This window comes from Streptomyces sp. NPDC090083, from assembly GCF_044747445.1.
In the GTDB taxonomy this organism is placed as follows: domain Bacteria; phylum Actinomycetota; class Actinomycetes; order Streptomycetales; family Streptomycetaceae; genus Streptomyces.
Genome location: NZ_JBIVED010000007.1, coordinates 113,699 through 342,159, shown reverse-complemented (window position 1 = coordinate 342,159; position 228,461 = coordinate 113,699). Strand labels below are relative to the sequence as shown.

The 228,461-nt window shown below is 71.3% G+C and carries 204 protein-coding genes, 1 tRNA gene and 3 pseudogenes (2 of these 208 running past the window's edge); 84 read left to right on the top strand and 124 right to left on the bottom strand.

The features are described 5' to 3' along the window. Positions 1-900, bottom strand: the 5' portion of a protein-coding gene (locus ACIPTO_RS25855; RefSeq protein WP_401195954.1) for a 5-dehydro-4-deoxyglucarate dehydratase. 114 nt of this gene lie to the left of the window's left edge; only the first 900 of its 1,014 coding nucleotides appear in the window; it begins with the start codon at positions 898-900; the stop codon falls past the left edge of the window. A gap of 253 nt (positions 901-1,153) precedes the next feature. Between ACIPTO_RS25855 and ACIPTO_RS25850 the strand changes: the two genes are divergently transcribed. The 7 genes from ACIPTO_RS25850 to ACIPTO_RS25820 all read left to right on the top strand — a co-directional run bounded on the left by ACIPTO_RS25850 (position 1,154) and on the right by ACIPTO_RS25820 (position 8,591). Then, positions 1,154-1,978 (top strand): NAD-dependent epimerase/dehydratase family protein, encoded by an 825-nt coding sequence (locus ACIPTO_RS25850; protein WP_401195952.1) that lies wholly within the window; start codon positions 1,154-1,156, stop codon positions 1,976-1,978. A 268-nt stretch (positions 1,979-2,246) separates the two neighbouring features. Next, positions 2,247-3,017: a DeoR/GlpR family DNA-binding transcription regulator gene (locus tag ACIPTO_RS25845; protein ID WP_366319440.1), complete on the top strand. Its 771-nt coding sequence runs from the start codon at positions 2,247-2,249 to the stop codon at positions 3,015-3,017. A 132-nt stretch (positions 3,018-3,149) separates the two neighbouring features. After that, complete coding sequence (locus ACIPTO_RS25840) at positions 3,150-4,520, top strand: sugar ABC transporter substrate-binding protein (protein ID WP_366319442.1); 1,371 nt, start codon at positions 3,150-3,152, stop codon at positions 4,518-4,520. Further along, on the top strand, positions 4,517-5,455 hold the full coding sequence (locus tag ACIPTO_RS25835; protein WP_366319444.1) for a sugar ABC transporter permease: 939 nt from the start codon (positions 4,517-4,519) through the stop codon (positions 5,453-5,455). The genes ACIPTO_RS25840 and ACIPTO_RS25835 overlap by 4 nt, the downstream gene beginning before the upstream one ends. Continuing rightward, entirely contained in the window at positions 5,452-6,300 is an 849-nt protein-coding gene (locus ACIPTO_RS25830; protein WP_366319446.1) for a carbohydrate ABC transporter permease, read from the top strand. Before ACIPTO_RS25835 ends, ACIPTO_RS25830 begins: the two co-directional genes overlap by 4 nt. Next, positions 6,297-7,286, top strand: coding sequence for a zinc-dependent alcohol dehydrogenase family protein (locus ACIPTO_RS25825; RefSeq protein WP_401195948.1), 990 nt, complete (start codon positions 6,297-6,299; stop codon positions 7,284-7,286). Before ACIPTO_RS25830 ends, ACIPTO_RS25825 begins: the two co-directional genes overlap by 4 nt. Before the next feature lie 114 nt (positions 7,287-7,400). Next, positions 7,401-8,591: a TerD family protein gene (locus ACIPTO_RS25820; protein WP_366319983.1), complete on the top strand. Its 1,191-nt coding sequence runs from the start codon at positions 7,401-7,403 to the stop codon at positions 8,589-8,591. A 103-nt stretch (positions 8,592-8,694) separates the two neighbouring features. Here ACIPTO_RS25820 and ACIPTO_RS25815 read toward each other — a convergent pair whose 3' ends face one another. The 5 genes from ACIPTO_RS25815 to ACIPTO_RS25795 all read right to left on the bottom strand — a co-directional run bounded on the left by ACIPTO_RS25815 (position 8,695) and on the right by ACIPTO_RS25795 (position 15,533). Beyond that, entirely contained in the window at positions 8,695-9,711 is a 1,017-nt protein-coding gene (locus ACIPTO_RS25815; RefSeq protein ID WP_401195946.1) for a 1-aminocyclopropane-1-carboxylate deaminase, read from the bottom strand. Between the two features lie 38 nt (positions 9,712-9,749). Next, positions 9,750-10,397 carry a GntR family transcriptional regulator gene (locus tag ACIPTO_RS25810; protein WP_329555589.1) on the bottom strand — a complete coding sequence of 216 codons (648 nt, stop codon included), beginning with the start codon at positions 10,395-10,397 and terminating at the stop codon, positions 9,750-9,752. Between the two features lie 49 nt (positions 10,398-10,446). Then, on the bottom strand, positions 10,447-12,030 hold the full coding sequence (locus ACIPTO_RS25805; RefSeq protein WP_401195943.1) for a TROVE domain-containing protein: 1,584 nt from the start codon (positions 12,028-12,030) through the stop codon (positions 10,447-10,449). Positions 12,031-12,415: 385 nt separating this feature from the next. Continuing rightward, positions 12,416-13,885: an alkaline phosphatase PhoX gene (locus tag ACIPTO_RS25800; RefSeq protein WP_401195941.1), complete on the bottom strand. Its 1,470-nt coding sequence runs from the start codon at positions 13,883-13,885 to the stop codon at positions 12,416-12,418. 214 nt (positions 13,886-14,099) lie between these two features. Continuing rightward, entirely contained in the window at positions 14,100-15,533 is a 1,434-nt protein-coding gene (locus tag ACIPTO_RS25795) for a hypothetical protein (RefSeq protein ID WP_366319456.1), read from the bottom strand. Between the two features lie 313 nt (positions 15,534-15,846). Here ACIPTO_RS25795 and ACIPTO_RS25790 point away from each other — a divergent pair, with 313 nt between their 5' ends. Next, complete coding sequence (locus ACIPTO_RS25790; protein WP_401195939.1) at positions 15,847-17,670, top strand: endonuclease/exonuclease/phosphatase family protein; 1,824 nt, start codon at positions 15,847-15,849, stop codon at positions 17,668-17,670. Positions 17,671-17,724: 54 nt separating this feature from the next. Here ACIPTO_RS25790 and ACIPTO_RS25785 read toward each other — a convergent pair whose 3' ends face one another. From ACIPTO_RS25785 to ACIPTO_RS25765, 5 genes are all read right to left on the bottom strand, one after another. Then, positions 17,725-18,450: an SRPBCC domain-containing protein gene (locus ACIPTO_RS25785; RefSeq protein ID WP_401195937.1), complete on the bottom strand. Its 726-nt coding sequence runs from the start codon at positions 18,448-18,450 to the stop codon at positions 17,725-17,727. A 25-nt stretch (positions 18,451-18,475) separates the two neighbouring features. After that, positions 18,476-19,093: a winged helix-turn-helix domain-containing protein gene (locus tag ACIPTO_RS25780; RefSeq protein ID WP_366319462.1), complete on the bottom strand. Its 618-nt coding sequence runs from the start codon at positions 19,091-19,093 to the stop codon at positions 18,476-18,478. Between the two features lie 73 nt (positions 19,094-19,166). Then, the gene (locus ACIPTO_RS25775) at positions 19,167-19,871 is read right to left on the bottom strand and encodes an antibiotic biosynthesis monooxygenase (RefSeq protein WP_401195934.1); all 705 of its coding nucleotides are present in this window, start codon (positions 19,869-19,871) and stop codon (positions 19,167-19,169) included. Positions 19,872-19,981: 110 nt separating this feature from the next. Next, positions 19,982-20,662 (bottom strand): hypothetical protein, encoded by a 681-nt coding sequence (locus tag ACIPTO_RS25770; protein ID WP_401195932.1) that lies wholly within the window; start codon positions 20,660-20,662, stop codon positions 19,982-19,984. After that, positions 20,659-20,805: a hypothetical protein gene (locus ACIPTO_RS25765; protein WP_401195930.1), complete on the bottom strand. Its 147-nt coding sequence runs from the start codon at positions 20,803-20,805 to the stop codon at positions 20,659-20,661. The genes ACIPTO_RS25770 and ACIPTO_RS25765 overlap by 4 nt, the downstream gene beginning before the upstream one ends. Positions 20,806-21,070: 265 nt before the next feature. Between ACIPTO_RS25765 and dapA the strand changes: the two genes are divergently transcribed. Continuing rightward, positions 21,071-21,976: a 4-hydroxy-tetrahydrodipicolinate synthase gene (gene dapA / locus ACIPTO_RS25760; RefSeq protein ID WP_401195927.1), complete on the top strand. Its 906-nt coding sequence runs from the start codon at positions 21,071-21,073 to the stop codon at positions 21,974-21,976. Positions 21,977-22,030: 54 nt separating this feature from the next. Beyond that, a pseudogene (locus tag ACIPTO_RS25755) lies at positions 22,031-22,327 on the top strand (hypothetical protein); the annotation flags it as partial. Between the two features lie 73 nt (positions 22,328-22,400). Here ACIPTO_RS25755 and dapD read toward each other — a convergent pair. The 3 genes from dapD to ACIPTO_RS25740 form a co-directional block, all read right to left on the bottom strand. Next, complete coding sequence (dapD, locus tag ACIPTO_RS25750; protein WP_266767487.1) at positions 22,401-23,390, bottom strand: 2,3,4,5-tetrahydropyridine-2,6-dicarboxylate N-succinyltransferase; 990 nt, start codon at positions 23,388-23,390, stop codon at positions 22,401-22,403. Positions 23,391-23,562: 172 nt separating this feature from the next. Beyond that, positions 23,563-24,114: a TetR/AcrR family transcriptional regulator gene (locus ACIPTO_RS25745; RefSeq protein ID WP_401195924.1), complete on the bottom strand. Its 552-nt coding sequence runs from the start codon at positions 24,112-24,114 to the stop codon at positions 23,563-23,565. Then, a complete protein-coding gene (locus ACIPTO_RS25740; protein ID WP_352184626.1) occupies positions 24,114-24,434 on the bottom strand; it encodes a multidrug efflux SMR transporter in 321 nt (106 codons plus the stop codon). Before ACIPTO_RS25740 ends, ACIPTO_RS25745 begins: the two co-directional genes overlap by 1 nt. A gap of 214 nt (positions 24,435-24,648) precedes the next feature. On the opposite strand from ACIPTO_RS25740, the gene ACIPTO_RS25735 reads away from it, so the two are divergent. Beyond that, complete coding sequence (locus tag ACIPTO_RS25735) at positions 24,649-25,545, top strand: AbfB domain-containing protein (protein ID WP_401195921.1); 897 nt, start codon at positions 24,649-24,651, stop codon at positions 25,543-25,545. Positions 25,546-25,560: 15 nt separating this feature from the next. On the opposite strand, the gene ACIPTO_RS25730 is transcribed toward ACIPTO_RS25735, so the two are convergent. The 9 genes from ACIPTO_RS25730 to ACIPTO_RS25690 form a co-directional block, all read right to left on the bottom strand. Continuing rightward, positions 25,561-25,725, bottom strand: coding sequence for a hypothetical protein (locus tag ACIPTO_RS25730; protein ID WP_401195919.1), 165 nt, complete (start codon positions 25,723-25,725; stop codon positions 25,561-25,563). 57 nt (positions 25,726-25,782) lie between these two features. Then, positions 25,783-26,121: a metal-sulfur cluster assembly factor gene (locus tag ACIPTO_RS25725; RefSeq protein ID WP_019060535.1), complete on the bottom strand. Its 339-nt coding sequence runs from the start codon at positions 26,119-26,121 to the stop codon at positions 25,783-25,785. Next, complete coding sequence (gene sufU, locus ACIPTO_RS25720) at positions 26,118-26,591, bottom strand: Fe-S cluster assembly sulfur transfer protein SufU (RefSeq protein ID WP_352111269.1); 474 nt, start codon at positions 26,589-26,591, stop codon at positions 26,118-26,120. The genes ACIPTO_RS25725 and sufU overlap by 4 nt, the downstream gene beginning before the upstream one ends. A 16-nt stretch (positions 26,592-26,607) precedes the next feature. Beyond that, on the bottom strand, positions 26,608-27,864 hold the full coding sequence (locus ACIPTO_RS25715; protein ID WP_366319477.1) for a cysteine desulfurase: 1,257 nt from the start codon (positions 27,862-27,864) through the stop codon (positions 26,608-26,610). Continuing rightward, positions 27,861-28,625, bottom strand: a complete 765-nt coding sequence (sufC, locus tag ACIPTO_RS25710) for a Fe-S cluster assembly ATPase SufC (RefSeq protein WP_366319479.1) — start codon at positions 28,623-28,625, stop codon at positions 27,861-27,863. Before sufC ends, ACIPTO_RS25715 begins: the two co-directional genes overlap by 4 nt. Positions 28,626-28,632: 7 nt before the next feature. Continuing rightward, positions 28,633-28,962, bottom strand: a complete 330-nt coding sequence (locus ACIPTO_RS25705) for a non-heme iron oxygenase ferredoxin subunit (RefSeq protein ID WP_366319481.1) — start codon at positions 28,960-28,962, stop codon at positions 28,633-28,635. Next, positions 28,962-30,143 carry a Fe-S cluster assembly protein SufD gene (gene sufD, locus ACIPTO_RS25700; protein ID WP_401195914.1) on the bottom strand — a complete coding sequence of 394 codons (1,182 nt, stop codon included), beginning with the start codon at positions 30,141-30,143 and terminating at the stop codon, positions 28,962-28,964. The genes ACIPTO_RS25705 and sufD overlap by 1 nt, the downstream gene beginning before the upstream one ends. A 62-nt stretch (positions 30,144-30,205) precedes the next feature. Beyond that, entirely contained in the window at positions 30,206-31,630 is a 1,425-nt protein-coding gene (gene sufB / locus ACIPTO_RS25695) for a Fe-S cluster assembly protein SufB (RefSeq protein WP_366319485.1), read from the bottom strand. After that, on the bottom strand, positions 31,627-32,349 hold the full coding sequence (locus ACIPTO_RS25690; protein ID WP_366319487.1) for a metalloregulator ArsR/SmtB family transcription factor: 723 nt from the start codon (positions 32,347-32,349) through the stop codon (positions 31,627-31,629). Before ACIPTO_RS25690 ends, sufB begins: the two co-directional genes overlap by 4 nt. 160 nt (positions 32,350-32,509) lie before the next feature. Here ACIPTO_RS25690 and ACIPTO_RS25685 point away from each other — a divergent pair, with 160 nt between their 5' ends. From ACIPTO_RS25685 to ACIPTO_RS25670, 4 genes are all read left to right on the top strand, one after another. Then, entirely contained in the window at positions 32,510-33,364 is an 855-nt protein-coding gene (locus ACIPTO_RS25685; RefSeq protein WP_401195910.1) for an aminoglycoside N(3)-acetyltransferase, read from the top strand. A gap of 10 nt (positions 33,365-33,374) precedes the next feature. Continuing rightward, a complete protein-coding gene (locus ACIPTO_RS25680) occupies positions 33,375-34,298 on the top strand; it encodes an ABC transporter ATP-binding protein (protein WP_401195907.1) in 924 nt (307 codons plus the stop codon). Further along, entirely contained in the window at positions 34,295-35,062 is a 768-nt protein-coding gene (locus ACIPTO_RS25675; protein WP_401195905.1) for an ABC transporter permease, read from the top strand. Before ACIPTO_RS25680 ends, ACIPTO_RS25675 begins: the two co-directional genes overlap by 4 nt. 69 nt (positions 35,063-35,131) lie before the next feature. Next, positions 35,132-36,142, top strand: coding sequence for a COX15/CtaA family protein (locus ACIPTO_RS25670; protein ID WP_366319495.1), 1,011 nt, complete (start codon positions 35,132-35,134; stop codon positions 36,140-36,142). 22 nt (positions 36,143-36,164) lie between these two features. Here the strand turns inward: ACIPTO_RS25670 and ACIPTO_RS25665 are convergent, their stop codons facing one another. The 4 genes from ACIPTO_RS25665 to ACIPTO_RS25650 form a co-directional block, all read right to left on the bottom strand. Then, the gene (locus ACIPTO_RS25665) at positions 36,165-36,914 is read right to left on the bottom strand and encodes a nucleotidyltransferase domain-containing protein (RefSeq protein ID WP_401195902.1); all 750 of its coding nucleotides are present in this window, start codon (positions 36,912-36,914) and stop codon (positions 36,165-36,167) included. 18 nt (positions 36,915-36,932) lie between these two features. Further along, entirely contained in the window at positions 36,933-38,039 is a 1,107-nt protein-coding gene (locus ACIPTO_RS25660) for an amidohydrolase family protein (protein WP_366319499.1), read from the bottom strand. 122 nt (positions 38,040-38,161) lie between these two features. After that, a complete protein-coding gene (locus ACIPTO_RS25655) occupies positions 38,162-38,494 on the bottom strand; it encodes a hypothetical protein (protein ID WP_366319501.1) in 333 nt (110 codons plus the stop codon). Positions 38,495-38,566: 72 nt separating this feature from the next. Then, complete coding sequence (locus ACIPTO_RS25650; RefSeq protein WP_366319985.1) at positions 38,567-39,520, bottom strand: heme o synthase; 954 nt, start codon at positions 39,518-39,520, stop codon at positions 38,567-38,569. 356 nt (positions 39,521-39,876) lie between these two features. Here ACIPTO_RS25650 and tkt point away from each other — a divergent pair, with 356 nt between their 5' ends. From tkt to pgl, 5 genes are read left to right on the top strand one after another with little or no spacing between them, the layout of a single operon-like run. Beyond that, entirely contained in the window at positions 39,877-41,964 is a 2,088-nt protein-coding gene (gene tkt / locus ACIPTO_RS25645) for a transketolase (RefSeq protein WP_401195898.1), read from the top strand. Positions 41,965-41,998: 34 nt separating this feature from the next. Continuing rightward, entirely contained in the window at positions 41,999-43,117 is a 1,119-nt protein-coding gene (gene tal, locus ACIPTO_RS25640; protein ID WP_366319505.1) for a transaldolase, read from the top strand. Positions 43,118-43,121: 4 nt separating this feature from the next. After that, positions 43,122-44,660, top strand: a complete 1,539-nt coding sequence (gene zwf, locus ACIPTO_RS25635) for a glucose-6-phosphate dehydrogenase (protein ID WP_366319507.1) — start codon at positions 43,122-43,124, stop codon at positions 44,658-44,660. Next, positions 44,657-45,757, top strand: coding sequence for a glucose-6-phosphate dehydrogenase assembly protein OpcA (gene opcA, locus ACIPTO_RS25630; RefSeq protein ID WP_366319509.1), 1,101 nt, complete (start codon positions 44,657-44,659; stop codon positions 45,755-45,757). Before zwf ends, opcA begins: the two co-directional genes overlap by 4 nt. Continuing rightward, positions 45,754-46,536, top strand: coding sequence for a 6-phosphogluconolactonase (gene pgl / locus ACIPTO_RS25625; protein WP_366319511.1), 783 nt, complete (start codon positions 45,754-45,756; stop codon positions 46,534-46,536). The genes opcA and pgl overlap by 4 nt, the downstream gene beginning before the upstream one ends. 66 nt (positions 46,537-46,602) lie before the next feature. On the opposite strand, the gene pgi is transcribed toward pgl, so the two are convergent. From pgi to ACIPTO_RS25550, 15 genes are all read right to left on the bottom strand, one after another. Then, positions 46,603-48,255, bottom strand: a complete 1,653-nt coding sequence (gene pgi, locus ACIPTO_RS25620) for a glucose-6-phosphate isomerase (protein ID WP_401195894.1) — start codon at positions 48,253-48,255, stop codon at positions 46,603-46,605. A 53-nt stretch (positions 48,256-48,308) separates the two neighbouring features. Continuing rightward, on the bottom strand, positions 48,309-49,610 hold the full coding sequence (locus tag ACIPTO_RS25615; protein WP_401195891.1) for an MFS transporter: 1,302 nt from the start codon (positions 49,608-49,610) through the stop codon (positions 48,309-48,311). 132 nt (positions 49,611-49,742) lie between these two features. Continuing rightward, the gene (locus tag ACIPTO_RS25610) at positions 49,743-50,078 is read right to left on the bottom strand and encodes an RNA polymerase-binding protein RbpA (protein WP_003957010.1); all 336 of its coding nucleotides are present in this window, start codon (positions 50,076-50,078) and stop codon (positions 49,743-49,745) included. 206 nt (positions 50,079-50,284) lie between these two features. Next, on the bottom strand, positions 50,285-50,518 hold the full coding sequence (gene secG / locus ACIPTO_RS25605) for a preprotein translocase subunit SecG (RefSeq protein WP_078532404.1): 234 nt from the start codon (positions 50,516-50,518) through the stop codon (positions 50,285-50,287). A 109-nt stretch (positions 50,519-50,627) separates the two neighbouring features. Further along, positions 50,628-51,404 carry a triose-phosphate isomerase gene (gene tpiA / locus ACIPTO_RS25600; protein WP_366319517.1) on the bottom strand — a complete coding sequence of 259 codons (777 nt, stop codon included), beginning with the start codon at positions 51,402-51,404 and terminating at the stop codon, positions 50,628-50,630. Between the two features lie 5 nt (positions 51,405-51,409). Further along, positions 51,410-52,621 (bottom strand): phosphoglycerate kinase, encoded by a 1,212-nt coding sequence (locus ACIPTO_RS25595; RefSeq protein WP_366319519.1) that lies wholly within the window; start codon positions 52,619-52,621, stop codon positions 51,410-51,412. Between the two features lie 127 nt (positions 52,622-52,748). After that, entirely contained in the window at positions 52,749-53,759 is a 1,011-nt protein-coding gene (gene gap, locus ACIPTO_RS25590) for a type I glyceraldehyde-3-phosphate dehydrogenase (protein ID WP_352183847.1), read from the bottom strand. 190 nt (positions 53,760-53,949) lie between these two features. Beyond that, positions 53,950-56,907, bottom strand: a complete 2,958-nt coding sequence (locus tag ACIPTO_RS25585; RefSeq protein WP_401195886.1) for a M14 family zinc carboxypeptidase — start codon at positions 56,905-56,907, stop codon at positions 53,950-53,952. A 313-nt stretch (positions 56,908-57,220) separates the two neighbouring features. Next, positions 57,221-58,210, bottom strand: a complete 990-nt coding sequence (gene whiA, locus ACIPTO_RS25580) for a DNA-binding protein WhiA (RefSeq protein WP_019067568.1) — start codon at positions 58,208-58,210, stop codon at positions 57,221-57,223. Next, the gene (yvcK, locus tag ACIPTO_RS25575) at positions 58,201-59,268 is read right to left on the bottom strand and encodes a uridine diphosphate-N-acetylglucosamine-binding protein YvcK (RefSeq protein ID WP_026178369.1); all 1,068 of its coding nucleotides are present in this window, start codon (positions 59,266-59,268) and stop codon (positions 58,201-58,203) included. Before yvcK ends, whiA begins: the two co-directional genes overlap by 10 nt. Continuing rightward, entirely contained in the window at positions 59,265-60,269 is a 1,005-nt protein-coding gene (rapZ, locus tag ACIPTO_RS25570; RefSeq protein WP_366319524.1) for an RNase adapter RapZ, read from the bottom strand. Before rapZ ends, yvcK begins: the two co-directional genes overlap by 4 nt. Further along, positions 60,266-62,374, bottom strand: coding sequence for an excinuclease ABC subunit UvrC (gene uvrC, locus ACIPTO_RS25565; protein ID WP_401195882.1), 2,109 nt, complete (start codon positions 62,372-62,374; stop codon positions 60,266-60,268). The genes rapZ and uvrC overlap by 4 nt, the downstream gene beginning before the upstream one ends. Before the next feature lie 96 nt (positions 62,375-62,470). Next, positions 62,471-63,142 carry a response regulator gene (locus tag ACIPTO_RS25560; RefSeq protein ID WP_401195880.1) on the bottom strand — a complete coding sequence of 224 codons (672 nt, stop codon included), beginning with the start codon at positions 63,140-63,142 and terminating at the stop codon, positions 62,471-62,473. A 351-nt stretch (positions 63,143-63,493) separates the two neighbouring features. Beyond that, positions 63,494-66,124 (bottom strand): PAS domain S-box protein, encoded by a 2,631-nt coding sequence (locus ACIPTO_RS25555; protein ID WP_401196154.1) that lies wholly within the window; start codon positions 66,122-66,124, stop codon positions 63,494-63,496. Between the two features lie 400 nt (positions 66,125-66,524). Beyond that, positions 66,525-67,925 (bottom strand): ABC transporter substrate-binding protein, encoded by a 1,401-nt coding sequence (locus ACIPTO_RS25550; protein WP_401195877.1) that lies wholly within the window; start codon positions 67,923-67,925, stop codon positions 66,525-66,527. 173 nt (positions 67,926-68,098) lie between these two features. Between ACIPTO_RS25550 and ACIPTO_RS25545 the strand changes: the two genes are divergently transcribed. Together ACIPTO_RS25545 and ACIPTO_RS25540 are read left to right on the top strand one after the other, a co-directional pair. Beyond that, the gene (locus tag ACIPTO_RS25545; RefSeq protein WP_401195875.1) at positions 68,099-68,470 is read left to right on the top strand and encodes a response regulator; all 372 of its coding nucleotides are present in this window, start codon (positions 68,099-68,101) and stop codon (positions 68,468-68,470) included. Between the two features lie 213 nt (positions 68,471-68,683). After that, a complete protein-coding gene (locus ACIPTO_RS25540) occupies positions 68,684-69,631 on the top strand; it encodes a hypothetical protein (RefSeq protein ID WP_401195872.1) in 948 nt (315 codons plus the stop codon). A gap of 29 nt (positions 69,632-69,660) precedes the next feature. Here ACIPTO_RS25540 and ACIPTO_RS25535 read toward each other — a convergent pair whose 3' ends face one another. Beyond that, a complete protein-coding gene (locus ACIPTO_RS25535) occupies positions 69,661-70,083 on the bottom strand; it encodes a Rieske 2Fe-2S domain-containing protein (protein WP_401195870.1) in 423 nt (140 codons plus the stop codon). 245 nt (positions 70,084-70,328) lie between these two features. Between ACIPTO_RS25535 and ACIPTO_RS25530 the strand changes: the two genes are divergently transcribed. Together ACIPTO_RS25530 and ACIPTO_RS25525 are read left to right on the top strand one after the other, a co-directional pair. Next, complete coding sequence (locus ACIPTO_RS25530) at positions 70,329-71,471, top strand: LacI family DNA-binding transcriptional regulator (protein WP_401195867.1); 1,143 nt, start codon at positions 70,329-70,331, stop codon at positions 71,469-71,471. Continuing rightward, positions 71,468-72,379, top strand: coding sequence for a carbohydrate kinase (locus ACIPTO_RS25525; RefSeq protein ID WP_401195865.1), 912 nt, complete (start codon positions 71,468-71,470; stop codon positions 72,377-72,379). Before ACIPTO_RS25530 ends, ACIPTO_RS25525 begins: the two co-directional genes overlap by 4 nt. A gap of 126 nt (positions 72,380-72,505) precedes the next feature. Here ACIPTO_RS25525 and uvrA read toward each other — a convergent pair whose 3' ends face one another. Next, positions 72,506-75,502, bottom strand: coding sequence for an excinuclease ABC subunit UvrA (gene uvrA / locus ACIPTO_RS25520; RefSeq protein ID WP_401195863.1), 2,997 nt, complete (start codon positions 75,500-75,502; stop codon positions 72,506-72,508). Between the two features lie 225 nt (positions 75,503-75,727). On the opposite strand from uvrA, the gene ACIPTO_RS25515 reads away from it, so the two are divergent. The 5 genes from ACIPTO_RS25515 (at position 75,728) to ACIPTO_RS25495 (ending at position 80,152) form a co-directional block, all read left to right on the top strand. Then, a complete protein-coding gene (locus ACIPTO_RS25515) occupies positions 75,728-76,414 on the top strand; it encodes a maleylpyruvate isomerase family mycothiol-dependent enzyme (protein WP_401195861.1) in 687 nt (228 codons plus the stop codon). 10 nt (positions 76,415-76,424) lie between these two features. After that, positions 76,425-77,081 carry an MBL fold metallo-hydrolase gene (locus tag ACIPTO_RS25510; protein ID WP_401195858.1) on the top strand — a complete coding sequence of 219 codons (657 nt, stop codon included), beginning with the start codon at positions 76,425-76,427 and terminating at the stop codon, positions 77,079-77,081. 514 nt (positions 77,082-77,595) lie between these two features. Next, on the top strand, positions 77,596-78,480 hold the full coding sequence (locus ACIPTO_RS25505) for an ABC transporter substrate-binding protein (protein ID WP_401195855.1): 885 nt from the start codon (positions 77,596-77,598) through the stop codon (positions 78,478-78,480). Then, on the top strand, positions 78,477-79,394 hold the full coding sequence (locus ACIPTO_RS25500; protein ID WP_401195853.1) for an amino acid ABC transporter permease: 918 nt from the start codon (positions 78,477-78,479) through the stop codon (positions 79,392-79,394). Before ACIPTO_RS25505 ends, ACIPTO_RS25500 begins: the two co-directional genes overlap by 4 nt. Next, positions 79,391-80,152: an amino acid ABC transporter ATP-binding protein gene (locus ACIPTO_RS25495; protein ID WP_366319552.1), complete on the top strand. Its 762-nt coding sequence runs from the start codon at positions 79,391-79,393 to the stop codon at positions 80,150-80,152. Before ACIPTO_RS25500 ends, ACIPTO_RS25495 begins: the two co-directional genes overlap by 4 nt. Before the next feature lie 123 nt (positions 80,153-80,275). On the opposite strand, the gene aroQ is transcribed toward ACIPTO_RS25495, so the two are convergent. After that, positions 80,276-80,749 (bottom strand): type II 3-dehydroquinate dehydratase, encoded by a 474-nt coding sequence (gene aroQ / locus ACIPTO_RS25490; protein WP_401195850.1) that lies wholly within the window; start codon positions 80,747-80,749, stop codon positions 80,276-80,278. A gap of 172 nt (positions 80,750-80,921) precedes the next feature. On the opposite strand from aroQ, the gene ACIPTO_RS25485 reads away from it, so the two are divergent. Beyond that, positions 80,922-82,193, top strand: coding sequence for an MFS transporter (locus tag ACIPTO_RS25485; protein WP_401195848.1), 1,272 nt, complete (start codon positions 80,922-80,924; stop codon positions 82,191-82,193). Between the two features lie 169 nt (positions 82,194-82,362). Here ACIPTO_RS25485 and ACIPTO_RS25480 read toward each other — a convergent pair whose 3' ends face one another. The 6 genes from ACIPTO_RS25480 to ACIPTO_RS25455 form a co-directional block, all read right to left on the bottom strand. After that, positions 82,363-83,466, bottom strand: a complete 1,104-nt coding sequence (locus tag ACIPTO_RS25480; protein WP_366319558.1) for an ionic transporter y4hA — start codon at positions 83,464-83,466, stop codon at positions 82,363-82,365. 193 nt (positions 83,467-83,659) lie between these two features. Beyond that, the gene (locus tag ACIPTO_RS25475; RefSeq protein WP_401195845.1) at positions 83,660-84,661 is read right to left on the bottom strand and encodes a TerC family protein; all 1,002 of its coding nucleotides are present in this window, start codon (positions 84,659-84,661) and stop codon (positions 83,660-83,662) included. Positions 84,662-84,896: 235 nt separating this feature from the next. After that, positions 84,897-86,897, bottom strand: coding sequence for a TerD family protein (locus ACIPTO_RS25470; RefSeq protein ID WP_401195842.1), 2,001 nt, complete (start codon positions 86,895-86,897; stop codon positions 84,897-84,899). Between the two features lie 50 nt (positions 86,898-86,947). Continuing rightward, entirely contained in the window at positions 86,948-87,526 is a 579-nt protein-coding gene (locus ACIPTO_RS25465; RefSeq protein ID WP_366319564.1) for a TerD family protein, read from the bottom strand. A 159-nt stretch (positions 87,527-87,685) separates the two neighbouring features. Then, positions 87,686-89,821, bottom strand: a complete 2,136-nt coding sequence (gene uvrB, locus ACIPTO_RS25460) for an excinuclease ABC subunit UvrB (RefSeq protein ID WP_366319566.1) — start codon at positions 89,819-89,821, stop codon at positions 87,686-87,688. A gap of 40 nt (positions 89,822-89,861) precedes the next feature. Next, on the bottom strand, positions 89,862-90,725 hold the full coding sequence (locus ACIPTO_RS25455; RefSeq protein ID WP_401195838.1) for an MHYT domain-containing protein: 864 nt from the start codon (positions 90,723-90,725) through the stop codon (positions 89,862-89,864). Between the two features lie 278 nt (positions 90,726-91,003). Here ACIPTO_RS25455 and ACIPTO_RS25450 point away from each other — a divergent pair, with 278 nt between their 5' ends. The 5 genes from ACIPTO_RS25450 (at position 91,004) to ACIPTO_RS25430 (ending at position 95,959) form a co-directional block, all read left to right on the top strand. Beyond that, entirely contained in the window at positions 91,004-91,879 is an 876-nt protein-coding gene (locus ACIPTO_RS25450; RefSeq protein WP_401195835.1) for a glycerophosphodiester phosphodiesterase, read from the top strand. A 45-nt stretch (positions 91,880-91,924) separates the two neighbouring features. Beyond that, a complete protein-coding gene (locus ACIPTO_RS25445; protein ID WP_401195832.1) occupies positions 91,925-92,479 on the top strand; it encodes a methylated-DNA--[protein]-cysteine S-methyltransferase in 555 nt (184 codons plus the stop codon). A 295-nt stretch (positions 92,480-92,774) separates the two neighbouring features. Next, entirely contained in the window at positions 92,775-94,007 is a 1,233-nt protein-coding gene (gene fdhA, locus ACIPTO_RS25440) for a formaldehyde dehydrogenase, glutathione-independent (RefSeq protein ID WP_401195829.1), read from the top strand. A gap of 138 nt (positions 94,008-94,145) precedes the next feature. Then, the gene (locus tag ACIPTO_RS25435; RefSeq protein ID WP_401195827.1) at positions 94,146-95,054 is read left to right on the top strand and encodes a pseudouridine-5'-phosphate glycosidase; all 909 of its coding nucleotides are present in this window, start codon (positions 94,146-94,148) and stop codon (positions 95,052-95,054) included. Next, positions 95,051-95,959, top strand: a complete 909-nt coding sequence (locus ACIPTO_RS25430; protein ID WP_401195824.1) for a carbohydrate kinase family protein — start codon at positions 95,051-95,053, stop codon at positions 95,957-95,959. Before ACIPTO_RS25435 ends, ACIPTO_RS25430 begins: the two co-directional genes overlap by 4 nt. A 124-nt stretch (positions 95,960-96,083) precedes the next feature. Here the strand turns inward: ACIPTO_RS25430 and ACIPTO_RS25425 are convergent, their stop codons facing one another. Continuing rightward, a complete protein-coding gene (locus ACIPTO_RS25425) occupies positions 96,084-96,878 on the bottom strand; it encodes a methyltransferase domain-containing protein (RefSeq protein WP_366319580.1) in 795 nt (264 codons plus the stop codon). Positions 96,879-97,259: 381 nt separating this feature from the next. Between ACIPTO_RS25425 and corA the strand changes: the two genes are divergently transcribed. Beyond that, a complete protein-coding gene (gene corA / locus ACIPTO_RS25420) occupies positions 97,260-98,387 on the top strand; it encodes a magnesium/cobalt transporter CorA (protein ID WP_366319581.1) in 1,128 nt (375 codons plus the stop codon). Between the two features lie 33 nt (positions 98,388-98,420). Here the strand turns inward: corA and ACIPTO_RS25415 are convergent, their stop codons facing one another. Together ACIPTO_RS25415 and ACIPTO_RS25410 are read right to left on the bottom strand one after the other, a co-directional pair. Then, complete coding sequence (locus ACIPTO_RS25415; RefSeq protein WP_266767579.1) at positions 98,421-98,849, bottom strand: CBS domain-containing protein; 429 nt, start codon at positions 98,847-98,849, stop codon at positions 98,421-98,423. Between the two features lie 271 nt (positions 98,850-99,120). Next, positions 99,121-99,753 carry a uridine kinase gene (locus tag ACIPTO_RS25410; protein WP_401195821.1) on the bottom strand — a complete coding sequence of 211 codons (633 nt, stop codon included), beginning with the start codon at positions 99,751-99,753 and terminating at the stop codon, positions 99,121-99,123. 311 nt (positions 99,754-100,064) lie between these two features. Between ACIPTO_RS25410 and ACIPTO_RS25405 the strand changes: the two genes are divergently transcribed. From ACIPTO_RS25405 to ACIPTO_RS25380, 6 genes are all read left to right on the top strand, one after another. Then, on the top strand, positions 100,065-100,823 hold the full coding sequence (locus ACIPTO_RS25405; protein WP_401195818.1) for a DUF2293 domain-containing protein: 759 nt from the start codon (positions 100,065-100,067) through the stop codon (positions 100,821-100,823). A 327-nt stretch (positions 100,824-101,150) separates the two neighbouring features. After that, positions 101,151-101,630, top strand: coding sequence for an anthrone oxygenase family protein (locus tag ACIPTO_RS25400; protein WP_366319587.1), 480 nt, complete (start codon positions 101,151-101,153; stop codon positions 101,628-101,630). Between the two features lie 167 nt (positions 101,631-101,797). Further along, entirely contained in the window at positions 101,798-103,321 is a 1,524-nt protein-coding gene (locus ACIPTO_RS25395; protein WP_401196151.1) for a glutamate synthase subunit beta, read from the top strand. A 332-nt stretch (positions 103,322-103,653) separates the two neighbouring features. Continuing rightward, entirely contained in the window at positions 103,654-105,843 is a 2,190-nt protein-coding gene (locus ACIPTO_RS25390; protein WP_401195815.1) for a PEP/pyruvate-binding domain-containing protein, read from the top strand. After that, on the top strand, positions 105,840-106,757 hold the full coding sequence (locus ACIPTO_RS25385; protein ID WP_401195813.1) for a hypothetical protein: 918 nt from the start codon (positions 105,840-105,842) through the stop codon (positions 106,755-106,757). Before ACIPTO_RS25390 ends, ACIPTO_RS25385 begins: the two co-directional genes overlap by 4 nt. A gap of 165 nt (positions 106,758-106,922) precedes the next feature. Then, complete coding sequence (locus tag ACIPTO_RS25380) at positions 106,923-107,567, top strand: dual specificity protein phosphatase family protein (RefSeq protein WP_401195811.1); 645 nt, start codon at positions 106,923-106,925, stop codon at positions 107,565-107,567. 18 nt (positions 107,568-107,585) lie between these two features. Here ACIPTO_RS25380 and ACIPTO_RS25375 read toward each other — a convergent pair whose 3' ends face one another. The 3 genes from ACIPTO_RS25375 to ACIPTO_RS25365 all read right to left on the bottom strand — a co-directional run bounded on the left by ACIPTO_RS25375 (position 107,586) and on the right by ACIPTO_RS25365 (position 109,660). After that, positions 107,586-108,452 (bottom strand): SAM-dependent methyltransferase, encoded by an 867-nt coding sequence (locus tag ACIPTO_RS25375; RefSeq protein WP_401195808.1) that lies wholly within the window; start codon positions 108,450-108,452, stop codon positions 107,586-107,588. Positions 108,453-108,544: 92 nt separating this feature from the next. Continuing rightward, complete coding sequence (locus ACIPTO_RS25370; protein WP_019060458.1) at positions 108,545-108,799, bottom strand: DUF397 domain-containing protein; 255 nt, start codon at positions 108,797-108,799, stop codon at positions 108,545-108,547. After that, positions 108,800-109,660, bottom strand: coding sequence for a helix-turn-helix domain-containing protein (locus ACIPTO_RS25365; RefSeq protein WP_401195806.1), 861 nt, complete (start codon positions 109,658-109,660; stop codon positions 108,800-108,802). It lies immediately after the preceding gene. A 456-nt stretch (positions 109,661-110,116) separates the two neighbouring features. Here ACIPTO_RS25365 and ACIPTO_RS25360 point away from each other — a divergent pair. The 3 genes and pseudogenes from ACIPTO_RS25360 to ACIPTO_RS25350 all read left to right on the top strand — a co-directional run. Continuing rightward, a pseudogene (locus tag ACIPTO_RS25360) lies at positions 110,117-110,728 on the top strand (ATP-binding protein); the annotation flags it as partial. Positions 110,729-111,240: 512 nt separating this feature from the next. Next, positions 111,241-111,687, top strand: coding sequence for a hypothetical protein (locus ACIPTO_RS25355; protein ID WP_366319599.1), 447 nt, complete (start codon positions 111,241-111,243; stop codon positions 111,685-111,687). Positions 111,688-112,129: 442 nt separating this feature from the next. Then, positions 112,130-113,992: an ABC transporter ATP-binding protein gene (locus ACIPTO_RS25350; protein WP_401196149.1), complete on the top strand. Its 1,863-nt coding sequence runs from the start codon at positions 112,130-112,132 to the stop codon at positions 113,990-113,992. A 4-nt stretch (positions 113,993-113,996) separates the two neighbouring features. Here the strand turns inward: ACIPTO_RS25350 and ACIPTO_RS25345 are convergent, their stop codons facing one another. The 4 genes from ACIPTO_RS25345 to ACIPTO_RS25330 all read right to left on the bottom strand — a co-directional run bounded on the left by ACIPTO_RS25345 (position 113,997) and on the right by ACIPTO_RS25330 (position 117,708). After that, on the bottom strand, positions 113,997-114,179 hold the full coding sequence (locus tag ACIPTO_RS25345) for a hypothetical protein (protein WP_366319603.1): 183 nt from the start codon (positions 114,177-114,179) through the stop codon (positions 113,997-113,999). A 169-nt stretch (positions 114,180-114,348) separates the two neighbouring features. Next, a complete protein-coding gene (locus ACIPTO_RS25340; protein ID WP_366319605.1) occupies positions 114,349-115,038 on the bottom strand; it encodes a DUF899 domain-containing protein in 690 nt (229 codons plus the stop codon). A 78-nt stretch (positions 115,039-115,116) separates the two neighbouring features. Further along, positions 115,117-116,328, bottom strand: a complete 1,212-nt coding sequence (locus ACIPTO_RS25335; RefSeq protein WP_401195803.1) for a cytochrome P450 — start codon at positions 116,326-116,328, stop codon at positions 115,117-115,119. A 21-nt stretch (positions 116,329-116,349) separates the two neighbouring features. After that, complete coding sequence (locus tag ACIPTO_RS25330; protein ID WP_401195800.1) at positions 116,350-117,708, bottom strand: amidohydrolase; 1,359 nt, start codon at positions 117,706-117,708, stop codon at positions 116,350-116,352. Between the two features lie 161 nt (positions 117,709-117,869). Between ACIPTO_RS25330 and ACIPTO_RS25325 the strand changes: the two genes are divergently transcribed. Then, the gene (locus ACIPTO_RS25325) at positions 117,870-118,820 is read left to right on the top strand and encodes an endonuclease/exonuclease/phosphatase family protein (protein ID WP_401195798.1); all 951 of its coding nucleotides are present in this window, start codon (positions 117,870-117,872) and stop codon (positions 118,818-118,820) included. On the opposite strand, the gene ACIPTO_RS25320 is transcribed toward ACIPTO_RS25325, so the two are convergent. Further along, positions 118,790-120,751 (bottom strand): FUSC family protein, encoded by a 1,962-nt coding sequence (locus tag ACIPTO_RS25320; protein ID WP_401195796.1) that lies wholly within the window; start codon positions 120,749-120,751, stop codon positions 118,790-118,792. The genes ACIPTO_RS25325 and ACIPTO_RS25320 overlap by 31 nt on opposite strands. Positions 120,752-121,161: 410 nt before the next feature. Here ACIPTO_RS25320 and ACIPTO_RS25315 point away from each other — a divergent pair, with 410 nt between their 5' ends. Together ACIPTO_RS25315 and ACIPTO_RS25310 are read left to right on the top strand one after the other, a co-directional pair. Next, entirely contained in the window at positions 121,162-121,992 is an 831-nt protein-coding gene (locus ACIPTO_RS25315) for a RidA family protein (RefSeq protein WP_401195793.1), read from the top strand. Next, positions 121,989-122,462, top strand: coding sequence for a GNAT family N-acetyltransferase (locus tag ACIPTO_RS25310; protein ID WP_366319616.1), 474 nt, complete (start codon positions 121,989-121,991; stop codon positions 122,460-122,462). Before ACIPTO_RS25315 ends, ACIPTO_RS25310 begins: the two co-directional genes overlap by 4 nt. Position 122,463: 1 nt before the next feature. On the opposite strand, the gene ACIPTO_RS25305 is transcribed toward ACIPTO_RS25310, so the two are convergent. From ACIPTO_RS25305 to ACIPTO_RS25295, 3 genes are all read right to left on the bottom strand, one after another. Then, positions 122,464-123,411: a glycoside hydrolase family 6 protein gene (locus tag ACIPTO_RS25305; protein WP_401195790.1), complete on the bottom strand. Its 948-nt coding sequence runs from the start codon at positions 123,409-123,411 to the stop codon at positions 122,464-122,466. A 283-nt stretch (positions 123,412-123,694) separates the two neighbouring features. Continuing rightward, positions 123,695-124,411, bottom strand: a complete 717-nt coding sequence (locus ACIPTO_RS25300; protein WP_366319620.1) for an aspartate/glutamate racemase family protein — start codon at positions 124,409-124,411, stop codon at positions 123,695-123,697. Between the two features lie 5 nt (positions 124,412-124,416). Beyond that, complete coding sequence (locus tag ACIPTO_RS25295; protein WP_366319622.1) at positions 124,417-125,889, bottom strand: NCS1 family nucleobase:cation symporter-1; 1,473 nt, start codon at positions 125,887-125,889, stop codon at positions 124,417-124,419. A 141-nt stretch (positions 125,890-126,030) separates the two neighbouring features. Between ACIPTO_RS25295 and ACIPTO_RS25290 the strand changes: the two genes are divergently transcribed. Further along, positions 126,031-126,693, top strand: coding sequence for a GntR family transcriptional regulator (locus ACIPTO_RS25290; protein ID WP_366319624.1), 663 nt, complete (start codon positions 126,031-126,033; stop codon positions 126,691-126,693). Positions 126,694-126,748: 55 nt separating this feature from the next. Here the strand turns inward: ACIPTO_RS25290 and ACIPTO_RS25285 are convergent, their stop codons facing one another. From ACIPTO_RS25285 to ACIPTO_RS25275, 3 genes are read right to left on the bottom strand one after another with little or no spacing between them, the layout of a single operon-like run. Beyond that, the gene (locus ACIPTO_RS25285; protein ID WP_401195787.1) at positions 126,749-127,441 is read right to left on the bottom strand and encodes a uracil-DNA glycosylase; all 693 of its coding nucleotides are present in this window, start codon (positions 127,439-127,441) and stop codon (positions 126,749-126,751) included. A 34-nt stretch (positions 127,442-127,475) separates the two neighbouring features. After that, on the bottom strand, positions 127,476-129,002 hold the full coding sequence (locus ACIPTO_RS25280; RefSeq protein WP_401195784.1) for a YfcC family protein: 1,527 nt from the start codon (positions 129,000-129,002) through the stop codon (positions 127,476-127,478). Further along, the gene (locus ACIPTO_RS25275; protein WP_401196146.1) at positions 128,999-130,333 is read right to left on the bottom strand and encodes a M20/M25/M40 family metallo-hydrolase; all 1,335 of its coding nucleotides are present in this window, start codon (positions 130,331-130,333) and stop codon (positions 128,999-129,001) included. The genes ACIPTO_RS25280 and ACIPTO_RS25275 overlap by 4 nt, the downstream gene beginning before the upstream one ends. 268 nt (positions 130,334-130,601) lie before the next feature. On the opposite strand from ACIPTO_RS25275, the gene ACIPTO_RS25270 reads away from it, so the two are divergent. After that, positions 130,602-131,210, top strand: a complete 609-nt coding sequence (locus ACIPTO_RS25270) for an RNA-binding S4 domain-containing protein (protein ID WP_401195782.1) — start codon at positions 130,602-130,604, stop codon at positions 131,208-131,210. 111 nt (positions 131,211-131,321) lie between these two features. Here ACIPTO_RS25270 and ACIPTO_RS25265 read toward each other — a convergent pair whose 3' ends face one another. The 3 genes from ACIPTO_RS25265 to ACIPTO_RS25255 all read right to left on the bottom strand — a co-directional run bounded on the left by ACIPTO_RS25265 (position 131,322) and on the right by ACIPTO_RS25255 (position 133,713). Then, positions 131,322-131,786 carry a DoxX family protein gene (locus tag ACIPTO_RS25265; RefSeq protein WP_401195779.1) on the bottom strand — a complete coding sequence of 155 codons (465 nt, stop codon included), beginning with the start codon at positions 131,784-131,786 and terminating at the stop codon, positions 131,322-131,324. 193 nt (positions 131,787-131,979) lie between these two features. Next, on the bottom strand, positions 131,980-132,681 hold the full coding sequence (locus tag ACIPTO_RS25260) for a class I SAM-dependent methyltransferase (RefSeq protein ID WP_401195777.1): 702 nt from the start codon (positions 132,679-132,681) through the stop codon (positions 131,980-131,982). A gap of 102 nt (positions 132,682-132,783) precedes the next feature. Continuing rightward, positions 132,784-133,713 (bottom strand): acyltransferase domain-containing protein, encoded by a 930-nt coding sequence (locus ACIPTO_RS25255; protein WP_401195775.1) that lies wholly within the window; start codon positions 133,711-133,713, stop codon positions 132,784-132,786. Positions 133,714-133,784: 71 nt separating this feature from the next. Between ACIPTO_RS25255 and ACIPTO_RS25250 the strand changes: the two genes are divergently transcribed. Further along, positions 133,785-134,051 (top strand): DUF6343 family protein, encoded by a 267-nt coding sequence (locus tag ACIPTO_RS25250; RefSeq protein ID WP_401195773.1) that lies wholly within the window; start codon positions 133,785-133,787, stop codon positions 134,049-134,051. A gap of 71 nt (positions 134,052-134,122) precedes the next feature. On the opposite strand, the gene ACIPTO_RS25245 is transcribed toward ACIPTO_RS25250, so the two are convergent. The 4 genes from ACIPTO_RS25245 to rpsA form a co-directional block, all read right to left on the bottom strand. Then, positions 134,123-134,503 (bottom strand): M48 family metallopeptidase, encoded by a 381-nt coding sequence (locus ACIPTO_RS25245; RefSeq protein WP_266767634.1) that lies wholly within the window; start codon positions 134,501-134,503, stop codon positions 134,123-134,125. Between the two features lie 50 nt (positions 134,504-134,553). Beyond that, positions 134,554-135,174, bottom strand: coding sequence for a dephospho-CoA kinase (gene coaE, locus ACIPTO_RS25240; RefSeq protein ID WP_366319642.1), 621 nt, complete (start codon positions 135,172-135,174; stop codon positions 134,554-134,556). Between the two features lie 56 nt (positions 135,175-135,230). Further along, complete coding sequence (locus ACIPTO_RS25235; protein WP_200690743.1) at positions 135,231-136,169, bottom strand: PAC2 family protein; 939 nt, start codon at positions 136,167-136,169, stop codon at positions 135,231-135,233. A gap of 383 nt (positions 136,170-136,552) precedes the next feature. Further along, positions 136,553-138,058, bottom strand: coding sequence for a 30S ribosomal protein S1 (gene rpsA / locus ACIPTO_RS25230; protein WP_328832092.1), 1,506 nt, complete (start codon positions 138,056-138,058; stop codon positions 136,553-136,555). 391 nt (positions 138,059-138,449) lie between these two features. On the opposite strand from rpsA, the gene ACIPTO_RS25225 reads away from it, so the two are divergent. After that, the gene (locus tag ACIPTO_RS25225) at positions 138,450-139,265 is read left to right on the top strand and encodes a class I SAM-dependent methyltransferase (protein WP_366319991.1); all 816 of its coding nucleotides are present in this window, start codon (positions 138,450-138,452) and stop codon (positions 139,263-139,265) included. 104 nt (positions 139,266-139,369) lie between these two features. Beyond that, entirely contained in the window at positions 139,370-141,910 is a 2,541-nt protein-coding gene (hrpB, locus tag ACIPTO_RS25220) for an ATP-dependent helicase HrpB (RefSeq protein ID WP_401195770.1), read from the top strand. On the opposite strand, the gene ACIPTO_RS25215 is transcribed toward hrpB, so the two are convergent. The 3 genes from ACIPTO_RS25215 to ACIPTO_RS25205 form a co-directional block, all read right to left on the bottom strand. Then, entirely contained in the window at positions 141,900-142,892 is a 993-nt protein-coding gene (locus tag ACIPTO_RS25215) for a DUF3068 domain-containing protein (RefSeq protein ID WP_401195767.1), read from the bottom strand. The two genes, hrpB and ACIPTO_RS25215, sit on opposite strands and share 11 nt — an antisense overlap. Before the next feature lie 64 nt (positions 142,893-142,956). Further along, positions 142,957-143,091: an SPW_0924 family protein gene (locus ACIPTO_RS25210; RefSeq protein WP_366319649.1), complete on the bottom strand. Its 135-nt coding sequence runs from the start codon at positions 143,089-143,091 to the stop codon at positions 142,957-142,959. Positions 143,092-143,257: 166 nt separating this feature from the next. Then, positions 143,258-145,018, bottom strand: coding sequence for a lytic transglycosylase domain-containing protein (locus ACIPTO_RS25205; RefSeq protein WP_401195765.1), 1,761 nt, complete (start codon positions 145,016-145,018; stop codon positions 143,258-143,260). A 262-nt stretch (positions 145,019-145,280) separates the two neighbouring features. Here ACIPTO_RS25205 and ACIPTO_RS25200 point away from each other — a divergent pair, with 262 nt between their 5' ends. Next, complete coding sequence (locus ACIPTO_RS25200) at positions 145,281-146,150, top strand: DUF4184 family protein (protein ID WP_401195763.1); 870 nt, start codon at positions 145,281-145,283, stop codon at positions 146,148-146,150. A 52-nt stretch (positions 146,151-146,202) separates the two neighbouring features. On the opposite strand, the gene ACIPTO_RS25195 is transcribed toward ACIPTO_RS25200, so the two are convergent. From ACIPTO_RS25195 to polA, 3 genes are all read right to left on the bottom strand, one after another. Then, positions 146,203-146,592 carry a hypothetical protein gene (locus ACIPTO_RS25195; RefSeq protein WP_366319655.1) on the bottom strand — a complete coding sequence of 130 codons (390 nt, stop codon included), beginning with the start codon at positions 146,590-146,592 and terminating at the stop codon, positions 146,203-146,205. A 171-nt stretch (positions 146,593-146,763) separates the two neighbouring features. Then, positions 146,764-147,663, bottom strand: a complete 900-nt coding sequence (locus ACIPTO_RS25190; RefSeq protein WP_401195760.1) for a virginiamycin B lyase — start codon at positions 147,661-147,663, stop codon at positions 146,764-146,766. Between the two features lie 341 nt (positions 147,664-148,004). Next, on the bottom strand, positions 148,005-150,731 hold the full coding sequence (gene polA / locus ACIPTO_RS25185) for a DNA polymerase I (RefSeq protein ID WP_401195758.1): 2,727 nt from the start codon (positions 150,729-150,731) through the stop codon (positions 148,005-148,007). 203 nt (positions 150,732-150,934) lie between these two features. On the opposite strand from polA, the gene ACIPTO_RS25180 reads away from it, so the two are divergent. The 8 genes from ACIPTO_RS25180 to ACIPTO_RS25145 all read left to right on the top strand — a co-directional run bounded on the left by ACIPTO_RS25180 (position 150,935) and on the right by ACIPTO_RS25145 (position 160,772). Then, complete coding sequence (locus tag ACIPTO_RS25180) at positions 150,935-153,217, top strand: FdhF/YdeP family oxidoreductase (RefSeq protein ID WP_401195755.1); 2,283 nt, start codon at positions 150,935-150,937, stop codon at positions 153,215-153,217. A gap of 58 nt (positions 153,218-153,275) precedes the next feature. Then, entirely contained in the window at positions 153,276-153,764 is a 489-nt protein-coding gene (locus tag ACIPTO_RS25175; protein WP_401195753.1) for a PaaI family thioesterase, read from the top strand. Between the two features lie 375 nt (positions 153,765-154,139). After that, positions 154,140-154,811: a hypothetical protein gene (locus tag ACIPTO_RS25170; protein ID WP_366319665.1), complete on the top strand. Its 672-nt coding sequence runs from the start codon at positions 154,140-154,142 to the stop codon at positions 154,809-154,811. Between the two features lie 224 nt (positions 154,812-155,035). Continuing rightward, positions 155,036-156,253, top strand: a complete 1,218-nt coding sequence (locus ACIPTO_RS25165; RefSeq protein WP_366319993.1) for a branched-chain amino acid ABC transporter substrate-binding protein — start codon at positions 155,036-155,038, stop codon at positions 156,251-156,253. Between the two features lie 166 nt (positions 156,254-156,419). After that, positions 156,420-157,349 carry a branched-chain amino acid ABC transporter permease gene (locus ACIPTO_RS25160; RefSeq protein ID WP_366319667.1) on the top strand — a complete coding sequence of 310 codons (930 nt, stop codon included), beginning with the start codon at positions 156,420-156,422 and terminating at the stop codon, positions 157,347-157,349. 4 nt (positions 157,350-157,353) lie between these two features. Then, positions 157,354-159,162, top strand: coding sequence for an ABC transporter permease subunit (locus ACIPTO_RS25155; RefSeq protein WP_366319669.1), 1,809 nt, complete (start codon positions 157,354-157,356; stop codon positions 159,160-159,162). Positions 159,163-159,168: 6 nt separating this feature from the next. Continuing rightward, on the top strand, positions 159,169-160,059 hold the full coding sequence (locus tag ACIPTO_RS25150; RefSeq protein ID WP_401195750.1) for an ABC transporter ATP-binding protein: 891 nt from the start codon (positions 159,169-159,171) through the stop codon (positions 160,057-160,059). Next, entirely contained in the window at positions 160,056-160,772 is a 717-nt protein-coding gene (locus ACIPTO_RS25145; RefSeq protein ID WP_328832075.1) for an ABC transporter ATP-binding protein, read from the top strand. The genes ACIPTO_RS25150 and ACIPTO_RS25145 overlap by 4 nt, the downstream gene beginning before the upstream one ends. Positions 160,773-160,862: 90 nt before the next feature. On the opposite strand, the gene ACIPTO_RS25140 is transcribed toward ACIPTO_RS25145, so the two are convergent. Further along, positions 160,863-161,519: an ANTAR domain-containing response regulator gene (locus tag ACIPTO_RS25140; RefSeq protein WP_266767657.1), complete on the bottom strand. Its 657-nt coding sequence runs from the start codon at positions 161,517-161,519 to the stop codon at positions 160,863-160,865. A 95-nt stretch (positions 161,520-161,614) separates the two neighbouring features. Here ACIPTO_RS25140 and ACIPTO_RS25135 point away from each other — a divergent pair. After that, a tRNA-Leu gene (locus ACIPTO_RS25135) sits at positions 161,615-161,697 on the top strand. Positions 161,698-161,778: 81 nt separating this feature from the next. Further along, positions 161,779-162,567, top strand: a complete 789-nt coding sequence (locus ACIPTO_RS25130) for a helix-turn-helix domain-containing protein (protein ID WP_401195747.1) — start codon at positions 161,779-161,781, stop codon at positions 162,565-162,567. Between the two features lie 20 nt (positions 162,568-162,587). Here ACIPTO_RS25130 and ACIPTO_RS25125 read toward each other — a convergent pair whose 3' ends face one another. Beyond that, a complete protein-coding gene (locus tag ACIPTO_RS25125) occupies positions 162,588-163,199 on the bottom strand; it encodes a TetR/AcrR family transcriptional regulator (RefSeq protein ID WP_401195745.1) in 612 nt (203 codons plus the stop codon). A 143-nt stretch (positions 163,200-163,342) separates the two neighbouring features. Here ACIPTO_RS25125 and ACIPTO_RS25120 point away from each other — a divergent pair, with 143 nt between their 5' ends. Beyond that, a complete protein-coding gene (locus ACIPTO_RS25120; RefSeq protein ID WP_401195743.1) occupies positions 163,343-164,077 on the top strand; it encodes an SDR family NAD(P)-dependent oxidoreductase in 735 nt (244 codons plus the stop codon). Between the two features lie 36 nt (positions 164,078-164,113). Further along, a complete protein-coding gene (locus tag ACIPTO_RS25115; protein WP_401195740.1) occupies positions 164,114-164,737 on the top strand; it encodes an NADPH-dependent F420 reductase in 624 nt (207 codons plus the stop codon). 290 nt (positions 164,738-165,027) lie between these two features. Here the strand turns inward: ACIPTO_RS25115 and pyk are convergent, their stop codons facing one another. Together pyk and ACIPTO_RS25105 are read right to left on the bottom strand one after the other, a co-directional pair. Further along, positions 165,028-166,464, bottom strand: a complete 1,437-nt coding sequence (pyk, locus tag ACIPTO_RS25110) for a pyruvate kinase (RefSeq protein ID WP_366319681.1) — start codon at positions 166,462-166,464, stop codon at positions 165,028-165,030. A gap of 158 nt (positions 166,465-166,622) precedes the next feature. Further along, complete coding sequence (locus tag ACIPTO_RS25105; protein ID WP_401195738.1) at positions 166,623-167,342, bottom strand: SIMPL domain-containing protein; 720 nt, start codon at positions 167,340-167,342, stop codon at positions 166,623-166,625. A gap of 127 nt (positions 167,343-167,469) precedes the next feature. On the opposite strand from ACIPTO_RS25105, the gene ACIPTO_RS25100 reads away from it, so the two are divergent. Continuing rightward, entirely contained in the window at positions 167,470-169,272 is a 1,803-nt protein-coding gene (locus ACIPTO_RS25100) for a bifunctional metallophosphatase/5'-nucleotidase (RefSeq protein WP_401195736.1), read from the top strand. A gap of 48 nt (positions 169,273-169,320) precedes the next feature. Here the strand turns inward: ACIPTO_RS25100 and ACIPTO_RS25095 are convergent, their stop codons facing one another. The 6 genes from ACIPTO_RS25095 to ACIPTO_RS25070 all read right to left on the bottom strand — a co-directional run bounded on the left by ACIPTO_RS25095 (position 169,321) and on the right by ACIPTO_RS25070 (position 176,904). Continuing rightward, positions 169,321-170,769 carry a lysine N(6)-hydroxylase/L-ornithine N(5)-oxygenase family protein gene (locus tag ACIPTO_RS25095; protein ID WP_401195733.1) on the bottom strand — a complete coding sequence of 483 codons (1,449 nt, stop codon included), beginning with the start codon at positions 170,767-170,769 and terminating at the stop codon, positions 169,321-169,323. Continuing rightward, positions 170,766-172,133: an aminotransferase class V-fold PLP-dependent enzyme gene (locus tag ACIPTO_RS25090; RefSeq protein WP_366319689.1), complete on the bottom strand. Its 1,368-nt coding sequence runs from the start codon at positions 172,131-172,133 to the stop codon at positions 170,766-170,768. The genes ACIPTO_RS25095 and ACIPTO_RS25090 overlap by 4 nt, the downstream gene beginning before the upstream one ends. Positions 172,134-172,336: 203 nt before the next feature. After that, positions 172,337-174,841, bottom strand: coding sequence for an aminopeptidase N (gene pepN, locus ACIPTO_RS25085; protein ID WP_401195730.1), 2,505 nt, complete (start codon positions 174,839-174,841; stop codon positions 172,337-172,339). Between the two features lie 79 nt (positions 174,842-174,920). After that, positions 174,921-175,484 carry a response regulator gene (locus tag ACIPTO_RS25080; protein WP_366319693.1) on the bottom strand — a complete coding sequence of 188 codons (564 nt, stop codon included), beginning with the start codon at positions 175,482-175,484 and terminating at the stop codon, positions 174,921-174,923. 150 nt (positions 175,485-175,634) lie between these two features. Continuing rightward, complete coding sequence (locus ACIPTO_RS25075) at positions 175,635-175,985, bottom strand: chorismate mutase (protein ID WP_366319695.1); 351 nt, start codon at positions 175,983-175,985, stop codon at positions 175,635-175,637. 43 nt (positions 175,986-176,028) lie between these two features. Beyond that, a complete protein-coding gene (locus ACIPTO_RS25070) occupies positions 176,029-176,904 on the bottom strand; it encodes a helix-turn-helix domain-containing protein (RefSeq protein WP_401196143.1) in 876 nt (291 codons plus the stop codon). Positions 176,905-177,080: 176 nt separating this feature from the next. On the opposite strand from ACIPTO_RS25070, the gene ACIPTO_RS25065 reads away from it, so the two are divergent. Beyond that, positions 177,081-178,847, top strand: coding sequence for a beta-galactosidase family protein (locus tag ACIPTO_RS25065; protein WP_401195727.1), 1,767 nt, complete (start codon positions 177,081-177,083; stop codon positions 178,845-178,847). Between the two features lie 4 nt (positions 178,848-178,851). Here ACIPTO_RS25065 and ACIPTO_RS25060 read toward each other — a convergent pair whose 3' ends face one another. The 3 genes from ACIPTO_RS25060 to ACIPTO_RS25050 all read right to left on the bottom strand — a co-directional run bounded on the left by ACIPTO_RS25060 (position 178,852) and on the right by ACIPTO_RS25050 (position 183,038). After that, a complete protein-coding gene (locus tag ACIPTO_RS25060) occupies positions 178,852-180,177 on the bottom strand; it encodes a VWA-like domain-containing protein (protein ID WP_401195725.1) in 1,326 nt (441 codons plus the stop codon). A 122-nt stretch (positions 180,178-180,299) separates the two neighbouring features. Continuing rightward, positions 180,300-181,562 carry an AAA family ATPase gene (locus ACIPTO_RS25055; protein WP_401195723.1) on the bottom strand — a complete coding sequence of 421 codons (1,263 nt, stop codon included), beginning with the start codon at positions 181,560-181,562 and terminating at the stop codon, positions 180,300-180,302. A gap of 108 nt (positions 181,563-181,670) precedes the next feature. Further along, positions 181,671-183,038 carry a hypothetical protein gene (locus ACIPTO_RS25050; RefSeq protein WP_401195721.1) on the bottom strand — a complete coding sequence of 456 codons (1,368 nt, stop codon included), beginning with the start codon at positions 183,036-183,038 and terminating at the stop codon, positions 181,671-181,673. 170 nt (positions 183,039-183,208) lie between these two features. Here ACIPTO_RS25050 and ACIPTO_RS25045 point away from each other — a divergent pair, with 170 nt between their 5' ends. Next, positions 183,209-184,090 (top strand): hypothetical protein, encoded by an 882-nt coding sequence (locus tag ACIPTO_RS25045; RefSeq protein WP_366319705.1) that lies wholly within the window; start codon positions 183,209-183,211, stop codon positions 184,088-184,090. Between the two features lie 38 nt (positions 184,091-184,128). Here ACIPTO_RS25045 and ACIPTO_RS25040 read toward each other — a convergent pair whose 3' ends face one another. Next, positions 184,129-185,034, bottom strand: a complete 906-nt coding sequence (locus tag ACIPTO_RS25040) for an SDR family oxidoreductase (protein WP_401195719.1) — start codon at positions 185,032-185,034, stop codon at positions 184,129-184,131. Between the two features lie 46 nt (positions 185,035-185,080). Then, positions 185,081-185,839, bottom strand: a complete 759-nt coding sequence (locus ACIPTO_RS25035; RefSeq protein WP_366319709.1) for an SDR family oxidoreductase — start codon at positions 185,837-185,839, stop codon at positions 185,081-185,083. Positions 185,840-185,924: 85 nt separating this feature from the next. Here ACIPTO_RS25035 and ACIPTO_RS25030 point away from each other — a divergent pair, with 85 nt between their 5' ends. From ACIPTO_RS25030 to ACIPTO_RS25015, 4 genes are read left to right on the top strand one after another with little or no spacing between them, the layout of a single operon-like run. Next, entirely contained in the window at positions 185,925-186,701 is a 777-nt protein-coding gene (locus ACIPTO_RS25030; protein WP_401195715.1) for an enoyl-CoA hydratase family protein, read from the top strand. Beyond that, the gene (locus tag ACIPTO_RS25025) at positions 186,702-187,550 is read left to right on the top strand and encodes a CoA transferase subunit A (RefSeq protein WP_401195712.1); all 849 of its coding nucleotides are present in this window, start codon (positions 186,702-186,704) and stop codon (positions 187,548-187,550) included. Beyond that, positions 187,547-188,293 carry a CoA-transferase subunit beta gene (locus ACIPTO_RS25020; protein WP_401195710.1) on the top strand — a complete coding sequence of 249 codons (747 nt, stop codon included), beginning with the start codon at positions 187,547-187,549 and terminating at the stop codon, positions 188,291-188,293. Before ACIPTO_RS25025 ends, ACIPTO_RS25020 begins: the two co-directional genes overlap by 4 nt. Further along, positions 188,293-189,345, top strand: coding sequence for an NAD(P)H-dependent flavin oxidoreductase (locus ACIPTO_RS25015; RefSeq protein ID WP_401195708.1), 1,053 nt, complete (start codon positions 188,293-188,295; stop codon positions 189,343-189,345). Before ACIPTO_RS25020 ends, ACIPTO_RS25015 begins: the two co-directional genes overlap by 1 nt. Positions 189,346-189,374: 29 nt before the next feature. Here ACIPTO_RS25015 and ACIPTO_RS25010 read toward each other — a convergent pair whose 3' ends face one another. From ACIPTO_RS25010 to ACIPTO_RS25000, 3 genes are read right to left on the bottom strand one after another with little or no spacing between them, the layout of a single operon-like run. Further along, complete coding sequence (locus tag ACIPTO_RS25010) at positions 189,375-190,532, bottom strand: acetyl-CoA C-acetyltransferase (RefSeq protein WP_401195706.1); 1,158 nt, start codon at positions 190,530-190,532, stop codon at positions 189,375-189,377. A gap of 26 nt (positions 190,533-190,558) precedes the next feature. Continuing rightward, complete coding sequence (locus ACIPTO_RS25005) at positions 190,559-191,170, bottom strand: TetR/AcrR family transcriptional regulator (protein WP_328832047.1); 612 nt, start codon at positions 191,168-191,170, stop codon at positions 190,559-190,561. A gap of 51 nt (positions 191,171-191,221) precedes the next feature. Further along, the gene (locus ACIPTO_RS25000; RefSeq protein ID WP_401195704.1) at positions 191,222-192,010 is read right to left on the bottom strand and encodes an SDR family oxidoreductase; all 789 of its coding nucleotides are present in this window, start codon (positions 192,008-192,010) and stop codon (positions 191,222-191,224) included. 60 nt (positions 192,011-192,070) lie between these two features. Here ACIPTO_RS25000 and ACIPTO_RS24995 point away from each other — a divergent pair, with 60 nt between their 5' ends. Together ACIPTO_RS24995 and ACIPTO_RS24990 are read left to right on the top strand one after the other, a co-directional pair. After that, positions 192,071-193,210: an acyl-CoA dehydrogenase family protein gene (locus tag ACIPTO_RS24995; RefSeq protein ID WP_401195701.1), complete on the top strand. Its 1,140-nt coding sequence runs from the start codon at positions 192,071-192,073 to the stop codon at positions 193,208-193,210. Further along, positions 193,210-194,178, top strand: coding sequence for an acyl-CoA dehydrogenase family protein (locus tag ACIPTO_RS24990; RefSeq protein WP_401195699.1), 969 nt, complete (start codon positions 193,210-193,212; stop codon positions 194,176-194,178). The genes ACIPTO_RS24995 and ACIPTO_RS24990 overlap by 1 nt, the downstream gene beginning before the upstream one ends. Here the strand turns inward: ACIPTO_RS24990 and ACIPTO_RS24985 are convergent. From ACIPTO_RS24985 to ACIPTO_RS24975, 3 genes are read right to left on the bottom strand one after another with little or no spacing between them, the layout of a single operon-like run. Further along, positions 194,153-195,892, bottom strand: a complete 1,740-nt coding sequence (locus ACIPTO_RS24985; RefSeq protein ID WP_401195696.1) for a cytochrome bc complex cytochrome b subunit — start codon at positions 195,890-195,892, stop codon at positions 194,153-194,155. The two genes, ACIPTO_RS24990 and ACIPTO_RS24985, sit on opposite strands and share 26 nt — an antisense overlap. A gap of 52 nt (positions 195,893-195,944) precedes the next feature. Beyond that, the gene (locus ACIPTO_RS24980) at positions 195,945-196,514 is read right to left on the bottom strand and encodes a HutD family protein (RefSeq protein ID WP_366319727.1); all 570 of its coding nucleotides are present in this window, start codon (positions 196,512-196,514) and stop codon (positions 195,945-195,947) included. Beyond that, complete coding sequence (locus ACIPTO_RS24975) at positions 196,511-197,230, bottom strand: VWA domain-containing protein (RefSeq protein WP_366319729.1); 720 nt, start codon at positions 197,228-197,230, stop codon at positions 196,511-196,513. Before ACIPTO_RS24975 ends, ACIPTO_RS24980 begins: the two co-directional genes overlap by 4 nt. Positions 197,231-197,359: 129 nt before the next feature. Between ACIPTO_RS24975 and ACIPTO_RS24970 the strand changes: the two genes are divergently transcribed. Next, a complete protein-coding gene (locus ACIPTO_RS24970) occupies positions 197,360-198,202 on the top strand; it encodes a chitosanase (protein ID WP_366319731.1) in 843 nt (280 codons plus the stop codon). Positions 198,203-198,341: 139 nt separating this feature from the next. On the opposite strand, the gene ACIPTO_RS24965 is transcribed toward ACIPTO_RS24970, so the two are convergent. From ACIPTO_RS24965 to ACIPTO_RS24955, 3 genes are all read right to left on the bottom strand, one after another. Continuing rightward, the gene (locus ACIPTO_RS24965) at positions 198,342-199,805 is read right to left on the bottom strand and encodes a glutamate synthase subunit beta (protein ID WP_366319733.1); all 1,464 of its coding nucleotides are present in this window, start codon (positions 199,803-199,805) and stop codon (positions 198,342-198,344) included. Then, complete coding sequence (gene gltB, locus ACIPTO_RS24960) at positions 199,798-204,393, bottom strand: glutamate synthase large subunit (protein ID WP_401195691.1); 4,596 nt, start codon at positions 204,391-204,393, stop codon at positions 199,798-199,800. Before gltB ends, ACIPTO_RS24965 begins: the two co-directional genes overlap by 8 nt. Before the next feature lie 367 nt (positions 204,394-204,760). After that, entirely contained in the window at positions 204,761-205,492 is a 732-nt protein-coding gene (locus ACIPTO_RS24955) for a VIT1/CCC1 transporter family protein (RefSeq protein ID WP_366319737.1), read from the bottom strand. A gap of 281 nt (positions 205,493-205,773) precedes the next feature. Between ACIPTO_RS24955 and ACIPTO_RS24950 the strand changes: the two are divergent. The 7 genes and pseudogenes from ACIPTO_RS24950 to ACIPTO_RS24920 all read left to right on the top strand — a co-directional run. Next, positions 205,774-206,610, top strand: a pseudogene (locus ACIPTO_RS24950) (ADP-ribosylglycohydrolase family protein); the annotation flags it as partial. A gap of 450 nt (positions 206,611-207,060) precedes the next feature. Further along, a complete protein-coding gene (locus tag ACIPTO_RS24945; protein WP_401196140.1) occupies positions 207,061-208,206 on the top strand; it encodes an ADP-ribosylglycohydrolase family protein in 1,146 nt (381 codons plus the stop codon). Between the two features lie 8 nt (positions 208,207-208,214). Beyond that, on the top strand, positions 208,215-209,417 hold the full coding sequence (locus tag ACIPTO_RS24940) for an ADP-ribosylglycohydrolase family protein (RefSeq protein WP_401195688.1): 1,203 nt from the start codon (positions 208,215-208,217) through the stop codon (positions 209,415-209,417). After that, the gene (locus ACIPTO_RS24935; RefSeq protein ID WP_401195685.1) at positions 209,405-210,760 is read left to right on the top strand and encodes an ADP-ribosylglycohydrolase family protein; all 1,356 of its coding nucleotides are present in this window, start codon (positions 209,405-209,407) and stop codon (positions 210,758-210,760) included. Before ACIPTO_RS24940 ends, ACIPTO_RS24935 begins: the two co-directional genes overlap by 13 nt. Continuing rightward, complete coding sequence (locus tag ACIPTO_RS24930) at positions 210,757-211,653, top strand: ribokinase (RefSeq protein ID WP_401195683.1); 897 nt, start codon at positions 210,757-210,759, stop codon at positions 211,651-211,653. Before ACIPTO_RS24935 ends, ACIPTO_RS24930 begins: the two co-directional genes overlap by 4 nt. Next, positions 211,650-212,852 carry a CoA transferase gene (locus ACIPTO_RS24925; RefSeq protein ID WP_366319749.1) on the top strand — a complete coding sequence of 401 codons (1,203 nt, stop codon included), beginning with the start codon at positions 211,650-211,652 and terminating at the stop codon, positions 212,850-212,852. The genes ACIPTO_RS24930 and ACIPTO_RS24925 overlap by 4 nt, the downstream gene beginning before the upstream one ends. Next, complete coding sequence (locus ACIPTO_RS24920) at positions 212,849-213,661, top strand: HpcH/HpaI aldolase/citrate lyase family protein (protein WP_401195681.1); 813 nt, start codon at positions 212,849-212,851, stop codon at positions 213,659-213,661. Before ACIPTO_RS24925 ends, ACIPTO_RS24920 begins: the two co-directional genes overlap by 4 nt. Before the next feature lie 58 nt (positions 213,662-213,719). On the opposite strand, the gene lgt is transcribed toward ACIPTO_RS24920, so the two are convergent. The 11 genes from lgt to hisI form a co-directional block, all read right to left on the bottom strand. Continuing rightward, positions 213,720-214,700 carry a prolipoprotein diacylglyceryl transferase gene (lgt, locus tag ACIPTO_RS24915; protein WP_366319753.1) on the bottom strand — a complete coding sequence of 327 codons (981 nt, stop codon included), beginning with the start codon at positions 214,698-214,700 and terminating at the stop codon, positions 213,720-213,722. A 103-nt stretch (positions 214,701-214,803) separates the two neighbouring features. Next, entirely contained in the window at positions 214,804-215,580 is a 777-nt protein-coding gene (locus ACIPTO_RS24910) for a DsbA family protein (protein WP_401195678.1), read from the bottom strand. An 89-nt stretch (positions 215,581-215,669) separates the two neighbouring features. Next, positions 215,670-216,485, bottom strand: a complete 816-nt coding sequence (gene trpA / locus ACIPTO_RS24905; protein WP_401195675.1) for a tryptophan synthase subunit alpha — start codon at positions 216,483-216,485, stop codon at positions 215,670-215,672. Continuing rightward, on the bottom strand, positions 216,482-217,765 hold the full coding sequence (trpB, locus tag ACIPTO_RS24900) for a tryptophan synthase subunit beta (protein WP_366319759.1): 1,284 nt from the start codon (positions 217,763-217,765) through the stop codon (positions 216,482-216,484). Before trpB ends, trpA begins: the two co-directional genes overlap by 4 nt. 67 nt (positions 217,766-217,832) lie before the next feature. Beyond that, positions 217,833-218,066 carry a tryptophan biosynthesis modulator TrpM gene (gene trpM, locus ACIPTO_RS24895; RefSeq protein WP_366319761.1) on the bottom strand — a complete coding sequence of 78 codons (234 nt, stop codon included), beginning with the start codon at positions 218,064-218,066 and terminating at the stop codon, positions 217,833-217,835. Positions 218,067-218,087: 21 nt separating this feature from the next. Beyond that, positions 218,088-218,897, bottom strand: a complete 810-nt coding sequence (gene trpC / locus ACIPTO_RS24890) for an indole-3-glycerol phosphate synthase TrpC (RefSeq protein WP_366319763.1) — start codon at positions 218,895-218,897, stop codon at positions 218,088-218,090. A 126-nt stretch (positions 218,898-219,023) separates the two neighbouring features. Next, a complete protein-coding gene (locus ACIPTO_RS24885) occupies positions 219,024-219,491 on the bottom strand; it encodes a DUF2752 domain-containing protein (protein ID WP_401195671.1) in 468 nt (155 codons plus the stop codon). Between the two features lie 98 nt (positions 219,492-219,589). Next, positions 219,590-219,838, bottom strand: a complete 249-nt coding sequence (locus ACIPTO_RS24880; RefSeq protein WP_366319767.1) for an HGxxPAAW family protein — start codon at positions 219,836-219,838, stop codon at positions 219,590-219,592. A 171-nt stretch (positions 219,839-220,009) separates the two neighbouring features. After that, positions 220,010-220,651: a TIGR02234 family membrane protein gene (locus ACIPTO_RS24875; protein WP_366319769.1), complete on the bottom strand. Its 642-nt coding sequence runs from the start codon at positions 220,649-220,651 to the stop codon at positions 220,010-220,012. Positions 220,652-220,703: 52 nt separating this feature from the next. Then, positions 220,704-222,191, bottom strand: a complete 1,488-nt coding sequence (locus tag ACIPTO_RS24870; protein WP_366319771.1) for an anthranilate synthase component I — start codon at positions 222,189-222,191, stop codon at positions 220,704-220,706. Between the two features lie 11 nt (positions 222,192-222,202). After that, positions 222,203-222,622 carry a phosphoribosyl-AMP cyclohydrolase gene (gene hisI / locus ACIPTO_RS24865; protein WP_366319773.1) on the bottom strand — a complete coding sequence of 140 codons (420 nt, stop codon included), beginning with the start codon at positions 222,620-222,622 and terminating at the stop codon, positions 222,203-222,205. 74 nt (positions 222,623-222,696) lie between these two features. Here hisI and ACIPTO_RS24860 point away from each other — a divergent pair, with 74 nt between their 5' ends. Further along, complete coding sequence (locus ACIPTO_RS24860) at positions 222,697-223,332, top strand: TIGR03085 family metal-binding protein (RefSeq protein WP_366319775.1); 636 nt, start codon at positions 222,697-222,699, stop codon at positions 223,330-223,332. A 72-nt stretch (positions 223,333-223,404) separates the two neighbouring features. On the opposite strand, the gene hisF is transcribed toward ACIPTO_RS24860, so the two are convergent. The 8 genes in view from hisF to hisD are tightly spaced (each overlapping or abutting the next) and all read right to left on the bottom strand, a layout consistent with a single transcriptional unit that may run on beyond the window. Further along, entirely contained in the window at positions 223,405-224,160 is a 756-nt protein-coding gene (gene hisF, locus ACIPTO_RS24855; RefSeq protein ID WP_401195666.1) for an imidazole glycerol phosphate synthase subunit HisF, read from the bottom strand. Beyond that, positions 224,157-224,567, bottom strand: a complete 411-nt coding sequence (locus ACIPTO_RS24850; protein ID WP_401195664.1) for a RidA family protein — start codon at positions 224,565-224,567, stop codon at positions 224,157-224,159. The genes hisF and ACIPTO_RS24850 overlap by 4 nt, the downstream gene beginning before the upstream one ends. Then, positions 224,564-225,292 (bottom strand): bifunctional 1-(5-phosphoribosyl)-5-((5-phosphoribosylamino)methylideneamino)imidazole-4-carboxamide isomerase/phosphoribosylanthranilate isomerase PriA, encoded by a 729-nt coding sequence (gene priA / locus ACIPTO_RS24845; protein ID WP_401195662.1) that lies wholly within the window; start codon positions 225,290-225,292, stop codon positions 224,564-224,566. The genes ACIPTO_RS24850 and priA overlap by 4 nt, the downstream gene beginning before the upstream one ends. Next, positions 225,292-225,939, bottom strand: a complete 648-nt coding sequence (gene hisH, locus ACIPTO_RS24840) for an imidazole glycerol phosphate synthase subunit HisH (RefSeq protein WP_401195659.1) — start codon at positions 225,937-225,939, stop codon at positions 225,292-225,294. The genes priA and hisH overlap by 1 nt, the downstream gene beginning before the upstream one ends. Continuing rightward, a complete protein-coding gene (locus ACIPTO_RS24835; RefSeq protein ID WP_019062288.1) occupies positions 225,930-226,094 on the bottom strand; it encodes a hypothetical protein in 165 nt (54 codons plus the stop codon). The genes hisH and ACIPTO_RS24835 overlap by 10 nt, the downstream gene beginning before the upstream one ends. Next, positions 226,091-226,684, bottom strand: coding sequence for an imidazoleglycerol-phosphate dehydratase HisB (gene hisB / locus ACIPTO_RS24830; protein WP_366319785.1), 594 nt, complete (start codon positions 226,682-226,684; stop codon positions 226,091-226,093). The genes ACIPTO_RS24835 and hisB overlap by 4 nt, the downstream gene beginning before the upstream one ends. Continuing rightward, positions 226,681-227,790 carry a histidinol-phosphate transaminase gene (locus tag ACIPTO_RS24825; RefSeq protein WP_401195655.1) on the bottom strand — a complete coding sequence of 370 codons (1,110 nt, stop codon included), beginning with the start codon at positions 227,788-227,790 and terminating at the stop codon, positions 226,681-226,683. Before ACIPTO_RS24825 ends, hisB begins: the two co-directional genes overlap by 4 nt. Then, a protein-coding gene (gene hisD / locus ACIPTO_RS24820) for a histidinol dehydrogenase (RefSeq protein ID WP_401195652.1) crosses the window boundary here: on the bottom strand, positions 227,787-228,461 show its 3' portion. The gene runs 672 nt beyond the window's last position; 675 of the gene's 1,347 nt are visible here — the last part of the coding sequence; the start codon falls outside the window, past its right edge; the stop codon is at positions 227,787-227,789. The genes ACIPTO_RS24825 and hisD overlap by 4 nt, the downstream gene beginning before the upstream one ends.

Below are 228,461 nucleotides of genomic sequence, written 5' to 3'. Positions count from 1 at the left end.
TTGGGCCAGTTGCTTGACGTGGTCCTCGGTCGGTTCGGTCAGCGGCGGGCGGACCTCGCCGACGTCCAGCCCCCGCATCCGCACACCCGCCTTGACGAGCGAGACCGCGTAACCCCGTCCCTGTGCGCGGAGTTCGACGAACGGGCGGTAGAAGCCGTCCAGAAGGCGGTTGGCCGTGGTGTCGTCGCCGGTGGTGAGCGCCCGGTGGAAGGCGAGCGCGATCTCGGGGACGAAGCAGAACACGGCGGAGGAGTAGAGGGTGATGCCGATGCCCCGGTAGGCGAGCTGGGTCTGTTCGGCGGTCGGCAGGCCGTTGAAGTAGAGGAATTCGCCGGGGACTTCGGTGCGGACGGCGCTCAGGATCCGCTGCATCAGGTCGAGGTCGCCCAGCCCGTCCTTGAAGCCGATGATGCCGTCGGTGCGGGCGAGTTCGACGACCGTGGCGGGGGTGAACACCGCGTTGTCGCGCTGGTAGACGATGACCGGCAGCGCGGTCGCCGCGGCCACCTCGCGGTAGTGCCGCAGCAGCCCCTCCTGCCCGGCGGCCACCAGATACGGCGGCATGGCGAGCAGCCCGTCCGCCCCGGCGTCCTCCGCGAGCCGCGCGTACCGGACGGCGAGGGCGGTGCCGTAGCCCGCGCCCGCGACCACCGGCACCCGGCCCCCGGTCGCCTCCACGGCCGCCCGGACGCACGCCTCGAACTCCTCGGGCAGCAGCGCGTGGAACTCCCCGGTGCCGCAGCACGCGAACACGGCGGCGGCCCCGGCCTCGACGCCCCGGCGGACATGCGCGCGGTAGACGTCGAGATCGACGGAGCCGTCGGGGCCGTACGGGGTGACGGGGAAGAACAGCGGCCCGCTGGGGATACTGAGCCGGTCGGCGAGGGGGGCTGGCGTCACGGGCTCTCCCTTGAAACAGACGCGTGCGTTCTTCTGATCAACGTCCACATTTCTGAACAGCCCCACCCTAAGGATCTGCCTCAGGGTGGGTCAAGCAGGCAAATGAGCAACAAGGAAGCGGATTTCCCAGGTCCGCGCCACACTTGACGGGCATGGTGACCGCTCCTTAGCGTGTCCATGCATATGAATTCAGTTCATGAGTGCGTTCATGAACCAGGCCAGCCATCCACTGCCGACCCCCAGGAGACCGAGGATGCCCGCTCCCCGCACCGTTCTGCTCACCGGCGCCGCAGGCGGGCTCGGCACCCTGATGCGGGAGCTGCTCCCCTCCTACGGCTACGAGCTGCGCCTGCTGGACGTCCGCCCCATCGAGGGCGAGCCGGACGCGATCACCGCCGACCTCTCCGACCGGGCGGCGCTCCGCGAGGCCGTGCGGGGCGTCGACGCGATCATCCATCTCGCGGGCATCTCCCTGGAAGCCTCCTTCGACAAGATCCTGGCGTCGAACATCGAGGGCACCTACAACCTCTACGAGGCGGCCCGCCAGGAAGGCGTCCCCCGCATCGTCTTCGCCTCCTCCAACCACGCCGTCGGCTACACCCCGCGGCCCGAGGGCGGCACACCGCTCGACGCGGGCGCGCTGATCCCGGTCGACACCCCGCACCGCCCCGACACCTTCTACGGCCTGTCGAAGTCCTTCGGCGAGGACCTCGCGCAGCTCTACTGGGACAAGCACGGCCTGGAGACCGTCTCCGTACGCATCGGCTCCTGCTTCCGGGAGCCCAGCAGCGTGCGCATGCTGTCGATCTGGATGAGCCCCGCCGACGGCGCCCGCCTCTTCCACGCGGCCCTGACCGCCGAGGAGGTCCGGCACACCGTCGTCTACGGCTCCTCCGCCAACACCCGCCTGTGGTGGGACCTCTCGACCGCGCGGGCCCTCGGCTACGAGCCGCAGGACGACTCCGAACCGTACGCCGACAAGCTCATCGCCGAACACGGGGAGCTGCAGCCGGGCGTCGAGGCGCACGCCTACCTCGGCGGCCAGTTCGTGACCGACCCGCCGATCTGGCCGTACTGACGGGAAAAGGGACTCAGGAGTGGCGGGCGGGCACCGAACGGGCCCGCCCGCCGCCGTGTTCGGGCACCGGCGCTGCCCGATCTCACGCCCCGGCGCACAGCCGCGCAGGTCCGCGACGGACTCGGCGTGCCGTAAACGGTCACACACGGGCAGCATCGGGCGTGCAACAGGCCTGGTCAGTGCCGCGCACCGGCTGTAGAACTTCCCCCAAGGGTCCCACCGGGCCCGAACGGGCAGTACCCAGGTGAGCGGGAAGGCGGTGTCGGCCATGACCACGAGTTCGGCGGAGGAACGCCAGCGGGAGATCGTGCGGGTCGCGCGCCGCACCGGCTCGGTCGACGTCACCGCGCTCGCCGCCGAGCTGGGCGTGGCCAAGGAGACCGTACGGCGCGATCTGCGGGCCCTGGAGGACCACGGGCTGGTCCGCAGGACCCACGGCGGCGCCTACCCCGTGGAGAGCGCCGGCTTCGAGACGACGCTCGCCTTCCGCGCCACCAGCCATGTCCCCGAGAAGCGCCGGATCGCCCTCGCGGCGGCCGAGCAGCTCGGGGACGCCGAGACCGTCTTCGTCGACGAGGGCTTCACCCCCCAGCTCATCGCCGAGGCGTTGCCCAGGGACCGGCCGCTGACCGTGGTCACCGCGTCCCTGCCCGTGGCGGGCGTACTCGCCGAGTCCGAGCACACCTCCGTGCTGCTGCTCGGCGGCCGGGTCCGGCACGGGACGCTGGCCACCGTGGACCACTGGACGACGAAGATGCTCGCCGGCTTCGTCCTCGACCTCGCCTTCATCGGCGCCAACGGCATCTCCCGCGAGCACGGCCTGACCACGCCCGACCCCGCCGTCAGCGAGGTCAAGGCACAGGCCATCCGCGCCTCCCGGCGCACCGTGTTCGCGGGCGTGCACACCAAGTTCGGTGCGGTCAGCTTCTGCAGGTTCGCCGACGTCGGCGCCCTGGAGACGATCGTCACGAGCACGCTCCTCCCGTCGGCCGAGGCCCACCGCTACTCGTTGCTGGGGCCGCAGGTCATCCGCGTCTAGAGCACCCCGAGCGCCTTCGACGCGGTGCGGAATGCCAACCGAGACCTCCATGGGGCGCAGCCATGCCCGGCGACGCCTCCGCCATCCCATAAGTCCTCATATGTCCACCTCCCTTTACTGCAGGAGCGATCCATGCGAACCCAGAGCCGACGACGGCCGCCGCGAGCCAGGCTCGCCCTGGCCGCCGTAGGGACGCTGCTCGCCCCGCTGCTCTCCGGCTGCTGGGTCGGAGCGGGCGGCGCCGGATCCGGCGGCAACTCGATCAACGTCCTGATGGTCAACAACCCCCAGATGACCGAACTCCAGAAGCTGGCGCCGCACTTCACGAAGGAGACCGGCATCAAGGTCAACTTCACGGTGCTGCCCGAGAACGACGTCCGCGACAAGATCAGCCAGGACTTCGCCAACCAGGCCGGCCAGTACGACGTGGCGACCCTCTCCAACTACGAGATCCCGATCTACGCCCGCAACGGCTGGCTGCACGAGATGGACTCGTACGTCGCGAAGGACCCGGCCTACGACGAGCAGGACATCCTGAAACCGATGCGGGAGTCCCTGACGGCGGACGACGGCAAGCTCTACGGGCAGCCGTTCTACGGCGAGTCGTCCTTCCTGATGTACCGCAAGGACGTGTTCGCGGCGAAGAACCTCACGATGCCGGCGCACCCGACCTGGACCCAGGTGGCCGACCTGGCCGCGAAGGCCGACGGCGCGAAGCCGGGCATGAAGGGGATCTGTCTGCGCGGACTGCCCGGCTGGGGCGAGCTGATGGCGCCGCTGACGACGGTCGTGAACACCTTCGGCGGGACCTGGTTCGACAAGAACTGGAAGGCGCAGCTCGACTCCCCGGGCTTCGAGCAGGCGACGAAGTTCTACGTCGACCTGGTCCGCAAGCACGGCGAGTCCGGCGCGGCCCAGTCCGGCTTCGCCGAGTGCCTGAACAACATCACCCAGAGCAAGGTGGCCATGTGGTACGACGCCACCTCGGCCGCCGGTTCGCTGGAGGCCAAGGGCTCGCCGGTGAAGGGCAAGATCGGCTACGTCCCCGCGCCGGTCGAGAAGACCGACTCCTCGGGCTGGCTGTACACGTGGGCCTGGGGCATCCAGAAGGCGTCCCACAACTCCGACAAGGCCTGGAAGTTCGTGTCCTGGGCGTCGAGCAAGCAGTACGAGCAACTGGTCGGCGACACGGACGGCTGGTCCAACGTGCCGGCCGGGAAGCGCGCCTCGACGTACACCAACCCGGACTACGTCAAGGAGGCCGCCGCCTTCCAGGAGATGACGAAGGCCGCCATCGAGAACGCCAAGCCCAACGACCCCGGCGTGCAGCCGCGGCCCGCGCCCGGCATCCAGTTCGTCGACATCCCCGAGTTCACCGACCTCGGTACCAAGGTCTCCCAGGAGATCAGTTCGGCCATCGCCGGACGGCAGTCCGTCGACTCGGCCCTGAGGAAGTCCCAGAAACTCGCCGAGCAGATCTCCAAGGAGTACGAGGGACGATGACCGCCACGACAACGGCCCCGCTGGCCGCCACCGCGACCCGTACCGCGCGCCCGCCCTCGGACCGGCTGCGCGCCTGGGCCACCCGTGCCCCGCTGCTCCCCGCCCTGATCTTCATGATCGTCGTGACCCAGCTCCCGTTCGTGGCCACGCTGGTGATCTCGTTCTTCGACTGGAACGCGCTCTACCCGAAGGCCCGGCACTTCACCGGCCTCGACAACTACCACCAGGTCCTGAGCGACGCGGACCTGCGCCACTCGGTGTGGACGACCGTCCTGCTCACCGTGGCGGTGGTGCTGGCCAGCCTGGTCCTCGGTCTGCTGCTCGCGCTGCTCCTGGACCGGAAGTTCAAGGGCCGCGGTTTTGTCCGCACCCTGCTGATCGCGCCGTTCCTGGTGGTGCCGGTCGCCGCGGCCCTGCTCTGGAAGCATGTGCTCTACAACCCTGAATACGGCCTGTTCAACGGTCTGTTGCACTATGTGGGCGGCCCACAGCCGGACTGGATCTCCAACACCCCGCTGCTCGCGGTCGAGGCATCGCTGGTGTGGCAGTGGACGCCGTTCATGATGCTGATCCTGCTGGCCGGGCTGCAGAGCCGCGACCACCAGCAGATCGAGGCCGCGAAGGTGGACGGCGCCAGCGACTGGCAGGTCTTCCGCTATCTGACGCTGCCGCACCTGCGCCGGTACCTCGAACTCGGCGCCCTGCTGGGCTCGATCTACATCGTCCAGAACTTCGACGCGGTGTTCACCATCACGTCCGGCGGCCTCGGCACCGCCAACCTGCCCTACACCGTCTACCAGAGCTTCTACCAGGCCCACGAGAACGGCCTCGCCTCGGCGGCCGGCGTCCTGGTCGTCATCGGCTCGATCATCATCGCGACCTTCGCGCTGCGCGTCGTGTCGTCCCTGTTCCGTGAGGAGGCGTCCCGCGCATGAGCAGTGTCGCCGTACGCGCGCGTGCCCGCCGCAAAGGCGCCGGCCTCGGCCTGGTGGCCTGGGTGCTCGGCATCGTGTTCTTCCTGCCCATCGCCTGGATGGCGCTGACGTCCTTCCACTCGGAGGCGGACGCGGCCACCAACCCGCCGTCCTTCGGGGCCGCCCTCACCCTGGACGGCTACCGGGACTTCTTCGGCACCGGAGGCGGCGCGAGCCCCTGGCCCGCGCTCGTCAACTCCCTGGTGGCGTCGCTGGCGTCGACCCTCTTCGTGCTGGTGCTGGCCTTCCCGGCGGCCTACGCGCTGTCGATCCGCCCGGTGAAGAAGTGGACCAACGTCCTGTTCTTCTTCCTGTCCACGAAGATGCTCCCCGTGGTGGCGGGCCTGCTGCCGATCTACCTGTTCGCGAAGAACGCCGGGATGCTGGACAACATCTGGCTCCTGGTCATCCTCTACACCTCCATGAACCTGCCGATCGCGGTGTGGATGATGCAGTCCTTCCTCGCCGAGGTCCCGGTCGCCGTCATCGAGGCGGCCCAGATCGACGGCGCCCGGCTGCCGACCATCCTCGCGCGCGTGGTCGCCCCGATCTCCCTCCCCGGTATCGCCGCGACAGCCCTCATTTGCTTCATCTTCAGCTGGAACGAGCTGCTGTTCGCCCGGGTCCTCACGGGCGTGGTCGCCGAGACCGCCCCCGTGTTCCTGACCGGCTTCATCACCAGCCAGGGCCTGTTCCTGGCGAAGGTGTGCGCCGCGTCGCTCGTCATCTCCCTGCCGGTGCTCGCCGCGGGGTTCGCCGCCCAGGACAAGCTGGTCCAGGGCCTCTCCTTGGGAGCCGTGAAATGAAGGCCGCCGTCATCGAGTCCGTGGGCCGCGCCGTCGTCACCGAGGTCCCCGACCCGACGCCGGGCCCCCGCGAGGTCGTCGTCGAGGTCGCCGCCTGCGGGCTGTGCGGCACCGATCTGCACATCCTCCAGGGCGAGTTCGCGCCCAAGCTGCCGATCGTGCCGGGCCACGAGTTCGCCGGCGAGATCGCCGCGGTCGGCACCCAGGTCACCGAGGTCTCGGTCGGCGACCAGGTGGCCGTGGACCCCTCGCTCTACTGCTACGAGTGCCGGCAGTGCCGCAACGGCCACAACAACCTCTGCGAACGCTGGGCCGCGATCGGCGTCACCACGGCGGGCGGCGCGGCCCAGTACGCGCTCGCCCCGGTGGCGAACTGCGTGAAGCTGCCCGAGCACGTGCGGACCGAGGACGCGGCGCTCGTCGAACCGCTGTCGTGCGCGGTGCGCGGCTACGACGTCCTCAAGTCCCGCCTCGGCGCGCACGTGCTGATCTACGGCTCCGGGACCATGGGCCTGATGATGCTGGAGCTGGCCAAGCGCACCGGCGCGGCGAGCGTCGACGTCGTGGACCTGAACCCGGCCCGCCTGGAGACGGCCCGCACGCTCGGTGTCTCCGGCTCGGCGGCCAACGCGGACGAGCTGGACCGGCCGCAGGGCTGGGACCTCGTCGTCGACGCGACCGGGAACGCGGCGGCGATCCAGGACGGCCTGGACCGGGTGGCGAAGGCGGGCACGTTCCTGCAGTTCGGGGTGGCCGACTACGCGACCCGGGTGTCGATCGACCCGTACCGCATCTACAACCAGGAGATCACCATCACCGGCTCCATGGCGGTGCTGCACAGCTTCGAGCGGGCGGCGGAACTGTTCGCGAACGGCGTCCTCGACCCGCAGGTCTTCATCAGCGACCGAATCGAGCTGGAGCGGTATCCGGAGGCGCTGGCGCAGTTCTCGGCGGGCGTGGGCCGGAAGATCGTGGTGATTCCCTAGCCCGCGGGCGGGAGGCGGGAGGGTGTCGGGCCGGGCGTTGACCGGGTGGGCGAAATTGGCCGCTTGGTAAGGGAACGGCAAAATGGTCTCGGTCGTTCACGAGTCATGACAGCTATGACCCCCGGCTCGAACATCCCTCTCTCCGCCGCCCGCGTGACGGTGGACGTCGCCGCCCCGGTGCGGCTCGACGTATCGGGCCTGCTGCTCACGGGCGACGGCAAGGTGCGCTCCGACGACGACTTCATCTTCTACAACCAGCCGACGGGCCCCGGCGTGACCTACCGCTCCGGCGGCGGTACGGCACCCGACGCGATCACCGTCGACACCGGCGCCGTCCCGCCGGGCATCGAGAAGATCGTCGTCACCGCCAGCCCGGACGCGGCCGGCCAGACCTTCCAGGGCATCGAGCCCACGGCCACGATCCGCAACGCGGACGACAACAGCGTCCTGGGCACCTTCACGCCCCCGCAGCTCGGCGCCGAGACAGCGCTCGTGGTCGTCGAGATCTACCTCCGCAACGGCGCCTGGAAGGCCCGAGCGGTCGGCCAGGGGTATGCGAACGGCCTGGCGGGCATCGCCACGGACTTCGGCGTCACGGTCGAGGAACCGGCCGCGGCCCCGGCGCCCGCACCGGTCGCCCCGCCCACGCCCACGGTGCAGACCCCGGTGGCACCCCCTGTCCCGGCGACTCCCCCGCCGCCGCCCTCCGCGCCCCCGCTCGGCGCCGGAAAGATCAATCTCGACAAGGGCCGCGTCAGCCTCCAGAAGAACCAGACGGTGTCCCTCGTCAAGGGCGGCCGTCCGCTCCTCGCCCAGGTCAAGATGGGCCTCGGCTGGGAGCCCGCGTACCGCGGCAAGGACATCGACCTGGACGCCTCGGTCATCGCCTACGGCCCGCAGCGCAACCACATCGACAGCTGCTACTTCGGCAAGCTGTCGATCCTGAACGGCGCGATCAAGCACTCCGGTGACAACCTCACGGGCGAGGGCGGCGGTGACGACGAGGTGATCGTGGTCGACCTCGGCCGGATCCCCCAGGAGGTCACCGGCCTGGTCTTCACGGTCAACTCCTTCTCCGGCCAGAAGTTCACCGAGGTCGCCAAGGCCTACTGCCGCCTCGTGGACGCCGCGACCGGCGAGGAACTGGTCCGCTTCGACCTCACCAACGCCGAGGCCCAGACCGGGGTCATGATGGCCAAGCTGGTCAAGCAGTTCTCCGGCGAGTGGGACATGACCGCGATGGGCAACTTCGTGAAGTCCCGCACGGTGCGCGGCATGGTCAAGCCGTCCGCCCAGGCACTGTAGGCAGTCCTACGACCGCTGCGGGCGCCCCTGGCCGAGGGGCGCCCGGCGCTCGCTCCCCCGGCCCGCGGGCCGGGAGCGCGGCCCGACCGCCGTCCGTGACGGTCTAGAACAGCGCGCTGTACGCGTTCAGCGCGGGCTGGCCGCCGAGGTGGGCGTACAGGACGGTGGAGTCGGCGGAGATCTCGCCGCGTGTGACCAGGTCGATCATCCCGGCCATCGACTTGCCCTCGTACACCGGGTCGGTGACCATTCCCTCGGTGCGGGCGGCCAGGCGCATCGCCTCCAGGGTGGTCTCGTCCGGGATGCCGTAGACGCCGGCGTGGTAGCGGTCGTCGAGTTCGACGTCGTCGATGGTCACCTCCCGCTTCACCCCGATGAGCCGGCCGGTGGCCTGGGCGATGCGGGCCACCTGCTCGCGGGTCTCCGCGGGCTTCGCCGAGGCGTCGATGCCGAGCACCCGGCGCTCCCGGCCGCCCGCCTCCTCGATCGCCTTGAACCCGGCGACCATGCCCGCCTGGGTGGAGCCGGTCACCGAGCACACCACCACGGTGTCGAAGAAGACGCCCGACTCCCGTTCCTGCTCGGCGACTTCGTGCGCCCAGTTGGCGAAGCCGAGCCCGCCGAGCGGGTGGTCGGAGGCGCCGGCCGGGATGGCGTAGGGCTTGCCGCCGCTCTCCTCGACCTCGCGCAGGGCCAGCTCCCAGCTCTCCTTGAAGCCGATGCCGAACCCGGCCTTCACCAGGCGGACGTCGGCTCCGGCGAGACGGCTGATCAGGATGTTGCCGACCTTGTCGTAGACGGAGTCGGGCCACTCCACCCAACTCTCCTGGATCAGCACGCACTTGAGCCCGGCGCGGGCGGCGCAGGCGGCGACCTGGCGGGTGTGGTTGGACTGGACGCCGCCGATCGAGACGAGGGTGTCGCAGCCCTTCGCGAGGGCGTCGGCGACGAGGTACTCCAGCTTGCGGGTCTTGTTGCCGCCGTACGCCACACCGGAGTTGCAGTCCTCGCGCTTGGCCCACAGGGCGGCGCCGCCGAGGTGGGCGGTGAGGCGCTCCAGCGGGTGGACGGGCGAGGGACCGAAGAGGAGGGGGTAACGGTCGTACGAGGAAAGGGACATGGGGGTTCTCCCGGGTCGCTGGTCGGTCGGGGAGCGGGTCAGTCGGCGTCGGCGAGGCCTTCGAGGCCTCGCCAGATCTCCGCCGTCACGCGGACCGCGTCGTCCACGTCGCCCTCGGCGCAGGCCTCGATGAGGCGCTCGTGCAGGCCTGCCGAACGGCAGTTGCCGCCCTCGCCGAAGCGTCGTCGCTCCAGCCGGCGGATGAGGGGGGTGTAGCGGGCGACGGTGGCCGCCGCGGCGCGGTTGCCGCTGACGTGGACCAGGACGTCGTGCAGTTCGTCGTCGGCGCGCAGCGCGGCGTCCACGTCGCCGGCGCGCACGGCGGCGGCGAACCGGTCGTTGGCCGCGCGCATCACGTCGACGTCCGTGCCCCGCAGGAGGGGTACGGCGATCCGCGTGACCAGCTCGTGCAGGGCGCCGACGACGGCCGCCGCGTCCCGCACGTCGGCGGCTACGACCGGGGTCACCCGGGTGTAGCTCTGCGGCTTGCTCTCCAGGAGGCCGTCGTCCACGAGCCGTGAGAACGCCTCCCGCACCGGCGCCCGGGACAGCCCGAGCCGCTCGGCCAGCTCGGCGTCGCGCACCACCGCGCCGGGTTCGATCTCCCCGGCGACGATGGCGTCACGGATCGCTTCGTAGGCGCGGTCCCTGAGCAGGGTGCGGCGGACGGGCCGTAGGGCTTCCATGACCGTCATGCTAGAACTGAAATGTTAGATGTCAATGCCTCCTGGTGGCTCAGGCCGCCCAGGGCCAGTCCGCGTCCCGGGCGGATTCGAGGAGCGGGACCATCCGGAAGGCCGCGTCCGAGAGGCCGCCGAAGGTGTGCCGGTTGCCCCGGCCGGACGGGCCCTGGCCTGCCCGGTACCCGGCGAGGTTCCAGGTGTAGACCGGCACATGGGCCGGGACCTGCTCGGTCGGGTCGCCGTGCGGGCTGTGCGTGTACTGCTCGTCGGTGACGATCAGCACCCGGTCCTGACCCCGGTAGTGCGCGCGGACCGCCGAGGTGGTGTCGGTGCCGCCCAGGTCGCCGAAGCGGCCGAGGACCTTGAGCACCGACTCGCCCGCGTCCACGTGCAGCCGCCTGCTGGTCGTGCCGAACTCGACGAGGTCCGCGTCCGCCGCCCGCAGCGCGAGCGCCGTGCCGAAGACCGCCGCCGCGTCGGCGCGGTTCAGCTCCGAGCGGTCGGACAGCCGGGAGAAGAACATCGAGCCGGAGCGGTCCACCAGCACCAGCGTGCGGCCCGGCAGCGCGGGCACGTTGGCCAGCGAGTGGCCGAGCGCCCGCTCCAGCGGGTACGCCCAGCGCAGCGAGGGCGCGTGCTGGTACGCGGCGAGGTACCGGAAGGGGAACTGGCGCGAGCGCGCGACCTCGGCCGGGTCGCTGATCTTCGCCGCCACCCGGGCCGCGACCTCGTCCGAGACCCCGGCCTCGTCGAAGTTACGGAGATTCCGGACCAGCGCCATCGGCCCCATGGACGGGATGACGGCCTCCCAGGCCGCCTTGTCCATCGGGCCCTGGAGCCAGCCGGCCAGCGCCTCCCACGTCATCCCGGCCGCCGCGAGCCGCTCCGCGCCGTCGGCCGCCGTGACGACCGCGCGCCGCCGCTCGACCGGCAGCGCCATCAGCGCGCGGTGCGCGGTGAGGACGTGGCTCGACGCCGGCGGTACGGCGGTGTCCGGGTGGTGGCGCCGGTCCAGCGCGTACTGGAACAGCTCGCCCTGCCAGGCCTTGTCCGGGTCCGGCGCCGCGTGCACGAGGTTGAGGATGTCGCCGAAGCGGTAGCCCTTGGACGCGGTGTCGTACTTCAGCAGCGACGTGCCGCCGTAGAGCCGTCGTACGGCGTCGGCGATGCCGCGCTTGACGGGCTTCGGGATGGCGCGGCCGTGGCGCGCGGTCCAGTAGGCGAGCAGTTCGCCGGGCTCGTCCGGGCGGCGGAGCACCGAGTCGACGACCCGCCGGTTGGAGGGGCCGTCGGTGGCGCCGGCGTCGAGGCGGGCCTTCACGTACTCGGCGGCGCCCACGACGGCGGCCGTACGGAGGTTGCCCTCGCCGCGCAGCCAGCCGAGGAGGCCCGCCGTCCAGTCGGGGTCGGTGACGGCGAGCTGACGCACGAGGGCCGCGAAGCGGTCGTCGCGGTCGTCGCCGGACTCGTAGAAGGTCTGCTGGGAGACGAAGTTGGCGACGGCGAGCAGGAAGAGCTCGGAGCGCGTGTCACGCTCGCGGCCCCGGCCGCCCTCGTACGTACGGAGCACCCGGCCGGTGGAGGTGACCCGCGACGTGGGCCCGGCCTTAGCCGCCTTGGAGTTGAAGCGCGCCATGGTGAATTCCCCCGAATTCATTGCCCCTTGTTCCTGGGACGATCCCCGGAACATGGGATTTCGGAGGGAGACGCGGCGAAAGGTGGGTGCCCGAGATCAGAGAGCGGCGACGGACTGTTCAGATGCTCTACCCCATTGAGCTACACCGACCCGAGGTCGATGACGGGACTCGAACCCGCAACCGTCCGATCCGATGAAGTAACCGTTGCCTGCGCACCGGGCACCCACCATGAGCTGCGCCTCCCGAGATCAAGAACGGCTGCGGTGTCTTTTTCGGTTGCAACGAAGTAACCGCCGCCTGCGCACCGGGAGGTGCGTGCTGTTGTGATCTCAGACTAGGAGGCACAGCTCCGGAGGGGCCAACCAATTAATTCCGTACGGGAGTTCAGCCGCGCTTCTGCCGCTTCCAGGGGCCCGTGATCGCGAGCATGATCCCCGGCGTCTGAATGTTGGCGTAGAGGGTCCTGCCGTCGGGCGAGAAGGTGACGCCGGTGAACTCGCTGTATTCCGGTTCTTCTTCGGTGCCGATGTTCAGTTCGTTGCGGGCGATCGGGTAGGTGCGGCCGGAGTCGGTCGCGCCGAACAGGTGCTGGACGCCCTCGCCGTCCTCGGCGATGACGAGGCCGCCGTAGGGGGAGACGGTGATGTTGTCGGGGCCGTCGAACGCGCCGTCAACGGACGGGTCCGGGTTGACGCCGAGGAGGACCTTGAGGGTGAGGGTGCGGCGCTTGGGGTCGTAGAACCAGACGGCGCCGTCGTGCTGGACGGGGCTCTCCGTGCGGGCGAAGGACGAGACGATGTAGGTGCCGCCGTCACCCCACCACATGCCCTCCAGCTTGCGGGCGCGGGTGACCTCTCCGGCGGCGAACTGCTTGCGGACGGACACCGTCTTCGCGTCGCGGTCGGGGACGGTCACCCAGTCCACGCCGTAGACCGTGCCGATCTTCGTGGCGCGGGAGAGGTCGTCGACGAACTTGCCGCCGGAGTCGAAGCACTTGAAGGCTTCGAGGACGCCCGCGCCGTCGGGAAGGGTGCGGAGCTTGCCGCGGCCGTGGTGGAAGTGCTCGGGCGGGGTCCAGCGGTAGAGGAGGCCGTTCGGGTTGGACGCGTCCTCGGTCAGGTAGAGGTGGCCGCGCTTGGGGTCGACGACGACCGCCTCGTGCGCGTAGCGGCCGAGTGCCTTGATCGGCTTGGGGTTCCGGTTGGCGCGGCGGTCGACGGGGTCGACCTCGAAGACGTAGCCGTGGTCCTTGGTGAAGCCGTTGGTGCCGGCCTTGTCCTCGGTCTCCTCGCAGGTGAGCCAGGTGTCCCAAGGGGTGTTGCCGCCCGCGCAGTTGGTGGCGGTGCCGGCGATGCCGACCCACTCGGCGACGTGGTCGCGGCGGACCTCGACGACCGTGCAGCCGCCGGCCGCGGCGGGGTCGTAGACGAGGCCCTCGGTGAGCGGGACGGGGTGGGGCCACTGGGCGCGGGGGCCCGCGAGTTCGTGGTTGTTGACCAGGAGGGTGGCGCCGCGCGGGCCGTCGAAGGTGGACGTGCCGTCGTGGTTGGAGGGGGTGAACTCCCCTGATTCCAGCTTGGTTTTGCCGCTGTGGGTGATGACGCGGTAGGTGAAGCCGGCGGGGAGGGCGAGGAGGCCGTCCGGGTCGGCGATCAGCGGGCCGTAGCCGACACCGACGTGGCCGTGCCCGTGGTCATGGCCGTGGCCGTGGCCGTGGCGGGCCGTCGATTCCTCGGTGTCGGTGGACGCGAGGGCGTTGGGCGCGGTGGCGAGGGCGCCGACGCTGCCCGCCAGCGCGATCCCGGCACCTGTCAGCGCGGACTGTGCGGTGAAATCCCTGCGGGTGAGCGACATGGTGTCTCCTGTGACGGTGGGTGTGCCGTGGAGGGTGGCGGACCTCGGTCGGCGCCACGCTCCCGCCCATGTCTGAACACGAGTTGAACACCGGTCGACTTCGCCGGGCTCTCTTCCATGAATCCGTCCGCATCCGGCCACGAAGCCGTATGCGCTCACCCATGGGATTCAAAAATCACCCATGGGATTCACCGGCCACCGAGGCCGCTTCGGCTCAACTCCCTTGCTGGGAACGCGCCTTGAAGGCCGCCTTGCGGGCTTCCTTCGCGATCCGCTTGTCGGGGTGCAGACGCCCCATCGCCTCCAGGACGTCCGCGGTCGCCGGGTGGTCGACCCGCCAGGCAGCCGCGAAGAAGCCGTTGTGCTGCTGGGCCAGGCCCTCGACCAGGGCCTGCAGTTCCTCGGAGTTGCCCTCGGCGGCGAGCTGCGCGGCGACCGTGTCGACGGTCAGCCAGAACACCAGGTCCTCGGAGGGCGCGGGGACGTCGTTCGCGCCGTGCTCGCTCAGCCAGACCCGGGCGAGGCCGCCCAGTTCGGGGTCGTCGAGCACCGCGCGCAGGGCGGGCTCGGCCTCCGCGCCGACGAGGGAGAGCGCCTGCTGGCAGAGCAGCCGCCGCAGGGGTGCGCCGGGGTCGGCGCCGCGGGCCGCGGCGAGCAGCTCCTCTGCGGCGGCGAGGGGTTCACGGCCGGCCAGCCACTGTTCGAGCTCGGCCTGCGCCGCCCGCTGCGGGAACTGCGACGTCCCGTCGAGCAGCGCGTCCGCGCCCTTGTCCGCGAGGTCTCCCACGGCGGGGGCGGCGAAGCCCGCTTCGAGGAGGCGGGCGCGGAGGCCGTAGAGGCCAAGGGGGGTGAGGCGGACCATGCCGTAGCGGGTGACGTCGGTCTCGTCGACGGCGGCGGGGCTCTCGACGGGTTCGTCGATGTCGGCCATGAGGGCCTCGTCGACGGGCTGGTAGTCGACGAGGCCGACCGGTGCGAGCAGCCGGAACTGGTCGTCCAGGCGCATCATCGCGTCGGAGACCTGTTCCAGGACGTCGTTGGTGGGTTCGCCCATGTCGCTGGGGACGATCATCGAGGCGGCGAGCGCGGGCAGCGGGACGGGTCCGTCGCCGGGGCCGTCCTCGTTGACGGTGAGGAGGTAGAGGTTGCCGAGGACGCCGTCGAGGAACTCGGCCTCCGCCTCGGGGTCCCAGTCGAGTGACGAGAAATCGACCTCGCCGCTCTCGTCCATGGCGTCGACAAGACCGTCCAGATCGGGCACGCTCGCGTCCGCGAGGAGGGTGTCGAGGGCGCCGAGCCAGACCGTGAGGACGTCGTGCGGCGAGCCGGAGGTGAGCTGGGCCAGCTCCTCGCCGGCCGTGACGGTGCCCTCCTCCTCGTCGACGACCTCGACCAGCCCGGTGTCCACGGCGACCCGCCAGGCCTCGCTGGCGTCGGCCGCGGCGTCGTCGCCGGTCAGTCCGAGGTGCTCGGCGGCGGCGGGCAGCTGCTCGTCGACAAGGCTGCCACCGGCGTCGATCCGGGTCTCGGGGCCGGCCCAGCGGGCCAGTTGCGCGGCCCGGGAGAGCAGGGGTGTGGACAGCGCGTCGCGCGCCAGCTCCGCTTCGGAGTGCAGCCGCACCGGCGGCAAGGGGGAGCTGTCTGACATCGGTGGGATCTCCTAGGGCGCCTCGAGGGCCGTACGACGGCCGTACACGACACACGACTCAGCCGCTCAGCCTAGACGGATTTCGACCCATGCCGCCCGGTTCATGTGCTGGCCACACGGTGTCCATGGCCGAAACCTTGACAACTGGGCGGCTCCGCAATGAGATTGACGCGCGTAGAAATGTCATGGACACCCAACCCAGCCATGTTCTACGCGCGTCGCTGCCGCCCCACCGGTCGCGGCTCCCACCGCCGCAGTATGTGTTCTCATCACCCTCGTCCCGGCACCCACGCATGTCCCCGGAGGGATCCCGTTGCCGAGCAAGTCCACCGCGCGCCTCGCCGCGCTCACCGTCGCCGCCGTCTGCTCCGTGGCGTCCACGATCGTTCTCACCTCGCCCGCGCACGCCGACGGCGTCCGCATCCACGACATCCAGGGCACGACCCGGGTGTCCCCGTACGCCGGCCAGAAGGTCGCGGACGTCCCGGGCATCGTCACCGGCGTCCGCACCTACGGCTCGTCCAAGGGGTTCTGGTTCCAGGACGCGACCCCGGACGACAACCCGGCCACCAGCGAGGGCGTGTTCGTCTTCACCAGCTCGACCCCGACCGTCGCGGTCGGCGACGCGGTCACCGTCTCCGGCACGGTCTCCGAGTACGTCCCGGGCGGCGCCGCCACGGGCAACCAGTCGGTGACCGAGATCACCAAGCCGACGGTCACCGTCGTCTCCCAGGGCAACGCCGTACCGGCGCCCGTGGTGATCAGCGACCGGTCCGTGCCGAGCAGGTACACGCCGACCGGTGACACCGCCGCGAGCGGTTCGATCAACGGGCTGACGCTCCAGCCGAAGAAGTACGCCCTGGACTACTACGAGTCCCTCGAGGGGATGAACGTCCAGGTCTCCGACGCCCGCGTGGTCACCGCGACCGACCCGTACGCGGAGCTGTGGGTCACGGTCAAGCCGCACGAGAACGCCTCGAAGCGCGGCGGCACGGTCTACGGCTCCTACGACGCGCAGAACACCGGGCGCCTCCAGATCCAGTCCCTGGGCGCGACGGCGGACTTCCCGGTCGTCAACGTCGGCGACAAGCTGACGGGCACCACGGCCGGCCCGATGGACTTCAACCAGTACGGCGGCTACACCCTCGTCGCCAACGAGATCGGCGCCGTGAAGAGCGCGGGCCTCAAGCGCGAGACGACGAAGAAGCAGTCCAGGAACCAGCTCGCGGTGGCGACGTACAACGTCGAGAACCTCGACCCGTCGGACGGCACCTTCGCCGCGCACGCCTCGGCGATCGTCAACAACCTCCAGTCCCCCGACATCGTGTCCCTGGAGGAGATCCAGGACAACAACGGCGCGACGGACGACGGCACGGTCGACGCGAGCGTCACGGTCGGCAAGCTGATCGACGCGATCGTCGCGGCGGGCGGCCCGGCGTACGACTGGCGCTCCATCGACCCGGTCAACGACCAGGACGGCGGCGAGCCCGGCGGCAACATCCGCCAGGTGTTCCTGTTCAACCCGCAGCGGGTCTCCTTCACCGACCGCGCGGGCGGCGACTCGACGACCGCCGTCGGGGTCACCAAGGTGCACGGCAAGGCGCAGCTGACGGCCTCCCCGGGCCGTGTCGACCCGGCCAACGCGGCCTGGAACGCGAGCCGCAAGCCGCTCGCGGGCGAGTTCGTCTTCCGGGGCAGGACGGTCTTCGTGATCGCCAACCACCTGACCTCCAAGGGCGGCGACCAGCCGCTGACCGCGCAGTACCAGCCGGTCACCCGCAGCTCGGAGACCCAGCGGCACGCGCAGGCGACCGCGGTCAACGCCTTCGTCAAGCAGATCCTCGCGGCCCAGAAGGACGCGGACGTCATCACGCTCGGCGACATGAACGACTTCGAGTTCTCCGACACCGCGAAGATCCTCGAAGGCAGGGGCGAGCTGTACTCGGCGATCAAGTCCCTGCCGAAGAACGAGCGTTACACGTACGACTACCAGGGCAACGAGCAGGTCCTGGACCAGATCCTGATCAGCCCGTCGATCCGCAAGGACTGCTTCGAGTACGACAGCGTCCACATCAACTCGGAGTTCCACGACCAGATCAGCGATCACGACCCGCAGGTGCTGCGCTTCCAGCCGTAGCGCCCACGGGCCCATGGGGGATGGGTGGACGGGGTCTCGCAGCACCGCACCAGGTCAGGCGAAGACCCCGTCCAGCCAGTCCTGCCAGGCGAGTTCGTTCGTCCTGGCGTCGGCGTCCGCCGCGAAGTCGTGGACGCTGACGCCGACGGGGGCGCCCCAGTGGTTGCGCCCGAAGAACCGGATCAGCGCGCTGTCGGTGCGCAGTCCGATGAAGTACGGGTCGCGGAAGTCGACCACGGCGTCCAGGAGTTGCCCCGCAGGACCGTGTGCCCGCACCCGCGCCCCCGCGGAGACGTCGGCCGCGAGACCGAGCGCCCGGGCCGCGACCTCCAGTGCGCCGGGGGCCGTTGAGGCACCGGGCCCGTTGAGCGTGGCGAACGCGACCGGGCGGCCCGCGAAGTGCGTGACGTACTCGCGCAGGGTGTGCAGGTAGAACGCGTTGTGCTTGCTCGCGCCGTCGAACTGGTTGTCCCAGTCGTCGGTGAAGATCCCGCTGTGCACGTACCGCACCCAGGCGCGCCTGCCGCCGTCGCGGGACTCGATGGTCTCGTCGATCTGGTTGAGGCTCTGGGTCGGGAACCCGACGTCCTCGGTACGGGCGGTGAGCCGGTGCGGCGGGTCGAAGTTCGTGAGGGTCGACCCGAAGGGCCCGACCCGCTTCTCCCCGTCGAACTCCATCGGCCACAGCCACCCGCCGGTGCCGGAGGTGACGGCGTCCCACATCTCGTCCGGCGTGGCGTCGACTTCGAACTCGTAGACGATCTCGAATTCCTTGGACATGGCTGGCTCCTGTGTACTGCCGGTGCTACTGGTTCGACTGGTCCAGTTCCGGGGCGGGCGGTGTCTTGAGGGTGGGGTGGACGGCGATGACGATCCGGTGGTCGCGGCCCTCTTCGGACTCTCCCGCGTCGTACTTGCGGATGAGGGCGCTCACCCCGGCGGTCAGTTCCTGGATGAACGCGGCGCGGTCGGCGGCGGACGCGAAGCGCACCTCGCCGTCGAGCGCGTAGGTGGCCAGCCGCTTGTGTGCCCTGGCCGCGCCGGTGATCAGCGAGCCGACGTCCCGCACCAGCCGGGCGCCGAGCGCCAGCAGCCAGCGCGCGGAGAGCTGGTCGCGGAACCGGTCCGGGTCCGGCTGCACGGCGGCGAGCGCGAGCGGCGAGATGACGTACGACGCGGCGGTCGCCCGCATCAGCCGCTCGGTGACGTTGCCCTTGCGCCGCTCGTCGGCCAGTTCGACCAGGCCGTGCCGCTCCAGCGCCTTGAGGTGGTAGTTCACCTTCTGCCGGGGCAGTCCGACCTTGCCGGCCAGCATGGTGGCCGACGCGGGTCCCGCCGCCAGCTCGGCGAGCAGCCTGGCCCTTGTGGGGTCAAGCGAGACGGCTGCGGCCTCGGGGTCCTCGATCACGGTGACGTCCAGCATGCGTCCACCGTCTCACCGAACACTTTTTTTGTCCAGGCGGGTGCGATTGTCGGTGCCGGTGGGCTTCCGCGAGTCAGCCGGGGAGGAGGCCGAGGGCGTGGTCGTAGCGGCTGACGGTGCTGCTCTTCAGGCCGGGCCAGGTCTGGACGCGCTCCCAGAGGGCGGTGGCGGAACCGATGCCGTCGCCGGGGGCCGCGAGGGCGTCGAGGTGGGACTGAGCGCTGTCCCACTCGGCGTAGTTGAGGACGCGGGTGCCGTCGGTGGAGACGTGGAAGTGGGCGGAGATGCCGCCGGGGTGCGGGGCGGGATCGTCGGCGAGGGCCTCGAACACGGCGTCCACCCAGGCGTGCTGGCGGGCGGGGTCGGGCCCGTCGAACTCGACGTCGACGACCACGACACATCCCGGGGTACGGCCCGCCCGGTCCGCCGGGCCGCCGCTGCGGTAGCGGCGGCAGCGGGTGAGGCCGAGGCGTTCGATGTGCGGTACGGCGGTGTCGATCTCGTCGGCGCGCTCCTGGCGGCGGGTCCTGGCGAAGGCCTCGTAGGCGGGCTCGGCCGTCCACTGCGCGTAGTGCAGCAGGGTGGAGGAGTCGTGGCCGGTGTAGACGTGGTAGCCGAGGAGGCCGTCGGCGGGCCAGGGGCGGCGCTCCCAGGCGACCGCGACCGCCTCGACGGACCGCTGTTGCCGCAACGGGGTGCCGACGCGCCAGGTGCTGAAGAAGGGGGCGCCGACGCGGGGATCGGCGAGGTCGGGATGGGAGTGGGTACGGCGGGTCATGCGGGCCTCCGATGGCCGGTACGGGTGTGCGTCACCGACCAGCCTCCAACCTCGACCGAACCTGAGGTCAAGGCCGCCCGCCGCCCTCTCCCGCCACGGCCGCTTCCCGCCTACGGCTGCTTCCCGCCCCCTTCCAGCCGGGCCAACCGGCTCTGGAACCAGTCGAGGCGGGCCTGCAACAGGGCCGCCTCCGCGACGAGTTCGGGCACGCCGAGCCCCTCCGGGAGACCAGGGCCGGCGGTCGGCCCGTGCGCGCCGCTCCCCGCCACCACCCGCAGTCCGTCCCCGGCCAGCCGGGCGAACACGGCGAGCGCGACGGAGGTGCGGCCACGCACGCAGCCCGGGCACGCGGCGGCCAGGGCGCGCCAACCGGGCCTGCCCCAGCCCGCGTCGGCGAGCGCGACGGCCCGCTCCCCGCAGGCACACGGGCCGACCGTGGCGGTGCGGACGCGCTGGCGGGCGTAGCGGAAGCCGAGTTCGAAGCGGATGTAGGCGCCGAGCACGGTGATGTCGAGGAGGACCGCCGCGCGATGCTCCTCCATGCACAACAGGGCCTCCGCGGCGGCCCGTTCGTGCACACAGTGGAAGCCGCAGTCGCAGCGCCGCGCGGGCGAACGGTGGCGGCGGCCGTAGACGCAGGACGCGTCGGCCACGACTCCGTACGGCAGCGCGCCGCCCAGCGACACACCGGTGAACCCGGCCCGGGTGCCGTCCTGGGACAGCACCGGGTGGGCGATCTTGAATCCGGTCGGCGGCTCCGTCGGACGTTCCTCGGGGAGCCGCAGCCTCATCGGGCGGCCGGGACCTCTTCGCGCGCCGCCGGTTCCGCGGTCTCCGTCAACTCGCCGATCTCCTCAGGGAGTTCGGACTCGCCGTGCTGGATCCGCGGCCGCTCCTCGGCAACTCCGGTGGCCAGTGCCTTGCCGAGCTTCATGACGCCTCCCGTGACCAGGGGTGGATCGACTTCCCACGTCGGTGACCTTCCTGCCCATGGTGACCCATGAAGGGGCCAATTGGACATAGGGCCTTGGGTGCGGGGTCTTGGGCGTGAGGCCTTCAGGCAGGGCGCGCGTCGGCGGTCACGCCGGGATCGCCGCACGCCGTGCCCCACCGCCGTCCGCGATTCCGCAGCATCCCTTATCGATATCACGTAGAAGAATTAAGTGGAGCTTCACGGTCGCACTGCCGAGACTACTCCCATGACGAACCCGGTCACCTCCGCCCCACGGCCCTTCGGCCGCGCCCTGTGCGCCATGGTCACCCCCTTCACCGAGGCGGGCGCGCTCGACCTCCCCGGGGCTCAACTCCTCGCCGCGCGGCTGGTGTCGGAGGGATGTGACGGGCTGGTGCTGTCCGGGACGACCGGGGAGTCGCCGACGACGTCGGACGCGGAGAAGGCGGCGCTCGTCACGGCCGTACGAGAAACCGTCGGGGACGGGGTGCCGCTCGTCTCGGGGGTGGGTACGTCCGACACCCGGCACACCGTCGAACTCGCCCGACAGGCCGAACAGGCGGGCGCGGACGGAGTACTGGTGGTCTCGCCGTACTACAGCAGGCCCCCGCAGGACGCCCTTGAGGCGCACTTCCGCGAGGTCGCCGACGCCTCGGGACTGCCGCTGATGCTCTACGACATCCCTGGCCGCACCGGCACCCGTATCGAACCGGAGACCTTGATCCGGCTCGCCGAACACCCCAGGATCGTCGCGGTCAAGGACTGCTCCTACGACTTCCTCGGCACCCAGAAGGTGCTGGGCCGCACGGACTTGGCGTACTACGCGGGCTGCGACGAGCACATCCTCGCGCTGTACGCGGTGGGCGCGGCGGGGTACGTGAGCACGGTCGCGAACGTCGTCCCGGCCCGGCCCCGGTCGGTCCTGGACGCGTTCGAGGCGGGCGACACCCACGTCGCCGCCCGTCTCCAGCAACGCGCCACGCCGCTCGTCGAGTTGATGATGGCGGCGGGGCTGCCCGGCACCGTGACGGCCAAGGCGCTCCTCAACTCACTGGGCCTGCCCGGGGGTTCGGTCCGGGCACCGCTGCGGGCCGCGGGCCGGGACGCGGTCGACGGGTTGGTGGCGGCGTACGAGGAGTTCATCACCGGATGACCGCGAGGGCCCCGAGTCGCCCCCGCCCGGCCGCTCCCCTACGGTGACCGCATGAGTCGCCGCCCCCTACAGGTCTGGCTGAACCCCTCGCACGGCCCCGCGCTGCTCCGGCTCGGGTACGACCTGTGCTGGGCGACCACGTGGATGGACACCGCGAACGAGTGGATCGCCCCGGCCATCGGCCTGCCCCGGCTGCCGTACGTCGACTTCGGTGACCGGCTGTTCGTCGAGCGGCCCGACGGGGTGCACTGGAAGACGGAGGCGATCGCGCACCACGTGAATCCCCGACTCGGCCTGCGCGAGGGGGACTTCGCGGTGCTGGCGGAGTTCGCGGCAGCCGTAGGAACCTGACTGTCCGACCCCTCACACGGGTCGAGCGCCCTCCCGGTGACCGGGAAGGCGCTCGACTCATGTGCGGGTCACGCTAGTTGTGGCTGTGCAGGATCTCGTTCAGGCCGCCCCAGACCGCGTTGTTCGGGCGGGCCTCCACCGTGCCGGTGACCGAGTTGCGGCGGAAGAGGATGTTGGAGGCGCCGGAGAGTTCGCGGGCCTTGACGATCTGGCCGTCGGGCATCGTGACGCGGGTGCCGGCGGTGACGTAGAGGCCGGCCTCGACGACGCACTCGTCGCCGAGCGCGATCCCGACGCCCGCCTCCGCGCCGACCAGGCAGCGCTCGCCGATGGTGATACGGACGTTGCCGCCACCGGACAGCGTGCCCATCGTGGACGCGCCGCCGCCGATGTCCGAACCGTCGCCGACCACGACACCGGCGGAGATCCGGCCCTCGACCATCGACGTGCCGAGCGTGCCCGCGTTGAAGTTGACGAAGCCCTCGTGCATGACCGTCGTGCCCTCGGCGAGGTGCGCGCCGAGCCGGACCCGGTCGGCGTCGGCGATGCGGACGCCCTTCGGGGCCACGTAGTCCGTCATGCGCGGGAACTTGTCGACCGAGGTCACCTGGAGGTGCAGGCCCTCGGCGCGCGCGTTCAGCCGCACCTTCTCGACGTCGTCCACGGCGACCGGGCCGAGCGAGGTCCAGGCGACGTTGGCGAGGAAGCCGAACATGCCGTCCAGGCTCTGGCCGTGCGGCTTGACCAGGCGGTGCGAGAGGAGGTGCAGGCGGAGGTAGACGTCGTGCGCGTCGAGCGGCTTGTCGTCGAGGGAGGCGATGACCGTACGGACCGCGATCACCTCGACGCCCCGGCGGGCGTCCGGGCCGAGCGCCTTCGCCGCACCGTCACCGAGCAGCTCCACGGCACGCTCGGCGGACAGCCGCTCCGTACCGGCGGGCCCGGGTTCGGCGGACAGTTCGGGCGCGGGGAACCAGGTGTCGAGTACGGTCCCGTCGGCGGCGACGGTGGCGAGCCCGGCGGCAACGGCGCCGGTGGTGCGAGGTGCGGTCGTGTCGGTCATGAGGGAAACCTAACCTGGCGGGGGCGGCGGGGACCAACTCACCGACGGGACGTCTCAGAGAACGACACGGAAGGGCTCCGCCGGAGGCCGGCGCACCCGGTGGGACGGCTCGGGCAGGCCCTGTCGACGTCGGGGACGCCACGGACGCCGAAGAACGGACACCGCCCCCGCGTCACTCCCCCGCCGCCCCCGGAATCACCCGCCCCAACACCTCCCGCGCGTACGCCTCGTCGTACGCCGCGTCCGTCAACAGCACCTGTAGACAGATCCCGTCCATCAGCGCGACGAGTGCCCGCGCGGTGACCGGGTCCGTGCGCCGGGAGAGTCGTTCGGCGAGGTCGCGGGCCCACTCGGCGGCGACCGGGCGCAGGGCGGGGCGGCGGAGGGCCGCGAGGTACAGCTCGTACTCGAGCTCCACACCCGTGCGGTCGCCCGCGAGCCACTCCCCCATCCAGCCCGCCAACTCCGCCGCCAGGTCGGTGCGTTGGTCCTCCAGGCCGCCGCGTCCCGCGATCACCTTGGCGAAGCCCTCGTTGGCCTGGCGCAGGGCCGCGACCATCAGTTCGTCGAGGGTCGCGAAGTGGTACGTCGTGGAGCCGAGCGGCACATCGGCCTCGGCGGCGACGGAACGGTGGCTGAGTCCGGCGAGGCCCTTCTCCCCGACCACCCGGATCGCCGCGTCGATGATCCGCTGCCGCCGCTCGGGGTCGTAGCGCCGGGCCATCAGTGCGCCCCGCCCAGGTTGAGCAGGACGACCCCGACGATGATCAGCGCGATCCCGGCGGCCTTCGCCAGGGTCATCCCCTCGCCCAGGAACACCGTCCCGATGGCCACGATCGCGGCGGTGCCCAGGCCCGCCCAGATCGCGTAGGCCGTGCCCACCGACATGGACTTCAGCGTCTGTGCGAGCAGCGCGAAGGAGAGCACGTATCCGAGGACCGTGAGAACCGAGGGCCAGAGCCGGCTGAAGCCGTGGCTGAACTTCATGGCGGTGGTACCGCCCACCTCCGCGGCGATCGCCGTGAGGAGCATCAGAAATGCCATGTGTACGAGTGTACATAACGGCGTCGGCGCGGAGCACCCCCGAGCGGGACTCCCCAACACCGGGCGCGCACACGGGAATCTCGTAGAAACCGCTCACTGAAACGGCTGCTCCCACTCCCCTCGCTCCACTACTGTTTCACCGTTCACATACCTGTCACACACCTGGCTTTCACGGTCTCGGCCGTCGCCATGGGCGCCGCTGGAGGAACAGCGCATGCCAGACAGCACGTCCCAGCCCCCTTCCCCGGAGCACACCCCCTGGGAGAACGGCTGGAACCCCGACACCACCCGGGCCCCCGGAACCCGCCGGCTCTGGCTGGCCGGTGCGCTCGCCCTCACCACGATCGTCGTGTGCGTGACGGCGATCGTCGTGACGGACAAGCACCGCGACGACGCGCCCCGCACGAAGCGGGCGGACTCGACGTCGCCGGACGGCGCGGACGGTCCCGGACTGCTCTCGTTCGCCTCCCCGTCGAAGCAGGGCGCGCCGACGCCGGACAAGCACGCACCGGCGTCCGCGACGGCATCGGGCCCCACGGCGTCGACCGCCGCTTCGGAACACGGCGCGACGCCGTCCGCGAAGACGCCCGCACCGCCCAAGTCGACGTCCACGCACGGGAGTTCAGCGGGATCGTCCGGTTCCGGGACCGGATCCGGATCCGGTCCCGGGTCCTCCGGCTCCTCGTCCTCCACCACCCGGACGTCAGTGCGCTCGGTCAACTACCCGGACCGCTACTGGCAGGTGAGCGGCGACTTCGTCAAGCTCAACCCGGCCACCTCCGCCGGGGCCCGCAGCGCCTCCACCTTCACCCTGGTCAAGGGCCTTGCGAACAGCTCCTGTTACTCCTTCACCACGTCCTCCGGGGCCTACCTCCGCCACCGCGACTTCGTCCTCCGCGACGAACGCGACGACGGCTCCGCCCTCTTCAAGCAGGACGCCACCTTCTGCCCCCGCAGCTCGTCGTACTCGGGCGCGGTGATGCTGGAGTCGGTGAACTACCCCGGCCGCTACCTCCGCCACCAGAACTTCCAGCTCAAGCTGGACGTCTACCAGAACAGCCCGCAGTACCGGTCGGACTCGGCGTTCCGGCTGGTGGGCGCGCTCGGCTGAGCGGGGCGCGCTCGGTCAGCGGGGCGTGTCACGAAAGGCGGTCAGCGAGGTCTTGGGCCGCAGGACGCGGCACCCGTTGCCCTCGGGATCGGCGAGCACGACCCGGCCCACGGCCCTGAAACGGGCGAGCCCGGGAAGGTCGTGCGCGTCGACGGCGATGTGACGCAGAGAAACGGCCATACCCGAGGGTATGGCCGTTTCCGGTGTGACGGCGGGCTGGACGTCCGCCCGGACGGATCAGACGTTGAAGCCCAGCGCCCGCAGCTGGTCGCGGCCGTCGTCCGTGATCTTGTCGGGGCCCCACGGCGGCATCCAGACCCAGTTGATGCGGAGCTCGTTGACGAGGCCGTCCGTGGCGGACTTGGCCTGGTCCTCGATGACGTCCGTCAGCGGGCAGGCCGCCGAGGTCAGGGTCATGTCGATGGTCGCGATGTTGGCGTCGTCGATGTGGACGCCGTAGATCAGACCGAGGTTGACGACGTCGATGCCCAGCTCCGGGTCGACCACGTCGAGGAGGGCCTCGCGGACCTCCTCCTCGGAGGCGGGCTTGATCTCCATGGTCTCGGTGTCGCTCATGCCGTCTTCCTTTCCGCGTCGGCGTCGGCTCCGCCCAGGGCCTGGGCCGTCGCGTCCTTCCACGCCATCCAGCTGAGGAGGGCGCACTTCACCCGTGCCGGGTACTTGGAGACACCGGCGAACGCGATCGCGTCCTCCAGCACCTCCTCCATCGCGTCGTCGGGCTCGATCCTGCCCTTGGACTGCATCAGCTCCAGGAAGGTCTCCTGGATCTTCTGCGCGTCGGAGAGTTCCTTGCCGACGAGGAGGTCGTTCAGTACGGAGGCCGACGCCTGGCTGATCGAGCAGCCCTGGCCCTCGTAGGAGATGTCCGTGATCTGCTCGCCGTCGTACTTCACGCGCAACGTGATCTCGTCGCCGCACGTCGGGTTGACGTGGTGCACCTCGGCGTCGCCATCCCGCAAGCCCCGGCCGTGCGGGTGCTTGTAGTGGTCCAGGATGACTTCCTGGTACATCGAATCAAGCTTCACGATTCCAGCCAGCCCCTCAGCCGAAGAAGTTCCGTACGTGCTCCAAGCCGTCGACCAGTGCGTCGATCTCGGCCGGCGTGGAGTACAGATAGAACGACGCTCGCGTGGTCGCAGGAATTCCGTAGCGCAGGCAGACCGGGCGGGCGCAGTGGTGGCCGACCCGGACCGCGATGCCTTCCTCGTCCAGCACCTGGCCCACGTCGTGCGGGTGGATGTCACCCAGCGTGAAGGAGATCGCCGCGCCCCGGTCCTCGGCCGTGGTGGGGCCGATGATCCGCAGGTCGGGAACCTCGCCGAGGCGCTTCACGGCGTACTCGGTCAGCGCGTGCTCATGGGCGAGGATCTTGTCCATGCCGATCGAGGACAGGTAGTCGATCGCCGCGCCGAGGCCCACCGCCTGGGCGATCGGCGGGGTACCCGCCTCGAACTTGTGCGGTGCGGGCGCGTACGTCGACGAGTGCATCGACACGGTCTCGATCATCTCGCCGCCGCCGAGGAACGGAGGCAGGTCCTCCAGGAGTTCCTGGCGGCCCCACAGCACGCCGATGCCCGTCGGGCCGCACATCTTGTGGCCGGTGAAGGCCACGAAGTCGGCCTGGAGGGCCTGCACGTCCAGCGGCATGTGCGGCGCGGCCTGCGAGGCGTCGATCAGGACCAGGGCCCCGACCTCCTGCGCGCGGCGCACGATCTTCTCGACCGGGTTGACGGTGCCGAGGATGTTGGAGACCAGCACGAAGGAGACGATCTTCGTCTTCTCGGTGATGACCTCCTCTATGTTCGACAGGTCCAGCCGGCCGTCGTCGGTGAGACCGAACCACTTCAGCTTCGCGCCCGTGCGCTGCGAGAGCAGCTGCCACGGCACGATGTTGGAGTGGTGCTCCATCTCCGTGATGACGATCTCTGTCTCGTGGTCCACGCGGTAGGGCTCGTCGGCCCAGCCCAGCATGTTCGCGACGAGGTTGAGCGACTCGGAGGCGTTCTTGGTGAAGATCACCTCGTCGCGGGAGGGCGCGTTGATGAACGCGGCGACCTTGTCCCGCGCGCCCTCGTACAGTGCCGTGGCCTCCTCGGCGAGCACATGCACACCGCGGTGGACGTTGGCGTTGTACTGCTCGTAGTAACCACTGAGGGCGTCCAGCACCTGGCGCGGCTTCTGCGAGGTCGCCGCGTTGTCCAGGTACACGAGCTTCCGGCCGTCGTGGACCGTGCGGTCCAGGATGGGGAAGTCCTTGCGGATCGCCTCGGTGTCGAGGAGGCCCGGCAGTTGCGTCACGCGGATGCGCCACCCTTCACGTACTTGTCGTAGCCCTCGGCCTCGAGCTGGTCGGCGAGTTCCGGGCCGCCGGACTCCGCGATACGGCCGTTCGCGAACACGTGCACGTGGTCGGGCTTGATGTAGCGCAGGATGCGCGTGTAGTGGGTGATCAGCAGGGTGCCGACCTCGCCGGTCTCGCGGACGCGGTTGACGCCCTCGGAGACGACGCGCAGGGCGTCGACGTCCAGGCCGGAGTCCGTCTCGTCCAGGATCGCGATCTTCGGCTTGAGCAGCTCCAGCTGAAGGATCTCGTGGCGCTTCTTCTCACCGCCGGAGAAGCCCTCGTTGACGTTGCGCTCGGCGAAGGAGGGGTCCATGGAGAGGCGCTCCATGGTCTCCTTGACCTCCTTCACCCAGGTGCGCAGCTTGGGGGCCTCGCCGCGGACGGCGGTGGCAGAGGTGCGCAGGAAGTTGGAGACGGAGACACCGGGGACCTCGACCGGGTACTGCATCGCGAGGAAGAGGCCGGCGCGGGCGCGCTCGTCGACGGACATCTCCAGGACGTCCTCGCCGTCGAGGGTGACGGTGCCGCCGGTGATCGTGTACTTGGGGTGACCCGCGAGCGAGTAGGCGAGCGTCGACTTGCCGGAGCCGTTCGGGCCCATGATGGCGTGGGTCTCGCCCTGCTTCACGGTGAGGTCGACGCCCTTGAGGATCTCCTTCGTGGCGTTGTCGGCCTCGACGGTGACGTGCAGGTCGTGGATTTCAAGCGTTGCCATGGGTTCCTCAGGACTCCTGGGTGAGGGAGGCGCCTACGTCGACGAGGACGCTGCCTCCTTCGATCTTTACGGGGTAAACGGGTACGGGGCGCGTGGCGGGGAGGCCGGACGGCTTGCCGGTGCGCAGGTCGAACGCGGAGCCGTGCAGCCAGCACTCGATCTGGCAGTCCTCCACCTCGCCCTCGGAGAGCGAGACGTTCGCATGCGAGCAGATGTCGTTGATCGCGAACACCTCCCCCTCGGTCCTCACGACCGAGACCGGCGTGCCGTCGAGCTCCACCCGCTTCGGGGTGTCGTCCTCCAGCTCGCCGAGGTCACAGGCGCGTACGAAGGTCATCAGACCGACGCCTCCAGCTCCGCGTCGATCTTCTCGAGCAGCCGCTCCTCGATGTCGGTGACACCGATCTGCTGGACGAGCTCGGCGAAGAAGCCGCGGACGACCAGACGGCGGGCGTCGTCGGCGGGGATGCCGCGCGCCATCAGGTAGAAGAGCTGCTCGTCGTCGAAGCGGCCGGTCGCGGAGGCGTGGCCGGCGCCGACGATCTCGCCGGTCTCGATCTCCAGGTTCGGCACGGAGTCGACCCGGGCGCCGTCGGTCAGCACGAGGTTGCGGTTCATCTCGTACGTGTCGGTGCCCTCGGCGGCGGCCTCGATGAGGACGTCACCGATCCACACCGCGTGGGCGCCCTCGCCCTGCAGCGCGCCCTTGTACATGACGTTGGACTTGCAGTGCGGGGTGTTGTGGTCGACCAGCAGGCGGTGCTCCTGGTGCTGGCCCGCGTCCGTGAAGTACAGGCCGAACAGCTCGGCGTCGCCGCCGGGTCCGGCGTAGGCCACGCGCGGGTGCAGCCGTACGACATCGCCGCCGAAGGTGACGACGAACGACTTGAAGGTGGCGTCCCGGCCGATCAGGGCGTTGTGCTGGCCGATGTGCACGGCCTTGTCGTCCCAGTCCTGGACGGAGACGACGGTGAGCTTGGCGCCGTCGCCGAGGACGTAGTCGACGTTGGCGGCGAGGACCGCGTCACCGGTGTGGTCGATGACGACGACGGCCTCGGCGAAGGCTCCCAGCTCGATGACCTGGTGGCCGTAGGCGACACCGCCCTCGCCGTGCACGACGATGCGGATCGGCTCGGTGAGGACCGTCTCCTTGGGGACGGTCACGACCGAGGCCTTCTCGAAGGACGAGTAGGCCTGCGCGGCCACGCGGTCCACCGGGGTGCCCGCCTTGCCGAGCCGCGCGTCGTCACGGCCGACGGTCTCCACGGTGACCCCCTCGGGGGTGCCGATGGCGACCTTCACGCCCTCGCCGGTGGCGGTCGCGGTGCCGTCGTGCAGCCCGCGCAGGCGCTCCAGCGGGGTGAACCGCCACTCCTCCTCGCGGCCGTGGGGGACCGGGAAGTCCGCCACGTCGAAGGACGGGGGCGCGCTCATGCGCGTGGCGACGGTCGACTCGGCGGCAACGGCCACCGCGCCGGCGGTGGTGGACCCCACCGGAATACTCTGAGCCTCAGCCATGGCTGTCGGTCTGCTCTCTTTCCTGCGTCAGAATTCGCTGGCTACGTGCGGAAGGACCGGTCTTAGCCGACCGAGCCCTCCATCTGCAGCTCGATCAGCCGGTTGAGTTCGAGGGCGTACTCCATCGGCAGTTCCTTGGCGATCGGCTCGACGAAGCCGCGCACGATCATCGCCATCGCCTCGAACTCGGTCAGACCGCGGCTCATCAGGTAGAAGAGCTGGTCCTCGGAGACCTTGGAGACGGTCGCCTCGTGGCCCATGGACACGTCGTCCTCGCGGACGTCCACGTACGGGTAGGTGTCCGAGCGGGAGATGGTGTCGACGAGCAGCGCGTCGCACAGCACGTTCGACTTGGAGCCGTGGGCGCCCTCGCCGATCTCGACGAGACCGCGGTAGGAGGTCCGGCCGCCGCCGCGCGCCACCGACTTGGAGACGATGTTGGACGACGTGTTCGGCGCCATGTGGACCATCTTGGAGCCGGCGTCCTGGTGCTGGCCCTCGCCCGCGAAGGCGATGGAGAGGGTCTCGCCCTTGGCGTGCTCGCCCATCAGGTAGACGGCCGGGTACTTCATCGTCACCTTGGAGCCGATGTTGCCGTCGATCCACTCCATGGTCGCGCCCTCGTACGCCACGGCGCGCTTGGTGACCAGGTTGTAGACGTTGTTCGACCAGTTCTGGATGGTCGTGTAGCGGCAGCGGGCGCCCTTCTTCACGATGATCTCGACCACCGCGGAGTGCAGGGAGTCCGACTTGTAGATCGGCGCCGTGCAGCCCTCGACGTAGTGGACGTAGGCGTCCTCGTCGACGATGATCAGCGTCCGCTCGAACTGGCCCATGTTCTCCGTGTTGATGCGGAAGTAGGCCTGGAGCGGGATCTCGACGTGCACGCCCTTGGGGACGTAGATGAAGGAGCCGCCGGACCACACGGCCGTGTTGAGCGACGCGAACTTGTTGTCGCCGACCGGGATGACGGTGCCGAAGTACTCCTTGAAGAGCTCCGGGTGCTCCTTCAGCGCGGTGTCGGTGTCGAGGAAGATGACGCCCTGCTCCTCCAGGTCCTCACGGATCTGGTGGTAGACGACCTCCGACTCGTACTGCGCGGCGACACCGGCGACGAGGCGCTGCTTCTCCGCCTCGGGGATGCCGAGCTTGTCGTACGTGTTCTTGATGTCCTCGGGCAGGTCCTCCCAGGACTCCGCCTGCTTCTCCGTGGAGCGCACGAAGTACTTGATGTTGTCGAAGTCGATGCCGGAGAGGTCGGAGCCCCAGTTCGGCATGGGCTTCTTCTCGAACAGGCGCAGGCCCTTGAGACGGAGCTTGGTCATCCACTCCGGCTCGTTCTTCTTGGCGGAGATGTCCCGGACGACGTCCTCGTTGATGCCGCGCTTCGCGGAGGCACCGGCCACGTCGGAGTCGGCCCAGCCGTATTCGTAGGTGCCCAGACCCTCGAGCTCGGGGTGGGCGGTCTCCTCGATGGGGAGCGTCATGCGGGGTTCCTCCCGGCGTTACGTACAGATGTGTCAGCTGCGTTCTTGGAAATCTTCGGGATAAACGTGGTGCACACGCCGTCGCCGTGGGCGATGGTGGCCAGTCGCTGGACATGGGTGCCGAGCAGCTGGGAGAAGAGTTCCGTCTCCGCGTCGCACAGTTGCGGGAACTGCTCGGCGACATGGGCGACCGGGCAGTGGTGCTGGCAGAGCTGCTCACCGACCGGTGCGCTGCGCGCCGTAGCAGCGTACCCGTCCGCGCTCAGGGCCTTGGCCAGCGCTTCCGCGCGGTTCTCGGGGGCCACGGCCTCGACGGCCTTGCGGTAGGCGATGGCCTGGGCGGCCATGCGGTCGCGGGCGAAGGCGATGATCGCCTCGTCCCCGCCGCCGTGCGCGGCGATCCAGCGCAGGGCGTCCGCGGCGAGCTTGTCGTAGGACTGGTCGAAGGCGTCCCGGCCGCAGTCGGTCAGGGCGAACACCTTCGCGGGGCGGCCGCGCGTGCGCGCTCCGTAGACCCGCTGCTCACGTGCTTCCACGACGTCGTCGGCGACGAGTGCGTCGAGATGACGGCGTACGGCGGCCTGGGTCAGCCCCAGCCGGCCCGCGAGGTCGGCCACGGTCGACGGGCCGTGGTCCAGGATGGAGCGCGCGACACGGTTGCGGGTGGACCGCTCACCGGTCGCGAGTTCCTCCTGCGGAGCCTCGCCAACGTTTTTCACAACGCCATTGTTGCGTAATTCCTCAGAGGCAGGCAACCCGCGCCCGGCGGATGAACGGTGCGCTGCGTCACTTAGGTAAACCTAATCTGACCTGCGAAAACGATCTTTGATCGATCAATCCACTGGCCCCCGCACCCCCCTTACGGGAGACTCCTCGACCATGCCCGCACCCTCCTCACCCCCTCCCACCGGCCCACTTGTCACCCGGGACACAGTCGCCGCACAACTGCGCGCCCTCGGCGTACGCCCCGGCGAGACCCTCCTCGCGCACACCTCCCTCAGCTCCCTCGGATGGGTCTGCGGAGGCGCCGTGTCGCTCGTCCACGGAGTCCTCGACGCCCTCGGACCGGACGGCACCCTGGTCGTCCCCACCCAGACCGGCGACCTCTCCGACCCGGCCCACTGGGCGAACCCGCCGGTCCCCCAGGAGTGGTGGGACACCATCCGCGCCTCCATGCCGCCCTACGACCCCCTCGTCACGCCCTCGCGCGGCGTCGGCGTGGTCCCCGAGACCGTCCGCACCTGGCCCGGCGCCGAGCGCTCCGCGCACCCGCAGACGTCCTTCGCGGCGGTCGGCGCGCGGGCGGCCGAGGTCGTCGCCGGGCACGCGACCGACTGCCGGCTCGGCGAGCGCAGCCCGCTGGCCCGCCTGGAGGCCCTCCACGCGCGCGTGCTGCTGCTCGGCGCGGGCTACGACACCTGCACGAGCTTCCACCTCGCCGAGTACCGCATACCCTCGCCGCTGGTCCGGGTCGGCCGCCCCGGACCGGACGGCTGGGAGACGGTCACCGAGGTGTCGATCTCCTCGGACCGCTTCGACGAACTGGGCCACGACTTCGAACGGGACCGTCCCGCCGGCCACCCGGTCCTCCGCGGCACGGTGGGCGCGGCCGACGCACGCCTGTTCCCGGTGGCGGACGCCGTGGCCTACGCCGAACGGTGGCTGGCGCTGCACCGTTCCCGTGAGGAGGAGATCCCGGCACCCGCCCGCCTGCGGCGCGGGCCGCGTACCTAGACTCGGGCCCATGCGAAGTGAGCCCGTGATCCAGGTCCAGGCCCTGGTGAAGCGGTACGGCACGAAGACCGCGGTGGACGGCCTCGACCTGGTGGCCGGTTCCGGAGTCACCGCGGTGCTCGGACCCAACGGGGCGGGCAAGACGACCACGGTCGAGACCTGCGAGGGGTACCGGAGGCCGGACGCCGGCACGGTGCGCGTCCTGGGCCTCGACCCGGTGCGCGAGTCCGCGGCGCTGCGCCCCAGAATCGGCGTGATGCTCCAGTCCGGCGGCGTCTACTCGGGCGCCCGCGCCGACGAGATGCTCCGCCACGTCGCCAAACTGCACGCACACCCGCTCGACGTGGACGCGCTCATCGAGCGCCTGGGTCTGGGCGGGTGCGGGCGCACCACGTACCGCCGGCTGTCCGGCGGCCAGCAGCAGCGCCTCGCGCTCGCGATGGCCGTCGTGGGCCGCCCCGAACTGGTCTTCCTGGACGAGCCGACGGCCGGCCTCGACCCGCAGGCCCGCCGCGCCACCTGGGACCTCGTCAGGGACCTCCGCGGGGACGGCGTCTCGGTCGTCCTCACGACCCACCACATGGACGAGGCCGAGCAGCTCGCCGACGACGTGGCGATCATCGACGCAGGCAAGGTCATCGCGCAGGGCTCCCCCGAGGAGCTGTGCCGCGGCGGCGCCGAGAACACCCTCCGCTTCTCCGGCCGCCCCGGCCTCGACGTGGGCTCCCTGCTGAAGGCCCTGCCGTCCGACTCCACGGCCGCCGAACTGACCCCGGGCTCCTACCGCGTCGGCGGCAAGGTCGACCCGCAGCTGCTCGCCACGGTCACCTCCTGGTGCGCGCAGCACGGCGTGATGCCGGAGAAGATCTCGGTCGAACGGCACACCCTGGAGGACGTTTTTCTCGAGCTGACCGGCAAGGAGCTGCGCTCATGACCACGGCGACCTACGCGCCCGCACCGGGAGCGGCCCCGCTCCCCCGCATGATCGCGGCACAGGCGGCCCTGGAGACGAAGATGCTCCTCCGGAACGGCGAGCAGCTCCTGCTCACCGTGGTCATCCCGACCCTCCTCCTGGTCCTGTTCAGCTCGGTGGACATCGTCGACACCGGCAAGGGCAGGTCCGTCGACTTCCTCACGCCCGGCATCCTGGCCCTCGCCGTGATGTCGACGGCGTTCACCGGCCAGGCCATCGCGACGGGCTTCGAGCGCCGCTACGGCGTCCTGAAGCGCCTCGCGTCCTCCCCGCTGCCCCGCTGGGGTCTGATGACCGCGAAGACGGTCTCGGTGCTGGTCACGGAGATCCTCCAGATCGTCCTGCTGACGGCGATCGCCTTCGCGCTGGGCTGGTCCCCGCACGGCAACCCCCTCGCGGTGCTCCTGCTCCTGGTCCTCGGCACGGCGGCCTTCTCGGGCCTCGGCCTGCTGATGGCGGGCACCCTGAAGGCGGAGGCCACGCTCGCCGCCGCGAACCTCGTGTTCCTGCTGCTGCTGGTCGGCGGCGGGGTCATCGTGCCGATGGACAAGTACCCGTCGGGGGTGCAGGACGTCCTGGGCCTGCTGCCCATCTCGGCGCTGTCGGACGGCCTGCGGGACGTGCTCCAGCACGGGGCAGGGACGCCCTGGGGCGACCTGGGCATCCTGGGCGTGTGGGCGGTCGCCGGGCTGGCGGCGGCCGGGGCGTTCTTCCGGTGGGAGTAGCCGGGCCCGGGGTCCCTCGCGAGAGCCCCGGGGGACCCTCGTGAACGCGTGCACAAGCACCCCCCTACGATGGTCCCCGTGCCAAACGTGACCCGCGCCGACGTCGTAGCCGCCGCGCGCAACCCCCTCGCCTTCATCGCCGCACGCTGGACCCCGGATCCCCGGACGGTGCGGCGGGCCGCCCTCGCCGCGCTCGTCATGTCGGTGGTCATCGTGGTCACCGGCGGTGCCGTGCGGCTCACGGGATCGGGGCTCGGCTGCCCGACCTGGCCCAAGTGCACGGACGACTCGCTCACCACGACCAGCGCGATGGGCTTCCACGGAGCCATCGAGTTCGGCAACCGCATGCTGACGTACGTGCTGTGCGCGGCCGTCGGCTGGGCGATCATCGCGGCCCGCTCGGAGAAGCCGTACCGGCGCGCCCTGACCCGGCTGGGCTGGGCGCAGTTCTGGATCGTGATGAGCAACGCGGTCCTCGGCGGCATCGTGGTGCTCGTCGGCCTCAACCCCTACACGGTCGCGGCCCACTTCCTGCTCTCCTCGGCGCTGATCGCGGTGGCCACGCTGATGTGGCGGCGCAGCGGCGAGGGCGACGCGGAGCCCAAGCCGCTGGTCGGCAAGGCCGTGCAGCAACTGGTGTGGTTCCTGGTCACCGCCTCCGTGCTGCTGATCGCGGTCGGTACGGTCGTCACCGGCGCGGGCCCGCACGCGGGCGACTCCAAGGAGGTCGACCGCATCCCGATCGACTGGGAGACGGTCGCCAAGCTGCACGCGGTGCTCGCCTGGATCGTGGTCACGCTGACGTTCGCCCTGTGGTTCGTCCTCAAGGCGGTCGACGCCCCGAAGGGCCCCCTGGACCGCACCCGCGACCTGTTCCTGATCCTGCTCTCCCAGGGCGTCATCGGGTACGTCCAGTACTTCACGAACCTCCCCGAGGCCCTGGTCGCCCTCCACATGCTGGGCTCGTGCCTGGTGTGGATCGGCGTGCTGCGGGTGCTGCTGTCGCTCCGCGAGCGGCCGGAGGTCGTCGCCGGCCTGCCGGGCCCGTCGGTGGAACAGTCGCTCCCCACGCGCGCGTGAGGCGTCACCCGCGACGGTCGGCTCACCCGTAGCGCGTCACCAGGTCGTCGATCGCCGGGCCCAGATAGGCCCGGGTCAGCTCCGCCCTGCGGTGGAGCCAGTCGTCCTCCACGGGGGCGGCGGACGGCACCGTGTCGTCGTAACGCCTCCGTACGACGTCCGCGACGACCTCTCCCGGGGCGCCCAGCGCGGGCAGCAGGTCGAGGGCCTCGCGCTTGGTGATCAGGCGGCCGTCCCTGCGGGTGACCGTCGCGCGGGCGAAGGTGGTCAGGCCCACGTCGACCCAGACGTCCTGGAGCCAGAGCTGCGGCTTGTCGACGGCCGGCCGCCAGAACTCCCGCTGGTCGCGTACGACGAACTCGGCCAGGTCCTGGTCCGTCACCTCGGGGAGCAGGTCCTTCGGGGAGCCGCCGTGCAGCACCCGCCCGAACACGTGCAGTTCACGCCGGGTGACGGGGGTGACGGGCCGGCGGGTGACGTGGTCGTGGGCCCAGGTGAGGTGGCGTTGATTCGGCGCGTCCTGGGTGCCGGGCGCAAGGTAGCTGCAGTGCAGCCGGACGGCGAGGGGGTCGGTGCGCAGGCCGCGGTGCAGGGCGACGAGGCTGCGGGCGGTGCTCGGCTTGAGGGGGTGGTCCAGGATGGCTATCAGGTCCAGGTCGCTGCGCCCCTCCTGGTAGTCGCCCCCGGCGAGCGAACCGTGGGCCCACACGGCGAGGGGGTCCAGCGGGGCCAGTTCGTTCAGGAAGCGGTCGAGCAGGGCGTCGGTCGGCATGGGCCCAGTCTGTACAGGTCACTCCAGCCCGTACACCCTCTTCGCGTTGCCCACCGCGATCAGTCCCGCGACCCGCTGCGCGTCGGCCGGTGACCACGCCCCCTCGGTGACCCAGGCGCCGAGCACCCGCCCGAGCGCGTCACGGAACAGCCGGGCGGCCACGACGTGGAGTTCGGGCAGTCCGTGGGCCCCGCTGGAGAAGAGGATCTTGCCGAAGGGGGCCAGCTCCAGGATCTCGGCGAGCACGGTCGCGGCGCGGGCGCCGGTGCGGACGAGCGCGGCGCCCGAGTCGGCGTAGACGTGCGGGAAGACGCCGGCGAGGTGGGCCGCGTGGCGGTGGTACGGGTAGCTGTGCAGCAGGATCAGGTCGGTGCCGAGTCCGGCCGTCGCGCGGACGAAGTCGGTGAGCAGGACGGGGTCGGTGCGGTCGATGCGCAGGCCCGGTTCGCCGAGGCCGGCGTGCAGTTGGAGCGGCAGCCCGGACGCCACGGCGATCCACAGCAGGTGGCGCAGCAGCACGGGGTCGCTCAGTGTCCCGCCGACCCGGCGTCCGGCCAGCCAGCGGGCCGCCGCGCCGCGCACCTCGCCGGGGCCCGGCGGTTCGGGGGCGAGCGCGAGGCCGTGCCGTACGCCCGCCACGGAGGTGAAGGCGACGGCGCTCGCGGCGGCGCCGTGCACCGACTCGGCGAGGTTGGCGAGGAAGGACTCGACGGTGCCGGAGGTGTCGGCGACCTGTTCCGCGAGGAGTTCGAGGCGGACGATCTCCCGCGCGTCCGCCTGCCCCGCCGTGGCCATCTCGGCGGGGCCGGTGAGGTCGCCGGGCAGGCCCGTGTCGATCAGGTAGGTCGTGATGCCGCTGCCGCGCAGCAGTCTGCGGCCCGCTTCCAGTACGCCCAGTTCACGGCGGCGGGCGAGATAGCGGGCGGGCGGGCAGTGCGCCTCCAGGCCGAGGAGGGGCGGGCACCAGCGGCGTACGGCGAAACCCGTCTGGGTGTCGAAGAGGGTGGTGCCGGGTGCGGGTGGGCCCTCCGTGCGGGCGAGTTGGGCCTCGAAGGTGCCGAGGCCCAGCTCCGTTCTCAGTACGCCGTGGCAGTACTGGTCCACGAGGGACGGCGTTTCGATCATCCGGGCTCCCCGTTGCTGGACCGTGCGTTCCTGAGGTCCTAACGGGTGAATCGGGTGTGAGGTGTTGCTCGTCCACACCCCGTGTGAGCGGATGCCGTGGGGCGGGCCCGGCGAGGCCCTGTTCAGTCGTTGCTGGGGCCGCCCACCTGGATGCCCGCCATGCGGGTCCACTCGTAGGGGCCCGTCTTCACCTTGGCCGCGAACTCGCCGTCGAAGTCCTCGTGGACGGTGATCCCGGACTTCTCGACGGCCTGCCGGGCGATGTCGTAGGACCTGGCCACCAGGTCGCCCCAGGCGCCGTCCTCGCCGACGAGGACGATGCGGGCGCCGCGTTCGCCGATGTAGGCGACCTGGCCCTCGGCGCCGCCGTGCGCCTTGGAGAAGGTGCCGATCTGCTTGGCGAGGCGGGCCACCTGGCGCTCGGCCTTCGCGTCAACCTGCTGCGTGTCTGCCATGGCCAGGATGCTACCGACGGGTAGCCCCGAGGGCGACGGGCGGGGTCCGTGACTCCCGCCTCAGCGGGACCCTCACCTGAGGAAGGGGTCCACCGCGATCGCCACGAACAGGATCGACACATAGGTGATCGACCAGTGGAACAGCCGCATCTCCTTGAGCTTGCCGCCGGTCACCTCGGCCTTGGCGCGGTTCTGCAGGCCGTGCGCCTCCCACAGCCAGAAGCCGCCGGCCAGCAGCGCGACCAGGGTGTAGAACCAGCCCGTGTAGCCGAGGGGCGTCAGCAGCAGGGAGACGGCGACCATGACCCAGCTGTAGATCACGATCTGCCGGGCGACGACCTTGTTGGAGGCGACGACCGGGAGCATCGGCACGCCCACGCGCGCGTAGTCGTCCTTGACCTTCATCGACAGCGGCCAGTAGTGCGGCGGCGTCCAGAAGAACATGACGAGGAAGAGGATGACGGGGGCCCAGGACATGGAGTCCGTGACCGCGGACCAGCCGATGAGGACCGGGAGGCAGCCGGCGATCCCGCCCCACACGATGTTCTGCGACGTACGCCTCTTGAGGATCATCGTGTAGACGACGACGTAGAAGAGGAGCGCTCCGAGCGACAGCCAGGCGGACAGCCAGTTGACGGTCAGGCCGAACATCAGCGTCGAGATCACCGCGAGCGAGATGCCGAAGGCGAGGCACTCACGGGGGCTGACCATGCCGGTGACGAGGGGCCGCTGCGAGGTGCGGTCCATGAGCGCGTCGATGTCGCGGTCGATGTACATGTTCAGCGCGTTGGCGCCGCCGGCGGACAGATAGCCGCCGACACAGGTGAGGAGGACCAGCTTGAGGTCCGGCACACCCTGCTGCGCCAGGAACATCACCGGAACGGTGGTGATCAGCAGCAGTTCGATGATCCGCGGCTTGGTCAGTGCCACGAACGCCATGACCCGGGCCCCGATCGGCCGCCGGCTCGGGTTCTGGCTCGCCCCGACAATCCCCGCTGGACGGGATTCAACGGCCGTCACGCACACCCCTGACAGAGACATCCCAGCAAGCCTTCGGGTGTGAACTCCCCGTAAAGGCTCACGCGTACCACGCCACTGTAGACGTTGCCCAGACCCGGACATTCGCGGGGGTGGGGTCGTGTTGGACGGCACCCCCGGAAGAGCTGATCACCACTCCGTTGAGCACTCGAACGAGCACCTCCGTATTCAGTTGCCGAATACGAAACGACCCAGTCGGGAGGCGGATCCGCGAGACTCCCGGCAGTCTGGAATGACTCGAAAAATTGCACGTTCTTACGGGGGTAGGCTCGACAACGGCCGGTGGGCGCCCAGTGCACCGGCATCCGACATGCGTGACATGTGGAGAGGAGCCCTGACCCAGGGTGAGCACCAAGCCGACCACAACAGACCTCGAGTGGACCGAGTTGGACCAGCGGGCCGTGGACACCGCCCGCGTCCTGGCCGCCGATGCCGTACAGAAGGTCGGTAACGGCCATCCCGGTACGGCCATGAGCCTCGCGCCCGCCGCGTACACCCTCTTCCAGAAGGTGATGCGTCATGACCCGGCCGACGCCGACTGGGTGGGCCGCGACCGGTTCGTACTGTCCGCCGGCCACTCGTCCCTGACCCTCTACACGCAGCTCTACCTGGCCGGCTTCGGCCTGGAGCTGGCCGACCTCGAGGCGTTCCGCACATGGGGCTCCAAGACCCCCGGGCACCCCGAGTACGGCCACACCACCGGCGTGGAGACGACGACCGGCCCGCTGGGCCAGGGTGTCGCCAACGCCGTGGGCATGGCGATGGCCGCCCGCTACGAGCGCGGCCTGTTCGACCCGGACGCCCCGCAGGGCGAGTCGCCGTTCGACCACTTCATCTTCGCCATCGCCGGTGACGGCTGCCTCCAGGAGGGCATCTCCGCGGAGGCCTCCTCCATGGCGGGCCACCAGGAGCTCGGCAACCTCATCCTCCTGTGGGACGACAACCACATCTCCATCGAGGGCGACACGGAGACCGCGGTCTCCGAGGACACCGTCAAGCGCTACGAGGCCTACGGCTGGCACGTCCAGCGTGTCACCCCGAAGCCGGACGGCGACCTCGACCCGCACGCCCTCTACAACGCCATCGAGGCCGCGAAGAAGGTGACGAACAAGCCGTCGTTCATCGCGATGCGCTCGATCATCGCCTGGCCCGCGCCGAACGCGCAGAACACCGAGGCCGCGCACGGCTCGGCGCTCGGCGCCGACGAGGTCGCCGCCACCAAGCGCGTCCTCGGCTTCGACCCGGAGAAGTCCTTCGACGTCTCGGACGAGGTCCTCAAGCACACCCGCCAGGCGCTGGACCGGGGCCGCGAGGCGCAGGCCGCGTGGGACCCGTCGTACCAGGCATGGCGTGCCGCCAACCCGGAGCGCGCGGCCGAGTACGACCGCATCCGCGCGGGCGAGCTGCCGGCCGGCTGGGAAGAGCAGCTCCCGGCCTTCGAGACGGGCAAGTCCGTCGCCACCCGTGCCGCGTCCGGCAAGGTGCTCCAGGCGCTCGGCGCGGTCATCCCGGAGCTGTGGGGCGGTTCGGCCGACCTCGCGGGCTCGAACAACACGACGATCGACAAGACGTCGTCGTTCCTCCCGGCGGACAACCCGCTGCCGGAGGCGAACCCGTACGGCCGCACGATCCACTTCGGCATCCGCGAGCACTCCATGGGCGCGGAGCTGAACGGCATCACCCTGCACGGCAACACGCGTGCCTACGGCGGTACGTTCCTCGTCTTCTCCGACTACATGCGCAACGCCGTACGCCTGTCGGCGCTGATGCACCTGCCGGTGACGTACGTGTGGACGCACGACTCCATCGGCCTCGGCGAGGACGGCCCGACCCACCAGCCGGTCGAGCACCTCGCGTCGCTGCGCGCCATCCCGGGCCTGAACGTCGTGCGCCCGGCCGACGCCAACGAGACGGCCATCGCCTGGCGCGAGGTCCTGCGCCGCTACACGAAGGTGTACGGCGAGGGTCAGCCGCACGGTTTCGCGCTGACCCGTCAGGGCGTGCCGACCTACGACGCCAACGAGGACACCGCCAAGGGCGGGTACGTGCTCTTCGAGGCGTCCACCGGGACCCCGGAGGTCATCCTCATCGGCACCGGTTCCGAGGTGCACCTGGCCGTCGAGGCGCGGGAGCGGCTGGAGGCCGAGGGTGTGCCGACGCGAGTCGTGTCCATGCCCTGTGTGGAGTGGTTCGAGGCGCAGGACAAGGAGTACCGCGACAGCGTGCTGCCGCCGTCGGTCAGGGCGCGGGTCGCGGTCGAGGCCGGCATCGGTCTGACCTGGTACCGCTTCGTCGGGGACGCCGGCCGCATCGTTTCCCTGGAGCACTTCGGGGCTTCCGCCGACGGCAAGGTGCTCTTCGAGGAGTTCGGCTTCACTGCCGAGAACGTGGCCGCCAAGGCCAGGGAATCCATCGCCGCCGCCCAGAGCTGACGCTGACATACGACACGTAGGAGATGCATTTTCCATGACAGACGCACTCAAGCGCCTCTCTGAAGAAGGCGTCGCGATCTGGCTGGACGACCTGTCGCGCAAGCGGATCACGTCCGGCAACCTCGCCGAACTGATCGACCAGCAGCACGTCGTGGGCGTCACCACCAACCCGTCGATCTTCCAGAAGGCCATCTCGTCCGGCGACGGTTACGAGCAGCAGCTCACCGACCTCGCCGCCCGCAAGGTGACCGTCGAGGAAGCCATCCGCATGATCACGACGGCGGACGTCCGCGACGCCGCCGACATCCTGCGGCCGGTCTTCGACGCGACCTCGGGTCAGGACGGCCGGGTCTCCATCGAGGTCGACCCGCGCCTGGCCCACAACACGGCGGCGACCATCGCCGAGGCCAAGCAGCTGGCGTGGCTGGTGGACCGGCCCAACACGCTCATCAAGATCCCGGCGACCAAGGCGGGTCTCCCGGCCATCGCCGAGACCATCGGCCTGGGCATCAGCGTCAACGTCACGCTGATCTTCTCGCTGGCGCGCTACCGCGAGGTCATGGACGCGTTCATCACCGGCCTGGAGAAGGCCAAGGAGCGCGGCCTGGACCTCTCGAAGATCCACTCCGTGGCGTCCTTCTTCGTGTCCCGTGTGGACACCGAGATCGACAAGCGGATCGACGCGCTGGGCACCGACGAGGCCAGGGCCGCCCGCGGCAAGGCCGGTCTGGCCAACGCGCGGCTGGCCTACGAGGCGTACCAGGAGGTCTTCTCCTCGGACCGCTGGGCCGCCCTCGACAAGGCGCAGGCCAACAAGCAGCGTCCGCTGTGGGCCTCGACCGGCGTCAAGGACAAGGCGTACAAGGACACCCTGTACGTGGACGACCTGGTGGCGCCGAACACGGTGAACACCATGCCGGAGGCCACTCTTGAGGCCACCGAGGACCACGGGCAGATCACCGGCGACACCATCACCGCCACGTACGAGCAGTCCCGCGCCGAGCTGGCCGCCGTGGAGGCGCTCGGCATCTCGTACGACGAGGTGGTGCAGCTGCTGGAGGACGAGGGCGTCGAGAAGTTCGAGGCGGCCTGGACCGACCTGCTCAAGTCGACCGAGGCGGAGCTTTCGCGCCTCGCCCCTTCGGAGGGCTGAGACCTTGGCTCCTCATTCCGGTTCCGGGGCGAATCCGCTTCGTGACCCCGCCGACCGACGGCTCCCGCGTATCGCGGGGCCGTCGGGCCTGGTCATCTTCGGCGTCACCGGCGATTTGTCACGTAAAAAGCTGATGCCCGCCGTGTACGACCTCGCCAACCGGGGTCTGCTGCCGCCGGGCTTCTCCCTCGTCGGCTTCGCCCGGCGCGAATGGGCCCACGAGGACTTCGCGCAGGAGGTCCACGACGCGGTCAAGGAGCACTCGCGCACGCCGTTCCGTGAGGAGGTCTGGCAGCAGCTCGTCCAGGGGATGCGCTTCGTCCAGGGCACCTTCGACGACGACGACGCGTTCGAGCGGCTGCGCGACACGATCGACGAGCTGGACAAGGCGCAGGGCACGGGCGGCAACTTCGCCTTCTACCTGTCGGTGCCGCCGCGTTCCTTCCCGGTCGTCATCCAGCAGCTGAAGAAGCACGGCCTGGCCGACCAGGAGGGCGGTTCCTGGCGGCGCGCGGTCATCGAGAAGCCCTTCGGCCACGACCTCAAGTCGGCCGAGGACCTCAACAAGGTCGTGCACGAGGTGTTCGCCGCGGACCAGGTCTTCCGCATCGACCACTACCTCGGCAAGGAGACCGTCCAGAACATCCTGGCGCTCCGCTTCGCCAACACGATGTTCGAGCCGATCTGGAACCGGTCCTTCGTGGACCACGTGCAGATCACCATGGCCGAGGACATCGGCATCGGCGGCCGGGCCGGGTACTACGACGGCATCGGCGCCGCCCGTGACGTCATCCAGAACCACCTGCTCCAGCTGATGGCGCTCACCGCGATGGAGGAGCCCTCCTCCTTCTCCGCCGACGCGCTGGCCGCCGAGAAGGAGAAGGTGCTCGGCGCGGTACGGCTGCCGAAGGACCTGGGGAAGAACACGGTCCGCGGGCAGTACGCCGAGGGCTGGCAGGGCGGCGAGAAGGCCGTCGGCTACCTCCAGGAAGACGGCATCGACCCCAAGTCGAAGACCGACACGTACGCCGCGATCAAGGTCGAGGTCGACAACCGCCGCTGGGCGGGCGTCCCCTTCTACCTGCGCACCGGCAAGCGTCTCGGCCGTCGCGTCACGGAGATCGCGGTGGTCTTCCAGCGCGCCCCGCACTCCCCCTTCGACCACACGGCGACGGAGGAGCTGGGCCAGAACGCGATCGTCTTCCGCGTCCAGCCCGACGAGGGCGTCACGGTCCGCTTCGGCTCCAAGGTGCCCGGCACCTCGATGGAGATCCGGGACGTGTCCATGGACTTCGCCTACGGCGAGTCGTTCACGGAGTCCAGCCCGGAGGCGTACGAGCGGCTCATCCTCGACGTCCTGCTCGGCGACTCGAACCTCTTCCCGCGCACGGAGGAGGTCGAGCTGTCCTGGAAGATCCTCGACCCGATCGAGCAGTACTGGGACAAGCACGGCAAGCCCGCGCAGTACCAGTCCGGGACGTGGGGTCCGGTCGAGGCGGACGAAATGCTCGCACGAGAGGGACGGAGCTGGCGCCGGCCATGAAGATAGACCTCACCGACACCACTGCCAGCAAGATCAACAAGGCGCTCGTCAAGGGCCGCCGCGCCATCGGCACTCCCGCCGTCGGCATGGTGCTCACCCTCGTCGTCGTCACGGACGAGGAGAACGCCTACGACGCGCTGAAGGCCGCCAACGACGCGTCGCACGAGCACCCCTCGCGCACGCTCGTGGTCATCAAGCGCGTCTCGCGCTCGTCCCGCAACCGCACCCAGTCCCGCCTCGACGCCGAGGTACGGGTGGGCGCGGACGCGGGCAGCGGCGAGACGGTCGTCCTGCGGCTCTACGGCGAGGTCTCCGACCACGCCCAGTCCGTGGTGCTGCCGCTGCTGCTGCCGGACGCGCCGGTGGTGGTCTGGTGGTCGGTGGACGCGCCCCGCGACCCGGCGAACGACCCGCTGGGGGCCCTGAGCCAGCGCCGGGTCACCGACAGCTACGCGGCGGAGAAGCCCGTCGACGAGCTGCGGTCCCGCGCCGAGAGCTACGAGCCGGGCGACACCGACCTGGCCTGGGCCCGGATCACCCCGTGGCGTTCGATGCTGGCCGCCGCGCTCGACCAGGTCTCCTCGGAGATCGTCTCCGCCGAGGTGGCGGGCGAGGAGTCCAACCCGAGCGTCGAACTGCTCGCGATGTGGCTCGCCGACCGCCTCCACGTGCACGTCCGGCGAGCGGTCTCCGCGGGTCCCGGTCTGACCCAGGTGCGCCTGGAGACGACCGGCGGCCCGATCACCCTGCACCGGTCCGACGGGGCGATGGCCACCCTGGCACTGCCCGGCCAGCCGGACCGCGCGGTGGCGCTCAAGCGCCGCGAGACGTCCGAACTCCTCGCGGAGGAGCTGCGCAGGCTCGACCCGGACGACACCTACGCGTCCGCGCTGCGGTTCGGCGTGGACCGGCTGGGCGGTATCCAGTCGGCGGCGGAACGGGCCGAGGCGGCGGCTCAGCCGACGCCCGCGCTGCCGGTACGCGCGGTGGGGGACCCGGCGGCGACCGGAGTGCAGCCCGCCGCCTCCGAGAGCGGGGACGCCGACCGGCCCACCCCCGCGAAGATGCCCCCGGTGAAGAAGGCTGATCCGCAGTGAGCACTCCTCAGCTCGTCGTCCACCGCGACAAGGAACTGATGGCCCAGGCCGCCGCGGCCCGGCTGATCACGAAGATCGTGGACGCGCAGGCCTCGCGCGGCTACGCCTCGATCGTGCTCACCGGCGGGCGCAACGGCAACGGTCTGCTGGCAGCCCTGGCGGGTCAGCCCGCCCGGGACGCCGTCGACTGGGGCCGTCTCGACCTGTGGTGGGGCGACGAGCGGTTCCTGCCCGAGGGCGACCCCGAGCGCAATGTCACCCAGGCCCGTGAGGCACTGCTCGACGCGGTGCCGCTGGACCCGAAGCGCGTGCACGCCATGCCCGCGTCGGACGGTCTCCACGGCAACGACGTGGACGCGGCCGCGGCCGGTTACGCCGAGGAACTCGCCCGGTCCGCCGGTCCCGAGAACCACGGCTCGGTCCCGGCCTTCGACGTCCTGATGCTGGGCGTCGGCCCGGACACCCATGTGGCGTCGCTCTTCCCGGAGCTGCCCGCCGTACGGGAGACCGAGCGCACGGTCGTCGGCGTGCACGGCGCGCCCAAGCCGCCGCCGACCCGGATCACGCTGACCCTGCCGGCGATCCGGTCGGCCCGCGAGGTGTGGCTGCTCGCGGCCGGCGAGGACAAGGCCGAGGCCGCGGCGATCGCCCTGTCGGGCGCGGGCGAGATCCAGGCACCGGCCGCCGGTGCCCAGGGCCGCTCCCGCACCCTGTGGCTGCTCGACGCGGCGGCGGCCTCCCAGCTGCCCCGCGCGCTGTATCCGCCGGCGTCCGCCTGACACCGGCGCGGCCGGCACCCTGCCGAAGAGCCCGTACGACCTCGGTCGTACGGGCTCTTCGCTGTCTCAACGCCCGCGCAGCTCGCGGTACTTGGCGACCAGGGCGGTCGTCGACGCGTCCAGGCCCGGTACGTCGGCGCCGTCGGTGAGGGCGGGTTCGACGCGCTTGGCAAGGACCTTGCCGAGTTCGACGCCCCACTGGTCGAAGGAGTCGATGTTCCAGACCGCGCCCTGGACGAACACCTTGTGCTCGTAGAGGGCGATCAGCTGGCCGAGCACGGAGGGGGTCAGCTCGCGGGCGAGGACGGTCGTCGTGGGGTGGTTGCCCTTGAACGTCTTGTGCGGCACCAGCTCCTCGGGCACGCCCTCCGCGCGCACCTCGTCGGGCGTCTTGCCGAACGCCAACGCCTGCGTCTGGGCGAAGAAGTTGGCCATCAGCAGGTCGTGCTGCGCCGTGAGCCCGTCACTCAGCTCGGCCACCGGCTCGGCGAAGCCGATGAAGTCCGCCGGGATCAACTTCGTGCCCTGGTGGATGAGTTGGTAGTACGCGTGCTGACCGTTGGTGCCCGGGGTGCCCCACACCACGGGCCCGGTCTGCCAGTCGACCTCCTGGCCGTCCCGGCCGACGTACTTGCCGTTCGACTCCATGTCCAACTGCTGCAGATACGCGGTGAACTTGGAGAGGTAGTGGCTGTACGGCAGTACGGCGTGCGACTGGGCGTCGTGGAAGTTGCCGTACCAGACGCCCAACAGACCCAGCAGCAACGGCACGTTGGACTCGGCGGGTGCGGTGCGGAAGTGCTCGTCGACGAGGTGGAAGCCGTCGAGCATCTCGCGGAAGCGGTCCGGGCCGATGGCGATCATCAGGGAGAGACCGATCGCCGAGTCGTACGAGTAGCGTCCGCCGACCCAGTCCCAGAACTCGAACATGTTGTCCGTGTCGATACCGAAGTCCGACACCTTCCCGGCGTTCGTCGACAGCGCCACGAAGTGCTTGGCGACGGCGTCCTGACCGGCCTTCAGCTCGCTGAGGAGCCAGTCACGGGCGGAGGTCGCGTTGGTGATCGTCTCGATGGTGGTGAACGTCTTCGAGGCGATGATGAACAGCGTCTCCGCCGCGTCGAGGTCGCGGGTCGCCTCGTGCAGGTCGGCGCCGTCCACGTTCGACACGAACCGGACCGTCAGACCGCGGTCCGTGAAGCTGCGCAGCACCTCGTAGGCCATCGCCGGACCGAGGTCGGAGCCGCCGATCCCGATGTTGACGACGTTCCTGATGCGCCTGCCGGTGTGACCGGTCCACTCGCCGGAGCGGACCCGGTCCGCGAAGCCGGCCATCTTGTCGAGCACCGCGTGGACCTGCGGCACCACGTTCTCGCCGTCGACCTCGACCACCGCGTCACGCGGCGCGCGCAGAGCGGTGTGCAGGACCGCGCGTTCCTCGGTCACGTTGATCTTCTCACCGCGGAACATGGCGTCCCGGAGACCGAACACGTCCGTGGCGGCGGCCAGCGCGTGCAGCAGCCGCAGCGTCTCGTCGGTGACGAGGTGCTTCGAGTAGTCGAGGTGCAGGTCACCGACCGTGAGCGTGTAGCCGGTGCCGCGCCCGGGATCCGCGGCGAACAGCTCCCGCAACCGCACCTCGCCGAGCTCCTCGCGGTGCTTGGCCAGAGCGGTCCACTCGGGCGTCTGGTTGAGCCTGGTACGGCCGTCTGCGTTCATTGCGACTTCAGCCTTCTTTCCTACGACCTGCGGGCCTGTTCCAACCTAATTGATCAGCCCGTGACGCGAGCTGTCGTCGCGTCGTCCACCCGGGCAACAACAGGTACGTCCGGCTTGACCGCCGGTATCAGTGCCAGGACCGACAGCACGAAGAAACCCGCGGTGAGCAGCGCGGGCGTGTTCGGTCCCCAGGCGGTCGCGACGGCCCCGCCGAGGAGCGCGCCCAGCGGCGCCCCGGCCGCGGCCAGGGTCCGGAAGGCCGAGCCGACCCGGCCCAGCAGGTCGATGGGGGTGCGCTGCTGCATCAGCGTGGTCGTGCTGACGTTCCACACCATGCTCATGACGCCGAAGGCCGCCATGGCCGCCACGACCGCGGCCAGGCTGCGCACGGTGCCCATGACGACGAGCGCTCCGGTCTGCACGAGACCCGCGAGCAGTACGGCCCGCAAAGGGCCGAGCCGGTCGGTGATCCGCCGGTGCAGCACTCCCCCGGCCAGGCCGCCGACCGTGAACGCGGTGGTCACCGCCGCGTAGCCGACGGTGCCCGCGTGCAGCCGGCCGGTCACCAGGACGACCAGGGTGGCGATCAGGGCGCCCATGCCGATGTTGCACAGGGCGGTGGCGGCGCACAGGCCGCGCAGGGCCCGGTCGTGCCACAGGGTGCGCAGTCCCTCGGCGATCTCCGCGCGCAGGGTGCTGCCCGCCGGTCTCGGGCCGCGCGGCGCTGCGCCCCCGGGTCCCGCTCCCCCGGCGGGCGCGGGCATCCGCAGCGAGGCGACCAGTGCGGCGGCGACCAGGAAGGTCACGGCGTCGGCCGCGAAGGGGGCGGCGGCCCCCGCGACGATCAGCGCCGGCACCACGGGCGCCCCCAGCAGACCGCCCGCGATCTTCTGCCCGGTCATCAGCCGGGCGTTGGCGGTGCCGAGCGCCGACCGGTCCACCAGGGCGGGAAGCAGGGCCGTGGCGGCGTTGTCGAAGAGGGTCTGCAGGGTGGTCAGCGCGAAGGCCAGTGCCATGAGCAGGGGGATCGAGGCCTGGCCGAGCGCGACGGCCGCGGCGAAGGCGGCGACGAGCAGTCCGCGGACCGCGTCCACCCGCCACATCGCGCGCCGCTGGTCCACCCGGTCCGCGAGCGCGCCGCCGAGCAGGCCGAAGACGATCCAGGGCAGATAGCCGCAGGCGGTGACGGACGCGATGAGCAGGGGCCGGTGCGTCAGCGACACGGCGAGCAGCGGCAGCGCCGATCCGCGCAGCGCGTCGCCGAAGCGCGACACCACGGCCGCGCTCCACAGCCGCCCGAACCCCCCGTGCCACGCGGGCGCATGACTGCCCGTCACCTCGGCCGTCGTCGCCACCACTCCCCCTCACGGTCCGTCACGTCACACACCGTAGAGGGCAGCACTGACAATCGGTCCGGAGGCCGTCGGCCGCCGGGGGGAGAGACAGCTCCGGCCAGACACCTCGTGGGCGTCCGGCCGGTTCAACTCCTAGATCTCTCCGCGCAGTTTGGCGAGCGCCTCGGCGAGGATCGCCTCGCCGTCCGCGTCGCTGCGCCGCTCCCGTACATACGCGAGGTGCGTCTTGTAGGGCTCGGTGCGCGGCGGGTCCGGCGGGTTGTCCCGGTCCTGTCCGGCCGGGAAGCCGCAGCGCGGGCAGTCCCAGGTGTCGGGAACCTGCGCGTCGCTGGCGAAGCTGGGCTGCGTCTCGTGCCCGTTGGAGCACCAGAAGGAGATGCGCAGCCGGGGCGCGGACTCGCCACGCTCGGCCTCGCCCATCGGCCCCGCCCCGACCCGGCTTCCACGGATCGCGTTGCCACTTGCCACGGTCGTAACTCCCTGCGTGATGGTGCCGCGAAGCGAGTCGGCGTTTCGCTCCGTTGCGAGCGCCTCAGTCTACGTAAGGCCCAACGCGCGTCCAGTGGTTGGAGTTACAGCCCCTACACCTAGACGCAAGCCCCATGATAGGCCGCGCTCAGCTGCGCGTACCGAACATGGGGCCTTACGTACGGAATGTGCGAAGGAACGTGCGGTCAGTTCGTCTTCATCAGCAGACCGAGCACGACGATGCAGGCGAACCAGAGCAGACCGAGGACCACGGTGATGCGGTCCAGGTTGCGCTCGGCGACCGAAGAGCCACCGACGGACGACGCCATGCCGCCACCGAACATGTCGGAGAGACCGCCGCCCTTCCCCTTGTGCATCAGCACCAGCAGCATCAGCAGCAGGCTGAAGACGATCAGGGCGATCGAGAACCCCAAAACCACGGCTGGACCAACTTCCTCGGATTCGGATGGACGACAGGGGCACGGCGGCTGACGCCATGCCCCCGCAAGGGTACGACGGATCGCGGCTACCGCCTACACACGGTCAGCCTCACTGATCGCGGAAGCGCGCGATCTTGACGAACTCGTCGGCGTCCAGCGAGGCACCGCCGACCAGGGCGCCGTCGATGTCGGGCTGGGCCATGATCTCGGCGACGTTGCCGGACTTGACCGAGCCGCCGTACTGGATGCGGACCTGGTCGGCCAGCTCCTGGGTGTACAGCTCGGCGAGCTTGCCGCGGATGGCCTGGCAGACCTCCTGGGCGTCGCTGGAGCCGCAGACCTTGCCGGTGCCGATGGCCCAGACGGGCTCGTACGCGATGACGACCGTCTCGGCCTGCTCGGCCGGGACGTCCTTGAGGCCGCCCTCGACCTGGGCGAGCGTGTGGGCGACGTGGTTGCCCGCCTCGCGGACGTCGAGTTCCTCGCCGACGCAGAGGATCGGGGTCAGGCCGTGCTTGTACGCGGCCTTCACCTTGGCGTTGACGACCTCGTCGGTCTCGGCGTGGTACTGGCGGCGCTCGGAGTGGCCGACGGCCACGTAGGTGCACTTGAGCTTGGCCAGCATCGCACCGGAGATCTCGCCGGTGTAGGCGCCCGAGTCGTGCGCCGAGATGTCCTGGGCGCCGTACTTGATCTTGAGCTTGTCGCCGTCGACCAGGGTCTGCACGGAGCGCAGGTCGGTGAAGGGCGGCAGGACGGCGACCTCGACGGCCTCGTAGTCCTTGTCCGCGAGGGCGAAGGCGAGCTTCTGGACGTGGGCGATGGCCTCGAGGTGGTTGAGGTTCATCTTCCAGTTGCCCGCCATGATCGGCGTGCGCGTGCTCATTAAGGTCAGTCCTCCAGTGCGGCGAGGCCGGGGAGCGTCTTGCCCTCGAGGTATTCGAGGGAGGCGCCGCCGCCGGTCGAGATGTGGCCGAATGCGGTCTCGTCGAAGCCCAGGATGCGGACGGCCGCGGCGGAGTCGCCACCGCCGACGACCGTGAAGGCCTGCGAGTCGAGAAGGGCCTGGGCGACCGCCTTGGTGCCCTCGGCGTAGTCGGGGTGCTCGAAGACGCCCATCGGGCCGTTCCAGAAGATGGTGGCCGCGTCGGCGAGCTTCGAGGCGTACAGGGCACCGGTCTCGGGACCGATGTCGAGGCCCATCTGGTCGGCGGGGATGGCGTCCGCGGCGACGGTGGTGGGGTGGGACGGGGCCTTCGTCTTCAGGTCGGGGAAGGCGGACGCGGTCACGACGTCGACCGGGACGACCAGCTCGACTCCGTTCTTCTCGGCGCGCTCGACGTACTCGGTGACGGCGGGGATCTGGTCGTCCTGGACCAGGGAGGCGCCGATCTCGTAGCCCTTGGCCTTGAGGAAGGTGAAGGCCATGCCGCCGCCGATGAGGATGCGGTCGGCCTTGCCGAGCAGCTGGTCGATGACGGCGAGCTTGTCGGAGACCTTGGAGCCGCCGAGCGCCACCACGTAGGGCCGCTTGACGTCCTCGGTGAGCTTCTTCAGGACGCCGACCTCGGTGGCGATGAGGTAGCCGGCGTAGTGCGGCAGCCGGGCCGGGAGGTCGTACACGGAGGCGTGCTTGCGGTGCACGGCACCGAAACCGTCGCCCACGTAGATGTCCGCCAAGGCGGCGAGCTGGTCGGCGAACTCGCCGCGCTCGGTGTCGTCCTTGGAGGTCTCGCCCGCGTTGAAGCGCAGGTTCTCGACGACCGCGACCTGGCCGGGCTCCAGGCCGCGGACCGCGTCGTGGGCGGCGGGGCCGACGGTGTCCTGGGCGAACGCGACCGGCGCGCCCAGGAGTTCGGCGAGGCGCTCGGCCGGCTGGAGGAGGGAGAAGGCCGGGTCCGGGGCGCCCTTGGGGCGGCCCAGGTGCGAGGCCACGATCACCTTGGCGCCCGCCTCGGCGAGGGCCTTGATGGTGGGCAGCACGGCGCGGATGCGGCCGTCGTCGGTGATGAGGCCGTCGGCCAGCGGGACGTTGAGGTCGGCGCGGACGAAGACCCGCTTGCCGTCCACGCCTTCGGCGAGAAGTTCGTCGATCGTCTTCATAAAGGGACTCCTAGGGAGGGCTCTTCAGATCCGAGAGGGCTGATCGATCACTACGTAGTACAGGGCCCGGGCAGCGCGGCGTGCGCTGCCCGAGCCCTGACTCACATCGAGTTGCCTGCTCCGGGAGTTAGAGCTGGCCGCCGACGAAGACCGTGAGGTCGACGAGGCGGTTGGAGTAGCCCCACTCGTTGTCGTACCAGCCGAGGATCTTCACCGTGTTGCCCTCCTGGACCATGGTCAGGGAGGCGTCGAAGGTGCAGGAGGCCGGGTCGCTGACGATGTCCGAGGAGACGATCTCGTCCTCGGTGTACACCAGGTAGCCCTTGAGGTCGCCGTCCTCGGAGGCCTTCTTGAACGCGGCGTTGACCTCGTCCTTGGTGGTCTCGCGGGCCAGCGTCACGACCAGGTCGGTGGCCGAGCCGGTCGGGACCGGGACGCGCATCGCGATGCCGTCGAGCTTGCCCTTGAGCTGCGGGAGCACGAGGGCGGTCGCCTTGGCGGCGCCGGTCGTCGTCGGGATGATGTTCTCGGCGGCGGCGCGGGCGCGGCGCAGGTCCTTGTGCGGGAAGTCCAGGATGCGCTGGTCGTTCGTGTAGGCGTGGACCGTCGTCATCAGGCCCTTGACGATGCCGAAGTTCTCGTCGAGAACCTTGGCCATCGGCGCCACACAGTTGGTGGTGCAGGAGGCGTTCGAGATGACGTGGTGGTTCGCCGGCTCGTACTTGTCCTGGTTGACGCCCATCACGATGGTGATGTCCTCGTCCTTGGCCGGAGCCGAGATGAGGACCTTCTTGGCGCCGCCGGCGATGTGCTTCTCGGCGTCGGCCTTCTTCGTGAAGATGCCGGTCGACTCGATGACGATGTCGACGCCGAGGTCGCCCCACGGGATGTCGGCGGGGTTGCGCTCGGACAGCACCTTGATGGTGTGGCCGTCGACGGTGATGGTGTCCTCGGTGTGCGACACCTCGGCCTTGAGGCGGCCCAGGATGGTGTCGTACTTGAGCAGGTGAGCGGTGGTCGCGGTGTCACCCAGGTCGTTGACAGCCACGATCTCGATGTCAGCACCCTGCTCCAGCAGCGCGCGGAAGTAGTTACGACCGATGCGGCCAAAGCCGTTGATGCCTACGCGGATCGTCACGAACCGATCTCCTCGTTGGTACGCCGGGTTCGAATCCGGCGAGCTGTATGGGATGTCCCCGACCGCCTACGACCCTACCTCCCTGAGGCCTCCGTGGTGACATCGAGATGCCCCATACACCGCAGGGCGGTCCGTACCCGCCAGTAGGGGTACGGACCGCCCTGGATGTTCATGACATCGTCACACCGGGTCAGCCCCGAAGGGCCGTCAGGGCCTTCTTGAGCAGGGCCGCACGGTCGGCGGCCGAGGTGACCTGCTCCAGTCCGAAGCCGAGCAGCACGGTGCGGTCGGTGGTGACCGCGCCGTACGTCTGGAACAGGGCTCCGGTGCGCGTCCAGTCCTTCAGGACGGCCGGGCTGCCCGGGGGCGGTCCCGTGACGCTCCAGGCGCCGAGGGAGGTCTCGAAGCCCTCGGTCTGGGTCGCCGTGCCGCCCAGGACGAGCGAGGTGTCGTCGGCGAGGACGCCGTGACCGCCGGAGCCCGGGTCGGTGATGTAACTCAGCGACACCTGGACCGACTTGCCCGCGTAGGCGCTCAGGTCGAAGCCGACCTGCTGCCAGCCGTCGGAGGCGCCGGTGAAGCTGTTCCACGTGCCGGTGGTGCCGGTCGCGGTGCAGCCGGAGGGGGAGAAGGTCAGGTAGTGCTTGAGCCAGGGGTGCTCGGCGACCAGGAAGCCGGCCTCGCACTCGGACGGCAGGGCGGTGCTGGTGGCGCCGCCGATCTCCGGGAGCGTGGTCCAGTCGTCGCCCCCGGTGGTGTGGATCTCGACCACGGCGTGGTCGTAGCCGGGCTCGGTGTCCCACAGCAGTTCGCTGCGCAGCGTGGGCTTGTCGGCCGCGCTGACGCCGGTGAGGTCGATGGTGCGGGTGAGGCGCTTGTAGGCGTCGTCGGTGTGGACGGCGGCGGCCATGTAGGAGCCCGCGTAGGGCCCGTACGGGTTGACGGTCCCGGCGAACTGGCCGGCCCCCGCGCTCGCGAACTGCGGGTAGGTGGCGGGCGCCAGCGAGTCGGAGGTGACGCTGTAGGTACCGGCCCGGTCCAGCGGGTTGCCGGGCGCGCCGCCGAGCGGTCCGGTGACGCCGGCGAGCTTGCCGGAGCCGTTGAAACCGGTGGCCCCGGGGGTGGACGTACGCGAGTAGGCGCCCAGGTAGTACTGGCTGAAGTCGTTCGAGGGGGTGCCGTCGCCGAGGTCGACGGAGCCGCCGGCGAGTTCGCCGGCCTCGATCAGCTTGCCGCCCTCGTTGAGGAAGGCGCGCAGCTGGAGCTGGGTGTCGTTGCCCGGTCCCGCCGTGCCCGAGTAGTGGACGACGGTCCTGAAGTGGTCGAGCACGCCGAGCGCGTCGGGCGCGCCCTGGGTGGCGACGTCCCAGACGGCCGCCTTGCGGCCGTCGGCCTTCAGCGCGTCGACGTAGGTCTGCGCCTGGGTGGCGGCGGCTCCTTCCTCGGCGACCACGAGGGTGTCGGCCGCGGGCCGCCGGGCCACCGTGTACGTGAAGTGGGTGCTGGAGGTGGGCTTCCCCGCCTTCGTCCGGCCGGTGGACCACACCTCGACCTTGTCGCCCGGGTCGGCGCCTTCGACCTTGGCCCGGTACTCGTCGAAGTACAGGTTGTCGTCCCCGCCGTAGGTCCGGCCGCCCTTCCAGGGCCTGAGGGCCGTGTCCTGCGTACGGCCGCCGTTGACGCGGTACTTGAGTTCCTTGTCGCGTACGGACTTCCGTACGACGACGGAGACCTCCTGGTCGGCGCCGCGCGCGTACGAGGTGGAGAAGGCGGCCGGGGTGAAGTCGGCGGCGCCGAGGCCGACCGACGAGGTCGGCTGGTCGGGGTGGGCGGCGGTCTCGGCGACGGAGAGCGCGAAGGGGATGTTCTTCTCGAACTCGTCCTGGATCAGCTTCTCGTCGTCGGGGAAGTTGAAGACGGACTGGCAGTCGGCCGCGTTCCAGGCGTCGTTCGGGTCGATGTTCGACGCGGTCTGGCAGGTCGACATCTCGGGGGTGAACATCGACATCTTGTTGACGTTCGAGGCGTGGCCGTCCGCCTCGCCGTTGGTCGTGTACAGCTCCGAGGAGACCTGCGAGTGGTAACCCGGGATCGCCGGGTTGTCCGGGGTGCCGGCGAGCGCCTTGTAGAGGACGTCGTCCGGGGTGGGCGTCGCGACCTGCCAGCCGACCCCGTAGAGGAGGAGTTCGGCGGCGGAGTGGTAGTTGATGCCGTAGGTGAAGCCGACGCGCTTCTCGAAGGCGTCGAGGGCGGCGGTCTCCGGCTCCGAGTTCGGGCTCGCGCCCCGGTAGGTCTCACTGGTGGGGTTGGGGGACGAGCCCTCGTCGTCGTAGCCCCACTTGTAGCCGAAGTTGCGGTTGAGGTCGACGCCGTCGCCGGTGGAGATGGTGCCGTCGCCGTTGACGTCCCGCAGGTTCTTGCGCCACAGGCGCGTGTCGCTGCTCCGGAACGTGTAGTCGTAGCCGTCCGGGTTGGCCGACAGCACGAACCACAGCTCGGTGGAGTCGACGATCTTCTTGATGCGCTTGTCGGTCGTGTAGTTGTCCAGGTAGTAGTGCATCAGCCGGCGGGTCATCTCCGGCGTGATCCACTCGCGCGCGTGCTGGTTGGACACGTACAGCACCGAGGGCTTGGAGCCGTCCTTGGTCTTCTTCGCGTTCTTGGTCAGTTTGAGCGCGAGGATGTCCTGGCCGTCGATCGTCCTGCCGATGGACTCGACCTTGGTGAGACCGGGGTTGGCCTGCCCGGTCCTGACGATCTCCTCCTTCAGCCCGCCGCTTCCGCTGTACGGGCGGAACACGCCCTGCGCCGCGTCCTCGACGCGCGTCTCGGCCTTGGCCGTCAGCGTGTGCTCGGTGAGGCCGACGCCCTGCTTCTCCAGCTTCTCGGCCTGCCGGTCGGTGAGGTAGACCTCCACGGCGGTCCTGCCGGAGGCCGAGAACCGGTTGTCGCCGAGTTCGTGGGCGTCCTGTCCGGCCTTCAGGAGCAGGGGTATCTGCTGCTGGGTGACGTCGGCGCGGAAGACCTTGACCTCGTCCGGGTCGGACTTCGCGGAACTCCCGCCCTGCGCCTGGGCGATGGGTGCGATGCTCGCGCCTGCGATCAGGAGCGCGCCGACAGCGAGGATCGATCTCGCTCTGTGTCTCATGAAACCCCCTGGCAACGGTTCGCCACAGCAGCGAACTGTTGCCAGGCTCATGACACTTCATGATCGAGTCAAGGGCGCCTCAAGGGGAGATAAACGGGGCTCTTCTCCGTACGGGCCCTTGGCCGTCCGACCCTGTACGGGCCTTCCGCGCAACCGACTTGATCGGCCGTCAGCACCGAACAGGGTTCGGCAACGACATGGTGACGGCTCGTCAGTGGCCGCCCGGGAGGACCGCCACGACGGAACGCCGGTGCCGACGCCCCGAATCGGGCGTCCGCACCGGCGTGTTGAGGGTCCGTCGGCGTCCCGGAGGTCAGCCGACCATGTTGTCGGCCATCTCCTCGGTGATGCTCGACTCCGTGCCCGGGATGCCGAGGTCCTGGGCGCGCTTGTCGGCCATCGCCAGCAGCCGGCGGATACGGCCGGCCACGGCGTCCTTGGTGAGCGGCGGGTCGGCGAGGGCGCCCAGCTCCTCCAGGGAGGCCTGCTTGTGGTCCATGCGGAGCCGTCCCGCCGCCGCCAGGTGCTCGGGGACCTCGTCGGCGAGGATCTCCAGGGCGCGCTGCACCCGGGCGCCCGCCGCCACGGCCGCGCGGGCCGAGCGGCGGAGGTTGGCGTCGTCGAAGTTGGCGAGACGGTTCGCCGTGGCGCGCACCTCGCGGCGCATCCGGCGCTCCTCCCAGGCCAGCACCGACTCGTGCGCGCCGAGCCGGGTGAGCAGGGCGCCGATCGCGTCACCGTCCCGGACGACCACGCGGTCCACGCCGCGCACCTCACGGGCCTTCGCCGCGATCGACAGCCGGCGGGCGGCGCCGACCAGCGCGAGCGCCGCCTCGGGGCCCGGGCAGGTCACCTCCAGGGAGGAGGACCGGCCGGGCTCGGTCAGCGAGCCGTGTGCCAGGAACGCGCCTCTCCAGGCCGCCTCCGCGTCACAGGTGGCCCCGGAGACGACCTGCGGGGGCAGGCCCCGGATGGGGCGTCCGCGGCCGTCCACGAGGCCCGTCTGCCGGGCCAGCTGATCGCCGCCCGCGACCACCCGGACGACGTAACGCGAGCCGCGGCGCAGTCCGCCGGGCGCCATCACGATCAGCTCGGAACTGTGGCCGAAGATCTCCAGGATGTCCCGCTTGAGCCGGCGTGCCGCCATCGCGGTGTCCAGCTCCGCCTCGATCACGATGCGCCCGCTCACCAGGTGGAGGCCGCCGGCGAACCGCAGAATGGCGGAGACCTCCGCCTTCCTGCAGCAGGTCCGGGTGACGGGGAGCCGGGAGATCTCATCCTTCACCGCTGCCGTCATCGCCATGGGCCGATCCTTCCATGCATCCGAAAAATACGGTCGTACGCGGCGGCCAACAGCTCCGGGTCGTGCCTTGGAGTTCCGTCGGTCCGGGCCACCGGCGCCAGCTCGACCGCGGCGTCCAGCCGCTTGGCGGCTTCGGTGAGCGACGCTCGGTCGGGCACGGCGGCCTCGTCGGCCAGCACCACGTCCAGGGCGAGTTTAGGGGCGTGTCGTCCCAAAACCTCCAAATGACGCTGCGGGGAGAAGCCATCGGTTTCTCCGGGCTGCGGCGCGAGGTTCAGGGAGAGGACCCGGCGCGCCTTCGTCTCGGTGAGCGCGTCGAGCAGTTCCGGCACCAGCAGGTGCGGGATGACGGACGAGAACCAGGAGCCCGGGCCGAGCACCACCCAGTCCGCGTCGAGCACGGCGGCGACGGCCTCGGGCACGGCCGGCGGGTCGTGCGGCACGAGGTGCACGGACTGCACCTCACCGGGCGTGAGCGCCACGGTCGCCTGCCCCCGGACGGTGTCGACGTCGTCGGGCCGCGCCGGATCGTGCCCCTTGACGAGGGCCTGCAGCTCCAGCGGTACGGCGGACATGGGCAGCACGCGCCCGTGCGCGCCGAGCAGCTTGCCGACCAGGTCGAGGGCCTGCACATGGTCGCCGAGCTGCTCCCACAGGGCGACGATCAGCAGATTGCCGACCGCGTGTTCGTGCAGGTCGCCCTTGGACTGGAAGCGGTGCTGGATGACGCGGGCCCAGGTCTGGCCCCAGTCGTCGTCGCCGCAGAGCGCGGCCAGCGCCTTGCGGAGGTCGCCGGGGGGCAGGACGCCCAGTTCGTCGCGCAGACGGCCGCTGGAGCCTCCGTCGTCGGCCACGGTGACGACGGCGGTGAGGTCGCCGGTGATCCGGCGCAGCGCGGTGAGCGAGGCGGACAGTCCCATGCCGCCGCCGAGGGCGACCACCTTGGGCTGGGTGCCGCGTCGGCGCGGCTTGCCGCCACGGGCCTCCACGGGCCTGGTCGTGCGTCCTTCGGGCACCACGCGGCGCAGCCTGCCCAGCCGTGGGCTACGTCCTGTCATTCCCGTCCCATGTCCCGGTGTACGACCACCGTCTCCACGCCCTCCGCCGCGAGCCGCGCGGCGAGCTTCTCCGCCGTGGCGACCGAGCGGTGCTTGCCGCCGGTGCAGCCGACGGCGATCGTCACGTACCGCTTGCCCTCGCGCCGGTAGCCGGCCGCGATGAGCCGGAGCAGCTCGGCGTAGCGGTCGAGGAACTCCTTGGCGCCGGGCTGGTTGAAGACGTACGCCGAGACCTCTTCGTTGAGGCCGTTGAAGGGGCGCAGCTCCGGGATCCAGTGCGGGTTCGGCAGGAAGCGCATGTCGGCGACGAGGTCGGCGTCGACCGGGAGGCCGTACTTGAAGCCGAAGGACATGACGGTGGCCCGCAGTTCGGGCTCCTCCTCGCCGGCGAACTGGGCGTCCATCTTGGCGCGCAGTTCGTGGACGTTGAGGCTGGAGGTGTCGATGACGAGGTCGGCGTCGCCGCGCAGCTCGCGCAGCAGCTCGCGCTCGGCGTCGATGCCGTCGACGATGCGGCCGTCGCCCTGGAGGGGGTGGGGGCGGCGCACCGACTCGAAGCGGCGCACCAGGGCCTCGTCCGAGGACTCCAGGAAGACGATCCGCCGGGTGACGTGCTTGGCCTCCAGGTCGGCGAGGGACTCGCGGAGGTTGTCGAAGAAGCGCCGGCCGCGGACGTCGACCACGACCGCGATGCGTGCCACGTTGCCCTGGGAGCGGGCGCCGAGCTCGACCATGGTGGGGATCAGGGCGGGCGGGAGGTTGTCGACGACGAACCAGCCGAGGTCCTCCAGGCACTTGGCGGCGGTGGACCGCCCGGCCCCGGACATGCCGGAGATGATCACCAGCTCGGGGATGGCCGGCTCGGGGACCCCGGCTGTCGTGCTGTCCGTACTCACCTGTGCTCCGTCGTCCTGGACCGTCTCCTGGGGAGACCGATCCTCGCCCGCTTCCTTGTGCGTCCGATCTCGGTCCGCTGTGGGCTGCTTCTCTTGTTCGGTCATGTGTCCTGCCCCCGTCGCTCGTCCGGGGCTCCCGCGGGTACGGGCTCCCCTGGGGCACCCGCCGTCGTCCCGGGTGTCCCGTCCTCTTCCGTCGCTTCCGTCTCTTCCGTGTCTTCCGTGTCTTCCGTGTCTTCCGTGTCTTCCGTGTCTTCCATGATCTCTCCGGTCGCCGTGTTCACGGCGGGTGCGGCCGGGGCCGCCTGGGCGAGGGCCACGGCGATGGCCTCCGCGGTCTTGCGGCCTATGCCCGGAACCTCGCAGATCTGGTCGATTGTCGCGGATCGCAGCTTCTTCACCGAACCGAAGTGTTTGATCAGCGCCTGTTTGCGGGTCTCGCCGAGGCCGGGCACGTCGTCCAGGGGGCTCGCCCTGAACCGCTTGGCCCGCTTGGTCCGCTGGTAGGTGATCGCGAACCGGTGGGCCTCGTCACGGACGCGCTGGAGGAGGTAGAGGCCCTCGCTGGTGCGGGGCAGGACCACGGGGTCGTCCTCGTCGGGCAGCCAGACCTCCTCCAGGCGCTTGGCGAGACCGCACACGGCGATGTCGTCGATGCCCAGCTCGTCCAGGGCGCGCTGGGCGGCGGCGACCTGCGGCTGCCCGCCGTCGACCACGACGAGCTGCGGCGGGTAGGCGAACCGCTTGGGGCGGCCCTCCTCGTCCTTCAGGTCGCTCAGCTCCTCGCCGTCGGCCCACTCCCCCGTCTTCTCCTTCTCGGCGAGATAGCGCCGGAAGCGGCGGGTGATGACCTCGTGCATGGAGCGGACGTCGTCCTGGCCCTCGAAGCCCTTGATCTGGAAGCGGCGGTACTCGCTCTTGCGGGACAGCCCGTCCTCGAAGACGACCATCGACGCCACGACGTCGTCGCCCTGGAGGTGCGAGATGTCGTAGCACTCGATCCGCAGGGGGGCGCTGTCCAGGCCGAGGGCCTCGGAGATCTCCTCCAGGGCGCGGGAGCGGGTGGTGAGGTCGGAGGCGCGCTTGGTCTTGTGGAGGATCAGCGACTGCTGGGCGTTGCGCGCGACGGTCTCCATGAGGGACTTCTTGTCGCCGCGCTGCGGGATGCGCAGCGACACGTTCGCCCCGCGCCGGTCCGTCAGCCACTGCTGGACCGGCTCCAGCGGGTCGGGCAGGGCCGGGACGAGGACCTCCTTGGGGACGGAGTCCCCGGTCTCCTCGCCGTAGAGCTGCTGGAGGGCGTGTTCCACGAGGGCCGGGGTGGTGACGTCCTCGACCTTGTCGGTGACCCAGCCGCGCTGGCCGCGGACGCGTCCGCCGCGGACGTGGAAGATCTGGACGGCGGCCTCCAGCTCGTCCTCGGCGACCGCGATCAGGTCGGCGTCGGTCGCGTCGGCGAGGACGACCGCGCTCTTCTCCATGGCCTTCCGCAGGGCCTCGATGTCGTCACGGAGGCGGGCCGCCCGCTCGTACTCCATCTCCTCGGCCGCGTCCGTCATCTGTTTCTCCAGACGGCGGATGTACGTGCCGGTGCGGCCGGTCATGAAGTCGCTGAACTCCTCGGCCAGTTCGCGGTGCTCCTCCTCGGTGACGCGGCCGACGCAGGGGGCGGAGCACTTGCCGATGTAGCCGAGCAGGCAGGGGCGGCCGGTGCGCGCCGCGTTCTTGAAGACGCCGGCCGAGCAGGTGCGGACGGGGAACACGCGCAGCAGCAGGTCGACGGTGTCGCGGATCGCCCAGGCGTGTCCGTACGGCCCGAAGTAGCGGACGCCCTTCTTCTTGTGACCGCGCATCACCTGCACGCGCGGGTACTCCTCGTTCATCGTCACCGCGAGGTACGGGTAGCTCTTGTCGTCGCGGTACTTGACGTTGAACCGGGGGTCGTACTCCTTGATCCAGGAGTACTCCAGCTGGAGCGCCTCGACCTCCGTGGACACCACCGTCCACTCCACCGACGCGGCCGTGGTGACCATCGTGCGCGTGCGCGGGTGGAGTCCGGCCAGGTCCTGGAAGTAGTTCGCCAGGCGCTGGCGCAGGCTCTTCGCCTTTCCGACGTAGATCACCCGGCGGTGCTCGTCGCGGAATCTGTAGACCCCGGGCGAGTCCGGGATCTCTCCCGGCCTGGGGCGGTAGCTGGAGGGGTCGGCCATGTTTCACACCCTACTGGCGCGGGGTGACAGCGCGGCGGGGCTGTGGACAACGCCGGGCGCGCCGGGCGGATCTCCCGGGGAACTCCTCGGAAACGCCTACCGGGACTCGAGGAACGTGAGGACCGCCAGCACACGGCGGTGGTCGTCGGAAGCCTCCGGAAGGCGGAGTTTGCCCAGGATGCTGCGGACGTGCTTCTCGACGGTGCCTTCGGTGACCCACAGTCTGCGGCCTATGCCGGCGTTCGAGCGGCCCTCCGCCATCAGTGCCAGGACCTCCCGCTCGCGGGCGCTGAGGCAGGACAGCGGGTCGTCGCGGCGCTGCGCCGAGAACAGTTCCTGCACCAGGGAGGGGTCGACGACCGAGCCGCCCTTGTGGACGCGGTCGAGGGCTTCGACGAACTCGTCGACGACCGTGATCCGGCTCTTGAGGAGATAGCCGACCTTGTGGCCGCCGGCCAGGAGTTCCAACGCCTCCTCGACCTCGACGAACGCCGACAGGACGAGGATGCCGGTGCCGGGGTGGCGCTCGCGGATGGTGCGGGCGGCTTTCAGGCCCTCGGTGGAGTGGTCGGGCGGCATCCTGATGTCGACGATCGCGAGGTCGGGCCGCTCGGCGTCGACCAGTTCCAGGAGCCGTACGGCGTCGCCCGCCTGGCCCGCGATCTCGTAGCCCAGGCGTTCGCACAGGCTCGCGAGGCCCTCCCTGAGCAGGACGTCGTCGTCCGCGAGGACGACCCGTCCCTTCGCGGTCTGCCCCGCTGCGTCCATCGTCCCCGGCTCCCCTTGCCCGACCTGTGCCGTGCGCCACGCACAGCCTGCCGGACCGGGTCGGGTACGGCTAGCCGGTAAGGGAATTGGGGGGTGACGGTGCAGACGCGGGGCCGGGTCCGGGCGATTCTCGAAGCAGTGCGAACGCGGGCGGACCGGTCGCACCGGGCGAGGTGCCGGCCCCCGGCCGGAAGGGCTGCGGGAGACGCGGCGGACACGGGCGGACGACGGCGACGGCGGTCGGTCCGTGTCCGCCCGCAGGAGGACGGCACCGGGCCCGCCCGACGCGTACGACAGCACCGGGTCCCAGGCTCCCCCGGCCTGGACCTCTGTCGCGTACGCGTCGGGCGGTCACTCCTCCGTCCGGGGAAGCGGCAGTCGTACGGCGAGAGTCGTGCCCTCCCCTGGTGGGCTGGTGACGCGCAGCCTGCCGCCGATCGCCTCGACGCGGTCGACGAGTCCGATGAGCCCGGAGCCGTGTCCGGGGTCGGCGCCGCCCACCCCGTCGTCGGCGATCGTCACCTCCAGGACGTCGTCCTCGACCCGCGCGGACACCGTCACGAAGCTCGCGCGCGCGTGCTTGGCCGCGTTGGTGAGGCACTCGGAGGTCACGTAGTAGACGGCGACCTCGATCCGCTCCGGGAGGCGTCCCGCGGGCAGGCGCAGGTCGAGTTCCACGGGGACGGCGGAGCGGCGGGCCAAGGCGCGCAGGGCCGGGCCGAGGCCGCCCTTGGAGAGGATCGCCGGGTGGATGCCGCGCGCGATCTGCAGCAGGTCGGCGAAGGCGTCGTCGAGGCCGCCTGCGATGTGGTCCAGCTGCCGGGCGAGTTCCTCCGGCTGCTCGTCCAGCATCGACTGGGCCGTCCTGAGGTCGAGCTGGAGCGAGACGAGCCGCTGCTGTACGCCGTCGTGGAGGTCGCGTTCGATACGGCGCCTGGAGGCGTCCCCCGCCTCGACCACGCGCGCGCGTGACGCGGTGAGCTGGTCGCGGCTGTCGGCGTTGGCGAGAGCGGTGGCGACGAGTTCGGTGAAGTCGGCGAGCCGGAACTCGGCGCCCGGTGGCAGCGGTTCGGGTCCCGCGGCGGCCGCGACGACGGCACCCCACAGGCGGTCGTCCACGACGATGGGGGCACTCACCGAACGGCCCACGCGCGCGGGGCGACCGGTTCGCGCGACCTCCGCGGCGGCGGCCGTGTCCTCCTCGGCGGCCGGGCTGTGCGCGGAGCCGAGGACGGTGGAGGTCCCGTCGGCGCCGTAGCGCAGGACGGCCGCGGTGCCGCTGCCCAGGACGCCGCCCACCTGGTCGGCGACTTCGGAGAACACCTCGTGGGGTGGCACCCCGCGCGCGACGAGGGTGGCGACGCGGCGCAGCGCGGTCTGTTCGCGGGCGGCGCGGCGGCTCTCGGTGACGTCGCGTGCGGCGGCGTAGACGAGGCCGTCCCCGGTGACCGGGCGGGCGCTCCACTGGAGCCAGCGTTCGGTGCCGTCGGCCCGCAGGAAGCGGTTCTCGAACTCGGCCAGGGCGTCGCCGCCGGCCAGCCGGTCGAGGACGGCACGCGTGCGTGCGCGGTCCTCCGGGTGCACGAACTCCAGCCAGGGGCGGCCGAGCAGCGTGTCGGCGGAATATCCGAGGGTCCGCTCGAAGGCGGGGTTCACGCGTCTGAAGCGGCCGTCCAGGTCCGCGATGCACAGCAGGTCCAGGGAGAGGTGGAAGATGCTCGCCAGCTCCTGCTCGGCCTTGTCGCGCCGCCCCTGGGCCGCGGCGAAGGAGGCCATGGTGCCGTTCATGCCGCCGAGGAGCTGCGCCCAGGTCCCCTCGAACGCGGCGACGTCCGCGCGGTGGCCCAGCCGGTTGTCGTCGATCGCCGTGTTCATGGTGGTGATCTCGCCCGCGAGCCGCTCGGTGGTGACCCGCAGTTCCCTGAACATGTCGGCGACGACGCCGAGTTCGTCCCGGCCCGCGTACCGGACGTCGTACGACAGGTCGCCCTCGGAGAGCGCACGGGCGCCCGCGGAGACCTCGCCGAGAGGGCGGGTGATCGACCGGCGCAGGGTCAGGGCGAGGACGGTGACGGCGGCGAGGACGGCCAGCGACACACCGAGGTCGCGTGCCTCACGCGCGCGTGCCGTGTCCAGGTCGCTCGCGGCGTCGCGGCCCAGCTCGGCGGCGGCCCGGTGCTGGATGCCGCGCAGGGCGTCGATGCGCCCGGTCGAGGCGGTCAGCCAACCGGCGTACGTGGGCCAGGAGTTCTTCTCGGCGTGCGGGTCGGCGAGGGTCTCGCGGGTGGCACGGACGACGAGCCCGGGGTGCTGGAGCAGGACCACGTAGAGCCTGCCTTTGAGGCCGGGGGACGCGGTCCGGCCGAAGTCGTCCAGGAGCGCCTTCTCCAGGGCCGACCAGCGGTCCGTGGCGGTGGCGTGCGGGGCGTCGGGGGTGTCGAAGAGCACGGCCAGTTCGGTGCGTTCGCGTTCGGCGGCCTCGATGGCGTTCAGGAGCGCGATGTGGGCGTCGGCGGCCTGTCCGGAGGCGCGGGTGGGCCGGCCTGCCTCCAGAGTGGCGGCCAGCTCCAGGAGGTCGTCCTCGATCGTGTCGTACTGGGCGGCGAGTTGGGTCACGGTGAGCGAACCGGTCCCCAACTGGACCCTGAGGGAGTGCAGTTGCCGGTTCCGCGCGTCGAGCCTGCCCGGTACGTCGGGCTGTCCGGTCCAGCCGGCGGCACTCCGGAGGGCCGCGTCGAGTGCCCGGTCGGTGGCGTGCGCCGCGCCGGAGCGTTCCTTCAGGGTGGCCGGTCCCGGCCGCAGCCCGGCCTTCACCGCGGCGAGGCGTTCCCTTGCGATGGCGTCGGTCAACGCCGTTGTCCGGAAGGACAGTCGGGTCGCCGTACGGAAGTCCCGCATCGTCTGGGCCTCGCGCCACTGGGCAACCGCGCCGAACACGGTGAACGCCAGCAGGCAGGTCACCGGGAGCAGCACCAGGAGCATCAGTTTGTGCCCGACGCGCAGCCGGGCGAGGAAGGGCACGCGGAGCGCGCTGCCGGGCCTCGGGGGCCGTCCACGGGGACTCTGCGGGGCGGGGCGGCCGGAGCGAGGGCCGCGCAGCTCCGGGGGCGAGGTGAGCGCGGCAGGCGTGACTGGGCCGAGGCCGGGCTCGGGATCGGAGCGGAGCCCTGGAAGCACCCTACGGAGCGGGCCCGGGGACAGGGGGCGACGCACGGCGGGCTCTCAGCGGCCCGTGGGCGGTGAAGGTCGACGACGGTCGGTCACGTGCCCAGCCTGCCTCAATCAACCATGGCCGTCAGGGCGTTGGGGAGGACGGTTCCCTCAACATCGGACCCTCGACATCGGACACACGCACGGTTCGCCCGCCGCACGGTGTCCACGGTCACGGCGTGTCCGGCGGGTAGCCGTCGTGCGCCGCGATGTCCTGGTCGATCTTCCTGGCGGCCTCGTCGAGGGTCGCCTTGACCGGCGCCCGGTTGAAGATGATCTTCGCGAAGGCCCGGGAGAAGGCGTCGGTGATCGCCGGGTAGGCGGGCGTCTGCGGCCTGGGGCGGGCCACTCCGTCGCGGAGCTGCTCGATGAAGAGGTGTTCGGGGCCGCCGGGCGCGTACTGCGGCGAGAGCCTGATCGCGCTCTCCGTGGCGGGGATCGCGCCGTTGGCCAGGGTCATGCGGTGCACCTGGGCGGGCCGGAGCAGGAAGGACAGGAAGCGCCAGACGGCGTCACCGTCCGCGTTGCCCGCCGGGACGCCCCACTGGAAGGAGCCCATGCCGGTGGCGGTCCCCTGGCCGAAGTCGGGCAGCGGGACGATGGTGACGTCCCCGGGGAAGGCCTTGTTGAATTCCGGATAGGTCCAGTGCCCGCACCAGGAGATCGCGCTGCGGCCGCTGACGAACGCCTTGTCGTCCTTGACCATGTCGATGAGCCCGGCCTTGGCCCAGTCCTGCATGTCGGTGAGCGCCTCGACCGAACCCGGACCGTTCACATAGCCCTCGGCGGTGCGGAAGGTCCGGGGCTCGACGAGGTCGCCGCCGGCCGACCACACGGCGGGCGCGAAGCCGTACGTGTTCCACTCCTGGCCCGGCTGCGAGTAGACGAGCCGCAGGTCGAGCGGTGCCTTGTAGCCCAGCTCGCGGAGTCTCCGCAGGATGCCGGTCATCTCTGTGGCCGTCCAGGCGTCCTTGGGGCCGCTCGGGAGGCGGATCCCGGCCTTCCTCATCACGGACGTGCGGACGTACAGGCCCATGCCCGAGTCGAAGGTGCCGACACCCCACAACCTGCCCGCATAGGTGCCCTGTTGACGGATCGACGGCAAGAGGTCGGCGCGGACGCTCGCGGGCACGCAGGAGTCGATCGGCCGGAGCTTGCCCGACCAGGCGTAGCTGTAGAGGTTCGGGCCGTCGAAGTCGAGGAGGTCGGGAAGGTCCCCGCTGGCCGCCGCCGACAGCACCAGGGCGGTGTAGGCGCGGTCCTCCGGGAGGGTGACCAGCTCGACCCGCACCTGTTTCTGCCGTGCGTTGAACTCCTTCACCTGGCTCCGCAGGGTGGTGAACTCGCCGCTCGGACCCGCGTGGTACCACACCGTGATGTGCGCGACGCCGTCGATCCTCCCGTCGCAGGTGGTGTCCTTCGGGGGCGCGCTCGCTCCCTCGGCATCGCTCCCGGTGCCGTCGCACCCGGCCAGCAGCAGGGCCGCGCACACCGTCCCCGGGACCAGGGTCCTGCGCAGCCGACGGAGATCGCGGACGCGAGGCCACGCGCGCGTAGCGCTCGTTCCGCTCATGGCACACCCCCCACTCGACCGGGCGTGATGGCCTCCCCGGGGCGCCGTCATGCTACCGCCCGCTGTGCCTCCATCGCCGTGCGTACACCTGAACCCGCTTTCACAGCGCGGGACTTCAGCACTTTCCGGCTAGCTGGAAGGCGCGAGCGACCATCGGTTGGCAAGCTGAGGACATGTCGCTGCGCTGTCTCCTCGTCGATGACAGCGCCCGGTTCCTGGAGGCGGCTCGCGCCCTGCTGGAACGCGGCGGTGTGGAAGTCGTCGGTATCGCCTCGACGGGCGCGGACGCCCTCTCCCGGGCCCGGGAGACGGCCCCCGACGTCGTCCTGGTCGATCTCGACCTGGACCTGGAGAACGGCTTCGACGTCGCGCGGCGGCTGGTGGGCAGTGTTCCGGCCGTGATCCTCATCTCGACCCACTCCCGGGAGGACTTCCAGGAACTGATCGCCGCCAGCCCCGCACACGGTTTTCTTCACAAGTCGGTCCTGTCCGCACGGGCGATCAGAGAGGTGCTGGGCGACACCGGACCGACCGCGCGGACCTGAGGGGAACGACTGCGACCGGGCCAGATCACATATGCCTGATGGGCGACAGGTGTTGTCGGGACTTGGTCAACACGCTTCAATGCGGGGGAACTCGGGGCGTGAATGACGGCGTACGGATGTGAAGACCCTTCCCCCTGCCGACGGGGACCCCGAGGCGGACTCGCGTGAACGGCCTGACCAGCCGTTGTGAACATTCACAGAAAGGGCCCCTGCATGCCGCACGCCACACAGCAGGCGGACGTCGCCACCGCGGAACTGGACTCGGCCCTGCGCGGCGGCCCCTTCCACGTCGCGCTGCGCGCCGCCATCGCCGCCCGGGGACTGCCCCTGCAGCGCGTCCAGCACCATCTGACGCGCTACGGGGTCAAGGTCGGCGTCACCAGCCTGAGTTACTGGCAGCAGGGCGCCCGCCGCCCGCAGCGCCCGGAGTCGCTGCGGGCCGTACGGGCACTGGAGGAGATCCTCCAGCTCCCCGAGGAGTCCCTGATCCGGCTGCTCGCCGAGGCCGAGGAGCGCTCCGTCGCACAGCGCCCCGCCGCCCGCTCGTACCGCTCCTTCGTCGAGGCCTCCGGAGTCCTGGAACAGCTGCTGGCCGACCTGGAGTCCTCGCTCGACACCGGTCTGCACTCCCTCGGGCTGCACGAGCGCGTGCGCGTCGGACCCCACCGCGAGTTGGCCGGCCGCGAGTCCCACCACATCGTCCGGGCCCACCGGGACGGCATCGACCGCTACATGGCCGTCCACTACGGGGATCCCGGCTGCGCCCCCGACCACATGACCGTGCACGCCCTGGAGAACTGCCGCACCGGCCGCGTCCGCCGCCACCACGAGACCGGCATGCTGGTCGCCGAACTCCTCTTCGGCACCCGGCTCCGCTCCGGAGATACGTTCCTCTTCCGGTACGGCGTCGAGGACGGCACCGCCGGCCCCTCCCGCGAGTACGTCCGTGACTTCGGTGTCGCGGGCGGCCAGTACGCCCTCCAGGTGCGCTTCGAGGAGAACGCGCTCCCGGTGCGCTGCCACCGCTTCACCCAGCACTCGGCGGCGGCCCCGCGCAGTGGCCGCCAGGAGCTGCGCCTGGCCGGAGGACACCACTCGGTGCACCTCGTCGAGCCGCGCATGCGGTCCGGGATCGTGGGGATCGGCTGGGACTGGGAGTGAGCGGACGGGGCCTCCACGCGCCCCGGTGATCAGGCGGCCGGGCCCGCGACGATCTTCCCGTTCGCGGCCGTCACCTTCAGCTCCTGGAGCGGCTCGGTCGCCGGGGACTGCACCACCTTGCCGGTCATCGCGTCGAACTGGCTGCCGTGGCACGGGCAGATGAGAGTCGTGCCGTCCAGCTTGTTGATGGGGCACTGCGCGTGCGTGCAGATCGTGCTGTACGCCGTGAGGGTGCCGTTCGCGGCCCGGCTGACCACCACGTTCTGATCGCGGTACAGCTTCGCGCTCCCCTTGGGGACCTCGCCCTCCGCACCCAGCTCCACGGGTGCGGTCGGGGTAGCCGCGGCCCCCGAGTCACCGCCCGAGCACGCGGCGAGACCGAGCCCGGCGACGGGCGCGAGGGCCGCTCCGCGCAGGACGATACGACGGCTCGGGATTGGGAGGGCGGGCATGGGGGTCTCCAGCTGTCGTTTCGGGCGGCGCGCAGGCCGTGCGAACGGTCCGAGTCGCTCGGTCCAGGTCCGTGCGGGCGTCGGTGCACGGCGACGATACCCGTGGTGTTCCGCCCGCTTTGAGCCGGGTTCGACTGAACTGGCCTTCACGGTACGTAAACGTTTGCGCAAGCGTTTACGTGCGGCGCGGAATGGGATACGTTCCCGGCCAGAAGGCCCGCATCGACTCAGGGAGGGGACCCGCGATGGCCACCATGGCCGATGTCGCGCGGAGCGCCGGCGTGTCCGTCGCGACCGTCTCGCACGTCCTGAACGACACCCGTCCGGTGCTGCCGGGCACCCGGGAGGCCGTGCTGACGGCGATCGAGGAACTGGGCTACACGCCCAACACCCTCGCCCGCTCCCTGGTGACGTCCCGCACCCGCTCGATCGGCCTGGCGGTGTCGGCGATCAGCAACCCCTACTTCACGGAGATCCTCCAGGGGGTCGAGGCCGGCGCCCTGGAACACGGCTACAGCCTGCTCATCGCCGACCCGCACGACGACCCCGAGCACGAGCGCACGGTCGTCCAACTCCTGCACGAGCGGCGGGTGGACGGCATGATCGTCGCTCCGTCGGCGGCCCCGGACGCGCTGCTCGCCTACCTCGGCCGGCACTCCGTACCGACGGTGTTCCTCGACCGGCTGGTCGAGACGCCCCCGGGCGACGCGGCCCCCTTCGACCAGGTGAGCGCCGAGAACATCGAGCCGACGGCACGCCTCGTCACGCATCTCGCGGAACTCGGCCACCGCCGCATCGGCCTCGTCGCGGGTCTGGCCGGGCTCAGCACGACCGGCGAGCGGATCGCCGGCTACCGGCACGGCCTGGCCTCCGCCGGACTCCCGTACGAGGAAAGGCTGTTGGCGCACGGCGACTCCGAGTCGGCCGCCGCCGAGCGGGCCACCGGGACGCTGCTGTCCCTCGCGGCCCCGCCCACGGCCCTGATCACCGCCAACAACGCGATGACCATCGGCGCGCTGCGCGCCCTGCGCGAGCGTGGTCTGTCGGTCCCCGGCGACCTCGCGCTGTGCTGTTTCGACGACTTCGCCTGGGCCGATCTGTTCGAGCCCCGGCTCACCGCCATCGCCCAGCCCAGCAAGGAGATCGGAGCCGAGGCCGTACGGCTCCTGCTGGACCGGCTCGCCTCGCCGGACCGGGCCGCCCGTGTCGTACGCCTGCCGTCCGCCTTCGTCCACCGCTCGTCCTGCGGCTGCCCGGACCGACCGCCGTCCGACCGGTCCGACCCGCCCCGTCCACCCGGTCCGGCCGGTCCGACCCCTCCGGCCGGCCCGGCCCCGCACTCCGCCCCCACCCCGTCCGACCAGCCCGCGAAAGGAACCGCCCCGTGATCGTCGTAGCCGGTGAGGCCCTGATCGACCTGGTGCCGCAGGGCACAGGAGCCCTCGCCGCCCTGAAGCCGGCGCTCGGCGGCGGCCCGTACAACACCGCCGTCGCCCTGGGCCGCCTCGGCTCCCCCACCGCCTTCTGCTCGCGGGTCTCCCGCGACGCGTTCGGCGAGGCCCTTCTCGCCGGGCTGCGGCAGGCCGACGTGGACGTCCTGGACGTGCAGCGCGGCACGGAGCCGACGACCCTCGCCGTCGCCACGCTCGACGCGCACGGCTCGGCCACGTACTCGTTCTACGTCGACGGCACCGCCGACCGCCTCTTCGCGGTGCCCGCGGCGCTGCCCGCCGAGACCTCGGCCGTGTCCTTCGGCACCTGCTCACTCGTCCTGGAACCGGGCGCGACCGCCTACGAGGAGTTGCTGCGGATCGCGTCCGAACAGGGCGTGTTCACCCTGCTCGACCCGAACATCCGGGCGGGTCTGATCCCCGACGCGGACGCCTACCGGGCGCGGTTCAAGAGCTGGCTGCCGTACGTGAACCTCCTCAAGCTGTCCGAGGAGGACGCGCTGTGGCTGGGCGGCACCCCGCGCGAGTGGCTGGACGCGGGCCCCTCGGCCGTCGTGATCACCCAGGGCGGCGACGGTCTCACCACGTTCACGCAGGACGGCGCGGTGCATCCGGTGCCGGGCGAGAAGGTCGAGGTCGTGGACACGATCGGTGCCGGTGACACCGTCAACGCAGCGCTGCTGCACGGCCTGTCGACCCGGGACGCCCTGTCTCCGGCGGGGCTGGCCGGGCTGGGCCGGGACGGCTGGACCCGGCTGCTGGCGTTCGCGGCCCGGGCGGCGGCGGTCACCTGCTCACGGGCGGGTGCGGAACCGCCGTACGCCTCCGAACTGGGCGGTCTGTAGCGGCTGTTGGGCGATGGCGGGCCGCAGGCTCCGCCATGTGCGGCGCCCCACGGGGATGGTCCCGTGGGGCGCCGCGTTCGTGCTCCCGCCGTTCTCCGGTCGGGTCTTGTTGCTGCTCCGGGCCGGTCAGGCCTTGCGGGCCCGTGTCGTCTTCTTCGCGGGCGCTGCCTTCTTCGCCGCTGCGGCCTTCTTGGCGGGTGCCGCCTTCTTCGCCGCGACCGTCGCGGTCTTCTTGGCCGCCGTCTTGCGCGGGGCCTTCACCGGGGCGCCGTCGCTGATCCGGTCGGCGTCGAGGATCTCGCGGAGGAACTTGCCGGTGTGGCTGGTCGAGACCGCGGCCACCTCCTCGGGTGTGCCCTCGGCGACGACGAACCCGCCGCCCGCGCCGCCCTCGGGACCCATGTCGACGACCCAGTCGGCGACCTTGATCACGTCGAGGTTGTGCTCGATGACGATGACCGTGTTGCCCTTGTCGACCAGGCCGCCGAGCACCGTGAGGAGCTTGCTGATGTCCTCGAAGTGCAGGCCGGTGGTCGGCTCGTCCAGGACGTAGACCGTACGGCCGGTGGAGCGGCGCTGCAGCTCGCTGGCGAGCTTGACGCGCTGGGCCTCACCGCCGGACAGGGTGGTCGCGGACTGGCCGAGCCGGACGTAGCCGAGGCCGACGTCCTTGAGGGTGTTGAGGTGGCGGGCGATCCCGGGGACCGCCTCGAAGAACTCCGTGGCCTCCTCGATCGGCATGTTCAGGACGTCGGCGATGGACTTGCCCTTGTAGTGGACGTCCAGCGTCTCCCGGTTGTAGCGGGCGCCGTGGCACACCTCGCACGGGACGTACACGTCCGGCAGGAAGTTCATCTCGATCTTGATGGTGCCGTCGCCCGCGCAGTTCTCGCAGCGGCCGCCCTTGACGTTGAAGGAGAAGCGGCCGGGCAGATAGCCCCGCACCTTCGCCTCGGTGGTCTCGGCGAACAGCTTGCGGACGTGGTCGAAGACTCCGGTGTACGTCGCCGGGTTCGACCGGGGGGTGCGGCCGATGGGCGACTGGTCGACGTGCACCACCTTGTCGACGAGGTCGTCGCCGTCCACGCGCGTGTGCCGTCCCGGTACGTTCCTCGCACCGTTCAGCTCGCGGGCGAGGTGGGTGTACAGGATGTCGTTGACCAGGGTCGACTTGCCGGAGCCGGAGACGCCGGTGACCGCGGTGAACACACCCAGGGGGAACGAGACGTCGATGTCCTGGAGGTTGTTCTCCCGGGCGCCGTGCACCGTGAGCTGACGCGAGAGGTCGCGCGGGCGCCGGATGTCGGGCAGCGGGATGGCCTTCCTGCCGGACAGGTACTGCCCGGTCATCGACTCGTCGTTGGCGAGCAGCTCCTTCAGGGAGCCGCTGTGCACGACCTTGCCGCCGTGCTCGCCCGCGCCGGGGCCGATGTCGACGATCCAGTCGGCGACCTTGATGGTGTCCTCGTCGTGCTCGACGACGATGAGCGTGTTGCCCATGTCGCGGAGCCGGACCAGGGTCTCGATCAGCCGGTGGTTGTCGCGCTGGTGCAGGCCGATGGACGGCTCGTCCAGGACGTACAGGACGCCCACGAGGCCGGAGCCGATCTGGGTGGCCAGGCGGATGCGCTGGGCCTCGCCGCCGGAGAGCGTGCCGGCCGCGCGGTTCAGCGAGAGGTAGTCGAGGCCTACGTCGACCAGGAAGCGGAGCCTCTCGTTGCACTCCTTGAGGACCCGCTCGGCGATCTTCTTGTCGCGGGCGTCGAGCTTCATGGCGCCCAGGAACTCCGCGCAGTCGCTGATCGACATCCCGGAGATCTCGGCGATCGACTTGTCCATGATCGTGACCGCGAGGACGACGGGCTTCAGGCGCGTGCCGTGGCAGGTGGGGCAGGGCACCTCGCGCATGTAGCCCTCGAAGCGCTCCCTGCTGGCGTCGCTCTCCGCCTCGCCGTGCCGCCGCTTCACGAAGGGGACGGCGCCTTCGAAGGGCGTCGTGTAGACCCGCTCGCGGCCGTACCTGTTCCGGTACCGGACCTCGATCTGTGTCTTGTGGCCGTACAGCAGGGCCTTCTTGGCGCGCTGCGGGAGGCCCGCGAAGGGGATGTCGGTGCGGAAGCCCAGGGCGTCCGCGAGGGCGCCGATGAGTCGGCCGAAGTAGTCCTTGGTGTGACCGTGCGACCAGGGGTGGATGGCGCCCTCGTCCAGGGACTTGTCCTCGTCCGGGACGATCAGCTCGGCGTCGACCTCCATGCGCGTGCCGATGCCGGAGCACTCGGGGCAGGCGCCGAACGGCGAGTTGAAGGAGAAGGAGCGGGGCTCCAGCTCTTCGAAGGACAGGTCGTCGTACGGGCAGTACAGGTGCTCCGAGTACATGCGCTCGCGCTCGGGGTCGTCCTCGGGGAGGTCGACGAAGTCGAGCACGACCATGCCGCCGGACAGGCCGAGGGCGGTCTCCACCGAGTCCGTGAGGCGGCGCTTGGCGGAGTCCTTCACCGTGAGGCGGTCGATGACCACCTCGATGGTGTGCTTCTCCTGCTTCTTCAGGGTGGGCGGCTCGGAGAGCTGGATGGTCTCGCCGTCCACGCGCGCGCGGCTGTAGCCCTTGGTCTGGAGGTCCGCGAACAGGTCGACGAACTCGCCCTTGCGCTCGCGCACCAGCGGCGACAGGACCTGGAAGCGGCTTCCCTCGGGCAGCGCCAGGACCTTGTCGACGACGGCCTGCGGCGACTGGCGCGAGATGGGCCGGCCGCACTCGGGGCAGTGCGGCTTGCCGATGCGCGCGAAGAGCAGTCGCAGGTAGTCGTAGACCTCGGTGATGGTGCCGACCGTCGAGCGCGGGTTGCGCGAGGTCGACTTCTGGTCGATGGAGACGGCCGGGGAGAGACCTTCGATGAAGTCGACGTCCGGCTTGTCCATCTGGCCGAGGAACTGGCGGGCGTACGAGGAGAGCGACTCCACGTAGCGCCGCTGGCCCTCGGCGAAGATCGTGTCGAAGGCCAGGGAGGACTTGCCCGACCCGGACAGGCCCGTGAAGACGATGAGCGAGTCGCGTGGCAGGTCGAGCGAGACATTCTTCAGATTGTGCTCGCGCGCGCCACGGACGATGAGACGGTCGGCCACGCCGGTCCGCACCTTTCTTGAGAGAAGTGACAGGGGCGAGGCCCCCGTCGTTCCCAGACTAGGGGGAGCCACTGACAACGCCGGTCGGAATCCCGGCCGAGGCATAACAACCTCCGGCCTTCCAGCATGCCCGACGCCGGACCCGACGATATAGCACGTGCATTCGATTTACGGCACTGCTTCACCACCTTCACCCAAAGGTGTGCCGGGACTAGGGTCAGCAGCATGATTGATCACGCGCATGACCTGGCCTCTGTACGTGACGCGACCGAACGAGTGCTCAGCGCTGCCGCCGGACTGGACAACGTTTCTGCGGCCGAGCCGTCACGGCTTCCCGGCTGGAGCCGCGGCCACGTCCTCGCCCACCTCTCCCGGAACGCGGACGCTCTGGTGAACGTCCTGGAGGGGCGCCCCATGTACGCGACGGCGGCCGTCCGCGACGCCGACATCGACCGCGACGCCCCGCGGCCCCTCGATGTCCAGCTCGCCGACCTGCGGGAGAGCGCGGCCAGGTTCCAGGAGGCGGGTGCCGTCCCGGCGGACTGGTCACGCACCGTGGAACTGCGCAACGGGGTCGTCGACTCCGCGTCCCGGATCCCGTTCCGGCGCTGGATCGAGGTCGAGCTGCACCACGTCGACCTGGGGACCGGCTACGAGCTGGAGGACCTCCCGGAGGACTTCGTCCGGCGGGAGATCGACTTCCTGGTCGAGCGCTTCGACGGACACCCCGACGTCCCCCCGACCCACCTCACCGACGGCACGCACGCGTGGACCACGGGCCGCGCGTCCGACAAGCCGGACGTCACGGTCACCGGCCCGCTCGCCGACCTCCTCGGCTGGCTCTGCGGCCGCCGCGACGGCTCCGGCCTGACGGTCGACGGCGGCTCCTTGCCGGCCCTGCCCCCGCTATAGGGTGACGGCCATGACGTACAGCGGCGAGGTCACGGTCGGTGGACCGGCGGACGTGCACGAGCTCACGGACCTGATGATCACGAAGATCGCGGTCGGGCCCATGAACAACAACGCCTATCTGCTGCGCTGCCGGGCCACCGACGAGCAGTTGCTGATCGACGCGGCCAACGACGCGGAGACCCTGCTCGGCACGATCGGCGAGGACGGCATCGCGTCCGTCGTCACCACCCACCAGCACGGCGACCACTGGCAGGCACTCGCCGCGGTCGTGGCGGCCACGCGCGCGCGTACCCACGCGGGCCGCGAGGACGCCGACGGCATCCCCGTGCCGACCGACGTCCTGGTCGACGACGGCGACACGATCCGGGTGGGCCAGGTCGAGCTGACCGCGCGTCACCTCGTGGGCCACACACCGGGTTCGATCGCACTCGTCTACGACGACCCGCACGGGCACCCTCATGTGTTCACCGGGGACTGCCTGTTCCCGGGTGGCGTGGGCAACACCCGCAAGGACCCCGAGGCGTTCGCGAGTCTGATCCACGACGTCGAGACGAAGATCTTCGACACGCTCCCGGACGAGACCTGGGTCTACCCGGGCCACGGCAACGACACGACCCTGGGCGCCGAGCGCCCGCACCTGCCGGAGTGGCACGCGCGCGGGTGGTGAGAGCGGGGCACGCGCGCGTGGGTGGTGGGTGAACGTCCGGCACGCGTGAGGATGTTGGACACCCCCCACGCGCGCGAGTCGCCGGACGTCCCGACCACGCGCGCGTGGGTCGTCGGGATTCCGGCGCTGGGCCCGCGATGGCGGGATGCCCGCCGTGCCGCCCGCTGGGCGCGCTCCCTGCGTGCGTGAACCGTTCCGCGCGCCCCGCACTCCCTCCGCGCACGCACCCCGTGTGAATCCTTCGCACGCGCGGGTGTCCCGCGTGCGCTCCCCGCGTACCTGGTTGCGCGGTCAACTGGAATCAGCCCCGCTCAGGATGACGGCTCCTGCGCGGATGGGCCGCCGGTCCATCGATCCCCGCCCTGGCTGGCGGCCCCGGCTCCCGCCCCGGCGGACGCCGTCGGATCCGCACCGCACGGGCACAGTTCACAAGAGCGCAACACGTGTTCCCACTATGCGGACAATCGTGGCTGTGACCTGGACAATCAGGACGTCCGACTGTCACTCTCCCGCCATGCACCTTGCCCCTCGCGTACTGCGCCGCGCGATATCCGCCGCGACCATAGCCCTGCTCGCCACCGCCGTCGGCTGTGCCCCGCAGCCGGAGGAGAAGGCCTCCGACCAGGCCTCGGGTTCGGCCGGAACCACCTGCGCCAAGGGCAAGTTGGCCACCCAGACCTCCGGCAAGCTGACGATCGCCACGGACGAGCCCGCGTACGAGCCGTGGTTCGAGGACGACAAGCCCGCCAACGGCAAGGGTTTCGAGTCGGCGGTCGCCTACGCCGTGGCGAAGCAGCTCGGCTACGACAAGAGTGCCGTCGTCTGGCAGAGCGTCCCCTTCAACAAGGCCTTCGCGCCCGGTGTGAAGACCTTCGACTTCGACATCAACCAGGTGTCGATCAGCACCGAGCGCAAGAAGGCCGTCGACTTCTCGTCCGGCTACTACGACGTGCGCCAGGCCGTCATCGCGCTCAAGGGCAGCAAGGCCGCCAAGGCGACGAGCATCGCGGACCTGAAGGGCCTCAAGCTGGGCGCCCAGGTCGGCACCACGAGCCTGAACTACATCAGCGACGTGGTGAAGCCGAAGCAGCAGGCCGCCGCGTACTCCAAGAACGACCAGGCGATCTCCTCGCTCAAGAACGGCCAGGTCGACGCGATCGTCACCGACCTGCCGACCGCGTTCTACGTCACCTCGGCCGAGGTGACCAACGCCAGGATCGTCGGCCAGTTCGAGAACCAGGGCGGCACGCCCGAGCAGTTCGGGCTGGTCCTCGACAAGGGCAGCGACCTCACGTCGTGCGTGTCGTCGGCCGTGGACGCGCTCCGCAAGGACGGCACCCTGGCCGCGCTGGAGAAGCAGTGGCTCTCCGACGCCGTCGACGCCCCGGTCCTCAAGTGACCGTGGTGAAGGACGACTCCGGCCAGGAGGCCGCGGACGACAAGGGCGACATGCCCGGCGGGGGCGACACGTACGTCCCCTCCCAGCGGCGCGTGGACCGCGAGCGGCACAAACGCGCGCGTGCCCGTCGCGCGACCGCGATCGCCGCGGTGTCGACCCTGGTCACGGCCGTCGTCCTGTACCTCGTCGTGGTCAGCGCACCGGGCTGGGAGCGCACCAAGGAGACCTTCTTCGACGGGCACTACGCGCGCGAGGCGCTGCCCAAGGTCCTCGAAGGGCTCTGGCTGAACGTCCGGCTGCTGCTGATCTGCGGCGTGCTGGTGCTCGTCCTGGGCATGCTGATCGCCATCGCGCGCACGCTGCGCGGACCGGTGTTCTTCCCGCTGCGGGTGCTGGCCGCCGCGTACACGGACTTCTTCCGCGGGCTGCCGCTGATCATCAACCTGATGATCGTCGTCTTCGGAGTGCCCGCCCTGCGTCTCCAGGGCGTGACCGTCGACCCCGTCCTGCTCGGCGGCGCCGCCCTGACGCTCACGTACTCCGCGTACGTCGCCGAGGTGTTCCGCGCCGGCATCGAGTCCGTGCACCCCTCGCAGCGCGCCGCCGCCCGCTCGCTGGGCCTGACCAACCGGCAGGCGCTGCGGCACGTGGTACTCCCCCAGGCCGTACGCCGGCAGGTGCCGCCCTTGTTGAACGATCTGGTGTCCCTCCAGAAGGACACCGGGCTCGTCTCGATCGGCGGTGCGATCGACGCCGTGCGGGCGTCCGACATCATCGCGCAGCGCGCCCTGAACTACACGCCGTACATCGTCGCGGGGCTCGTCTTCGTGGCGCTGACCATCCCGATGACCCGCTTCACGGACTGGGTGACCGCGCGGATGGACAAGCAGCGCGCCCAGGGAGGCACGACATGAGCACCGCCGAGACCACGCCAGTGCTGCGCATGGAGTCCGTGCGCAAGACCTTCGGTACGTCGGTCGTCCTGCGGGACGTCGACCTGGAGGTCCCCCGGCACACCGTGACCGCGCTGATCGGCGCCTCCGGTTCCGGCAAGTCGACACTGCTGCGGTGCGCGAACCTCCTGGAGGACATCGACGACGGCGCGATCTGGCTGGACGGCGAGGAGATCACCGACCCGCGCGTCGACCAGGACGCGGTACGGCGCCGTATCGGCGTGGTGTTCCAGGCGTACAACCTGTTCCCGCACATGACCGTCCTGGAGAACATCACCCTCGCCCCACGCCGGGTGCACGGCGTGTCCCGCGCGGAGGCCGAGGCACACGCGCGTGAACTGCTGGAGCGGCTCGGGCTCGGGGACAAGGCGAGCGCCTACCCGGACCGGCTGAGCGGCGGCCAGCAGCAGCGGGTGGCGATCGTGCGCGCCCTGGCCGTACGTCCCCGGCTGCTGCTCTTCGACGAGATCACCGCCGCGCTCGACCCCGAGCTGGTCGGTGAAGTCCTGGCGGTGGTGCGGGACTTGAAGGACGAGGGCATGACCATGGTGCTCGCCACGCACGAGATGGGCTTCGCCCGGGACGTCGCCGACCAGGTGTGCTTCCTGGACGGCGGCGTCGTCCTGGAGCGCGGCACCGCCCAGCAGATCTTCGGTGACCCGCAGCAGGAGCGCACGCGGCGCTTCCTGCGACGGATCGTGGAGGCGGGCCGCCTGTAGCGGGCCCTTGGGCCGGCCGCCCTCCGTGGCGGCCGGCCCGTCCTTCCGCAGCGGGTGGTCCGCAAAGGGCGTTCGGACGGGCGGCCGGTAAGGGGCGTTCGCCAGGAGGGCGACGCCTACCTGCTACGCGTCGGCCTTCCCCGCACCCGCGAGCGCGGCGACCCGCTCGACGCCGAACGCGTACCCCTGCACACCACACCCCGCGATGACCCCGTCGGCCCGCAGCGAGACGTACGAGTGGTGCCGGAAGGCCTCGCGCTGGTGGATGTTGGAGATGTGGACCTCCACCACAGGCATTCCGTCACAGGTGTTGAGGGCATCCAGGATCGCGACCGAGGTGTGCGAGTAGGCGGCCGGGTTGATCACGATGCCGCAGTGGTTCAGCCGTGCCTCGTGGATCCAGTCGACCAGTTCGCCCTCGTGGTTGGACTGCCGGAAGTCCACCGTGCCGCCGTGCCCGGCCGCCGCCTCGACGCACAGGGCCTCGACGTCGGCGAGCGTGTCGGAGCCGTAGATCTCCGGCTGGCGCTGGCCCAGGAGGTTCAGGTTGGGGCCGTTGAGGATCATGATCGGGGCGTTGGCCAGGGTGCGGGGCACGGTTCCTCCGGTCCGTTCGGACATGTCGTTCGAGACGGGCCGCCGGTCGACGGCCATTGCTCGGACCCGGTCTATCACGCCACCTCCGCACCACCACGCGCCCCCGTAACCGTTGCTCACTGTGGGTAGTTGACGCGGCATGCATGATGTACGCACGGTAAGACCCCCGTCCATGCCACGCCTCGCGGCCACCTCACTGGCCGGCACGGCGATCGAGTTCTACGACTTCTTCGTGTACGGCACGGCGGCGGCCCTGGTCCTCGGCCCCCTGTTCTTCCCGACGTTCTCACCGGTGGCCGGGACACTGGCGGCCTTCGGGACGTTCGGGGTCGGCTTCGTGGCACGACCGCTCGGCTCGATCCTGTTCGGGCACTTCGGGGACCGGCGCGGCCGGCGGCCGGTCCTCGTCGCGTCGCTGCTGCTGACCGGCGCCTCGACCGTCGCGGTCGGCTGCGTACCGTCGTACGGCTCGATCGGGGTGGCCGCTCCCGTGCTCCTTCTGGTGCTGCGTTTTCTGCAGGGCCTCGGGCTCGGCGGGGAGTGGGGCGGGGCGGTGCTGCTGACCGCGGAGCACGCGCCGGCCGGGCGGCGCGGACTGTGGTCGAGCTTTCCGCAGATCGGGCCCGCGGTCGGGTTCCTGCTGGCGAACGGCGTGATGCTCACGCTGTCGGCGACCCTGACCGACGCGCAGTTCGCGCAGTGGGGCTGGCGGGTGCCGTTCTGGGTGGCCGGGGTGCTGGCGCTGGGCGGACTGTGGCTGCGTTCGTCGCTCGTGGAGAGCCCCCGGTTCCTTGAACTCGACGACCACGCGCGTGTGCCGCTCGCCGAAGTGGTGCGCGAGCACTGGAGGTTGGTCCTGCTGACCGCCGGCGCGCTCTCGGTGGGCTACGCCGTCTTCTACACGGTCACGACCTGGTCCCTCGCCTACGGCACGGAGCGGCTCGGGGTGAGCCGTACCGTCATGCTGACCTGCATCATGGCCGCCGTGGTGGTGAAGGGTTCGCTGACCCCGCTGGTGGCACTGCTGAGCGACCGCTACGGGCGCCGCCCGCTGTGTCTGCTGGGGTGCACGGCCGCCGCGCTGTGGATGTTCCCGATGGTCGCGCTGCTCGCCACGGGTGCGCCGCTGCTGATGTTCGCCGGGTTCCTGGGCGCGCTGCTCGCGTTCGTGACGATGTTCGCCGTGGTCGGTGCGTACCTGCCGGAGTTGTACGAGCCGCGGGTGCGCTGCACGGGAGCCGCCGTGGGCTACAACCTCGGCGGGGTCCTCGGCGGCGCGCTCACCCCGATCGTGGCGACGGCCCTCGCGGAGCACGGCGGGCGCGTCCCTTGGGGCGTGGGCGCCTATCTGACCGGAATCGCGCTCTTCAGCCTGGGCTGCTTCGCACTCCTGCCGGAGACCCGGCCGGTGGGGGCGGTGGCGGCGGAGCCGGTCGCAGGGTGAGGGCGTGCGCGACGGCTGAGGGGCGGAGAACGGGCGGAGAACGGCCGGCTGACGGGCCGAGGACGGACATCGGCCGAGTGCGTAAACGCTTGTGCGAGCGTTTACGTCGACGGACAAGGTGCCTCGCCCACCTGCTCAGGCGTTTGCGCGGCCGTCCGAGGCCCACGCGCTAAGGATTGATCGCCAGCTCCAAATAGGCCGCGAACAGCACCAGATGGACGCCGCCTTGGAGCGGTGTCGCCCGCCCCGGCACCACCGTCAGCGAACTGACCACGACGGTCAGGGCAAGCAGCACCATGTGGGTCGAACCGAGGCCGAGGACGAGTGGCCCGGAGAGCCAGATGGAGGCCAGGGCGACGGCGGGGATGGTGAGGCCGATGCTGGCCATCGCGGAGCCGAGCGCGAGGTTGAGGCTGGTCTGCACCCGGTCGCGGCGGGCGGAGCGCAGGGCCGCGATGGTCTCGGGGAGCAGCACGAGCAGCGCGATGATCACGCCGACGACGGCATGGTGCAGGCCTGCCGCCTCGACGCCGGACTCGATGGTCGGTGAGACGCCCTTGGCGAGTCCGACCACGCCGATCAGGGCGAGGCCGAGCAGGCCGAGGCTGATCAGGGCGGTGCGGGCGGACGGGGCGTCCGCGTGGAGGTCCTTGGTGATCGTCTCGCCCTGGTGGGAGACGGGCAGGAAGTAGTCGCGGTGCCGCACGGTCTGGGTGGCCACGAAGAGGCCGTACAGGGCCAGTGAGGAGAGCGCGGCGAAGGTGAGCTGGGCGCCGGAGAACTCCGGGCCCGGCTTGCTGGTGGTGAAGGTCGGCAGGACCAGGCTGAGTGTGGCGAGGGTCGCCACGGTGGCGAGGGCGGCGCCGGTGCCCTCGGGGTTGAAGACCGCCGTGCCGTGGCGCAGCGAGGCGACGATGAGGACCAGGCCGACGATGCCGTTGCACGTGATCATGACGGCGGCGAAGACGGTGTCTCTGGCGAGGGTCGAGCTCTTGTCGCCGCCGTCGGCCATCAGGGTGACGATCAGGGCGACCTCGATGATCGTCACGGCGACGGCGAGGACCAGGGAGCCGAAGGGTTCGCCGACCCGGTGGGCGATCACCTCGGCGTGGTGCACCGCGGCGAGCACGGCGCCGGCGAGGACCAGGGTCACCAGGGCGACGACGACACCGGGCAGGTCCTTCCGCCCCCAGGTGAGGACCAGGAGGACGGCTGCGAGCACCGGTACGACGGTCGTCCACTGGGTGGTGAGCGGCCTGAGCCGAGTGATCATGACGCGATCCTCGCAGAGGCGTTCGGCGCCCGCATTCCGGCGCCGGCGGGCTCGTCCCGCGTCATCCCGACGCGGGTGGCGGGTATCCGACGAAGCACCGGGAGCGGTGATCGGCGATTCATGGTGCGTGCTCCCGGTGCTCGGTTTCCGGCGACTTTCCTACGTCGTCGTCCTGCGTCGGACGTGATCGGGGTCAGGCGTCGATGCTGTCCTTCGGGGTGCCTTCGGCCCGGGTCCCGGCCGCTTCGGCCGCCGCCGTCTTCTTGTTGGCCATCAGGCTGGTGATCGTGGTGACGATCAGGACACCGCAGATCACGCCCAGCGAGACCGGGATGCTGATCTCCGGGACATGGACGCCCGACTCGTGCAGGGCGTGCAGCACCAGCTTGACGCCGATGAAGCCGAGGATGACCGAGAGGCCGTAGCTGAGGTGGACCAGCTTCTTGAGCAGGCCGCCGATGAGGAAGTACAGCTGGCGCAGACCCATCAGCGCGAAGGCGTTGGCCGTGAACACGATGTACGGGTCCTGGGTCAGGCCGAAGATCGCGGGGATGGAGTCGAGCGCGAACAGCACGTCCGTCGTACCGATGGCCAGCATCACGACCAGCATCGGGGTCATGACCCGCTTGCCGTTCTCCTGGATCCACAGCTTGGTGCCGTGGTAGCGGTCGGCCACGCCGAAGCGGCGCTCGGCGGCCTTGAGGAGCTTGTTTTCCTCGAACTCCTCGTCCTCCTCGTCGGCGCGGGCCTCCTGGATGAGCTTCCAGGCGGTCCAGATGAGGAAGGCGCCGAAGATGTAGAAGACCCACGCGAAGCTGGCGAGGATGGCCGCGCCGGCCGCGATGAAGACGGCCCGCAGGACCAGGGCTATGAGGACACCGACGAGCAGCACTCGCTGCTGGTACTGCGAGGGCACGGCGAACTTCGCCATGATCAGGACGAAGACGAAGAGGTTGTCGACGCTCAGCGACTTCTCGGTGATGAAGCCCGCGAAGAACTCGCCGCCCGCCTGACCGCCCCCGAAGATGAGCAGGCCCAGTCCGAAGAGTCCGGCGAGGGCGATCCAGACGATCGTCCAGATCCCGGCTTCCTTGATCGACACGTCGTGCGGCTTGCGGCCGATGAAGAAGTCGACCGCGATGAGGGTCGCCAGCCCCACGATGGTCAGGACCCACAGGGTCACGGAAACATCCACTACTGCTCCTCCGGCGGTATTAACGGCAAATGGTCAGCGTCGTCGCTACCGGAGGTCTCTTCCACCTTGGACGGGCGCCCAGGGCCGACGCCCCGGGATCTGGCCTGATCCGTATTGACGGGTACGCCGCAGCAGATAGGGAGTACTCCCCTCCGTACGGACGACAGTACCCCAATCACCAAGGAATAGTAAAGCGATTGGCAAAAGAAAGTTAAAAACCGCTGTTCAGGGATCTTTACCTGTACTTGGTGCGAGCGGTCGCGACCGCTGTCAGCACCTGTCGCAGCACGTGGCTGCCGGGCGGTACGACCGACGGCTCGTACGTCCAGGCGTGTCCGACCCAGGGGTCGGCGAGGTGGTCGTCGGGCAGCGGGGTGAGTCGCATCAGCGAACGCCAGAGGGGGTCGAGCAACGGGCCGTAGCCCGCCGCGTCCTCACGGTCCGCGACCATCATCAGATGGACGCCGACGGCCGGGCCCTCGTCCGCGAGATAGCGGAGCTGGGTCACGGCCCGGTCGTCGAAGCCGTGCGGGAAGTCGTTGACGATCAGCAGCTGCTCGGCCGTGTCCAGACCGGGCGGCAGCGCGTCGGCGGCACCCCCGCGCACCGCCATCTGCACCAGGTCCACCCGCTGCGTGAGCCGGCTCAGGACGTCCGTCACACCGGCGGCACCCGCGGCGGGCGGCGCCGCGAGCACACCCGTCTGCACCAGCGGGGCCAGCGCCTGCGCCGCCGAACCGGCCGGGTCGATGACGTGCACGGCGAACTCGCCCGTCGGGTAGACGGCGAGCAGCCGGGCCGCGTGCGCCACGGCCGTGTCCAGCGCGAGGCGCCGCAGCTCGTGGGAGTCGGCGAACGAGCCGTCGAGCGACTCCCGGCTTCCGCTGTCGATCCACAGGCCGCGCTCCAACGGCAGCCGCACCAGCATCGGGATACGCAGCTCGGGGCTCTCCGGGAGATGGAGATCGCCCAGGCGCAGGGCCATGGGTATCTCCATCGGGACGCGGTAGCCGTGCCAGACCGGGCTGTCCCAGCCGGCGAACGCCGGTGGGAGCGCGGGTTCGACCACGTCGGCCTCGGCGACCAGCTGGTCGAGGTCCCGGTCGAGGGCGGCCCGTGCCTGGTCGACGAGTTGGGCGTGTTTGGCCTGCGCCGCCTCGCGGGCCGCGTCGCCCTGACCGCCGATCCGGCTGCGTGGGTCGGACAGGGCCTGGTCGAGTTCCTTCTCCATGCGCGAGTCCGCGAAGTCGACCGCGCTGCGGTACGCGGACATGGTGCGCGCCAGGTCCTCGAACATGCCCCACACCTGGTTGTAGAGCCGCTCCTCCATCGACCATCCCGTCGCGTCCCCGGCAACGGGCCGCGCGGGCTGCCCCGGCGCGCTCGGCGGCACGGCCGGCGCGGGCTGCGGCGGCGCTCCTGTCTGCCGCCGCGGATGGCTGTAGTCGATCGGCCCACCGGCCGCGGACCCACTGGGCTGGGCGGCGGCGCCGTCCGCACCACCGGGATACCCGGCCTGCGGGCCTCCCTGCGCCCCATAGGAAGAACCCGCCTGCGGTCCTACGGCTCCGGGCGCGCCCTGTGTCGTGGTGCCGCTTCCCTCGGGGCCGAGGGCCGGGGTGGCCGTCTGGCGGGTGCGGTCGGTGTCCGGGGTGCGGGGCGGGGGTGCCGCCACGGAGCGGGCGAGGCCCTGGGCCACCGCTTCGTTGATGCCGCCGGCCAGCTGGAGGGCCTGCGGCAGGCCCTGGTCGGTGAGGAGTTCGGCGAGGCCGCCCGCGTAGCCCTGGCCCACGGCGCGCACTTTCCAGGCGCCGTGTCTGCGGTACAGCTCCAGGGCCACGACCGCCGACTCGGCGTCCAGGCCGGTGATCGTGTAACTGGCGACCTCGGTGCCGTCGAGGCCGGTGACCGCCACGAAGGGCGCGGCGACGGCGCCGAAGCGGGTGGGGCCTTCGGCGCCGGGGGGCAGGGCGAGGAGGACGCTGACGCGGTGCACGGCCTCCGGCATGGCGCCGAGGTCCACCGCGAGGCGGTGGTCGGCGGCCGCCTGCTTGGAGACCTCCAGGCCCGGCAGAGTGGGTGTGCCCGGGTGGGCCACCCACTCGACGCCGTGGATCCTGCCGTGCTCGTCGCCGAGCGTGGCGGCGGCCACGACCGGCTTGCCGGCCGCGACCCGGATCTCCAGACGCACATGGGACAGCGGGTGGTTCTGCCCCCGCACCAGCTCGGCTGCCATCGCTCTCGTCCCCCTGCTCAGCCGTGTCGTGTCGTGTGCGCCGGGCCGTCCTACAGGTGCGGCAGGATCGCCGGCATCAGGTCCTGGAAGGTACGGCCGTTGGTCGGTGTGCCGAGGGCCGTCAGCGTCCAGCCCGAGCCGGTGCGGTGCACCTTGGCCATGATCTGGGCGGTGTACTGGCCGCCGCCCGCCAGCGTGTAGCGGGCCAGCTCCTGGCCGTTGGTCTCGTCGACCAGACGGCAGAACGCGTTCTGCACCTCCTGGAACGTCTGGCCCGTGAAGGAGTTCACGGTGAAGACGATCTGGTCGATGTGGACCGGCACGCGCGCGAGGTCGACGAGGATCGCCTCGTCGTCGCCGCCCTGGCCGACACCGCCGACGAGGTTGTCACCGGTGTGGCGCACGGAGCCGTCGTCGCTGACCAGGTGGCGGAAGAACACGACGTCGACGGGCTGCTTGTCCGCGAAGAGCACGGCGGACGCGTCGAGGTCGATCTCCCGGGTGCGCGAGCCGAACAGGCCGCGCCGGGGAGCCGCCTGCCAGCCGAGACCCATGCGCACCGCGGTCAGCCCGGATCCGTCGTTCTTCTGCAGACTGATGGCCTGGCCCTTGGCCATGTTGACCGTCACGGCTGTTCCCCTCTCGAACTGTCCCCTGTTGCCGCGGAATCCGCGGATGCCCAGAACCCTACGCAGCGCCACTGACAGTGCCGAACCCCGCATCGGACTTTGTGTCGGTCTTGCAACACAGCGCGCGTATCCCGAGGTCCGGCGGCCCGCCCGGGCCGGTCAGGCCAGGCCCGCCTCCCTCATCTGACGCAGTTCCTTCTTCATCTCGTGCACCTCGTCGCGCAGTCGGGCCGCGACCTCGAACTGCAGGTCGGCGGCGGCGGCGCGCATGCGCTCGGTCATCTCCTCGATCTGCTCGGCGAGTTCGGCCGCGGGGCGGTCGGTCGGGGCGCCGTCCTTGGCCTTGCCCTTGGCGGTCTTGGCGTTCTTCGCGGCTTTGCCGAGGGCGGGCACGGGGGCCTTGGCGCCCTTGCCGTCCTTGGACTTGCGGTAGCCGGAGCCGAGCAGTTCCTCCGTGTCGACGTCCTCGCGGGCGATCTGCGCGACGATGTCGTTGATCTTCTTGCGGAGCGGCTGGGGGTCGATGCCGCGCTCCGTGTTGTACGCGACCTGCTTCTCGCGGCGGCGGTTGGTCTCCTCGATGGCCTTCTCCATGGCCGGGGTGATCCGGTCGGCGTACATGTGGACCTGTCCGGAGACGTTGCGCGCCGCGCGGCCGATGGTCTGGATCAGGGAGGTGCCGGAGCGCAGGAAGCCCTCCTTGTCGGCGTCCAGGATGGCGACGAGGGACACCTCGGGGAGGTCGAGGCCCTCGCGGAGGAGGTTGATGCCGACCAGGACGTCGAACTCGCCGGAGCGCAGTTCGCGCAGCAGCTCGATGCGGCGCAGCGTGTCGACGTCGCTGTGGAGATAGCGGACCTGGATGCCGAGCTCCAGGAAGTAGTCCGTCAGGTCCTCGGCCATCTTCTTGGTGAGCGTGGTGACCAGCACCCGCTCGTCCTTCTCGGTGCGCTTGCGGATCTCGTGCACCAGGTCGTCGATCTGGCCCTCGGTGGGCTTGACGACGACCTCGGGGTCGATGAGGCCGGTGGGACGGATGATCTGCTCGACGGCGCCGTCCGCGCGGGACAGCTCGTACTTGCCGGGGGTCGCCGACAGGTAGACGGTCTGTCCGATGCGCTTCTGGAACTCCTCCCACTTCAGGGGGCGGTTGTCCAGGGCGGAGGGCAGCCGGAAGCCGTGGTCGACGAGGGTGCGCTTGCGCGAGGCGTCGCCCTCGTACATGGCGCCGATCTGCGGGACCGTGTTGTGCGACTCGTCGATGACGAGCAGGAAGTCTTCCGGGAAGTAGTCGATCAGGGTGTTCGGCGCGGAGCCGGGCTGACGGCCGTCGAAGTGCATCGAGTAGTTCTCGACGCCGGAGCAGGAGCCGATCTGGCGGAGCATCTCCAGGTCGTAGGTGGTCCGCATGCGCAGGCGCTGGGCCTCCAGGAGCTTGCCCTGCTTCTCCATCTCGGCGAGCCGCTCGGCGAGTTCCTTCTCGATGTCGTTGACCGCCCGCTCCATGCGCTCGGGGCCGGCGATGTAGTGGGAGGCCGGGAAGACGTAGAGGTGCTCGTCCTCGCTGATGATCTCGCCGGTGAGTGGGTGGAGGGTGGAGAGGGCCTCGATCTCGTCGCCGAACATCTCGATGCGGACGGCGAGTTCCTCGTAGACCGGGAAGATCTCGATGGTGTCGCCGCGGACGCGGAAGGTGCCCCGGGTGAAGGCCAGGTCGTTGCGCGTGTACTGGATGTCGACGAAGCGGCGCAGCAGCTGGTCGCGGTCGACCTCGTCGCCGACCTTGAGGGGGACCATGCGGTCCACGTACTCCTGCGGAGTACCGAGGCCGTAGATGCAGGAGACCGAGGCGACCACGATCACGTCGCGGCGGGTGAGCAGCGAGTTGGTCGCGGAGTGGCGCAGGCGCTCCACCTCCTCGTTGATCGAGGAGTCCTTCTCGATGTAGGTGTCCGACTGCGGGACGTAGGCCTCGGGCTGGTAGTAGTCGTAGTACGAGACGAAGTACTCGACGGCGTTGTTCGGCAGGAGTTCGCGGAACTCGTTGGCCAGCTGGGCGGCCAGGGTCTTGTTCGGCGCCATCACCAGGGTGGGGCGCTGGAGCTTCTCGATCATCCACGCGGTGGTGGCGGACTTGCCGGTGCCGGTCGCGCCCAGGAGGACGACGTCCTTCTCACCTGCCTCGACGCGTCGGGCCAGCTCGGCGATGGCCGTCGGCTGGTCGCCGCTGGGCTGGTAGGGGCTGACGACCTCGAAAGGCGCCACCGTACGTTCGATGTGAGAAACGGGCCGCATGGAACCAACCGTACGACCCCCCACTGACAACGGGGTCGGATCAGCGGTTCTGCGGGGTCCGGGAGCGGCGGTGGGCGAGGTCGCGGCCGGCGTGGACGGGGGCGCGGCGCGGGTGCGGGACGAGGGCTCCGGCCGGGACGCCGGGCTTGTGCTCGACGGGGATCCGGGCGGGCTTGCCCATGACCATCAGCGGGTCGACCATCACGACGACGCCCGCCAGGAGCAGGAAGGCGAGGGGGCCGATCATCATGGGCGCGAGCAGGGACGCGGCCGACACGCCGTCGGTGGTCGCGGCCGTGCCGTGGACATGGATGGTGAGGGCGGCCATGCCGGTGTAGTGCATGCCGGTGACGGCGAGTCCCATGATGAGGCTCGCGCCCACACTCCAGAGGAAGCCGCGGACCTGTCCGGCCGCCCAGAGGGCGCTGATCGCGGCCACGACCGCTATGACGACGGAGACGACCACGGTGAACGTGTTGTATTCGAGTGTTCCGTTGAGGCGCATGCTCGCCATGCCCAGGTAGTGCATGGAGGCGATGCCCAGGCCGGTGAGGGTGCCGCCGGTGAACAGCGCGGTCCCCCTGGCCCCCCGGTAGCCGACGATGAAGATCCCGACGCCCACCATGACGATGGCGACGGCGAGGCTCGCGAAGGTCATCGGTGCGTCGTAGTGGACCGGTGTCTGGCGGACCGAGAACCCGATCATCGCGACGAAGTGCATCGTCCATATGCCGGAGCCGATGGCCGCGGATCCGAGGGCGAGCCAGCCGGGGCGCCAGGACTGGGTGACGAGCATCGATCTGGTGGTGCAGCGCAGGCCGAGGGCGCCGCCGAGGCACGCCATGAGGTAGGCCACCAGCGGTGTGACGAGTCCGTAGCTGAATCCGTCGACCGTGCCCTGCATGCGCAGTTACCCTTCCGCCCTGTTCCGTCCCGGAATTTCTGAATCGCACCCACCCCCGGGACCGCGGGAACGGTCAGGGTCGACGCAGAGAGTATGACCCGCACCGGAATGGTCGAACGATTTTGCGGCAAAGAATCACGACCTTGCCCCAGTTGTGCGGCACCGGTGAGCGGACTTGGGCAACTCCATCCATTCTGTGTCCATCCTGTACCCCACGGGTAGTGACGTTCCGCTGTCATTCCCGAGCCGTATGTGATCGCTCGATGCGAGGAGTACGCATGCACCTGCGCGCAGTCGCCGCCTCGACCACGGCACTCCTGGGGGCCGCCGCCCTTCTGCTCCCCTCTCCCGTCGCCCGGGCAGGGGACGCGGCCCAGTGGCCCACCGTCGTCGCCCACCGGGGCGCGTCCTCCTACGCGCCCGAGAACACCCTGGCCTCCATCGACAAGGCGGCCGGGCTCGGCTTCCGGTGGGTCGAGAACGACGTCCAGCGCACCAAGGACGGCGAACTCGTCGTCATCCACGACGACAGCCTGAAGCGCACCACCGACGTCCAGAAGGTGTTCCCTCATCGAGCTCCCTGGAAGGTGAAGGACTTCACCGCCGCCGAGATCGCCCGCCTCGACGCGGGAAGCTGGTTCGGTCCCGCGTACACAGGGACGCGCGTGCCCACCCTCACGCAGTACATGCGCGAGGTGGAGCACAACGACCAGAGCCTGCTCCTGGAGATCAAGAACCCGGAGCTGTACCCCGGCATCGAGCAGCAGACCCTCAAGCTGCTGGGCAACGAGGGGTGGCTGGACCAGGACCACCTGGACGACCGGCTGATCGTGCAGAGCTTCAGCGCGGACAGCATCCACATCGTGCACGACCTGAAGCCCGCCATCAGGACCGCCTTCCTGGGCACCCCCGCCGTGTCCGCCCTGAACACCTACGCCGCCTACACGGACCTGATCAACCCGTCGTACGGATCGATCTCCCTGGGCTACGTCTCCGCCGTGCACGGGCACATGGGTCCGCACGGCCGTCCGATGGAGGTCTACGCCTGGACCGTCGACGACGCGCCCACGGCCTGGAAGGTCACCGGGTACGGCGTGGACGGGCTCATCACGAACAAGCCGGACGTGGTGCGGTCCGCGCTGTACGGGTTCTGAGGCCGCTCGCGGGGCGTTGTCAGTGCCGGGTCGTACGGTGGGCGCATGGACAGCCATGGGCAGAACGAGCAGCGGGTCGTGTGGACCGTCGTCGGCAGCGACATCGGTCCGCTGCTGCTGGCCGCGACACGGGACGGCCTGGTCAACGTCGTGTTCCACGCGACGGACGCGGTGCGCGACAAGGCCCTCGACCGGCTGGCGTCCCGGCTGGGCACCGAGCCGGCCGAAGCACCCGACTCCCCGCTGCTGGCCGAGCCGATACGTCAGGTCGAGGCCTACTTCGCCGGTGACCGGCGCGATTTCGACCTGCCGCTCGACTGGTCCCTGATCTCCGGCTTCAACCGCCAGGTGCTGCGCGAGCTGGCGTCCGGCGTGCGGTACGGCGCGGTCGTCGGGTACGGCGATCTGGCCGGGCGGGTCGGACAGCCGGGCGCGGCCCAGGCGGTCGGGGTGGCGATGGGGTCCAACCCGTTGCCGGTCGTCGTGCCGTGCCACCGGGTCGTCGAGAGCGACGGCGGCATCGGCGGGTTCGGGGGCGGCCTGGAGACGAAGCGGAAGCTGCTGGCTCTGGAGGGGGTGCTGCCCGAGCCGCTGTTCTGAGCGCTCGGGCGGACGACTCTGCCGCCAAGGGGGAACAGGGGGAGGTCGCATGGGTGAGAACCGTCTTCACGCGCGCGTGCGGGCGCAGCTGCCCCGGGTGGACGCCTGGACCGCAGTCGGAGGGCGGGGTGCGGTGCCCGTGACGCGCTGTTCCCTTTTCCGCATTCCCGGAAGATCCCGGTTTCCGATGGCCCGCGAAGGGTGGCCGGGAGGCCGAGCCGGTAGCAGACTCCGCCGTGCGCGCGCACAGCCACTGGCATCCGGGGGATCGGAGCCGAAGGGACGGCGAACACGTATGAGTGGAAGCGGGAACAGGGCAGTCGCGTATCTCAAGCCGGGAGCGGTCGAGGTCAGGACCATCGACTACCCGACGCTCGAACTGCAGGACGGGCCGGGAGTCGCACGCGAGAACGTCGGCCGCAAGGTCCGGCACGGTGTGATCCTGAAAGTGCTCGCCAGCAACATCTGTGGCAGCGACCAGCACATGGTGCGCGGCCGGACGACCGCGCCCGAGGGGCTGGTCCTCGGACACGAGATCACCGGAGAGGTCGTCGAACGGGGTCCGGACGTCGAGTTCATCGACGTGGGCGACATCGTCTCCGTACCGTTCAACATCGCCTGCGGGCGGTGCCGCAACTGCAAGGAACGCAAGACGGGCATCTGCCTGAACGTCAACCCGGCCCGCCCCGGGGCGGCTTACGGCTATGTCGACATGGGCGGCTGGGTCGGCGGTCAGGCCGAGTACGCCATGGTCCCGTACGCGGACTTCAACCTGCTGAGGTTCCCGGACCGGGACGAGGCACGCGAGAAGCTCCTCGACCTGACGATGCTGTCGGACATCTTCCCGACCGGTTTCCACGGCGCGGTCACCGCGGGCGCCGGGGTCGGGTCCACGGTGTACGTCGCCGGGGCGGGTCCGGTCGGACTGGCGGCGGCCGCGTCGGCGCAGCTCCTGGGCGCCGCGGTCGTCATCGTCGGCGACCTGAACGCCGAACGCCTCGGCCAGGCACGGAGTTTCGGCTGTGAGACCGTCGACGTCTCGCGCGGCGACATCGGGGAGCAGATCGCCGAGATCCTCGGCGAGCCCGAGGTGGACGCCGCGGTGGACGCGGTCGGCTTCGAGGCGCGGGCGCACGGCCCGGACGCCCCGGAGGCGCCGGCGACGGTCCTCAACTCGCTGATGGGCATCACGCGCGCGGGCGGTGCCCTGGGCATCCCCGGGCTGTACGTCACCGCCGACCCCGGCGGGATCGACGAGGACGCCAAGAGCGGCACCCTGAAGGTGCGGCTCGGCCTCGGGTGGGCCAAGAGCCACGCGTTCACGACGGGTCAGTGCCCGGTGATGACGTACCACCGGAGTCTGATGATGGCGATCCTGCACGAGCGCGTGCACATCGCCAAGGCCGTCAACGCGACGCCGATCAGCCTGGAGGACGCGCCGCGCGGCTACGCCGAGTTCGACCAGGGCGCCAGCCGCAAGTACGTGCTCGATCCGCACAGCACGCTGGCGGGCGTGAGCCCGGTCTGACGCACGGAAAGCGGGGGCCACGCACGCGTGGCCCCCTTTTTCCACGTCGGGGACCGGTGGTGTCTCCCACAGCCCACGGGGGTTTGACCGGGCGCGGCGCCCGCCAGGGATGAGGGAGAACCGAACGACAGGAGGCCCGTGGTGCTGGTGGTGTCCGAGGAAGTACGCGAGGCGATCGACGCGCGTCGACCCGTGGTGGCCCTGGAGTCGACGATCATCGCGCACGGGCTGCCGCGCCCGCGCAATCTGCGGGTGGCACTCGAACTGGAGGACGCGGTACGGCAGGAGGGCGCCGTCCCCGCGACGATCGCCGTGCTGGACGGTCGGCCCCATGTCGGCCTGGACAAGGAGCAGTTGGAGCGGGTCGCCAACGAGGACGGCATTCGCAAGCTGGGCCACCGCGACCTCCCGCTCGCCGTGGCGGCCGGGGCCAGCGGGGCGACCACGGTGTCCGCCACGGCCCTGCTGGCGGCGCGGGCGGGCATCCGGGTGTTCGCGACCGGCGGCCTCGGAGGGGTGCACCGGGAGTGGACGGTGACACAGGACGAGTCCGCCGACCTGGGCCTGTTGGCGTCCACCCGGATCACGGTGGTGTGCGCGGGCGTGAAGTCGATCCTGGACGTGCCTGCGACCCTGCAGCGCCTGGAGACGCTCGGTGTGGCGGTCGCCGGGTACGGCACGGACCGCTTCCCCGGCTTCTACCTCTCCGACTCCGGTCACCCGGTGGACTGGACCCTGGAGACCCCCGAGCAGGTCGCGGCCGTGATGCGGGCCCAGGACGCGCTGGACGCCCCGGAGTCGACGCTGATCGTCGCCAACCCGGTGCCCGAGGACGAGCAGTTGGATCCCGCGCTGCACGCGCGTGTGCTCGCCGACGCGCTGCACGCGTGCGAGGCGGAGGGCATCACCGGCCAGGCGGTCACCCCGTTCCTGCTCGGCTACCTGGTGGAGCACACCGACGGTGCCTCCCTGTCCGCCAACCTGGCGGCCGTACGCGGCAACGTACGGCTGGCGGGGCGGATCGCGGCGGCCTGGGCCGAGGCGTGACGACGGGGCCGGACGGCGCCCTCCTGGTCGTCGGGGACGTCGTGACGGACGTCGTCGCCCGGCACCGGGGCCCGCTCGCCCCGGGCACGGACACCGCCGCCACGATCCGTACCGTGCCGGGCGGCGCGGGCGCCAACGTGGCCTGCTGGGCCGCCCATTGGGGCTGCGCGGACGTACGGCTGCTCGGGCGGGTGGGCGAGGACGCGGCGGCGTGGCACGAACGGGAGCTGATCGCCGCCGGGGTACGGCCCCGTCTCGTCGTCGATCCGGAGGCGGCGACCGGGACGGTGATCTGCCTGGTCGACACCGGCGCGTCGGCCGAGCGGACGTTCCTCACCGACAGCGGCGCGTCCCTGCGGCTCGACCCCGGTGACTGGTCGGACACGCTGCTCGACGGCGTCGTACGGCTGCATCTGTCGGGGTATCTGCTGTTCTCGGAGCCGAGCCGGGCGCTGGTGGCCGCGGCGATCGAATCGGCACGCGCGCGTGGGGTGCCGGTGAGTCTGGATCCGGCGTCGGCGGGGTTCCTGATGGAGCTGGGCGTGGACCGTTTCCTCGCGCTCGTCGAGGGGGTGGACGTCCTGCTGCCGAGCCGGGACGAGGCCTGTCTGCTGACGGGCCTGCCCGATCCGGTGGACGCGACGGCCAAGTTGAGCCGTCATGTCCCCCTGGTGGTCACCAAACAGGGCGCCGAAGGAGCCCTCGTGGCCCGTTCCGGCACGGTCCACGCACGCGTGCCCGCCAAACCGGCCGAGCCCCGGGACACCACGGGAGCCGGGGACGCCTTCACGGGGGCGTTCCTCGCGACGCTGCTGACGGGCGCCGGACCGGAGGAGGCGGCACGGGAGGGGTGCCGGGCCGGGGCGCGGGCGGTGGAACGGGTGGGAGGCCGGCCGGGAGCGTAGGACGCATGGGCTGCGGGACGCGAACCGCGACCGGCACCCGCACCGCCATCGCCACCCGCACACCAAACCCGCAGCCCACCCTCCCCCTCACGACAGCCCCCCGACGTCAAATCCCGCTCCCTGCCTACGCCTTCCGCCCCCACGCCGAGATCATCGGGGCTGTCGCGAGGTCCATCGAGCCGGAGGCGACGTTGGCGAGGTGGCGGTCGATGTCCTCGTCCGTGGCGAGGCCCGCGGTGACGAGTTGATCGCGGATCTGGCGGACCGTCGCGGATTCGAGCGCGGCGCAGGCCGGTGAGGTGACCGGGAAGTACGCGTCGGCCTCCACCCGGCGCAGGCCGGCCTCGCGGAGCAGGCGCGGGAGTCGGCGGCCGTAGGAGAGGTCGGCGCCGCGGGCGGCGAGGAGTTCGCGGAAGCCGTGTCGGAGACGGTTCGCGAGTTGCTGCTCGGGGCCGTGTTCGTCGGGGCAGAGCAGCGGCTGGAGTGCGGGGTCGGCATCCTCGATCAGGAGGCGGCCACCGGAGCGCAGGGACGCGATCATCGAGTTCAACGCCCGCTCCCGGTCCGGGACATGGACGAGTACGAGGCGGGCGTGCACGAGGTCGAAGCCCTCCCCCGGCGGTTCCTCCGCGCCCACGTCGTGGACGCGCACCTCGATCGGCGGGCGGGCGGCCGAGGCGACCTGGGACGTGTCGATGTCGGTCGCGAGGACCTTCCCGGTCGGGCCGACCTTCTTGGCCAGCCAGGACACCACCGAGGTGCCGCCGACGCCGACCTCCCAGACGCGCCAGCCGGGTCCGACGCCGAACCCCTCCAAGTGCCGGAACGTGGTGGGGTCGAAGAGCGTGGCGAAGGCGTCGAAGCGCTGTCCCGCCTCGGACTGCCGGTTGTCGAGGAGATACCCGTCGGATCGCGTCATGCCGCGATCATCCCAGTTGCCCCGCTTGCCGGAAGGGGGCGACGCTCCGGTTGTCGGGAGCGGCGAACTCCGCTCGCGGTGGGCGCGGCCCGGGCTGTGGTGAGCCGTGGTCGGGGTTTGGGGCAGAGGCGTGGTGGGACTGCGGCAGGGGCGTGGCCCGGTCCGCGACCCCCTCAACCACGACCCCGCACCGGCCCCCGACCCCCTCGCTACCGCCCCGCACCGGTTCGCCCACGGTGTCGTCCACGGCTTCGTCCACAGGCGGGAACAAAGCGGAGGATTCCGTTCCCACAGGCTTACCCGCGGCTCACACAGGCCTGGCAAACTGGCACGCCAAGGCGCAGAAATGCGATGCGAGGGGATCCACGCAAGGAGATCCGGATGTCCATGGCAGGGAATCTTCGGAAGGTCACGGGCCTGAGCAGGGTCGGCGGCCTCCGCAAGGTGGCACGGCTGGCCCGGCGGCGACCGCGGGTCGACCTGAGCCACCACGCCCGGTCACCGCTGGGCTCCTCGGTGGTGAAGTGCGTCGCGTATCACGACGGCGCCCGCATCCCCGCCGCCGGCGATCTGGTGGACACCGTCGAGCGGGTGCGCAAGAAGGACGACGGCTTCGTCTGGCTCGGCCTGCACGAGCCGACGAACGAGGAGTTCGCGGGCATCGCCGAGCTCTTCGACCTGCACCCGCTGGCGGTCGAGGACGCGGTCGAGGCGCATCAGCGCCCGAAGGTGGAGCGCTACGGCGAAACGCTGTTCGCGGTGTTCAAGACGGTCTGCTACGTCGAGCACGAGAAGCTGACGGCGACGAGCGAGATCGTGGACACCGGCGAGATCATGGTGTTCGTCGGCACCGACTTCGTGATCACCGTGCGGCACGGACGGCACGGCTCGCTGGGGCCGCTGCGCGAGGAGTTGGAGTCGAACCCCGGGCAGCTCGGCAAGGGCCCGGCCGCGGTGCTGCACGCGATCGCGGACCACGTGGTCGACGACTATCTGAGCGTCACGGACTCGGTGCAGGCAGACATCGACCAGGTGGAGACGGACGTGTTCGCGGAGAACGGCGCGCGGGCCGACCCGGGCCGTATCTACCAGCTCAAGCGCGAACTCCTGGAGCTGAAGCGGGCGGTCGTGCCGCTCAGTCGCCCGCTGGAGGAGCTGGCCACCCGGCCGATGCGGATCATCGGACCGGAGATACAGGCCTATTTCCGGGACGTCTCCGACCATCTGCTGCGCGCGAAGGAGCAGATCGCGTCCTTCGACGAACTGCTCAACTCGATCCTTCAGGCGCACCTCGCGCAGGTGACGGTCGCGCAGAACGAGGACATGCGCAAGATCACGGCCTGGGCCGCGGTGATCGCCGTGCCGACGATGGTGTGCGGTGTGTACGGCATGAACTTCGACCACATGCCGGAGCTGCACTGGCGGTTCGGCTACCCCCTGGTGCTCGGCGTGATAACCGTGGCGTGTCTGGCGCTGTACCGGGGCTTCCGGCGCAACGGCTGGCTGTGAGCGGAGGCCGCCGGGCAGGAGCCGTCCGGTGGTTCAGCGCATGCCGCTGCGGGCGTAGACGCTCTCGACCCAGCCGGCGAGCTGTTCCTCCGTCAGGTGCTGGGCGAGGTCGGCCTCGCTGATCATGCCGACGAGGCGCTTGTTGTCGATGACGGGGAGCCGACGGATCTGGTGCCCCTGCATCTCCTGGAGCACCTCGCCGACATCGGCGCCGGCGTCGATCCAGCGGGGTGTGCCCTGGGCCATCTCGCCGGCGGTGATCCTGGCCGGGTCGTGGCCCATGGCCACACAGCCGACGACGATGTCCCGGTCGGTGAGGATGCCGCAGAGGCGTTCGTTCTCGTCGCTGATGGGCAGGGCTCCGACGCCCAGTTCGCGCATCAGCTGGGCGGCGCGGTCCAGGGTTTCATGGGCGGGGATCCACTGGGCGCCCCGGTGCATGATGTCTCCGGCGGTGGTCATGAAGTACCTCCCGGTGCCGGACGGCCGGCGCGGCACAGAACGTTCCGCTAGTCCCGGCGCCCTACATTCTCGCCGCGCGACGGGACGGACGCACCCGGACGGATCCGGATTCCGGTGCGCGAGTGAGCGGGCGCGCTCCGGACCACCCCGGATCACCCCGTTCACCTGCAGCGGACCCGCGCCACACCCGACGGACCCGCTCCACACCCGGTGAACCCGCTCCTCACCCGCGGGACCCGTTCCTCGCCCGGTGAACCCGCCCCGCGCCGGCTCACCCGCCCCACGCCGGGTGACGTGGGTCGTCGGCGCGGACCAGGACGTCCGCCGTGCCGGCCGGGTCGGTCTCCTCCTCGTAGCGCTCGAAGGCGGGGAGGGTCCAGTGCTCGGACTCGGGGGTGCGGCGGCGCAGGGCACCGGGTGAGAGGAGGACGTGGACGGTCAGGTCGAAGGGGAACCAATGGCGAAGGAGGAGTGGACCGTGGAGCAACAGCACGGCGCCGGGCGGGAGTTGGGTGTAGGGGCTGCGGGTGGCGCGGTCGGCGACCGGGTCCCACAGGTCGGGCAGGACGCGGCCGTCGCCGTCCGGTTCGAGCGGGCCGAAGACCTCGCGCCACAGGGCACGGGTGTCGAACCAGCCGTCGTAGTACGCCTCGACGTCCTGGCGTCCGTACTCCAGACGCAGCGAGGCGGGGCGCAGGAAGCCCCCGGTGTCGACGACGAGCGAGGGACGGCCGCGGACGCGCAGCGCTTCCGCGACACGTTCGGCGAGGTCGCCGGGGCGGGCCGCCGGGGCTCCGTCGAGGGCGACGCGCGGCCAGGGGCTGCCGTCGGCCGGCTTCAGGTCGAGCAGGCGCTCGGCGAGGAGGTCGCCGAGCCGGTCCCAGGTGATCGCTTCCAGTCGCACAGGGCCCATGATGCGGCAGGCCACGGTCAGGGTGCGTCGGGCCGGTGGTCGCGACGGGCCGCGAGGAGGTGCGGGAGGCGGGTCTCGCCCAGGCGCGGGCCGCGTCGAGCAGCGGGCCGAGGCCGCGGCGGAGCGGGGTGGGGGACGTACTCGACATGTGGCGGATTCCCGTCGTACGCGGACCTGGCGGTGGGAGGAGACACAGGCGAGAGCCACAGAAGAGAGGCACAGAAGACAGGCACAGGCGAGAGCCACAGGAGAGAGGCCCACGGCAGAAGGGAATGCTTCTGGCAGAAGGGAATGCTTCTCGTATGGCTGGCACGGCACGCAGGGCTCGTTCGGCACCGTTCGCGACTCCGCTTCCGTCAGCTCTCCCTGGGCTTCTGGTGGTTCAGCCGTTGCGGAAGCGGCACTGTGCGGGGTGCCGTCGGGGGCCGTTGCCGTTGCTGGTCGTCGAGGGTGGCGTGCCGCGGTGTCTCGACTGCGTGGATCTCGGGCATCTGGTGTTCCTGCCGCGCGGCGACACGGCGCTGACGCGCAGGGCGCGGGAGGAGAGCGCGCTGTCGGCGGTGGTGGTGCGGTTCGACCGGCGCCGGGGACGGTACGAGCGGCAGGGCGTCCTCGTCGAGGAGTCCGGGCTCGCCCGGGCCGAGGAGCGGTGCCTCGCGGACGCGGAGGCGCGCCGGCGGCGCCGATTGCGGGACGCGGGGCGGCGGGCGGAGGAGGACGTGCGGTTCGCGGAGGCGTTCGCGGCCCGCATACGGCACCTCTTCCCCGGTTGCCCCGAGGACCGGGCCCGGGCCATCGCCGCGCATGCCTCGGTGCGGGGCAGCGGGCGGGTGGGGCGGAGTGCGGCGGGGCGGGCGTTGTCCGAGGGCGCGGTGGTCTCGGCGGTGGTGGCATCCGTACGGCATATGGACACGCCCTACGACCAGTTGCTGATGAGTGGGGTGCCGCGACATGAGGCGCGGCGGAGGATCGCGGTAGGGGTGGAGGAGGTGCTGCGGGGGTGGCGGGAGGACGGGCTCGGCACGGACCCAGCGGCGGGGGCGGAGGTGGACGCCGGGTGAGAAGGAGCCCGGCGATGCCCCAGCCGCACCGACGCACCGCCCCATCTCGGGCCCGCGACCCCCGCACCGCCGATCTCGGGACCGCCCGATCTCAGGCCCCCGGCCCCCGCACCACCGATCTCAGGACCGCCCGACCCCCGCACCGCCTCCGCGCCGCCCTCCCCGCTCCCGTCCTCCCCCGCTCCCGTCCCCCGTCCCCGTACATAGACGTTGACGCATGCCCCGGCGATTCTCGGCCATGGTGGGTGGACCGAGGGCGGTCTTGACTTGTCTCCGTGATGGGTGATGGGCAGGATCTCGGCTCTACGGGCGGGAGTTGATGTCGGCATGATCGGTGAGCCGTACGTGACGTTGACGGTTCTGGGCGTGCTCGCGACCGGGGTGATGGCCGGGGTGTTCTGTGCCTTCTCCGTACTGGTCATGCGAGGGCTCGCCGGGTTGCCGCCCGCGCAGGGGGTCGCGGCGATGAACGCGATCAACACGGCGGCGATGACGCCCGCCTTCATGCTGCTGTTCGCGGGTTCCGCGGTGGTGTGCGCGGTGATCGCGGTGGTGACGTTCGTGCTGTGGCCGGATCAGGGGACCGCCGAGCTGCTGCTGGGCAGCGCGCTGTATCTGTTCGGCGCGTTCGGGCTGACCCTCGTCGCGAACGTGCCCCGCAACGAGGCGTTGCTGAAGCTGGACCCGGGGACGCCGGAGGCCGCCGCGTACTGGCCCTCGTACGTGCGCGAGTGGACGAAGTGGAATCACGTCCGCGCGGTCGCCTCGGCCGCCGCCGCGCTGGTGTACATGCTGGCACTCACCTGAGGGAGACCGCATGATCACCTGAGCGTGCGCTGGTGAGACCCCGCGGACCTCCGGCAGAAAGGCCGTCTCGCCCACTCTGCGCGCCCGGCCGAAGGGCCTTATCGTGGCTGAAAGAGTGCCGCCCGATGACGCACGGCCTGTCGTACGCGGACGCGAGGAAGACGGCCATGGCCGATCCGAAGGGTTTTATGACCACTCCGCGCGAGGAGTGGCCCCGCAGGCCCGTCGAGCAGCGGGTGCGGGACTGGGACGAGGTGTACGTCCCGGGCGCGCTGCTGCCGATCGTGACGAGACAGGCCGACCGGTGCATGGACTGCGGTGTCCCGTTCTGCCACGACGCCTGCCCGCTCGGCAATCTGATCCCCGAGTGGAACGACCTCGTCTCGCGCGAGGACTGGCGCGCGGCGAGCGACCGGCTGCACGCGACGAACAACTTCCCCGAGTTCACCGGGCGGTTGTGCCCGGCGCCGTGCGAGGCGGGGTGCGTGCTCGCCATTAACCAGCCCGCCGTCACCATCAAGAACGTCGAGGTGGCCATCGCGGACCGCGCGTGGAGCGACGGTTTCGCGCCACCTCGGCCACCGGACCGGTTGTCGGGGCGGACCGTCGCCGTGATCGGTTCCGGGCCCACCGGCCTGGCCGCGGCGCAGCAGTTGACGCGTGCCGGGCACACGGTCGCCGTGTACGAGCGGGACGACCGGCTCGGCGGGCTGATGCGGTACGGCATCCCCGAGTTCAAGATGGAGAAGCGGCATCTGGAACGGCGGCTCGACCAGATGCGGGCCGAGGGCACCAAGTTCCGTACCTCGACGACGGTGGGGCGGGACATCGGGGCGGCAGGACTGCGGGCGCGCTACGACGCGGTGGTGATCGCCACCGGAGCGACGGCGTGGCGCGAACTGGACGTGCCGGGGCGGGAGTTGACCGGCATCCATCAGGCGATGGAGTACCTGCCGCTGGCCAACCGGGTGTGCGAGGGCGATCTGGCGGCCTCTCCGCTGTCCGCCGCCGGGAAGCACGTCGTCATCGTGGGCGGCGGCGACACGGGGGCCGACTGCCTCGGTACGGCGGTGCGTGAAGGGGCCGCGTCCGTCACGCAGTTGGACATCTACGCCCAGCCGGAGGCCGACCGCGACGACGACGCGGAGCCCTGGCCGACGTACCCGAAGATCTACCGGTTGTCGGCCGCGCACGAGGAGGCGCGGGATCTGGGGACGGCGCCGGCCGCGCACGCGGACGCGCGGCTGTTCGCGGCGTCGACGCTCCGCTTCGAAGGCGACGGGAACGGGGGCGGGGACGACGAACGGGAAGGGGAGGGCGGCGGGCACGTGCGGTCCCTGCATCTGGTCGAAGTCGACGCGCGGCGGCGGCCGTTGGACAGTACCGGGCGCAGCCTCCCCGCCGATCTGGTGCTGCTCGCCCTCGGCTTCTCCGGGCCCGACCGGTCGGACGGGCTGATCGACCAGCTGGGTCTTGCGACGTCCCCGCGCGGCACGGTCAGCCGGGACGCGGACTTCGCGACGAGTACGCGCGGGGTGTTCGTCGCGGGGGACGCGGCGCGCGGGCAGTCGTTGATCGTGTGGGCCATCGCGGAGGGACGGGCGGTGGCGGCGGCCGTCGACCGCTATCTGACCGGGAGTTCGCAACTCCCCGCGCCCATCGGTCCCCACGACCGCCCGATGACCGTGTGAGGCGCGGGCGGCCGGGTGCCGGGGTCGCCGCTGCCGGATGAGCCGGTGTACGTCCGTCCTCGCACCTGCGGAGGAGGCGGGGCGTACTGCGCCGGTACGAGTCGCCCGGTCCGCTCTCCTCCCGGCTCACGAAATCCGTCCGCGGCGGGCCGGAAAGTGGCCGCCGACCGACGTCTGGGCCGACGGCGGTGGGATCATCGGGGCCAGGAGGCGAGCCGTCGTCGGCCCGGAGTGGGGTCGGGTGCGGTGCGCCCCCATCCTTCGTTCCGCCGTCAGGCGCAGGGCCACCCCCGCGCGTCCCCCCTGTTGGCGGCCGGTCCTGGAGGGTGTTGATGACAACGCTCGACGAACGTCATGGCGAGGACGCGCGGGAGACGGAGCGGGAGACGGACAGGGCGTACCGTCCGACCGCCACCGTGCCCTTGGACCAACTCACGCCGGAGCAGGACCGGTTCGCCGGGTCGAAGGCGGCGAACCTCGCCCGCGCGGCCCGTGCCGGACTGCCGGTGCTGCCCGGTTTCGTGATCCCCGTGGGCGCGGGCGAGGATCCGGCCGGACTGCGGCGGGCCTGGCAGGACCTCTCCGACTCGGGCGCGCGGCCCCTCGTCGTACGGTCCTCCTCACCACAGGAGGACACCCAACAGTCGTCCCTGGCCGGGCAGTTCGCCTCTGTGCTGGATGTGCGCGGGTGGCCGGACTTCGGTACGGCGGTGCGGACCGTGCGGGACTCGGCGCACCTGCCCGACGGGTCCGTCGCGCCGATGGCCGTGCTGGTGCAGCCGATGCTGAGGGCCCGGGTGGGCGGGGTGCTGTTCGGTGCCGACCCCGTCGAGGGGCGCACCGACCGGATGCTGGTGAGCGCGGTGCGGGGTGGCCCGGACCGGCTGGTCGGCGGTGAACAGGCCGGTACCACCTACTGGTTGAGCCGTCGGGGACGCCTGCTGCGCACCGGGGAGCCGACCGCCGAGGCAGTTCTCACCCGCTCGGAACTACGCCAGCTGGCCCGGCTCGCGCGCCGGGCACGGCAGGTGTTCGGAGGGCCGCAGGACATCGAGTTCGGGTTCACCGGGGGTGAAGTCGGGTCCGGGCGGCTGTGGTTGTTCCAGAGCCGCCCGATCACCGCGATGGCCGTGCGGCCGACCCGCGGGACGCGGCTGCTCGGTCCGGGGCCGGTCGCGGAGACCCTGCCGGACCAACTCCAGCCGCTGGAGGAGGATCTGTGGGTCACGCCGATGGCCCGCGGTCTGACCGCCGCGCTCGACATCGCGGGCAGCGCGCCGCGCCGCCTGCTGCGGACGGTGCCGGTGGTGACGACGGTCGACGGCCGGGCCGCGGCCGATCTGCGGTTGCTCGGCGCGGCCCCGCCCCGGCACAGATGGCCGGCGCTCCTCAACCCGGCGCCGGGGGCGCGGCGGCTCGGCGCGGCCTGGCGGGTCGGCCGGCTCACCGCGGCGCTGCCCGGGTTGGCCGCGGACCTCGTGGCCGACGTCGACCGCGGACTCGCCCAGGTCCCGGCCCCCGGCGAGTTCCCCGGCCCCGACCTGGCCGCCCGACTCCGCTGGACCCGCGCCGCCTTGGTCGCCCTGCATGCCCAAGAGGCCCTGGCGGGTGCCCTGTTGCGGGTGCCGCCCGCCTCCCGCACGGCAGCGGGCGCGGCCCTCACCGCCCTCGCGGAGACGCGGGCCCTCGGCATACCGGACGAGCGAGCCGCCGCCTCCGCGCCGACCGTGCTGGCCCTCACGGCACCGAGCCTGCGGGGACGGGGCCGCCTGCCGCAGACCCCGGCACCGGAGTCCACGCACGCCCAGGAGAAGAGCGGCAACAGCCCCTCCCCTTCACCGCCCCGCACATCCCCCAACTACCTTTCACCGACCCACCCCTCACCGACGCCCGCCTCCCCCAACCACCCCTCCCCCACCTTCACCCCCCGCACCCCCTCCCTCCCGCCCCGGGAATCCCTCCGCCTCCGCGTCCGCTGGGTGCAGGAGCTGCAGGTACGCCTCGTGCGGGAGGCCGCGCGTCGGCTCGGTCCGGACGGTGACCGCGTAGCGCTGCTGCGCTGGCCCGAGTTGGCCGCCGTGCTGGACGGCGACCCCCTGCCGGCCGACCTCTCCGCCCGCCTGCCGCGACCCGAGTCGCCGCCCCTGCCGGACGCCTTCCGGCTCGTGGACGGCTCGGTGGTCGCGGAACGCACCGGCACCGGCCGCCGAGGCCACGCCGACGGCACCGGCGTGTCCGGCGGACGGGCCGTCGGTACCGTCTGGGACGGGACCGGGCCGCGCCCCTCCGACGCCGTGCTGGTCGTCCGCACCCTCGACCCCGCCCTCGCCCCGCTGCTTCCCGGACTCGCCGCGCTGGTCGCCCAGACCGGCAGCCCGCTGTCCCATCTCGCGGTGCTGGCAAGGGAGTTCGGGGTGCCTGCCGTCGTCGGCGCGACCGACGCCGTACGGCGCTACCCGCCCGGGACGCGGGTCGCCGTCGACGGCACCACCGGTGACGTACGGACGGGGGACGCGCGGTGAGGCGGATCGCGTACGCCTTCGGGGGCCTGGCAGCCGCCGGGTCCGGGACCTACCTCATCGTGTACCTGTACCGCTGGCAGTGGCAGCGCGCCATCCTGTGCGGGATCCTGCTGCTGGTCGTCGAAGTCATGCTGCTCGGCATCGTGTTGCTCGCCCGGCTCACCCGGATCGAGGAACGGGTGAAGGAGAACGACGCCAGGCAGCGGGAGATGACGTCACGTCAGGACGACGTGCTGGCCCGGCTGCGGCAGACGTCCGGTGAGCACGAGGGCGCGCGTTTCCGGTGGTTGGAGGAGACCACCGACCGTACCTACGTCTTCGTGCCCGTCCTCATGGTCACCGGGGTGCTGCTGTCCGGGCTCGCCTGGGTGGTGCAGCGGGTCGCCGCGGCGACCGGGCGTCCGGCCGAGCGGCGGCTCGCGGGGCGCCTGGCCGTCCTCGGTGTCCCCGAACCGGGCGCGGTGGTGGGCGAGTTGGAGGACCGGCCCGCACTGGACCGGCGCACCAGGGGCCGCGTCGCCCGTACGGCCGCCGTCGGTGTCGTCGGGGCCGCGCTGCTCGCCGCGCTCGTCGTCGGACTCGCCGATCTCACCCAGACCCGGGAGCAGAGTGCGAGCGGCTCCGAGGCGACCTCGGTCCTCGTCCACGTCGACGTGCGGGGCGGGGACATGACCGTCGAACGGCAGGCGCTCGCCGCCCAGCAGGTCTGGGAACGCTGCCGGGACTCCACCTCCGTGCCGCTCGACCACGCCACGCTCGGCAGCCTCGGCGACGGCATGTTCGCCGGGGTCGTGCGGCCCGCGCTCGCCGAGCACGACCGGATGCGGCTGCGCGGCTGTCTGGAGGACGCGGCTCTCGACCGCGCCCACCTCACGGTGATGGGCATGGGTGACACGGACGCGGACGACGACTGACCCGGGCGACGACCGACTCCGGCGATGCCCGGCTCCGGCGAGGACCGGCTCGGACGCGCCAATCCGGACGTACGATGCCAAGGCGCCCCCGTCCCCGAGCACCCCGGGCCGCCCATGGCAACCGTCCTCACGCCCTCGCCCCGACTCCGCCTGCCCAGGCGCGCGATGAGAGTCGTTCTCGTCGTCGCCCTCGGCTACGTCACCCTGTGGGCCACCGGCGCGCTCGGCATCCTCGCGCTGTCGTACTGGGCGCGCGAGGAGACCCCGGCACCTCCGGGCACCCGTACCGTGCGGGGCATCCATCACTTTCAACCCGTGGACACCGAGGGGCGGTTGTGGCGCGGGGCCGCTCCCTCCCCGGGCGGCTACCGGGAGTTGGCCCGCCTCGGTTTCACCACGGTCGTGGATCTGCGGGCGGAGGACCTGACGCGGGCGCAGCTCGCCGAGCCGCGCAGGGCCGGGCTGGACGTCGTACGACTGCCGATTCGGGACGGGCAGACGCCGACTCCCGTGCAGGTGCGGCGGTTTCTGGAGGTCGTCGCGTCGGCCGCGGGGCCGGTGTTCGTGCACTGCGGCGCGGGCGTGGGCCGGACGGGGACGATGGCGGCGGCGTATCTCGTACGGACCGGGGAGGCGTCGTCGGCGCGGGCGGTCCGGCGGAATCTCGCCGTCGGACCGCCGTCGATCGAGCAGATCTACTACGCGCTGAGCCTCGCCCCGGGCCCGGGCCGGCCGGAGCAGCCGCCGTTGCCGGTGGTCGCCGTCAGCCGGTTGGTGGACGCGCCACGACGCATGCTGTCGTGGTTCTGACGCACCGGGGCGAGGAGTTCAGGGCTTGCGGCCCACCGCCCCGTAGCCCGGGATCATGCCGTCGTCCTGCCCCGGCACCGGTTCGCCCAGTTCCGGATGCCACCGGTCGACCGCCACCACGCCGGGCTCGACCAGGTCGAGGCCGTCGAAGAAGCGGGCGAAGCCGGTACGGGAGCGGAGGGTCAGGGTGAGGCCCGCCGCCGTGAGTCTCTCGACCGCCGCCGTCGACTCCTCCGGGGCGAAGTCGGCGGTGGCATGGGTCATCATCAGGTAGCTGCCGCCGGGGAGCCGGGACAGCAGACCGTCGACCAGCTCGTGCGCGCCGTCCTCGTCGGGGACGGAGTGCAGCAGCGCGACGAGGGACAGGGCGACGGGTCTGCCGAGGTCGAGGACCGCCCGCGCGCCCTCGATGACGGCGTCGGGCTCGCGCACGTCGGCCCGCAGGTACGCGGTCGCACCCTCGGGTGTACCGCGCAGCAGGGCCTCCGAGTGGGCGAGCACGACCGGGTCGTTGTCGCAGTAGACGACCCGCGCGCCGGGCGCGATGCCCTGGGCGACCTGGTGCAGGTTCGGCTCCGTCGGGATGCCCGTGCCGATGTCCAGGAACTGCCGTACGCCGTGCTCGGTGAGCCAGCGGGTGGCCCGGTGCGTGAACGCGCGGTTGACACGTGCCATGACCGGCACCCGCGGGTCGAGGGCGAGCATCTGGCGGCCCATCTCCGCGTCGACGGGGTGGTTGGCCCCGCCGCCGAGGTACCAGTCGTGCATCCGGGCGGGATGGGGTCTGGTGGTGTCGATCTCGTCGGGTTCGCCGAACGTGTGGAATCCGTGGAATCCGTCGGAGGTGTGTGACGTGCCGGAATCGTCGATGGGCCGCGCGGTCATGGCGTGCTCCATAAGCTCTGACTGCACCATGTGATCACGTGAATACCAAATTAAGGAGGTTCGGTAAGGAAAAAGCATTCAGCACAGACAGGTCAGGAGAGCAGGAAATCCGCCTCGCCCGCTTTCGCCCCCTCGATGAAGGCCGTCATCTCGTCGGTCGTGTAGATAAGGGCCGGCCCGTCCGGGTCGGTGGACTGACGGACGGCGATCCGGCCGTCGGCGAGCTTCATCGCCTCCAGGCAGTTGCCGCCGTTGCCGCCGCTCCACGGCTTGTGCCAGCCTTCGCTTCCCAAGTCCCGCGCGGGCATGCCGTTGTAGACGCTCATACGCGGCTTGATGCGATCCATTCACAGCTCCTTGCGGAGATCCCTGAGGATCTCCTTCGTGCGATGTGCCGTAGCGGCCTGTGCCGCCATGCGGTCCATGACCTCGAGATGAGTCGCCACCTCTTCGCGCGCGTCCAGATAGACGGCGCCGGTCAGGTACTCGCTGTAAACCATGTCCGGCAGTTCTGACATGGCAAATCGGAACAGCACGAAGGGCCCGTACGTGGCTGGGTGCGGCCCCGAGGAGAACGGGGCGACCTGCAAAGTCACGTTGGGCAGCTTCGTGGCGTCGAGCAGTTTGTCGATCTGGGCTCGCATCACCTCCGGGCCGCCGACCGGGCGGCGCAGGGCGGTCTCGTCCATGACGACCCAGATGCGGGGCGCGTCGGGGCGGGTCAGCAGGTCCTGGCGCTGCATGCGCAGCGCGACATGGCGCTCGATGTCGTCGGGATCGGTCTGGCCGATGGCCCCGGACTTCAGCACTCCGCGCGCGTACTCCTCGGTCTGCATCAGCCCGGGCACGAAGTGCGGTTCGTACGACCGGATGAGCGCGGCCGCGCCCTCCAGGCTGACGTGCATCGAGAACCAGCCGGGCAGGATGTCGTGGAAGCGCTGCCACCAGCCGGGCCGGTTGGCCTCCTCGGCGAGCTGGACGAAGGCCTCGGCCTCCTCGTCGGAGACGCCGTAGGACTTCAGGAGGAGCTGGAGGTAGGGGATCTTGAGAGAGACCTCCGCCATCTCCATGCGGCGGACCGTGGCGGGGGCGACACGGAGGACGCGGGCGGCCTCCTCGCGCTTGAGCCCCGCGCGTTCCCGCAGGTCCAGCAGGCGCCGGCCGAGGACGACCTGGCCGACCGTCGGTGCGGACCGCGGCTCGCTCACGCTCCACCTCCACGAATGAGTGACGAGTTACCGAGTGAGTGACGAGTCGAGTGCTGCGTCACGGGTGCCGAGTACTGCGCGCCGAGCGCCCGGTGGCGAGTGCCCAGTACTGCGTGTTGCGTGCCCAGTGCTGCGTGATGAGTGCCCAATGCCGTGTGATGAGTTGAGTACGGACAGCCATGCGTCCGTACAGCCCGGTGAAAGGGTTCTCCCGACCCGACGAACCGATCCCGGCCCGACGCGACGATCCTGGCGAACCGATCCCGGCGAACCGAATCCTGACAGCCCTGCGGCGCCATTCGAAGACTCATTCGAAGATCGGACAGACCTCCGGAGATCCCAACTGGCGCCGCGCGACTTTCTGTTGCGAGCAGTGTGCCACGACCGTCCAGACCGTCATACGGCACTCTGCATTTTTCATAGTGACACTTGCCAAGTGTTCACGGCGGGGCGATAGTGGCAAGCGTGATTCCGTCCGCGCCCTTAGGAACAGACGCCGCCGCAGGCCGCCTCGGTCTCGGTGCCGCCGCGGGAGCCGTCCCTGGTGGGGCCGCTGCCGAGCGCCGGTTCCGGTTCGAGCTGGCCGCACATCCGGGTTCCCCCGCCCAGGCGAGACGCCTGACGCGGGCCCGGCTGTCCGGCTGGTCCGTGTGCGAGGACACCTGCGACACGGCGGTTCTCGTCGTCTCCGAACTGGTCACCAACGCGATCGTGCACACCGCGAGCAGCCACATAGTCTGCGAGCTGCACGACGGCGACGACCTGGTGCGGATAGCCGTCCGTGACGAGGGCTGCGCTCCCGGTGAGCCTCGCCCGTCCCCGCGGCGGCCCGATGAGGAGCACGGGAGGGGATTGCTTCTCATCGACGGGCTGTGCCGGGCCTGGGGCGCCCAGGAACACGGACCCGGCCTGCTGGTCTGGGCCGACCTGCCTCGGCAGGCGGACCCGGCGGCGCACGGCCACCACCCGGCCTCCGGCCTCGACGTTTCCGTACCGCACAACGACCTGGGTTGGGGCGCACGACCCAAGCCGGGTCAGTCGGGCGGTTCGGACGACGAGGACGAGGCGACGGCACACTTCGGGGCCTTTGAGGATCTGGGCGTATTTCCGGGGCGGGGGCATGGGGGTGCCTCCGGCAGCGGGCATGGGGGTGCCGGCGAACTCGGAGACCTGGATCCCGACGGCTGCGGAGGCCGGGAACACGAAACCGGGGGTGGTCCCGGGAACGGGACCGCCCCCGGGGTTCGGGACCCACGGAACCAACGCGACCAAGAGACCTTGGCCCGTACCGTGGCGCTCGGCCTCGGTGTGGGCATGGGCGTTGACATCGGTGTCGGCCAGGAGGCCGTCGCGGGTCACTTCAGGGGCCGGGGTCACCAGGACGCCGGCGATCTGCCGGACTCGGCGGAGACCGGGGAATCCGTCCCGTTCGGAGAGTCCGCACCGTTCGGGGAATCCGTTCCGTTCGGGGAGTCCGCACCGTTCAAGAGTTCCCCGGCGTTCAAGGACTCCCCGGTGTTCGGGGATTCGACCGCGTTCGGGGACACCAGTGGATTCGGGGATTTCGGGACGGGAGTCGAATGGGTGTGAGCGGCGTGTCCGGTCCCGGCCAGGTGCTCAGTCTCAACACGCTGGTCCGTCTGGGGCGCACCCTGCACGGACCGGAGGGCACGCCCCGGAGACTCACCGTCCCCGAGGGAATGACGGCTCCGCTCGGCTGTGACGCGGTGGCGGTACCGGCCCGTTTCGGCCCGCTGGTCCTGCCCCGCCTGCCGCGCGTCGGCTGTGTCTACGCCGACGAGACGCACTGGTGGTGGATCGTCCCGTCCGACTCGGACTACGCCCTGGACTGGCCCGCGCCCTCGCGTTACACCACCGGCGCGCTGGTCCCGGACTCTCCTCGCGCCCCGGGCCTCATCCACAGGCCTGACGGCAAGCTGCCGTACACCCCGCCGATCCCGCTGTACCTCGCGGTGTGCAGGGTCACGGGCAGCACGCCCTCCTGGTCCCGCCCCATCAGCGCGTAGCCCTGCGGGGCTGGAGCGGGGGCGGGGTCCCTCGCGGGGCGCCGAAACCGGGCACCGGGCCGGGACCGCCGCGAACGGGGCTGCCGTGGGGGCACCCGCTCACCGCGGTCCCGGCCCGGGTTGCCCAAGGTTCGGGCCGGAGTCCTGAGACGCCGGTCCTCAAGGGGCGCGGGGAACTGCGCGACCAGCCCCCACCGGGCCGCAGACACACCACGACACCGACCCACTCGGCACACCCGCGACGCCCCGCGCCCCGGCGGCGTACGCCCGCGCACCCCCGCCCCCACCCTCCCGCGCTCTCCCCCCGACCCGCCCCGCCCCGCGATAGTGGCCGTTCGTCCACGATCGGGGGAGGTCGGCGGTGGAGAGCAAGGGGGACCCGGGGCCGGGGGTGCCGTCCGCGTCGGAGCAGCTGCTCTTCGGCGGACCCCTGCGGTACGACATGGGGTGGAACCAGCACAACGGCGCGTTCCTGGAGCTGAGCTTCCGGTCGATGGTGACCCGGTTGCCGGCGATGCTCGGATCGAGTTTCCGGCTGGCCTGGCAGGCCGACCCGCGGGCCGCGCGGACCGTCCTGGCCGCCGAGGCCGGCCGGGGTGCCACCCAGGCGGTGAGTCTGCTCGCGGTCAACAGCGTGCTGGCCCGCCTGATCACCGGCGGTGCCATCGACGAACGGCTGCGCGGAGCCGTACCCGCCCTGGTCACGATGGCCGTCATGATGCTCGTGGGCGCACTGCTGCGCGCCGCGTCCACGTACGCGACCGGCCGGCTGGAGCCGAAGGTCGAGCGGGTCGCGATCGAGCTGTATCTGGAGCGCGCCGCGGCCGTCGAGCTGTCCGCGATCGAGGATCACGAGTTCCACAAGCTGCTGGACACCGCGAGTTACGGCGCATCCTCGGCCCGCCGCATGATCTCGCAGGCCAACAGCGTGATGAACGCGCTGATCTCCCTGATCACGGCGGCGGGCGTCCTGACCGTGCTGCACCCGGCGCTGCTCCCGCTGCTGGCGACGATGACCCTGCCCAGCGCGTGGGGAGCGCTGACGAACGCGCGCCGCCAGTACGAGTCGTTCCACACCTGGGTGCAGCACGCCCGCGCCGGTCATCTCCTCAGCGATCTGCTGACGCAGCCGGAGGCGGCCCCGGAGATCCGCGTCCACGGTGTGGGGCCGTTCCTGCTGCACCACTTCCACGAGATGTCGGAGAGCGCGGAGGCGGAACAGGCCCGGCTGGCCCGCCTGGCGGCCCGCACCGGCCTGATCGCGGCGACCTGGACCGGCCTCGCGACGACGGCGACGTACGCGACGCTCGGCGCGCTGCTGCTGTCCGGTGCGATGGCGCTCTCCGTGGCGGGCACGGCGGTGATCGCGATCCGCACCGGCTCGTCGAGCCTCGACAACCTCGTCCTGGCGGTGAACCAGCTGCACCAGGAGGCCCTGTTCGTGGGCGACCTGCAGAAGCTGTACGGCGAGGCGGCGGAGCGGGCGATCCCGGTCGGCGGGGCCGCGCTGCCGGAGGAGCCGCGGGAGATCCGCTTCGAGAACGTCACGTTCAGCTACCCGGGCGAGGCCACCCGTCCCGCGCTCGACGACGTGACCCTCGCCCTCCCGCTGGGCCGGATCATCGCGCTGGTCGGCGAGAACGGCTCCGGCAAGACGACCCTGGTCAAGCTGCTGGCCGGGCTGTACCGCCCGGACCGAGGCCGCATCCTGTGGGACGGCGTCGACGCGGCGGCGGCCGACCGGCGCCAGCTCGCGGACCGGATCGCGATGGTGGCGCAGAACTTCAAGCGCTGGCCCTTCACCGCCCGGGTCAACGTGGCCGTCGGCCGGTCCGCCGCGCCGCTCACCGACGAGCGGGTGACCGAGGCGGTCGCCGAGGCCGGCGCGCAGGAGGTGGTCGCGGATCTGCCGCGCGGCCTGGACACCCTGCTGGCCCGCAACTTCAGCGGCGGCCACGAGCTGTCCGGCGGCCAGTGGCAGCGGCTGGGCATCGCGCGGGCCGCGTACCGGAAGGGACGCATCCTGATCGTGGACGAACCGACGGCGGCCCTCGACGCCCGGGCCGAGCTGGAGGTCTTCGAGAAGATCCGCGCGCTGGCCGGGACCGGCCAGACGGTCGTGCTGATCACGCACCGGCTGGCGTCCGTGCGCCACGCGGATGTGGTGCACGTGCTCGATCAGGGGCGGCTGGTGGAGTCCGGGACGCCCGACGAGCTGCTCGCGAGCGGCGGGCTGTACGCGGAGCTGTACGCGCTCCAGGCGGACCAGTTCACGGTGAAGCTGCCCGCCCCGAAGGCGGGCTGACCTCTCAGGCGGCGGCGTCCACGACGTCGCCGCCGCGCACGATCACCAGGAACGCGTCGGTCGCTATGTCCATGACGACCTCGGCCTGCAGGCCCTCCAGACGGCGCGCCTGCGCGAACTCCTCCGCGGGCCACGAGCCACGCGGCCCGCCGGCGGGAAAGCGCTCAAGCACCATTCGCCCGTTCACCCCAGTACCTCCCTGTCGTGCTGAACTCGGAGCGCTTCGCGCGGTCTCGTGAAGGAGACCGTTGAAGCCTCACTGAGTTAAACGCCGACAGTACGGTGAACGGCTCGCGAAGTGACGGTACTGAGACATAGTCGACACCCGGTCGCGTGCTTTCTCCGCACTTTCCGTATCAGTCCTGGTACTCGTCGTGATAAAGCACGCGTGCGCTGCCGGCGGGCGCCCCCAGCGCCGACGCGCGCCCCTTGGGCTCCTCCCACTCCTCCTGCCGCCCCAGCGCGGTCAGGTCGAGGAAGGTGGTGGTCGAGCCGAGCCCGTCGAGTCCGCGCTCGTAGGCCGAGTAGGTGTGGAACACCCGGTCGCGGTCCCGCAGGAAGCAGCTGACACCGGGCCGCTCGACGGGCTCCCCGTCCCCGACGAACGTGACCTCGAAGTCCCAGTTGAAGTCCCCGCCGAAGGACGAGTACCAGGGCAGCGTCCACCCCATCCGCGCCTTGAACGGCAGGATCTTCGTGTACGGCGCCCTCGACACGGCGGCGAACGTCGTGCCGCGTGCCTTCAGATGGGACAGGTGCCCGATCTGGTCGAGGAACGCGGAGCAGCTGCGGCAGCCCGCGTCCCACTCGGGCGCGAACATGAAGTGGTAGACGACGAGTTGGCCGCGCCCCTCGAACAGGTCGAGCAGGGAGGCCTTCCCGTCGCCGCCCTCGAAGAGGTACTCCTTGTCGATCTCCACCATGGGCAGCCCGCGCCGCTCGGCGTTGAGGGCGTCCCGCGCGCGCGTGGCCGCCTTCTCCTTGACGAGCAGTTCCTCGCGCGCCGCACGCCACTGCGCACGCGAGACGATCTCCGGAAGCGACATGGGCCCTCCTGTGACAACGGTCCGTTGAGTGGTGGACCGGAGGGAGGACGGGAACTCATCGCTGCCACCGAAAAAACTTCAGAAGGACTTCTCCCCGTACGCCACGGGCGTCTTCCCGTACGTGACCGGGAGCGCGGCGAGTCCTCGCGCGCGCAGGGAGGGCCGCCACCGCACCTCGTCCTCGGCGACGCCCAGCTCCAGCCGCGGGAACCGCTCCAGCAGCGCGGCCAGTGCGATCTCCGTCTCGGCGCGGGCGAGCGGCGCGCCCAGGCAGTAGTGGATGCCCTGGCCGAGCGCGAGGTGCCCGGAGGTGTCGCGGGCGAGGTCGAGCCGGTCGGGGTCGGGAAAGCGGTCCGGGTCCCGGTTGGCGGCGGACGCGGACACCCACACGGTCTCACCGGCCGGGACGGTGACCCCGCCGATGGCGATGTCCTCGACGGGGAAGCGCCGGATGGCGAGCAGGGCGGGCCCTTCGTACCGCAGGAACTCCTCTACGGCGGCGGGGAGTTGGGTCGGGTCCGCACGCAACGCGGCGAGCTGCTCGGGGTGTCGGAGCAGGGCGAGCACGGCGTTGCCGATGAGCTGGACGGTGTTCTCGTACCCGGCGAAGAGGATGAGGAAGGCGAGGGACATCAGTTCGTCCTCGCTGAGCCGGTCGCCCTCGTCGCGCACGGCGATCAGGTCGGAGAGGAGGTCGTCGCCGGGCTCTTCCCGTTTGTCGGCGAGGAGTCGGGTGAAGAAGCCGAGCATCGCGACGACGGCGTTCCGGCCGGCCTCGGGCGGTGTCCCGGGGGCGGGTGCGACGAGGGTGTCGGTCCATTCCCGGAAGTCCCGCCGGTGCCGGTCGGGCACGCCGAGCAGGTCGCAGATGACGGTGATGGGGAGGGGTGCCGCGTAGGCGGCGACGAGGTCGGTGTCACCCGACTCGCCGAGTGCGTCGAGGAGTTGGTCGGCGGTGTGCCGGATCGGCGTTCGGAGCCGCTCGGTCCGGCGCGGGGTGAACGCGCGGCCGACCAGGCGGCGGATGCGGGTGTGGTCCGGCGGGTCCATGTTGAGGAGGTTCGCGTCCAGCGCGGGCGGCAGCGAGAACCCCTTGTACGTACCGGCCGAGGCATGCCTCTTGTCCAGCGAGAGACGGGGGTCGGCCAGCGCGGCCCGCACGTCGTCGTACCGGGTGACGAGCCAGGCGGGGGTGCCGTCGGGGCCGGTGATGCGGTGCACGGGGGCGCTGTCGCGCAGGCGCCGGTACACGTCGTACGGGTGGTCGAGAAGGCCGTCCGCGAGATCCATGGGGTCAGCCTAGAGGCGCGTTCAGGTGTCGTATTCCTGGATCCGCCGGCCGTGCCCCCGGTCGACGAGGGCGGGCAGCCGGTCCTCCAACTCCCGTACGACGGCGGGCACATCGAGTGTGAGCAGCTCGCGGTCGCGCATCAGGACGCGGCCGTCGACGATCGTGGTGCGAACGTCGGCGGAGCGGGCGCTGTGCACGAGGGTCGCGGCGAGGTCGTGCACGGGCCGGGTGTGCGGCCCGGTGAGGTCGACGAGGATGATGTCCGCCCGCCGTCCGGGTGCGATGGATCCGATCGAGTCGCCGAGTCCGACCGCCCGCGCGCTCTGGAGGGTCGCATGGCGCAGCGCCTGACGGGACGTCAGCCAGCGTGGGTCGCCCTCGGCGGACTTCTGGATCAGCGAGGTGAGCGCCATCGACTCCCACACGTCGAGGGAGTTGTTGGAGGCGGCGCCGTCCGTGGCGAGTCCGACCGGGATGCCGAGGGCGCGCAGGGCGCGGATCGGAGTGGTGTCGGGCCAGGCGAACTTGAGGTATCCCCGGGGCGCGGTGGCCACCGCCGTGCGGCCGTTCGCGCGCTCCAGGACGGGGAGGTCGCGGTCGATGATGCCGGTGCCGTGGGCGATGAGCAGGTCGGTGGCCAACAGGCCCGCGCGGTCGAGGACTTCGATGGGGGTGAGGCCGTGGCGGGCGAGGCTGGTGTCGGTCTGCTCGCGGTTCTCGGCGGCGTGGAGGTGGACGGGGAGGCCGTGTTCCAGGGCGAGTTCGGCGGTGGCGGCGAGGTCGGCCGCGGTCACCGTGTAGGGGGCGTGCGGGGCGAGGGCGGTGGTGATGCGGCCGTCGGCGGCGCCCCGGTGCCGTAGCGCGAACTCCAGCGATTTCTCGCGGCCTTCGGGACCCTGGGAGGAGAAGTAGGCCTCGCCGAGGTGCGCGCGCATCCCGCACTCGGCGACGACCGCGGCGACCGTGTCCATGGAGAAGTAGTGGTCGGCGAAGCAGGTGACCCCGGCGCGGATCATCTCGGCGCAGGCGAGCCGTGCCCCCAACTCCACGTCCTTCGCGGTGAGGTTGGACTCGACGGGCCACACGACGTCGTTGAACCACGCCTCCGTCGGCAGGTCCTCGGCGAGGCCGCGCAGCGCGACCATCGGGGCGTGGGTGTGACAGTTGACCAGACCCGGCAGGGCGACCTGGCCGCGGGCGTCGATGTGTTCGAGGGCGGCGAGCCCGGTGGCCGCCACCTCCGCCGCGGCGCCGACGGACTCGACGCGCCCGTCCCGTACGACGATCGCCATGTCCGGTGCGAAGCCGACGCGCTCCTGGCCGTCGTGGACGAGGACGGTGCAGCCGGTGATGAGGAGACCGGCGGGAGAGTGGCTCACACTCCCAACGTACGACGCCGTCCTCGCCTCGGGTGAGCCGAACCGCGCATCCTGGCGTGGCGCTGTCGCGAGCCGCCCCGGACCAGCACGCTTGCCTCACGACCAAGGCTTCCGGCGCCCGGTCGGAGCGCCACGACCAAGACTTCTGGAAGGGGCCCCGCATGCTCCTCGGCACCTGGAATCTGGAGAACCTGTACCGACCCGGCGGCCCGTCCGGCCCCAAGGACAAGGCCACCTACGAGACGAAGCTCGCCTCCCTCGCCGCCGTGATCACGGAACTCGACCCGGTGCTGCTCGGCGTCCAGGAGGTCGGCGACCCGGCGGCGCTCGACGACCTGGCCGGGCTGCTGGACGGCGAGTGGCACACCGCCGTGTCCACGCGTCCGGACGTCCGGGGCATCCGGGTCGGCTTCCTCAGCCGTACGGAACCGCGGGTCGTCGCCGACACGAACGCGTTCCCCGCGCAGCTGCGCCCGGTGCAGTCCGACGACTCGGGCGCCGAGGAACCGGGCGCGGGCCGCGGCCTGTTGGCGGTGGAGGTGGAGACACCGGCCGGCCCGCTGACGGTGGCGGTGGCCCACCTGAAGTCGAAGCTGCTGACCTACCCGGGTGACCGTTTCTTCCCGCACGACGAGGGCGAACGGGCCCGCTACGGCGCCTACGCCCTCTACCGCCGCGCCGCCGAGGCGGCGACCCTGCGCGCGCTGGCCGACGACCTGCTGGCCGGTGAGGGCCGCACCCGGGACGTGGCCGTCCTCGGCGACATGAACGACGAGGTGCAGGCCGCGACCACGCAGATCCTGCTCGGCCCGCCCGGTTCGGAGGTCGACACGCCCGGCTACGACCGCCCCGACCAGGGCGACGCGGTCCGCCTGTGGGACGTGGCCCCGCTGATCCCCGCCGACCAGCGCTACTCCCGGATCGACTCCGGGCGCCGCGAGCTGATCGACCACATCCTGCTCAGCCATCACCTGGTCCACCGGGCGACGGCGGCGGGAACGGGCCTGCCGGGCGAGGGAGCGCCTCAACTCCCTTCGGTGGGACCGGATCCGGCGGCGCGGCGGGAGGCGCCGGGGTCGGATCACGCACCGGTGTGGGTACGGCTGCGGTAGCCGGGGCGCACGCCCACGTACCGTCCGGGGCCGCCCGGTTGCCCACCGGGCCGACCGGGCAGCCCCAGTTCCTGCACGGCGAGGGGCAGTTCGATCGCGCGCAGCCCGACCCGGCCCCTCCCCCGCTCGAACTCCTCCAGCAGCCCGCCGAGTTGCTCGATGTGCCGGCGGGTGAGCCGGCCCGTGTCGTCGAGGTGGACGGCGCAGGCGGTGGTCGCGTCGACGAGGCGTTCGAGGACGGCGGCGATCTCGTCCGTGCCCTCCGTGTGGCGGGCGAGGGCGGGGAGTTCGGCGGCGGAGACGGCGATGGTGCCGCGGGCCTCGGCGAGCGTGCGGTAGGCCTCGCGGCGCAGGGTCCACCGCTCGGCGCGGTCGCCCGACTCGCCGAGGACGTGCACGAGGTAGGCGTGCGCGGCGGTGCCCGCCGCCGTGAGCCGGGCGCGTACGCCCCCGCCGCGCTCCCCCGGCATCGGCAGATGCCCGACGATCAGCACGATCGCGCAGGCGAGCAGCGTCTCGCCGATCCGGCCGGCGGAGGCCTGCGGCTCCCCGCCCACCATCACCAGCGACAGCACGAGCACGGTGACGACGGCGGTCTGCGCCGCGAAGTGCCGGGTGGCGACGGGAATGAGCGCGCCGCTGAGCGCCACCAGTGCGACGAGCCCTCCGGGCCGGGGCAGGAACGCGGCGAACCCGGCGAAGACCAGCGCCCCCAGCACGGTGCCCGCCGCCCGGCACAGCACCCGTGAGGCGAGCGGCCCGAGGTCGGGCTTGACGAGGAAGACGGCGGTGGCGGGCAGCCAGTACCAGTGCTCGTGCTGCCCGTACCAGCGGGCGTGGTGCAAGGCCTGGGCGACGGCGGCGCTGGCCCCGAAGCAGAGCGCCACCCGCAGCCCGTACTCCCGCCCTCCGGCCCCGAACGCCGTACGGAACAAGGAGGTCACGGTCCTTCGGCGCGCGTGCAGATCGCTTCCCTCCGCCTGGTCGAAGGCGTCGGCGGCGTGCAGCAGGGCGTCGTCGAGGGCGCGCAGCGCGGGGGCGGAACGGCTGGGCGCGGGCAGCGGCCCGGTGTGCGTGTTGTCGCGTACGGCGGCGGCGAGCCTGCGCGGCCCCTCACCGGCCCGCGCGGACACCGGCTCCCCGGCCCAGGCGAGCGCGGTCGCGGCCTCGGCCAGCGGCAGCGCGGCGGCGTACTGCCCGTGCAGCCGCCGCTCGGCCGCCGAACTGGCGTAGCGGCGCAGCCGCGGCCCGGCGAGCGCGTCCTGCGCGTGATCGAGCGCGGCGGTGAGCGCGGCGCGCCGCCCGGTCGCCTCCGGCCCACCGGTGGCGTCGAGCAGCGCGGCGATCGCTTCGTACACGGCGGCCACGGCGTCCCGCTCGCCGTCGAAGCGGTAGTCACCGGCGATGGCACCGGGCGTGGGCAGCGCGAGCCGCAGCAGGACGAGCCACGCGGCCCCGGCGAGGAAGGCCAGGGCGCGCTGCCACCCCGCTTCGGGCAGCGGCATCCCGGCGCCGATGGCGGAGGCGACGAGCAGCTGCGTCCCGGCACCGGAGGCGACGGGCCCGACGGCACTGAACCCGCCGGCGATCAGCCCGATCCCGGTGAACAGCAGGGTGAGCACGACGGCCCCCACATGCTCCCCGGCACACGTCCCGGCCAGCAGCCCCGCGGTTCCCGCGAGCGCGGGCCCGCCGAGCCGCTTGACCGAGGCCCGCCGGCTGCCGGGCCGGTCGTTGATCCCGGCGAACATCGCCCCGAGCGCGGCCAGCACGCCGAGCGACGTCCGCCCGGCCAGCACGGCGGCGAGGAGCAACGGCCCGGCGGCGAGCGCCCCTCGCGTGACCGCGCTCCACGGAACCGGGCCGCGCTGAGCACGCAGCGTGTGGGCGAGCCAGGGCGGAAGGGAGAACGCGACGGTACGACGGGACACAGGGCTCCTGTCCTGACGAGGGCGGGGTGTGCCTTCGGGCGACGGTGGCCGGGGCGGAGCGGAAGCTGAAGCCGGCGGCCGGGGTGGTGGCCGCGGGCTCCACGGTAGTGCGCGACCTGGTGCGGAACGGGCCGGTCGTATTTCGAGGGTGTGAAGGTTGGCCTCAAAGGGGCTTTCTTTATGAACGCAACGCCGGGAGGGCTCTTCCGGGGGCTCCTCGGGGAGGCTCTCCTCCCGCGGTCGGCCGATTGTCAGTGGCGTGCGCTTCACTGGAGGTGTCACTGAGAGTCACTACGGGGGTGCGGTCGATGGCGGTGTGCGAGGTGTGCGGGAGCGGGCCGGAGCGAGGGCGGTCGCGGGGGGTGTTTCTCTCCGCGGGCGGGTTGCGTGCGCGGGGGTGGACGGGCGGGATGGTCCGTCGCCTGCTCGGGGAGCCCGATCTGTTGCGGGCCGGTCCGCGGGCGCGGGCGGTGCCGCCGATGCGGCTGTACTGCGTCGAGCGGGTCGGGGCCGCCGAGCGGAGTGCGGAGTTCCGGGCGGCGGTGGGGGCCGTGGTGCGCCGGTCCGGGGTGGCCCGGACGGCCGCTCGGCGCGGGCGGCGGGAGGTGGCGGCGCGGATCGCGGCCGAGGAGTCGCCGCCGCGGCGGGTCTGCGCGGCTGTCGCCGAGGCGTGCCCGGAAATTCGGGTGCGGGCGCCGTCGTGCGTGTGGTCGGCTGACGCCCGCGCCATGCCGGCCACCGGCGTCCTGCGCCGGCCTCCGGCCTTCGCCGTCCGATCGAACCGACCCCTGGGAGAGCCCGTGCTCGAACGTGTCACCGTCCCCACCCTCTTCCCGCCGCCTACCTACTCCCACGCGACGGTCGTCGAGGCCGGTACGAAGCTCGCCTTCCTCGCCGGGGCGGTTCCGCTCGACGCCGAGGGCAAGGTGGTCGGCGCGGGCGACCCGGTGCGGCAGGCCGAGCGGGTGCTGGCGAATCTCGAAGAGCAACTGCGCGCGGTCGGGAGCGACTTGGGACAGGTCGTCGCGTCGGACGTGTACGTCGTCAGCAGCGAGCCGGCGGCGCTGGCCGCCGTGTGGGAGGTGGTCGAGGCGTCCGGGCTCAGCGCCGGTCCGCATTCGTCCACGCTCATCGGCGTCGCCTGCCTCGGATACACCGGGCAGCTCGTGGAGATCACGGTGACGGCCGTCGTACCGGAAGAGGCCGGGTCCGGAGAGCCGGGCGAGGTGGCGCGGCCGTGACCGCCGACGCCGAGGGGGACGTCACGATCCGCCGGGCGGCCGGGCCCGACGCGCGGCCCGCCGCCGATGTGTGGCTGCGGTCGTTCGCCGCCGCGCTGCCGACCGTCGTCAGCCCGCGGTCCGACGACGACATCCGCGCTTACTTCCGGGACGTCGTCGTGCCCCTGCGGGACATCTGGGTGGCCGACGCGGGGGACGGCGGGATCGTGGGGCTGATGGTGGTCAACGGAGGCGAGCTGTCGCAGCTGTACCTCGACCCGGACTGGCGGGGGCGCGGACTCGGGGACCGGTTCGTCGGGTTGGCGAAGGAGCGGAGCCCGGAGGGCCTGGAGCTGTGGACGTTCCAGGTGAACAAGCCCGCCCACCGGTTCTACGAACGGCACGGCTTCGTCGCCGTCGAGTACACGGACGGCAGCACCAACGAGGAGCGGGAGCCGGACGTGCGGTACGTGTGGGAACCCAAGTCGTAGGTCAGGGGCGGGCGTTGCGGGCCAGTTCCAGGGCGTACGACGGCCACCACTGGCCTGCCGCCGGGCCGCCCCGGCAGGTGCCGTCGGACTCGCCGGGGCGTTTGATCCACAGGTAGGCGTCGAGGAGGGGGTTGTCGGTGCGGGTCGTCGGCGGGGTGCCGAGGGCGCGGCCTGGCGGGTTGCACCAGGTGTCGGTGCCGGTGAGGGGGCCGTTGCCGTTGCGGCTGGTGTCGATGACGTAGTGCTTGCCCGCGAGGTCCTTGGAGAGCTGGTCGCCGTACGCCGAACTCGCCTGGTTCGTCTGGAAGTTGGAGACGTTGAGGGCGACGCCGTCGGCGCGGGCGACGCCGGACGCCTTGAGCGCGGCGACCAGCCGCCAGGCCTCGGGGATCCAGCCGGAGTTGCCCGCGTCCACGTAGACCCGGGTGTGCGGTTGGCGCTTGAGGCGGTCCACCGCGTGGGCGAGCAGGGCGTAGCGGTCGCTCGCCGTGACCCGGGTGCAGCCGGCGACCACCTGGGCCACGGCGTCCGGTTCGACGATCACGTAGGCGCCCCGGTCGCCGAGCGCGGTCGCGAACTCGTCGATCCAGGCGCGGTAGGCGGCGTCGGTGGGGGCGCCACCGAGCGAGTACTGGCCGCAGTCGCGGTTCGGGATGTAGTACGCGACGAGCACGGCGGTGCGGTCGGCGCGGGTCGCGGCGGTGGTGAGGGCGCGGACGACGGGGCCGGGGTGGGGGCCGTTGAGCCACTCCGCCTGGGGGCGGATGGCGATGCGGTCCATCAGGGTGGCGTCGGCGGTCCGGCCGCCCTCCCGCCAGGCAGCCGCCTGCCGCGCGGCCCGGGAGTCCGGCGCGGTCCAGAGGGTGTCGGGTACGTCGCGTGTCGCCCCGGCGCAGCAGAGCCCGGCAAGGAGGGTGGCGAGGAGGGCTCGGCGGGCCGGTGTCGACAAGGTGACTCCGTGACTGGGGGGGCGTGTCCTTCCCGGAGTCTGCGGGGCGGTCGGGGTCGGCCCGGGATGTGACTTGGCCGAGCGGGGGAAGATCACCCCGACGGGGGGTCGGGGGTGCGGGGCGGTGGAGGGTGCCGGGTTCTGTCGTGTCGCGGGTGCCGCGCCGTCGTGGCTGGTCGCGCAGTTCCCGGCGCCCCGTGAGGTCGGCCCGGCCGAGGCGCCTTCAAAGGGGCGCGGGGAACTGCGCGAGCGCCCCCACGCACCCGCACTCCACACTCCGCACTCAACCCGACACCCCCCACCTCCTCCTCTTGGCCACCGGCTTGGCGAAGCTTCCCGCGCGGCTCGTCGTCAGGCCAAGGCCCACCAGCGACTCGGCCAACTTCACCGCCGCCCCCACCCCGTCCACGACGGGCAGGCCCAGCTTCTCCCCCACCGTCCGCTGGAGACCCGTCATGCCGGCGCAGCCGAGGACCAGGACCTCGGCCCCCGCCGCGCACACCCGTTCCGCCGCCGCGAGGAACGCCGCCTCCGTGCGGGCCGCGTCGCCCAGGTCGAGGACGCTCAGCCCCGTGCCCACGACCGCCGCGCAGTTGCGACCGACGCCGGCCAGTTCGAGGCTGTCCTCGATCTGGCCGCAGGACCGTTCGAGCGTGGTGACGACCCCGTAGCGTCGGCCCAGCAGACACGCCAGGTGGGCCGCCGCCTCGGTGATGTCGACGACCGGTACGTCCACCAGTTCCCGGACGCCCTCGCGCCCGTGCTCCCCGAAACCGGCCAGGACGACGGCGTCGTAGGCCGGACCGTCGTACGTGCGCAGCAGGTCCATGACCGCCGCCGCGGAGAGGTAGCTGTCGAGCCAGCCCTCCGCGGACTCGGGGCCCCACGCGGGGGTCAGCCCGGTCACGGTGGTGCCCGGGCCTGCTGCGGCCCGGGCACCTCGCACGATCTCCGCGGTCATCTCCTGCGTGGTGTTGCAGTTGGTGACGACGATGCGCACTCCGCTCAGACCTCCACCGACTCGGGGGCGGGCTCGGCCGGCGCTCGCTCGGAGCGGCAGATCAGGACGTACAGGCCCGCGCCGAGTGCCGTACCGATGAACCACGAGTACGGGGCCACGTCACTGAACGTCTTCACCAGGGCCAGTACCGCCGCGACCGCCGCCGAGGGCAGGAACGCCCACAGCGCCTTGGGATTGACGCCCTTGCGGTAGTAGTAGCGGGAGCCGGGGGTCGCGTCGAAGAGCTGCCGCACGTCGACCCGGCCGCGCTTGACCCAGTAGTAGTCGACCATGATCACGCCGAACAGCGGGCCCAGGAAGGCGCCGAGGCCGCCGAGGAAGTAGTTGACGACCGTGGGGTTGGAGAAGAGGTTCCACGGGGTGACCACCAGCGCGGCCACCGTGCTGATCATGCCGCCGATCTTGAACGTGATCTTCTGCGGCCAGACGTTGGCCAGGTCGTACGCCGGGGACACGAAGTTGGCGACGATGTTGACGCCCATGGTGGCGACGGCGAACGTGAACGCGCCCAGCACCATCACCCAGGTGTTGCCGACCCTGGCCACCAACTCGGCCGGGTCCGTGATGGCCTGGCCCCAGACCTCCAGCGAGCCGGCCGTCACGATCACCGAAACGACCACGAACGCCGTGGAGTTGATGGGCAGCCCCCAGAAGTTGCCGCGCCGCACGGTCCTGTAGTCCGGCGCGAAGCGGGAGAAGTCGCAGAAGTTGAGCATCAGCGTGCCGTACGTCGCGAGGATCAGCCCGATCGCGCCGAACCACTGCCGCCACTGCTCGCCGAACGAGACCGGGTGCGGGGTGGACGTGAGGGAGATCGACCAACCGGCCTTCGCCAGCACCCAGATGGCCAGCGCGATCATCACCAGCCAGATCGCGGGACCGCAGAAGTCCTGGAACTTCCGTACGGATTCCATGCCCTGACTGATGATCACTGCCTGGATCAGCCAGAGGGAGACGAAGGAGACCCAGCCGAGGGCGTCGAGTCCCAGGAAGGAGTGGTGGGTCCAGGACTCCAGGCCGGGCCACGCGGCCAGCAGCATCACGTTGACGGCGACGGAGGCGAGGTAGGTCTGGATGCCGTACCACATGATGGCGATCACGGCCCGGATGAGGGCCGGGATGTTGGCGCCCCAGACACCGAAGCTGATGCGGCTGACGACCGGGAACGGGACGCCGTGCGCCTGTCCGATCCGGCCCATCCAGTTCATGCCGACGTAGATGAGCACGAAGCCGACGAGCAGGGCGGTGAAGACCTGCCAGACGTTCATGCCGAGGACCAACAGGCCTGCGGCGAAGGTGTAGTTGCCGAGGTTGTGGACGTCGGACATCCACATGGCGAAGAGGTCGAAGACCTTCCAGTTCCGCTTGTCGGCGGGAGCGAGGTCTTCGTTGGTGAGCCGGGGGTCGGGGAGGAACACGGGTGTGCCGGTGGCTTCGGCACGGTCAGCGAGGGACACGGGGCCTCCAGGGCGAAGGGACGGAAGGCAGCGACCGTTTGGTATACCAAACTGCGGTCATGGTCCCGCCGTCAAGCGTTCGGACCGAAGTCGTGATTGTTAACGCTCGGTAAAAGACCCGGAGTCGGCGAAGATTGCTCCATGAGCTCCATGACGAAGACCGAACCCCTGGGCGCGGTCCGCGAACGCGTCCTGGCGAACCTGCGCCAGGAGATCATCGCGGGCCGCCTCGGACCGGGCGACCGGCTGGTCGAGCGCGAGCTCGCCGACCGTTTCGGCGTCTCCCGGGTGCCGGTCCGCGAGGCGATCCGCGCCCTGGTCGCCGAGGGCTTCGTCCACTTCGAGACCCCGCGCCGCGCGGTCGTACGCCGCCTCACCCCGAACGACGTGCGGGAACTCTTCGAACTGCGCGAGGCCCTTGAGGTCTCCGCGGCCGGGCTGGCCGCGTCCCGCGCGACCCCGGAGGAACTGGCCGAGGTGGCGGAGCTCCTCGACCGGGCCGCCGCCGCGACCGAGGCGGGGGACGCCGAGGTGATCACGGACGTCAACAGCCGCCTGCACGACAGCATCGTGACGCTGGCGGGCAACACGCTGCTGACCGCCGCCCTGGAACCCGTCGCGGGCCGACTGCGCTGGATGACCCGGCGGAACGAGGAGTGGCCCCAACTCCTCGTGGAACACCGCGAGTTGTACGAGGCGATTGCGTCCGGAGACCCGGACCGCGCCCGTGCGCAGGCACTGGCCCACGTACGGACCAACTACCGCTCCACGGTCCGGCATCTGTTCGGGGACGCACAGCCGTAGGCGAACAGGCCGAAGTACCGCCGGGGACACGGCGAACGGCCCGGCCCCGACCGCACTAAGGCGTCGTCGCCAGACCCGCCGCCCCGGCCGCCGTGCGCAGCACGTCCCGCAGCATCGCCGGGGTGAGTTTCCCGGTGAAGGTGTTGCGCTGGCTGACGTGGAAGCAGCCGAAGAGGTCGAGGCCGCCGAGGGAGACCCGGGCGCCGTGCCCGAACACGGGCCGTGGGCGCGGGACTTGCCAGCCCGCCGCCGTGAACGCGGGCAGCGCCGCCTGCCAGCCGAAGGCGCCGAGCACGATCACCGCCTTCAACGTCGGCCGCAGCAGGGCCAGTTCCTCGACGAGCCAGGGACGGCAGGTGTCCCGCTCCTCCGGGGTGGGCTTGTTGGCGGGCGGGGCGCAGCGCACCGGCGAGGTGATGCGGACGCCGTACAGCTCCAGGCCGTCGTCGGCGCTCACGGCGGTCGGCCGCGAGGCGAGCCCGACGGCGTGGAGGGCCTCGTACAGGACGTCGCCGGAACGGTCACCGGTGAACATGCGGCCGGTGCGGTTGGCGCCGTGCGCGGCCGGGGCCAGGCCGATGATCAGGAGCCGTGCGTCGGCGGGGCCGAAGCCGGGTACCGGCCGCCCCCAGTACGTCCAGTCGGCGAAGGCGGCCCGCTTGGTACGCGCGACCTCCTCGCGCCAGGCGACCAGGCGGGGGCAGGCCCGGCAGCCGGTGATCCGCTGGTCGAGGTCGGACAGGTTCATGCCGCCACCGTATGCGTCCCCGCTCCGTCCCGGTTCAGGTGAAGACCGCGCCGAGCGCCACGAACCCGCAGATCATCAGGAACAGCAGCGCCAGCAACGGCCACACGAACCGCAGGTACTTGTCGTAGCCGACCTTCGCCAGCGCCACCCCGCCGATGGTGACGGCGGTCGTCGGCACCCACAGGTTCATCCAGCCGCTGGCGGCCTGCCAGGCGGTGACGACGACCGCGCGGGAGACCCCGGCGAAGTCGGCGAGCGGGGCGAGGATCGGCATGGCGAGGGTCGCGTGGCCCGAGGTGGAGGGGATCAGGAAGGCCAGCGGCAGGTTCACGACGAACACGATGATCGCGAAGACCCCGGACGAGGTGCCCTTCACGATGCCCTCGATGGAGTGCAGCACGGTGTCCGTGATCTTCGAGTTGTTCATGATGACGGTGACCCCGCGCGCCAGCACGATCACCAGCGCCGGCGAGATGAAGTCGGCGGCCCCCTGGATGATCAGCGAGCTGAGCTTCTGCTCCCCCAGCCGCGCCACCAGCCCGATCAGCACGGCCGCGCACAGGAACAGCGCCGCCAACTGCGGGAAGGACCAGCCGAGTTCGAAGCCGTACGGAGTGGCGTCCGCGTCGCCGGTGAGCGCGCTCGCCCAGGGCACCACCGAGAAGATCATGAAGGCGAAGACCAGGCCCATGGAGACCAGAACCGCCTTGTGCAGCCCGGTGAGTTCGGGCTCCTCGGCCTCCGAGGCGGCGCCCTGGTCCCGGTCGCCCGGCAGGAACCCGGTGAGCGACCGCTCGGGGTCCCGCCGCACCCGGCGCGCGTACCGGATGACGTACGCCACCGTCACCGCCGTCAGCACCACCCACATCACGAACCGCAGCACGATGCCGTCGCCGAGCGAGATGTCCGCGGCGGAGGAGGCGACGCCGGTCGCGAAGGGGTTCACCGTCGAGCAGAGCACGCCGATCCCGGCGCCGAGGATGATGGTGCCGACGGCGACCATCCGGTCGTAGCCGAGCGCCAGCATCAGCGGCACGATCAGGCCGTAGAAACCGAGGGTCTCCTCGGCGAAGCCCTCGACCGTGCCGAGGACCGAGAAGACCACCATGATCCCGGCGATGAGCAGCGCGCCGCGCTCGCGCAGCCGGTGGGCGAGCCGGCCGATGCCCCGGTCGAGGGCACCGGTCGCGAACACCACGGTGATGAACGCCCCGATGGCCAGCACGAACAGGAACACGCCCGCGCTGCCGTACAGTTCGCCGGCCAGATCCGGTCCGACCTGGCCGGTCTTCTGGTCCTGGACGCCGTAGAGACCGTTGACGGGCGCGAGGAACAGGTCGTTGAGCCGGTCGACGAAGCTCTGCCCGGAGTCGACGCGGTGGTACGTCCCCTGGATCGGGGCGCCCGACGCGTTGCGGTCGTAGAGCCCGGACGGGACGAGGAACGCGAGCAGCCACACGGCGATCGTGACGATCGCGAGGACGGTCAGCGCGCTGGGAAAGGTGAACTTCGGCCTGTGCGGCGGCTGTTCGGTGCTCCGCGGGGTCTCGGTGGTGCTCATCGGGCCGTCGCCGTCCCGCCCCGGCTCCGGAAGCCGGCCGCGTACGTCTCGACGAACGCGCACATCGCCACGACCGTGTTCCGCAGCTCCGAGAACAGCACCCGCTCGTTCGGCGCGTGCAGATTGCACAGGCTGTCCTGCGCGCCGAACAGCAGCACCTCGGCCCCCGGCGCGGCCCGCGCGAGCCCGTTGACCAGCGGGATCGACCCTCCGGTCGCGACATACGACGGCTCCGCGCCCCACGCCTCCTTGAGCGCGGCGCGGGCGGCACGGTAGGCGGGCCCGCCCGTCGCCGCCTCATAACCGGGCCCTGTGTCACCGGCGGTCACCGTGAGCGCGACCCCGAAGGGCCTGAGCGAGCCGAGATGCCCGACGAGCCGCGCCTGCGCCTCGCGGGGATCCTGGCGCGGGTGGAAGCGGAGGTTGAGCTTGGCGCGGGCATACGGCACGACCGCCGACGCCGCGTGCTCGACACCCGGCGCGTCCAGCCCGACGACGGTGATCGCCGGCCCGCTCCACAGCCGCTCCCCGAGACTCCCGCTCCCGGTCAGCGGCACCCCGTCCCGCACCCCGGCCAGCTCCCGGAACTCCTCCTCCATGTACCCCGCCCCGTCCCACTCCTCTCGCCGCAGCCCCGCCACGGCCACGTCCCCGTGCACGTCGTGCAAGGTGGCCAACGCCTTCACCAGCACGAGCAGTGCGTCGGGCGCCGCCCCGCCGAACTCCCCACTGTGCCGCGGCTCTTCGAGCGTCCGCACCTCCACGACCACCTCGGCCGCCCCGCGCAGCCCGGTGGTCAGCGTCGGGGTGCCGGGCCGCAGGTTCCCGAGGTCGGCGATGACCATGGCGTCGCACGCGAACCGCTCGGCGTCGGTCGGCGGATAGGTGTCGAAGGGACTGCCGTACTCCTCCTGTCCCTCGAACACGATCTTCAGCCCGACCGGCGGCCGTCCCTCGTACGCCCGCAGCATCCCGAGGTGCGCGATCACGTTCGACTTGTCGTCCGCGATCCCGCGCGCCCGCAGTCCGCCCTCCACCGGGGTCGGTTCGAAGGGCGGGGAGTGCCACAGCCCCTCGTCCCCGGGCGGCTGGACGTCGTAGTGCGAGTAGAGCAGGACGGTCGGGGCGTCGGGGGTGGGCGGCGGAACCTCCGCGAAGATCACGGGCGCGGTGTCCGGCAGCTCGATCCGCTCGATGTGCTCGACCCCGGCCCCGCGCAGCAGCCCGACGAGCAGATCGTGCGCCTCGATCACCGGCTCCCGCGGAAACCCGGGAAAGGCCACGGAGGGAATCGCGGCCAACCGCACCAGATCGCCCCGCAACCCGTCCATCAACGCGTCGACCCTCGCCGCCCAGTCCTCCACGTCCGACCCCTTGCTCCCACGGCCGCCCTGGCCCCGATGGTCCTGATGGTCCCGGTGACCTCGACAGCGTCCACGGTCTCCACGACCTCGGAAGCCAGCCTCCGCGGTACGGCGAGGGGGTGCATCCGGGGTGACCCAGCGGGGTGCCCGCCACGCACCGCGCTCTGCCTCGGCGGGCAGGTCGGGGGCCGAAATCCGCCGGAGCCGACCGAAGGAAGGCACTAAAGTCGAGGCCATGGCTTCCAAGGGAACGGACGACACCGGCAACGACGACGGAACCGGTACGTCCACCACCGCGCCCGCCGCCCGGCCCGCCGACGAGCCCGACAGCGCCGCCGTGGCCGCCGCCAAGGCCGCCGGGCCCTCGAACGGCGAGAGCGTCCGCGTCGACAGCTGGATCTGGTCCGTCCGCCTGATCAAGACCCGGTCCATGGGTGCCGCCGCCTGCAAGGGCGGCCACGTCCGCGTCAACGGCGAGCGCGTGAAGCCCGCGCACTCCGTCCATGTCGGCGACGAGGTGCGCCTGCGCCACGAGGGCCACGAGCGCGTCGTCATCGTCAAGCAGGTCATCCGCAAACGGGTCGGCGCCCCGGTCGCCGTCCAGTGCTACGTCGACAACTCCCCGCCGCCCCCGCCCCGCGAGGCCGTCGCCCCGGCCGGCATCCGCGACCGCGGCACCGGCCGCCCCACCAAACGCGACCGCCGCGACATGGAACGCCTGCTCGGCTTCCCCGGCACCGCTCCCGACACCGCGCCGGATCCCGACAAGGACGGTGACCGCGACCGGCAGCGGGCCTCCCGTCGCGACGCCCGCCGGAGCACCCGCCGCGACCCGCAACGGTGACACCCGGCCCGGACCTCTCGGCCCACCGGATGCCACCGCCGCCCCGCGCTCAGCGACAGCACCAGCCATCGCCTCGGCCGGAGCCAGAGCCGTAGCCGTACGGCACGCGGGTCACGCCCGTCGTCGTACCACCCGCAGCAACTCCGCGTTCTGCCCCCGCCGCGCCCAGGCGATCAGGGCGAGCGGGACGATCAGGATCAGCGGTGTCGCCGCGTTCTCCCCGTGGAACGCGGTCATCTGGACCACGAACGCACCCACCATCAGCGCGCTGAGCGCCGTCGCCGCCACCGACTGCAGCAGCGGGACCAACAGCGCGATCGCACCGGCCAGTTCGAGCGCGCCGATGGTGTACATGGCCCCGCTGCCCCAGCCGATCTTGTCGAAGGACTCCACGGCCGACGGGTGCGCGATCAGCTTGGGCAGCGCACTCGCGAGGCCGTAGAACAGCGCGAGCAGCACCTGGAGGGCGCGCAGGGCGATCCGGGCACGGCGACCACGCGGGGTGGCGGACTCGGCCACGACGGTGCGGGAGGTGGCGGAAGCGGCGGAGCCTGCGGAAGCGGCGGTCTCGGACATGGGGTTCTCCTGTGGGATACGGTGAGGAACGCCGGCAAGCGGTCCGTGTTGCTTTCACAGAGAAAGACCGACCGTCGCCCTCGAACTCATCGCTGCCGCACGGGATTTCCTGAGCGACTCCACCGACCCGCCGATCCGCCGGCCTCTCGCACCACCGACCCCCTCACCCCCAACCCCCGCGTCCGCTACCCCGCTACTCCGCCGCAGCCACCTGCACCGCCCGCACCCACGTCTTGTCCGGTGTCAGATAGCTCTCCACTCTCAGTCCCTCCTCCGCCAGTGCCTCCTCGAACTGGTCCTGGGTCAGCGGGCGGGCCAGGAACGTCTGGGTCCAGACCGCGTCCGGGAACACGTACTCCGCGTGGACCGAGTTGACCCCGTCCCCCACCGGCTCCGCCGACACCATCCGTACGGTGAAGCCACTGGGATCGATCCGCTCGCGCGGCAGGTTCGTGTGGTAGTCCTCGCCCTCCCGCTGGATCAACACGCTGCCGCCCGGCCCGACATGGCGTACGCAGGTCCGCAGCAGTCCACGCCGTACCTCGATGTCCCCCGCGTGCACCAGGAACGACGCGAGCATCACCACGTCGAAGGTCTCTCCGAGATCGAGCTGTTCGATCGGACTGCATATCGTGCGTGCCCCCTGGACGCGCTCCAGCATCTCGGCGGACTCGTCGACCGCCGTGACCGTGAACCCGCGATCCCGGAGGGGGTGGGTCATCCGCCCCACCCCGCTGCCCAGTTCAAGGATGTGCGCGCCCGCCGGCACGGCCGCGGCGATGATGTCCGGCTCCTGACCGATCGGCAGCCGCGCATACAGCTCGACCGCGCAGCCGTCCGGAGTGATCGCCCCGGGTCCTGTCCCCTCGTATCCCGCACGCATTTCGATTCGCATGCCCGTCCAACGGACCGCGTCCGCACGCCCGTTCCCGACTCGCACTGGTTCACTCGTACAAGTCAATTCCCCTTGGAGAGGGAACGGTCGGCGCGGTCTCCGTCAGGCCGGCTGCTCGTGGAGCGGGAACCACCCGTGCCCGAGGTACCAGTGCCCGCCCGCCCGCAGATGGTCCCCGACGGCCCGCTCCACGGACGTACGCCGGGGCAGGCTCTCCGCCGGCTGATCGGGGTGCCCGAAGACGAACTGCACGGGCTCGGTGTCGGCAGGCTCCGCGTCCTCGCGGATCGGCCGGAACCGGTCCTGGAAGCGGACGATGTTGGAGTCGGCGGACAGGTACTGCTTCAGCTGCGGGTCGAGGAGCCAGGAGTGGCAGGTCGCGACCTCGTGGCGTTCCTCGGGGTAGTACCGGGCGAAGAACGCGCGGGCCAGGTCCAGCGAGCGGTCGCACGCGGCCGGGGTGAGCGGCCCGGAGTAGTCGGGGATGTGCAGGTTCAGGCAGGGCGCCCCCGGAGCGGCGTCCACCCCGGCCTCCGTGAGCGCCCGCGCACTGCGCTCGCCGAGCCGCGCCCGTTCGAACTGAAGCCGGCCCAGCTGGTACAGCTCGCCGCGGAAGTGCGGGACGAGCCATTGCGGGAACGGCAGCCCCGGCTCGCCGTACCGTCTGCGGTGCACCGCGACGTTGCGCCCCAGGTCGGCGAGGGTGCGCCGGGAGACGTCGGCGGGGATGCCGCGTTCGCGGTGGTACGCGCGCGTGTAGGGCAGCGCGGCGGTGAACACGTAGACGGGGAAGTAGCCGCCGATCTCGGGCGGCGCCTCGGGCAGCCGGGCCAGGAGCAGTGCGGTGAGCCGGTCCCAGTGACCGTGCTCGCCGATGTCCTTCACCAGCTCTCCGACGCACTCCTCCAGGAGCCGCGCCGCGTCGGTGTTCCGTGTCAACTCCCGGCGCAGTCGCGTCAGTTCGTTGATGTCCTCATGGGGTACGGCGAGGTCGAGCAGGACCTCGGGCAGTTCGTCGGCGTCCGGCAGCACGGTGCGCTTTCCCCTCCCTGTGGAGAACGTCCGCCCCGAAGAGTACGTTGCAGGAAGGAGCAGTGATCCTGATGCGTACGGGCAGTGAGCCGACGACAGCGCGCAGTCCCCTGCGGGCGCGCTTCTGGCTGAGCGTGTGGGGGCTGGTCTGGACGGTCTTCGGGACGGCGGCTTTCGCGCTCGCCGGTCGCCCCGGGTGGGCGGCGGCCTGCGGGGTGCTGTGGCTGGTCGTCACGATCGACATGAGCATGATCCTCAGACACCTGCACCAGGGCCCGCACTACCAGCCGGGCCGCGACATCCCGCCGTACCGTCCCCCGGAGCACCGCCATCCCTGACCGTGCGGATGCGCCATGCGCTCTCGCCCGTAAACGCGCTCTACAGGGATGTGCCTACGCGAGCCGGGCTCCTACGCGTCGAACCGGGCCGCCTTCAGGTACTGCGGGTTGGGGTCGAGCGCGGCGGCCAGCCGGAAGTGGCGTTTGGCCTGGTCGGCGCGGCCCTGCCGCTCGTAGGTGCGGGCGAGGGCGAAGTGCGCGAAGGCGTTGTCCGGCTCGCGCTCCAGGACGATGGTGAACTCCAGCTCGGCGGGCCGCAGTTGCGCGGCGGCGAAGAAGGCACGCGCGCGCAGCAGACGGGCCGCCGTGTTCTCCGGGTACGCGTCGATGACGCCGTCGAGCAGCTTCACCGCGCCCCGCGGGTCCCGCGCGGCGAGCAGTTGCTCGGCGGCGCGGAAGTCGATGACATGCGTCTCCGGAGTACGTCCGGTCGTTCCGCTGTTCTCGGGCACGGCACAGTCCTTCCCTCACTCGGACGTTTCAACGCCCGTGGAATGGGCCGCTATTCCTGGGGTGGCTGCTGGGGCGCGTGTGCCCTGCGGACGAGTTCGGCCCATACGTCCTGGACGCGCCGCTCCAGCGCCTCCAGGGGTACGTCGTTGTCGATGACGATGTCCGCGATGGCGAGCCGCTTCTCACGGGTCGCCTGGGCGGCCATACGCGCGCGTGCGTCGTCCTCGGTCATCCCGCGCAGCCGGACCAGCCGGTCGAGCTGGGTCTCGGGGCTCGCGTCCACGACGATCACCAGGTCGTACAGTGCGGCCAGGCCGTTCTCGGCCAGGAGGGGGACGTCGTGGATCACCACGGAGTCGTCGGCCGCGGCCGTTTCGAGCTCCCGGGAGCGCCTGCCGACCAAGGGGTGGACGATCTCGTTGAGGACGGCCAGCCTCTCGGGGTCGGCGAAGACGATGGAGCCCAGCTTGGGGCGGTCCAGGGAGCCGTCCGGGGCGAGCACGTCCTCCCCGAAGGCCTCGACGACCGCCGCCAGCCCGGGAGTTCCGGGCGCGACGACCTCGCGCGCGATGCGGTCGGCGTCGATCAGCACGCCCCCGTGGCTCACGAGCAGCCGTGACACTTCACTCTTACCGGCACCGATGCCCCCGGTGAGGCCGATCTTCAGCATGGACCGAAGCCTACGGCCTGTCACCGACAGGGCACCGGGTGACCGGTGGCCGCCGCCTAGTTGTCGCCTTCCCGCTCCGCCAGGAAGCGTTCGAATTCCTGCCCGATCTCGTCGGCCGAGGGGATCTCGACCGGCTCGGCGAGCATGTTGCCGCGGCTCTCGGCGCCCGCGGCGGCGTCGTACTGGTGCTCAAGTCCCTGGACGAGCGCCACGAGTTCCTCGTCGCCCTCCTGGATCTGGCGGTCGATCTCGGTCTGGGTGCGGTGGGCCTCGGTGCGCAGGGAGTGCGCGATGGCAGGGAGGACCAGTCCGGTGCCCGCCGTGATGGCCTCCAGGACGGTCAGGGCCGCGTCCGGGTAGGGCGAGCGGGCGATGTAGTGCGGGACGTGTGCGGCGACGCCCAGGACGTCGTGACCGGCCTCCATGAGGCGGTACTCGACGAGCGCCTCGGCGCTGCCGGGGACCTGCGCCTCGTCGAAGGGGCTGCGGTGCCCCGGGACGAGGTCGTTCCGGTTGCCGTGCGGCGTGACGCCGACGGGACGGGTGTGCGGGACGCCCATGGGGATGCCGTGGAAGTTCACGGACAGGCGGACGCCGAGCCGCTCCACGATCTGCTGGACGGCCGCGGCGAAGCGCTCCCACTCCACGTCCGGCTCGGGGCCGGAGAGGAGCAGGAAGGGGGCTCCGGTGGCGTCCTGGACCAGACGCACGTCGAGTGTGGGCTCCTCGTACTCGGTCCACCGGTCCCGCTTGAAGGTCAGCAGCGGGCGGCGGGCCCGGTAGTCGACGAGCCGGTCGTGGTCGAAACTGGCCACGAGCTGGTGGGGCAACGTGTCGAGCAGACGCTCGACGATCTGGTCGCCCGTTTCGCCCGCGTCGATGTATCCGTCGAAGTGGTAGAGCATGACAAGACCGGCCGACTCCTGTGCGAGCGCCATGTCGACGACTGCCAGGCCCTTCGGCTCCCATGCGTACAAACCCTGCGGATCAAGCACAGTGACCGCTCCTCCTCGTGTTCGTACTGCACAACGCCCTCCAGGGCATGGGCATTCCCGCTCATGCCCCTGATCAGGCACCTCTTACGGGCTTTTCATGCGCCGCTTCCCTGGGTCACCGGGTGGGCGCCGACGTCACGAGGACAGCACGCGCGCGTGGAGTGCGGCCATAGCCGCACGTACGGAGGAGGCCGTGCCGTGCTGCCGGGCGTCGCCGAGGGGAACTCCCGGCGGGGGCGCGGGAATTGCCCGGCCGGCCCCAGCCGGCCGCACGCCGGGACACGGCGAGGGCACAGGGACATGGCCGAGGGCACCGGGACACGGCTGAGGGGCCGCACCTCGAAAGGTACGGCCCCTCAGTTCAAGAGCTACTGCTCAGGTGATCAGCTCTGGCCGCCGGCCAGCTTCTCACGCAGAGCGGCGAGCGCCTCGTCCGACGCCAGCGCACCGGAGGTGTCCGCACCCTCGGAGGAGTACGAACCGCCGCCGCCACCGGCCGCGGCCGGAGCCGCACCCGGGGTGTCGACGCCCTCGGCCGCAGCCTGGGCGTCGGCCTCGCGGGACTTGATGACCTGCGCCTGGTGCTGCTCGAAGCGCTGCTGCGCCTCGGCGTACTGGTGCTCCCACGCCTCCCGCTGGGTCTCGTAGCCCTCGAGCCAGTCGTTGGTCTCGGGGTCGAAGCCCTCGGGGTAGATGTAGTTGCCCTGGTCGTCGTACGACGCGGCCATGCCGTAGAGCGTCGGGTCGAACTCGACCGAGGCCGGGTCGGCACCGAAGGACTCGTTGGCCTGCTTCAGGGACAGCGAGATCCGGCGACGCTCGAGGTCGATGTCGATGACCTTGACGAAGATCTCGTCGTTGACCTGGACGACCTGCTCCGGGATCTCCACGTGGCGCTCGGCCAGCTCGGAGATGTGCACCAGACCCTCGATGCCCTCGTCCACGCGGACGAACGCACCGAACGGAACCAGCTTCGTGACCTTGCCGGGCACGACCTGGCCGATCTGGTGGGTGCGGGCGAACTGCTGCCACGGGTCTTCCTGGGTCGCCTTCAGCGACAGGGAGACGCGCTCGCGGTCCATGTCCACGTCGAGGACCTCGACGGTGACTTCCTGGCCGACCTCGACAACCTCGGAGGGGTGGTCGATGTGCTTCCAGGACAGCTCGGAGACGTGGACCAGACCGTCGACGCCACCCAGGTCCACGAAGGCACCGAAGTTGACGATCGAGGAGACCACGCCGGAGCGGACCTGACCCTTCTGGAGGGTCGTGAGGAAGGTCTGGCGGACCTCGGACTGGGTCTGCTCCAGCCAGGCGCGGCGGGACAGGACCACGTTGTTGCGGTTCTTGTCCAGCTCGATGATCTTGGCCTCGAGCTCCTTGCCCACGTAGGGCTGGAGGTCGCGGACACGACGCATCTCGACGAGAGAGGCCGGCAGGAAGCCACGGAGGCCGATGTCGAGGATGAGACCACCCTTGACGACCTCGATGACGGTACCGGTGACGATCCCGTCCTCTTCCTTGATCTTCTCGATCGTGCCCCAGGCACGCTCGTACTGAGCGCGCTTCTTGGACAGGATGAGGCGGCCTTCCTTGTCCTCCTTCTGGAGGACGAGGGCCTCGATCTCATCGCCCACGGCGACGACCTCGTTCGGGTCGACGTCGTGCTTGATGGAGAGTTCGCGGCTCGGGATAACGCCTTCGGTCTTGTAACCGATGTCGAGCAGGACCTCGTCCCGGTCGACCTTCACGATGACGCCGTCGACGATGTCGCCGTCGTTGAAGTACTTGATCGTCTCGTCGATCGCGGCGAGGAAGGCTTCCTCGTTACCGATGTCGTTGACCGCTACCTGCGGGGTGGTGGCGGTGGTCTCGGTGCTGCTCGTCATGTGGGAAAGGGCTCCGGTACGGACATTGAAGTCGTAGGTACTGCTTACGCCGGGAGCCCGTTTCGCTTCGCTCTGTAGAAGGCCGGACAGCCAAAGAAGCACCGATCCGGAACACCAGGTGTCCGGTGGCGCCTCGACAACCGAGGGGTCATACATACAGATGCGAGCGCAACCTGCTACGTCTGAGGTGCGCAGGCCCGCAGCGCAACTTGTAGCATACGGGGGCAGCCAGGCAGGGTCAATGCGCGAAGGCGCACACCCGGGGCGGATCGCCGCATACCCGGCACAAAACGTGTCCCGCGAGGCCACGCAGGCCTGAACCACCCCTTCAGTGACGCCATCGGGGACAGCCGCACCGTAGAGGTGACGGAAGAGTACGACGAGGGAGCCGATCATCCAAGAGCCCGATGCGTTCGAACCGGAAGCCACCCGGCGTGACGCCGACGTCACCGAGAGTTCCCGGGCCAACCGGGGCTGGTGGGACCGGAACGCGGACGACTACCAGGTCGAACACGGCACGTTCCTGGGCGACGACCGCTTCGTGTGGGGCCCCGAGGGCCTCGACGAGGTGGAGGCCGAACTGCTCGGCCCGCCGGAGGAGCTGAAGGGGAAGGACGTCCTGGAGATCGGCGCGGGCGCGGCACAGTGCTCGCGCTGGCTGACCTCCCAGGGGGCCCGCCCGGTGGCCCTGGACCTCTCCCACCGCCAGCTCCAGCACGCGCTGCGGATCGGCGGATCGTTCCCTCTGGTGTGCGCCGACGCGGGCGCGCTGCCCTTCGCGGACGAGTCCTTCGACCTGGCGTGCTCGGCCTACGGGGCACTGCCGTTCGTCGCCGACCCGGTGCTGGTGCTGCGCGAGGTGCGCCGGGTGCTGCGCCCGGGCGGCCGGTTCGTCTTCTCGACCACGCACCCGTTCCGCTGGGCGTTCCCGGACGAGCCGGGCCCCGAGGGACTGACAGTCTCCGCCTCGTACTTCGACCGCACGCCGTACGTCGAGCAGGACGACGAGGGCCGCGCGGTCTACGTGGAGCACCACCGGACGCTCGGCGACCGCGTCCGGGACATCGTCGCGGCGGACCTGCGCCTGGTCGACGTCGTCGAGCCGGAGTGGCCCTCCTGGAACACCGCCGAGTGGGGCGGCTGGTCGCCCCTGCGCGGCAACCTCATCCCGGGGACGACGATCTTCGTCTGCGAACGCGACCGCTAGCGGGACCGGAGGAACCGCGCGACCGCCGGCGTGACCGTCGGAACCGGCGGAACGCGAGCACGCGCGCGTAGAGGCCGATTCGCCGGGCGTACGACACTGGGGGCGTGATCCGCCACGACGCCCTCGACGCGCTGCCCGTCCACAGTGCCCTGCCCGGACTCGACGCCGCCCTGGAGGCGGGCGGTGCCGCCGTGCTCGTCGCGCCGCCCGGTACCGGCAAGACGACGCTGGTGCCGCTCGCGCTGGCCGGACTGCTCGGCGCGGGCGACGAGGGTCCCGCGCGGCGGGTGGTCGTCGCCGAGCCGCGGCGGATCGCGGCGCGGGCGGCGGCCCGGCGCATGGCGTGGCTGCTCGGCGAGAAGGTCGGCGAGAGCGTCGGCTACACCGTGCGCGGCGAGCGGGTCGTCGGACGGCACGCACGCGTGGAGGTCGTCACGACCGGTGTGCTGCTCCAACGCCTCCAGCGGGACCAGGAGTTGGCCGGCGTCGACACCGTGATCCTGGACGAGTGCCACGAGCGGCATCTGGACGCGGACACGGTGGCGGCCTTCCTGGTCGACGTACGGGAGGCGCTGCGGCCCGAGTTGCGGCTGGTCGCGGCGTCCGCGACGACCGACGCGCAGGGCTGGGCCCGGCTGTTGGGCGATGCGCCGGTGGTCGAGGCGGCGGGTGTCGCGCACCCGGTGGAGGTCGTCTGGACGCCGCCGGTACGTCCCGTACGGCCGCCGCACGGGATGCGCGTGGACCCGGCGCTGCTCACGCACGTGGCGTCGACGGTACGGCGGGCGCTGGGCGAGCGGGACGGGGACGTGCTGTGCTTCCTGCCCGGGGTCGGGGAGATCGCGCGCGTGGCGGGGCAGTTGGGCGACCTGGGCGGGGCCGAGGTGCTCCAGGTGCACGGCCGGGCACCGGCGGCCGTGCAGGACGCGGTGCTGGCCCCGGGGACGCGGCGGCGGGTGGTGCTGGCCACGTCCGTGGCGGAGTCCTCGCTGACGGTTCCCGGTGTACGGGTGGTCGTCGACTCGGGGCTGGCGCGCGAGCCGCGGGTCGATCACGCGCGCGGGCTGAGCGCGCTCGCGACGGTACGGGCGTCGCAGGCGGCCGGGCGGCAGCGGGCGGGGCGGGCAGGCCGGGAGGCGCCGGGGACGGTGTACCGCTGCTGGGCCGAGGCCGAGGATTCCCGTCTGCCGCGTTTTCCGGCGCCGGAGATCAAGGTGGCCGACCTGACGGCGTTCGCGCTTCAGACGGCGTGCTGGGGGGATCCTGAGGCGTCCGGGCTGGCCTTGCTGGACGCGCCGCCCTCCGGGGCGATGGCGGCGGCTCGCGGGGTGCTGGCCGCGGTGGGTGCCGTCGACCCGGCCGGGCGGGCCACGGCCCGGGGCGTGCAGTTGGCTCGGCTGGGGTTGCATCCCCGGCTGGGGCGGGCCCTGTTGGACTCGGGTCCCGCCGGCGCCGAGGTCGTCGCGCTGCTCAGCGAGGAGGCTCCGCGGTCCTACGGGGATGATCTCGCCGGGGCCCTGCGGAGTGCCCGGCGCGGCGGGGACGCCTATGCCGGGCGGTGGCGTGCGGAGGTCCGGCGGCTGCGGGCCGTGGGAGGGGAGATTCCCCGCTCACCCACCCGAGACCCGGTGCGGACGAAGGCGAACGCCGAGGCCTCGCCGGATGCCGCGCGCGATGACGCCCTCGCGGGGCTCGTCGCCGCGCTCGCCTTCCCCGAGCGCATCGCCAGGGCCGACGGCGGTTCCTACCTTCTCCTCTCCGGCACCCGCGCCGAGCTCGGCGACGACAGCCCCCTCCGCGGCGCGCCCTGGATCGCGGTCGCCGTGGCCGACCGGCCGATCGGCAAGGGGCACGCGCGCGTGCAGCTCGGGGCGGTGGTCGACGAGGACGTCGCCCGGTTCGCGGCCGGGGCGCTGCTCAGTGCGGCGGACGAGGTGCACTGGGCCGGTGGTGACGTGGTGGCCCGGCGGGTCGAGCGGCTGGGGGCCGTCGAGTTGGCGGTGCGGCCGCTGAAGGACGCCGATCCCGTCGCCGTACGGGATGCGCTGGTCGAGGGGTTGCGGCAGGAGGGGTTCGGGCTGCTGCGGTGGTCGGCGGATGCCCAAGTGCTGCGGCAGCGGCTGGCGTTCCTGCGGCTGAGTGTCGGGGAGCCGTGGCCCGAGGTGTCCGACGAGGCGTTGCACGCGCGCGTGGAGGAGTGGCTGGAGCCGGAATTGGGGCGGTCGCGGCGGCGGAGCGATCTGGGGCGGATCGACGCGGGGCAGACGCTGCGCAGGTTGTTGCCGTGGGCCTCGGGGGACGCGGGGCGGTTGGACGAGCTGGCTCCGGAGCGGTTCGTGGTGCCGAGCGGGTCCAGGATCCGGATCGACTACGGGAATCCCGAACAGCCCGTGCTGGCCGTCAAGTTGCAGGAGATGTTCGGGCTTCACGAGTCGCCGAGCGTCGCCGGGGTGCCCGTGCTCGTGCATCTCCTCTCCCCCGCCGGGCGCCCCGCCGCCGTCACCGCCGATCTCGCGTCCTTCTGGAAGGACGGCTACAAGGGCGTGCGGGCCGAGCTGCGGGGGCGGTACCCGAAGCATCCGTGGCCCGAGGACCCGGCCGCGGCCGAGGCGACGCGGTTCACCAACGCGCGGCTCAGGCGGTGACCGGTTCCGGTTCGTGGACGTCGGCGGGCGCGGGGTCGCCGGGGCGCCTGCCGCGGGCCTCCAGGTAGAGGGAAAGCGCCAGCAGGAGCAGCCCGAGGGCCAGGAAGCCCCAGGGGAGGTAGGAGACCATCAGCAGGACGAGGGTGCGGTTGGACTTCACCAGGGCGACGGTGTGCTTGATGTAGTCCTCGCGCATCTTCACGTCACCGGCGAACGCCGTCACCTTGGCACGCCCCCCTAGGAGGGTGCCGCCACGCAGTTCCTCCTTGTGGATCTCCTCGCCGTAGACCGGTGCCCCGGTGACGGGTTCGACCCAGAACCTGCGGACCGTGGTGTACCAGCGGGTGGTGCCCGTCTTGGCGACGGACTGCGGAGTGATGCCTTTGACGGGCATCGTCTTCGGGAAGGGGACCTTGGTCCAGGGGATGGTCTGCTCGAAGTAGTAGACCTTGACGCCGCGGAAGTTCTCGGTGCCCTTGTAGTGGATGGGGTTGGTGGTGCGGGTCTGCGCGTCGAAGTACTCGTAGTCCCGTTTCTGCGTCAGGAACGGCCACTTGAACTCGATGCCGTCCCGTCTCACCGGGTCGCCGTCGACCATCTCTCCGGTGGCGTGGACGGGGTCCTGGGAGTGCGCGTCGAAGATGTAGCGCTCGGGGATCGAGGAGACCATCTTGCCGTCCGGGCCCTGGACGTAGGACAGGCCGTCCCAGACGACGACGTCCCGGCCGGCCGTCCTGTCGATCTTCTTGGCGGCCTCCACGTCCCCCTTGAGGGTCTGCACGATGGTGACCTTGGGGACCGTCTTGGCCTGCATGGTGCCGTAGTCGAGGAGGGTGGCGTTCTTCGCCTCCAGGACCATGTCCTGGTACTGGTTCGCCGGGATCTTGGCCAGGCGCGGGAAGGCGTACCAGCGCAGCAGCGGGGACAGCGCGGTGAAGAACACGGCGAGGGCGAGCAGGATCAGACTGGCCTTGCGGCGCATCTCGGCCTCCTTCCCTAGGAGTTGAACGCTGTGCCGCGGCAGGCGTAAACGCTTGCGCAATCGTTTACGGGTGCGCTGGCACCGTCGTCAGCAGCGGTTTCGGGGAGGTCTTGCCCATGGGCGAGCCGATCGCGGTGATGGTCAGGACCAGCGCGAACGCGAGCACGAGTCCGGTCGCGGCGGCGATCAGGGCACGCATGCCGGCCTCCCGACAGACAGGAACTGATAGGTCGTCAGGTCGGGCACCGTAGCAACGCACGCGCGAGATGAGAACACGTTGCACACACTCGCCGCACGGGCACGACAAGGGCGCCCGTCCGCCGTGGCGAAGGGGCGCCCCTGTGTTCCGCGGTCGTGCGACCGGGCTACGCGCTCGGTGAGGCGGAGGTGCTCGGGCCGGCGGTGTCGCTCGGGCTGGGGCTCGGGTCGGCCGAGGAGGAGTCGGCCGCCGTCACGGTCAGTTCGACGGTGAGGGTCGCGCCTCCCGTGGTGGTGATGCGGAGCAGGAAGGTGCCGGTGGTGTCGTCCGCGTACAGCTTCGGCAGCTTCAGGAGGCCGTCGGCGTCCGTGGCCAGGCCCGTGAGGGTACGCACGGTCTTGCCGTCCGCGTCCTTGAAGTAGGGGCCCTTGTCGTTCTCGGTGGCGTCGTCGGCGGCCTTGACGAGGGTCGCGGTGGCGGCGACCTTGTCGGCGACCGCGCCGTTCTCGGTGGCCTTCACCTCGACCTGGTCGGCGAACTCGCCGCCCGCCGTGCAGGTCAGCGCGGTGGTGCTGGTGCGGACGAGGGTGTCGGCGACGCGAGGCGTGACGCTGGCCGCGTAGTCGAGGCCGGCGATCGTACGGCCGACGACGGTCGCGCGGACGGTGAAGTCACCGGTCGTCTCGCCGGCCTGGAGCGCCGGGGCGACCGCCACGCCGGAGGCGTCGGTGGTGACCGTGGCGACCTTCTCGCCGCCGGTGAAGGTGGCGTCCGTGGTGCCGACGATCGTGAACCGGATCCTGACCTTGGCGACGGTCTTGCCCGCCGAGGTCACGGCCTTGGTGCTGATCTTCTTGCCGAACTCCCGGCCCGCGACCGCCGTGAGCTTCGCCGTGCCCGCGTCCGCGAGCTTGGCCACCGTGTCGGTGGGGGTCGGCGTCGGTGTGCCCGGCGTGGAGGGGGTCGACGGGGTGCTCGGCGCCGAGGGGGTGGACGGTGTGGAGGGCTTGGAGGGAGTGGACGGCTTGGAAGGAGTGGTCGGGGTGCTCGGCGTCGAGGGCGAGGTCGCGGGAGTGGAAGGGGAGTTGCCGTCGCTGCGGCCCGACGGCAGGGTGCCCGTGCCGTCCGGGACCGAGTGGGTGCCCTTGCGGTAGAACTCCAGCCAGGACAGGACCGTGTTCAGGTAGTCCGTCGAGTTGTTGTAGCTGAGGATCGCGCTGCGCAGGCCCGCGTCGGTCGACAGGTTCCAGTCGTTGCGGCACAGGTAGTGGCCGGCGGCGAGGGCGGCGTCGTAGACGTTGTTCGGGTCCTTGACCCCGTCGCCGTTGCCGTCGCGGCCCGCCCAGGCCCAGGTGGACGGGATGAACTGCATGGGCCCGACGGCCTGGTCGTACGTGCTGTTGCCGTCGTAGAGACCGTGGTCGGTGTCCTTGATGAGGGCGAAGCCGTTGCCGTCGAGGGCGGGGCCGAGGATCTTGGAGGTCGTGGTGCCGTTGGCGTCGACCTGGCCGCCGCGGGCCTGGCCCGACTCCACCTTGCCGATGGCGGCGAGGAGTTGCCAGGGCAGGTTGCAGCCGGGCTTGGAGGAGGCGAGTTCGGTCTCGGCCTTCTTGTAGGCGTCGAGGACGGTCGCCGGGATGCCCGCCTCGGCCGCGCCCACCGAGACCGGGGTCCCTATGGACGGCGACTGGCTGACGCTGGGGCTCGGGTTGGGGCTGCTCAGGGGCGGGAGGTCCGTGTAGTACGGGGAGTCTCCGGTGGCGCTGGGTTCGGTGCTTCCGTCGGGCGTCGCCTGGCCGGCGGCGGTCGGTCTGTCGCTGCCGGTCACCGCCGGAGCCTGCGACGCGGACAGAGCCGCGACCGCCGCCGCGGCCACCGCTGTCGTCGCCGCACCCTTACGCAGCCGCCTGCCGAAATGCGCCGTCATGGAGTGAACCCCTCCCAGGGACGCCCGAGCGCCCGTCCTTGTCTGTTGCCTCTGCGCCTGTTGTGACGATCGACCCGCCTCGCGGGTTGCCCTCGTGGTGCTTTTCGGATGGTGTGTACTTCTGTTCCGGCCCTGCTGTCCGCCCGTGCGACCCCGTGCGGCGGCCCAGGCGACCCTACGACAACTTGCTTTGCACGGGCACCCGTTGGTGACCGTTATTCACCGCTTGGCCATATGCCGATGTCTCCTACGGGGAGTCCCGTTGCCGTTCACCTTGAGTCATGCCGCCGCCGTACTGCCCGCCGTGCGCGGCGACGGAAGGGGGCGCGGCCGTCTCGTACCGGCGGTGCTGGTGGCGGGTTCCTTCGCTCCGGACATGACGTACTACGCGGCGAGTGCGGTACCGGGTGCGATGGGTTTCGGGGTGGTGACCCACTCCCTCCCCGGCGTCCTCACGGTCGACGTCGCGATCACCTGGGCGACGGTCGCCCTCTGGCTCCTGCTGCGCGAACCCCTGGTGGCCCTGCTCCCCCGCACCCGCCAGTCCGGGCCGGCCACCCTGTTGCGCTGCGGCACGCCACGCGCGCGTGCGACCCCGTCACTGGCCCTGCGGTGGTACGTCTCCGCGGTCCTCGGCGGCCTGACCCACGTCGTCTGGGACGCGTTCACCCACCACGACCGCTGGGGCGTCCGGCTGTTCCCCGCCCTCGACCACGAGGTGGCGGGCAGACCCCTCTTCTCGTTCCTGCAGTACGGCACGTCGGCGATCGGCGCGCTGCTGATCGCCGCGTTCGTGATCCACGCGCTACGACGGGTACCGGCCACCGAGCCGGTGGGCGTGCCCCTGCTGTCGACACGCGACCGCTGGGCGGCCGGCCTCTTCCTCACCGCCTGCGCCCTGACCGCTGCGGCGGAGCGCGCGTCGACCTGGTGGGCCTACTGGGGCTCGACGGCGACGCTCTGGGACCTGATCCCGACGGTGTGCTTCGGGGCGGGGGCGGGGTTGGTCCTGGGGGTGCTGCTGTACGCGGTCGGGGTCCGGGTTCGCCGGCCGGTGGAAGGGGCGGAGACGGCTGACGGCTCGGAGGAGGTCGGCGCGGGCCGGGGTCTCGGTGAGGGCGGGGGACGGTGAGCGGTGAGCGGGCTGGCTCACGGTGACCCCGGACGGTGGACGGGCGGAGCGGTTACGCGGAGCTGTCCGGTGGGGTCGCGATGAACACCGTCATGGTGTGCACGGAGCGTGACTTCGGGAGCCGCGCGAGGACGAGATCCAGGTAGCCGCGCCCTAGGTCGGCCCAGAGACGCCAGACCGGGGTGCCCGTGGGGGTGATGGCGGGTCCCTGCGGATGTCTGGCTTGTTCTCGGGGGTCTACGGCCGTGTCGTCCCGGAACGTGAGGCGGTGCCGGAGCCCGGCGGCCGTGTGCCGGACGGCCATGGCGAGGTCGGCTGGGATGCGGGCGGTGCTTGCGCCGGCCGAGACGGCCGGGACCGGCGGGCGGGGTGCGCTCCGCGCCGCAGCGGCGTCCGCTGCCTGCGCCTGGGCCGTCCGGCGGTGAAGCGTGCGTATACCCATGCCCGCATCCTTACGGTCGCCGGGCGCGGGGGGCTCCCTCGCGGGGGCCACGCGGGTGACGGGCCCTGCGGGGGCCAGGGGGCTGCGCCGCGTGACGTGTGGGGCTCTGCGGGCGGGCCGGGCGAGCGAGGGTGGGCGCGACAGCTGGGCTGCGCTGGGCCGGGCTGGGGCTCAGCGGGGTGCGAGCCGGGCGACCGCTCCGGTCTCCAGGGCCGTCCAGACCGCTCCGTCCGGTCCCAGGGTGATGCCGTGCGGCTCGGAGGACGGCGTGGGGAGGTCGTGTTCGTCGATCCGGCCGTCGGAGGTGATCCGGCCGATGCGGTTGGCTCCCCACTCGGTGAACCAGCAGTTCCCCTCGTCGTCGGCCGCGATGGCGTGGGGGCGGGACGCGCGGTCGGGCAGAGCGAACTCGTCGATCTTTCCGTCCGGCGTGATCCGGCCGATCCGGCCGGCGCCGATCTCGACGAACCACAGGGCCCCGTCGGCGCCGGCGGTGATACCGACCGGGGCGCTGTCCGGTGAGGGAAGCGGATGGACGGTGACCTGGCCGTCGAGCGCGATGGCGCCGATCGCGTTCGCCTGGTTCATCGTGAACCACAGCCGGTCGTCAGGTCCCGCGACGACCGCCGACGGAAAGGCTCCCGTGAGCGGGAGCGGGAACTCCGTGACGTTGCCCTCGGGGGTGATGCGACCGATGCCGCCGGAGTTCGCCTGGGTGAACCACAGGGCCGCGTCGGGACCGGTGGTGATGCCGAACGGCCCGGCATCCGGCGTCGGCAGCGGGAACGAGGTGATGTCTCCGGCCGTGGTGATGCGGCCGATCCGGTGGCCGCGGAATTCCGTGAACCACAGGGCGCCGTCAGGTCCCGCGGTGATGATCGACGGTCCGCCGGAAGCGGGTTCGACCTGGTAGGAGGTGACGTCGCCGTCCGGGGTGAGCCGGCCGATCCGTCCGCCGTGGACCATGGTGAACCACAGCGCGCCGTCGGGGCCGCCGGTGATTCCGTAGGGGCCGGCGTCGCTGCCGGACACGGGGAACTCGGCTATCGACGGGGTCGGGCGGCGCGACATCGGACGGCTCCTTCATCGGCGGGCCAAAGGGAGTTCAGCGACTGCGGATGCTATCCAGAGCCCTCCGTGACCGCCTCCGGTTAATCCACGTGATCCGCTTGATCCGCCGCCGCTTCGGCACCCGTCGGACCCGGGGATGCCTTGCGGGCAGACCTCACATCGCCCTGGAGGAGGACCGGGGCCGGGAACCGAGGCGGGACCGGTCGTCCGAACCCTCCTACGGCATCCCCAGCCGACCCGCCGAAGCGAATCCCCCGGCGCCCCCGACACCTCCCGGCGCCTCGCGCCACCTCCACCCGGCTTCCGCGCCCCGCGACTCCCTTCCGCCCGACCGCCGGAGGCTAGTGCGCGGCCGACTCCCAGTCCGGGCCCACGCCCACCGAGACGTCCAGCGGTGCCCGGAGATGGACCGCACCGGCCATCGCCCGGCGGACCAGTTCCTCCGTGGCCTCGCGCTCGCCGGGGGCGATCTCCAGGACGATTTCGTCGTGGACCTGGAGGAGCATGCGGGACGTGAGGCCGGCCTCGCGGAGGGCGGTGTCGACCTTGAGCATGGCCATCTTGACGATGTCCGCCGCGGTGCCCTGGATCGGCGCGTTCAACGCCATGCGCTCGGCGGCCTCGCGGCGCTGGCGGTTGTCGCTGTTGAGGTCGGGGAGGTAGCGGCGGCGGCCGAAGAGGGTCGCCGTGTAGCCCGTCGCCCTCGCCTCGTCGACCGCGCGGCGCAGATAGTCCCGTACGCCGCCGAAGCGCTCGAAGTACGTGTCCATCAGGACCCGCGCCTCGCCCGCGTCGATGTTCAGCTGCTGGGAGAGACCGAAGGCGGAGAGGCCGTAGGCGAGGCCGTACGACATCGCCTTGATCTTGCGGCGCATCTCCGCGTCGACCGCGGAACCCTCGACCGAGAACACCTGGGAGGCGACCGTGGTGTGCAGGTCCTCCCCCGAGCTGAACGCCTCCAACAGGCCCTCGTCCTCGGAGAGATGGGCCATCACGCGGAGTTCGATCTGGCTGTAGTCCGCGGTCATCAGGGACTCGTAGCCCTCGCCCACCACGAAGCCCCGGCGGATCGCCCTGCCCTCGTCCGTGCGGACCGGGATGTTCTGCAGGTTCGGGTCCGTCGACGACAGGCGGCCCGTCGCCGCGACCGTCTGGTTGAACGTGGTGTGGATGCGGCCGTCGGTGGCGATCGTCTTGATCAGGCCCTCTACGGTGACGCGCAGCTTCGCCTGCTCGCGGTGGCGGAGCATGATGACCGGCAGTTCGTTCTCCGTCTGGTTGGCCAGCCAGGCCAGGGCGTCGGCGTCCGTCGTGTAGCCGGTCTTCGTCTTCTTGGTCTTCGGGAGGCCGAGTTCACCGAAGAGGACTTCCTGGAGCTGCTTGGGCGAGCCGAGGTTGAACTCGTGCCCCGCCGCCGCGTGCGCCTCCTTCACCGCCTGCTGCACGGCTCCGGCGAACATCTGCTCCATGGCCTCCAGGTGCGCCTTGTCGGCGGCGATACCGGAGCGCTCCAGACGGGCCAGCAGGATCGAGGTGGGCAGCTCCATGTCCCGGAGCAGGTCGGCCGCGCCGACCTCCTGAAGGCGCTCCCCGAAGGCCGTCCCCAGGTCGAGGATCGCGCGGGCCTGCACCATCAGGGCGTCCGCCTCGGCGCCGTCGTCCGTGCCGAACGCGAGCTGCCCGTCGGCCGCGGCGGCGGGGGCCAGCTCACGGCCGAGGTACTCCAGGGAGAGGGCGTCCAGGTCGAAGGAGCGGCGGCCGGGCTTGACCAGGTAGGCGGCGAGCGCGGTGTCCATGGTGATGCCGGCGATGGTCCAGCCGTGGTCGGCGAAGACCCGCATCGCGCCCTTGGCGTTGTGGAACACCTTGGGGCGGCCGGCGTCGGACAGCCAGGCCGCGAACGCGTTCTCGTCGCTCTCGTCCAGTTCGGCGGGGTCGAACCAGGCGGCGGCTCCCCCGGCGGTGGCGAGCGCGACCTCGGTCACCGAGCCGGTGCCGAGCGCCCAGGTGTCGACGGTGGCGACACCGAGCGGCTCGGTGCCGTGGTCGGCGAGCCAGCCGGTCAGTTCACCGGTGCCCAGGACCGAGCCGTCGACCGCCACACCGCTCTCGGCGGGCGGGGTCGGTTCGGCCTCCTCGGCACCCGGGTCCACGGCGAGCAGGCGCTCGCGCAGGGACGGGTTGCGGATCTCCAGGGTGTCGAGAACCATCGCGACGCCCGTGCGGTCGTACGGAGCGCGCTCCAGGTCGACGACCGTCTTGGGCAGCTCTACGTCCTTGACCATCTCGGTCAGCCGGCGGTTGAGCTTGACGGCGTCCAGGTGGTCGCGGAGGTTCTGCCCGGCCTTGCCCTTGACCTCGTCGACCCGGTCGACCAACTCGGCGAACGAACCGAACTGGTTGATCCACTTCGCGGCGGTCTTCTCGCCGACTCCGGGGATGCCGGGGAGGTTGTCGGACGGGTCGCCGCGCAGGGCCGCGAAGTCGGGGTACTGGGCGGGCGTCAAGCCGTACTTCTCGACGACCTTCTCCGGAGTGAACCGGGTCAGCTCGGAGACGCCCTTCGTCGGGTAGAGCACGGTGGTGTGCTCGGACACGAGCTGGAAGGAGTCGCGGTCGCCGGTGACGATCAGCACGTCGAAGCCCTCGGCCTCGGCCTGGGTGGCGAGCGTGGCGATGACGTCGTCGGCCTCGAAGCCGTCCACCGCGAAGCGGGAGACGTGCATCGCGTCGAGCAGCTCGCCGATCAGCTCGACCTGGCCCTTGAACTCGTCCGGGGTCTTGGAGCGGTTCGCCTTGTACTCCGTGAACTCCTCGGAGCGCCAGGTCTTGCGGGACACGTCGAAGGCCACCGCGAAGTGCGTGGGCGCCTCGTCACGCAGGGTGTTGGCCAGCATCGACGCGAAGCCGTAGATCGCATTCGTCGGCTGGCCCGTCGCGGTCGTGAAGTTCTCCGCGGGCAGCGCGAAGAACGCGCGGTAGGCAAGCGAGTGCCCGTCCATCAGCATCAGCCGTGGACGGTCTCCGCCGGAGGTCTTTTCGGTCTTCTTCGATGCTGTCTCTGCCACGCCCCCGATCCTGCCACGCCCCACTGACAGTCGGGACGCACGGCCACCGCGGCGCCGGGACGAGAACGCGGTTCGGCGTGGTGACGGGAGCAGTCCGCGGAGGGGCGGGAGCGGGAGAGGACGCACGCGCCACGGACGTTGTCGGTGACACGTGCGAGGATCGAATAAGAAGCGCACAGGTGCCAGCGAAGGAGGGGCCCACGATGGCCACGAAGCCGCCCAAGGGCGATCCGGTTCAGGACGCGCCGCAGGTCGCCGATCCCAAGCACGCCGCGGCCGGACTTCCCGCGATCGGGCACACGCTGCGCATCGCGCAGCAGCAGATGGGTGTGAAGCGCACCGCGTTGACGCTGCTGCGGGTCAATCAGAAGAACGGCTTCGACTGCCCGGGCTGCGCCTGGCCCGAGCCGGACCACCGGCACGCGGCGGAGTTCTGCGAGAACGGCGCGAAGGCGGTCGCCGAGGAGGCCACCCTGCGCCGGGTCACCCCCGAGTTCTTCGCCGCCCACCCGGTGGCCGACCTCGCGACCCGCAGCGGCTACTGGCTGGGCCAGCAGGGCCGTCTCACGCACCCCATGTATCTCCCCGAAGGAGCCGAGCACTACGAACCGGTCTCCTGGGAGCGTGCCTTCGACATCGTCGCCGAGGAGATCGCCGCCCTCGGCTCGCCCGACGAGGCGCTGTTCTACACCTCGGGCCGCACCAGCAACGAGGCGGCGTTCCTGTACCAGCTGTTCGCGCGGGAGCTGGGCACCAACAACCTGCCGGACTGCTCCAACATGTGCCACGAGTCCAGCGGTTCGGCGCTGAACGAGACGATCGGCATAGGCAAGGGCAGCGTCCTCCTGGAGGACCTCTACCAGGCCGACCTGATCGTCGTGGCCGGCCAGAACCCGGGGACCAACCACCCGCGGATGCTCTCCGCCCTGGAGAAGGCCAAGGCCAACGGCGCGAAGATCATCAGCGTCAACCCGCTGCCCGAGGCGGGCCTGGAGAGGTTCAAGAACCCGCAGACCGCGCAGGGCATGCTCAAGGGCGCCGCCCTCACCGACCTGTTCCTGCAGATCCGCATCGGCGGCGACCAGGCCCTCTTCCGCCTCCTCAACAAGCTCATCCTGGAGACGGACGGCGCCGTCGACACGGAGTTCGTCGGCGAACACACCCATGGCTACGAGGAGTTCGCCGCCGCCGCGCGGGACGCCGACTGGGACGAGACCCTCCTCGCCACCGGCCTGACCCGCCCGGAGATCGAGAAGGCCCTGGAGATGGTCCTCGCCTCCGAGCGCACCATCGTGTGCTGGGCGATGGGCCTCACCCAGCACAAGCACTCCGTGCCGACCATCCGCGAGGTCGTCAACTTCCTTCTGCTGCGCGGCAACATCGGCCGCCCCGGCGCGGGCGTGTGCCCGGTGCGCGGCCACAGCAACGTGCAGGGCGACCGCACCATGGGCATCTTCGAGCGCCCCGCACCCGCCTTCCTGGACGCCCTGGAGAAGGAGTTCGGCTTCGCCCCGCCGCGCGAGCACGGCTACGACGTCGTCGCCGCGATCCGCGCCCTGCGGGACGGCGACGCGAAGGTCTTCTTCGCCATGGGCGGCAACTTCGTGTCCGCCTCCCCCGACACCGAGGTCACCGAGGCCGCCATGCGGCGCGCCGGCCTCACCGTGCACGTGTCGACGAAGCTCAACCGCTCGCACGCCGTCACGGGCGCGCGTGCTCTCATCCTGCCCACCCTGGGACGCACCGAGCGCGATCTCCAGGGCGGCGGCGAGCAGTTCGTGACCGTCGAGGACTCCATGGGCATGGTGCACGCCTCACGCGGCCGCCTGGAGCCCGCGAGCGACCACCTGCTGTCCGAGACGGCCATCGTGTGCCGTCTCGCCCGCCGCGTCCTCGGGGCCGAATCCCGCACGCCCTGGGAGGAGTTCGAGAAGGACTACGCGACGATCCGCGACCGGATAGCGCGCGTCATACCGGGCTTCGAGGACTTCAACGCGCGCGTGACCGGTTCCCCCGCCGGCTTCGCCCTCCCGCACGCCCCGCGCGACGAACGCCGCTTCCCGACCGCCACCGGCAAGGCCAACTTCACCGCCGCGCCCGTCGAGTACCCCGAACTCCCCGAAGGGCGCCTGCTGTTGCAGACCCTGCGCTCGCACGACCAGTACAACACCACGATCTACGGCCTCGACGACCGCTACCGGGGCATCAAGAACGGCCGCCGGGTCGTCATGGTCCACCCCGACGACGCCGCCCGGCTGGGCATCGCCGACGGGTCGTACGTCGACCTGGTCGGCGAGTGGAAGGACGGGGTGGAGCGGCGGGCACCCGGTTTCCGCGTCGTCCACTATCCGACCGCGCGGGGCTGCGCCGCGGCGTACTACCCCGAGACCAACGTCCTGGTCCCCCTGGACGCCACCGCGGACACCAGCAACACCCCGGCCAGCAAGTCCGTCGTCGTACGTCTGGAACAATCGGCCACCGACTGAGCGTTTGCTCAGCCGTCAGGTCCACCACGTCAGGCGCACGACGAACGGAGCCGGCCCCATGGGCGAGCAGCAGCAAGGGAAGTTCCCGCAGGACGTCATCGACGAGTACTCGGCCCTCGGGATCGACCTGGTCGCCCTGTTCTCGGCCGGACATCTCGGCACGCGGATGGGCGTGGAGATCGTCGAGGCGTCGGCGGAGCGCGTCGTCGGCACGATGCCGGTCGAGGGCAACACCCAGCCGTACGGGCTGCTGCACGGGGGCGCGTCCGCGGTGCTGGCCGAGACCCTCGGCTCGCTGGGGTCCATGCTGCACGGCGGCAGCACGAAGATCGCCGTCGGCGTCGACCTCAACTGCACCCACCACCGCGGGGCCCGCTCCGGCCTGGTCACCGGTGTGGCCACGCCCGTGCACCGCGGCCGCTCGACGGCGACGTACGAGATCGTCATCACCGACGAGACCGACCGCCGTGTCTGCACGGCCCGCCTGACCTGCCTCCTCCGCGACGTCAAGCCGGGCGACGCAATCCCGGCGACAGCCACGAACTGACCTCCCGGCCACTCCCCCGACGGCCCCCGCACCACGCCCCGGTGGCGCGGGAGCCGAGGGACGGCACGCCCCCCACCACTGAACCCGACTGAACCCACGCCCGCCCAGGGGCGCGAGGAACCGCGCACCCAGCCCTCACCAACCCGCACCCCACCCACGCCCCACACCCCAACCCCCCACCCCACAGACCTTGTTGACACACCGGACCACCCCACCCCCGGCCACCGCGAACCCACCCACCCGCAGCCGCGACCGCACCGGCACTCCCACCCCCACGGACCACCGACCCCCCAACTCCCCCCAAACCGCCCCCCGTCTTCCCCACCCCCGCCCGCTCCCCTACCGTTTCCCCATGAGGCTGACGGCAGGAACGGCATGAGTGGTATCGGGCCCGTCGAATCCGTCGACTCGGCTGACATGGACGGGAGTTACGAGGTCATCGGGGGCGACTCGCCCCGCCTCACGGACCGTTGGCACGCCCTGCCCCAGCGCACGCGCCGCGCCGCACTGGCGGTGACCGCGGCCCTCACCGCGGCCGCGGGAGCCGTACTCCTGCCGCCCGGCCACGACGGACGGCACCACGACCCGGCCCCGCCCGTCCCGTGGCCCGCGAACATCACCTCGTGGCGGTACATCGGCCTCGCCCAGACCACCGACACCCCCACCACGACCGGCTTCTTCCGCTTCGCGGTCACCGTGGACAGCGGACCCCCCGTCGCCGTCCGTGTCATCGGCGCCGCCTTCGACGGACTCAGCGCCCAGGCCGTACCGGAAGCCGGTTTCACCGTCCATGCCGGATCCACGCACCGCGTCACGGTGGAAATTTCCGTTTCCGACTGTTCGGGACTGCCCCTGAATGCAGACCTCGCCTTTTTGGACGTAACGCTGCGTAACACGCGCGCAATACAACACCACAGTTTCATCTTCGGCAGCGCTTACTCCAACGACCTTTCCGAGCTCCTGCACAGGGCCTGCGGCACGACAAACGCCAGGCCAGGCTCACGGCCAAGCGGAAGTGCAGGTTCTCAAAATGTGGACCGAGGGTGAATTCCGCCAAACCGGCCGAGACCCACCCTCCACCAAGCCCGGCAACCGGCACGTCATAACAAGAAAGTCACAAGCCAGCTCACGACGATGCCCCTGCCCACAGACCGGGCTTAGAGTCACGGCCAGTCACCGCTCCATCGGGAGTTGGGTACCAGCGCAGCACCGCGCCGCTCCAACAGGAGCGACGGTGCCTGCGGAAAGGACTGATTGTGCGACAGCGTTCTTTGGTGATACTGACCTCCGTCCTCACGACCGGAGCTCTGACCCTCACCGCCTGCGGCTCCCGGGACAACGACAGCAAGAGCGACAGCGGGTCGACCACCCTGACCATCGGTGTCGACGCCCCGCTGTCCGGCGAGAACTCCACCACCGGGCTCGGCATCCAGTACGGCGTCCAGATCGCCGTCGACGATGCCAACAAGAACAACTGGGTCCCCGGCGTCAAGTTCAAGCTCAAGGCCCTGGACGACAAGGCCCAGCCCGCCACCGGCCAGTCCAACGCGACCGCCTTCACCGGCGACAGCAACGTTGTCGGCGCCGTCGGCCCGCTGAACTCCGGCGTCGCCCAGTCGATGCAGCAGGTGTTCGCCTCGGCCAACATGGTCGAGATCTCGCCCTCGAACACGAACCCCGCCCTGACCCAGGGCAAGGACTGGCAGACCAGCAAGACGCGGCCGTACAAGACGTACTTCCGCACCGCCACCACCGACGCCCTCCAGGGTGCCTTCGCCGCCGACTACGCGTACAACGGCCTCAAGAAGAAGAAGGCCTTCGTCGTCGACGACAAGCAGACCTACGGCGCCGGCCTGGCCGGGATCTTCAACAGCGCCTTCAAGAAGCTCGGCGGCTCCATCGCGGGCACCGACCACGTCAACACCGGTGACACGGACTTCAGCACCCTCGTCACCAAGATCAAGAACTCCGGCGCCGACCTGCTCTACTACGGCGGCCAGTACGACGAGTCGGAGAAGATCACCAAGCAGCTCAAGGGCGCCGGCGTCAAGATCCCGCTGTTCGGCGGTGACGGCATGTTCGCCACCACCTACATCCAGACCGCCGGCAAGGCCGCCGAGGGCGACCTCGCCACCTCCGTCGGCGTCCCGGCCGACACCCTGCCGGCCGCCAAGCAGTTCATCGCGACCTACAAGGCCAAGGGCTACAAGGGTGACTACGGCGCCTACGGTGCCTACGCCTACGACGCCGCCAGCGCCATCATCAAGGCCGTGAAGGCCGTCAAGGACGCCAACGGCGACAAGCTCCCCGCCAGCAGCGACCTCCGCTCCAAGGTCGTCGACGCCGTCCAGAAGTCCGACTTCGAGGGCATCTCCGGCAAGGTCGCCTTCGACCAGTACGGCGACACCGAGAACAAGCAGCTCACCGTGTACCAGGTCACCAACGGCGCCTGGAAGGCCGTCAAGACCGGCACCTTCAACGGCAGCTGACGCTCACAGCGCCACGCACCACAGCAGCGCCGCACCACAGCACCACCGCATCACCGCACCACGGGCCGCGCGGAAGGAGGATCCCGACCGCGCGGCCCGTTGTCACACCCCCACCCCCAGGCACGCGATCTGTGCACACGACCACCAGCGACATGGAGGCCATGCGGTGAACACCCTGCCGCAGCAGCTGGCCAACGGGCTGCTCCTAGGCTCGATGTACGGGCTGATCGCCATCGGCTACACGATGGTGTACGGCATCGTCCAGCTCATCAACTTCGCGCACGGCGAGATCTTCATGACCGGGGCCTTCGGCGCCCTCACGGTCTACGCCTACATCCTGCCCGACGGCACCTCGATGGTGGTCGCCGTACCACTCATGCTGATCGGCGGCGGAATCGTCTCCGTCCTGGTCGCGGTGGGGGCAGAACGATTCGCCTACCGCCCCCTGCGGCAAGCACCACGACTGGCGCCCCTCATCACCGCCATCGGCCTCTCCCTGGCCCTCCAGGAACTCGTCCGGAACTTCTACCCGGGCGCCGACAAGGCCCGCTCCTTCCCCAGCCTCGACGGCAACCACGACATCGGCTCCGTGACCATCTCCGACGCCGACATCTTCCTGGTCATCGCCGCCGTCGTCTGCATGTCCGGCCTCGCCTGGTTCGTCCGCAAGAGCCGCACCGGCCGCGCCATGCAGGCCACCGCGCAGGACCCGGACACCGCACAGCTGATGGGCATCGACACCAACCGCATCATCGTCATAGCCTTCGCGATCGGCGGCTTCTTCGCCGCCGTGGCAGCGGTCTCCTACGGCCTCAAATACGGCAACATCGACTACCGCATGGGCTTCCTGATGGGCCTCAAGGCCTTCACCGCGGCCGTCATGGGCGGCATCGGCAACATCTACGGCGCCATGCTCGGCGGAGTCGTCCTCGGCGTCGCCGAGACCCTCGCCTCCGCCTACATCAGCCACATCCCCGGCATGGAACAGCTCGGCGGCTCCAGCTGGGCCAACGTCTGGGCCTTCTGTCTCCTCATCCTCGTACTGCTGTTCAGGCCACAAGGTCTGCTCGGCGAACGCGTCGCGGACAGGGCGTGATCACATGACCGAGACGACCGAGACCCCCCAGACCCCCGAGACGCCGGCCACCCCGCCCGCGGCACAGCGCGGCATCATCCCGCTGCCCCTCGCCGCGGCCCGCGCCCTGCTCGTCGGCGGCGGCATCCTCACCACCGCCTCCACGTTCCTGCGCTGGACCTGGACCTCCGACTTCCCCGGCGACCTCACCGTCAACGGCTACCCCGGCGGCCTCCAGATCCTCACCCTCGTAGCGGGCCTCCTCACCGCGGTGTTCGGCCTCGCCACCTACGGCGTCCGAGGACTCGGCTGGCTGCTGCCCGCCCGCAACAACGCACCCCTCGTCCTCATCGCCTTCGGCGGCTTCGCCGTCACCTGGTACACGGTCATCGCGATCGCCGCCGAACTCGGCGGCATCGTCAACTGGGAACCCGGCACCTACCTCGCCGCCGTCGCCTCCCTGCTTCCCCTCATCGGCGCCCTCGCCCTCCCGCAGGACGCCACCGACACCACCAAGGAAGCGCTCAAGGCGTACATCGCCAAGGCCGACCGCATCCCGGCACCCCAGCCCACCGCGCCCTGGATCCAGCGACTGACCATCACCGTCGTCGCCGCCCTCGCCCTCACCGTCTTCGCCTACGGCATCGACGCCGAGGACGAACTCTTCGTCGGCTTCCTCATCGTCGTCGTCTTCACCGCCTGGGCACTCCAGACCGCCGGCCTCTTCGACCGGTTCAGCCACCTCACCGCCACCAACCGCAGCTTCGCCCTCGCCATGGGCTTCGTCGCGGCGATCGGCTTCCCCTTCACCCAGACCAACGACCACTACGCCAACCTCGGCGTCAACATCCTGATCTTCGGCACCGTCGCCCTCGGCCTCAACATCGTCGTCGGCCTCGCCGGACTCCTCGACCTCGGCTACGTCGCCTTCCTCGGCGTCGGCGCCTACACCGCCGCCCTGGTCTCCGGCTCCGAGTTCTCCAAGTTCTCCGGCGTCCAGTTCCCCTTCTGGGCCGCCGCCCTCACCGGCGCCGCCGCCTCGCTGATCTTCGGCGTCCTCATCGGCGCCCCCACCCTCCGCCTGCGCGGCGACTACCTCGCCATCGTGACCCTCGGCTTCGGAGAGATCTTCCGCATCGCCGTCAACAACATGGACGGCGTCTCCGGCCCGGACATCACCAACGGCCCCAACGGCATCCCGTCCATCCCCGACCTGTCGTTCTTCGGCTTCAACTTCGGGGAGAGCCACGACCTCGGCGGCTTCACCATCGGCCGCTTCGCCAACTACTACCTGCTGATGGTCCTGATCATGGCGCTCGTGGTCACGATCTACCGCCGCGCCTCCGACTCCCGCATCGGCCGCTCCTGGATCGCCATCCGCGAGGACGAGACCGCCGCCACCGCCATGGGCATCAACGGCTTCCGCGTCAAGCTCATCGCCTTCGCCCTCGGCGCCACCCTCGCCGGCCTCGCCGGCACCGTCAGCGCCCACGTCACCTACAGCGTGGTGCCGAACCCGTACCAGTTCGCCGGAGCGGCCCCGCCCAACTCCGCGTTCCTCCTGGCCGCCGTCGTCCTCGGCGGCATGGGCACCGTCTCCGGACCCTTCCTCGGCGCCGCCCTGCTCTACCTGCTCCCGGAGAAGCTCGTCGCCCTCCAGGACAAGTCGCTCCTCGCGTTCGGCATCGCGCTCATCCTCCTGATGCGCTTCCGGCCCGAGGGCATCATCCCCAACCGCCGGCGCCAGCTGGAGTTCCACGAGACCGGCCAGCTCGACGTACCGGAGACCACGACCCTGACCGACGAACCGGCCATCACCAAGGCAGGGGCGTAGAGAGCCATGACGACACCTGTACTCGAAGCCCGTGACGTCACCATGCGCTTCGGCGGCCTCACCGCCGTCCGCTCCGTCGACTTCACGGTCAACTCCGGCGAGATCGTGGGCCTCATCGGCCCGAACGGCGCCGGCAAGACCACCTTCTTCAACTGCCTCACCGGCCTCTACGTCCCCACCGAGGGCACCGTCTCCTACAAGGGCACGGTCCTCCCGCCCAAGCCCCACCTGGTGACCAAGGCCGGCATCGCCCGCACCTTCCAGAACATCCGCCTGTTCGCCAACATGACGGTCCTGGAGAACGTGCTCGTCGGCCGCCACACCCGCACCAAGGAAGGCCTCTGGTCGGCCCTCCTGCGCGGCCCCGGCTTCAAGAAGGCCGAGAAGGCCAGCGAAGAACGCGCCATGGAACTCCTGGAGTTCATCGGCCTCGCCCACAAGCGCGACCACCTGGCCCGCAACCTCCCCTACGGCGAGCAGCGCAAGCTGGAGATCGCACGCGCCCTGGCATCCGAGCCCGGCCTCCTCCTCCTGGACGAGCCCACGGCCGGCATGAACCCCCAGGAGACACGCGCCACCGAAGAGCTGGTCTTCGCCATCCGGGACAAGGGCATCGCCGTCCTCGTCATCGAGCACGACATGCGCTTCATCTTCAACCTCTGCGACCGCGTCGCCGTCCTCGTCCAGGGCGAGAAACTCGTCGAGGGCACCTCCGACGTCGTCCAGGCCGACGAACGCGTCGTCGCCGCCTACCTCGGCGAACCCTTCGAAGGCACCCCCGACGAAGGCACCCCCGCCGAAGACGCCCCCGACACGACGGCACCGGCCACCGGAACCCCCGAAGCCGGGACCACGGAAGCGGAGAGCACCACCAGCACCAAGGGAGAAGCCCAGTGACCGCACTGCTAGAGGTCGAGGACCTCAGGGTCTCCTACGGCAAGATCGAAGCCGTCAAGGGCATCTCCTTCAGCGTCGAGGCCGGCCAGGTCGTCACCCTCATCGGCACCAACGGCGCTGGCAAGACCACGACCCTGCGCACCCTCTCGGGCCTGCTGCAGCCCTCGGGCGGCAAGATCACCTTCGACGGCAAGCCGCTCAACAGCGTCCCCGCCCACAAGATCGTCGCCCTCGGCCTGGCCCACTCCCCCGAGGGCCGGCACATCTTCCCCCGCCTCACCATCGCGGAGAACCTCCAGCTCGGCGCCTTCCTCCGCAAGGACAGGGAAGGCATCGAGAAGGACATCCAGCGCGCCTACGACCTCTTCCCGATCCTGGGAGAACGTCAGAAGCAGGCCGCGGGAACCCTCTCGGGCGGCGAACAGCAGATGCTCGCCATGGGCCGCGCCCTGATGTCCCAGCCGAAGCTCCTGATGCTGGACGAACCGTCCATGGGCCTCTCGCCGATCATGATGCAGAAGATCATGGCGACGATCGTCGAGCTCAAGGCATCGGGCACGACGATCCTCCTGGTCGAGCAGAACGCCCAGGCGGCGCTCTCGCTCGCCGACCAGGGCCACGTCATGGAGGTCGGCAACATCGTCCTCTCCGGCACCGGCGAGGACCTCCTGCACGACGAGTCGGTCCGCAAGGCGTACCTCGGCGAGGACTGAGTCACCGCCGTCGGCGCCCCTTCCCTACGACGAGGCCCGCGCTCCCGGAACCGGGGAGCGCGGGCCTCGTCGTAGGGACCGCTCGCGGGGTCAGCCCTTCGCGGACTTCTTCTCGTCGGCGTCCTGGATGACCGCCTCGGCGACCTGCTGCATCGACATCCGCCGGTCCATGGACGTCTTCTGGATCCACCGGAACGCGGCCGGCTCGGTCAGGCCGTACTCGGTCTGCAGGATCGACTTCGCCCGGTCGACCAGCTTGCGGGTCTCCAGCCGCAGCGTGAGGTCGGCGACCTCCTGCTCCAGCTGCTTCAGCTCCGTGAACCGTGAGACGGCCATCTCGATCGCCGGGACGACGTCACTCTTGCTGAACGGCTTCACGAGATACGCCATCGCACCGGCGTCCCGGGCCCGCTCGACGAGGTCGCGCTGCGAGAAGGCGGTGAGCATCAGCACGGGCGCGATGGACTCCGCGGCGATCTTCTCGGCGGCGGAGATGCCGTCCAGCTTGGGCATCTTCACGTCGAGGATCACCAGGTCGGGCTTGTGCTCACGGGCCAGCTCGACGGCCTGCTCACCGTCACCGGCCTCGCCGACGACGGTGTACCCCTCTTCTTCGAGCATCTCTTTGAGATCGAGCCGAATCAGGGCCTCGTCCTCGGCGATGACGACACGGGTCGTCAGCGGAGGCACGTGCGACTTGTCGTCGTCGGGCGCGTCCACGGGCTGGGGCGACTCGGGGGCGGTCACGGGGGCTCCTCGTTCAGGGCGTGGTGCTGCTCCCCAAGAGCCTACCTAGCTGCGACTCAGTACGGTCACCCGGTACACTCCTCTCGGGTTGGCCAGCCGGGTTGGCGGAATGGCAGACGCTGATGTCTCAAACACATCTGTCCGAAAGGACGTGCGGGTTCGACTCCCGCACCCGGCACCGCTGAAGCGGAGGTTCACGTTCGCGTGAACCTCCGCTTTTTGCTGCGTGCCGCGATGATCAGCCACACAGAGTGTGCACATGTTCGTTCACGGCACACAGGTACGACAACAGGCCCTGACGCTGCTGCGCGACGGCGCGAGGAACGCGGACGTGGCACGACAACTCGACGTCCCGCTCGGAACGGTCGGCTACTGGAAGCACCTGGACCGCGCGACGCGCGGCGAGTGCCCGGGCAAGCACGACCCCAAGTGCCCGCGCTGCGACGGCCGAGCCCTCGATCGCGCGGCATACGGCTACCTGCTCGGCCTCTATCTCGGCGACGGCCACATCAGCCAGCATTCGGCGCACCGCACACCCAGCCTGATGATCACGTGCGACGACTCCTGGCCCGGGCTCATGGACAGTTGCGAAAAGGCCATGCGCACCGTCTTCCCCGACAACTCGGTCTGCCGGGTCCGCAAGGCCGGCTGCCACAACGTGAAGGTCTACTCGAAGCACCTGCACTGCCTCTTCCCCCAGCACGGCCCGGGCAGGAAGCACCAGCGCCGCATCACTCTCGAACCCTGGCAGCAGGACATCGTCGACGCCCACCCCTGGGAGTTCGTCCGGGGCCTGATCCACTCCGACGGCTGCCGCATCACCAACTGGACGACGCGCACGGTCGCCGGTGAGCTCAAGCGCTACGAGTACCCCCGGTACTTCTTCACCAATGTCTCCGACGACATCCGCCGGCTCTGCACCGACACCCTCGACAAGCTCGGCATCGAGTGGACTCACTGCACCCGCAACGGCACCCCGTACAACATCTCCATCGCCCGCAAACCCTCAGTCGCCCTCATGGACATCCACGTGGGCCCCAAACACTGAGCGGTCCCGGCGCGGCCACGTCACCTGGGCGTTTCCTCGCGCTGTCGGGCGTCGCCTGCCGCGGCGGGGAGCGCGCTGTCGATGAGGGCGGCGGCGATGGCGGCGGCGACGGGGAACGCGTCGGCGTTGAGGACGCGGGTGCGGGCCGCCGCGCCGTCGAGGAGCAACGCGAGCTGCTCGCCGAGTTGTTCGGGGTCGGCGGCGCCGGCTTCGCGGGCGGTGTCGGCGAGCCGTACGGCGACGGCCTTCTTGTAGTCGCGCGCGTACCGGGACGCGGGGTGCTCGGGGTCGTGGAGTTCCACGGCGGCAGCGATGTAGGGGCACAGCGGGGCGCCGGGCTCGACGTCGAAGGCGGCGAGGAGCCGTTCGCGGGGCGTGAGGTCGGGGCGGTCGAACACGCTTGACAGCACGGAGGGGTCGAACCGGCGCAGGTACTCGGCGACGAGTTCGTCCTTGCCGCCGAAGTGCTGGTAGGCCGTGCGCTTGGACACCTCGGCGGCGGCGCAGAGCTGGTCCATGCCGGTGCGGTTGATGCCCTGTTCGCGGAAGAGCCGCTGGGAGGCGCCGAGGATGCGCTCGCGGGCACCCCGGCCGCGGCGCGTGCCCGTGGGGCCCTTCTCCAACTCCGTCATGGGGCCATCGTACCGGCATCGGGTAACGACCGGTGTACATAGTTGCGCGCCCGCCGTCCGCCTCGTACGGTACGTACACAGGACGGTGTACATAAAGCCGTCACCGCAGGTGCGTACGGCACCATCACCCCGAGGGGACGACCATGGGAAAGCTCGACGGCAAGGTCGCGGTCATCACCGGCGGCACCACCGGCCTGGCGCTGGCCGGCGCGAAGCTGTTCGTCGACGAGGGCGCGTACGTCTTCATCACCGGCCGCCGCCAGGACGCCCTGGACGAGGCCGTACAGCGGATCGGCCGCAACGTCACCGGTGTGCGGGGCGACGCCGCCGACCTGGACGACCTGGACCGTCTGTTCGACACCGTCAAGCGGGAGAAGGGAAGCCTCGACGTGCTGTGGGCCAGCGCCGGCGGGGGCGAGCCGGCCCCGCTCGGCGAGATCACCGAGGCCCAGTTCGACACCTGGTTCGGGCTCAACGCCCGAGGCACCCTGTTCACCGTCCAGAAGGCACTCCCGCTCCTCAACGACGGCGGCTCGATCCTGATGACCGGGTCGAGCGCCTCCCTCAGCGCCTTTCCCGGCTGGAGCGTCTACGCCGGCAGCAAGGCCGTCCAGCAGGCCTGGGCCCGCGTCTGGCTCAACGAGCTCAAGGACCGCCGTATCCGCGTCAACGTCCTGACCCCCGGTCAGGTCGCCACCGCCAAGCAGGAGGAGCTCTTCGACGAGGCGACCAAGCGACAGTTCGAGTCCCTCATCCCCCGCGGCCGGATGGGCAGCCCCGACGAGATCGCCAGCGTCGCCCTCTTCCTCGCGTCCGACGACTCCAGCTACGTCAACGGCATGGAACTCGTCGCCGACGGCGGCACCACGGCCGTCTGAACCGGACCGCACACCACCACCAGGACGGGACATCTCATGAGCGGCATCAGCATCATCGGCACCGGCAACATGGCCCGCACCATCGGCGCGCGGGCGGTGGCGGGCGGCAACACCGTCGAGGTCATGGGCCGCGACCGGTCCAGGGCCGCCGCCCTGGCCGAGGCGCTCGGCGGCGGCGCCACGGCCGGGGAATGGGGCGCCGCCCCGGCCGGGGACATCGTCGTCGTGGCCCTGTTGCACGACGGTGTCGTGCCCGTCGTCGCCCAGTTCGGGGACGCTCTGGCGGGCAAGGTCATCGTCGACATCAGCAACCCCTTCAACTCCGCGTTCGACGGGCTGGCCCACCGCGAGCAGACCTCAATAGCCCAGGAGGTCGCCAAGGTGGCCCCGGCCGGTGCCGACGTGGTGAAGGCGTTCAACACCGTCTTCCGTCATGTCCTGGAGAGGGGGCGGCCCGACATCTTCATCGCCGGGGACAGCGCGCGGGCCAAGGCGCGTGTGGGGGCGTTCGTGAAGAGCCTCGGGCTGCGCCCGCTGGACGTCGGCGGCCTGGGAATGGCGCACTGGCTGGAGGGAGCGGGCGTGGTCACGGTGGGCCTCGCCAACCACGGGGTGGGCAACCTGGACTTCGCCCTCGGTATCACCGAACTGCCCGCCTGAGCGAACGGATTGGGCGATTCCCCGAAACGCGACGCACTACGCACTACGCAGCACTACGCAGGGTTTATCGGCCGATCCTGCGTTGTTCGACGCCGGTCCGGCTCACAAGGCGCGGGAATTCGTCCGCGCCGGCGATTTCCGTTTCGCCACGGCTCCCCTCGGCCATTCTCTCTATTCGCCGAGCCCGGCCGGGAGAAAAAGAGGCAACTCCTCGCCCGGGTCCAGTTGTCGGGCGGGGAGCGGCCGGTGACAACTTCTTGCCGCCTGGGGCTAATGGGGGCTGCTTGGCGCTACTTCGGGCTGTCGTCCTCGCCGACGTGGTGGACGCGGACGAGGTTCGTGGAGCCGGCGACTCCGGGCGGGGAGCCCGCGGTGATGACGACGATGTCGCCCTTCTGGCAGCGGCCGTGCTTGAGGAGGAGTTCGTCGACCTGGTCGACCATCGCGTCGGTGGAGTCGACGTGCGGGCCGAGGATGGTCTCCACGCCCCAGGTGAGGTTGAGCTGGGAGCGGGTGGCCGGGTCGGGGGTGAAGGCCATGACCGGGATGGGCGAGCGGTAGCGGGACAGGCGGCGGACGGTGTCGCCGGACTGGGTGAAGGCCACCAGGAACTTCGCGCCGAGGAAGTCGCCCATCTCGGCGGCGGCGCGGGCCACGGCGCCGCCCTGGGTACGGGGCTTGTTGCGTTCGGTCAGCGGCGGGAGGCCCTTGGCGAGGATGTCCTCCTCGGCGGCCTCGATGATGCGTGCCATGGTGGTGACGGTGGCGATCGGGTACTTGCCGACGCTGGTCTCGCCGGAGAGCATCACCGCGTCCGTGCCGTCGATGACGGCGTTCGCCACGTCGCTCGCCTCCGCGCGCGTGGGGCGGGAGTTCTCGATCATCGAGTCGAGCATCTGGGTGGCGACGATGACCGGCTTGGCGTTGCGCTTGGCCAGTTTGACGGCGCGCTTCTGGACGATCGGGACCTGTTCGAGGGGCATTTCGACGCCGAGGTCGCCGCGGGCGACCATGATGCCGTCGAAGGCGGCGACGATGTCGTCGATGGCCTCGACCGCCTGGGGTTTCTCGACCTTGGCGATGACGGGGAGGCGGTGGCCTTCCTCGTCCATGATGCGGTGGACGTCGTCGATGTCCTTGCCGTTGCGGACGAAGGAGAGGGCGATGACGTCGAAGCCGGTGCGCAGGGCCCAGCGGAGGTCGGCCTCGTCCTTGTCGGAGAGGGCCGGGACGGACACGGCGACTCCGGGGAGGTTCAGGCCCTTGTGGTCGGAGACCATGCCGCCTTCGACGACCCGGGTGTGGACGCGGGGGCCGTCGACGGAGGTGACTTCGAGGCAGACCTTGCCGTCGTCGACGAGGACGCGCTCGCCCGGGGTGACGTCCGCGGCGAGGCCGGCGTAGGTGGTTCCGCAGGACTGGCGGTCGCCTTCGGCGCCTTCTTCGACGGTGATGGTGAAGGTGTCCCCGCGTTCAAGGAGTACGGGTCCTTCGGTGAAGCGGCCGAGTCGGATCTTCGGGCCTTGAAGGTCGGCGAGCAGTCCGACGCTGCGGCCGGTCTCCTCGGAGGCCTTTCGTACGCGCTGGTAGCGCTCCTCGTGCTCGGCGTGGCTGCCGTGGCTGAGGTTGAAGCGGGCTACGTCCATTCCGGCCTCGACCAGGGCTTTGATCTGGTCGTACGAGTCGGTGGCGGGGCCCAATGTACAGACGATTTTTACTCGGCGCATGCTTCGAGCCTAGACCTTACCGACAGGTAGGGAATTGGCCGCGCGTGACTACTCAACAACCTTTGAGTGAAGGGTTATTGCCAAGGCTTGAATGTGCGGTGGGGTGCTCCAATGAGCGTTCGCGTCACCGAATTGCGGATACCTGTGAGAGGCGCATGTCAAAGGCGCGGGGGTGCCATCGTGAAGCGTGCGTTGACCTGGGCGTAGACGTGCTGCCGCTGGGGTTCGAGGTCGAGGGGTGCGGCGGCGGTTTCCTCGCCCGCGCCGCCGGCGAAGGACATGGAGCGCATACGGGCCTGGGGGGCGCCGTAGGGCTGGGCGTTCTCGGCGCCGATGTCGGCGAGTTCGGCGAGGGCGGCGAGGGTGGTGCCGAGGGCTTCGGCGTATTCGCGGGCGCGCTGGACGGCTTCGCGGACGGCCTGCTGGCGGGCCTGGCGGTGGACGGGCGAGTCGGGGCGCAGGGCCCACCAGGGGCCGTCGACGCGGGTGAGGTCGAGGTCGGCGAGGCGGGTGGTGAGTTCGCCGAGGGCGGTGAAGTCGACGAGTTCGGCGGTGATGCTGACGCGGCCGTGGTAGCGGTGGACGCGTTCGCCGCGGCCGTGTCTGGTGAGTTCGGGGGTGATGGAGAAGCCGCCGGTCTCCAGGTGTTCGACTGCTTCGCCGTAGCTCTTGACCAGGTCGAGGACGGTGGCGTTGCGGCGGGTGAGGTCGTCGAGGGCGGTGCGGCGGTCGGTGCCGCGGGCGGCGACGGTGATGCCGATGCGGGCGATCTCGGGGTCGACCTCGAGGCGCGCCTCGCCGCGGACGGCGATGCGGGGTGCGTCGGGGGTGCCGTAGGGGACGGGGGGTTGGGGGTCGTCCTGGGTGGGGGTGGTCATACGTCCCACTCTGTCAGGTGGGGCGCCTGGTGGTCATCAGATCGAAACCTGGGGGACCTGTCGCGTGCGGTAAGAAGCGAGTAAGAATCTACGCGCGTTGTTGACCGTTCCCCGAGGAGATCCAGAGATGCCCTTGAACCGCCGGAAGTTCCTGAAGAAGTCCGCCGTGACGGGTGCGGGGGTCGCGCTGGCCGGTGCCGCGGCGGCTCCGGCGCAGGCCGGGGAGCGGAAGAAGCCGGGGCGGCCCGCCAAGCGGTACGCGCTGACGGTCATGGGCACGACGGATCTGCACGGGCATGTCTTCAACTGGGACTACTTCAAGGACGCGGAGTACGCGGACGCGGCGGGCAACGCCATGGGGCTGGCGCGGGTGTCGACCCTCGTGAACAGGATCCGCCAGGAGAAGGGGCGGCGGAACACGCTGCTGCTGGACGCGGGCGACACGATCCAGGGCACCCCGCTGACGTACTACTTCGCGAAGGTGGACCCGATCACCGCGAAGCACGGTCCGGTGCACCCGATGGCGCAGGCGATGAACGCGATCGGGTACGACGCGGCGGCGCTGGGCAACCACGAGTTCAACTACGGCATCGAGACCCTGCGGAAGTTCGAGGACCAGTGCCGCTTCCCGCTGCTCGGCGCGAACGCGCTGGACGCGAAGACGCAGAAGCCGGCGTTCCCGCCGTACTTCATCAAGAAGTTCCCGGTGCCGGGGGCGCCGCCGGTGAAGGTGGCGGTGCTCGGGCTGACGAACCCGGGTATCGCGATCTGGGACAAGGCGTACGTGCAGGGGAAGTTGACGTTCCCGGGGCTTGAGGAGCAGGCGGCGAAGTGGGTGCCGAAGCTGCGGTCGATGGGCGCGGACGTCGTCATCGTGTCGGCGCACTCCGGGTCGTCGGGGACGTCGTCGTACGGTGACCAGCTGCCGTACGTGGAGAACTCGGCGGCGCTCGTCGCGCAGCAGGTGCCGGGGATCGACGCGATCCTCGTGGGGCACGCGCACGTGGAGATCCCGGAGTTGAAGGTCACGAACAAGACGACGGGCAGGACGGTCGTGCTGTCCGAGCCGCTGTGCTACGCCGAGCGGTTGAGCGTGTTCGACTTCAACCTGGTGTTCGAGAAGGGGTGTTGGACCGTCGAGTCGGTGGCGGCCTCGCTGCGGGACGCGCGGACGGTCGCGGACGACCCGAAGATCACGCGGCTGCTGAAGGACGAGCACGCGCTGGTCGTGGAGTACGTCAACCAGGTGGTCGGCACGGCGACGGCGACGCTGACGACGGTCGAGGCGCGGTACAAGGACGCCCCGATCATCGACCTCATCACCAAGGTCCAGGAGGACGTGGTGAAGGCCGCGTTGGCGGGCACGGCGTACGCGTCGCTGCCGGTGGTCGCACAGGCGTCGCCGTTCTCCCGGACCTCGGAGATCCCGGCCGGCGAGGTGACGATCCGGGATCTGTCGGGTCTGTACGTGTACGACAACACGCTGGTCGCCAAGGTGCTGACGGGTGCTCAGATGCGGGCGTACCTGGAGTACTCGGCGGAGTACTTCGTCCGGACCGCCGCCGACGCGGCCGTCGACACGGAGAAGCTGACGAACGCGGGCGGCCGTCCGGACTACAACTACGACTACGTGTCCGGGTTCTCGTACGACATCGACATCGCGCAGGCGGCGGGTTCGCGGATCAGGAACCTGACGTACGGGGGTGCGGCGCTGGACGACGCGCAGCAGTTCGTGCTGGCGGTGAACAACTACCGGGCGAACGGCGGCGGTGCGTTCCCGCATGTGGCCGCCGCGACCGAGGTGTGGTCGGAGTCGACGGAGATCCGGACCCGGATCGCGGAGTGGGTGACGGCGAAGGGTGTGCTGGACCCGGCCGACTTCGCGTCCGTGGACTGGAAGTTGACGCGGGACGGCACGCCGGTGTTCTAGCGCGCGGGATTCCTCCGGTACCGAGGGGTCCGGCGCCCGACGGGGCCCTCACCTGCCGTCGACGAGCGGGGTGAGGGTCCTGGCCTGCCGGGCCGGGGGGATCTGCGGCTGCGGGTCGAGCCCGAAGGTGGTGAACGCCGTCCGGCCCGGCAGGGAGTAAGGCTCCTTCCCGGTGAGGGAGTTGAGGATGGTCGCGCTGCGCCAGGCGGCCAGGCCGAGGTCGGGGGCGCCGACGCCGTGGGTGTGGACCTCGGCGTTCTGGACGTAGACCTGGCAGCCGGAGCCGGTGACGCAGGGGTCCAGGACGAGCCTGAACTTGGCGTCGATGCGCGGGCGTTGGGCGCTGTCGCGGCGCAGGTAGGGGTCGAGTCCGGCGAGGATGCGGCCCATCGGGCGCTCGCGGTAGCCGGTGGCGAGGACGACGGCGTCCGTGGTGAGCCGGGAGCGGGTGTCCTGCTGGAGGTGTTCCAGGTGGAGCTCGACCTTGGTGGTGCCGATCCGGCCCGCGGTGCGGACCCGGACGCCGGGGGTGAGGACGGCGTCGGGCCAACCGCCGTGTGTCGTACGGCGGTAGAGCTCGTCGTGGATGGCGGCGATGGTGTCGGCGTCGATGCCCTTGTGGAGCTGCCACTGCGAGGAGACGAGGCGGTCGCGGACCGGTTCGGCGAGCGCGTGGAAGTAGCGGGTGTAGTCGGGGGTGAAGTGCTCCAGGCCGAGCTTGGAGTACTCCATGGGCGCGAACGCCTCGCTGCGGCCGAGCCAGTGGAGTTTCTCGTGTCCCGCGGGGCGGTGGCGGAGCAGGTCGAGGAAGACCTCGGCGCCGGTCTGGCCCGAGCCGACGACGGTGATGTGCTCGGCGGCGAGCAGTGTGTCGCGGTGGGCGAGGTAGTCGGCGGCGTGGATGACGGGCACGCCGGGGGCCTCGACGAGCGGCTTGAGCGGGTCGGGGACGTAGGGGGCGGTGCCGACGCCGAGGACGATGTTCTTCGTGTACGTCCGCCCGAGGGCCTCGGCCTCGCCGTCGCTGTCGAGCTGGGTGAAGTCGACCTCGAACAGTTCGCGTTCGGGGTTCCAGCGGACGGCGTCGACCTGGTGGCCGAAGTGGAGTCCGGGGAGGCTGTCGGCGACCCAGCGGCAGTAGGCGTCGAACTCGGCCCGCTGGATGTGGAAGCGCTCGGCGAAGTAGAAGGGGAAGAGCCGGTCGCGGTCCTTGAGGTAGTTGAGGAAGGACCAGGGGCTGGCGGGGTCGGCGAGGGTCACCAGGTCGGCCAGGAAGGGGACTTGGACGGCGGCGCCGTCGATGAGCAGGCCGGGGTGCCAGTCGAAGCCGGGGCGCTGTTCGTAGAAGACGGTGTCGAGTTCGGTGAGCGGGTGGGCGAGCGCGGCCAGCGAGAGGTTGAAGGGGCCGATGCCGATGCCGACCAGGTCGCGGGGTGGATCGGGTTCGTGGCGTGGGGGGTTGGGGGTCTGGGGGTGACCCGTCGGGGGGTGGCTCATCGGGGGGTGTTTCCTTCCACCAGTTTCAGGAGGGCGGCCAGGTCGTCGGGCCGGGCGTGGGGGTTGAGGAGGGTGGCCTTGAGCCAGAGCCGTCCGTCGAGCGCGGCCCGGCCGAGGACGGCCCGTCCGTCGGTGAGGAGTTGGCGTCGTACGGCGGCCACGGTGTCGTCGTCGGCTCCGGCGGGCCGGAACAGGACGGTGCTGATGGCGGGCGGGGCGTACAGCTCGAAACCGGGGTGGTCGCGGACGAGGGCGGCGAACTCCCGTGCGCGGGAGCAGACTTGGTCGACGAGGGTGCCGAGTCCGGTGCGGCCGAGGGTTTTCAGGGTGACGGCGATCTTGAGGACGTCGGGTCTGCGGGTGGTGCGCAGCGAGCGGCCGAGGAGGTCGGGCAGGCCCGCTTCGGTGTCGTCGTCGGCGTTGAGGTAGTCGGCGCGCTGGGTGAGGGCGGCGAGGTCGCGGGGGCGGCGGACGGCGAGGAGTCCCGCGGCGACGGGCTGCCAGCCGAGTTTGTGCAGGTCGAGGGTGACGGTGTGGGCGCGGTCGAGACCGGCGAGGCGGTCGCGGTGGCGGTCGCTGAAGGCGAGGCCGCCGCCGTAGGCCGCGTCGATGTGGAGGCGGGCGCCGTGGGCCGCGCACAGGCCGGCGATCTCGGGCAGCGGGTCGATGAGTCCGGCGTCGGTGGTGCCGGCGGTGGCGGCGACCAGGACGGAGCCGCGGGCGCCGGGCAGGGCGGTGAGGGCCCGGTCGAGGGCTGCGGGGTCGAGGGTGCCGGCGGGGGCGGGGACGACGACGGGGTCGGGCAGGCCGAGCAGCCAGGCGGCGCGGGGCAGCGAGTGGTGGGCGTTGCTTCCGCAGACCAGCTGGGCGCTGCCGCCCTGGGCTTCGCGGGCGAGCAGCAGGGCGAGCTGGTTGGCCTCGGTGCCGCCGGTGGTGACGAGGGCGTCGGCGAGGCCGATCGCGTGGGCGAGGGTGCGGGTGACGAGGGCTTCGAGCGCGCTGGCGGCGGGGGCCTGGTCCCAGGAGTCGAGCGAGGGGTTGAGGGCGCTGACGGCGAGGTCGGCGGCGGTGCTGACGGCGAGCGGCGGGCAGTGCAGGTGGGCCGCGCAGAGCGGGTCGGCGGGGTCGGCGGCGCCTTCCGCCAGCGCGTGCACGAGGGTGCGCAGGGCGTCCGGGTCGCCCTGGTCGGGAAGCACGTCCCCCACGGCGTCCCGCATGCGGGCGGCGACCGCGTCGGGGCCGCCCGCGGGGAAGGGGCCGCCGCGGGCCCGGCGGCCGGTGTCGAGGGCGTCGAGGACGGTGTGGAGCAACGGCCGCAGGGCGTCCGGTCCTTCGGGACCTGAGGCGAGGGGTGCGCTGCTCATGCTGTCCTCCGGGGCGCGTGGCATGCGGGGTTCCAGCTTGGACCCGGATGAGTCGACGCGCCCGGGGAGAACAACGATCGGAACCCGAAAGGGTGTTGTTCGGTGCCGGGTGAAGGGTGTCGTTCAGTGGCGGGGGCCGGTGCGGGCGCTGCCCGGGGGTGTGCCCCGGGCAGCGCCCGCACGGCCCCGAAGAGGCCTCGTCCTCACTCGCCGGAGGGGCTGGAGTGTGCTTCCCGCACGCGCAACGCCCGCCCGAGGTCGTCGAGTTGGTCGACGAGCTTGCGGCGGAGGGACGGGGTGAGGTCGGCGTCCCTGAGGCATTCCTCGCCGAGGCGGAGGGTTTCGGGGTCGACGGCGTGGGCGGGGAAGGCCCAGCGGCCCGCGGCGTCGGCGATGGCGGGGCCGCGGCGGGCGGCGAGGGCCACCGCGTCGGGGTAGAAGCGGGGCACGTACGCGCGGACCAGATCGGCCTGTTCGGGCTGCCAGAAGCCCTGGGCGGTGGCGGTGAACAGGTAGTTGGAGAGGTCGTCGGTGGTGAACATGGCCTCCCAGGCCGCGCGCTTGGCCTCGGGGTCGGGCAGGGCGGCGCGGCAGCGGGCGGCGCCTTCCTGGCCGGTGGCGGACGGGTCGCGCTCCAGCTCGGCGGCGATCGCGGGCTCGTCGGTGGCGCCGAGGACGGCGAGCCGGGCGAGGACGCGCCAGCGGAGTTCCGGGTCCAGCTCGGGGCCGCCGGGGACGGTGCCTTCGCCGAGCCAGGCGGCGATGGTGTCGGGGTGGGCGGCGACGTCGATGAAGTGGCGTACGGCGATGAGGCGCAGGCCGGCGTGGGAGCCGTCCTCGGTGCGGCGGATGAGGTCGCGGCACAGGGCGGTGAGGGTGGCGAGGGCGACCGGGCGGGCCTCGGGGGTGAGGTAGCGGTCGGTGACCTGCGCGGAGGCGAAGGCCAGGACGCCCTGGACGAGGGCGAGGTCCGTCTCGTGCGGGAGGTGGGCGCGGGCGGCGTCCAGGTAGGCGGAGGAGGGGAGTTCGCCGTCCCGGACGGCGTCGCGCAGGGCGTTCCAGACGACGGCCCGGGTGAGGGGGTCGGGGAGTCCGGAGAGGCCGGTGCGGACGGCGTCGAACGAGTCGGGGTCGAATCGGACCTTGGCGTAGGTGAGGTCGCCGTCGTTGAGGAGCAGCAGTGCCGGGCGCTTGCCGAGGGGTTGGGGCTCGCTCTGGGGCACGTCGAGGTCGAGGCGCTCGCGCAGGGTGAGGCGGCCGGTGTCGCCGGGGTCCTGGTCGTAGAGGCCGACGGCGATGCGGTGCGGGCGGCTGCCCGCGCGGTCGACGGTCAGGGTGTACGTGCTGTCGTCGGCGCGGGTGACGGCCGGGGAGAGCGTGTCGACCCCCGTGGTGCGCAGCCACGCGTCCGCCCACGCGTGGACGTCCCGTTCCGTGCCGGAGGCGAGGGAGTCGATGAAGTCGGCGAGGGTGGCGTTGCCGAACTTGTGGCGGGCGAAGTGGGTGTTGATGCCGGCCAGGAAGTCCTTCTCGCCGAGCCAGGCCACCAGCTGCCGCAGCGCGGAGGCGCCCTTGGCGTAGGAGATGCCGTCGAAGTTGAGGAGGGCGGAGGCGGTGTCGTCGACGTTCTCCGGGGCGACGGGGTGGGTGGAGGGGCGCTGGTCGGCGTCGTAGCCCCAGGCCTTGCGGACGACGCCGAAGTCGGTCCAGGTGTCGGTGAAGCGGGTTGCCTCGGTGAGGGTCTGGTAGCCCATGTACTCGGCGAAGGACTCGTTCAGCCAGATGTCGTCCCACCACTGGAGGGTGACGAGGTCGCCGAACCACATGTGGGCCATCTCGTGGGCGATGACCATGCCGCGGGTCTGGCGCTCGGTGTCGGTGACGGCGGAGCGGTAGATGAACTCGTCGCGGAAGGTGACGAGGCCGGGGTTCTCCATGGCCCCCGCGTTGAACTCGGGGACGAAGGCCTGGTCGTAGGAGTCGAAGGGGTAGGGCTCCTCGAACTTCTCGTGGTAGCGGTCGTAGCACTGGCGGGTGAGGTCGAGGATCTCCTCGGCGTCCGCGTCGAGGTGGGGGGCCAGGGAGCGGCGGCAGTGGATGCCGAAGGGCAGGCCGCGGTGTTCGGTGCGGACGGAGTGCCAGGGGCCGGCGGCGACGGCGACCAGGTAGGTGGAGATGAGCGGGGTGGTGGCGGCCTGCCAGCGGCCTTCGCCGAGGTGTTCGGTGATGCCGTTGGCGAGGACGGTCCAGCCTTCGGGGGCCGTGACGGTCAGGTCGAAGACGGACTTGAGGTCGGGCTGGTCGAAGGCGGCGAAGACGCGCTGGACGTCGTCCATGAAGAGCTGGGTGTAGAGGTAGGTCTCGCCGTCGGTGGGATCGGTGAAGCGGTGCATGCCCTCACCGGTGCGGGAGTAGCGCATGCTCGCGTCGACGCGCAGTTCGTGCTCGCCGGCGGTGAGGCCGGGCAGCGGGAGCCGGTTCTCGACGAGGTGCTCGGGGTCGAGGGGGCGGCCGTCGAGGGTGACGGAGCGCAGCTCGGCGGGCTTGAGTTCGACGAAGGTGTCCGCGTCGGCACGAGCGGTGAACGCGATGACGGTACGGGAGTCGAAGGTGTCTTCGCCGGTCGTCAGATCGAGTTCGATCGTGTAGCGGTGGACGTCGAGGAGCCTGGCACGGGTCTGCGCTTCGTCGCGCGTCAGTACGGACATGCAGGACATGCTGCCTGATGGCACAGACATGGCACAGGGGTGGCTGTGGACAGGACACCCGGGCGGCCCGGTATGTGGGTTATGTCCGGTCCCGGGCGGGAGTGGCGGTGGGGGCGGGGGCGGGGTGGGCGCCCGCGGGGTTCTGGGCGTCGCGCTGGCAGGGCACGCGCGCGTCCGGGTGGGGCAGGGCGGGGCCGGGGGCGGGCGGGTCCTTGAGGAGGGCGCGGAGTTCGCGGACCTCCTGTTCGAGGGCCTGGTGGCGCTGGTGGGCGTCGTAGAGGTAGCGGACCTTGGTGCGCAGGGTCCAGGGGTCGACGGGCTTCATGACGAGGTCGGCGACGCCGAGGGAGAAGGCGGCGGCGGTCAGTTCGGGGTCGGTGCCGAAGCCGGTGAGCAGGAGGACGGGGATGTGCTGGGTCTGTTCCAGGCGGCGCAGGTAGCGGACGACGTCCAGACCGCCGACGTCGGGCATGCGCACGTCGAGCAGGAGGAGGCCGACCCGGCCGCGGAGCACCTGCTTGAGCGCCTCGTCGCCGCTGGTGGCGCGGGCGAGCGGGTGGCCCAGCGGGGCCAGGGCGCTCTCCAGGGCGTACAGGGTGTCCTCATGGTCGTCGACGATGAGGATCTTGGCATCCGACGGCATGGCCCGACGTCCCTCCCGCTGGGAGAACCAGCTTACGACGCAGGCACTGACAGGGCGTGCCCGTCAGTTGACATGGAGTGCACGGGAGCGCACAGCGCAGCATGGCCCCGAACTCGCCCCGCTGTCACGTCCATTACAGGACCCGTGAGGTCAGTTCGCCGTGGGTGAACCGCCGTTCACGGCGTCCTCCGCGATGCGCTCGTGGTGCCTGATCACCTCGGCGATGATGAAGTTCAGGAACTTCTCGGCGAACGCCGGGTCCAGCTTGGCATTTTCGGCCAGGGTGCGCAGCCGCTCGATCTGGCGGGCCTCGCGGGCCGGGTCGGCGGGCGGCAGCCGGTGGGTGGCCTTGAGGAAACCGACCTGCTGGGTGGCCTTGAAGCGTTCGGCGAGCATGTGGACGACGGCGGCGTCGATGTTGTCGATGCTGTCGCGCAGCCGGGTGAGCTCCTCGCGCACGGCGGGGTCGACGTCACCGGTTCCGTTGGTGCTGGTGGTCATGGGCGACCACCCTACGTGGCCCGTGACCACCCGATCATCGGGATTACGTGGCGTGCGGCCACTCGATGATCGGCGGATCGGCCGGATCGGGCACCTGGTCGCTCCAGCCGCCGGGGACGGCACGGCCCTGCTGGGCACGGAAGCGGACCGGGGGCACGCCCACGCGGCGGGTGAACAGGCGGCTGAAATAGGCGGGATCGTCGTAGCCGACGCGGCGGGCGACGGCGGCCACGGGCAGTTCGGTGGCGGCCAGCAGCTCCTTGGCGCGGCCCAGACGGATGCCGAGGACGTAGTCCTTGGGACTGCATCCGGCGCCCTGGCGGACGGCGGCGCGCAGGGCGGCCGGGGTCATGCCGTGCCGGGCCGCGTGGTCGGCGACGGTCAGCGGCAGACACGCGTCGCGGGCGAGGGCCTGGAGGACGGGGTCGCCGTCGGGGGCGAGGTCGGCGCGGGCGCGGCGCAGGGCGACCAGGAGTTCGTGGACGGCGGCCCCGGTCTCCACCTCCAGGAGGGGGTTGCCGCGCCGTGCGGCGCGCGCCATGCGCCCGATGACCGCGCGGGGCCCGGCCGCGTCCGAGAGGGGCACCACGGGCCGCTCGGGCTCGATGTAGCCGAGTTCGGTGTACGTGGCCGTCGCGGGCCCGGTGAAGTCGACGAACCCCTCGTCCCAGCCGCCGCCGGGGTCGGGCGCGTAGTGGTGCGGCACCCCGGGGGTGAGCCACAGCAGCGCGGGCGCGGTGACGGTCGTGCGGCGGCCGTCGGGGCCGCGGTACCAGCCGCCGCCCGCGCTGATCACCACGGCCACGTGGTGGTCGAGGGTGCGGGGGCCGACGGTGGGCAGGGCGCCGTACTGGAGGCCCACGCCGAGGCAGGCGAGGCCGAGGCGGTGGTGGGCGGGCGTGGGCGTGAAGAACCGCATCCAGGTGTGGTACGTCCCCGCCTCCTCGCCCACGGTCCGCGCCCCCGCTCGCGCCCCCTCTCCCCCTGTCCCGGCTCCCTCGGCCACGTCCCGCGTCCTCTCGCCCTCCGCTCGGTCCAAGTAGTGGTGATCTTTGTCCATGGACGTGATCGCCGCCAAGGGGCGAGAGTCGGGGCATGGGCGAGTTCACGGTGGGCGACAGGGACTTTCTGCTGGACGGGCGGCCGGTGCGGCTGCTCTCCGGGGCACTGCACTACTTCAGGGTGCACGAGGCGAGCTGGGGGCACCGGCTGGCGATGCTGCGGGCGATGGGCCTCAACTGCGTGGAGACGTACGTCCCGTGGAACCTGCACGAGCCGGCACCGGGCGACGTCCGGGACGTCCGGGCGCTCGGCCGGTTCCTCGACGCGGCGCGGGAGGCGGGCCTGTGGGCGATCGTGCGCCCGGGGCCGTACATCTGCGCGGAGTGGGAGAACGGCGGGCTGCCGCACTGGCTGACCGGCGAACTGGGTCCCCGCGCGCGTACCCGTGACGCACGCTTCCTGGGCCATCTGGAGCGCTGGTTCCGGCAGTTGCTGCCCGAGATCGCGTCCCGGCAGCTCGACCGCGGCGGCCCGGTGATCATGGTGCAGATCGAGAACGAGTACGGCAGCTACGGCTCCGACGCGGTGTACCTGCGGCGCGTGGAGGAGCTGCTGCGGGACCAGGGGATCACGGTCCCGCTGTTCACCTCGGACGGCCCCGAGGACTTCATGCTGAGCGGCGGCTCGGTCCCCGGTGTGCTGGCGACGGTCAACTTCGGGTCCCACGCGCGCGTGGCCTTCGAGACGCTGCGCGGGCACCAGCCCGAAGGGCCGCTGATGTGCATGGAGTTCTGGTGCGGCTGGTTCGACCACTGGGGCGGCGAACACGTCGTGCGGGACGCGGGGGACGCGGCGGACGCGCTGCGCGAGATCTTGGAGTGCGGCGCCTCGGTCAACCTGTACATGGCGCACGGCGGCACCAGCTTCGCCGGCTGGGCGGGCGCCAACCGGGGCGGCGGCGCCCTGCACGAGGGCCCCCTGGAGCCCGACGTGACGTCGTACGACTACGACGCGCCGATCGACGAGTACGGGCGCCCCACGGACAAGTTCTGGCGCTTCCGCGAGGTCCTCGCCGCCTACGCCGACGGCCCGCTGCCCGAACTCCCGCCCGCACCGGCCGTGCTGGGCCACCCGGCCGAGGTGCGGCTGTCCGGATGGGCACCCCTGGACGACGTGCTGGAGGCGCTCGGCGGGCCGGAGACGACGGGTCCCGTGCCGCCGACCTTCGAGGAACTGGACGTGGACCGCGGGATCGTCCGGTACGAAGTGACCGTCCCGGGACCGCGCGCACCCCATCCCCTCACCGCGCGCGGGCTGCGGGACCTCGCGGTGGTGTACGTCGACGGGAAGCGGGCCGGGGTCCTCTCGGAGGGCGACGAACAGCTCAAGGAGCCCGTCGCCGGGCACGCGCGCGTGCGGCTGTGGGTGGAGTCCCTGGGGAGGGTCAACTACGGGCCGCGGCTCGGCGAGCCGAAGGGCATCACCGGGGGGCTGCTGCACGAGCGTCAGTTCCTGCACGGCGTACGCGCGCGTGGGCTGCGGCTGGACGCGCTGGACGCCCTGGACGACGTCGGGGCGGTCGCCCTGCGGGAGCTGCCGCCGGACGACTCCCCCGGGCTGTACCAGGGCACCGTCGAGGTGCACGGCACGGGGGACGCCCTGCTCGAACTGCCGGGCTGGACGCGGGGGTTCGTGTGGGTCAACGGGTTCAACCTGGGGCGGTACTGGTCGGCGGGCCCGCAGCGGGAGCTGTACGTCCCCGGTGCGGTGCTGCGGGAGGGCGTGAACGAGGTGTGGGTGCTGGAGCTCCAGGAGGCGCCGGTCGCCTCGGAGTTCGCCCTCACGCTGCGGAGCCCGTGACGGGTCATCGGGCGAGGGGCGCGGACCCGATCTCGACCACCCGTGCCCAGTCGGGCGGGGTGTCCGGTACGTAGTCGGGGTCGTTCTCGGCGTATTCCCCGGTCTCGTGGCGGCGTGGGAAGAGGCCCACCACCGTCCGGCAGGGCGGCCGGGTCCGCGGCCAGTCGGTCTGGCCGTCGGTGAGGACGACGACGGCGTCGGGGCGGGGCCGGGTGCGCAGCGCCGTGGCGAAACCGGTGCGCAGGTCCGTCCCGCCGCCGCCCAGCAGCGGGATGTCCTCGGCTCCGCACAGCGAGTGCGCGATCTCCGCCGCCGCGTCGCAGGGCACCACGGTGACGAGGTCGCGGCGGCCCCCCACCGCCCGTGCGATCGCGGCGACTTCGAGGAGCGCGCTGCCCAGTTCGGCGTCGCTGACCGACCCCGAGGTGTCGATGACCACGCACACCCGGGGCGGTCTGCGGCGCAGGCTCGGCAGTACGACGCCGGGCAGCGACACCGAGCGGCGTGACGGTCTGCCGTAGACATAGTCCTCGCCGGCGCCGGGCGCGGAGACCGCCGAGCGGATCGCCGCGCCGAGCAACTGCCGCCAGGGCTGCGGCGGATGGAACGCCTCCTCCGCCCATCGCCGCCACCCGCTCGGCGCGCTGCCGGGGCGGCCGGTGATGCCCTGCGCGACCCGGAAGCGGACGGCGTCGCGCTGCTGCTCGGTGAGTCCGTCGGCGCCGTCCGGGCCCAGGTCCCAGTCCCGGTCGAGTCCGTCGGCGCCGCTGCCGCAGTCCAGCCACGCCAACTCCTGGGTGCGCGGGCCGAGTCGGAACCAGCGCAGGTAGTCCTCCATCAGGTTCCCCGCGGGCAGGCCCAGCGTCTCCGGCCGGATCGCGCCCGCCGGGGTGACCAGGCCGTCGCCGTACACGTCGTCGTTGATCTCGAAGTCGGCGGCGATGTTCATCCGCAGCCGCTCCCCCGGGCCGATCAGCCCGCGCTCACGGGCGACACGGTCGCTGCGCCCGTGATGGTCCCGGAGCAGATGCGACACCTCGTGGACCCACACCCCGGCCAGGTCCTCGACCGTCGTCCGGTCCACGAAACCCGGCGACACATAGCAGCGCCAGTGCCGGTCCACGGCCATCGTCGGCACCTGCCGCGACTCGACCGTGTGCAGCGCGAACAGGGCGGTGGCGAGGTAGGGGCGGACCCGGGCGGCGAGGAGGCGGGCGGCGAAGAGCTTGTCGCGGTCGAGGGCGGGCGGCGGGGGCGGGGCGGCTCGGGTGTTCCGAGTGTTCGGGTTGTTCGGGTTGTTCGCGGTGTTCGCGGTGTTCGCGGTGTTCACAGTGGCCGCGCTGCCTGACGGGTTCACAGCGGCCCGCGTGGCCGCGGAGTTCACAGCACCCCCGATCCCCGCAGAGTTCACAGCGCCCCCGCTCCCCGCCCCGTTCACACCCCCCGGCATCCTCATCGGCCTCCCTTCCCGGTGGCCGACGCCGTCGCCGCGCGTGCTTCCGCCCGGTCCGCCCGCTGGGACAGGGAGACCACTCCGGCCAGCCGCTCGATGGACTCGGGGACGTCCCAGTCCTCCCGGCGGAGCGACGCGAGGGTGGTCGCCGGGACGACGACCAGATCCGGGGCGCCGGTCTCCAGCGCCCGGACCAGGAGCGCCCAGGCCGCGTCCCAGCGGGCCCGGTCGGGGCGGTTGCGGACGGCGGCCACCACCCCGTCGAGCACGGCCTGCCGCAGATCCCCGCGTTCGGGCAGCTCACCGGCCGTCGGATCGGCGAGGAAGAGCTCCGGGTCGGGCAGGTCCATGCGGTCGACGCAGGCCAGCAGCTCCAGCCCCGGACCGTCCCCCACCGTGCCCCTGACCAGCAGCGACAGCACCTCGCGGGAGGACCCGGCCGCCGTGGCGAACGCGATCAGGCTGATCGCCGCCTCCCAGCTGCGGGGCGAGGGCCAGGCACCGCCGCGCCGCGTCTCGTTGCCGGGCAGCCGATGGACGAGCCCGGGCCGGCCGGTGAGCAGCCCGCACACCGCGCGGCGGGCGAAGTCCACGGCTTCGGGCAGCTTCTCCGGGTCGAGCCGCGGCAGGGTCGCGCGCGGCCAGGTGCCACCGAGTCCGCGGACGACGACCTCGTGGTCGTGGGTCCACAGCAGGTGCACGAACCGGTTGGCCAGCGGCGGGCTCAGCTCCCACCCGTCGGCCGCCGAGGACCGCGGGTTGGCGGCGGCCACGATCCGGACGCCCGGCGGCAGCCGCAGCGCGCCGATCCGCCGTTCCAGCACCAGCCGCAGCAACGCGGCCTGCACGGCGGGCGGCGCGGTGGACAGCTCGTCCAGGAACAGCAGCCCCCGGCCCGCCCGCACGAGCCGTACGGCCCAGTCCGGCGGGGCCATCGGGACGCCCTGCTCGGCGGGGTCGTCGCCGATGACGGGCAGCCCGGAGAAGTCGGACGGCTCGTGCACGCTGGCGATCACCGTCGTCAGCGGCAGGTCCAGCGATTCGGCGAGCTGTGTCAGCGCGGCCGTCTTGCCGATCCCCGGCTCGCCCCACAGCAGCACGGGCAGGTCGGCGGCCACGGACAGGGTGAGGGCCTCCAGCTGGATGTCGGGGCGCGGTTCGGTGGTGGTGTCGCGCAGCAGGGTCAACAGGTCCCCGGCGACGTCGAGTTGGGTGGGCGGAAGGGCGGGGTTGAGGGCGGCGTACAACGTGCGTGTGGGCATGGCGAATCACCTTTGGGGTTCGAGGCGGGACAGGGGTGAGGGCGACCTCAGGGGTCGGCTGCGGCGCCCGGCGCGGTCAGCGGGCATCAGGGGGCGGTCAGCGCGCGGTCAGCGGGTGACGGTGTGGCGCGGGCGTGCGGTGGGGCGGAGCCGGGGATGCGGAGGTCCCGGGGCGAAGTGGCCGGTGCGCGGGCCAGGGTCGGCCAGGCCGGACCTGAACAGCCCGTAGGCGAGCCGTCGTTCGGCCGCCGCCCGCAGTTCGTCCCGCAGCGCGCCACCGCGCAGCACGGCCTCGGGTCCGAGCAGCCCTTCCACGACGGCCAGCGCTCCTGCGGTGTCGCCGTGGACGAGCCGTTCGCTGACGCCGGTGAGGCAGTCGGGGCGGCGATGGGCGTCGTCGATGGCCTGGAGGCAGGGCAACGGCGTGCCGGTCAGGGCGACCAGCAGTTCCTCGCGTCTGATCTCGACCGGATCGTGGTCGAGGGGCGCGAGGACACCGTCCACGAGAGCGATCCGGTGCACGGCGCCCCGGCAGGCGACCAGGTGCGGCTGCCCCGTCCGGTCCTGGTCCGGAGCGTGATCCTCCGGTGGCGGACGGTCGGGTACGAGGGCGGCGGCGACCAGCGGATGCAGCCGGCCGGCGTCGATCCCGCCGGTGCGCAGCAGCTCCAGGTCGGGCAGGACCCAGGTCGCCGCGTCGGGCAGGACGGGGAGCGCGGCGACGCTGCCGTCCGTCGGCGCGGGGGCGATCCGCAGGGTGTCCCCGGCCGGATCCGGGGTCAGCGCGAGCCGGTGCCGGGAACCGAGCCGTACGACGACGGGACCGGTCGCGCGTCCCTCGGCGCGGAGCAGGATCGCCGCCTCGGCGGCCCACCGGTCGACGGCGCAGCCGAGCCCCTCCGGTATCTCCAACCGGGCGGGGACCGGCGGCTGTTGGGCCCCGGACCGGTCCCGCAGTTCACCGCTCCTTCCGGCGTCCCACAGATGCCGGTGCAGGTCGAGGCGGAACGCGCGGCTGGGCCGGGGGTGGGGATGCCGGCGGGCGTCGGGGTCGCGGCGGGTGCCGTCCCAGAGGGCGAGGCTGATCCGCTGGCCGCCGTCCGCCCAGGCCGGCGGGGTCCGGACCACGAGGTGCGGTAGGCCGGTGGCGTCGTCGCCGTAGCGGGCCAGGGTGAGGGTCAGTCCCGGGCGGAGCAGGCCGTCCGGGGCGATCCTCGGGAGGTGCCAGCGGAGCAGGTCGGGGGCGAGGCCGCGGAGGTCGGCGCGGACCCGGGCGGCCAGGTCCCGGCCGTGGGCGCGGGCTACGGACCGTAGGTCGAGATCGACGTCGACGCGGGCGGCGGCGCAGGCGCCCGCCCAGTCACCGGCGGTGCGCCGGGCCGTGGCCGTCTCGATCATGGAGGGCGGCACGGCGAACTCGCGCACGCGCGGCCAGAAGGAACGCGGGGAATCCTCGTTCGCGGGGTGAAGGTGCATCAGCACTCACCTTGCGCGGACGGGACCCCCGATCTGTGAACGGAGTGAGTGGTCATCGCGGGGAGCATAACCGCCCCGTCGGCGATCTGCCAGGGAGATACGGGGGCGTGCTTCGGCGGGCACCGGCATAGAGTGGACGGGGGTTCAGGGCGTCTCTGGGGGTTACGGACGTGGCGGACGACGGACCGGTCGAGCACGGCTACCCGCACCTCGCGACGGTGCGGGACGCCATCACCGCGCTCTACAAGCGGCTGTCCTACGACACCGTCCAGACGTTCGCGACCAGCGTGGCGCCCGTCGACGTGGCGTTCGGCGACACGGACGACCTGCATCTGGGGGCGCAGCGGGTGGCCCGCGAGATGGTCCGGCACTACCGGCTCCCCGATGCCCGGCCGATCATCAGCTTCCGTGAGATGACCCATGCGGCGAATGTCGAACTCACCGCGGGACCCGAGTACTTCATCGAGTTGAACGACCGGTTCCGCACGCATCGGCGGGACATCGGCGCGGCTCTGGCGCACGAGGTCATGCACGTCTATCTGCACCGGCTCGACCTGTCCTTCCCCGGCACCCGCGAGAACGAGATCCTCACGGACACGGCGGCGACGTATCTGGGCGCGGGGTGGCTGCTGCTGGACGCGTACCGGGAGGACTCGGCGTCCTCGCAGAAGCTCGGGTATCTCACGCCGGAGGAGTTCGGGTACGTCCTGGCCAAGCGGGCCCTGGTCTTCGGCGAGGACCCGTCCGTGTGGTTCACCAGCCCGCAGGCCTACACGGCGTACGTCAAGGGCATGGCGCGGGCCCGACGCGACGAGCAGCAGCCTCCGCTGACCGCGGCGGGGTGGGCCGGGCGACGCCGGTACGCCCAGGACCGGCGGCAGGGATCGGGGGCGCGGCAGGGGGTGCCGTACGCCTTCAGCGGGGACGGGGCCGGCAGTCTGCGGGTGTCCTTCCCGTGCCCCACGTGTCATCAGCGGATCAGGGTGCCGGTGCGGGGGCGGGTACGGGCGAGGTGCTCCCTGTGCCGGACGGTGCTGGAGTGCGACACGTAGGCAGGCGCGCCCCACGGGGGGACGTGAACCGTCTCCGCCTACGCCCCGTACACCGCTCCCGGAGTCTCCGCCTCGGCCAGAAGCTTCACCACCGCCTCCCCCGCTTCCCCGGCGTCCCACCGCGCTCCCTTGTCCACGGTGGGCCCCGCCCGCCATCCCTCCATCACGGTGATCCGTCCGCCCTCGACCTCGAACACCCGCCCGGTGACCCCCGTCCCCTCCCCCGATCCCAGCCACACGACCAGCGGCGAGACGTTCCCGGCCGCCATCGCGTCGAATCCGGAGCCGGGTGCGGCCATGGTCTGCGCGAAGGTGTGTTCCGTCATACGGGTCCGGGCCGCGGGGGCGATGGCGTTGACCTGGACGCCGTAGCGGGCGAGTTCGGCCGCCGCGACCAGGGTCAGGCCGATGATCCCGGCTTTGGCGGCGCTGTAGTTGCCCTGGCCGACCGAGCCCAACAGCCCTGCTCCGCTGCTGGTGTTGATGATGCGGGCGACCGGCGTGCGGCCCGCCTTGGCCTCCGCCCGCCAGTGTGCGGCGGCGTGTTTCAGGGGCAGGAAGTGGCCCTTCAGATGGACCCGCGTGACCGCGTCCCAGTCGTCCTCGTCGAGGTTGACGAGCATCCGGTCGCGCAGGTAGCCGGCGTTGTTCACCAGCGTGTCGAGCCGGCCGTAGGTGTCCAGCGCGGTCGCGATCAGGGACGCGGCACCGGCGGTGGTGGCGATGTCGCCGCCGTGGGCGACCGCCTCGCCGCCCGCCGCGCGGATCTCGGCGACGACCCGGGCGGCCGGGCTGTCGGGGCCGGGGGTGCCGTCGAGGCCGACGCCGAGGTCGTTGACGACGATCCGGGCGCCCTCGGCCGCGAAGGCGAGGGCGTGCGCCCGGCCGAGTCCGCGGCCCGCGCCGGTGACGACGACGACCCGCCCGTCACAGATTCCGCTCATCTCGATCACCCTTCACCTCATGTGCCCTTGTGGGCGGTTCATCGACTCACGTGTCCTTGTTGGCCGTTGCCGCGTCCAGGAACGCCGGGCGCTCCCCGCCTCCGTGGACGAGGAGGCTCGCCCCGCTGATGTAGGCGGCGGCGTCGGAGGCCAGGAAGACGGCCGCCGCGCCGACGTCGGAGGGGTCGGCGAGGCGGCCGAGCGGGACGGTGCGGGAGACGGCGGCGACGGCGTCCTCGCCGCCGTAGTGGAGGTGGGCCAGTTCGGTGCGGACCATGCCGACGACCAGCGTGTTGACGCGGATGTCCGGCGCCCATTCCACCGCCATCGAACGCGCCAGGTTCTCCAGCCCGGCCTTGGCCGCCCCGTACGCCGCCGAGCCGGGCGAGGGCCGGCTGCCGCTGACGCTGCCGATCATCACGACCGCGCCCCTGGCCCGCTTCAGGTGTTCGTAGGCGGCGAGGGAGGCGGTGAGCGGGGCGAGGAGGTTCAACTCGATGATGCGCGCGTGCCGTTCGGCCTCGGCGGCGACGAGGGGGCGGTACGGTGCGCCGCCCGCGTTGTTGACGAGCACGTCGAGCCGGGGCAGCGCGGTGAAGAACTCCCTCACGGCGTCCGGGTCCCGGAGGTCGAGCGGCCTGAACTCAGCTCCCTCGACCGGTGCTTCGGGTGGTCGGCGCGCGCAGGTCAGCACCTCGGCACCGGCCTGGGCGAAGGCCCGCGCGATGCCGGCACCGACGCCCCGGGTGCCGCCGGTGACGAGGACGGTCCGCCCCTTCAGCGGCTGGTCGGGCGAGTTGTCCACAGGGCCTCCCGCTCGGATTCTCCGGCTGCTAGCTTCGAAGTCTCGCACCTAACAAATGTTTGGTGGAAAGGTAGCTGATGCGTCCATGGGTGTCTCCACCTCCTTCTCGAAGTCGTCGAAAAAGGGCCCGGGAAAAAGCGGCATCGCGGTCGTCACGGTCGACTACCCGCCGGTGAACGCCCTACCGGTGGACGGCTGGTTCGCCCTGGCCGACGCCGTCCGCGCGGCCGGCCGCGATCCCGGCGTCCGCTGTGTGGTGCTGGCGGCGGAGGGCCGCGGGTTCAACGCGGGGGTGGACATCAAGGAGATACAGGCGCAAGGCCGTTCGGCCCTGGTCGGGGTGAACCGCGGCTGCTTCGAGGCGTTCGCGGCGGTGTACGAGTGCGAGGTCCCCGTGGTGGCGGCCGTGCAGGGCTTCTGCCTGGGCGGAGGCATCGGACTGGTGGGGAACGCGGACGTGATCGTGGCGAGCGAGGACGCCACCTTCGGCCTGCCCGAGCTGGACCGGGGCGCGCTGGGCGCGGCCACCCACCTGGCCCGGCTGGTCCCCCAGCATCTGATGCGCGCCCTGTACTACACCTCGCGCACGGCGACGGCCGCCGAGCTGCACGCGCACGGCTCGGTGTGGCGGGTCGTCCCGCGCGCCGAACTCCTGCCCTCCGCACTGGAGCTGGCGGCGGAGATAGCCGCCAAGGACGGCGAGCTGATCCGCCTGGCCAAGTCCGCGATCAACGGCATCGACCCCGTCGACGTCCGCCGCAGCTACCGCTTCGAACAGGGCTTCACCTTCGAGGCCGACGTCAGCGGGGTGGCCGACCGGGTCCGCGACACCTTCGGCGCATCGGGACGGAAGGGGGCGTAGATGAGCGACAAGACGATGACGGCCGACGAGGTCGTCTCCCGGCTGCACAGCGGCATGACCCTCGGCATCGGCGGCTGGGGCGCGCGCCGCAAACCCATGGCCCTGGTGCGGGCGTTGCTCCGCTCCGACATCACCGACCTCACGGTCGTCTCCTACGGCGGCCCGGACGTCGGCATGCTCGCGGCGGCCGGCCGCATCCGCAGACTCGTCGCCGCGTTCGTCACCCTCGACTCGGTCCCGCTCGAACCGCACTACCGCGCGGCCCGCGAGCGCGGGGCCTTCGAGCTGACGGAGGTCGACGAGGCGATGTTCATGTGGGGCCTGCGCGCCGCCGCGAACCGACTGCCGTTCCTGCCGGTGCGGGCGGGGATCGGTTCGGACGTGATGCGGGTCAACCCCGGTCTGCGGACGGTGACGTCGCCGTACGAGGACGGGGAGACGTTCGTCGCGATGCCGGCCCTGCGGATGGACGCGGCCCTGGTGCACCTCAGCCGCGCCGACCGGCTGGGCAACGGACAGTACCTGGGCCCTGACCCGTACTTCGACGACCTGTTCTGCGAGGCGGCGGACTCCGCCTACCTCTCGTGCGAACGGATCGTGGACACCGCCGAGTTGACGAAGGAGGCCGCGCCGCAGTCCCTGCTCGTGAAGCGGCTGAGCGTGACCGGGGTCGTCGAGGCCCCCGGCGGCGCCCACTTCACGTCGTGCGCTCCGGACTACGGCAGGGACGAGGCCTTCCAGCGGCTGTACGCGAGCACCCCGTGGGCGGAGTTCGCCGGGCGCTACCTGGCCGGTGACGAACAGGCCTACGCGTCGGCGGTGCGCGACTGGCAGGAGGAGCAGGGGTGACGGGCGAACCGGGGACGGACGTACGGCGTTCCGAGTACTGCGTGATCGCCTGCGCCGAGGCGTGGCGTGACGCCGGGGAGATCCTGGCCAGCCCGATGGGGTTCATCCCGTCCGTGGGCGCGCGGCTGGCCCGGCTGACCTTCGCGCCCGACCTGCTGCTGACCGACGGCGAGGCGACGATCGTCCGTCCGGACGGGGCACCGGAGGGCTGGCTGCCGTACCGGCAGCATCTGGCGCTGGTGGCGGGCGGACGGCGGCACGTGATGATGGGCGCGAGCCAGATCGACCGGTTCGGCAACCAGAACATCTCGTGCATCGGCGACTGGGCGCGGCCCAGGCGGCAGTTGCTCGGGGTGCGCGGAGCGCCGGTCAACACGCTGAACAATCCGACGAGTTACTGGATACCCCGGCACTCTCCCCGGGTGTTCGTGGAGCGGGTCGACCTGGTGTGCGGGGTGGGCTACGACCGGGTCGCCGAGCCCCCGGGGACGGCCCGCTTCCACCGCATCCCCCGGGTGGTGTCCGACCTCGGGGTGTTCGACTTCGCGACCCCCGACCGCTCGATGCGGCTGGCCTCGCTGCATCCGGGCGTCACGGTGGAGCAGGTGCGGGAGGCGACGGGCTTCGAGCTGACCGTGCCGGAGGACGTGCCGTCGACGCGCGAGCCGACCCCGGAGGAGCTGCGGCTGATCCGTGAGGTGATCGACCCGGCCGACAGCCGTGCCAGGGAGGTGAGTTCGTGATGGAGACCGCGCTGACCCGGCTGGTCGGGGTCCGGCATCCGATCGTGCAGACCGGCATGGGCTGGGTGGCGGGACCGCGTCTGGTGTCGGCGACGGCGAACGCGGGCGCGCTGGGCATCCTCGCCTCCGCGACCATGACGACCGACCGGCTGCGGGAGGCGATCCGCGAGGTCAGGTCGCGGACGCGGGAGCCGTTCGGGGTGAACCTCCGCGCGGACGCGGGCGACGCCGGTGACCGGGTCCGGATCATCGTCGAGGAGGGCGTCCGGGTCGCGTCCTTCGCCCTGGCGCCCTCGGCCGAGCTGATCGCGGAGCTGAAGGAGGCGGGCGTCGTGGTGATCCCGTCCATCGGGGCCCGGCGGCACGCGGAGAAGGTCGCGGCGTGGGGCGCGGACGCGGTGATCGTGCAGGGCGGGGAGGGCGGCGGGCACACCGGAGAGGTGGCGACGACGGTGCTGCTGCCGCAGGTCGTGGACGCGGTGGACATCCCGGTCGTGGCGGCGGGCGGCTTCTTCGACGGCCGGGGGCTGGTCGCGGCGCTGGCCTACGGCGCGGCGGGCGTCGCCATGGGCACGCGCTTCCTCCTCACCTCGGACTCCACGGTCCCCGACGCGGTGAAGGCGGCGTACCTGGCGGCGACGGTCAAGGACGTCACGGTCACCAGAGCGGTCGACGGCCTCCCGCACCGGATGCTCCGCACGGAACTGGTCGACGCCCTGGAGAACTCCGGTCGCACGAGGACCCTGCTCCGGTCGGTGCACCGGGCAGCGGGCTTCCGCCGCCTGTCGGGGCTGAGCTGGCGGCGGATGATCCGCGACGGCCTCGCGATGAAGCACGGGAAGGAGCTGACCTGGAGCCAGGTACTGCTGGCCGCGAACACGCCGATGCTGCTGAAGGCGTCGATGGTGGACGGCCGGACGGACCTCGGGGTGATGGCGTCCGGCCAGGTCGCGGGGGTGATCGAGGATCTGCCGTCGTGCGCGGAGCTGGTGCGGCGGGTGATGAAGGAGGCCGAGGAGGCGCTGTGGACGCTGGTCCGGGCCGACTCCTGATCACCCGGGCCCGCGGCGTGCCCCGCGGCTCAGAGCCGTTCGATGATCGTCACATTGGCCTGGCCGCCGCCCTCGCACATGGTCTGGAGGCCGAAGCGGCCTTCGGTGCGCTCGAGTTCGTGGAGGAGGGTGGTCATCAGCCGGACGCCGGTCGCGCCGAGAGGGTGTCCCAGGGCGATCGCGCCGCCGTTGACGTTGACCTTGTCCGGGTCGGCGCCGGTCTCCTTCAGCCAGGCGAGGACGACGGGCGCGAAGGCCTCATTGATCTCGACGAGGTCGATGGCGTCGATGGTCAGGCCGGTCTTCTTCAGGGCGTGGGCGGTGGCCGGGATCGGCGCGGAGAGCATGCGGATGGGGTCCTCGCCGCGGACGGAGAGGTGGTGGACGCGGGCGCGGGGCGTCAACCCGTGTTCGCGGACGGCCCGTTCGGAGGCGAGCAGCATCGCCGCCGCGCCGTCGGAGACCTGGGAGGAGCACGCGGCGGTGATGGTGCCGCCGTCGACGACCGGTTTCAGGCCCGCCATCTTCTCCAGTGAGGTGTCCCGGCGCGGGCCCTCGTCGACGGCGACCGGGCCGTAGGGCACCGTCTCGCGTTCGAAGCGGCCCTCGTCGATGGCGCGCAGGGCCCGCCGGTGCGAGCGGAGCGCGAACTCCTCCTGGTCCTGGCGGCTGATCCCCCACTTGGCGGCGATCATCTCGGCGCCGGCGAACTGGTTGACCGGCTGTGTCCCGTACCGCGCGCGCCAGCCCTCGCTGCCGAGGAAGGGGCCGTCGGTGAGGCCGAGGGGTACGGCGGCCTGGCGGGAGGCGAAGGCGATGGGGACCAGGGACATGTTCTGGACCCCGCCCGCGACCACCAGGTCCTGGGTGCCGGACAGGACGCCCTGTGCGGCGAAGTGCACGGCCTGCTGGGAGGAGCCGCACTGCCGGTCCACCGTCACGCCCGGCACCTCCTCGGGCAGCCCGGCCGCCAGCCAGGCGGTCCGCGCGATGTCTCCGGCCTGCGGTCCGACCGCGTCCAGGCAGCCGAGGACGACGTCCTCGACGGCGGCGGGGTCGATCCCCGAGCGTGCGACCAGTTCCTTGAGGACATGCGCCCCGAGGTCGGCCGGATGCACCGCGCCCAGCCCTCCTCCGCACCGCCCGACGGGCGTACGGACCGCTTCGACGATATAAGCCTCGGCCATGTCAACTCCCCATACAAACGCGTGAGTTACGTGCGTACGGCGATCCCGTCCAGCACCATCGACAGGTACTGCCGGGCGATCTCCTCGGCGCTGTGCTGTCCGCCCGGCCGGTACCAGGAGGCGGCGACCCACACCGTGTCCCGGACGAACCGGTAGGTGAGCCGGACGTCGAGGTCGGCGCGGAAGACCCGGGCGGCGACCCCGCGCTCCAGCGTGGACAGCCACGCCTTCTCGAACTTGCGCTGCGACTCGGCGAGGAACGCGAACCGCTCCTGCGCGACCAGCTGCTTGCTCTCCTTCTGGTAGATCGCGACGGCGGCGCGGTGCCGGTCGATCTCCCGGAACGACTCGGTGACCAGCGCCTCCAGCGTCTGGCGCGGGCCCAACTCGGCGTCCAGGACGGTGTCGTAGCCGCCCCACAGCTCGTCGAGGAAGGTCCGCAGGATCTCCTCCAGCATCGATTCCTTGGAGTCGAAGTGGTAGTAGAGGCTGCCCGCGAGCATCCCCGCGTGGTCGGCGATCTTCCGGACGGTGGTGGCGTTGTACCCCTGCTCGGCGAAGACCTCGGCCGCCGTGTCGAGGAGTTCGCGGCGGCGGGCCGGAGCGGCGGTCACCGGGGGTTTCTTCTTGGTCGGCACGGCACCATTGTCGTGCCCCGGCACCGGCCGCCCGCTCGCGCCCTCGCGCCGCTATGCATGCTGGCTGCTCACGGACACGACCTCGCCGGTCATGTACGAGGAGTAGTCCGAGGCCAGGAACACGATCACGTTGGCCACCTCCCAGGGCTCCGCGTACCGCCCGAAGGCCTCGCGGGCGGTGAGCTCCGCGAGCAGGTCGGGCGTGGTCACCTTCACCAGGTGCGGGTGCATGGCGAGGCTCGGCGAGACCGCGTTGACGCGCACCCCGTAGGCGGCGGCCTCGATCGCCGCGCACCGGGTCAGCGCCATCACGCCCGCCTTGGCCGCCGCGTAGTGCGCCTGCCCGGCCTGGGCGCGCCAGCCGACGACGGAGGCGTTGTTGACGATCACCCCGGCGCCCGCGGCACGCATCGCGCGCAGGGCGGCCCGGGTGCAGCGGAAGGTGCCGTTCAAGGTGACGTCCAGGACTTTCGACCACTGGGTGTCGGTCATCTCGACGAGGTCCGAAGTGCCGCCCAGGCCCGCGTTGTTGACGACGACGTCCAGCCGTCCGTGGGCCGCGACGGCCGTGTCGAACAGGGCCTGCACCTGGGTCTCGTCGGTGACGTCGCACGGCAGCGCGGCGACCGCCTCCGGCCCGAACTCCCGGGCCAGCTCGGCCTCGTACTCCTTGAGCCGGCGCGTGTGCGCGTCGCTGATCAGCACGCGCGCGCCCTCCTCCAGGAAGCGGCGTGCGGTGGCGCCGCCGATGCCCGCGCCGGCCGCGGCGGTGACGACGGCGGTGCGCCCCTTCAGCAGCCCGTGCGCGGGGACGTGTGCCGGACTCTCGACGCCTGTCATGGCCCCACGCTAACCTACCAAACACTTGTTAGGGAAGGACTGTTGAGGAGGGACGACCGCATGGACCTCGACTTCACGTCCGCCGAGGAGGCGTTCCGCGCCGAGGCCCGCGCCTGGCTGCGCGCCCACGTGCCGGCCGCCCCTCTCCCCTCGCTGGAGACGGAGGAGGGCTTCGCCGCGCACCGGGTCTGGGAGGCCCGGCTCGCCGCGGACCGCTGGTCGGTGGTGTCCTGGCCCGAGGAGTACGGCGGCCGGGGCGCGGACATCGTGCGGTGGCTGGTCTTCGAGGAGGAGTACTACGCGGCGGGCGCCCCGGGCCGGGTGAGCCAGAACGGCATCAACCTCCTCGCGCCGACGCTCTTCGACCACGGCACGCACGAGCAACGCGCGCGCGTGCTGCCCGCGATGGCGACCGGCGAGGTGGTGTGGGCGCAGGCGTGGTCGGAGCCGGAGGCGGGGTCCGACCTGGCCTCGCTCACCTCGCGCGCGGTGCGCACGGACGGCGGCTGGCTGCTGAGCGGGCAGAAGACGTGGTCGTCGCGGGCGGCCTTCGCGGACCGCGCGTTCGGCCTGTTCCGCAGCGAGCCGGACACCCCGAGACCCCATCAGGGCCTGACCTACCTGATGTTCGGCCTGCGCGCACCCGGTGTCACGGTCCGCCCGATCGGCCGCCTCGACGGCAAGCCCGCCTTCGCGGAACTCTTCCTGGACGACGTCTTCGTCCCCGACGAGGACGTGATCGGCGCGCCGGGCCAGGGCTGGCGGGTCGCGATGTCGACGGCGGGCAACGAACGCGGCCTCACCCTCCGCTCCCCCGGCCGCTTCCTCGCCTCCGCCGACCGGCTCCTCAACCTCTGGCGGGCGCAGGGGAGTTCACCCGAGCTGCGGGACCGGGTCGCCGACGCCGTGATCGGCGCCCGCGCCTACCAGCTCTTCACCTACGCCAACGCCTCCCGTTTCCTCGACGGCGGGTCCGTCGGTCCGGAGTCCAGCCTGAACAAGGTCTTCTGGTCCGAGTACGACATCGCCCTGCACGAGACGGCACTCGAACTGCTCGGCGACGAAGGCGAGTTGGCGGACACCGGCTGGGCCGAGGGATACGTCTTCTCCCTCGCGGGCCCCCTGTACGCCGGTACGAACGAGATCCAGCGCGACATCATCGCCGAGCGCCTGCTCGGCCTGCCGAAGGGCCGCCGCTGATGCGCTTCCTCCTGAACCCCGAACAGCGGGCGTTCGCCGCCTCGTTGAACGCCATGCTGACGGCGGCGGACACCCCGTCGGCCGTCCGGGCGTGGAGCCGCGGCGAGCACACGGACGGGCTGGCGTTGTGGCGCCGGCTCGCCGAGGCCGGGGTGTTCGCCCTGGCGGTGCCCGAGGCGTACGAGGGTCTCGGCCCCCGGCCGGTCGAACTCGCCGTGGCGTTCGTGGAGTTGGGGCGGCACGCGGTGCCGGGGCCGCTGGTGGAGACGGTCATGGCGGCTGCGCTGCTGGCCGAACCCGGCCCGGCCAAGCGGCTGTTGCCCGGCCTCGCGGCCGGCGGGACGATGGCCACGGCGTCGCCCGCGGGATCGTACGCGCTGGACGGTGACGTGGCGACGCTCCGCCTGGCCTGGGACGCCGACGGGCTGCGCGGCGCGCCGGGGCACGGGACGGTCCGCGCGTCGCTGGACCCGGCGCGCCGGCTCACCCGGCTCCTGCCCGGTGGTGAACTCCTCAGCCCGGACCCGCCGGTGGCGCACGCCCTGACCTGGGCGCGGCTCGCGACCGCCGCCCAGGCCCTCGGGGTGGGGCTCGCCCTGCTCGACAGGACCGTGTCCTACGTGCGGCAGCGGACCCAGTTCGGGGTGCCGGTGGGCTCGTTCCAGGCGGTCAAGCACCGACTGGCCGACACCAAGGTCGCGCTGGAGTTCGCGCGTCCGCTGCTCTTCGGCGCCGCGCTCGCCATGGACCCCACCGATGTGGCCGCCGCCAAGGTCACGGCGTGCGAGGCGGCGTACCGGGCGGCCCGCACGGCGCTTCAGCTGCACGGGGCGATCGGCTACACCGCCGAGTACGACCTGTCGCTGTGGCTGACCAAGGCCCGCGCGCTGCGGGCGAGTTGGGGCAGCCCGGGCGAGTGCCGGGCCGCCGTGCTCGACGGGCTCAGTGGTGGTGGTCGCCGCTCGTGAGTTCCTTGTACTCCTCGACCGTCGGCTTCGGGATGCGCGCCTCGGGTCCGAACATCGCCTTCGCGAGCCGGGCCCGTACCCGCTGCCCGCCCTTGACCTGCCGCTGGACGCCGTTCGAGTCGACGAGCGGGCCGATGGCGTACGGCGGTTCCTGCTCGTGCTGGGTGAGCCGGAACCGCTCGTCCTGGGCGAGGGGTTCGTGCACCTCGACGTACTCGCCGTGCGGCAGCATCTTGATCAGGCCGGACTCGCGGCCGTGCAACACCTTGTCCCGGTCCCGGCGTTGGAGCCCGAGGCAGACGCGTTTGGTGGCCAGGAACGCGACAACGGGCACGACGAAGACGGAGACCCGCACGAACCAGGTGATCGCGTTGATCGACAGGTTCAGATGCGTGGCCACGACGTCGTTGCCGCCGCCGATGAGCAGCACCCCGTACAGACTCAGCCAGGCCACCCCGAGCCCGGTGCGCACGGGCATGTTGCGCGGCCGGTCCAGGATGTGGTGTTCGCGTTTGTCGCCGGTGATCCAGGCCTCGATGAACGGATAGGCGCCGATGGCCGCGAGGATCAGCGGGAACAGCGTGAAGGGGATGAAGACGCCCAACTCCAGTGTGTGGCCCCAGGCGTTGATCTCCCATCCCGGCATCACCCGGATCAGCCCCTCGGAGAAGCCGAGGTACCAGTCGGGCTGCGCGCCGGTGGTCACCAGGTCCGGCCGGTACGGCCCGAAGGCCCACACGGGGTTGATGCTGGCGATGCCGCCCATGACCGCGAGGACGCCGAAGACGAGGAAGAACATGCCGCCCGCCTTGGCGGTGTACACCGGCAGGAAGGGGCTGCCGACCACGCTCTTCTCGTCGCGTCCGGCGCCGGGGTACTGCGTGTGCTTGTGGTAGAAGACCAGGATCAGATGCGCGACCACCAGGCCCAGCATGATCCCCGGCAGCAGCAGGACATGGATCGGGAAGAGTCGCGAGATGATGTCGTGCCCCGGGAACTCTCCGCCGAACAGGAACATCGACATGTACGTGCCGACGATCGGCACGGACAGCATCGCGCCGTCCGCGAAGCGGATGCCGGTGCCGGACAGCAGGTCGTCGGGGAGCGAGTAGCCGGTCAGTCCGGTGAGGATGCCGAGGAACAACAGGGTCCAGCCGAACACCCAGTTGACCTCGCGCGGCTTGCGGAACGCGCCGGTGAAGAACACCCGCATCATGTGGGTGAGCATCCCGGCGATGAACACCACGGCCGCCCAGTGGTGGATCTGCCGGATCAGCAGCCCGCCGCGCACGTCGAAGCTGATGTCGAGCGCCGACTCGTAGGCCCGGGTCATAGGGATGCCGTTCAACGGCGTGTACGACCCGTGGTAGATGACCTCGACGCCGCTCGGCTCGAAGAACAGGGTGAGGTAGATGCCGGTGAGGATCAGGACGAGGAAGCTGTAGAGGCAGATCTCGCCCAGCATGAAGGACCAGTGGTCCGGGAAGACCTTGCGCATATTGGACTTGGCGATCGCGTACAGCCCGAGCCGTCCGTCCGCCCAGTCGGCGAGCTTCTCCCCTTTGCCCGGTTCGGGTCGCCGGCCGCCCGGCTCAGGGCTTCGACCGCCGCCGTCCGCCGAGCCGTTGACCGGCCGCGCGGCATCCCCGGCGCCGTTCACCGCTCCGTTCACCGATCCGTGCACCGGGCCGTTCGCCGGTCGTGCGCCGTCCATGGGTGGGCCGCCCTCCCCGTCGGTTCACCGACAGCGTGCCACGGTGGACCGGCTAAGCCAACGGTGCGTCAGCGGCGGGATCCGGCCCGCCGATTCCGATCACCGCGCTCCGGCCGTGCGCGTGCAGCACCGCGCCCTCGCCGCCCAACTGGACGGCGTCATAAGGCCGGAGGGTCACTCCGGCCACCTCGGCGGTCCCGTCCAGCGCCACCACCAGCACCTCCGCGCCCAGCCGCAGCCGCCCCCGGACGACGGCCACCGTGGGGACCGTCGGGCCGCCTCTGCGCCACATCACGTTGAGGTTGACGACGGGGCCGTCCAGGAGCACGCAGTCGGTCGGTACGTCGCCTCTGAAATCCCGTGGCTCAAAACGGGTGTCGACCAGCCGCCGTTCGCCGTCCACCGTCAGATCCATGCCCGCGCCCTCCACCACCGTGAGGGTCCGGTCGACGTCGGGAAAGGCCGAGAACGGACCGTCGGCCGCGACCTCGGCGAGGCTCACCCGGCACACGAAGTCGCTCATGCCCGCGCCCTCGGGCCAGCAGGCGATCTCGCGCGTCACCCCGCCACCGTTCTTCCAGGGCACGGCGGTTCGCGCCGAGGCGGGCAGCACCCGGATCACCGGACGATCCCCTGCCGCCGCGCCGCCGCGAGCCACTGCGGGAACTCGCCCACGAGCCGGTCGTAGAGTTCCGTGTCGGTCATCCGCAGCGGATCCGAACCGGCGTGGAAGAAGCCCGTGTTGTCGATCGGCCGCTTCTGCGGGACAGCCAACTCGTCGAGTCTGCGCAGGAAATCGAACTGCTTGCTGTTCCGGTCGCCGAAGCCGACGAACTGCCAGAACAGCGGGAGCCTCGCCGCCTTGCACACATACCGTTCCGCGGCCGGCTTGTTGATGGGGCCGCCGTCGGTCTGGAAGACGACGAGGGCGGGGTCCTTGGCGCCGCTGTCGAGGTAGTGGTCGATCACGGCGTCCATGGCCAGGTGGTAGCTGGTCTTGCCCATGTGCCCGAGCCCGGAGACGATCCGCTCGATCCGCCCCTGATGGCTGTCGAGCGCGATGTCCGTGACCGCGTCGACGTCCGTCGAGAAGAAGACGACCGGCACGCTCCCGTCGTCGTCGAGGTGCGCCGAGAGGCCCAACACCCGCTCCGCCAGGGCCTGCACGCTGCCGTTCTTGTAGTACGGCTTCATGGAACCCGAGTAGTCGACCACGAGATAGACGGCCGCCCGCTGCCCGTCGAGACCGTGTTTCCGGAGCGAGACCCCGGCACTCTTGTAGAGGCTGACCAGCGCGGGCGCGGTCTCCTCGACCTTGCTGAGCGAGATCGCGGCCACAGGGGCCCCCTTCGGACCGAGACGGGAATACGGAGATCGAAAAGGTCGAGATTACGCCACGCGGACCCGGCAGGTTCAATGTCCCCCCAACCCGCGGAATGCGGACGTAACCGGACCTACGCTGGCCCCATGAAACGCGTCGGCGTCCTGATGCTCGCCGCCGTACCCGTCGCCCTCGCCGCGACGGCCTACGGCATCTCGCCCTCCACCCACGACGACCCGCGCCCCGCGCACCCGTCCACGTCCGCCGCGGCAGAGCGCAGAGCGACGGAGGGCCTGGCCGCGCCGGCCATGAAGAACCTCGCCCAGGAGCTGGTGGCCAGCGCCGAGAACTCCACCCTCGACTGGCGCAGCGCGTACGGCTACGTGCAGGACATCGGCGACGGACAGGGCTACACCGCGGGCATCATCGGCTTCTGCACCGGCACCCACGACCTGCTCGTCCTGGTCGAGCGCTACACCGCGGCCCACCCCGGCAACGGCCTCGCCCGCTACCTCCCCGCCCTGCGCAAAGTAGACGGCACGGACTCGCACGAGGGCCTGGACCCCGGCTTCCCGGCCGCGTGGCGCGCCGAGGCGAAGGTCCCGGCCTTCCAGGCGGCGCAGGACGCGGAGCGCGACCGCATCTACTTCGACCCCGCCGTCAACACGGCGAAACGCGACGGCCTGGGCCCGCTGGGCCAGTTCGTCTACTACGACGCGATCGTCTTCCACGGTCCGGGCACGGACGGCTTCTACGGCATCCGGGAGCGGGCGATGCGGCGGGCGAGGACGCCTGCCGAGGGAGGTTCCGAGACGGCCTACCTGAGCGCCTTCCTCGATGTCCGCCGGGCCACGATGCGGGCCAAGCGCCCCGGGATCGACACCACCCGCATCGACACGGCCCAGCGGAAGTTCCTGGACGAGGGGAACCTGGAGCTGCGGACGCCGCTGGTGTGGAAGGTGTACGGGGAGACGTACCGGGTGCCGTAGAGGAACGGGAGCCGGGGCCGGGCGGCGAGCGGGAGCCGGGCCCGGACATGCGGCGGCGCCTGCCGTGTCCGGTCGGGGACTGGGCAGGCGCCGTCTCGTGTACCGCACGCCTTTGTGCGGGACGCTTCTTACCGAACCGTCAGACCATCAACGCGCGGTCCGTCGGCCGAATGGGGGCGGGCAGTTCACTGGCACCGGTCAGGAAGCGGTCGACACCGCGGGCGGCCGAGCGGCCCTCCGCGATGGCCCACACGATGAGGGACTGGCCGCGGCCCGCGTCACCGGCGACGAAGACGCCGGGGACGTTGGTCTGGAAGTCGGCGTCGCGGGCGATGTTGCCGCGCTCGTCGAGGCCCAGGGCGAACTGGTCGACCAGGCCGTTCTCGCGGTCGGTGCCGGTGAACCCCATGGCCAGGGTGACCAGTTGGGCGGGGATCTTGCGCTCGGTGCCCGGCTTCCGGGTCAGCTTGCCGTCGACGAACTCGACCTCGACGAGGTGCAGCCACTGGACGTTGCCGTCCTCGTCGCCCTCGAAGTGGGTGGTGTTGACGGAGTAGACCCGCTCACCGCCCTCCTCGTGCGCGGAGGTCACCTTGTAGAGCATCGGGAAGGTCGGCCAGGGCTGCGCGACCGCGTTCCGCTCGTCGCCCGGGCGGGGCATGATCTCCAACTGCGTGACGGAGGCGGCCCCTTGGCGGTGCGCCGTGCCGACGCAGTCGGCGCCGGTGTCGCCGCCGCCGATGACGACGACGTGCTTGCCCTCGGCCGAGACCGGAGCGGTGACGTAGTCGCCCTCCTGGACCTTGTTCGACAGGGGCAGGTACTCCATCGCCTGGTAGACGCCGGTCAACTCCCGCCCGGGGACCGGGAGATCGCGGGCGGTGGTGGAGCCGGCGGCGATGACGACCGCGTCGTAGCGCTTGCGCAGGTCGGTGGCCTTGAGGTCGACGCCGATCTCGATGCCGGTGCGGAAGCGGGTGCCCTCCGCGCGCATCTGCTCGATGCGGCGGTTGATGTGCCGCTTCTCCATCTTGAACTCGGGGATGCCGTAGCGGAGAAGGCCTCCGATGCGGTCCGCGCGCTCGTAGACGGCGACGGTGTGGCCCGCCCGGGTGAGCTGCTGGGCGGCGGCGAGGCCCGCCGGGCCCGAGCCGATCACCGCGACGGTCTTGCCGGAGAGGCGCTCGGGAGCCTGCGGGGCGACGTCGCCCGTCTCCCACGCCTTGTCGATGATGGAGACCTCGACGTTCTTGATGGTGACCGGCGGCTGGTTGATGCCCAGCACACAGGCCGCCTCGCAGGGGGCCGGGCACAACCGCCCGGTGAACTCCGGGAAGTTGTTCGTGGCGTGGAGGCGCTCGGAGGCGGCCGTCCAGTCGCCCCGGTAGGCGTAGTCGTTCCACTCGGGGATGAGGTTCCCCAGCGGACAGCCGTTGTGGCAGAACGGGATGCCGCAGTCCATGCAGCGGCCGGCCTGCTTGCCGATGATCGGCAGCAGGGAGCCGGGGACGTAGACCTCGTTCCAGTCCTTGAGACGGACGTCCACGGGGCGGGACTTGGCGACCTCGCGCCCGTGGTTCAGAAAGCCCTTCGGGTCAGCCATTGGTCGCCGCCTCCATCATCTTCTCGGTGATCTCGGTCTCGGAGAGACCCGCTCGCTCGGCGGCGTCCTTGGCGGCGAGCACTGCCTTGTAGGCACTGGGGATGATCTTGCTGAAGCGGTCCACGGAGGCGGGCCACTCGGCGAGCAGCTTCTCGGCGACCGTGGAGCCGGTCTCCTCGGCGTGCCGGCGCACCACGTCGTGCAGCCACTGCTTGTCGGTGTCGTCCAACTCCTCGACGGCGCCCGCGTTCCCGGCGTTCACGTGGTCGGGGTCCAGGTCGATGACGTAGGCGATGCCGCCGGACATGCCCGCCGCGAAGTTGCGGCCGGTCTCGCCCAGGACGACCGCCCGGCCGCCGGTCATGTACTCGCAGCCGTGGTCGCCCACGCCCTCGGAGACCACGGTGGCACCGGAGTTGCGGACACAGAACCGCTCGCCGGTCCGCCCGCGCAGGAACAGCTCGCCGCCGGTCGCGCCATAGGCGATGGTGTTGCCCGCGATGGTGGAGTACTCGGCGAGGTGGTCGGCGCCCCGGTCGGGGCGGACGACGACCCGACCGCCCGAAAGGCCCTTGCCCACATAGTCGTTGGCGTCGCCCTCCAGGCGGAGCGTGACACCGCGCGGGAGGAAGGCGCCGAAGGACTGGCCGGCCGAGCCGGTGAAGGTGATGTCGACGGTGTCGTCGGGCAGGCCCGCGCCACCGAACTTCTTCGTCACCTCGTGGCCGAGCATGGTGCCGACCGTGCGGTTGATGTTGCGGATCGCGACCTGCGCGCGGACCGGCTGGGCGTCGGTGGCGCTGGACGCGGCGAGGGCGTCGGCGGCGAGCTTGATCAGCTCGTTGTCGAGCGCCTTCTCCAGGCCGTGGTCCTGCTTGATGACCTGGTGGAGGGCTGCGCCGTCCGGGAGTTCGGGGACGTGGAAGAGGGGGGCGAGGTCCAGGCCCTGCGCCTTCCAGTGGTCCACGGCCCGCTCGACGTCCAGCGTCCCGGCCTGGCCGACGGCTTCCTCGATGGTGCGGAAGCCCAGCTCGGCGAGGATCTCGCGGACCTCCTCGGCGATGAACTGGAAGAAGTTCACGACGTATTCGGCCTTGCCGGCGAACCGGTCGCGCAGCACCGGGTTCTGGGTGGCGATGCCGACCGGGCAGGTGTCCAGGTGGCAGACGCGCATCATGACGCAGCCGGAGACGACGAGCGGCGCGGTCGCGAAACCGAACTCCTCGGCGCCGAGCAGCGCGGCGATGACCACGTCACGGCCGGTCTTGAGCTGGCCGTCGGTCTGGACGACGATCCGGTCGCGCAGTCCGTTGAGCAGCAGGGTCTGCTGGGTCTCGGCGAGGCCCAGCTCCCAGGGTCCGCCCGCGTGCTTCAGCGAGGTGAGGGGCGAGGCGCCCGTGCCGCCGTCGTGGCCGGAGATGAGGACGACGTCCGCGTGCGCCTTGGAGACACCGGCGGCGACCGTGCCGACGCCGACCTCGGAGACCAGCTTCACGTGGATCCGCGCCTGCGGGTTCGCGTTCTTCAGGTCGTGGATCAGCTGGGCGAGGTCTTCGATGGAGTAGATGTCGTGGTGCGGCGGCGGCGAGATGAGGCCGACGCCGGGCGTCGAGTGACGCGTCTTGGCGACCCACGGGTAGACCTTGTGGCCGGGCAGCTGGCCGCCCTCGCCGGGCTTGGCGCCCTGGGCCATCTTGATCTGGATGTCGTCCGCGTTGACCAGGTACTCGGAGGTGACGCCGAAGCGGCCGGAGGCGACCTGCTTGATGGCGGAGCGGCGCGCGGGGTCGTAGAGCCGGTCCGGGTCCTCGCCGCCCTCGCCGGTGTTGGACTTGCCGCCCAGCTGGTTCATGGCGATGGCGAGGGTCTCGTGCGCCTCCAGGGAGATGGAGCCGTACGACATGGCGCCGGTGGAGAAGCGCTTGACGATCTCGGAGACGGGCTCGACCTCGTCGATGGAGATCGAGGGCCGGTCCGACTTGAAGCCGAAGAGCCCGCGCAGGGTCATCAGCCGCTCGGACTGCTCGTTCACGCGGTCCGTGTACTTCTTGAAGATGTCGTAGCGGTTGGTCCGCGTCGAGTGCTGGAGGCGGAAGACCGTCTCCGGGTCGAACAGGTGCGGCTCGCCCTCGCGGCGCCACTGGTACTCGCCGCCTATGTCGAGGGCGCGGTGCGCGGGCGCGATGCCGCTCGCCGGGTACGCCTTCGCGTGGCGGGCGGCGACCTCCTTGGCGATGACGTCGATGCCGACGCCGCCGATCTTGGTGGCCGTACCGCTGAAGTAGCTGGTGACGAAGCCCTCGTCCAGGCCGACCGCTTCGAAGACCTGGGCGCCGCGGTAGGAGGCGACGGTCGAGATGCCCATCTTCGACATGACCTTGAGGACGCCCTTGCCGAGCGCGTAGATCAGGTTGCGGATGGCCTGCTCGGCCTCGATGTCGGTGAGGAACGTGCCCGCGCGGACGAGGTCCTCGACGGACTCCATCGCCAGGTACGGGTTGACGGCGGCGGCGCCGAAGCCGATGAGCAGGGCGACGTGGTGGACCTCGCGCACGTCACCGGCCTCGACCAGCAGGCCCACCTGGGTGCGCTGCTTGGTGCGGATGAGGTGGTGGTGGACGGCGGCGGTGAGCAGCAGCGAGGGGATCGGCGCGTGCTCGGCGTCGGAGTGCCGGTCCGAGAGGACGATCAGGCGGGCGCCGTTCTCGATCGCGGCGTCGGCCTCGGCGCAGATCTCGGTGAGGCGGGCCGCGAGGGCGTCGCCGCCGCCGGAGACCCGGTACAGACCGGAGAGGGTCGCGGCCTTCATGCCGGGCATGTCGCCGTCGGCGTTGATGTGGATGAGCTTGGCCAGCTCGTCGTTGTCGATCACCGGGAAGGGCAGGGTGACGCTACGACACGAAGCGGCCGTCGGCTCAAGGAGGTTGCTTCCCGGGCCGAGCGAGGAGCGGAGGCTGGTGACCAGCTCTTCGCGGATCGCGTCCAGCGGCGGGTTGGTGACCTGCGCGAACAGCTGGGTGAAGTAGTCGAAGAGCAGCCGGGGACGGCTGGAGAGCGCGGCGATCGGCGAGTCCGTGCCCATCGAGCCGATCGGCTCGGCACCGGCCTTGGCCATCGGCGCGAGGATGACGCGCAGCTCCTCCTCGGTGTAGCCGAAGGTCTGCTGGCGGCGGGTGACCGAGGCGTGGGTGTGCACGATGTGCTCACGCTCGGGCAGGTCGGACAGCTCGATCTCACCGGCTTCCAGCCAGTCGCCGTACGGCTTCTCGGCGGCGAGGCCGGCCTTGATCTCGTCGTCCTCGATGATGCGGTGCTCGGCGGTGTCCACGAGGAACATGCGGCCGGGCTGGAGGCGGCCCTTGCGGACGACCTTCGCGGGGTCGATGTCGAGGACGCCGACCTCGGAGCCGAGGACGACGAGGCCGTCGTCGGTGACCCAGTAGCGGCCGGGGCGCAGGCCGTTGCGGTCGAGGACCGCGCCGACCTGGGTGCCGTCGGTGAAGGTGACGCAGGCCGGGCCGTCCCAGGGCTCCATCATCGTGGAGTGGAACTGGTAGAAGGCGCGGCGGGCCGGGTCCATGGAGTCGTGGTTCTCCCACGCCTCCGGGATCATCATCAGCACGGAGTGCGGCAGCGAACGCCCGCCCAGGTGCAGCAGTTCCAGCACCTCGTCGAAGGACGCGGAGTCGGAGGCGTCCGGCGTGCAGATCGGGAAGACGCGGTCCAGCTTGTCCTGGTCGCCGAAGAGGTCGGAGACGAGCTGGGACTCGCGGGCCGCCATCCAGTTGCGGTTGCCCTTGACCGTGTTGATCTCGCCGTTGTGCGCGACGAAGCGGTACGGGTGGGCGAGCGGCCAGGACGGGAACGTGTTCGTGGAGAACCGGGAGTGCACGAGGGAGATCGCGGAGGCGAAGCGCCGGTCGGACAGGTCCGGGAAGAAGGGCTCCAGCTGACCGGTGGTAAGCATGCCCTTGTAGACGATGGTCCGCGCGGACAGCGACGGGAAGTAGACGCCGGCCTCGCGTTCGGCGCGCTTGCGCAGCGCGAAGGCCTTGCGGTCGAGGTCGATGCCCTGGCTCCGTCCGTCGCTCACGAAGAGCTGACGGAAGCGGGGCATGGTGGAGCGGGCCGTGGCGCCGAGGAGTTCGGGCGCGGTCGGCACCTCGCGCCAGCCGAGGACCGTGAGGCCCTCCTCGGCGACGATCGTCTCAAGCTGTGAGACGGTCGCGTCCGTGCCGTCCGGGGGCAGGAAGGCGATCCCGACCGCGTAGCCGCCGGCGGCGGGCAGGTCGAATCCGGCCACCTCACGGAAGAAGGCGTCCGGCACCTGGGACAGGATGCCCGCACCGTCGCCCGAGTCGGGCTCGGCGCCGGTCGCACCGCGGTGCTCCAGGTTGCGCAGCACTGTGAGCGCCTGCTCGACCAGCGCGTGGCTCGCCTCGCCGGTGAGGGTGGCCACGAAGCCGACGCCACAGGCGTCGTGCTCGTTACGGGGGTCGTACATACCCTGCGCGGCAGGGCGAGCATCCATGAAGGACCAGTTCTGGCCATTCGTGGTGTGCTGGGACGGCTGGCGCGGCGTACGCATCGGCTCTCCCGTCGTCGTCGTGACATATGCGTGGTGCATAGGGACGACGCTGGCCCTCTGCGAAGTGAGTGCAAAATTTCGTGCAGGTTACATGATGGAGCGGTTCTCGGGAACCGGATACTGCGTTCCAACATGCGGACGCCGCAGGGTGGCGGCGCGGCACCGCACAGGCGGTGGAAGTTAAGGGGACCTAAGCGGACAGATCGATGTCCGTCGGTCCGGGGCAGAGGGAGCGTTGTCGCCCGTCCCGCGGGTGCGCCACAGGCGTCATTGCCTGCAGCGCTTACGGCTCATGCCCGGTGGTTAAGCGTTCGAAACCAGCGAGTAACGGCTACTTATGCGACCCAGCGCATAAGTGCGCGTCGCACTATCCTACGACCGTCCCGAACAGGGTGCCCAGGGCGTACGTCACACCGGCCGCCGCACCGCCCAGCGCGAGCTGTCGTAGCCCGCTGAACCACCAGGACCGCGCGGTCACCCTGGCCACCACGGCACCGCATCCGAAGAGTCCGACCAGCGCGAGCAGCAGCGCGGGCCACAGCGCGGTCGCGCCCAGCAGGAACGGCAGGACGGGAAGGAGCGCGCCCAGCGCGAACGCCCCGAAGGAGGAGACGGCGGCGAGGAGCGGGGAGGGCAGATCGCCGGGGTCGATGCCCAGCTCCTCCCGGGCGTGTATCTCAAGAGCCTGCTCGGGATCACGGGAAAGCTGCCGGGCGACCTCGCGGGCGAGCCCGGGCTCCACCCCGCGGGACACGTACAGGGAGGCCAGCTCCCCTTCCTCGTCCTCCGGGTGCTTGCGCAGCTCGCGCCGCTCGACGTCCAGCTCGGCCTCGACCAGCTCACGCTGGGAGGCGACGGAGGTGTATTCGCCGGCCGCCATGGAGAAGGCACCGGCGGCCAGTCCGGCGAGCCCGGTGATGACCACGGTCTGGTGGCTGACGGCGCCGCCGACGACACCGGTCATCAGGGCGAGGTTGGAGACGAGACCGTCCATCGCGCCGAACACCGCGGGGCGCAGCCAGCCGCCGTTCACATCACGGTGGGTGTGGTTGTCGCGGTGCGCCTCGTGCAGCGTCGCCTCGGTCTCGATGATGGCCATGCGGTGATCCCCCAGAAGGTTAAGGTAAGGCTAAGTTTGGATAAGTTCTACTCTTTGACAACACCAAACATAGGCCTTTCATTTCCCGCTCACCAGCAAGGAAAGGCTGGGCTAACCTGCGGTTTTACGCTCCAGCGCTCATCCGTGACAGGGCTTGATCAGATGTCGACCGGGTGATGCTGCGCTCCGTCAGGCTCTGCCGAAGGCCTCCCGTGGGAGACATCCGCAAAGGGTTCCGCGCCCCGAGGCGCCCTCAGGGAACCCCGTAGGAGAGGCCGCGTATGGCATCGATCGCCTGCATTCCCCCGGTCCCGGCGCCCGAGAACGCCACCGAACTCCGCGAACGGGCGCGCGGCGCGCTGCTCGGTCTCGCGGTGGGAGACGCCCTCGGCGCACCGGCGGAGAACATGAAGCCCTCGGAGATCCGGGCCCGTTGGGGCCGCATCACGGGATACGTCGCGGAGAACCCGGCCGGCACGGACGACACGGAGTACGCGATCTTCTCCGGCCTCCTCCTGGCCCGCCACGGCTCCGCCCTCACGCCGGCCCACGTGGAGGCGGCCTGGCACGAGTGGATCGCGGACCGCGACGAGGGCCCGTTCCGGGGCGCGGGCTTCAGTGAACGGGGAACGCTGGAGAACCTCCGCAGAGGCCTGGCCGCTCCCATCTCCGCCCAGCACCGCCACGCCTGGAGCGACGGCCTGGCCATGCGCGCGGCCCCCTTCGGCGTCTTCGCGGCGGGCCGCCCCGCGGAGGCGGCCCGCCTGGTCGCGATCGACGGTTCGGTGAGCCATGACGGCGAGGGCATCTACGGCGGCCAGGCGGTGGCGGCGGGTGTCGCGGCGGCGATGGCGGGCGCGCCGACGATCGCGGTGGTGGCGTCGGCCCTGGCCGTGATCCCGGACGACTCCTGGACGGCACGCTCCCTGCGCCGAGCGGTGGCGGTGGCCCACCGGGGCGAACGCGCGGTCCGCTCCGCGGTCGTCATCGGCGGCTACCCGTGGACCGACCTCGCCCCGGAGGCGGTGGCGCTGGCCTTCGGCGCGTACGCGGCAGCGGACGGCGACTTCGCGGAATCGGTCCTCACTGCGGTGAACATGGGCCGCGACGCGGACACGACCGCCGCGGTGGCGGGCGCGCTGGCGGGCGCGACCCGGGGCGCGTCCTCGATCCCGCCCGACTGGGCGGCGGCGATCGGCCCCGCGCGCGGAAGCTGCCTGCCGGCCATGGCGGGCCATCACGTGCTGGACATCGCGGAGTTGCTGGTTCCCGGGGAGGGCGGGAAGTGGGGGGGCGGGAGACCCTGGGGATGCGGCGCGAGGGGATCAGCGGGACTACGTGCTGGCCGCGGACGAGGACGAGGTGCGGCTGTGAGGCGGCGGGAGGAGGCGAGCGGGGCGGGGGTCCCGGGGCGGGGCGGGTGCGGGGCTGAACCTGCGGCGGTGGAGGGCGGGTTGACCGGGCGCGCGCAACCCGATGTCGTGAAGCGCGAGTTGGCCGGGCATGCACAACCCGCCTCTGTGAACGGCGGGTTGACCGGGCAGACGCGATCCGCGCCCACCGCCGACATCGGGGACGGGAAAGGCGATGGCGGAGTTGAGGTGAGGCGGGTCGAGGGGCTGCTGCTGGGGCTCGCCGCCGGGGACGCCGCCGGTTGGCCCGCCGCCCGGCACCGCGCCGCCCGGATGCCCGAGTGGACCCGCCGCCTCACCCGCGAACTGGACGCCTTCGCGGAGCAGAACGCGACCACCACCCTCCCCGTCCCCATCGCCCTCAACCAACCCCCCGAGCCCCTGCGCCTGGGCCCCTCCGACGACGCCGAATGGGCGGCCTTCGCCGCGGAGGCCCTACTGAAGGCCGGCGACGACACGGCCCTCGGCGACCTCAGCAGGGAACGCCGGACCCGCGCCGCCATCGACCTCACCTGGAACGCCGTCGCCAGCGAGGTCGCCGCCGCGGCCGACCGCGCACCCGAGGTCGAATCCGCCGTACTCCCCCTCAGGGCCCGTATCTCGGTCAGGGCAGGCCTCGGCAACCTCGCCGCGGGCCTGCGCCCACCCGCGACAGGCCACGACAACCCCCACTACTTCGACGACGCGGCCTGCGTCAGAGCCTGCGTCCTCGCGGTGGCCCACCCCGGCGACCCCCAACGCGCCGCCGCCCTGGCCGAGTTCGACGCCCGCTACACCCAGGACGGCGACGGAGTCCACGGGGCGCGGGCGATGGCCGCGGCCCTCTCCCTCGCCCTGGCCGGCACACCCGTGGACGACTGCGTGGCGGCGGCCCTCGCGGAACTCCCGGAGACCACGGAGATCGGCCGCAACGCCCGCCACGCACTGAGGCTGGCCCGGGACAGCGACAGCGCCTTCGCCCTGATCCCCCTCCTGGAACACCAGATCGTCGACCACGTCTACAGCTACGGCATCGCGGCGGCCGAAACCGTCCCGGTGGCCCTGGCGTTGGCGACGGCGTCCCGGGGCCGGATCGCCGAGGCGGTCCCCGCCGCGGCCTGTCTCTCCCGGGTCGCCGACTCCGCCCCGGCGCTCGTGGGCGCCCTCACCGGAGCGCTCGGCGGCGGCCGGGCGATCCCCGCGAGCTGGCGGGAGGCCTGCCGCACCCTCTCCGGCTGCGCCCTTCCCCGCCTCACCGGCACCGACCTCGTGGAACTCGCCGATCTCCTGGAAGCCGCACAACCGGCCCCACCAGGAGGATGATTCGGTGCATGCCACCCAAAGAACTCAAAGGACCCGAAGAACCTGAAGGGCCTCAAGGAGCGGAAGGCTGCCTTCAGGAGAGGATCACCGGCGCCCTGGTCGGCGCGGCGGTCGGCGACGCCCTCGGCGGTCCCGTCGAGGGCTACTCCCCCGACCAGATCCTGGAACGCCATTCAGGTCGCGTCCACGGCGTCGTCGGCCCCTGGAACGGCGACGCCTGGCGCACCGCGCGCCCCATCGCGCCGTACCACAAGGGCGACGGGCACGTCACCGACGACACCTTGATGACCCACGCGCTGGTACGGGTCTACGCGACCGTCCGCGACCACCTGGACGCGTACTCCGTCGCCGACCACCTCGTCCCGGACCTCATGCAGAACCCGCGCTGGATCCCGGAGTTGGAGGCGGAGGCCATCCCGCTCCAGCGCGTCTTCCTCGCGGAGAAGTGGCTCGCGGCCCGCCTCCACTACGGTCACGCCGACCCCCGCGAGGCGGGCGTGGGCAACATCGTCAACTGCGGTGCGGCGATGTACATGGCCCCGGTCGGCCTGGTCAACGCGGCGAATCCGGCGGGCGCCTACGCCGAGGCCCTCGACATCGCGGGCGCCCACCAGTCGTCGTACGGCCGGGAGGCGGCCGGTGTCTTCGCGGCGGCGGTGGCCGCGGCCTGCGTACCGGGCGCGACCCCGGACTCCGTGGTGGCCGCCTGTCTCTCCCTGGCGAAGGACGGCACCCGCACCGCGATCGAGAAGGTCTGCGAAGTGGCCGCCGGTCACTCGGACTTCGAGTCGGCGCTCGGCCCGCTGCGGGAGGCCGTCGCGCCGTACGACACCGTCGGCCCCGACTACCGCGCGCCCTCCCTGGACGCCCGCCGCCCCTCCCGCACCAAGGCGATCGAGGAACTCCCCGTCGCGCTGGGCATGGTGGTGGTCTCCGGCGGCGACTTCCGGCACGCGGTGCTGGGTTCGGTGAACTACGGCAGGGACTGCGACTCGATCGCGACGATGGCCGGCGCGGTGGCGGGCGCCCTGGGTTCGACCGTCCCGCGGGACTGGTCGAAGACGGTCGCCGAGGCCAGCCGGCTGGATCTGTGGGAGCCGGCGACGACCCTCACCGCCGTCACCCGTGAGCTCTTCGAGCGCGATGTCCTGCGCCGCCGTGCCCACGAGGCGGCGTTCAGCGAGATCGGGGGGCTGCGGTGCTCCGACTGACCTGGGTCCAGCCGGAGGACCTGCTCGGCCACGAGTTGCGCCAGGCCGTCCAGGACGGACGCGAACCGTCGGCGATCGCGGCGCGCTGGCGGGCGGCGGGTGGTGCGGAGGCGCCGGAACGGGCGGGCGCGTCCGCCGAACCCCCGTCCCGTTACCTCCGGTTGCTCGCCGAGGACCTGCTCGACGAACTGGCCGACCTGCCCAGCGGCCGGGCGGACCGGGAGCCCACGGACCTGGCACGGATCAAAGCCCTGTGCCCCGACTGGCCCGCCGCGCAGCCCTCTCGCCCACCCCGCCCGGCGCTCTACGAGAACGCCTGGCTGGGCCGCGCCGTCGGCTGCCTCCTCGGCAAACCCGTCGAGAAGATCACCCTCGACGGCATCCGGCAACTCGCCCGCGCCACCGGCAACTGGCCCCTCACCTCCTACTTCACCGCCCGGGGCGTCCCCGCCGACCTCCTCGCCGCCCACCCCTGGAACCGCCGCTCCGCCCCCACCTCCCTCGCCGAGAACATCGACGGCATGCCCGAGGACGACGACCTCAACTACCCGCTGTTGAACCTTCTGTTGCTGCAGCGCCACAGCAGGGCCTTCACCACCGCCGACGTCGCGGAACTCTGGCTCGGCGAACTGCCCGCAGGCCGCACCTTCACCGCCGAACGCGTCGCCTACCGCAACCTCCTCAGCGGCCTCGAACCCCCGCGAACGGCCCGCCACCGCAACCCGTTCCGCGAATGGATCGGCGCCCTGATCCGTGCCGACGTACACGGCTGGACCAACCCCGGAAACCCCGCCGCCGCTGCCGAACAGGCCCACCGCGACGCCACGTTGACCCACACCGCGAACGGCGTCTACGCGGCGATGTTCACGGCCGCCGTCATCGCCACCGCGACCACCGGCACCCATGACATCCACGGCTGCCTGCGCACCGGACTGACCGTCGTCCCGCCCGGCTCCCGCCTGGCCGAGGCGCTCCGGCACGCCCTCCGACTGGCCCGGGAACACCGGGACTTCGACGAGGTGGTGGACCGGCTGCACGCCACCTACGGCCGCACCCACCACTGGGTCCACGCGATCCCCAACACCGCCCTGATCACCGCCGCCCTCACCCACGCGGACGGCGACTTCACCGGCTCCGTCTGCCGTGCGGTGTCCGGAGGCTGGGACACCGACTCGAACGGCGCCACGGTCGGCGGCATCGCCGCCCTCGTCGCGGACACCGCGCTCCCCGACCGCTGGACGGCCCCGCTCAAGAACCGACTCGCCACCTCCGTAGGCGACTTCAACGGCATCGGCTTCGACACCCTTGCCCAGCTCACCCATCAGGAGACCGCCCGCCCATGACCCACATCGCCGTGCTCGGCAGCACGAACATGGACCTCGTCGCCTACGTCGAGAAGGCCCCGCAGCGCGGAGAGACCGTGACGGGACGGGAGTTCCGCACGATCCCCGGCGGCAAGGGCGCCAACCAGGCGATCGCCGCGGCGCACGCGGGCGCGACCGACGTCACGATCATCGGCGCGGTCGGCAACGACGCCCATGGCGCCCTGCTCCGCGCCACCTTCGAACACTCCGGCGTGGACACCGACCATCTGCGCACCGTGGAGGGCCCGTCCGGCACCGCGCACATCGTCGTGGACGACGAGGGCGGCAACGCGATCGTCGTGATCCCCGCCGCCAACGGCACCGTCGACCACCTCGCCCCCGGCGACGAGGCGACGATCGCCACGGCCGACGCCCTGCTCCTCCAGCTGGAGATCCCCCTGGTCGCGGTGGCCGCGGGCGCGGAGGCGGCCCGCCGCCACGGCGTCCGGACGATCCTCACCCCCGCACCCGCCCAGCCCCTGCCACCCCGACTCCTGGCCGCCGTCGACCTGTTGGTCCCCAACGAACACGAGGCCACCGCCCTCACCGGCCGCACCGACCCGCGCGAGGCGGCGGCGGCCCTGCTCGACCAGGTGCCCGAGGTGATCGTCACGCTGGGTGCGACGGACAGTCTGTACGCGGCCCGGGGCGCGGAGCCGTTCCTCGTCCCCGCACCGCAGGTGACCGCCGTGGACTCGACGGGCGCGGACGACACCTTCGTCGGCGCGCTCGCGGTGGCGCTCGCCGAGGGCCGTCCGATGCGGGACGCGCTGGGCTGGGCGGCAGCGGCGGCGGCCCTGTCGGTGCAGCGGCCGGGGGCCACGACGTCGATGCCGTTCCGCGCGGAGATCGACAGGCAGTACGCCTCATGACCGGGACGACGGCCACAACTCCCCTGTCCGGTCTGCGGGTTCTCGACCTCGCGACCCTCTTCGCCGGGCCTCTCGCCGCCACCATGCTCGGTGACTTCGGCGCCGAGGTCATCAAGGTCGAGCACCCCGCGAAACCGGATCCGTCCCGGGGGCACGGCCCCTCGAAGGACGGCGTCGGCCTGTGGTGGAAGCTCCTCGGCCGCAACAAGCGCGCGATCACCCTCGACCTGTCGAAGCCGGGCGGGCGCGACACCCTGCTCCGGCTGGCCGCGACCGCCGACGTGATCATCGAGAACTTCCGCCCCGGCACCCTGGAGAAATGGGACCTCGGCTGGGCCGAACTCTCCGCCGCCAACCCGCGGTTGGTGCTCGCCCGGGTCACCGCCTTCGGCCAGTTCGGCCCCTACGCGCACCGCCCGGGCTTCGGCACCCTCGCCGAGGCGATGAGCGGGTTCGCCGCCATCACCGGCGAGCCGGACGCGCCCCCGACGCTCCCGCCGTTCGGCCTCGCCGACTCGATCGCGGGTCTGGCGACGGCGTACGCCGTGATGACCGCTCTCGCCGCGCGCGACCGCACCGGGGCGGGGCAGGTGGTGGACATGGCGATCATCGAGCCGATCCTCACCGCGCTGGGCCCGCAGCCCCTCTGGTACGACCAGCTCGGCCACGTCCAGCCGCGCACCGGCAACCGCTCGCAGAACAACGCCCCGCGCAACACCTACCGTACGGCGGACGGCAGTTGGGTCGCCGTCTCGACCTCGGCGCAGTCGATCGCCGAGCGGGTGATGCGGCTGGTCGGCCGCCCGGAACTGGTCGACGAACCGTGGTTCGCGACGGGCGCGGACCGGGCCCGGCACGCCGACGTCCTGGACGCCGCGGTCGGCGACTGGATCGCGCGGCGGACCCGTGCGGAGGTGCTGGCCGCGTTCGAGAAGGCGGAGGCCGCCGTCGCCCCGATCCAGGACGTGCGGGACGTCATGGAGGACCCGCAGTACCAGGCCCTCGACACGATCACCACCGTCGACGACCCCGAACTCGGGCCGCTGCGCATGCAGAACGTCCTCTTCCGTCTCTCCGCCACCCCCGGCGCGATCCGCTGGACCGGCCGCCCGCACGGCGCCGACACGGACCCGGTACTGGCCGAACTCGGCCTGAGCGAAGCCGAGTTGACCGCCCTGCGCGAGGCGGGCGCGCTGTGACCCCGCACCCCCTGACCTGGCTGTACGTGCCAGGCGACCGCCCCTCGGTCGTCGCCAAGGCGCTCGCGGCCGGCGCGGACGTGGTCGTCGTCGACCTGGAGGACGCGGTCGCACCGGACCGCAAGGAGTACGCCCGCGCGGCCACGGCGGAGCTGCTGTCGGAGCCCCGGCCCGACGTCCACGTCCGGGTGAACGCCCTCGACACCCCCTGGGCGACCGACGATCTGCGCACCCTCGCCCCCCTCCCGGGCCTGTCCGGCCTGCGGCTCCCGAAGGTGACCTCGGCGAAGGAGGTGACCGCCGTGGCGGAGCGGACCGGCGGCCTCCCCCTGTACGCCCTGCTGGAAACGGCCCTCGGGGTCGAGCGGGCCTTCGCGATCGCCTCCGCGCACCCCGCCGTGCACGGGGTCGCGCTCGGGGAGGCGGATCTGCGGGCCGACCTGGGGGTGCGGGAGGACGCGGGGCTCGACTGGTCGCGCTCCCGGGTGGTCGTCGCGGCGCGGGCCGCGGGGCTGGCGCCGCCGGCCCAGTCCGTCCATCCGGACATCCGCGATCTGGACGCCCTGGCGGTCTCGTGCGCGCACGGCCGCGCCCTGGGTTTCCTCGGCCGTGCGGCGATCCATCCTCGTCAACTCCCGGTCATCGAGAGCGCGTTCCTCCCGACCGGGCGGGAGATCGAGGAGGCCGAGACGATCGTCAAGGCGGCCGTGGCGGAGGAGGGCGCGCAGGCGCTCGCCGACGGGCGGTTCGTCGACGCGGCCGTGGTGGCGGCGGCCCGGCGGACCCTGTCGCTGGTCCGCCGCACCTGACGCACGACGAGGGCGCCCCGCCGGACACGGGGCGCCCTCGTCGTCGTAGGACTCGCTGTCAGCTCTTCTTCGCCGACTCCGGTTCGTCCTTCTTGATGTCCTCGGCCTCGGTGTCCGGGGCGTCTTCCTTGCCCTCGGGCTCCGGGGTGTCGGTGTCCGCGGTCTCCGAGGTGCCGGTCTTCGGAGCGGTGTCGCCGTCGCTCCCGGCGGCCGGGGCGTCCGTGTCGGGCTCGACGATCTCCTCGCGGCCGGGGCGCTTCTTCGCCGAGACGACCATGTAGGTCACCGCGAGGAGGAAGACGATCATCGCGGTCCAGTCGTTCAGCCGCAGACCCAGGAAGTGGTGGGCGTCGTCGACGCGCATGTACTCGATCCAGCCGCGGCCCACGCAGTAGGCGGCGACGTACAGCGCGAACGCCCGGCCGTGGCCCAGCTTGAAGCGGCGGTCGGCCCAGATCACGAGGAAGCCGACGCCGACGCACCACAGCGACTCGTACAGGAAGGTCGGGTGGTAGTAGCCCGGGACCCGGCCGTCCGTCGAGGACGTGATGTGCAGCGCCCAGGGGAGGTGGGTCTCGCGGCCGTAGAGCTCCTGGTTGAACCAGTTGCCCCAGCGGCCGATGGCCTGGGCGAAGGCGATGCCGGGGGCCAGCGCGTCGGCCCAGGCGGGCAGCGGGATGCCACGGTGGCGGCAGCCGATCCACGCGCCCACCGCGCCGAGCGCGATCGCGCCCCAGATGCCGAGGCCGCCCTGCCACACCTTGAAGGCGTCCACCCAGTCGCGGCCCTCGCTGAAGTACAGCTCGTAGTCCGTGATCACGTGGTAGAGGCGACCGCCGACGAGGCCGAACGGCACGGCCCAGACAGCGATGTCGGCCACCGTCCCGACCTTGCCGCCGCGGGCGACCCAGCGTTTGTTGCCGAGCCAGACGGCGACGAAGACGCCGATGATGATGCAGAACGCGTAACCGCGCAGCGGAATCGGGCCGAGGTGGATGACCCCGCGCGACGGGCTGGGAATGTAGGCAATGGTTTCCATGGCAGGGTCGACGCTACCGTGCCGGAGCGCGAGCACGGCAAGTGGCCCGGCTACGGCTCCATAACGGGCCGGTGTGAAAACCGGCCCGCTCGCTTACTCCTCGCTACCCCTTGTTCGCCGCCTGGACCAGCTGCTTCAGCTTCGCCGGGGTCATCGTCTGGTCCGCGTAGATGTTCTTGCCGTCGAAGAGGACGGTCGGGGTGCCGGTGAAACCGCCCGCCTGGAAGGCCGCGGCCGACTTCAGGACCCAGCTGTCATGGGCACCGCTGTTGACGCACGTGCGGAAGGCGGGCGTGTCGAGGCCGCCGACCTTGCCCGCCAGCTCGATCAGCTTGGCGTTGCTCGCGTAGGCGTCGTCCGTCTCCTTGGGCTGGTTCTCGTACAGCACGTCGTGGAAGTCGCGGAACTTTCCGGCGTCCTGGGCGCAGGCCGCCGCGTTCGCCGCGCGCTGGGAGCCGGTGCCGCCGAGGTTGCCGTCGATCAGCGTGACCAGGTGGTACTGCACCTTCAGCTGTCCGGAGTCGGTCAGCTCGTGGAGCGTCGGGCGGTACGCCGTCTCGAAGGCCTGGCAGGCCGGGCAGCGGAAGTCCTCCCACACCGTGAGCGTCGGCTTGGCGCTGTCCTTGCCGACCTGGATCGCCAGGCTGTCCTTGCCGGTCGCCCCGGAGGGCGCGACGACCGGGCCCGCCTTGCTGCTGCCGCTGTCCTTGCCGTGGTTCGCGGCGAGGACGCCGATCACCGTCGCAAGACCCAGCACGCAGACGACGCTCACGGCCACGATCAGCGTGCGCCGCCGCCTCTCCGCGGCCTTCTGCTTCTCACGCTCGACCGCCAGCCGCTCGCGGGCGGTGCGCTTTCCGTCACGGTTCTTCTCGCTCACACCCCGCAGAACGAACCGGGGAGGCGCAGCGCGCCTCCCCGGCCCCAGGTCCACCCGTTCGAGTGACCAGCCGTTCTACGGTCGTTCCGTCACGCCTGTCCGCGCACGCCCTTCGCGAGGTCGCCCGCGAGCGCGCGGACCGCCTCGACGCCTGCCGCGTCGTCCGGCGCGTCCAGCATCCGCTTGACGAAGGCCGAGCCGACGATCACGCCGTCCGCGAACCGGGCCACCTCGGCGGCCTGCCGGGCGTCGGAGACACCGAGCCCGACGCACACGGGCGTGTCGGTGGTGGCCCGGGTGCGCTCGACGAGGTCCTGCGCCTGCGCGCCGACCGACTCACGGGTGCCGGTGACGCCCATCAGCGAGGCGGCGTAGACGAAGCCGGTGCCGGCCCTGGTGATCTCGGCGAGGCGGGCGTCCCGGCTGCTGGGCGCGACGACGAAGACCGTGGCGAGGCCGTGCTTCTCGGCGTGCTCCCTCCACAGTCCCGCCTCCTGCACGGGCAGGTCGGGCAGGATGCACCCGGCGCCGCCCGCGTCGGCCAGCTCGGCGGTGAAGCGCTCGACGCCGTAGCGGTCGATGGGGTTCCAGTACGTCATGACGAGCACCGGCTTGCCGGTCGCCGTGTGGGCCTCGCGGACCGTGCGCATGACGTCGGCGATCTTGACGCCGCCGCGCAGGGCGATGTCGTCGGCGGTCTGGATGACGGGGCCGTCGAGGACGGGGTCGCTGTGCGGCAGGCCCACCTCGACGATGTCGGCGCCGCCGTCGAAGGCCGCCTTGATCGCCGCGATGCCGCCGTCCACGGTCGGGAACCCGGCCGGGAGGTAGGCGATGAGGGCGGCGCGTCCCTCGGCCTTGGCCGCGGCGAGGGTGTCGCTCAACAGCCGGATGTTGCCGCTCACTTGGCGTCCCCCTCGATCTCGGCGGTGTCGGCCGCGTTCGCGGCGACCTCGGCGTCGGTGTCGTACAGGCCGAAGTAGCGCGCGGCCGTGTCCATGTCCTTGTCGCCGCGCCCGGACAGGTTGACGACGATCAGCCCGTCCTTGCCCAGCTCCCTGCCGACCTCCAGCGCGCCCGCGAGCGCGTGGGCGCTCTCGATGGCCGGGATGATGCCCTCGGTGCGCGAGAGCAGGCGCAGGGCCTGCATGGCCGCGTCGTCGGTGACCGCGCGGTACTCGCCGCGGCCGCTGTCCTTCAGGTAGGAGTGCTCGGGGCCGATGCCCGGGTAGTCCAGACCGGCCGAGATCGAGTACGGCTCGGTGATCTGGCCCTCCTCGTCCTGGAGGACGTAGGACCGCGAACCGTGCAGGATGCCGGGCTCGCCGGCGGTCAGCGTGGCCGCGTGCTCGCCCGTCTCGACGCCGTGCCCGGCGGGCTCGCAGCCGATGAGGCGTACGCCGGCGTCCGGGATGAAGGCGTGGAAGAGGCCGATGGCGTTGGAGCCGCCGCCGACGCAGGCGATGGCCGCGTCGGGGAGGCGGCCGGCGCGCTCCAGGATCTGGCGGCGGGCCTCGACGCCGATCACCCGGTGGAAGTCGCGGACCATGGCGGGGAACGGGTGCGGGCCGGCGACCGTGCCGAAGAGGTAGTGGGTGCGGTCGACGTTGGCGACCCAGTCGCGGAACGCCTCGTTGATCGCGTCCTTGAGGGTGCGGCTGCCGGACTTCACGGCGATGACCTCGGCGCCGAGCATGCGCATCCGGGCCACGTTCAGCGCCTGGCGCCGGGTGTCGATCTCGCCCATGTAGATGGTGCATTCGAGGCCGAACAGGGCGCAGGCGGTGGCGGTCGCGACTCCGTGCTGACCGGCGCCGGTCTCCGCGATGACCCGGGTCTTGCCCATGCGCTTGGTGAGCAGGGCCTGCCCGAGAACGTTGTTGATCTTGTGGGAGCCGGTGTGGTTGAGGTCCTCGCGCTTGAGGAAGATCCGGGCACCGCCCGCCTCCGCGGCGAAACGGGGGACCTCCGTGAACGCGCTGGGCCTGCCGGTGTAGTTGACGAGGAGGTCGTCCAGCTCGCGGGCGAACTCGGGGTCGTGCTTGGCCTTGTCGTACTCGACGGCGACCTCGTCCACGGCGGCGACGAGGGCCTCCGGGATGAACTTGCCGCCGAACGCGCCGAAGTAGCCCTCGGCGCTGGGGACTTGACCCTCAGGGTCGGGAATGAAGAACTCGCTGGGCATGCGGAAACCTCACGGTGAGTTTGTGGAGAACACTGATCGCCGTGGGGGCGGAGCCTGTCGTGCGACCTCAGGCAGTGTGCAGCCGGTCGCGCCCGCGCGGCGGCAGCCGCACAGCGGACACAGCCCCGCGCCCCTCTGGGGCGCGCTGCCATCGACGGCCGTTCACCTGGCCGGGCTCGTCACCGATGACGTAACGCACCCGACGGCCGTGGACGCGCCTCGCGGGCGCGCGGCAGCCCCTCGGACGGCAGCCGCGCGCGAGGCGGGCGTGCCGGTCCATGGGGGTCAGGGTGACGTTCATCGGGGGCAGCCTAGCGGGTGATCAGCCGCGGCCGTGCCGGAGTGCCGGGTGTTCGCCCGCCGCCACCAGGTCCGACACCGCGGACTTGGGGTCGCGGCCGGTGACCAGGGACTCGCCCACCAGGACCGCGTCGGCGCCCGCGTTGGCGTAGGCGATGAGGTCGTGCGGGCCGCGGACGCCGGACTCGGCGATCTTCACGATGTGGGCCGGGATCTCGGGGGCGACGCGCTCGAAGGTGCCGCGGTCGACGTCGAGGGTCTTGAGGTTGCGGGCGTTGACGCCGATGATCTTCGCGCCGGCGTCGACCGCGCGGTCGACCTCGTCCTCGTCGTGGACCTCGACGATCGGCGTGAGGCCGATCGACTCGGCGCGCTCGATGAGGGACTCCAGGGCGGGCTGGTCCAGCGCCGCGACGATCAGCAGGGCGAGGTCGGCGCCGTAGGCACGGGCCTCCCAGAGCTGGTACGACGTGACGATGAAGTCCTTGCGGAGGACCGGGATGTCCACCCGCGCGCGGACGGCCTCCAGGTCGGCCAGCGAGCCGCCGAAGCGGCGCTGTTCGGTGAGGACGGAGATGACGGCGGCGCCGCCCGCCTCGTAGTCCGCGGCGAGGCCCGCCGGGTCGGCGATCGCGGCCAGCGCGCCCTTGGAGGGGCTGGAGCGCTTGACCTCGCAGATGACCTTGACGCCGTCGCCGCGCAGGGCGGCCACGCCGTCCTTGGCCGCGGGAGCCTTCGCCGCACGCTCCTTGAGCTCGTCGAGGCTGACGCGCGCCTGCCGTTCCGCCAGGTCGGCACGGACTCCGTCGATGATCTCGTCGAGCACACTCACGCGAGCGGCCCCCTTCCGGACGGTGGAAAAGCCATGGTCACATCTGACCTCGATGGTATCCGGAGGAAGGCGTAGGCCTCGCATCCGGTTGACGCCGGTCCCACTACCTGGACATGCGACGGTTGATCAAGGATGTAGCCAGCCACCGAACGGCAGGTTCCGGACAACCGTGAAGACCAGCACCAACGCGCCCAGACCCCACAGCTGGACCCGGCCGAGTTCGATCCGCGCGGGCCTGCCGCGCGCCGCGCGGACCACCCAGACGGTCCATACGACCATGAAGGCCAGATAGCCCACCACGGCGATCGCGTTGTCCTGGAGCGCCGCCAGGAAGTCCCCGTGGATGAACTCGTGCGCGCTGCGCAGGCCGCCGCAGCCGGGGCAGTACAGGCCGGTGAGGCGGTACAGGGGGCAGACCGGGTAGTGGCCCGGGTGATTCGGGTCGACGGTGCCCACGTAGGCGAAGGCCCCGGCGACGGCCGCGAGGACGCCTGCGGGCACGGCCACGCGGTGCAGCGCAAACGCAAAAGCGGGGGTGGTGCCGGGGGCGCGCGTCTTCGGCATGCTCTGGCTGTCGGCGTTCACGTCTCGCATTGTGCCCCCTGGTCCGTCCGCGCGGCACGCGCGCGTGAGGGGCGGTCCCGGTGCTCAGGAAACCGCCCCTCCACGACGTCGTGGCTGACCGCCGCGGCTCAGCTGTCGGCGTGCGCCGTCTTGCCGAGCAGTTCGGTCAGGTCCTGGGGACGGTCCTTGGGCATGCCCATTCCCATCGCGCTCATGACCCAGCCGACGATGCCGCCGATGACCACGATCCCCATGCCTGCCCAGAAGCCGGCCGGCTGCGCCATCACCATGAAGGCGCCCGCGACGCAGAAGCCGATGAAGGCGATCGTTGTACCGGTCCAGGCGGCCAAAGTGTGACCGTGGCTGTTGCCCGCCATGACGTGCTCCTCGTTGCTGTGTACGTGTGTGAGCGGACGCTCACGTCTCATTGTTCCGCACGCGAGCGGAACCGATGCTCCGGGGTGGCCCCGCGCGCCGCGCGGAGCGGCCCCGACCGCGCGGCGGCCGGCCGGCGACCTGACGCATCGCCCCCTCGCCCCGCGGAGCGCCTACGCGCCCGTGGGGTCCTCGCCGCGGTCCAGCGCCTTCCAGATGTCCTCGGGCCGGTCGGGGTCCACCACGGGAGCCCGCCGGGCGCGCGGCGCGCCGTTGCGTTCGTAGCGGCCCGACATCGCGGGCCAGCGGCGGCCGTAGAACAGGGCGAGCAGACCGGCCAGCAGGATCAGGCCGCCGCCCACCGCGGCCACGTACGGCCAGGCCGTGTGGTCGAAGGCGTGGACGACGGACGAGGTGTCGCCGGAGGCCTGTGCGGCCTTGTCGTCGAGCGCGGAGCTGTCCGTGGCGCCGAGCAGCGCCGCGGCGACGATGCCCGCGCCGGAGAGCGCGAGCAGGGCGGAGACCGCGAGGCGGCCGGTCCTGCGGACCGCGAAGACGGCGACGAGCGCGGCGAGGCCCACTATGGCCAGGGCCGCGGGCACGCCCGTGACGTCACTGCCCTTGACGGACAGCGGGAACGCGTCGCCGGCCACCGTCGCGGTCCCCATCGACCAGCGCTGACGGGTGGCCAGCAGGGCCACGGCCGCGCCGAGCGCACCGCTGAGCAGGGCCACGGCGAGGCTTCGACGGCCGGCGCGGGCGGGGCCTTCGCCTTCGGAACGGGGGGGAGGAACAGCAGCAGTCACGGAGTCCACTATCGCTCCAACCCCGGGCGAACCGTCACCCGGGGTTCATATGACCCTCGTCCTATTGCCCGAGCCGGTTCGCCGTGTGCACGGCGCGGAGGACCGCCGCCGCCTTGTTGCGGCACTCCTGGTCCTCCAGTTCGGGGTCCGAGTCGGCGACGATGCCGGCGCCCGCCTGGACGTAGGCGGTGCCGTCACGGAGGAGGGCCGTACGGATGGCGATGGCGGTGTCGGAGTCGCCCGCGAAGTCGAGGTAGCCGACGCAGCCGCCGTACAACCCCCTTCTGGACGGCTCGAGTTCGTCGATGATCTGCATCGCGCGGGGCTTCGGCGCGCCGGAGAGGGTGCCGGCCGGGAAGCAGGCCGTGAGGACGTCGAAGGCGGTGCGGCCGGGGGCCACGCGGCCGGTGACCGTCGAGACGATGTGCATCACGTGGGAGTAGCGCTCGACGGACATGAAGTCGACGACCTCGACCGAGCCGGGTTCGCAGACGCGTCCCAAATCGTTACGTCCGAGGTCGACGAGCATGAGGTGTTCGGCGCGCTCCTTGGGGTCGGCGAGGAGTTCGTCGGCGAGGGCCTGGTCCTCCTGCGGGGTCGCGCCGCGGTGCCGGGTCCCGGCGATGGGGTGGACCATCGCGCGGCCGTCCTCGACCTTGACGAGGGCTTCCGGGGAGGAGCCGACGACGTCGAAGCCGTCGAAGCGGAACAGGTACATGTACGGCGAGGGGTTGGTCGCCCGCAGCACGCGGTACACGTCCAACGCGCTTGCCGTGCACGGGGTCTCGAAGCGCTGCGAGGGGACGACCTGGAAGGCCTCGCCCGCGCGGATGCGCTCCTTGACGTCCTCGACGGCGGCTTTGAAGTCGGGGCCGCCCCACAGCGCGGTGTACTCGGGCAGCTCGGAGGGCGGGAGCTGGGCGGGCGGCTGGGCCACCGGCCGGGAGAGGTCCGCCTCCATGGCGTCGAGGCGGGCGACGGCGTCCGCGTAGGCCTCGTCGACACCGGTGTCGAGGTCGTTGTGGTTGATCGCGTTGGCGATCAGCAGGACCGAGCCCTCCCAGTGGTCCATCACGGCGAGGTCGCTGGTGAGGAGCATCGTCAGCTCGGGGAGGCGAAGGTCGTCGCGCTCGCCGGGTCCGATCTTCTCCAGGCGGCGGACGATGTCGTAGCCGAGATAGCCGACCATGCCGCCGGTGAACGGCGGCAGGTCCTCCTGGTGGGGGGTGTGCAGGGTCTCGATGGTGGCGCGCAGGGCGGCGAGCGGGTCGCCGTCCACCGGGACGCCGACGGGCGGGGTGCCCAGCCAGTGGGCCTCGCCGTCGCGGGCGGTGAGGGTGGCGGCGCTGCGGACGCCCACGAAGGAGTACCGGGACCACTGGAACGCCGTGCGGCCGTTCTCCGCGGACTCCAGGAGGAAGGTGCCGGGGCGCTCCGCGGCCAGCTTGCGGTAGAGCGCGACCGGGGTGTCGCCGTCGGCGAGGAGCTTGCGGGTGACCGGAATGACACGGCGGTCGGTGGCCAGCTTGCGGAACGTCTCGAGGTCCATGGCGGCTGACCTTACTGATCCGAGACGGGTGCGCCGGAGCCGCCGCCGTCGGTGGCGGGACCGTCCTTGAGCAGCACGTCGGCGTCGAAGCAGGTGCGGTCGCCGGTGTGGCAGGCGGCGCCGACCTGGTCGACCTTCACCAGGACCGTGTCGGCGTCGCAGTCCAGGGCGACGGACCGGACGTGCTGGACGTGGCCCGAGGTGTCGCCCTTGACCCAGTACTCCTGGCGGCTGCGGGACCAGTACGTGCAGCGGCCCGTCGTCAGGGTGCGGTGCAGCGCCTCGTCGTCCATCCAGCCGAGCATGAGCACCTCGCCGGTGTCGTACTGCTGGGCGATCGCGGGGACGAGCCCGTCGGCGGCGCGCTTGAGGCGGGCGGCGATCTCGGGGTCGAGGCTGCTGGGAGGGGGCGTGCTGGTCATGGGTGCCATTGTGCCGCGCGCGACCGACAGTCACGGCCGGGCGTCCACTGTGCGGACCCCGCGCGCGGTCGTAGGCTGACGGTATGTCGACCTTCGCGAAGCGTGAACGACTTCTGCTCGCCGATCTCCTGGAGACCGCGGGCCCCGACGCCCCGACCCTCTGCGAGGGGTGGCAGACCCGTGACCTCGCCGCGCACGTGGTGGTGCGCGAGCGCCGTGCCGATGCCGCGGGCGGCATCATGATCAAGCAGCTCGCGCCGCGCCTGGAGAAGGTGATGACGGAGTTCGCGGCGAAGCCGTACGAGGAACTGATCCAGCTGATCCGTACGGGCCCGCCGCGCTTCTCGCCGTTCCAGCTGAAGCAGCTGGACGAGGCGTCCAACACGGTCGAGTTCTACGTCCACACGGAGGACGTACGGCGGGCCCAGGAGGGGTGGACCCCCCGCGAGCTGGACCCGGTGTTCCAGGACGCCCTGTGGTCCCGTCTGGAGCGCATGGCCCGGCTGATGGGCCGTACCGCGCCGACCGGGCTGGTGCTGCGCCGCCCCGACGGCCAGACCGCGGTCGCCCACAAGGGAGCGCCGGTCGTGACGGTGACGGGCGAGCCCTCGGAGCTGCTGATGTTCGCCCACGGCCGGCAGAGCGTGGCCGCGGTCGAACTGGACGGCGACGAGAACGCGATCGCCAAGCTCCAGGAGACGAAGCAGCTGGGGATCTGAGCAGGCGGGGCGCCGGGTGGACGACTGAGCCCCGACCGCCTGGCGGCCGGGGCTCACCGCATCTCCACGGCGTCACCGGACGGGGTGACCGGCCTCCTTCAGCGCCTGCTTCACCTGCCCGATCCGCAGGTCGCCGAAGTGGAAGACCGAGGCCGCCAGCACCGCGTCCGCCCCCGCCCCCACCGCCGGGGGGAAGTCGGCGAGCCGGCCCGCGCCTCCGGAGGCGATGACGGGGACGGTCACGTGCTTGCGGACCGCCGCGATCATCTCCAGGTCGTAGCCGTCCTTCGTGCCGTCCGCGTCCATCGAGTTGAGCAGGATCTCTCCCGCCCCCAACTCGGCCGCCCGGTGCGCCCATTCGACCGCGTCGATACCGGTGCCCTTGCGGCCGCCGTGGGTGGTGACCTCGAAGGAGCCCTCGGGGGTGCGGCGCGCGTCCACCGACAGCACCAGCACCTGCCGTCCGAACCGCTCCGCGATCTCCCGGATCAGCTCGGGCCGCGCGATGGCTGCCGTGTTGACGCCGACCTTGTCCGCGCCCGCCCGGAGCAGCTTGTCCACGTCCTCGGCCGTGCGGACGCCGCCGCCGACCGTGAGCGGGATGAACACCTGCTCGGCGGTGCGGCGGACCACGTCGTACGTCGTCTCGCGGTCGCCGGAGGACGCGGTGATGTCCAGGAAGGTCAACTCGTCGGCGCCCTCGGCGTCGTAGACCTTGGCCATCTCGACGGGGTCGCCCGCGTCGCGCAGGTTCTGGAAGTTGACGCCCTTGACGACCCGGCCGTTGTCCACGTCCAGGCAGGGGATCACTCGTACGGCCAGGGTCATGCGGGCTCCCCGGCGTCCGGTGCGGCGCGGTAGGCCTCCACCTCGACCTCGACGACCAGGCTCGGGTCGACGAAGCCGGACACGATGATCATCGAGGCGGCGGGGCGGATCGCGTCGAACAGCTCCTTGTGTGCGCGGCCCACGTCCTCCACATCCCGGGCGTGGGTGATGTACATACGGGTGCGCACCACATCGGCACGGCCGAGGCCCAGCTGGTCCAGCGCCGAGAACGCGACGTTGAACGCGTTGACCGTCTGCTCGTAGGGACCGCCCCCGGCGATCTCGCCGTCCACTATTGACGTGCACCCGGAGACCAGCACCAGGCCGTTCGGCAGCTCCACCGCGCGGGAGTAGCCGAAGGCGTCCTCCCAGGGGGCGCCGGTCGACACGCGTCGTAGCTCGGTCACCGGGCCACCGCCTCCAGAGCCTCTTCCAGGGTGAACGCCTTCGCGTAGAGGGCCTTCCCGACGATGGAGCCCTCGACACCGAGCGGGACCAGCTCGGAGATGGCGCGCAGGTCGTCCAGGGAGGACACGCCGCCCGAGGCCACGACCGGGCGGTCGGTCACCGCGCAGACGTTGCGCAGCAGCTCCAGGTTGGGGCCCTGGAGGGTGCCGTCCTTGGCGATGTCGGTGACCACGTACCGGGCGCAGCCCTCGGTGTCGAGGCGTGCCAGCGTCTCGTAGAGGTCGCCGCCGTCCCGGGTCCAGCCGCGTCCGCGCAGGGTCGTGCCGCGTACGTCGAGGCCGACCGCGATCTTGTCGCCGTGCTCGGCGATGACCTTGGCGACCCACTCCGGGGTCTCCAGCGCGGCGGTGCCGAGGTTCACCCGGGTGCAGCCGGTGGCGAGGGCGGCGGCGAGGGTGTCGTCGTCGCGGATGCCGCCGGACAGCTCGACCTTGATGTCCATGGCGCCGGTGACCTCGGCGATGAGCCCGCGGTTGTCGCCGGTGCCGAACGCGGCGTCCAGGTCGACGAGGTGCAGCCACTCGGCGCCGGAGCTCTGCCAGGCGAGGGCGGCCTCCAGCGGGGAGCCGTAGGAGGTCTCGGTCCCGGACTCGCCGTGGACGAGGCGGACGGCCTGGCCGTCGCGGACGTCGACGGCGGGGAGGAGTTCGAGCTTCGAAGGCATCAGAGGGTTCCGATCCAGTTGTTCAGCAGCTGCGCTCCGGCGTCGCCGGACTTCTCGGGGTGGAACTGGGTGGCCCACAGGGCGCCGTTCTCCACGGCGGCCACGAAGGGCTTGCCGTGGGTCGACCAGGTGACCAGGGGGGCGCGCATCGCCGGGTTCACGACCTCGAGGGTCCAGTCGTGGACGGCGTAGGAGTGCACGAAGTAGAAGCGCGCGTCCGCGTCGAGGCCCGCGAAGAGCCGGGAGCCCGCCGGGGTGTCGACGGTGTTCCACCCCATGTGGGGCACGATCTCGGCCTGGAGGGGTTCGACGGAGCCGGGCCACTCGTCCAGGCCCTCGGTCTCGACGCCGTGCTCGATGCCGCGCGCGAAGAGGATCTGCATGCCGACGCAGATGCCCATCACGGGGCGTCCGCCGGCCAGCCGGCGTCCGACGATCCAGTCGCCGCGCGCCTCCTTCAGCCCCTTCATGCAGGCGGCGAAGGCGCCGACGCCGGGCACCAGCAGGCCGTCCGCGTTCATCGCCTTGTCGTAGTCGCGCGTTATCTCGACCTCGGCGCCCGCGCGCGCGAGGGCGCGCTCGGCGGAACGGACGTTCCCGAAGCCGTAGTCGAAGACGACGACCTTCCTGGCCGCGCTCAACTCCACACCGCCAGCCGCATGACCCCCGCGACCAGGCACATCGCCGCGCCGATGGAGACCAGCACGATGAGGCTCGCCGGCATCTTCTGCTTGACGAAGGAGTAGACCCCGCCGAGGAGGAAGAGTCCGACGACGATCAGGAGGCTGGAGAGGCCGGTCACAGCGCGCCCTTCGTGGAGGGGAGGATGCCGGCCGCGCGCGGGTCGCGCTCGGAGGCGTAGCGCAGCGCGCGGGCGAGCGCCTTGAACTGGCACTCCACGATGTGGTGCGCGTTGCGCCCGTAGGGCACGTGGACGTGCAGGGCGATCTGGGCCTGGGCGACGAAGGACTCCAGGATGTGCCGGGTCATCGTGGTGTCGTACTCGCCGATCATCGGCGCCATGTTCTCGGGCTCGGTGTGCACGAGGTACGGGCGGCCCGACAGGTCAACGGTCACCTGGGCGAGGGACTCGTCCAGGGGGACCGTGCAGTTGCCGAACCGGTAGATCCCGACCTTGTCGCCGAGCGCCTGCCTGAAGGCGGCGCCGAGCGCGAGGGCGGTGTCCTCGATGGTGTGGTGCGAGTCGATGTGCAGATCGCCCTCGGTCTTCACGGTGAGGTCGAACAGACCGTGCCGGCCGAGCTGGTCGAGCATGTGGTCGTAGAAGCCGACCCCGGTCGACACGTCGACCTTGCCGTGCCCGTCGAGGTCGATCTCGACGAGGACCGACGTCTCCTTGGTCGTCCGCTCCACGCGTCCTACGCGGTTCATGTGCTCTGCTCCTTCATCAACTCACGGACCGCGTCGAGGAACGCGTCGTTCTCTTCGGGGGTTCCGGCGGAGACCCGCAGCCACCCCGGGATGCCGTTGTCCCGGACCAGGACGCCCCGGTCGAGGATCGCCTGCCAGGCGGTGTGCGAGTCGGCGAACCGCCCGAACTGCACGAAGTTGGCGTCGGACTCGACGACTTCGCACCCGAGGGCGCGCAACTCCCGTACCAGCCGGTCCCGTTCGGCCTTCAGCTGCTCCACGTACCCGAGCAGGGTGTCGGTGTGCTCCAGTGCGGCCAGCGCGGTCGCCTGGGTGACGGCCGACAAGTGGTAGGGCAGCCGGACGAGTTGGACGGCGTCGACGACGGCCGGGTGCGCGGCGAGATAGCCGAGGCGGAGCCCGGCGGCCCCGAACGCCTTCGACATCGTGCGCGAGACGACGAGATTCGGCCGACCTTCGAGCAGCGGCAGCAGCGAGTCGCCGTGGCTGAACTCGATGTACGCCTCGTCGACGATCACCATCGACGGCCCGGCCGCCTGCGCCGCCTCGTACAGCGCGAGCACCGTCTCGGGCGGAACGGCGTTGCCCGTGGGGTTGTTGGGGGTCGTGACGAACACGACGTCGGGCCTGTTCTCCGCGATCCACCGCCGGGCGGCGGCGAGGTCGATGGAGAAGTCCTCGTTGCGCGGCCCGGAGATCCAGCCGGTCCCGGTGCCGCGCGCGATGAGCGCGTGCATCGAGTACGACGGCTCGAAGCCGATCGCGGTACGGCCGGGCCCGCCGAAGGTCTGCAGCAGCTGCTGGATGACCTCGTTCGAGCCGTTGGCCGCCCACACGTTCTCGACGCCGACCCGGTGACTCCCGGTCCTCGTGAGGTAGGTGGCCAGTGCGGTGCGCAGCTCGACCGCGTCCCGGTCCGGGTAGCGGTTGAGGTCGCGGGCGGCGTCACGGACCCGCTCGGCGATCCGCTCGACCAGCGCCTCGGGCAGCGGGTAGGGGTTCTCGTTGGTGTTCAGCCGTACGGGGACGTCCAACTGGGGCGCGCCGTAGGGGGACTTGCCGCGCAGCTCGTCCCGTACGGGAAGATCGTCGATTCCGAAGCTCACTTGCCGGGCACCTTCCCACCACGCGACAGCTGTTCGTCTCCGGCGAACCTGGCCTTGACGGCGGCCCCGTGCGCGGGCAGGTCCTCCGCCTCCGCCAGGGTCACGACGTGATGCGCCACGTCGGCGAGGGCGTCGCGGGTGTAGTCGACGATGTGGATGCCGCGCAGGAACGACTGCACGGACAGGCCCGAGGAGTGGCAGGCGCACCCTCCGGTCGGCAGCACGTGGTTGGAGCCGGCCGCGTAGTCGCCGAGCGAGACGGGCGCCCAGGGTCCGACGAAGATCGCGCCCGCGTTCCGCACCCGGTCGGCGACCGCGGCGGCGTCGGCGGTCTGGATCTCCAGGTGCTCGGCGCCGTACGCGTCGACGACCCGCAGGCCCTCGTCGACGCCGTCGACCAGGACGATCGCGGACTGCCGGCCGGCCAGCGCCGGGACGATCCGGTCCTCGACGTGCTTGGTGGCCGCGACCTGCTGTTCGAGTTCCTTCTCGACCGCGTCCGCGAGCGCCGCGGAGTCCGTGACCAGGACGGCGGCGGCGAGCGGGTCGTGCTCGGCCTGGCTGATCAGGTCGGCGGCGACGTGCGCCGGGTCGGCGGTGTCGTCGGCGAGGACCGCGATCTCGGTGGGGCCGGCCTCGGTGTCGATGCCGATCCTGCCGGTGAAGTGGCG

Coding starts and splice junctions, on each gene's coding strand:
- ACIPTO_RS25075 (WP_366319695.1), bottom strand. CDS start 175,985: ATGACCACCAGCACCAACGGAACCGGTGACGTCGACCCCGCCGTGCGC.
- ACIPTO_RS25100 (WP_401195736.1), top strand. CDS start 167,470: ATGCCCTTGAACCGCCGGAAGTTCCTGAAGAAGTCCGCCGTGACGGGT.
- ACIPTO_RS25550 (WP_401195877.1), bottom strand. CDS start 67,925: ATGAGCGGAACGAGCGCTACGCGCGCGTGGCCTCGCGTCCGCGATCTC.
- ACIPTO_RS25450 (WP_401195835.1), top strand. CDS start 91,004: ATGCACCTGCGCGCAGTCGCCGCCTCGACCACGGCACTCCTGGGGGCC.
- ACIPTO_RS25175 (WP_401195753.1), top strand. CDS start 153,276: ATGGGCGAGCAGCAGCAAGGGAAGTTCCCGCAGGACGTCATCGACGAG.
- ACIPTO_RS24925 (WP_366319749.1), top strand. CDS start 211,650: ATGACCGGGACGACGGCCACAACTCCCCTGTCCGGTCTGCGGGTTCTC.
- ACIPTO_RS25170 (WP_366319665.1), top strand. CDS start 154,140: ATGAGTGGTATCGGGCCCGTCGAATCCGTCGACTCGGCTGACATGGAC.
- ACIPTO_RS25065 (WP_401195727.1), top strand. CDS start 177,081: ATGGGCGAGTTCACGGTGGGCGACAGGGACTTTCTGCTGGACGGGCGG.
- ACIPTO_RS25080 (WP_366319693.1), bottom strand. CDS start 175,484: ATGCCGTCGGATGCCAAGATCCTCATCGTCGACGACCATGAGGACACC.
- ACIPTO_RS24965 (WP_366319733.1), bottom strand. CDS start 199,805: ATGGCTGACCCGAAGGGCTTTCTGAACCACGGGCGCGAGGTCGCCAAG.
- fdhA (WP_401195829.1), top strand. CDS start 92,775: ATGAGTGGAAGCGGGAACAGGGCAGTCGCGTATCTCAAGCCGGGAGCG.
- ACIPTO_RS24880 (WP_366319767.1), bottom strand. CDS start 219,838: ATGGCGGGCAACAGCCACGGTCACACTTTGGCCGCCTGGACCGGTACA.
- ACIPTO_RS25205 (WP_401195765.1), bottom strand. CDS start 145,018: ATGACGGCGCATTTCGGCAGGCGGCTGCGTAAGGGTGCGGCGACGACA.
- hisF (WP_401195666.1), bottom strand. CDS start 224,160: ATGACCCTGGCCGTACGAGTGATCCCCTGCCTGGACGTGGACAACGGC.
- ACIPTO_RS25655 (WP_366319501.1), bottom strand. CDS start 38,494: ATGGCAGACACGCAGCAGGTTGACGCGAAGGCCGAGCGCCAGGTGGCC.
- ACIPTO_RS25850 (WP_401195952.1), top strand. CDS start 1,154: ATGCCCGCTCCCCGCACCGTTCTGCTCACCGGCGCCGCAGGCGGGCTC.
- ACIPTO_RS25215 (WP_401195767.1), bottom strand. CDS start 142,892: ATGCGCCGCAAGGCCAGTCTGATCCTGCTCGCCCTCGCCGTGTTCTTC.
- ACIPTO_RS25665 (WP_401195902.1), bottom strand. CDS start 36,914: ATGCCGACCGACGCCCTGCTCGACCGCTTCCTGAACGAACTGGCCCCG.
- ACIPTO_RS25055 (WP_401195723.1), bottom strand. CDS start 181,562: ATGCCCACACGCACGTTGTACGCCGCCCTCAACCCCGCCCTTCCGCCC.
- ACIPTO_RS25585 (WP_401195886.1), bottom strand. CDS start 56,907: ATGAGACACAGAGCGAGATCGATCCTCGCTGTCGGCGCGCTCCTGATC.
- ACIPTO_RS25000 (WP_401195704.1), bottom strand. CDS start 192,010: ATGACAGGCGTCGAGAGTCCGGCACACGTCCCCGCGCACGGGCTGCTG.
- ACIPTO_RS25660 (WP_366319499.1), bottom strand. CDS start 38,039: ATGATCGAAACGCCGTCCCTCGTGGACCAGTACTGCCACGGCGTACTG.
- uvrB (WP_366319566.1), bottom strand. CDS start 89,821: ATGCGGCCCGTTTCTCACATCGAACGTACGGTGGCGCCTTTCGAGGTC.
- ACIPTO_RS25050 (WP_401195721.1), bottom strand. CDS start 183,038: ATGCACCTTCACCCCGCGAACGAGGATTCCCCGCGTTCCTTCTGGCCG.
- ACIPTO_RS25795 (WP_366319456.1), bottom strand. CDS start 15,533: ATGTCAGACAGCTCCCCCTTGCCGCCGGTGCGGCTGCACTCCGAAGCG.
- ACIPTO_RS25090 (WP_366319689.1), bottom strand. CDS start 172,133: ATGAGCAGCGCACCCCTCGCCTCAGGTCCCGAAGGACCGGACGCCCTG.
- ACIPTO_RS25125 (WP_401195745.1), bottom strand. CDS start 163,199: ATGACGGAGTTGGAGAAGGGCCCCACGGGCACGCGCCGCGGCCGGGGT.
- ACIPTO_RS25380 (WP_401195811.1), top strand. CDS start 106,923: ATGAGAGTCGTTCTCGTCGTCGCCCTCGGCTACGTCACCCTGTGGGCC.
- ACIPTO_RS25115 (WP_401195740.1), top strand. CDS start 164,114: ATGAGCGGCATCAGCATCATCGGCACCGGCAACATGGCCCGCACCATC.
- sufB (WP_366319485.1), bottom strand. CDS start 31,630: ATGACGCTCCCCATCGAGGAGACCGCCCACCCCGAGCTCGAGGGTCTG.
- ACIPTO_RS25805 (WP_401195943.1), bottom strand. CDS start 12,030: ATGGCGCGCTTCAACTCCAAGGCGGCTAAGGCCGGGCCCACGTCGCGG.
- ACIPTO_RS24995 (WP_401195701.1), top strand. CDS start 192,071: ATGGACCTCGACTTCACGTCCGCCGAGGAGGCGTTCCGCGCCGAGGCC.
- whiA (WP_019067568.1), bottom strand. CDS start 58,210: ATGGCGATGACGGCAGCGGTGAAGGATGAGATCTCCCGGCTCCCCGTC.
- ACIPTO_RS24940 (WP_401195688.1), top strand. CDS start 208,215: ATGCCACCCAAAGAACTCAAAGGACCCGAAGAACCTGAAGGGCCTCAA.
- ACIPTO_RS25010 (WP_401195706.1), bottom strand. CDS start 190,532: ATGGCCGAGGCTTATATCGTCGAAGCGGTCCGTACGCCCGTCGGGCGG.
- rpsA (WP_328832092.1), bottom strand. CDS start 138,058: ATGACGAGCAGCACCGAGACCACCGCCACCACCCCGCAGGTAGCGGTC.
- ACIPTO_RS25555 (WP_401196154.1), bottom strand. CDS start 66,124: ATGCTCCTGGTGCTGCTCCCGGTGACCTGCCTGCTGGCGTTCACCGTG.
- ACIPTO_RS25270 (WP_401195782.1), top strand. CDS start 130,602: ATGGCTTCCAAGGGAACGGACGACACCGGCAACGACGACGGAACCGGT.
- ACIPTO_RS25375 (WP_401195808.1), bottom strand. CDS start 108,452: ATGACCGCGCGGCCCATCGACGATTCCGGCACGTCACACACCTCCGAC.
- ACIPTO_RS25830 (WP_366319446.1), top strand. CDS start 5,452: ATGAGCAGTGTCGCCGTACGCGCGCGTGCCCGCCGCAAAGGCGCCGGC.
- ACIPTO_RS25540 (WP_401195872.1), top strand. CDS start 68,684: ATGCCGCACGCCACACAGCAGGCGGACGTCGCCACCGCGGAACTGGAC.
- ACIPTO_RS25190 (WP_401195760.1), bottom strand. CDS start 147,663: ATGTCGCGCCGCCCGACCCCGTCGATAGCCGAGTTCCCCGTGTCCGGC.
- ACIPTO_RS25775 (WP_401195934.1), bottom strand. CDS start 19,871: ATGACCCGCCGTACCCACTCCCATCCCGACCTCGCCGATCCCCGCGTC.
- ACIPTO_RS25530 (WP_401195867.1), top strand. CDS start 70,329: ATGGCCACCATGGCCGATGTCGCGCGGAGCGCCGGCGTGTCCGTCGCG.
- ACIPTO_RS25025 (WP_401195712.1), top strand. CDS start 186,702: ATGAGCGACAAGACGATGACGGCCGACGAGGTCGTCTCCCGGCTGCAC.
- ACIPTO_RS25780 (WP_366319462.1), bottom strand. CDS start 19,093: ATGCTGGACGTCACCGTGATCGAGGACCCCGAGGCCGCAGCCGTCTCG.
- tal (WP_366319505.1), top strand. CDS start 41,999: ATGACAGACGCACTCAAGCGCCTCTCTGAAGAAGGCGTCGCGATCTGG.
- ACIPTO_RS25770 (WP_401195932.1), bottom strand. CDS start 20,662: ATGAGGCTGCGGCTCCCCGAGGAACGTCCGACGGAGCCGCCGACCGGA.
- pgi (WP_401195894.1), bottom strand. CDS start 48,255: ATGAACGCAGACGGCCGTACCAGGCTCAACCAGACGCCCGAGTGGACC.
- hisI (WP_366319773.1), bottom strand. CDS start 222,622: ATGGCACCCATGACCAGCACGCCCCCTCCCAGCAGCCTCGACCCCGAG.
- ACIPTO_RS25680 (WP_401195907.1), top strand. CDS start 33,375: ATGCGAAGTGAGCCCGTGATCCAGGTCCAGGCCCTGGTGAAGCGGTAC.
- ACIPTO_RS25340 (WP_366319605.1), bottom strand. CDS start 115,038: ATGTCGCTTCCGGAGATCGTCTCGCGTGCGCAGTGGCGTGCGGCGCGC.
- ACIPTO_RS25825 (WP_401195948.1), top strand. CDS start 6,297: ATGAAGGCCGCCGTCATCGAGTCCGTGGGCCGCGCCGTCGTCACCGAG.
- ACIPTO_RS24970 (WP_366319731.1), top strand. CDS start 197,360: ATGAAACGCGTCGGCGTCCTGATGCTCGCCGCCGTACCCGTCGCCCTC.
- yvcK (WP_026178369.1), bottom strand. CDS start 59,268: ATGACAGGACGTAGCCCACGGCTGGGCAGGCTGCGCCGCGTGGTGCCC.
- ACIPTO_RS25740 (WP_352184626.1), bottom strand. CDS start 24,434: ATGGCATTTCTGATGCTCCTCACGGCGATCGCCGCGGAGGTGGGCGGT.
- ACIPTO_RS25705 (WP_366319481.1), bottom strand. CDS start 28,962: ATGACCTTCGTACGCGCCTGTGACCTCGGCGAGCTGGAGGACGACACC.
- ACIPTO_RS25810 (WP_329555589.1), bottom strand. CDS start 10,397: ATGGAAGCCCTACGGCCCGTCCGCCGCACCCTGCTCAGGGACCGCGCC.
- ACIPTO_RS25510 (WP_401195858.1), top strand. CDS start 76,425: ATGACGTACAGCGGCGAGGTCACGGTCGGTGGACCGGCGGACGTGCAC.
- ACIPTO_RS25275 (WP_401196146.1), bottom strand. CDS start 130,333: ATGGACGGGTTGCGGGGCGATCTGGTGCGGTTGGCCGCGATTCCCTCC.
- dapA (WP_401195927.1), top strand. CDS start 21,071: ATGACGAACCCGGTCACCTCCGCCCCACGGCCCTTCGGCCGCGCCCTG.
- ACIPTO_RS25515 (WP_401195861.1), top strand. CDS start 75,728: ATGATTGATCACGCGCATGACCTGGCCTCTGTACGTGACGCGACCGAA.
- ACIPTO_RS24990 (WP_401195699.1), top strand. CDS start 193,210: ATGCGCTTCCTCCTGAACCCCGAACAGCGGGCGTTCGCCGCCTCGTTG.
- ACIPTO_RS25685 (WP_401195910.1), top strand. CDS start 32,510: ATGCCCGCACCCTCCTCACCCCCTCCCACCGGCCCACTTGTCACCCGG.
- ACIPTO_RS24930 (WP_401195683.1), top strand. CDS start 210,757: ATGACCCACATCGCCGTGCTCGGCAGCACGAACATGGACCTCGTCGCC.
- ACIPTO_RS25485 (WP_401195848.1), top strand. CDS start 80,922: ATGCCACGCCTCGCGGCCACCTCACTGGCCGGCACGGCGATCGAGTTC.
- ACIPTO_RS25155 (WP_366319669.1), top strand. CDS start 157,354: ATGACCGAGACGACCGAGACCCCCCAGACCCCCGAGACGCCGGCCACC.
- ACIPTO_RS25405 (WP_401195818.1), top strand. CDS start 100,065: ATGGCTGGCACGGCACGCAGGGCTCGTTCGGCACCGTTCGCGACTCCG.
- ACIPTO_RS25415 (WP_266767579.1), bottom strand. CDS start 98,849: ATGACCACCGCCGGAGACATCATGCACCGGGGCGCCCAGTGGATCCCC.
- gltB (WP_401195691.1), bottom strand. CDS start 204,393: ATGCGTACGCCGCGCCAGCCGTCCCAGCACACCACGAATGGCCAGAAC.
- ACIPTO_RS25030 (WP_401195715.1), top strand. CDS start 185,925: ATGGGTGTCTCCACCTCCTTCTCGAAGTCGTCGAAAAAGGGCCCGGGA.
- ACIPTO_RS25670 (WP_366319495.1), top strand. CDS start 35,132: ATGGTCCCCGTGCCAAACGTGACCCGCGCCGACGTCGTAGCCGCCGCG.
- ACIPTO_RS24870 (WP_366319771.1), bottom strand. CDS start 222,191: ATGGACCTCGAGACGTTCCGCAAGCTGGCCACCGACCGCCGTGTCATT.
- ACIPTO_RS25120 (WP_401195743.1), top strand. CDS start 163,343: ATGGGAAAGCTCGACGGCAAGGTCGCGGTCATCACCGGCGGCACCACC.
- ACIPTO_RS24955 (WP_366319737.1), bottom strand. CDS start 205,492: ATGGCCATCATCGAGACCGAGGCGACGCTGCACGAGGCGCACCGCGAC.
- ACIPTO_RS25595 (WP_366319519.1), bottom strand. CDS start 52,621: ATGAAGACGATCGACGAACTTCTCGCCGAAGGCGTGGACGGCAAGCGG.
- dapD (WP_266767487.1), bottom strand. CDS start 23,390: ATGACCGACACGACCGCACCTCGCACCACCGGCGCCGTTGCCGCCGGG.
- ACIPTO_RS25315 (WP_401195793.1), top strand. CDS start 121,162: ATGGTCCGTCGCCTGCTCGGGGAGCCCGATCTGTTGCGGGCCGGTCCG.
- ACIPTO_RS24860 (WP_366319775.1), top strand. CDS start 222,697: ATGTCGACCTTCGCGAAGCGTGAACGACTTCTGCTCGCCGATCTCCTG.
- ACIPTO_RS25395 (WP_401196151.1), top strand. CDS start 101,798: ATGGCCGATCCGAAGGGTTTTATGACCACTCCGCGCGAGGAGTGGCCC.
- ACIPTO_RS25335 (WP_401195803.1), bottom strand. CDS start 116,328: ATGGATCTCGCGGACGGCCTTCTCGACCACCCGTACGACGTGTACCGG.
- ACIPTO_RS25675 (WP_401195905.1), top strand. CDS start 34,295: ATGACCACGGCGACCTACGCGCCCGCACCGGGAGCGGCCCCGCTCCCC.
- ACIPTO_RS25280 (WP_401195784.1), bottom strand. CDS start 129,002: ATGAGCACCACCGAGACCCCGCGGAGCACCGAACAGCCGCCGCACAGG.
- ACIPTO_RS25800 (WP_401195941.1), bottom strand. CDS start 13,885: ATGTCGCTCACCCGCAGGGATTTCACCGCACAGTCCGCGCTGACAGGT.
- ACIPTO_RS25820 (WP_366319983.1), top strand. CDS start 7,401: ATGACCCCCGGCTCGAACATCCCTCTCTCCGCCGCCCGCGTGACGGTG.
- ACIPTO_RS25250 (WP_401195773.1), top strand. CDS start 133,785: ATGCGTACGGGCAGTGAGCCGACGACAGCGCGCAGTCCCCTGCGGGCG.
- ACIPTO_RS25290 (WP_366319624.1), top strand. CDS start 126,031: ATGAGCTCCATGACGAAGACCGAACCCCTGGGCGCGGTCCGCGAACGC.
- hisB (WP_366319785.1), bottom strand. CDS start 226,684: ATGAACCGCGTAGGACGCGTGGAGCGGACGACCAAGGAGACGTCGGTC.
- opcA (WP_366319509.1), top strand. CDS start 44,657: ATGAAGATAGACCTCACCGACACCACTGCCAGCAAGATCAACAAGGCG.
- pepN (WP_401195730.1), bottom strand. CDS start 174,841: ATGTCCGTACTGACGCGCGACGAAGCGCAGACCCGTGCCAGGCTCCTC.
- ACIPTO_RS25470 (WP_401195842.1), bottom strand. CDS start 86,897: ATGGCAGCCGAGCTGGTGCGGGGGCAGAACCACCCGCTGTCCCATGTG.
- ACIPTO_RS25545 (WP_401195875.1), top strand. CDS start 68,099: ATGTCGCTGCGCTGTCTCCTCGTCGATGACAGCGCCCGGTTCCTGGAG.
- corA (WP_366319581.1), top strand. CDS start 97,260: ATGTCCATGGCAGGGAATCTTCGGAAGGTCACGGGCCTGAGCAGGGTC.
- sufC (WP_366319479.1), bottom strand. CDS start 28,625: ATGGCAACGCTTGAAATCCACGACCTGCACGTCACCGTCGAGGCCGAC.
- ACIPTO_RS25015 (WP_401195708.1), top strand. CDS start 188,293: ATGGAGACCGCGCTGACCCGGCTGGTCGGGGTCCGGCATCCGATCGTG.
- ACIPTO_RS25350 (WP_401196149.1), top strand. CDS start 112,130: ATGGGGTGGAACCAGCACAACGGCGCGTTCCTGGAGCTGAGCTTCCGG.
- ACIPTO_RS25745 (WP_401195924.1), bottom strand. CDS start 24,114: ATGGCCCGGCGCTACGACCCCGAGCGGCGGCAGCGGATCATCGACGCG.
- ACIPTO_RS25355 (WP_366319599.1), top strand. CDS start 111,241: ATGGGTGTGAGCGGCGTGTCCGGTCCCGGCCAGGTGCTCAGTCTCAAC.
- ACIPTO_RS25445 (WP_401195832.1), top strand. CDS start 91,925: ATGGACAGCCATGGGCAGAACGAGCAGCGGGTCGTGTGGACCGTCGTC.
- ACIPTO_RS25845 (WP_366319440.1), top strand. CDS start 2,247: ATGACCACGAGTTCGGCGGAGGAACGCCAGCGGGAGATCGTGCGGGTC.
- ACIPTO_RS25560 (WP_401195880.1), bottom strand. CDS start 63,142: ATGGACGCAGCGGGGCAGACCGCGAAGGGACGGGTCGTCCTCGCGGAC.
- ACIPTO_RS25195 (WP_366319655.1), bottom strand. CDS start 146,592: ATGGGTATACGCACGCTTCACCGCCGGACGGCCCAGGCGCAGGCAGCG.
- coaE (WP_366319642.1), bottom strand. CDS start 135,174: ATGCTGAAGATCGGCCTCACCGGGGGCATCGGTGCCGGTAAGAGTGAA.
- ACIPTO_RS25105 (WP_401195738.1), bottom strand. CDS start 167,342: ATGACCACCCCCACCCAGGACGACCCCCAACCCCCCGTCCCCTACGGC.
- tpiA (WP_366319517.1), bottom strand. CDS start 51,404: ATGAGCACGCGCACGCCGATCATGGCGGGCAACTGGAAGATGAACCTC.
- ACIPTO_RS25765 (WP_401195930.1), bottom strand. CDS start 20,805: ATGAAGCTCGGCAAGGCACTGGCCACCGGAGTTGCCGAGGAGCGGCCG.
- ACIPTO_RS25735 (WP_401195921.1), top strand. CDS start 24,649: ATGCCAGACAGCACGTCCCAGCCCCCTTCCCCGGAGCACACCCCCTGG.
- ACIPTO_RS25425 (WP_366319580.1), bottom strand. CDS start 96,878: ATGACGCGATCCGACGGGTATCTCCTCGACAACCGGCAGTCCGAGGCG.
- ACIPTO_RS25400 (WP_366319587.1), top strand. CDS start 101,151: ATGATCGGTGAGCCGTACGTGACGTTGACGGTTCTGGGCGTGCTCGCG.
- ACIPTO_RS25725 (WP_019060535.1), bottom strand. CDS start 26,121: ATGAGCGACACCGAGACCATGGAGATCAAGCCCGCCTCCGAGGAGGAG.
- ACIPTO_RS25150 (WP_401195750.1), top strand. CDS start 159,169: ATGACGACACCTGTACTCGAAGCCCGTGACGTCACCATGCGCTTCGGC.
- ACIPTO_RS25535 (WP_401195870.1), bottom strand. CDS start 70,083: ATGCCCGCCCTCCCAATCCCGAGCCGTCGTATCGTCCTGCGCGGAGCG.
- sufD (WP_401195914.1), bottom strand. CDS start 30,143: ATGGCTGAGGCTCAGAGTATTCCGGTGGGGTCCACCACCGCCGGCGCG.
- ACIPTO_RS25495 (WP_366319552.1), top strand. CDS start 79,391: ATGAGCACCGCCGAGACCACGCCAGTGCTGCGCATGGAGTCCGTGCGC.
- ACIPTO_RS24885 (WP_401195671.1), bottom strand. CDS start 219,491: ATGCGAGACGTGAACGCCGACAGCCAGAGCATGCCGAAGACGCGCGCC.
- pyk (WP_366319681.1), bottom strand. CDS start 166,464: ATGCGCCGAGTAAAAATCGTCTGTACATTGGGCCCCGCCACCGACTCG.
- trpB (WP_366319759.1), bottom strand. CDS start 217,765: ATGCCCAGCGAGTTCTTCATTCCCGACCCTGAGGGTCAAGTCCCCAGC.
- ACIPTO_RS25180 (WP_401195755.1), top strand. CDS start 150,935: ATGGCCACGAAGCCGCCCAAGGGCGATCCGGTTCAGGACGCGCCGCAG.
- ACIPTO_RS25070 (WP_401196143.1), bottom strand. CDS start 176,904: ATGCGGTTCTTCACGCCCACGCCCGCCCACCACCGCCTCGGCCTCGCC.
- uvrC (WP_401195882.1), bottom strand. CDS start 62,374: ATGGCCGACCCCTCCAGCTACCGCCCCAGGCCGGGAGAGATCCCGGAC.
- ACIPTO_RS25040 (WP_401195719.1), bottom strand. CDS start 185,034: ATGAGCGGAATCTGTGACGGGCGGGTCGTCGTCGTCACCGGCGCGGGC.
- ACIPTO_RS25210 (WP_366319649.1), bottom strand. CDS start 143,091: ATGCGTGCCCTGATCGCCGCCGCGACCGGACTCGTGCTCGCGTTCGCG.
- ACIPTO_RS25785 (WP_401195937.1), bottom strand. CDS start 18,450: ATGTCCAAGGAATTCGAGATCGTCTACGAGTTCGAAGTCGACGCCACG.
- ACIPTO_RS25505 (WP_401195855.1), top strand. CDS start 77,596: ATGCACCTTGCCCCTCGCGTACTGCGCCGCGCGATATCCGCCGCGACC.
- ACIPTO_RS25730 (WP_401195919.1), bottom strand. CDS start 25,725: ATGGCCGTTTCTCTGCGTCACATCGCCGTCGACGCGCACGACCTTCCC.
- lgt (WP_366319753.1), bottom strand. CDS start 214,700: ATGGAAACCATTGCCTACATTCCCAGCCCGTCGCGCGGGGTCATCCAC.
- ACIPTO_RS25480 (WP_366319558.1), bottom strand. CDS start 83,466: ATGATCACTCGGCTCAGGCCGCTCACCACCCAGTGGACGACCGTCGTA.
- ACIPTO_RS25325 (WP_401195798.1), top strand. CDS start 117,870: ATGCTCCTCGGCACCTGGAATCTGGAGAACCTGTACCGACCCGGCGGC.
- ACIPTO_RS25285 (WP_401195787.1), bottom strand. CDS start 127,441: ATGAACCTGTCCGACCTCGACCAGCGGATCACCGGCTGCCGGGCCTGC.
- ACIPTO_RS25835 (WP_366319444.1), top strand. CDS start 4,517: ATGACCGCCACGACAACGGCCCCGCTGGCCGCCACCGCGACCCGTACC.
- ACIPTO_RS25095 (WP_401195733.1), bottom strand. CDS start 170,769: ATGAGCCACCCCCCGACGGGTCACCCCCAGACCCCCAACCCCCCACGC.
- ACIPTO_RS25840 (WP_366319442.1), top strand. CDS start 3,150: ATGCGAACCCAGAGCCGACGACGGCCGCCGCGAGCCAGGCTCGCCCTG.
- ACIPTO_RS25130 (WP_401195747.1), top strand. CDS start 161,779: ATGTTCGTTCACGGCACACAGGTACGACAACAGGCCCTGACGCTGCTG.
- ACIPTO_RS25265 (WP_401195779.1), bottom strand. CDS start 131,786: ATGTCCGAGACCGCCGCTTCCGCAGGCTCCGCCGCTTCCGCCACCTCC.
- ACIPTO_RS25370 (WP_019060458.1), bottom strand. CDS start 108,799: ATGGATCGCATCAAGCCGCGTATGAGCGTCTACAACGGCATGCCCGCG.
- ACIPTO_RS25815 (WP_401195946.1), bottom strand. CDS start 9,711: ATGTCCCTTTCCTCGTACGACCGTTACCCCCTCCTCTTCGGTCCCTCG.
- ACIPTO_RS25455 (WP_401195838.1), bottom strand. CDS start 90,725: ATGCAGGGCACGGTCGACGGATTCAGCTACGGACTCGTCACACCGCTG.
- rapZ (WP_366319524.1), bottom strand. CDS start 60,269: ATGACCGAACAAGAGAAGCAGCCCACAGCGGACCGAGATCGGACGCAC.
- priA (WP_401195662.1), bottom strand. CDS start 225,292: ATGCCTTCGAAGCTCGAACTCCTCCCCGCCGTCGACGTCCGCGACGGC.
- ACIPTO_RS25260 (WP_401195777.1), bottom strand. CDS start 132,681: ATGCGAATCGAAATGCGTGCGGGATACGAGGGGACAGGACCCGGGGCG.
- trpM (WP_366319761.1), bottom strand. CDS start 218,066: ATGAACGTCACCCTGACCCCCATGGACCGGCACGCCCGCCTCGCGCGC.
- ACIPTO_RS24985 (WP_401195696.1), bottom strand. CDS start 195,892: ATGGACGGCGCACGACCGGCGAACGGCCCGGTGCACGGATCGGTGAAC.
- ACIPTO_RS25390 (WP_401195815.1), top strand. CDS start 103,654: ATGACAACGCTCGACGAACGTCATGGCGAGGACGCGCGGGAGACGGAG.